152 protein-coding genes, 2 tRNA genes, 2 rRNA genes, 1 other RNA gene, 1 pseudogene and 1 riboswitch (1 of these 159 cut by a window edge) are annotated in these 191772 nt (G+C 70.7%); of the genes and pseudogenes, 93 read left to right on the top strand and 65 right to left on the bottom strand.

Annotated elements, in window-relative coordinates:
- Window positions 1-94 precede the first annotated feature (94 nt).
- Window positions 95-3217: ribosomal RNA gene (locus tag ASD48_RS07005) — 23S ribosomal RNA — on the top strand.
- Between the two features lie 90 nt (window positions 3218-3307).
- A 5S ribosomal RNA gene (gene rrf / locus ASD48_RS07000) occupies window positions 3308-3424 on the top strand.
- A 168-nt stretch (window positions 3425-3592) separates the two neighbouring features.
- Here the strand turns inward: rrf and ASD48_RS06995 are convergent.
- From ASD48_RS06995 to ASD48_RS06975, 5 genes are all read right to left on the bottom strand, one after another.
- The gene (locus ASD48_RS06995) at window positions 3593-4903 is read right to left on the bottom strand and encodes a DUF58 domain-containing protein (RefSeq protein WP_057600496.1); all 1311 of its coding nucleotides are present in this window, start codon (window positions 4901-4903) and stop codon (window positions 3593-3595) included.
- Window positions 4903-5892 (bottom strand): MoxR family ATPase, encoded by a 990-nt coding sequence (locus tag ASD48_RS06990; protein ID WP_107104231.1) that lies wholly within the window; start codon window positions 5890-5892, stop codon window positions 4903-4905. The genes ASD48_RS06995 and ASD48_RS06990 overlap by 1 nt, the downstream gene beginning before the upstream one ends.
- Window positions 5892-7088 (bottom strand): DUF4350 domain-containing protein, encoded by a 1197-nt coding sequence (locus ASD48_RS06985; RefSeq protein WP_057600494.1) that lies wholly within the window; start codon window positions 7086-7088, stop codon window positions 5892-5894. The genes ASD48_RS06990 and ASD48_RS06985 overlap by 1 nt, the downstream gene beginning before the upstream one ends.
- Complete coding sequence (locus ASD48_RS06980) at window positions 7085-7801, bottom strand: DUF4129 domain-containing protein (RefSeq protein WP_057601049.1); 717 nt, start codon at window positions 7799-7801, stop codon at window positions 7085-7087. The genes ASD48_RS06985 and ASD48_RS06980 overlap by 4 nt, the downstream gene beginning before the upstream one ends.
- Before the next feature lie 136 nt (window positions 7802-7937).
- On the bottom strand, window positions 7938-9359 hold the full coding sequence (locus ASD48_RS06975) for a glycerophosphoryl diester phosphodiesterase membrane domain-containing protein (protein ID WP_057600493.1): 1422 nt from the start codon (window positions 9357-9359) through the stop codon (window positions 7938-7940).
- A 140-nt stretch (window positions 9360-9499) separates the two neighbouring features.
- On the opposite strand from ASD48_RS06975, the gene mtnA reads away from it, so the two are divergent.
- On the top strand, window positions 9500-10651 hold the full coding sequence (gene mtnA, locus ASD48_RS06970) for an S-methyl-5-thioribose-1-phosphate isomerase (RefSeq protein WP_057600492.1): 1152 nt from the start codon (window positions 9500-9502) through the stop codon (window positions 10649-10651).
- Window positions 10652-10876: 225 nt separating this feature from the next.
- Here mtnA and ASD48_RS06965 read toward each other — a convergent pair whose 3' ends face one another.
- A complete protein-coding gene (locus ASD48_RS06965) occupies window positions 10877-11734 on the bottom strand; it encodes a GNAT family N-acetyltransferase (RefSeq protein ID WP_057600491.1) in 858 nt (285 codons plus the stop codon).
- Between the two features lie 363 nt (window positions 11735-12097).
- Window positions 12098-12757, bottom strand: a complete 660-nt coding sequence (locus ASD48_RS06960) for an MSMEG_1061 family FMN-dependent PPOX-type flavoprotein (protein ID WP_057600490.1) — start codon at window positions 12755-12757, stop codon at window positions 12098-12100.
- A 261-nt stretch (window positions 12758-13018) separates the two neighbouring features.
- On the opposite strand from ASD48_RS06960, the gene ASD48_RS06955 reads away from it, so the two are divergent.
- Complete coding sequence (locus tag ASD48_RS06955) at window positions 13019-13225, top strand: hypothetical protein (protein WP_057600489.1); 207 nt, start codon at window positions 13019-13021, stop codon at window positions 13223-13225.
- Window positions 13226-13353: 128 nt separating this feature from the next.
- On the opposite strand, the gene ASD48_RS06950 is transcribed toward ASD48_RS06955, so the two are convergent.
- The gene (locus ASD48_RS06950) at window positions 13354-13548 is read right to left on the bottom strand and encodes a hypothetical protein (protein ID WP_057601048.1); all 195 of its coding nucleotides are present in this window, start codon (window positions 13546-13548) and stop codon (window positions 13354-13356) included.
- A gap of 62 nt (window positions 13549-13610) precedes the next feature.
- Window positions 13611-13844 carry a hypothetical protein gene (locus ASD48_RS45065; protein WP_079073634.1) on the bottom strand — a complete coding sequence of 78 codons (234 nt, stop codon included), beginning with the start codon at window positions 13842-13844 and terminating at the stop codon, window positions 13611-13613.
- Here ASD48_RS45065 and ASD48_RS44125 point away from each other — a divergent pair.
- The 7 genes from ASD48_RS44125 (at window position 13843) to ASD48_RS06920 (ending at window position 22502) form a co-directional block, all read left to right on the top strand.
- The gene (locus ASD48_RS44125) at window positions 13843-13986 is read left to right on the top strand and encodes a hypothetical protein (RefSeq protein WP_157880606.1); all 144 of its coding nucleotides are present in this window, start codon (window positions 13843-13845) and stop codon (window positions 13984-13986) included. The genes ASD48_RS45065 and ASD48_RS44125 overlap by 2 nt on opposite strands.
- 378 nt (window positions 13987-14364) lie before the next feature.
- The gene (gene mtrA, locus ASD48_RS06945; RefSeq protein ID WP_187282414.1) at window positions 14365-15054 is read left to right on the top strand and encodes a two-component system response regulator MtrA; all 690 of its coding nucleotides are present in this window, start codon (window positions 14365-14367) and stop codon (window positions 15052-15054) included.
- 1 nt (window position 15055) lies between these two features.
- Window positions 15056-17380: an MtrAB system histidine kinase MtrB gene (mtrB, locus tag ASD48_RS06940; RefSeq protein WP_242432520.1), complete on the top strand. Its 2325-nt coding sequence runs from the start codon at window positions 15056-15058 to the stop codon at window positions 17378-17380.
- Window positions 17370-19205, top strand: a complete 1836-nt coding sequence (locus ASD48_RS06935; protein ID WP_057600487.1) for an LpqB family beta-propeller domain-containing protein — start codon at window positions 17370-17372, stop codon at window positions 19203-19205. Before mtrB ends, ASD48_RS06935 begins: the two co-directional genes overlap by 11 nt.
- Window positions 19206-19589: 384 nt before the next feature.
- Entirely contained in the window at window positions 19590-20543 is a 954-nt protein-coding gene (locus ASD48_RS06930) for a ComF family protein (protein WP_057600486.1), read from the top strand.
- Between the two features lie 313 nt (window positions 20544-20856).
- Window positions 20857-21549: a ribosome-associated translation inhibitor RaiA gene (raiA, locus tag ASD48_RS06925; RefSeq protein WP_057600485.1), complete on the top strand. Its 693-nt coding sequence runs from the start codon at window positions 20857-20859 to the stop codon at window positions 21547-21549.
- Between the two features lie 206 nt (window positions 21550-21755).
- The gene (locus ASD48_RS06920; protein ID WP_020133042.1) at window positions 21756-22502 is read left to right on the top strand and encodes a response regulator transcription factor; all 747 of its coding nucleotides are present in this window, start codon (window positions 21756-21758) and stop codon (window positions 22500-22502) included.
- A 69-nt stretch (window positions 22503-22571) separates the two neighbouring features.
- On the opposite strand, the gene ASD48_RS06915 is transcribed toward ASD48_RS06920, so the two are convergent.
- On the bottom strand, window positions 22572-23771 hold the full coding sequence (locus ASD48_RS06915) for a crosslink repair DNA glycosylase YcaQ family protein (RefSeq protein WP_057600484.1): 1200 nt from the start codon (window positions 23769-23771) through the stop codon (window positions 22572-22574).
- 187 nt (window positions 23772-23958) lie between these two features.
- Window positions 23959-24570, bottom strand: coding sequence for a GNAT family N-acetyltransferase (locus tag ASD48_RS06910; protein WP_057600483.1), 612 nt, complete (start codon window positions 24568-24570; stop codon window positions 23959-23961).
- 281 nt (window positions 24571-24851) lie between these two features.
- Between ASD48_RS06910 and secA the strand changes: the two genes are divergently transcribed.
- Window positions 24852-27698, top strand: a complete 2847-nt coding sequence (secA, locus tag ASD48_RS06905) for a preprotein translocase subunit SecA (protein ID WP_057600482.1) — start codon at window positions 24852-24854, stop codon at window positions 27696-27698.
- 99 nt (window positions 27699-27797) lie between these two features.
- Here the strand turns inward: secA and ASD48_RS06900 are convergent, their stop codons facing one another.
- The gene (locus ASD48_RS06900; RefSeq protein WP_057600481.1) at window positions 27798-28487 is read right to left on the bottom strand and encodes an Rv3235 family protein; all 690 of its coding nucleotides are present in this window, start codon (window positions 28485-28487) and stop codon (window positions 27798-27800) included.
- Between the two features lie 334 nt (window positions 28488-28821).
- Here ASD48_RS06900 and ASD48_RS06895 point away from each other — a divergent pair, with 334 nt between their 5' ends.
- Both ASD48_RS06895 and ASD48_RS06890 read left to right on the top strand, forming a co-directional pair.
- Window positions 28822-29337 carry a hypothetical protein gene (locus ASD48_RS06895; RefSeq protein ID WP_057600480.1) on the top strand — a complete coding sequence of 172 codons (516 nt, stop codon included), beginning with the start codon at window positions 28822-28824 and terminating at the stop codon, window positions 29335-29337.
- A gap of 280 nt (window positions 29338-29617) precedes the next feature.
- Window positions 29618-30289, top strand: coding sequence for an HAD family hydrolase (locus ASD48_RS06890; protein ID WP_057600479.1), 672 nt, complete (start codon window positions 29618-29620; stop codon window positions 30287-30289).
- 160 nt (window positions 30290-30449) lie between these two features.
- Here ASD48_RS06890 and ASD48_RS06885 read toward each other — a convergent pair whose 3' ends face one another.
- The gene (locus ASD48_RS06885) at window positions 30450-31016 is read right to left on the bottom strand and encodes a DJ-1/PfpI family protein (RefSeq protein WP_057600478.1); all 567 of its coding nucleotides are present in this window, start codon (window positions 31014-31016) and stop codon (window positions 30450-30452) included.
- Window positions 31017-32110: 1094 nt separating this feature from the next.
- On the opposite strand from ASD48_RS06885, the gene ASD48_RS06880 reads away from it, so the two are divergent.
- Entirely contained in the window at window positions 32111-37072 is a 4962-nt protein-coding gene (locus ASD48_RS06880; protein ID WP_057600477.1) for an NAD-glutamate dehydrogenase, read from the top strand.
- 158 nt (window positions 37073-37230) lie between these two features.
- On the opposite strand, the gene ASD48_RS06875 is transcribed toward ASD48_RS06880, so the two are convergent.
- Both ASD48_RS06875 and ASD48_RS06870 read right to left on the bottom strand, forming a co-directional pair.
- Window positions 37231-38064, bottom strand: a complete 834-nt coding sequence (locus tag ASD48_RS06875; protein WP_057600476.1) for an ABC transporter ATP-binding protein — start codon at window positions 38062-38064, stop codon at window positions 37231-37233.
- The gene (locus ASD48_RS06870; RefSeq protein ID WP_057600475.1) at window positions 38057-38974 is read right to left on the bottom strand and encodes an ABC transporter permease; all 918 of its coding nucleotides are present in this window, start codon (window positions 38972-38974) and stop codon (window positions 38057-38059) included. The genes ASD48_RS06875 and ASD48_RS06870 overlap by 8 nt, the downstream gene beginning before the upstream one ends.
- A gap of 173 nt (window positions 38975-39147) precedes the next feature.
- On the opposite strand from ASD48_RS06870, the gene ASD48_RS06865 reads away from it, so the two are divergent.
- Both ASD48_RS06865 and ASD48_RS06860 read left to right on the top strand, forming a co-directional pair.
- On the top strand, window positions 39148-39795 hold the full coding sequence (locus ASD48_RS06865) for a TetR/AcrR family transcriptional regulator (RefSeq protein ID WP_057600474.1): 648 nt from the start codon (window positions 39148-39150) through the stop codon (window positions 39793-39795).
- A 34-nt stretch (window positions 39796-39829) separates the two neighbouring features.
- Window positions 39830-40474 (top strand): response regulator transcription factor, encoded by a 645-nt coding sequence (locus ASD48_RS06860; protein ID WP_057600473.1) that lies wholly within the window; start codon window positions 39830-39832, stop codon window positions 40472-40474.
- A gap of 347 nt (window positions 40475-40821) precedes the next feature.
- Here ASD48_RS06860 and galE read toward each other — a convergent pair whose 3' ends face one another.
- Window positions 40822-41802 carry a UDP-glucose 4-epimerase GalE gene (galE, locus tag ASD48_RS06855; protein ID WP_057600472.1) on the bottom strand — a complete coding sequence of 327 codons (981 nt, stop codon included), beginning with the start codon at window positions 41800-41802 and terminating at the stop codon, window positions 40822-40824.
- A gap of 358 nt (window positions 41803-42160) precedes the next feature.
- Complete coding sequence (locus ASD48_RS06850; RefSeq protein ID WP_057600471.1) at window positions 42161-42658, bottom strand: MarR family transcriptional regulator; 498 nt, start codon at window positions 42656-42658, stop codon at window positions 42161-42163.
- 143 nt (window positions 42659-42801) lie between these two features.
- Between ASD48_RS06850 and ASD48_RS06845 the strand changes: the two genes are divergently transcribed.
- Window positions 42802-43215 (top strand): organic hydroperoxide resistance protein, encoded by a 414-nt coding sequence (locus tag ASD48_RS06845; protein WP_057600470.1) that lies wholly within the window; start codon window positions 42802-42804, stop codon window positions 43213-43215.
- 33 nt (window positions 43216-43248) lie between these two features.
- Here ASD48_RS06845 and ASD48_RS06840 read toward each other — a convergent pair whose 3' ends face one another.
- From ASD48_RS06840 to ASD48_RS06800, 9 genes are all read right to left on the bottom strand, one after another.
- Window positions 43249-44808 (bottom strand): hypothetical protein, encoded by a 1560-nt coding sequence (locus ASD48_RS06840; protein ID WP_057601047.1) that lies wholly within the window; start codon window positions 44806-44808, stop codon window positions 43249-43251.
- 207 nt (window positions 44809-45015) lie between these two features.
- Window positions 45016-46293: a hypothetical protein gene (locus tag ASD48_RS06835; protein WP_057601046.1), complete on the bottom strand. Its 1278-nt coding sequence runs from the start codon at window positions 46291-46293 to the stop codon at window positions 45016-45018.
- Between the two features lie 8 nt (window positions 46294-46301).
- Window positions 46302-48524, bottom strand: a complete 2223-nt coding sequence (locus ASD48_RS06830) for a bifunctional glycosyltransferase/CDP-glycerol:glycerophosphate glycerophosphotransferase (protein ID WP_057600469.1) — start codon at window positions 48522-48524, stop codon at window positions 46302-46304.
- Between the two features lie 8 nt (window positions 48525-48532).
- The gene (locus ASD48_RS06825; RefSeq protein ID WP_057600468.1) at window positions 48533-50737 is read right to left on the bottom strand and encodes a bifunctional glycosyltransferase/CDP-glycerol:glycerophosphate glycerophosphotransferase; all 2205 of its coding nucleotides are present in this window, start codon (window positions 50735-50737) and stop codon (window positions 48533-48535) included.
- A 316-nt stretch (window positions 50738-51053) separates the two neighbouring features.
- A complete protein-coding gene (locus tag ASD48_RS06820; protein WP_057600467.1) occupies window positions 51054-53330 on the bottom strand; it encodes a bifunctional glycosyltransferase family 2 protein/CDP-glycerol:glycerophosphate glycerophosphotransferase in 2277 nt (758 codons plus the stop codon).
- Window positions 53331-53553: 223 nt separating this feature from the next.
- Entirely contained in the window at window positions 53554-54381 is an 828-nt protein-coding gene (locus tag ASD48_RS06815; RefSeq protein ID WP_057600466.1) for a carbohydrate ABC transporter permease, read from the bottom strand.
- Window positions 54382-54464: 83 nt separating this feature from the next.
- A complete protein-coding gene (locus ASD48_RS06810; protein ID WP_079073632.1) occupies window positions 54465-55808 on the bottom strand; it encodes a sugar ABC transporter permease in 1344 nt (447 codons plus the stop codon).
- A 7-nt stretch (window positions 55809-55815) separates the two neighbouring features.
- Window positions 55816-57198, bottom strand: a complete 1383-nt coding sequence (locus tag ASD48_RS06805; RefSeq protein WP_057600464.1) for an ABC transporter substrate-binding protein — start codon at window positions 57196-57198, stop codon at window positions 55816-55818.
- 313 nt (window positions 57199-57511) lie between these two features.
- A complete protein-coding gene (locus ASD48_RS06800) occupies window positions 57512-61216 on the bottom strand; it encodes an FHA domain-containing protein (protein WP_057601045.1) in 3705 nt (1234 codons plus the stop codon).
- 336 nt (window positions 61217-61552) lie between these two features.
- On the opposite strand from ASD48_RS06800, the gene ASD48_RS06795 reads away from it, so the two are divergent.
- The 6 genes from ASD48_RS06795 (at window position 61553) to ASD48_RS06770 (ending at window position 78334) form a co-directional block, all read left to right on the top strand.
- Window positions 61553-63259, top strand: coding sequence for a serine/threonine-protein kinase (locus tag ASD48_RS06795; RefSeq protein WP_057600463.1), 1707 nt, complete (start codon window positions 61553-61555; stop codon window positions 63257-63259).
- A 143-nt stretch (window positions 63260-63402) separates the two neighbouring features.
- The gene (locus tag ASD48_RS06790; RefSeq protein ID WP_057600462.1) at window positions 63403-64659 is read left to right on the top strand and encodes a serine/threonine-protein kinase; all 1257 of its coding nucleotides are present in this window, start codon (window positions 63403-63405) and stop codon (window positions 64657-64659) included.
- 520 nt (window positions 64660-65179) lie between these two features.
- Window positions 65180-68797: a LamG domain-containing protein gene (locus tag ASD48_RS06785; protein ID WP_057600461.1), complete on the top strand. Its 3618-nt coding sequence runs from the start codon at window positions 65180-65182 to the stop codon at window positions 68795-68797.
- Between the two features lie 123 nt (window positions 68798-68920).
- On the top strand, window positions 68921-75328 hold the full coding sequence (locus tag ASD48_RS06780; RefSeq protein ID WP_079073631.1) for an RHS repeat-associated core domain-containing protein: 6408 nt from the start codon (window positions 68921-68923) through the stop codon (window positions 75326-75328).
- A gap of 816 nt (window positions 75329-76144) precedes the next feature.
- Window positions 76145-77251, top strand: coding sequence for a peptide chain release factor 2 (gene prfB, locus ASD48_RS06775; RefSeq protein WP_057600460.1), 1107 nt, complete (start codon window positions 76145-76147; stop codon window positions 77249-77251).
- 270 nt (window positions 77252-77521) lie between these two features.
- Window positions 77522-78334: a hypothetical protein gene (locus ASD48_RS06770; RefSeq protein WP_057600459.1), complete on the top strand. Its 813-nt coding sequence runs from the start codon at window positions 77522-77524 to the stop codon at window positions 78332-78334.
- Between the two features lie 85 nt (window positions 78335-78419).
- Here ASD48_RS06770 and ASD48_RS06765 read toward each other — a convergent pair whose 3' ends face one another.
- On the bottom strand, window positions 78420-78614 hold the full coding sequence (locus ASD48_RS06765) for a hypothetical protein (RefSeq protein WP_020132389.1): 195 nt from the start codon (window positions 78612-78614) through the stop codon (window positions 78420-78422).
- 236 nt (window positions 78615-78850) lie between these two features.
- Between ASD48_RS06765 and ftsE the strand changes: the two genes are divergently transcribed.
- The 6 genes from ftsE (at window position 78851) to ASD48_RS06740 (ending at window position 83372) form a co-directional block, all read left to right on the top strand.
- Complete coding sequence (gene ftsE / locus ASD48_RS06760; RefSeq protein ID WP_020132390.1) at window positions 78851-79540, top strand: cell division ATP-binding protein FtsE; 690 nt, start codon at window positions 78851-78853, stop codon at window positions 79538-79540.
- A 60-nt stretch (window positions 79541-79600) separates the two neighbouring features.
- A complete protein-coding gene (gene ftsX, locus ASD48_RS06755; protein WP_020132391.1) occupies window positions 79601-80518 on the top strand; it encodes a permease-like cell division protein FtsX in 918 nt (305 codons plus the stop codon).
- 67 nt (window positions 80519-80585) lie between these two features.
- Complete coding sequence (locus ASD48_RS06750) at window positions 80586-81764, top strand: S41 family peptidase (RefSeq protein ID WP_079073630.1); 1179 nt, start codon at window positions 80586-80588, stop codon at window positions 81762-81764.
- A 60-nt stretch (window positions 81765-81824) separates the two neighbouring features.
- Complete coding sequence (smpB, locus tag ASD48_RS06745) at window positions 81825-82373, top strand: SsrA-binding protein SmpB (RefSeq protein ID WP_037736523.1); 549 nt, start codon at window positions 81825-81827, stop codon at window positions 82371-82373.
- Window positions 82374-82541: 168 nt separating this feature from the next.
- Window positions 82542-82928: a transfer-messenger RNA gene (ssrA, locus tag ASD48_RS41280) on the top strand.
- Window positions 82929-83009: 81 nt separating this feature from the next.
- Entirely contained in the window at window positions 83010-83372 is a 363-nt protein-coding gene (locus ASD48_RS06740) for a hypothetical protein (RefSeq protein WP_057600457.1), read from the top strand.
- Here the strand turns inward: ASD48_RS06740 and ASD48_RS06735 are convergent.
- Genes ASD48_RS06735 through ASD48_RS06715 form a run of 5 tightly spaced genes read right to left on the bottom strand, consistent with a single transcriptional unit; the run spans window position 83359 to window position 89778 of the window.
- Window positions 83359-84375 carry a LacI family DNA-binding transcriptional regulator gene (locus ASD48_RS06735; protein WP_057600456.1) on the bottom strand — a complete coding sequence of 339 codons (1017 nt, stop codon included), beginning with the start codon at window positions 84373-84375 and terminating at the stop codon, window positions 83359-83361. The genes ASD48_RS06740 and ASD48_RS06735 overlap by 14 nt on opposite strands.
- The gene (gene yicI, locus ASD48_RS06730) at window positions 84375-86645 is read right to left on the bottom strand and encodes an alpha-xylosidase (RefSeq protein ID WP_057600455.1); all 2271 of its coding nucleotides are present in this window, start codon (window positions 86643-86645) and stop codon (window positions 84375-84377) included. Before yicI ends, ASD48_RS06735 begins: the two co-directional genes overlap by 1 nt.
- Window positions 86646-86675: 30 nt before the next feature.
- The gene (locus tag ASD48_RS06725) at window positions 86676-87506 is read right to left on the bottom strand and encodes a carbohydrate ABC transporter permease (RefSeq protein ID WP_057600454.1); all 831 of its coding nucleotides are present in this window, start codon (window positions 87504-87506) and stop codon (window positions 86676-86678) included.
- Window positions 87503-88468, bottom strand: coding sequence for a sugar ABC transporter permease (locus tag ASD48_RS06720; protein WP_057600453.1), 966 nt, complete (start codon window positions 88466-88468; stop codon window positions 87503-87505). The genes ASD48_RS06725 and ASD48_RS06720 overlap by 4 nt, the downstream gene beginning before the upstream one ends.
- The gene (locus ASD48_RS06715; RefSeq protein WP_057600452.1) at window positions 88465-89778 is read right to left on the bottom strand and encodes an extracellular solute-binding protein; all 1314 of its coding nucleotides are present in this window, start codon (window positions 89776-89778) and stop codon (window positions 88465-88467) included. Before ASD48_RS06715 ends, ASD48_RS06720 begins: the two co-directional genes overlap by 4 nt.
- An 827-nt stretch (window positions 89779-90605) precedes the next feature.
- Between ASD48_RS06715 and ASD48_RS06710 the strand changes: the two genes are divergently transcribed.
- From ASD48_RS06710 to ASD48_RS06655, 12 genes are all read left to right on the top strand, one after another.
- Window positions 90606-91310: a hypothetical protein gene (locus ASD48_RS06710; RefSeq protein ID WP_057600451.1), complete on the top strand. Its 705-nt coding sequence runs from the start codon at window positions 90606-90608 to the stop codon at window positions 91308-91310.
- A gap of 954 nt (window positions 91311-92264) precedes the next feature.
- On the top strand, window positions 92265-94343 hold the full coding sequence (locus ASD48_RS06705) for a bifunctional polysaccharide deacetylase/glycosyltransferase family 2 protein (protein WP_242432550.1): 2079 nt from the start codon (window positions 92265-92267) through the stop codon (window positions 94341-94343).
- A complete protein-coding gene (locus ASD48_RS06700; RefSeq protein ID WP_057600450.1) occupies window positions 94343-95644 on the top strand; it encodes an acyltransferase in 1302 nt (433 codons plus the stop codon). The genes ASD48_RS06705 and ASD48_RS06700 overlap by 1 nt, the downstream gene beginning before the upstream one ends.
- Before the next feature lie 179 nt (window positions 95645-95823).
- Window positions 95824-97353: a metallophosphoesterase gene (locus ASD48_RS06695; protein ID WP_242432519.1), complete on the top strand. Its 1530-nt coding sequence runs from the start codon at window positions 95824-95826 to the stop codon at window positions 97351-97353.
- 431 nt (window positions 97354-97784) lie between these two features.
- Complete coding sequence (locus ASD48_RS06690; protein ID WP_057600449.1) at window positions 97785-99179, top strand: nitrate/nitrite transporter; 1395 nt, start codon at window positions 97785-97787, stop codon at window positions 99177-99179.
- A gap of 98 nt (window positions 99180-99277) precedes the next feature.
- A complete protein-coding gene (locus tag ASD48_RS06685; RefSeq protein WP_057600448.1) occupies window positions 99278-100453 on the top strand; it encodes a uroporphyrinogen-III synthase in 1176 nt (391 codons plus the stop codon).
- A 509-nt stretch (window positions 100454-100962) separates the two neighbouring features.
- The gene (locus tag ASD48_RS06680) at window positions 100963-101538 is read left to right on the top strand and encodes an ABATE domain-containing protein (RefSeq protein ID WP_057600447.1); all 576 of its coding nucleotides are present in this window, start codon (window positions 100963-100965) and stop codon (window positions 101536-101538) included.
- 335 nt (window positions 101539-101873) lie between these two features.
- Window positions 101874-102395 (top strand): sigma-70 family RNA polymerase sigma factor, encoded by a 522-nt coding sequence (locus ASD48_RS06675; protein WP_010039908.1) that lies wholly within the window; start codon window positions 101874-101876, stop codon window positions 102393-102395.
- A gap of 50 nt (window positions 102396-102445) precedes the next feature.
- Entirely contained in the window at window positions 102446-103228 is a 783-nt protein-coding gene (locus tag ASD48_RS06670) for a zf-HC2 domain-containing protein (protein WP_054240246.1), read from the top strand.
- A 64-nt stretch (window positions 103229-103292) separates the two neighbouring features.
- The gene (locus tag ASD48_RS06665) at window positions 103293-105671 is read left to right on the top strand and encodes a UvrD-helicase domain-containing protein (RefSeq protein ID WP_057600446.1); all 2379 of its coding nucleotides are present in this window, start codon (window positions 103293-103295) and stop codon (window positions 105669-105671) included.
- A gap of 364 nt (window positions 105672-106035) precedes the next feature.
- Window positions 106036-107454: an NAD-dependent malic enzyme gene (locus ASD48_RS06660; protein ID WP_057600445.1), complete on the top strand. Its 1419-nt coding sequence runs from the start codon at window positions 106036-106038 to the stop codon at window positions 107452-107454.
- Window positions 107455-107771: 317 nt separating this feature from the next.
- Window positions 107772-108053 (top strand): HU family DNA-binding protein, encoded by a 282-nt coding sequence (locus ASD48_RS06655; protein ID WP_004000874.1) that lies wholly within the window; start codon window positions 107772-107774, stop codon window positions 108051-108053.
- A gap of 223 nt (window positions 108054-108276) precedes the next feature.
- Here the strand turns inward: ASD48_RS06655 and murA are convergent, their stop codons facing one another.
- Window positions 108277-109623, bottom strand: coding sequence for a UDP-N-acetylglucosamine 1-carboxyvinyltransferase (gene murA, locus ASD48_RS06650; RefSeq protein ID WP_020132410.1), 1347 nt, complete (start codon window positions 109621-109623; stop codon window positions 108277-108279).
- Between the two features lie 278 nt (window positions 109624-109901).
- Here murA and ASD48_RS06645 point away from each other — a divergent pair, with 278 nt between their 5' ends.
- From ASD48_RS06645 to ASD48_RS06600, 11 genes are all read left to right on the top strand, one after another.
- Window positions 109902-110474 carry a YqgE/AlgH family protein gene (locus tag ASD48_RS06645; RefSeq protein WP_057600444.1) on the top strand — a complete coding sequence of 191 codons (573 nt, stop codon included), beginning with the start codon at window positions 109902-109904 and terminating at the stop codon, window positions 110472-110474.
- A 40-nt stretch (window positions 110475-110514) separates the two neighbouring features.
- Complete coding sequence (locus ASD48_RS06640; RefSeq protein WP_078616040.1) at window positions 110515-110814, top strand: DUF3039 domain-containing protein; 300 nt, start codon at window positions 110515-110517, stop codon at window positions 110812-110814.
- Window positions 110815-111049: 235 nt separating this feature from the next.
- Window positions 111050-112345 (top strand): extracellular solute-binding protein, encoded by a 1296-nt coding sequence (locus ASD48_RS06635; protein WP_057600443.1) that lies wholly within the window; start codon window positions 111050-111052, stop codon window positions 112343-112345.
- 179 nt (window positions 112346-112524) lie between these two features.
- Entirely contained in the window at window positions 112525-113349 is an 825-nt protein-coding gene (locus ASD48_RS06630; RefSeq protein WP_242432549.1) for a sugar ABC transporter permease, read from the top strand.
- Between the two features lie 11 nt (window positions 113350-113360).
- Window positions 113361-114206: a carbohydrate ABC transporter permease gene (locus ASD48_RS06625; protein ID WP_057600441.1), complete on the top strand. Its 846-nt coding sequence runs from the start codon at window positions 113361-113363 to the stop codon at window positions 114204-114206.
- Window position 114207: 1 nt separating this feature from the next.
- Window positions 114208-115863, top strand: a complete 1656-nt coding sequence (locus ASD48_RS06620) for a beta-N-acetylhexosaminidase (protein ID WP_057600439.1) — start codon at window positions 114208-114210, stop codon at window positions 115861-115863.
- 237 nt (window positions 115864-116100) lie between these two features.
- Window positions 116101-116994 (top strand): FAD binding domain-containing protein, encoded by an 894-nt coding sequence (locus ASD48_RS06615; protein ID WP_057600437.1) that lies wholly within the window; start codon window positions 116101-116103, stop codon window positions 116992-116994.
- The gene (locus ASD48_RS06610) at window positions 116991-118781 is read left to right on the top strand and encodes a 2Fe-2S iron-sulfur cluster-binding protein (RefSeq protein ID WP_057600435.1); all 1791 of its coding nucleotides are present in this window, start codon (window positions 116991-116993) and stop codon (window positions 118779-118781) included. Before ASD48_RS06615 ends, ASD48_RS06610 begins: the two co-directional genes overlap by 4 nt.
- The gene (locus ASD48_RS06605; protein ID WP_057600434.1) at window positions 118778-121090 is read left to right on the top strand and encodes a molybdopterin cofactor-binding domain-containing protein; all 2313 of its coding nucleotides are present in this window, start codon (window positions 118778-118780) and stop codon (window positions 121088-121090) included. The genes ASD48_RS06610 and ASD48_RS06605 overlap by 4 nt, the downstream gene beginning before the upstream one ends.
- Window positions 121087-121215, top strand: a complete 129-nt coding sequence (locus ASD48_RS45910) for a hypothetical protein (RefSeq protein ID WP_282438176.1) — start codon at window positions 121087-121089, stop codon at window positions 121213-121215. Before ASD48_RS06605 ends, ASD48_RS45910 begins: the two co-directional genes overlap by 4 nt.
- Before the next feature lie 198 nt (window positions 121216-121413).
- Window positions 121414-122634: an SUKH-4 family immunity protein gene (locus tag ASD48_RS06600; protein ID WP_057600433.1), complete on the top strand. Its 1221-nt coding sequence runs from the start codon at window positions 121414-121416 to the stop codon at window positions 122632-122634.
- Between the two features lie 33 nt (window positions 122635-122667).
- Here the strand turns inward: ASD48_RS06600 and ASD48_RS06595 are convergent, their stop codons facing one another.
- Window positions 122668-125124 (bottom strand): endonuclease/exonuclease/phosphatase family protein, encoded by a 2457-nt coding sequence (locus ASD48_RS06595; RefSeq protein ID WP_057600432.1) that lies wholly within the window; start codon window positions 125122-125124, stop codon window positions 122668-122670.
- 169 nt (window positions 125125-125293) lie between these two features.
- Between ASD48_RS06595 and ASD48_RS06590 the strand changes: the two genes are divergently transcribed.
- The 3 genes from ASD48_RS06590 (at window position 125294) to ASD48_RS06580 (ending at window position 126842) form a co-directional block, all read left to right on the top strand.
- Window positions 125294-125662 (top strand): hypothetical protein, encoded by a 369-nt coding sequence (locus ASD48_RS06590; protein ID WP_057600431.1) that lies wholly within the window; start codon window positions 125294-125296, stop codon window positions 125660-125662.
- A 67-nt stretch (window positions 125663-125729) separates the two neighbouring features.
- Complete coding sequence (locus ASD48_RS06585; protein WP_057600429.1) at window positions 125730-126140, top strand: hypothetical protein; 411 nt, start codon at window positions 125730-125732, stop codon at window positions 126138-126140.
- A gap of 297 nt (window positions 126141-126437) precedes the next feature.
- Window positions 126438-126842, top strand: a complete 405-nt coding sequence (locus ASD48_RS06580; RefSeq protein ID WP_242432518.1) for a hypothetical protein — start codon at window positions 126438-126440, stop codon at window positions 126840-126842.
- A gap of 179 nt (window positions 126843-127021) precedes the next feature.
- Here the strand turns inward: ASD48_RS06580 and ASD48_RS06575 are convergent.
- Window positions 127022-127093, bottom strand: a tRNA-Cys gene (locus ASD48_RS06575).
- Between the two features lie 264 nt (window positions 127094-127357).
- On the opposite strand from ASD48_RS06575, the gene ASD48_RS06570 reads away from it, so the two are divergent.
- The 6 genes from ASD48_RS06570 (at window position 127358) to ASD48_RS06545 (ending at window position 133440) form a co-directional block, all read left to right on the top strand.
- Entirely contained in the window at window positions 127358-128884 is a 1527-nt protein-coding gene (locus tag ASD48_RS06570) for an MFS transporter (protein WP_057600426.1), read from the top strand.
- 58 nt (window positions 128885-128942) lie between these two features.
- Entirely contained in the window at window positions 128943-129140 is a 198-nt protein-coding gene (locus ASD48_RS06565) for an Arc family DNA-binding protein (protein ID WP_057600425.1), read from the top strand.
- The gene (locus ASD48_RS06560) at window positions 129140-129508 is read left to right on the top strand and encodes a Fic family protein (protein WP_057600423.1); all 369 of its coding nucleotides are present in this window, start codon (window positions 129140-129142) and stop codon (window positions 129506-129508) included. Before ASD48_RS06565 ends, ASD48_RS06560 begins: the two co-directional genes overlap by 1 nt.
- Window positions 129509-129723: 215 nt before the next feature.
- A complete protein-coding gene (locus tag ASD48_RS06555) occupies window positions 129724-131526 on the top strand; it encodes a DEAD/DEAH box helicase (RefSeq protein ID WP_057600421.1) in 1803 nt (600 codons plus the stop codon).
- A gap of 333 nt (window positions 131527-131859) precedes the next feature.
- Window positions 131860-132510 (top strand): helix-turn-helix domain-containing protein, encoded by a 651-nt coding sequence (locus tag ASD48_RS06550; protein ID WP_057600419.1) that lies wholly within the window; start codon window positions 131860-131862, stop codon window positions 132508-132510.
- 138 nt (window positions 132511-132648) lie between these two features.
- Complete coding sequence (locus ASD48_RS06545; RefSeq protein ID WP_057600418.1) at window positions 132649-133440, top strand: S16 family serine protease; 792 nt, start codon at window positions 132649-132651, stop codon at window positions 133438-133440.
- A gap of 91 nt (window positions 133441-133531) precedes the next feature.
- Here the strand turns inward: ASD48_RS06545 and ASD48_RS06540 are convergent, their stop codons facing one another.
- The 5 genes from ASD48_RS06540 to ASD48_RS06520 all read right to left on the bottom strand — a co-directional run bounded on the left by ASD48_RS06540 (window position 133532) and on the right by ASD48_RS06520 (window position 137790).
- Complete coding sequence (locus ASD48_RS06540; RefSeq protein ID WP_242432548.1) at window positions 133532-134413, bottom strand: glycine betaine ABC transporter substrate-binding protein; 882 nt, start codon at window positions 134411-134413, stop codon at window positions 133532-133534.
- Window positions 134414-134499: 86 nt separating this feature from the next.
- The gene (locus ASD48_RS06535; protein WP_107104227.1) at window positions 134500-135363 is read right to left on the bottom strand and encodes an ABC transporter permease; all 864 of its coding nucleotides are present in this window, start codon (window positions 135361-135363) and stop codon (window positions 134500-134502) included.
- The gene (locus ASD48_RS06530; RefSeq protein WP_057600416.1) at window positions 135360-136610 is read right to left on the bottom strand and encodes a betaine/proline/choline family ABC transporter ATP-binding protein; all 1251 of its coding nucleotides are present in this window, start codon (window positions 136608-136610) and stop codon (window positions 135360-135362) included. The genes ASD48_RS06535 and ASD48_RS06530 overlap by 4 nt, the downstream gene beginning before the upstream one ends.
- The gene (locus ASD48_RS06525) at window positions 136603-137250 is read right to left on the bottom strand and encodes an ABC transporter permease (RefSeq protein WP_057600415.1); all 648 of its coding nucleotides are present in this window, start codon (window positions 137248-137250) and stop codon (window positions 136603-136605) included. The genes ASD48_RS06530 and ASD48_RS06525 overlap by 8 nt, the downstream gene beginning before the upstream one ends.
- Before the next feature lie 57 nt (window positions 137251-137307).
- Complete coding sequence (locus ASD48_RS06520) at window positions 137308-137790, bottom strand: Lrp/AsnC family transcriptional regulator (RefSeq protein ID WP_057600414.1); 483 nt, start codon at window positions 137788-137790, stop codon at window positions 137308-137310.
- Between the two features lie 126 nt (window positions 137791-137916).
- Between ASD48_RS06520 and hppD the strand changes: the two genes are divergently transcribed.
- The gene (gene hppD / locus ASD48_RS06515; protein ID WP_057600412.1) at window positions 137917-139062 is read left to right on the top strand and encodes a 4-hydroxyphenylpyruvate dioxygenase; all 1146 of its coding nucleotides are present in this window, start codon (window positions 137917-137919) and stop codon (window positions 139060-139062) included.
- A gap of 76 nt (window positions 139063-139138) precedes the next feature.
- On the opposite strand, the gene ASD48_RS06510 is transcribed toward hppD, so the two are convergent.
- Entirely contained in the window at window positions 139139-140611 is a 1473-nt protein-coding gene (locus ASD48_RS06510) for a tetratricopeptide repeat protein (RefSeq protein ID WP_057600411.1), read from the bottom strand.
- Window positions 140612-140709: 98 nt separating this feature from the next.
- On the opposite strand from ASD48_RS06510, the gene ASD48_RS06505 reads away from it, so the two are divergent.
- Complete coding sequence (locus ASD48_RS06505; RefSeq protein WP_057601041.1) at window positions 140710-142080, top strand: FAD-linked oxidase C-terminal domain-containing protein; 1371 nt, start codon at window positions 140710-140712, stop codon at window positions 142078-142080.
- Window positions 142081-142135: 55 nt separating this feature from the next.
- Here ASD48_RS06505 and ASD48_RS06500 read toward each other — a convergent pair whose 3' ends face one another.
- On the bottom strand, window positions 142136-142612 hold the full coding sequence (locus ASD48_RS06500; RefSeq protein ID WP_057600410.1) for an SsgA family sporulation/cell division regulator: 477 nt from the start codon (window positions 142610-142612) through the stop codon (window positions 142136-142138).
- 272 nt (window positions 142613-142884) lie between these two features.
- Here ASD48_RS06500 and ASD48_RS06495 point away from each other — a divergent pair, with 272 nt between their 5' ends.
- Both ASD48_RS06495 and ASD48_RS06490 read left to right on the top strand, forming a co-directional pair.
- Window positions 142885-144696, top strand: coding sequence for an RDD family protein (locus tag ASD48_RS06495; protein WP_057600409.1), 1812 nt, complete (start codon window positions 142885-142887; stop codon window positions 144694-144696).
- A 167-nt stretch (window positions 144697-144863) separates the two neighbouring features.
- Window positions 144864-145583, top strand: coding sequence for an RDD family protein (locus ASD48_RS06490; protein WP_057600408.1), 720 nt, complete (start codon window positions 144864-144866; stop codon window positions 145581-145583).
- Window positions 145584-145649: 66 nt separating this feature from the next.
- On the opposite strand, the gene ASD48_RS41580 is transcribed toward ASD48_RS06490, so the two are convergent.
- On the bottom strand, window positions 145650-146009 hold the full coding sequence (locus tag ASD48_RS41580) for a hypothetical protein (protein WP_079073627.1): 360 nt from the start codon (window positions 146007-146009) through the stop codon (window positions 145650-145652).
- A 368-nt stretch (window positions 146010-146377) separates the two neighbouring features.
- Here ASD48_RS41580 and ASD48_RS06480 point away from each other — a divergent pair, with 368 nt between their 5' ends.
- Both ASD48_RS06480 and ASD48_RS06475 read left to right on the top strand, forming a co-directional pair.
- The gene (locus ASD48_RS06480; protein WP_057600406.1) at window positions 146378-148726 is read left to right on the top strand and encodes an immune inhibitor A domain-containing protein; all 2349 of its coding nucleotides are present in this window, start codon (window positions 146378-146380) and stop codon (window positions 148724-148726) included.
- 193 nt (window positions 148727-148919) lie between these two features.
- Window positions 148920-149279, top strand: coding sequence for a hypothetical protein (locus ASD48_RS06475; RefSeq protein ID WP_057600405.1), 360 nt, complete (start codon window positions 148920-148922; stop codon window positions 149277-149279).
- Window positions 149280-149310: 31 nt separating this feature from the next.
- On the opposite strand, the gene ASD48_RS06470 is transcribed toward ASD48_RS06475, so the two are convergent.
- The 4 genes from ASD48_RS06470 to clpS all read right to left on the bottom strand — a co-directional run bounded on the left by ASD48_RS06470 (window position 149311) and on the right by clpS (window position 152617).
- Window positions 149311-149733, bottom strand: a complete 423-nt coding sequence (locus ASD48_RS06470) for a M67 family metallopeptidase (protein WP_020132199.1) — start codon at window positions 149731-149733, stop codon at window positions 149311-149313.
- A gap of 144 nt (window positions 149734-149877) precedes the next feature.
- Window positions 149878-151311 carry an amino acid permease gene (locus ASD48_RS06465; protein WP_057600404.1) on the bottom strand — a complete coding sequence of 478 codons (1434 nt, stop codon included), beginning with the start codon at window positions 151309-151311 and terminating at the stop codon, window positions 149878-149880.
- A gap of 320 nt (window positions 151312-151631) precedes the next feature.
- Complete coding sequence (locus ASD48_RS06460) at window positions 151632-152240, bottom strand: DUF2017 domain-containing protein (protein WP_057600403.1); 609 nt, start codon at window positions 152238-152240, stop codon at window positions 151632-151634.
- An 11-nt stretch (window positions 152241-152251) separates the two neighbouring features.
- Window positions 152252-152617, bottom strand: a complete 366-nt coding sequence (clpS, locus tag ASD48_RS06455) for an ATP-dependent Clp protease adapter ClpS (protein ID WP_057600402.1) — start codon at window positions 152615-152617, stop codon at window positions 152252-152254.
- A gap of 89 nt (window positions 152618-152706) precedes the next feature.
- Here clpS and ASD48_RS06450 point away from each other — a divergent pair, with 89 nt between their 5' ends.
- From ASD48_RS06450 to ASD48_RS06430, 6 genes are all read left to right on the top strand, one after another.
- Entirely contained in the window at window positions 152707-154053 is a 1347-nt protein-coding gene (locus ASD48_RS06450; RefSeq protein ID WP_057600401.1) for a nicotinate phosphoribosyltransferase, read from the top strand.
- 97 nt (window positions 154054-154150) lie between these two features.
- Entirely contained in the window at window positions 154151-154735 is a 585-nt protein-coding gene (locus tag ASD48_RS06445; RefSeq protein ID WP_057600400.1) for an isochorismatase family protein, read from the top strand.
- Between the two features lie 86 nt (window positions 154736-154821).
- Window positions 154822-155934: a LacI family DNA-binding transcriptional regulator gene (locus tag ASD48_RS06440; protein ID WP_057600399.1), complete on the top strand. Its 1113-nt coding sequence runs from the start codon at window positions 154822-154824 to the stop codon at window positions 155932-155934.
- Between the two features lie 92 nt (window positions 155935-156026).
- On the top strand, window positions 156027-156122 hold the full coding sequence (locus tag ASD48_RS46130) for a putative leader peptide (protein ID WP_020132206.1): 96 nt from the start codon (window positions 156027-156029) through the stop codon (window positions 156120-156122).
- Window positions 156123-156248: 126 nt separating this feature from the next.
- Entirely contained in the window at window positions 156249-156527 is a 279-nt protein-coding gene (locus tag ASD48_RS06435; RefSeq protein WP_057600398.1) for a MoaD/ThiS family protein, read from the top strand.
- 16 nt (window positions 156528-156543) lie between these two features.
- Window positions 156544-157494, top strand: a complete 951-nt coding sequence (locus ASD48_RS06430) for a cysteine synthase (RefSeq protein ID WP_057600397.1) — start codon at window positions 156544-156546, stop codon at window positions 157492-157494.
- Between the two features lie 4 nt (window positions 157495-157498).
- Here the strand turns inward: ASD48_RS06430 and ASD48_RS06425 are convergent, their stop codons facing one another.
- The gene (locus tag ASD48_RS06425; protein WP_057600396.1) at window positions 157499-157981 is read right to left on the bottom strand and encodes a type II toxin-antitoxin system PemK/MazF family toxin; all 483 of its coding nucleotides are present in this window, start codon (window positions 157979-157981) and stop codon (window positions 157499-157501) included.
- A 260-nt stretch (window positions 157982-158241) separates the two neighbouring features.
- On the opposite strand from ASD48_RS06425, the gene ASD48_RS06420 reads away from it, so the two are divergent.
- Window positions 158242-158994 (top strand): MBL fold metallo-hydrolase, encoded by a 753-nt coding sequence (locus ASD48_RS06420; protein ID WP_057600395.1) that lies wholly within the window; start codon window positions 158242-158244, stop codon window positions 158992-158994.
- A gap of 81 nt (window positions 158995-159075) precedes the next feature.
- Here ASD48_RS06420 and ASD48_RS06415 read toward each other — a convergent pair whose 3' ends face one another.
- Both ASD48_RS06415 and ASD48_RS06410 read right to left on the bottom strand, forming a co-directional pair.
- A complete protein-coding gene (locus ASD48_RS06415) occupies window positions 159076-160326 on the bottom strand; it encodes a PTS transporter subunit EIIC (RefSeq protein WP_057600394.1) in 1251 nt (416 codons plus the stop codon).
- Window positions 160327-160521: 195 nt separating this feature from the next.
- Window positions 160522-161820: a PTS transporter subunit EIIC gene (locus ASD48_RS06410; protein ID WP_057600393.1), complete on the bottom strand. Its 1299-nt coding sequence runs from the start codon at window positions 161818-161820 to the stop codon at window positions 160522-160524.
- 185 nt (window positions 161821-162005) lie between these two features.
- Between ASD48_RS06410 and ASD48_RS06405 the strand changes: the two genes are divergently transcribed.
- The 4 genes from ASD48_RS06405 (at window position 162006) to rdgB (ending at window position 164249) form a co-directional block, all read left to right on the top strand.
- Entirely contained in the window at window positions 162006-162239 is a 234-nt protein-coding gene (locus ASD48_RS06405; protein ID WP_020132213.1) for a PTS glucose/sucrose transporter subunit IIB, read from the top strand.
- Between the two features lie 108 nt (window positions 162240-162347).
- Window positions 162348-163085 (top strand): ribonuclease PH, encoded by a 738-nt coding sequence (rph, locus tag ASD48_RS06400; RefSeq protein ID WP_057600392.1) that lies wholly within the window; start codon window positions 162348-162350, stop codon window positions 163083-163085.
- 111 nt (window positions 163086-163196) lie between these two features.
- Complete coding sequence (locus tag ASD48_RS06395; protein ID WP_057600391.1) at window positions 163197-163613, top strand: hypothetical protein; 417 nt, start codon at window positions 163197-163199, stop codon at window positions 163611-163613.
- Between the two features lie 33 nt (window positions 163614-163646).
- Window positions 163647-164249 (top strand): RdgB/HAM1 family non-canonical purine NTP pyrophosphatase, encoded by a 603-nt coding sequence (gene rdgB / locus ASD48_RS06390; protein WP_057600390.1) that lies wholly within the window; start codon window positions 163647-163649, stop codon window positions 164247-164249.
- Between the two features lie 45 nt (window positions 164250-164294).
- Here the strand turns inward: rdgB and ASD48_RS06385 are convergent.
- Window positions 164295-164379 (bottom strand) — tRNA-Leu (locus tag ASD48_RS06385).
- A gap of 247 nt (window positions 164380-164626) precedes the next feature.
- Window positions 164627-165094, bottom strand: a complete 468-nt coding sequence (bcp, locus tag ASD48_RS06380; RefSeq protein ID WP_057600389.1) for a thioredoxin-dependent thiol peroxidase — start codon at window positions 165092-165094, stop codon at window positions 164627-164629.
- A 94-nt stretch (window positions 165095-165188) separates the two neighbouring features.
- Here bcp and ASD48_RS06375 point away from each other — a divergent pair, with 94 nt between their 5' ends.
- The 3 genes from ASD48_RS06375 (at window position 165189) to ASD48_RS06365 (ending at window position 166404) form a co-directional block, all read left to right on the top strand.
- On the top strand, window positions 165189-165518 hold the full coding sequence (locus tag ASD48_RS06375; RefSeq protein ID WP_057600388.1) for a DUF3618 domain-containing protein: 330 nt from the start codon (window positions 165189-165191) through the stop codon (window positions 165516-165518).
- Window positions 165519-165562: 44 nt separating this feature from the next.
- The gene (locus ASD48_RS06370; protein ID WP_020132219.1) at window positions 165563-165919 is read left to right on the top strand and encodes a co-chaperone GroES; all 357 of its coding nucleotides are present in this window, start codon (window positions 165563-165565) and stop codon (window positions 165917-165919) included.
- A gap of 46 nt (window positions 165920-165965) precedes the next feature.
- Window positions 165966-166038: riboswitch (guanidine-III (ykkC-III) riboswitch) on the top strand.
- 45 nt (window positions 166039-166083) lie between these two features.
- Window positions 166084-166404, top strand: a complete 321-nt coding sequence (locus ASD48_RS06365) for an SMR family transporter (RefSeq protein WP_057600387.1) — start codon at window positions 166084-166086, stop codon at window positions 166402-166404.
- A 49-nt stretch (window positions 166405-166453) separates the two neighbouring features.
- Here the strand turns inward: ASD48_RS06365 and ASD48_RS06360 are convergent, their stop codons facing one another.
- Window positions 166454-168880: a transglycosylase domain-containing protein gene (locus ASD48_RS06360; protein ID WP_057600386.1), complete on the bottom strand. Its 2427-nt coding sequence runs from the start codon at window positions 168878-168880 to the stop codon at window positions 166454-166456.
- Between the two features lie 243 nt (window positions 168881-169123).
- Here ASD48_RS06360 and ASD48_RS06355 point away from each other — a divergent pair, with 243 nt between their 5' ends.
- The 4 genes from ASD48_RS06355 to ASD48_RS06340 are packed head-to-tail and all read left to right on the top strand — an operon-like array spanning window position 169124 to window position 172609.
- Window positions 169124-169924, top strand: a complete 801-nt coding sequence (locus tag ASD48_RS06355) for an ABC-2 family transporter protein (protein WP_057600385.1) — start codon at window positions 169124-169126, stop codon at window positions 169922-169924.
- Window positions 169925-169973: 49 nt separating this feature from the next.
- Complete coding sequence (locus ASD48_RS06350) at window positions 169974-170738, top strand: ABC transporter permease (RefSeq protein ID WP_242432547.1); 765 nt, start codon at window positions 169974-169976, stop codon at window positions 170736-170738.
- Between the two features lie 2 nt (window positions 170739-170740).
- Complete coding sequence (locus ASD48_RS06345) at window positions 170741-171769, top strand: ABC transporter ATP-binding protein (protein ID WP_242432517.1); 1029 nt, start codon at window positions 170741-170743, stop codon at window positions 171767-171769.
- 9 nt (window positions 171770-171778) lie between these two features.
- Window positions 171779-172609, top strand: a complete 831-nt coding sequence (locus ASD48_RS06340; protein WP_057600383.1) for a DUF1707 domain-containing protein — start codon at window positions 171779-171781, stop codon at window positions 172607-172609.
- Window positions 172610-172695: 86 nt separating this feature from the next.
- Here the strand turns inward: ASD48_RS06340 and ASD48_RS06335 are convergent, their stop codons facing one another.
- The gene (locus tag ASD48_RS06335) at window positions 172696-174027 is read right to left on the bottom strand and encodes an SGNH/GDSL hydrolase family protein (RefSeq protein WP_057600382.1); all 1332 of its coding nucleotides are present in this window, start codon (window positions 174025-174027) and stop codon (window positions 172696-172698) included.
- Between the two features lie 233 nt (window positions 174028-174260).
- Between ASD48_RS06335 and ASD48_RS06330 the strand changes: the two genes are divergently transcribed.
- Both ASD48_RS06330 and ASD48_RS06325 read left to right on the top strand, forming a co-directional pair.
- A complete protein-coding gene (locus ASD48_RS06330; protein ID WP_242432516.1) occupies window positions 174261-175574 on the top strand; it encodes a DUF445 domain-containing protein in 1314 nt (437 codons plus the stop codon).
- A gap of 82 nt (window positions 175575-175656) precedes the next feature.
- Complete coding sequence (locus ASD48_RS06325) at window positions 175657-177204, top strand: MFS transporter (RefSeq protein ID WP_057600380.1); 1548 nt, start codon at window positions 175657-175659, stop codon at window positions 177202-177204.
- A gap of 70 nt (window positions 177205-177274) precedes the next feature.
- Here the strand turns inward: ASD48_RS06325 and ASD48_RS06320 are convergent, their stop codons facing one another.
- Together ASD48_RS06320 and ASD48_RS06315 are read right to left on the bottom strand one after the other, a co-directional pair.
- Entirely contained in the window at window positions 177275-178909 is a 1635-nt protein-coding gene (locus tag ASD48_RS06320; RefSeq protein ID WP_242432515.1) for an alginate lyase family protein, read from the bottom strand.
- A gap of 63 nt (window positions 178910-178972) precedes the next feature.
- Window positions 178973-179422, bottom strand: a complete 450-nt coding sequence (locus ASD48_RS06315; protein ID WP_057600379.1) for a hypothetical protein — start codon at window positions 179420-179422, stop codon at window positions 178973-178975.
- A 252-nt stretch (window positions 179423-179674) separates the two neighbouring features.
- Between ASD48_RS06315 and ASD48_RS06310 the strand changes: the two genes are divergently transcribed.
- Window positions 179675-180697 carry a helix-turn-helix domain-containing protein gene (locus ASD48_RS06310; RefSeq protein ID WP_057600378.1) on the top strand — a complete coding sequence of 341 codons (1023 nt, stop codon included), beginning with the start codon at window positions 179675-179677 and terminating at the stop codon, window positions 180695-180697.
- Between the two features lie 62 nt (window positions 180698-180759).
- Window positions 180760-181728: a hypothetical protein gene (locus ASD48_RS06305; protein ID WP_157880605.1), complete on the top strand. Its 969-nt coding sequence runs from the start codon at window positions 180760-180762 to the stop codon at window positions 181726-181728.
- Between the two features lie 18 nt (window positions 181729-181746).
- Here the strand turns inward: ASD48_RS06305 and ASD48_RS06300 are convergent, their stop codons facing one another.
- The 4 genes from ASD48_RS06300 to ASD48_RS06285 all read right to left on the bottom strand — a co-directional run bounded on the left by ASD48_RS06300 (window position 181747) and on the right by ASD48_RS06285 (window position 184958).
- Window positions 181747-182049: a hypothetical protein gene (locus ASD48_RS06300; protein WP_057600376.1), complete on the bottom strand. Its 303-nt coding sequence runs from the start codon at window positions 182047-182049 to the stop codon at window positions 181747-181749.
- A gap of 145 nt (window positions 182050-182194) precedes the next feature.
- The gene (locus ASD48_RS06295; RefSeq protein ID WP_057600375.1) at window positions 182195-183349 is read right to left on the bottom strand and encodes a CU044_5270 family protein; all 1155 of its coding nucleotides are present in this window, start codon (window positions 183347-183349) and stop codon (window positions 182195-182197) included.
- Complete coding sequence (locus ASD48_RS06290) at window positions 183346-184056, bottom strand: RNA polymerase sigma factor (protein WP_057601038.1); 711 nt, start codon at window positions 184054-184056, stop codon at window positions 183346-183348. Before ASD48_RS06290 ends, ASD48_RS06295 begins: the two co-directional genes overlap by 4 nt.
- A gap of 179 nt (window positions 184057-184235) precedes the next feature.
- Window positions 184236-184958, bottom strand: coding sequence for an SDR family NAD(P)-dependent oxidoreductase (locus ASD48_RS06285; RefSeq protein ID WP_057600374.1), 723 nt, complete (start codon window positions 184956-184958; stop codon window positions 184236-184238).
- 101 nt (window positions 184959-185059) lie between these two features.
- Between ASD48_RS06285 and ASD48_RS06280 the strand changes: the two genes are divergently transcribed.
- Window positions 185060-185998, top strand: a complete 939-nt coding sequence (locus ASD48_RS06280) for a helix-turn-helix transcriptional regulator (protein ID WP_242432514.1) — start codon at window positions 185060-185062, stop codon at window positions 185996-185998.
- Here ASD48_RS06280 and ASD48_RS06275 read toward each other — a convergent pair.
- Entirely contained in the window at window positions 185937-186533 is a 597-nt protein-coding gene (locus tag ASD48_RS06275; RefSeq protein ID WP_057600373.1) for a hypothetical protein, read from the bottom strand. The genes ASD48_RS06280 and ASD48_RS06275 overlap by 62 nt on opposite strands.
- 117 nt (window positions 186534-186650) lie before the next feature.
- Here ASD48_RS06275 and ASD48_RS45055 point away from each other — a divergent pair.
- Window positions 186651-186764, top strand: a pseudogene (locus ASD48_RS45055) (transcriptional regulator); the annotation flags it as partial.
- 29 nt (window positions 186765-186793) lie between these two features.
- Here the strand turns inward: ASD48_RS45055 and ASD48_RS41575 are convergent.
- Together ASD48_RS41575 and ASD48_RS06270 are read right to left on the bottom strand one after the other, a co-directional pair.
- Window positions 186794-187006: a DUF397 domain-containing protein gene (locus ASD48_RS41575; protein ID WP_079073625.1), complete on the bottom strand. Its 213-nt coding sequence runs from the start codon at window positions 187004-187006 to the stop codon at window positions 186794-186796.
- The gene (locus tag ASD48_RS06270) at window positions 187003-187851 is read right to left on the bottom strand and encodes a helix-turn-helix transcriptional regulator (protein WP_057600372.1); all 849 of its coding nucleotides are present in this window, start codon (window positions 187849-187851) and stop codon (window positions 187003-187005) included. The genes ASD48_RS41575 and ASD48_RS06270 overlap by 4 nt, the downstream gene beginning before the upstream one ends.
- Window positions 187852-188048: 197 nt before the next feature.
- Here ASD48_RS06270 and ASD48_RS06265 point away from each other — a divergent pair, with 197 nt between their 5' ends.
- Window positions 188049-188726, top strand: coding sequence for an ATP-binding protein (locus ASD48_RS06265; RefSeq protein ID WP_057600371.1), 678 nt, complete (start codon window positions 188049-188051; stop codon window positions 188724-188726).
- Between the two features lie 196 nt (window positions 188727-188922).
- On the opposite strand, the gene ASD48_RS06260 is transcribed toward ASD48_RS06265, so the two are convergent.
- Entirely contained in the window at window positions 188923-190788 is a 1866-nt protein-coding gene (locus tag ASD48_RS06260; RefSeq protein ID WP_057600370.1) for a DUF1998 domain-containing protein, read from the bottom strand.
- A protein-coding gene (locus ASD48_RS06255) for a helicase-related protein (RefSeq protein WP_057600369.1) crosses the window boundary here: on the bottom strand, window positions 190785-191772 show its final stretch. 2261 nt of this gene lie beyond the right edge of the window; the window shows 988 of its 3249 coding nt (coding positions 2262-3249); the start codon falls outside the window, past its right edge; the stop codon is at window positions 190785-190787. The genes ASD48_RS06260 and ASD48_RS06255 overlap by 4 nt, the downstream gene beginning before the upstream one ends.

Here is a 191772-nt window from a genome sequence, read left to right as displayed (position 1 = left end):
ATGCCGGCYCCAGTGCACTCGGATCCGTTAAGGGTTCGGGGTGATGGGTGGCTGGTCGTTGTTTGAGAACTGCACAGTGGACGCGAGCATCTGTGGCCAAGTTTTTAAGGGCGCACGGTGGATGCCTTGGCACCAGGAACCGATGAAGGACGTGGGAGGCCACGATAGTCCCCGGGGAGTCGTCAACCAGGCTTTGATCCGGGGGTTTCCGAATGGGGAAACCCGGCAGTCGTCATGGGCTGTCACCCGCTGCTGAACACATAGGCAGTGTGGAGGGAACGCGGGGAAGTGAAACATCTCAGTACCCGCAGGAAGAGAAAACAACCGTGATTCCGGGAGTAGTGGCGAGCGAAACCGGATGAGGCCAAACCGTATACGTGTGAGACCCGGCAGGGGTTGCGTGTACGGGGTTGTGGGATCTCTCTTTCACAGTCTGCCGGCTGTGAGACGAGTCAGAAACCGTTGATGTAGGCGAAGGACATGCGAAAGGTCCGGCGTAGAGGGTAAGACCCCCGTAGTCGAAACGTCAACGGCTCGTTTGAGAGACACCCAAGTAGCACGGGGCCCGAGAAATCCCGTGTGAATCTGGCGGGACCACCCGCTAAGCCTAAATATTCCCTGGTGACCGATAGCGGATAGTACCGTGAGGGAATGGTGAAAAGTACCGCGGGAGCGGAGTGAAATAGTACCTGAAACCGTGTGCCTACAAGCCGTGGGAGCGTCGCGCATYRAGYTTRCTYRRTGCGTCGTGACTGCGTGCCTTTTGAAGAATGAGCCTGCGAGTTTGCGGTGTGTTGCGAGGTTAACCCGAGTGGGGTAGCCGTAGCGAAAGCGAGTCCGAACAGGGCGTTTCAGTAGCACGCTCAAGACCCGAAGCGGAGTGATCTAGCCATGGGCAGGTTGAAGCGGAGGTAAGACTTCGTGGAGGACCGAACCCACCAGGGTTGAAAACCTGGGGGATGACCTGTGGTTAGGGGTGAAAGGCCAATCAAACTCCGTGATAGCTGGTTCTCCCCGAAATGCATTTAGGTGCAGCGTCGTGTGTTTCTTGCCGGAGGTAGAGCACTGGATAGGCGATGGGCCCTACCGGGTTACTGACCTTAGCCAAACTCCGAATGCCGGTAAGTGAGAGCGCGGCAGTGAGACTGTGGGGGATAAGCTCCATGGTCGAGAGGGAAACAGCCCAGAGCATCGACTAAGGCCCCTAAGCGTACGCTAAGTGGGAAAGGATGTGGAGTCGCACAGACAACCAGGAGGTTGGCTTAGAAGCAGCCACCCTTGAAAGAGTGCGTAATAGCTCACTGGTCTAGTGATTCCGCGCCGACAATGTAGCGGGGCTCAAGCGTACCGCCGAAGTCGTGTCATTGCAGCTATAGGGCCAACGCCCGCTGTGATGGGTAGGGGAGCGTCGTGTGCCGGGTGAAGCAGCACCGGAAGGTAGTTGTGGACGGTTCACGAGTGAGAATGCAGGCATGAGTAGCGATACACACGTGAGAAACGTGTGCGCCGATTGACTAAGGGTTCCTGGGTCAAGCTGATCTGCCCAGGGTAAGTCGGGACCTAAGGCGAGGCCGACAGGCGTAGTCGATGGATAACCGGTTGATATTCCGGTACCCGCTGTGAAGCGTCAAACATCGAACCAGGCGATGCTAAGTCCGTGAAGCCGTTCCGGACCCTTCGGGGAAAGGAAAGTGGTGGAGCCGACGAACCAGACTTGCAGTAGGTGAGTGATGGGGTGACGCAGGAAGGTAGTCCATCCCGGGCGGTGGTTGTCCCGGGGTAAGGGTGTAGGACGGTGTGTAGGYAAATCCGCACGCCATATAGTCTGAGACCTGATGCCGAGCCGATTGTGGCGAAGTGGATGATCCTATGCTGTCGAGAAAAGCCTCTAGCGAGTTTCATGGCGGCCCGTACCCTAAACCGACTCAGGTGGTCAGGTAGAGAATACCGAGGCGTTCGGGTGAACTATGGTTAAGGAACTCGGCAAAATGCCCCCGTAACTTCGGGAGAAGGGGGGCCACGTCCGGTGATTGGATTTACTCCATGAGCTGGGGGTGGCCGCAGAGACCAGCGAGAAGCGACTGTTTACTAAAAACACAGGTCCGTGCGAAGCCGTAAGGCGATGTATACGGACTGACGCCTGCCCGGTGCTGGAACGTTAAGGGGACCGGTTAGTCACAATTCGTTGTGGCGAAGCTGAGAACTTAAGCGCCAGTAAACGGCGGTGGTAACTATAACCATCCTAAGGTAGCGAAATTCCTTGTCGGGTAAGTTCCGACCTGCACGAATGGCGTAACGACTTCTCGACTGTCTCAACCATAGGCCCGGTGAAATTGCACTACGAGTAAAGATGCTCGTTTCGCGCAGCAGGACGGAAAGACCCCGGGACCTTTACTACAGTTTGATATTGGTGTTCGGTTCGGCTTGTGTAGGATAGGTGGGAGACTTTGAARCGTGGACGCCAGTTCACGGTGAGTCGTCGTTGAAATACCACTCTGGTCGTGCTGGATGTCTAACCTGGGTCCGTGATCCGGATCAGGGACAGTGTCTGATGGGTAGTTTAACTGGGGCGGTTGCCTCCTAAAGAGTAACGGAGGCGCCCAAAGGTTCCCTCAGCCTGGTTGGCAATCAGGTGTTGAGTGTAAGTGCACAAGGGAGCTTGACTGTGAGACCGACGGGTCGAGCAGGGACGAAAGTCGGGACTAGTGATCCGGCGGTGGCTTGTGGAAGCGCCGTCGCTCAACGGATAAAAGGTACCCCGGGGATAACAGGCTGATCTTCCCCAAGAGTCCATATCGACGGGATGGTTTGGCACCTCGATGTCGGCTCGTCGCATCCTGGGGCTGGAGTCGGTCCCAAGGGTTGGGCTGTTCGCCCATTAAAGCGGTACGCGAGCTGGGTTTAGAACGTCGTGAGACAGTTCGGTCCCTATCCGCTGCGCGCGCAGGAATATTGAGAAGGGCTGTCCCTAGTACGAGAGGACCGGGACGGACGAACCTCTGGTGTGCCAGTTGTTCTGCCAAGGGCATGGCTGGTTGGCTACGTTCGGGAGGGATAACCGCTGAAAGCATCTAAGCGGGAAGCCTGCTTCGAGATGAGTATTCCCACCCCCTTGAGGGGTTAAGGCTCCCAGTAGACGACTGGGTTGATAGGCCGGATGTGGAAGCCCAGTAATGGGTGAAGCTGACTGGTACTAATAGGCCGAGGGCTTGTCCTCAGTTGCTCGCGTCCACTGTGTTGGTTCTGAAACCACGAACGGCCCCATGCCATGGTCACGGCATGGTGCGGCTGGACAGTTTCATAGTGTTTCGGTGGTCATAGCGTGAGGGAAACGCCCGGTTACATTCCGAACCCGGAAGCTAAGCCTTACAGCGCCGATGGTACTGCAGGGGGGACCCTGTGGGAGAGTAGGACACCGCCGAACAAATATAAGCCTTACAGCGCCGATGGTACTGCAGGGGGGACCCTGTGGGAGAGTAGGACACCGCCGAACAAATATTACGGGAAACCCCCGCACCTCACGGTGCGGGGGTTTTCTGCGTTCTGGGCGTGATGTGTTTGGGTGGGCTCTCTTTCAAGAGAGCCCTTTTGTTTACAGGCGTCCCGCTGCTTTGAGTGCCAGGTAGGCGTCCGCGAGTTCCGGGGCCAGTCGGTCCGGGGTCGCGTCGACGACGGTGACGCCGTGCCGGCGGAGTTGGTCGGCTGTGCGATGACGTTCGGTCTGGGCCCGGGCAGCAGCTGCTGCCTCGTACACCGCCTCGGCGTTGCCGCGGGAAGCGGCCATGTGGGCGATGTGGGGGTCGGCTACCGATGCCACCAGGACCGTATGGCGCTGGGTGAGCTGCGGGAGGACGGGGAGGAGGCCTTCTTCGACCGGGGCGGCGTCCAGCGTGGTCATCAGGACGATGAGGGAGCGTCGGGGGGCCGTGCGGAGGGCTGTGGCGGTGAGGCCGCGGGCGTTCGTCTCGACCAGTTCGGGTTCGAGGGTGGCCATGGCGTTGACCAGGGACGGGAGGACGTCGCGTGCCGTTCGGCCCTGGACGAGGGCCCGTACCCGGCGGTCGTAGGCGAGGAGGTCGACCCGGTCGCCGGCGCGGGATGCGAGCGCGGCGAGGAGGAGTGCCGCGTCCAGCGAGGCGTCGAGGCGGGGGGCGTCGCCGACACGGCCCGCGGAGGTGCGGCCGGTGTCGAGGACGAGAAGGATGTGGCGGTCGCGTTCGGGGCGCCAGGTGCGGACCGCGACCGACGAGTGGCGGGCTGTGGCGCGCCAGTCGATGGAGCGGGTGTCGTCGCCGGGAACGTATTCGCGCAGGCTGTCGAATTCCGTGCCTTCGCCGCGGGTGAGGACGCTGGTCCGGCCGTCCAGTTCGCGTAGCCGGGCCAGTTTCGACGGGAGGTGCTTGCGGCTGGTGAACGGGGGGAGGACGCGTACGGTCCAGGGAACCTTGTGGCTGCCTTGGCGGGAGAAGAGGCCGAGGGGGCCGTAGGAGCGGATCGTGACGCGGTCGGTCCGGTGGTCGCCGCGGCGGGTGGGGCGCAGGCGGGTGGTGATGCGGCGGCGTTCGCCGGGCGGGACCGTCAGACGGTGGCGGGAGGCCTCCGTCTCCGTTCCCGGTTGCCAGCTGCTGGGGGGCCAGGCGTCGCGGAGGTGGGCGCGCAGGGGGCGGCGGGAGGGGTTGGTGACGGTGAGGGTGATGTCCGCCGGGTCGCCGAGGCGGGCGGAGGTGTCGCCGGAGCGGGTGAGGCCCAGGCGGCGGACGGGCGCGGCCAGGGCGAAGTCGCAGGCGCAGGCCAGGGCCAGCGGGGCGTTGACGGCGAGGATGCCCGTCCAGCCGGCGTCCCAGAGGCCGACGGGGAGGGAGCCGAGGGCCGCCAGGAGTGCGGTGCGTCCGGTGAGCGCCATCAGCGGGGTACGGGGACGAGGGTGAGGATCGCCGTGATGACGGAGTCGGCCGTCACGCCTTCCATCTCGGCTTCCGGGCGGAGCTGCACGCGGTGGCGGAGGGTGGGGAGGGCGAGGGCTTTGACGTCGTCGGGGATGACGTAGTCGCGGCCGGTGAGCCAGGCCCATGCGCGGGCGGTGGCCAGGAGAGCGGTCGCGCCCCGGGGGGAGACGCCCAGGGTGAGGGACGGGGATTCGCGGGTGGCGCGGCAGATGTCGACGACGTAGGCCGTGATCTCGGGGGAGATCGTCGTCTTGGCGACGGCGGCGCGGGCCGCTTCGAGGTCGGCCGGTCCTGCGACGGGGCGTACGCCGGCGGCGTGCAGGTCGCGCGGGTTGAAGCCTTCGGCGTGGCGGGTGAGGACGTCGATCTCCTCCTGGCGGGAGGGGAGCGGGATCGTCAGTTTGAGGAGGAAGCGGTCCAGTTGGGCTTCGGGGAGGGGGTAGGTGCCCTCGTACTCGACGGGGTTCTGGGTCGCCGCGACCAGGAACGGGTCGGGCAGCAGGCGCGGGGTGCCGTCGACCGTGACCTGGCGTTCCTCCATGGCCTCGAGGAGGGAGGCCTGGGTCTTCGGCGGGGTGCGGTTGATCTCGTCGGCGAGGAGGAGGTTGGTGAAGACCGGGCCGGGCTGGAAGGAGAACTCGGCGGTGCGGGTGTCGTAGACGAGGGAGCCGGTGATGTCGCTGGGCATCAGGTCGGGGGTGAACTGGACGCGCTTGGTGTCGAGTTCGAGTGCGGAGGCGAGGGCGCGGACGAGCAACGTCTTGGCCACTCCGGGGACTCCTTCGAGGAGAACGTGTCCGCGGCAGAGGAGGGCGACGACGAGGCCTGTCACGGCGGGGTCCTGGCCGACCACGGCCTTGGAGATCTCGGCCCGCAGGGCCTCCAGGGAGGCGCGGGCGCGGCCCGGGTCCCCGGTGTACCCGGCGTTGTCAGTGGTCGGGTCCATCATGGACGGCGTACCTCTCTTTCGAGGGCGTCGAGTTGGTCGGCGAGCGCGATCAGGGCCGCGTCGTCGCCTGGCGGTGGGCCGAAGAGCAGGGAGTGCAGTGACTGTCCGTCGCCGTGGAGGTGGGCGGACAGGGCGGGGAGGAGTGCCTCGGGTGCGTGCGCCTGGGGGACGGGGACGCCCAGGAGGGGGGCGAGGCGGGTGCGGGTGGTGGAGCGGAGAGCGTCGGCCGCGCGGTCGCGGGCGTCGGCTTTGCGGTAGAGGCGGGCGCGGCCTTCGACGGTTTCGGAGGCGCGGATCGCCACGGGGAGTTTCTCGGGCACGAGGGGGCCGAGTCGGCGTGCCCGCCAGAGGGCGGCGAGGGCGGCCGCGACGAAGAGCTGGAGTGTGCCCCAGAGCCAGCCGGAGGGGAGCAGGTCGAAGAAGCTTTTCTCGTCGTCCTGGTCGGTGGCCGCGGTGTCGGAGAGTGAGGGGAGGTACCAGACCAGATGGCTGCGGGAGCCGAGGAGTTGGAGGGCGAGCGAGGCGTTGCCCTGTTCGTCGAGGCGGTTGTTGTAGAGGATGTCGGGCGCGCCGAGGACCACGGTGTCGCCGTCGCCGGAGGTGTCCGGGATGCGCAGCAGGGTGGCCAGGCGTTCGCTGGGGTAGCACTTGTCGGCGTCGAGGTGGCGGGTGGTGTAGCGGATGCCGCCGGTCTCCGCTGTGCCGGCGCGGCGGGCCGCGGGCAGCGCGCAGTCGGGGGAGAGCGCGGAGCCGCGGCTGGTGGCGGGGTCCGCGGTCACGCCGGGGGCGAGGGTGCCCACGGACCAGCTGCTGGGGGCGACGAGGACGGTGCGGCCGCCCGAGCCGGCGATCGCCGAGTGCAGGATCCGCTGTTGGCGTTCCGCCAGGAGGTCTGGTGCCGCGACCAGGAGCGTGGTGTCGGGGCGTGCCGCGGCCCGGGCCTCGGCCAGGGTGGTGACGACGCGGGTGGACACGCCGCGGTCGGCGAGGAGTTCGGCTGTCGCGCGGCTGCCGTAGGGGTCGGCGGAGCGCGGGTCGAGGGCGCCGTGGCGGGCGTCGGACTGGAGCGCGGCGAGCGTGACGGCTCCCGCGAGGAGCAGTACGAGTGCGAGCGTGACGCCTCGCGCGCGGGTCCACAGCCGGAGGGCGGTGGGCGAGGCCGAGGTGGACGGGAGCGTGGCCTCGGTCGTCATTCGGCGGCTCCCCGGCGGGCGGGGTGGGCCGTGGTGTGGGTGCTGCTCTCTGTCAGCCGGGGCTTGGTGCGTTCCAGGTCGAGGTCGAGTTCGGCCATGCGTCCGTACGACTGCCGGGTGGCGCTGCGGCCGCCGTACGTCACGTCGTCGAAGTCGCGGGCGGCCGTGCGGAGTCGGTCGGTGTGGGCGGGCAGGGTGCGGCCGGCGTCGGCGGCGGCCTCGTCGGCCGTGCGTCCGGGGCGGGTGTCGAGGAGGGCGCGTTCCTCCAGGGAGCGGACGATGGCGCGCATGCGTTCCTGGACGGCCCTGTTCCAGTGGCCCTGGGCGGCGTGTGCCTCGGCGGCCGCGCGGTGTTCGGCGGCGCTGCGGGGACGGTCGTCGAAGAGCGCGGAGGCGGATGTGGGCCGGCGGCGCGGGGAGCCCAGGCGCCACCACAGGGCGCCCACGACGGCCGCCACGGCCAGGAGGACGACCACCAGGCCGAGTGTGCCGCCCGGGGTGGCGGTCGAGGCGGTGCCGAACAGGTCGCCGATCCAGTCCCAGAGGGTGTCCAGGGCGCGCTGGAACAGGCTGGGGTCGTTCTGGTGGTACAGGTCCTTGGACAGTTCACGCCGGGCCGCCTCCCGCGCGGGGTCGCGCGGGACGGTGAGCGGCGGTTCGTCGTCCGACCGGGCGGCCAGGGACAGCACGGCTCCGTCGCCCGCTCGCAGCAGGGCTGCCACGGCCCTGCCCGCGAGGCCGGGCGGGGCCGCCGCGACGGCCCCGTCGATGCCGGGCGGCAGTGCGCGTACGGGCAGGGCGCCCGGGAGCGGTACCGCTGTGAGAACTCCCCCCGCCAGGCTCACCGCATCAACTCCCGGGGGTCGTGCCGGGGGCGGAGGTGCCGTAGTCCTGGAGGCCCGCGGAGCGGGCCAGGTCGAGGTCGAGGGCCTCGCGGCGGATGCGCTGGTCGACGTAGAGGAGCACGGTGACGCCCGCCGAGAGCGGGAAGGTGATCATGGAGCCGATGACCGAACCGATGCCGCTGATGATCAGGTAGGCCCAGCCGTAGTCGCTGCTCGCGTCGACCATGCCGCTGATGCCCCCGTCGCTCACGGCGGCACCGAGGAGGGCGAACGGGACGACGACGATCGTCGCGACGACGTTCGCGATGATCAGGGCGAGCAGCTGGATGCCGAAGACACGCCACCAGGAGCCGCGGGTGAGCTTCGCGGAACGGACGAGCGCCTTCTTGATGCTCTGCTTCTCCAGCATCAGCGCGGGCGAGGCGAGCGAGAGGCGGATCAGCAGCCACAGCACCAGGACGATCGAACCGAGGATGCCGAAGGCCTTGAGCGCGGCTCCCGCGTCGGAGCTTCCGGCGGCGCTCACGAGGATGCCCGGCAGCAGGCACACGAGGACGATGGCGGCGGCGATGAGCATCAGCAGGAAGATCAGGCCGAACAGCTTGAGGACCTGGGGGCGGGCGTCGCGCCAGGCCTCGCGGAGGGTGACCGGCCTGCCGAGCACCGCCCGGCTGGTGACGGCGGTGAGCAGGGCGGTCGCTGTGATGGTGCCGATGAGGGTGATGACCAGGACGGGGCCGGAGGCGCGCATGGCGTCGCCCATGGCGTTGAGCTGCTCGTCGGCGGTGGCGCTCGGGTCGCCGAGCGCGTTCGTGTCCGAGGTGGCGTCCAGGACGAGGCCCTGCAGCAGGACGACGAAGACCTGGGTGATGACGGCGACGGTCAGCGAGATGCCCAGGACCGTGCGCCAGTAGGTGCGCATCGTGGCGACGGCGCCGTCGAGGATCTCGCCCACGGCCAGCGGGCGCAGCGGGATCACGCCGGGCTTCGCCGCGGGCGGGGGGCCGCCCCAGCCGGCACCCCAGCCGCCGGGAGCGCCGTAGCCGCCGTAGCCGCCCTGTCCGGGGCCCGCGGGGCCGCCGGGGTACGCGCCGCCGGGTCCGGCGGGCGGGTACGTGCCCCAGCCGGGGCCGGGCGGCGGAGGCGGTGGGGGCGGCGGGGTCTGGCCCGCGTTGCGGCCCGGGTTCGGGGCGCCCGTGGGCGCGGACCACTGGCCGGGGCCGGGCGGCGGCTGTTCCTTGGACCACTTCGAGCCGGGGCCCTGCGGGTTCGCGTCCGGCTGGTCCGCGGGCTGGGCACCGGCGGGGCGGTCCGTGGGCTGGGCACCGGCGGGGCGGTCCGTGGGCTCGGCGGGGTGGGACGCGCCGGGCTCCTGTCCGTCGGACGGGGCGGATCCGGGCGAGGCCCAGCCCGGAGTGTCTTTCATCGTCGCTCCTTCACGGTGCCCGTCCGCGGTCGCGGCGGCAGGTTGGGAGCCATCGTGCCATGGGGTGCTCATCGGTTGACCGGCCGCGGTATGGGCTGCACACCTTCAATTGTCCGCCGGATCGGGGGCAGACTGACCGCATGGCTGATCAGTACGCGCATTCCGGCGAGGACAAGCGGCCGGCCGAGATTCCTGCGATCCGTTGGGAGGAGCTGCCGGAAGGTCCCGTGCTGGTCCTTCTCGACCAGACGAGACTGCCCGCAGAGGAAGTCGAACTCGTGTGTACGGACGCGTCCGCGCTGGTCGAGGCGATCCGTTCGCTGGCCGTGCGCGGAGCGCCGCTGCTCGGGATGGCCGGGGCGTACGGTGTCGCGCTCGCCGCCGCGCGCGGCTTCGACGTGGACGAGGCCGCCAACGCCCTCGCGGGCGCCCGCCCCACCGCGGTGAACCTGTCGGTCGGCGTGCGCCGGGCCCGGGCCGCATACCGGGCGGAGCTCGCCGACGGCGGCGATCCGGCGCGGGGCGCGCAGGCCGCGCTGGCGGCCGCGCGGCAGCTCCACCGGGAGGACGCCGAGGCCAGCGTCCGGATGGCCGGGCACGGGCTGACGCTTCTCGACGAGCTGCTGCCGGGCGGCGGGCATCGTGTCATCACGCACTGCAACACCGGTGCGCTGGTGTCGGGCGGCGAGGGTACGGCGTTCGCGGTGGCGCTCGCGGCGCACCGGGTGGGCCGGCTTCGCCGGCTGTGGGTGGACGAGACGCGTCCGCTGCTGCAGGGGGCCCGCCTCACCGCGTACGAAGCGGCCCGCAACGGCATGGCGTACACCTTGCTGACGGACAACGCGGCGGGCTCGCTGTTCGCGGCGGGGGAGGTCGACGCGGTGCTGATCGGCGCTGATCGCATCGCGGCCGACGGGTCGGTGGCGAACAAGGTGGGGAGCTACCCGCTCGCGGTGCTGGCGCGGTACCACCATGTGCCGTTCATCGTGGTGGCGCCGGTGACGACGGTGGATCTGGAGACGCCGGACGGGGCGTCCATCGAGGTGGAGCAGCGCCCCGGGTTCGAGGTGACGGAGGTCATGGCGGCCCAGGCACCGGTGACGGGAGCGGGTGGCGGGATTCCGGTGGCGCCGCTGGGGACCCAGGCGTACAACCCCGCGTTCGACGTGACGCCGCCCGAGCTGGTGACGGCGATCGTCACGGAGGAGGGCGTGGCCTCGCCGGTGACGGCCGACGCGCTCGCCGAACTGTGTGGCAGGGCGCGCCGGGGAGAGGCGGGGGCGGCTCTCTGATCGTTCTTCGGTCGGTCACTACCTCTCAGGCGGGGGCGGCTCTCCGCGCTGTGCCGACGTTCCCGGCCTCGGTGCGATCGTCCGCCGGTCGGCCCTGCCTCTCGGTCGCCTCGGGCCTCGGTCGGCCGTCGGGAACCACCCCGCGGTCGCCTTCGGACGCTCGTCGGGCATCCGTCGGTCGCCCGTCCGGTGGCCGTCGGTCGGCTGTGTGAGCCGGGCTTGGATCTACGAGCGGGCGGGCTGGTCGGCGATCAGGAGGGTGGTGTCCGCGGGGCGGAAGCCGAGGCGGGCGTAGATGCGGGCGACGGTCTCCTCCGCGTAGGCGAGGAAGATCGTGTCGACGCCGTGGGCGCGGGCGTGGGCGACCAGGCCCGCTGTCACGGCGGCGGCCAGTCCCCGGCGGCGGGCGGAGGGCAGTGTGCCGACGCCGCCGATCTCGGTGGTGGCGTTCGCCGGGTGGTAGTGGCCGGTGGCCAGGGGAGTGCCGTCGGGGGCGAGGGCGGCCACGAGGGTCTTGTGCCCGGCGCGGATCGTGGGACGGACCGCCGCCACCGTGCCGTCCTCGGTGAGCGCTTGGGCCAGCCTCGACAGCTCCGCCCGGTCCGTCGGCCCCGCCGTGGGGCCGGGCTGCGCGGCGAGGGGCTCCTTGGCGAAGGCCAGGTGCGGGAGGGCGAGGGCCGCGGGCAGGGCGGGGTCGTCCGCGGTCAGCGCGCGCAGGGTCACGCCGTCCGGCAGGGGCTGCGGAGGCAGCGGATGGTGGGGAGGCAGCACCATCAGCGGGCGTCGCAGCACCAGGAGTCCGGCGGCCTCGATCCGGGCACGCAGCGCGGGTGCCGACTCGGCCAGCCATTCGAACGCCTCCGGCACGCCGAGCTCACGCTGCCGGGCACGCACCAGGGCGATGTCGTCGGCGCCCACGGGGGCCGCGCCGGTGGGCTGGGCGTGGCTCGGGCCGCCGTAGTACGGGGCGCCGGCTTCCTTCCGTACGAACAGGCGCAGGGGGCCGAAGTCCTCGGCGTCGGCGAACAGAAGGGGCACGGTGGCGTAGTACCCCTCGATGCGGTCGCGCAGCGGGTCGCTCATGCGGCGCATCCCACCACTGGGCGGGGTCGCGCCGCACGCGTATTTTCCGCCCGGGCTGCTGCCGCCGTCGGGCGGCGGCACCGGCACAGGCACTGGTACCGGTACTGGCGCTGGTACCGGCACTGGCGCCAGCTGTCGCAGTGGGCGGTCGGGCCGGCCGACGGCGTCGACCGCGTCCGGGGCCAGGGACCTGGACCTGGACCTGGCGTAGGCGTCCGTGGCGGTCGGACCTGGCCCAGGCGGCGGATGGCGGGCCGGAAGCGGAGCACGGTCATGGCGTACCGGTTGTTGCCGCTGTCCGTGGTCGTCCGCACGTGGGCGAGCTTGCTGCCGGCCGGTGTTCGGCGGTCGCGGGGCGGCCGGTTACTCGTACCGGTACTTCAGCGAGTCCGCCTCCGCCTGCTCGATGTCGGCGATCGTCAGCTCCGGCATCCGCAGTTGGGCCAGCGTCACCTCGGCCGAGGCCGGCTGGGCGTCCGCCGACAGCCATTCCTCCGGCTTCCAGGCCCCGCTGCGCAGCAGCGACTTGGGGCAGTGCGGGTAGACCTCCTCGATTCCCAGGACCAGCGCACTGGCGGGCGGCTTGCCCACGGCGGTCAGCTGCGACAGCAGCTCGGGGCGGGTGGAGACGCAGGCCCGGCCGTTCACCCTGAGCGTCGTGGTGCGCCCCGGAATGACGAAGAGCAGTCCGGCCCGTCCGGTGGCGATGACGTTCTGCAGGGTGTCCAGACGCTTGTTGCCGGTCGCGTCCGGTATCGCGACCGTCCGTTCGTCCAGGACGGCGACGAAACCGGCGGGGCCGCCGCGCGGGGAGACGTCACAGTTACCCTCGGCATCCGCGCTGGCGACCAGGACAAGCGATGAGCAGCCGATCAACCGCCGGGTCTGCTCGGTGAGTTCGGTCATCTGCTTCCGCACGGCCGCGTCGCCGGGGAGTTCGTAGACCCGGCGCAACGCCTCCTGGTCGGGCACGGCGTCGAGGCGAAGCGATGCGAAGGCACTGCCGGCAAGGGGTGTCGTCATGCCTGCGACCCTAGTGGGGCCGACCTGCGATTGATCTTGGTCGGTGCGGGTCGGTGCGGGTCGGTGCGGGTGGGCGCGGGTGGGTGCGGAGGGCGGGACGACGTACCCGCCGCGTACGAGTTCACCTGTGCCGGGCGGATCGGATCACGCTCCTGGTGTGGGATCGGGACCCACGGGGACATCGCTGCCGGGACGGCTCGGGATCGTCAGGAGCGGTGGCTCGCCCGGGAAGACGCCGCTACCGCACGCTAGCGTGACGCCATGGACGAACCTCGGATCAAGGTGTACGGCTCAGCCACCGAAATCACCATCGCGGCCAACGCGGCCGGGCTGCGGGAACTTGCGGAGCGGCTCACCGGACTCGCTGACCCCGAGCTCTGGAACGGATACCACGAACATCTCGAGGGCGGCATCAATCTCGAGGACGGGTCGGTCAGCCTGATCCTGCAGCGGGACGACAAGGTGTAGAGCCGCGGCTCGGCGGCGGAGTGCGGCGACCGGTCGTCACCCGGACCGTGACCGACCACTGTTGGCCCCGGACCCGCTTCCGACCGGCCCTGCAGACCGTCCGTGACTCAATGCGTCAGCTGCTCGGCTCAAGGCCCCCAGTGCTCAGGCCCGGCACCACGCCAGTCGATCCAGGGTGAACCCGTCACCTCCGCCGGGTCGATCTCCAGCCCGGCGCGCCGGAGGAATTCCGCGACGTCGACGAGGCTGTGAGCCAGCCCGAGCGTCTCGCCGTCCACGCGAACGCGACGGCCACCCGTGGGGGAGGGCGGATGCACGACCACGCGCCTCGGGCCGGAAGAGTCCCCAGGGCCGTCCGGGACATGGGGCCCCGCATGCCCGTACGTCATCCGGTCAGCCGCCGACGTACATCCGCCGTCGAGCCGCCCGGGTGGCGCAGTTCCCACCACGCTGAGGGGCTGGGACGCCGTTGCTGCCAATAGGGGTGGAAGAACACCTGAGCGGACAGGCGAAGCAGACGCCGCCGCAACTCGGTGCGACCGGGCCTGGCAGCGAGCTGTCGGTAGGTAGCGCTCCATTCCTGCTGCGCTTGGACGAGGTCGTCGGGGAACCGTCGCATGACCAAATTCAATCATGTGTTCGATTTACTGCGCCATCCCGACCCGTCCGCCACTGGTGAGGGCGTTGAGGGCGTTGAGGGCGCTGAGGGCGCTGAGGGCGCTGAGGGCATCGAGGACGTCGAGGATGTCGGTCAGCCGTGACAGCAGGTGGGTGACGGCTGTCCGCGATGAGTCGCGAGGACGGGTTCGCGCCGCTCCAGCAGGCCCAGGGGCTGCCTGCCGCTCGGCCGTCGTCGTCAGCCTCTCGGGAGCCCTGGGCAATCTCGCACTCGGCTCACCCTGCTCACCCTGCTCGCTCCGTTCGCTTCGGGCCCCTCGGAGTCCGCGTCGTCACGCGGTGGCTGGGAGTGCTTCCTCTGCGTCACGAAGTCTGCCGTCGGGTCGCGTGTCCGGACCGCCCGGCATCCGTGCCGACACCGGCGTCGGCGGCCCCGGGCAGACAGTGACCGCCCCGTACGACTATCGTCACTGGCCGGTGAGCCTTCTCACCTGCGCCGCCTTCACCGTTATGAGAATGGGATGATGTCGTTTATGAAGGGACGAGTCCTTGTCGTCGACGACGACACCGCACTGGCCGAGATGCTCGGCATCGTGCTGCGTGGTGAAGGTTTTGAGCCGTCTTTCGTTGCCGACGGTGACAAGGCGCTGGCCGCTTTCCGTGAGGCGAAGCCCGACCTGGTGCTGCTGGACCTGATGCTGCCCGGCCGGGACGGCATCGAGGTGTGCCGCCTGATCAGGGCGGAGTCCGGAGTGCCGATCGTGATGCTCACGGCGAAGAGCGACACCGTCGACGTCGTCGTCGGACTGGAGTCCGGCGCCGACGACTACATCGTGAAGCCGTTCAAGCCGAAGGAGCTGGTCGCCCGGATCCGGGCCCGGCTGCGGAGGTCCGAGGAGCCGGCGCCGGAACAGCTCACCATCGGCGACCTCGTCATCGACGTGGCCGGTCACTCCGTGAAGCGGGAAGGGCAGTCGATCGCGCTGACGCCGCTGGAGTTCGACCTGCTGGTCGCGCTGGCGCGCAAGCCCTGGCAGGTGTTCACCCGCGAGGTCCTCCTCGAGCAGGTGTGGGGCTACCGGCACGCCGCCGACACCCGCCTGGTGAACGTGCACGTGCAGCGGTTGCGCTCCAAGGTCGAGAAGGACCCCGAGCGGCCCGAGATCGTGGTGACCGTCCGTGGAGTCGGATACAAGGCAGGACCGAGCTGACATGACCGGGGACAGTGCCGCTTCGGCCCCCGGTCGTTCCGGGGCCCGTCCGCAGCGGCCTGTCGGCCGTAGGACGCCGGGTTCACGCTTCGCACGCCTCCTCGAAGGAGGCCTGTTGCAGGGCGGGGTGCAGGGCAGCCCTGTCCTGCGGCTGCTGCTGCGCTGGGTGCGCAGGCCGCTGCTGCCCGTCATGCGGCTGTGGCGGCGCAACATCCAGCTCAAGGTTGTCGTCACGACGCTGCTGATGTCGCTGGGCGTCGTCCTGCTGCTGGGCTTCGTCGTCATCGGTCAGGTGCGCAACGGACTGCTGGACGCCAAGGTCAAGGCGTCCCAGAGCCAGGCCACCGGCGGATTCGCCGTGGCCAAGCAGAAGGCCGACGAGGCCGCCAGCGCGGCCGCCGCCGACGGGACCCCCGCCGACGGGGGCGCCTCGCAGAACGTCATCGAATGGATGAGCGAGCTCGTCCTGTCGCTGTCCAGCGGCGGCCAGGGCGCCTTCGACGTGGTCACCCTGCCCCCCGGCGACGTCAGCGGCGTCGCCCGCGGGCCGCGCGCCTCCGGCTTCGTCGACCCCGACAAGAGCGTCCCGGAGAAGCTGCGCGAGCAGGTCTACAGCAGTACCGGTGCGGCCCAGAGCTACTCCCGGATCATCTACCTCAACGACAAGGAATCCCAGCCCGCCCTGGTCATCGGCAAGCAGGTCAACGACCCCAACGGCGATCCGTACGAGCTGTACTACCTCTTCCCGCTCACACAGGAGGAGAAGTCGCTGAGCCTGGTCAAGGGGACGCTGGCGACCGCCGGGCTGTTCGTCGTCGTACTCCTCGGGGCCATCGCCTGGCTCGTGGTGCGGCAGGTCGTCACACCGGTCCGGATGGCCGCCGGGATCGCCGAGCGACTCTCCGCCGGGCGGCTCCAGGAACGTATGAAGGTCACCGGCGAGGACGACATCGCCCGCCTCGGTGAGGCCTTCAACAAGATGGCCCAGAACCTCCAGCTGAAGATCCAGCAACTGGAGGACCTGTCGCGGATGCAGCGACGGTTCGTGTCCGACGTCTCGCACGAACTGCGGACGCCCCTGACGACCGTACGCATGGCCGCCGACGTCATCCACGACGCCCGGGTCGACTTCGACCCCATCACCGCGCGGTCCGCCGAACTGCTCGCCGACCAGCTCGACCGCTTCGAGACGCTCCTCGCGGACCTGCTGGAGATCAGCCGCTTCGATGCCGGCGCCGCCGCCCTCGAGGCCGAGCCGATCGACCTCAGGGAGGTCGTCCGGCGGGTCGTCAGCGGGGCGGCGCCGCTCGCCGAACGCAAGGGGACGACCGTTCGCGTCATCGGCGACCAGCAGCCCGTCGTCGCCGAGGCCGACGCCCGGCGCGTGGAGCGGGTGCTGCGCAACCTCGTGGTCAACGCCGTGGAACACGGCGAGGGCAAGGACGTCATCGTCAAACTGGCCGCCGCGGGCGGGGCCGTCGCGATCGCCGTGCGCGACTACGGCGTCGGCCTCAAGCCCGGCGAGGCCACCCGCGTCTTCAGCCGGTTCTGGCGCGCCGACCCGGCACGCGCGCGTACCACCGGCGGTACCGGCCTGGGGCTGTCAATCGCCCTGGAGGACGCACGACTGCACGGCGGCTGGCTGCAGGCCTGGGGCGAGCCCGGCGGAGGCTCGCAGTTCCGGCTGACGCTGCCCAGGACCGCCGACGAACCACTGCGGGGCTCGCCGATACCGCTCGAGCCCAAGGACTCCCGCCGCAACCGGGGAGCCCTCGACGACGCCGGTCTGCCGCGCGGCGGCGGCCAGAAGAGCGCGACGGTGCCGATGCAGCCCGCCGGCGAACAGCTGTCGGCCGCACGGAGCTCGCTCACGCCCCGGATGACCACCTCGGCCCCCACGGCCGACCCGACGGCGCTGCCCGGCAACGGCGCCCGCGTGGTGCCCCGACCCGCCCCGGGCACGGGCGGCACGGGCGGCGGAGGACGACCGGAGGACGAGTCGCGTGCTGTGGGGGCAGCCGGGACGGGTGGCGCAGGCGGCGCACGTGACGCAGGTGGCGTACGGGGCGCACGTGACGCGGGTGAGACCGCCAGGGAAGCCGGAGAGGCGGGAGAAGCCGGGGACGTACGCGGCGAGAACCCGGAGCGGACGGAAACCGGCGGTGCCGGTACCGGAGATGCGGCCGGCGCCGGTGACGCGGGCGACGCGGCCGACACGGGTGACGCGGCCGACGCGCGTGCAACGGCACTGAGGGGGACTTCGGACCGGCAGAGAGCCGGAGCGAAGGGCTCGAACGAGCAAGGGGAGGCATTTCGTGGGCGCTGAGTGGCGCGAGGGGGGAACCCGGCGCACGCCGGGGCGCGCGGTGGCGTACGCCACCTGCGGCGTCGTCCTGCTGGCCGGGTGCGCCTCGATGCCCGACAGCGGGGATCTGCGCGGCGTCGAATCCACACCGCGCCAGGACACCCAGGTACGGGTGTTCGCGATGCCGCCCCGGGACGACGCGCAGCCCCTGGAGATCGTCCAGGGCTTCCTCGAAGCGCTCACCAGCGACGACCCCGGCTACGCGACGGCACGGCAGTACCTGACCGAGAAGGCCGCCCAGAAATGGCAGCCCGAGTGGTCCACGACGGTCCTCACGGACGGGCCGGCGACCGACGCCGGACCCACCGGGTCGAGAGACGACGGCGACGACTACTCCTACACCCTGACCGGCACACAGGTCGCCACCGTCGACGCACAGCAGTCGTACGCGCCCGCCTCGGGCGACTACGGCCAGGTGGTCCACCTCAGCCGCGACAAGAAGAACGGGCAGTGGCGCATCGACGCCCTCCCCCAGGGCGTCGTCATGGGCAAGTCGGACTTCCAGCGCAACTACGTGTCCGTCAACAAGTACTACTTCGCCTCCAACACCACGGCCGACGGCTCCCGGCAGCCCATGGCCGTCGCCGACCCCGTCTACGTCCGTGAACGCGTCGACCCGATGACGCAGATGGTGCGCTCCGTGCTCACCGGCCCCACCAGCTGGCTCCGCCCCGTCGTCAGATCCAGCTTCCCGACCGGGACCGCGCTGCCCAAGGGCGTCACCGCACTGGCCCCGGACGACCAGAACAAGCTCACCGTGCCGCTGAACGACAAGGCCGCCCACATCGGACAGGGCAAGTGCGACGAGATGGCGGCCCAGCTGCTGTTCTCCCTGCGCAGCCTGACCCCCGCCGTCGACGAGATCGCGCTGCGCGCGGGCGGCACCCAACTGTGCTCCCTCACCGAGGAACGGGCCGCGGCCGTCGCCGCCCGCGGCTCCGAGACCAACCCCGGCTACCTGTACTTCATCGACGGCCAGCACCGCCTCGAACGGATGACGAGCGGCAGCGGCAACACCAAGGCCGACCCCGTGCCCGGAGCGCTCGGCGACGGCACCAAGGCACTGCGCTCGGTGGCCGTGGCGCGCGACGAGCACAGCGCCGCGGGAGTCGCGCTCGACGGCAAGGCGCTCTACGTCACCTCCACCGTCTCCGGCAGCTCCCTCGGCGACCCCGTACTCCAGAGCAAGGGCAAGACGGAGACCGACCGGCTCACCACCCCCAGCTGGGACACCCAGGGCGACCTGTGGGTCGCCGACCGCGACCCCGCCGCGCCTCGGCTGCTCCTGCTGGAGAAGGGCGCCGGCCAGCCGCTGGAGGTGCTCACCCCGGGACTCGACGGACGTATCAACGCCGTCCGCGTGGCCGCCGACGGGGTACGGATCGCGCTCATCGTCGACAAGGGCGGCAAGCAGTCCCTGCTCATCGGCCGGATCGAACGAGGCCCGGGCAACGGCGAGCAGCCGTCCGTGTCGCTCCAGGAACTGCGCTCCGCCACACCGGAGTTGGAACAGGTCACGGCCATGTCGTGGGCCGGGGACAGCCGGCTCGTGCTCGTCGGGCGCGAGGCCGGCGGCGTGCAGCAGGTGCAGTACATGCAGTGCGACGGTTCGATCCCCGAGGCGGGAACACTGCCCGGCCTCACGGAGGTCACGAGCATCGCCGCCTCCGAGGACAGCGAGATCCCGCTCTTCGCGACCTCCAAGGAAGGGCTGCTGTGGCTGCCCGGCGGAAGCGGATGGCGGACGCTGAAGGAGACCGCCTCGGCCGCGTTCTACCCCGGGTGATCCCTGCCCCGGAGGAGCGCGGGGACCGGGTGGGGACCGGGTGTGGAGTCAAAGGGTGTGGGACGGGACGCGCGGGTCACGGCGACCCGGGCGACCCGGGCGGCTCGGCGCGCCGAGGGTTGGCGCGGTAGGCGTCAGTAGTGCGTAACTCGGGGGGCCGGAGTGGTCCGGGGGTTCCGGGGGAACTCCTCGGATCCCCTCGGATCCCCTCTGCCATTGCGGCCCGGGTTTCTTGAGGGCTGCTTTTCGCCGGCTCCTTTTGCGCGCCTGTTCCGATCGCTCCAGCTGCCTTCGGGTCACCTTCCCTCGAGTCTTCCACAGGGCGCCTCGGGCCGTTTTCCACAGGGGTGGCGGCCCACTTCCGGCGTCGGCACAGTAGTCCACGTGGAAGGCGTTCGCAGGTGGTGGCAGGAACTAGCCGGCCTGGTGCTGCCCGCCGAGTGCGGGGGCTGCGGAAGTGCGCGTACGGTGCTCTGCCCGCAGTGCCGGGCGGCGCTGGGCGGGGCCGAGCCGTTCCGGGTCCGTCCGGTGCCGGAACCGCCAGGGCTGCCCGCCGTGCACGCGGCGGCCCGGTACGCGGACGAGGTACGGGCGGCGCTGCTGGCCCACAAGGAACGCGGCGCGCTGCCACTGGCGCGGCCGCTGGGCGCGGCGTTGGCGGGGGCTGTGCGGGCGGGGGTGGGGGAGGTGGGGTGGGGGGAGGGGGAGGGCCCCCAGGCCACCGGAGATCTCCTCCTCGTCCCCGTCCCCTCCACCCGGGCCGCGGTGCGGGCGCGTGGGCATGATCCGGCTCGGCGGATCGCGTTGGCGGCGGCCGGTGAGTTGCGGCGGGCGGGGGTGCCGGCGCGGGTGGCCGCGGTGTTGCGGCAGCGGCGGGCGGTGGCCGACCAGTCGGGGCTCGGCTCCCGGCAGCGGCTGGACAACCTGGTGGGCGCGCTGACGGTGGTGCCTGGGGGCGCGAGGGTGCTCCGCGGCGGGCCGGTGGTGCTCGTGGACGACGTGATCACGACGGGAGCCTCGCTGGCGGAGGCCGCGCGGGCGGTGCGGGCGGTTCAGGCCGTGCGGGCGGATCGGGTGGCTGCGGCGGCGCAGTGGGCGGGACAGGGGGAGAGTGGGCGGTGTGAGGAGGAGGCGAAGGGTGCGTTGTGTGGTGAAGGGGCGACGGCCGGGTACGTGGGTATCACTCGGGAAGACAGTAAGGAGCTGTCCGGAGCGGAGGTGGCAGGTGTGGCCGGGGTGTCGGTGAGACCGCTGGACGACGCGGGCGGAGCCGGTGACGTGCTCTGCGCGGCGGTGGTCGCCGCGTCACCGGACTCTTTCGAAATAAACCGGAACTGAGTGAGAACTTGCGTCGTTGCAGGTAATGAGAGGGCCAATTCGCCTGAACGGAGGTACGCCGCAGTAGAGGGTGACGACATCCGTCCGGGCGAGATATGTTCGGTTGTGAGGGAAAGCCGCAGGCCACACCTCTCATATCCGAATGCCGTGCTGCGGTTTTCGAAATCTTCCGCAGCATCTGGGGTGTAGATCTCGCCCATGGGGGAGGAGGAGGTGGAAGTCACCGAGTCCGAGGTTCCGGTGCTCACCGGGGCCTGGTGCAAAAGGGAGACGCTCCGCACCGAAGCGGAGTGATCCGGGAACGGAGTTCTGCGTGGACATCGTCGTCAAGGGCCGCAAGACCGAGGTGCCCGAGCGGTTCCGCAAGCACGTGGCCGACAAGCTGAACCTGGAGAAGATCCAGAAGCTCGACGGCAAGGTGATCAGCCTCGACGTGGAGGTGTCCAAGGAGCCCAACCCCCGACAGGCCGACCGGTGCGACCGAGTGGAGATCACACTCCGGTCCCGCGGCCCTGTGATCCGGGCGGAGGCGGCCGCCAGCGACCCGTACGCGGCACTCGACCTGGCGGCGGAGAAGCTGGATGCCCAGCTGCGCAAGCAGCACGACAAGCGTTACACGCGCCGCGGCGCCCGCAGGATCTCCGCGGCGGAGGTTTCCGACTACGTCCCCGGTGTGGCGACGCTCAACGGCAACGGCCGTCCCGTGCCCGCCGGCGAGTCGGACAGCGTGCCGACCAAGCGGATCGGCTCGCTGGAGGTGCAGGGCGACGGCCCCCTCGTGGTGCGCGAGAAGACCCACGTCGCCGCTCCGATGACACTCGACCAGGCCCTCTACGAGATGGAACTGGTCGGACACGACTTCTATCTGTTCGTCGACTCCGAGACCAAGCAGCCCAGCGTCGTCTACCGGCGTCACGCCTACGACTACGGCGTGATCTACCTCGACACCGACCCGATGGTGGCCCAGGCGCACTCGCCCGAGGCGGGCGGCGCGTTGGGTGGCTGACGCTGCCCGGTGACAGCTGAGCGGTGTGCCCCTGGAGCGCTGTGTGCGCCCCCAGGGGCACCCGTGTGCGACCCCTTGGGGCACCGCTCTGTCACCGCGTTGTCGTCCGGGCATGGAATCATGGCCAGGGCGGCTCAACCGGTGGGCCGCTGCCTTGGGTTGGCGACGGCACAGGACCACGGCCACAGCCTTCAGGGGGAGGAACGATGGCGGACAGCTTCGGACCGATGCGGGACGACGATGCCGACGACGGCGTCGTCGGCATGGGCCCGGACGGGGGCACCTCACGCAAGGAGCCGATCAGAGTCCTTGTCGTGGACGACCACGCCCTGTTCCGCCGCGGACTGGAGATCGTGCTCGCGGCCGAGGAGGACATCCAGGTCGTCGGCGAGGCGGGTGACGGCGCCGAGGCGGTGGACAAGGCGGCCGACCTGCTGCCGGACATCGTGCTGATGGACGTACGGATGCCCAAGCGCGGCGGCATCGAGGCGTGCACCTCCATCAAGGAGGTGGCTCCCAGCGCGAAGATCATCATGCTGACGATCAGCGACGAGGAGGCCGACCTCTACGAGGCGATCAAGGCCGGCGCGACCGGCTATCTCCTCAAGGAGATCTCCACCGACGAGGTCGCCACCGCGATCCGCGCGGTCGCCGACGGCCAGTCACAGATCAGCCCCTCCATGGCCTCGAAGCTGCTCACCGAGTTCAAGTCGATGATCCAGCGAACCGACGAGCGTCGCCTCGTGCCCGCGCCGCGGCTGACGGACCGGGAGCTGGAGGTGCTCAAGCTGGTCGCCACGGGAATGAACAACCGTGACATCGCCAAGGAGTTGTTCATCTCCGAGAACACCGTGAAGAACCACGTGCGCAACATCCTGGAGAAGCTTCAGCTGCACTCCAGGATGGAGGCGGTCGTGTACGCGATGCGGGAGAAGATTCTCGAGATCCGGTGATCCGGTGATCCGGTGATCTTGTGATCCGGGGAATCGGTGAGCCGGGCCTGGGCCCGGCTCGGGTCCGGCTCAGGCCAGTGCGCGGGTGAGCTCTCTGGCGAGCGGCTCGCGCAGGTCAGGGGCGTCCACGCGCTCGACGCGTACGTCCGTGCAGTCCACCCAGGTGGCGGCCTCGAGCAGGGCCTGGGCCACCGCCGGAACGGCCTTCGGGCCGTCCAGGGTGACCTGTCTGGCGATCAGTGTGCGGCCCTCGCGCGCCGGGTCCACGCGGCCGACGAGCCGGCCGCCGGCCAGGACCGGCATCGCGAAGTAGCCGTGGATCCGCTTCGGCTTGGGGACGTAGGCCTCAAGGCGGTGGGTGAAGCCGAAGATCCGCTCGGTGCGCGCCCGCTCCCAGATCAGGGAGTCGAAGGGTGACAGGAGCGTGGTGCGGTGGCGGCCGCGCGGGGGCGTCCGCAGAGCGGCCGGGTCGGCCCAGGCGGGCTTGCCCCAGCCTTCGACCGTGACCGGTACCAGGCCCGAGTCGGCGATCACGGTGTCGACCTGCTCGCCCTTGAGACGGTGGTAGTCGGCGATGTCCGCGCGCGTGCCCACGCCGAGCGACTGGCCGGCCAGGCGGACGAGGCGGCGCAGGCACTCGGCGTCGTCCAGCTCGTCGTGCAGCAGGTCGGCGGGGACGGCGCGTTCGGCGAGGTCGTACACGCGCTTCCAGCCGCGGCGCTCCACGCAGACCACCTCGCCGTACATCAGCGCGCGTTCCACCGCGACCTTGGTGCCGGACCAGTCCCACCACTCACTGGTCTTCTTGGCCCCGCCCAACTCGGTCGCGGTGAGCGGGCCTTCGGTGCGGAGCTGCTTGACGACCTGGTCGTACGTGCCGTCGGGGAGGGCGTGGTTCCAGTGCGGGCGGGCCCGGTAGGCGCGGCGGCGGAACGCGAAGTGGGGCCATTCCTCGATGGGGAGGATGCAGGCGGCGTGGGACCAGTACTCGAAGGCGTGCGGGCGGGCCGCGGGCGTGCCCGCGGACTCGGGCTTCCAGTACGCGTCCTCGATCGTCTTGCGGCCTACCGCTCCCAGGCGGGCGTAGGGGATCAGCTCGTGGGAGCGGGCCAGGACCGAGATGGTGTCGAGCTGGACCGCGCCGAGATGACGGAGGACGCCGCGCACGCCGGCCTTGCGGTCGGGGGTGCCGAGGAAGCCTTGCGCGCGGAGGGCGATGCGGCGGGCTTCGTCTGCCGAAAGGGTGGTGTCGGGGCGCGGGGTCGTCATGGTTCGCACGATAGGGGGTGGGACTGACAGTGCGGGGTGAGCTGGGGGTTCGGGGATTCGGGGGTGGGGGGCGATGTGCGGGGGTTTTCTCGCCCCCGCCGCCCCCGCCGCCCCCGCCGTCCCTGCCCTTCCCGTCCCTGGGGATGCCGCCCCCAGGCCCCCGCTGTCGGCCTGGACGGCCTCGTCCTCAAACGCCGGACGGGCTTGTGGGGCCACCGGGTGGGTTGGAGGGGGCCGGAACGTACGGTGCTGTCGACGGCAGGCCCAGGTCCGACGGGAGCAGGGAGGCCAGCCAGCAGTCGCGGCGTACGCCCTTGTTGGCGATGGCCGAGCGGAGGGTGCCTTCCAGGGTGAAGCCGGCGTTCTCGGCGACCGTGCGGGAGGCGGTGTTGCCGATCTCGGCCCGCCATTCGAGGCGGTCGACGGGCAGGGTGGTGAAGGCCCAGCGGGCTGCGGTGAGGGTGGCCTCGGTGGTGTAGCCGTGGCCACGGTGTTCCTTGGCCGCCCAGAAGCCGACCTCGGCCGTGCCGGGGGAGCGCATGGTGAGGCTCAGGACTCCGGTGAGGGATCCGTCGGGGAGGAAGACGCCGAAGGTGAACATGGAGCCGCTCGCCCAGCCCTCCGGGGCGAGCAGTTCGGTGAAGCTCCGGGCGTGCTCGGGGAGGTAGGGGGAGGGGATCGTGGTCCAGCGCTGGATGTCGGGGTCCTGGGCGGCGGTGTACACGGCGTCGGTGTCCTGCGGGTCGAGGGGGCGCAGGACGAGGCGGGGGGTGGTGAGGGTGACGGGCTCGGGCTCCATCGGCCGATTCTGCGCGGGGTGTCCCGGCGGGCGCCATCTTTTTGCGGTGCGTGAGCGCGTGATCACAATTCGCGCAATTCGTCCGGCGGACGCGGCACCATCGGCGGGGCCCGGCCGTTGTCCCCTTTGAAGAAGATTTTGGAGCAGGTGCGCAGCAGTGTGTGGTCCTCGTCGCGGCAGGCCTCCCGGGGCGGCGGGGTCCTCGCATACGATGGCCGTTGCTCAGCAAGTCCACTGGAAACCGACCGTCCCAGGCCCGACCGGCAAGGAGACCAACCCCCGTGTCCGTCCTCTCGAAGATCATGCGTGCAGGCGAAGGCAAGATCCTGCGCAAGCTGCACCGCATCGCGGACCAGGTCAACTCCATCGAAGAGGACTTCGTCGACCTCTCCGACGCCGAGCTGCGGGCCCTCACCGATGAGTACAAGCAGCGGTACGCCGACGGTGAGAGCTTGGACGACCTGCTGCCCGAGGCGTTCGCCACCGTGCGCGAGGCCGCCAAGCGTGTCCTCGGTCAGCGTCATTACGACGTGCAGATCATGGGTGGTGCCGCCCTGCACCTCGGCTATGTGGCCGAGATGAAGACCGGTGAGGGCAAGACGCTCGTCGGCACGCTGCCCGCGTATCTGAACGCGCTGTCGGGCAAGGGCGTCCACCTGATCACGGTCAACGACTATCTGGCCGAGCGCGACTCCGAGATGATGGGTCGTGTCCACAAGTTCCTGGGCCTGGAAGTCGGCTGCATCCTCGCCAACATGACGCCGGCGCAGCGCCGTGAGATGTACGCGTGCGACATCACGTACGGCACGAACAACGAGTTCGGCTTCGACTACCTGCGCGACAACATGGCGTGGGCGCAGGACGAGCTGGTCCAGCGCGGCCACAACTTCGCCATCGTCGACGAGGTCGACTCCATCCTGGTCGACGAGGCGCGTACGCCGCTGATCATCTCCGGCCCGGCGGACCAGGCCACCAAGTGGTACGGCGACTTCGCCAAGCTGGTGACGCGCCTGAAGAAGGGCGAGGCCGGCAATCCGCTCAAGGGCATCGAGGAGACCGGCGACTACGAGGTCGACGAGAAGAAGCGCACGGTCGCCATTCACGAGGCCGGTGTCAGCAAGGTCGAGGACTGGCTGGGCATCGACAACCTGTACGAGTCGGTGAACACGCCTCTGGTGGGCTACCTGAACAACGCCATCAAGGCGAAGGAGCTCTTCAAGAAGGACAAGGACTACGTCGTCATGGACGGCGAAGTCATGATCGTCGACGAGCACACGGGCCGTATCCTCGCCGGCCGCCGGTACAACGAGGGTATGCACCAGGCGATCGAGGCGAAGGAAGGGGTGGACATCAAGGACGAGAACCAGACGCTCGCCACGATCACCCTTCAGAACTTCTTCCGCCTCTACAAGCGCCACGACCACAACGAGAAGGAACAGCCCGGCCTCTGCGGCATGACCGGTACGGCGATGACCGAGGCCGCCGAGTTCCACCAGATCTACAAGCTCGGCGTTGTCCCGATCCCGACGAACCGGCCGATGGTCCGCAAGGACCAGTCCGACCTGATCTACCGCACCGAGGTCGCGAAGTTCGAGGCGGTCGTCGACGACATCGCCGAGAAGCACGAGAAGGGTCAGCCGATCCTCGTCGGCACGACGTCGGTCGAGAAGTCCGAGTACCTGTCGCAGCAGCTCTCCAAGCGGGGTGTCCAGCACGAGGTGCTGAACGCCAAGCACCACGAGCGTGAGGCGTCGATCGTCGCCCAGGCCGGCCGCAAGGGTGCCGTGACGGTCGCCACCAACATGGCCGGCCGTGGTACCGACATCAAGCTGGGCGGCAACCCCGACGACCTCGCGGAGGCGGAGCTGCGTCAGCGTGGCCTCGACCCCGAGGAGCACATCGAGGAGTGGGCCGCCGCGCTGCCCGCTGCTCTGGAGAAGGCCGAGCAGGCGGTCAAGGCCGAGTTCAACGAGGTCAAGGAGCTGGGCGGCCTCTACGTGCTGGGTACCGAGCGGCACGAGTCGCGGCGTATCGACAACCAGCTGCGCGGTCGTTCCGGTCGTCAGGGCGACCCGGGCGAGTCCCGTTTCTACCTGTCGCTGGGTGACGACCTGATGCGGCTGTTCAAGGCGCAGATGGTCGAGCGCGTCATGTCGATGGCGAACGTGCCGGACGACGTGCCGATCGAGAACAAGATGGTCACGCGCGCGATCGCGTCCGCGCAGTCGCAGGTGGAGCAGCAGAACTTCGAGACGCGTAAGAACGTCCTGAAGTACGACGAGGTGCTCAACCGTCAGCGTGAGGTCATCTACGGTGAGCGGCGCCGCGTTCTGGAGGGCGAGGACCTTCAGGAGCAGATCCACCACTTCATGGACGACACGATCGACGCGTACGTCGGCGCGGAGACCGCCGAGGGCTTCCCGGAGGACTGGGACCTGGACCGGCTGTGGGGCGCCTTCAAGCAGCTCTACCCGGTGAAGGTCACCGTCGAGGAGCTGGAGGAGGCGGCCGGTGACCGGGCCGGTCTGACGGCCGAGTTCATCTCCGAGTCCATCAAGGACGACATCCGCGAGCAGTACGAGTCGCGGGAGTCGCAGCTCGGTTCCGAGATCATGCGCGAGCTGGAGCGTCGGGTCGTGCTGTCGGTCCTGGACCGCAAGTGGCGCGAGCACCTCTACGAGATGGACTACCTCCAGGAGGGCATCGGTCTGCGCGCGATGGCGCAGAAGGACCCGCTGGTCGAGTACCAGCGCGAGGGCTTCGACATGTTCTCCGCGATGATGGACGGCATCAAGGAGGAGTCCGTCGGCTACCTGTTCAACCTGGAGGTCCAGGTCGAGCAGCAGGTCGAGGAGGTCCCGGTGGCGGACGCCGCGCCGGTCGACATGGACAAGCAGGACGTGGTGCCGGCGCAGGCGGGTTCGCGTCCGGAGATCCGGGCGAAGGGTCTGGACGCTCCGCAGCGTCGTCAGCTGCATTTCTCGGCTCCGACGGTGGACGGCGAGGGCGGCACGATCGAGGGCGACTTCGACAGTGACGAGGACGAGCCGGTGCGGTCGGAGGCCGATGGCCTCACGCGCGCGGAGCGTCGCAAGCAGGCGAAGGCCGGGCGGCGCCGGAAGAAGTAGGGCACGCGCCGACGGCGCCGTGGGCTTCGTGGCGGCTTGAGGGCCGGGTCACCTTCGCGGGTGACCCGGCCTTTTGCTGTCCGGCGCTCCCGGGAGGGCTCAGTCGTCCTGGGGGCGGGGCCTGCGGGTGCCGTCGAGTTCCACCGCGGTGCAGCGCCAGCGGTGGTCGGTGCCGAGTTCCAGGCGGAAGGCCATGGCCCGTACGCGGTCGCCGGCACCGATGCGGGCGAAGGCCTCGATGGCGCCGGCGCGCGGGACGTAGTAGCCGATGTCCCGGACGAAGGGGCGGGCGCCCCGGGTGGTGCGCAGCGGGCCGCGTTCGGCGAGGTGGGCCAGGTCGTCGTAGGCGTGGCCGAGAGTGTGCCGAAGCATGAAGTGCACGGGGCGTTGGCCGGTCAGGACCGCGAGGAGGCGGTCGGCGAAGAGGTCGGTGGGGCGGGGCTGGGAGAGGGGGCGGCGGGCGGCCGGGGTGGGGATGACCGGGGCCGGGGTGGTCGGGGAGCCGCTGGGGGCCTCGGTGGCCGTGTCGGGGGTGGCTGCGCCGGAACCGGGTCGGGGGGTGGCGTGGCGGGTGAGGGACCGGGGGGTTGCCGGGCGGCCGTCGGTGGGGCGGGTGCGGGTGGGGGAGCTGCTGCCGGGGGGACCGGGTGGGCGGCCACCGCCGGGCGCCGTACGGGGGGCACCGCCGCTCGGGGTGCGGGGCGGGGCGCTCGCGGGGCGGCGCGTGTCGCGTCGGCCGGGTGGGCGGGTGCCGGGGTGGTGCTGCGTCCTCGTCATGACCTTGTTCATGGGTGTCCCCGTTCGGTGGGCTCGGCTCTACCGGTCGGTAACTTGCCGTTGCGGATCTTGTACGTGGTCGCGGTGTGTGACGGCAAGGAAGCGGAACGTCCTCGGTGGAGGGGCGGGAAGTTCACCTATCAGGGGTGGTGGGTGGTGGTGGAAGCCCGGTACCGCAAGGGCGGGCCGGGTGAGCGGCGTGGCTCGGGGTTGACGGTCGCGGGGGTGTGGACAGGGGCCCGAAAGGGGACGGCCGCACGTATCCTGAAGGCCCTCGGGGGACGCGGAACGGTCTGCGCCCCGGGGTTCCGAGTCCGAGCCTGCGACCACGAAAGAGCGGCCAGCCATGCGCGTCTACGTCCCCCTGACCCTCCCCGGTCTCGCCGAGGCGCACAAGACGGGTGAGCTGGGGTCCGGGCCGCTCGTCGCGTACGCCGTCACGCCCGCGTTGCGCGAGTGGTACGTCTCCGACGACATCGAGGAGCTGGAGTACGCGGCGCTCAGCAGGGCCGCGCTCGCCTCGTTGCGGTTGCTCGCGGCGGATCCGGGTGCCCCGCGGCGCCGGGTCGTGGTCGCCGTCGACGTACCCGACCGCGCGGCCGCCGCGGACCCCGACCGGGGGCTCGATCCGGCGGCGCTGGGCGAGGTCCGGGTGGCGGGTGCCGTGCCGCTGGCCAAGGCGGCCGCGGTGCATGTCGACGCCGGTGAGGCGGTGGCGGACGTGACCGCCGCGGCGGAGGCGGTGGCGGCGGCGGACGGCGGGGACGACGACGCGCAGTTCGTCGTCGACGGGGCCGAGGACCACGAGCTGTTGTGGTTCGCCAGGCAGGAGATTCCGACTCTGGTGGGGTCGGGGGACTGAGCTCGCCCGGTGCCGGCCGCCGGCCGCCGGTGCCGATCCTCGGGCGGGCCGACGCACCGACGTGCTGATGCCGCTGTGCTGATGCCGACGTGCTGATGCCGACGTGCTGACGTGCGGGCGCGCGTGCCGACCGGGAGCGGGCCGACGTGCGGGCGGGCTGATCTGCGGGCGGGCCGATCCGCCGTGCTGCTCTGAGTCGCCGGAGTGCCTGGTCCGGTGGGGCCGGGTGCCGTTTCGGCCGGTCACTTGATTGTCGGTGGTGGCGGGTACGTTTGCAGGTATGGGGAAGCAGGAAGCGGCGCACATCGTCTGGGACTGGAACGGGACGCTGTTCCACGACAACGACGCGATCATCGGGGCGACGAACGCGGCGTTCGTCGAGCTGGGGCTGGAGCCGATCACGCTGGAGCGCTACCGGGCGCTGTACTGCGTTCCGGTGCCGAAGTTCTACGAGCGGCTGATGGGCAGGCTGCCCACCGATGCCGAGTGGGAGGTCATGGACGACGTCTTCCACCGGTACTACGCCGAGCACCGGGTGCGGTGCGGGCTCACCGAGGGTGTGGTGGAGCTGCTCGCGGGGTGGCGGTCGGCGGGGCACAGCCAGTCCCTGCTGAGCATGTATGTGCACGATGAACTCGTGCCGCTGGTCCGGGGGTTCGGGATCGAGCCGCACTTCGTACGGGTCGACGGCCGGACCGGGCCCTCCGGCGGCAGCAAGGCCGAGCACATGGTGCGGCACCTCGAGGCGCTGACCGACGTGCAGGCGGCACGCACGGTGGTGATCGGGGATGCCGCCGATGACGCGGTGGCCGCGTTGCATGTGGGTGCGCGGGCGGTCCTGTACACCGGCGGGTCGCACAGCCGGGCCAGCCTTGAGGTGGTGGGGGTGCCCGTGGTGGACACGCTGGGGGAGGCGGTGGAGGTCGCGGGGCGGTTGGCCGCGGCTGCGTAGGGGCTTGTGGGCCGGTGGCTCGAGCGTCGGATCGGGTGCGGCGTCCTGGGGGCGCCGCACCCGATCGGGGCGGGGTGGCCGAGGGGCGGTCGACGGTCAATGGCCGAGGGGCGGCCGATGCCGATGGCCGAGGTCGGCCGTGTGGGTGGGGCGGGTCAGGTCACGTCACCGGTGCCTTGGCGCGGAGCACCTTCAGGAACTCGCGCATCCAGGCCGAGTGGTCCGGCCAGGCGCGGGCGGAGACCAGGGTGCCGTCGACCACGGCCTCGGCGTCCTGGAAGGTGGCGCCCGCGGACTGCATGTCGAGTTCCAGGGCCGGGTACGCCGTGACGCGTCGGCCGCGGAGGGCGTCGGCGGCCGCGGTGAGCAGGGGGCCGTGGCAGATCTGGGCCACGGGCTTGTCGGCGTCGAAGAACGACTTGAGGATCTTGCGGAGCTCGGGGTCGTTGCGGAGGTACTCGGGGGCCCGGCCGCCGGGGATGACGACGGCGGCGTACTGGCCGGGGTCGACCTCGGAGAAGGCGAGGTCGGCGGGCCAGGTGTAGCCGGGCTTCTCGGTGTAGGTGTCGAATCCGGGTTCGAAGTCGTGGACGACGAACTGGAGCTTCTTGCGGGCGGGGGCGGCGATGTGGACCTCGTAGCCTTCCTCGCGTAGGCGCTGGTAGGGGTAGAGGACTTCCAGGGATTCTGCTGCGTCGCCGGTGATAATGAGGATTTTCGCGGACATGGTGGGCGGCTCCTCTCGGGCGGGCGTTGCTCTGGGCAACGTGCCTCTTGGGGGTGGGCTTGCCAAGAGGGGGCGCTTTCAGCGTCCCGCGGGGTGGGGCCGGCGTCGACTTTTCTCGCCCCCGCCGCCCCTACCCGTCCCATCCCAGGGGCTTCGCCCCTGCCACCCCGGCGGGGACTGCGTCCCCTGCACCCCTCTGGGGGGTCCGCCCCGGCGTCCCGGCGGGGACTGCGTCCCCTGCACCCCCAGGGGCTTCGCCCCAGCCACCCCGGCCGGGATCGCGGTCCCTGCACCCGGGCTCCGCTCCGCCCGCGCACCCCGCCAAAGGCTCCGGCCCGCCGCCCATACCCGTCCCCCAGGGGTTCCGCCCCTGTCACCCCGGCGAGGACCGCGTCCCCTGCACCCCTCCGGGGGGTCCGCCCCTGCCACCCCGCCAGGGTCCGCGCCCCCTGCCCCGCCAGGGTCCGCGCCCCCCCCGCGTCCCGCCAGGGTCCGCGCCCCCTGCCCCGCCAGAGGCCCGGTCGGAGGTCCCGCGAGAGGCACCGCCAGGGGGGCCTGCCGAGGGGCCCGCCGAGGGCGCCTGCCGAGGGGTCCGCCGAGGGGGTCCGTCGAGGGGGTCCGCTTCGGTCTCCTTCCCATGGCGGACCCCGTTTCGCCTCTGTGCAGAACGGCAAAGTTCTGGGCCGTGTTTTGTACACATACGGCTCATGACGGGAGGCCCGGGAGGGGCGATAGCCTTGGTGGCGTGATCAGCGCGATAGCTTGCGGGGGCACTGTTGCCTCCGCCCTGCGCCCGGCGTGTGCGGACCATCTCCGCAGCCGGGCGGCGGACGCTGGTCGGCGCGGGCGGGACGGGGCCGAAAGGGCCCCCAGGACGCCGTGCACCCCCCGGATGCACCTGACGCGGAGAGCAGCGTCACACCCGGGAGTGGTGTCGAGAATGGCCGATAACCCCCCGCTCATCTCACCTTGCGGCATAGCGTCGGAACAGACCGGAGACCCCGGGCCGTGGCGTCGAGCCGCAGGGGAAGAGACCGTACTTCACGTACTTCCTTCTACGTCACGCAACGGCGCGCGACAGGAGCCAGAGGACAATGCAGACCAAGCTGGACGAAGCCAAGGCCGAGCTGCTCGAGAGGGCGGCGCGGGTCGCTGAGAACAGCCCGGTCGGGGGGCATCTACCGACTGGGACGACGGGCGAGGGTGGCGGTACTCCGGGGACCCCGGACCACGACTCCCTCCTCGCGTTCCTCCAGCGCTACTACCTGCACACCGCCCCGGAGGACCTGAGCGGCCGTGACCCGGTCGATGTCTTCGGGGCCGCGCTCTCGCACTACCGGCTGGCCGAGAACCGGCCGCAGGGGACGGCCAACGTACGGGTCCACACGCCGACCGTCGAGGGGAACGGGTGGACGTGCAGCCACTCGGTCGTCGAGGTCGTCACAGACGACATGCCCTTCCTCGTCGACTCCGTCACCAACGAGCTGACCCGGCAGGGGCGGGGGATCCACCTCGTCATCCACCCGCAGGTCGTCGTGCGGCGTGATGTGGCCGGCAAGCTCATCGAGGTGCTCAGCTCCCCGCCCGCCGCGGGGGACCTGCCGCACGACGGGCATGTCGAGTCGTGGATCCACGTCGAGATCGACCGTGAGACCGACCGGGCCGACCTGAAGCAGATCACCGCCGACCTGGTGCGCGTCCTGTCCGACGTCCGGGAGTCCGTCGAGGACTGGGAGAAGATGCGGGACACCGCGCTGCGGGTCGCCGATCACCTCCAGGAGGAGCCCGTCCCCGGTGATCTGGCCCGGCCCGAGGTCGACGAGGCCCGTGAGCTGCTGCGCTGGCTGGCCGCCGACCACTTCACGTTCCTCGGCTACCGGGAGTACCAGCTGCGCGGGGACGACTCCCTCACGGCCGTGCCCGGCACCGGGCTCGGCATTCTGCGCTCCGATCCCCAGCACGCCGACCCCGACAGCCACCACAGCCACCCCGTCAGCCCCTCCTTCGAGCGGCTGCCCGCCGACGCCCGCGCCAAGGCGCGTGAGCACAAGCTGCTGGTGCTGACCAAGGCGAACAGCAGGGCCACCGTGCACCGGCCGTCCTACCTGGACTACGTCGGTGTGAAGAAGTTCGACAAGGACGGGAACGTCGTCGGGGAGCGGCGGTTCCTCGGGCTGTTCTCCTCCGCGGCCTACACCGAGTCCGTGGTGCGGGTGCCGGTCGTGCGGCGCAAGGTCGAGGCCGTGCTGAAGGGCGCCGGGTTCTCGCCCAACAGCCACGACGGGCGCGACCTGCTCCAGATCATGGAGACCTACCCGCGCGACGAGCTCTTCCAGACGCCGGTGGACGAACTGCGGTCCATCGTCACGTCCGTGCTCTATCTCCAGGAGCGGCGCCGGCTGCGGCTGTACCTGCGGCAGGACGAGTACGGGCGCTACTACTCGGCGATCGTCTACCTGCCCCGCGACCGGTACACCACGGGCGTGCGGCTGCGGATCATCGACATCCTCAAGGAGGAGCTGGGCGGGACGAACGTCGACTTCACCGCCTGGAACACCGAGTCGATCCTGTCCCGGCTGCACTTCGTCGTGCGGGTCCCGCAGGGCACCGAGCTGCCGGAGCTGTCCGACGCCGACAAGGAGCGCATCGAGGCGCGGCTCGTCGAGGCGGCGCGTTCCTGGGCCGACGCGTTCCAGGAGGCGCTCAACGCCGAACTCGGCGAGGAGCGGGCCGCGGAGCTGCTGCGGCGCTACAACAACGCCTTCGCCGAGGGCTACAAGGCCGACCACAGCCCGCGTTCCGCCGTCGCCGACCTGTGCCATCTGGAGCGGCTCACCGAGGAGCACAACTTCTCGCTCAGCCTGTACGAGCCGGTGGGCGCCGCGCCCGACGAGCGCCGCTTCAAGATCTACCGCAAGGGTGACGCGATCTCCCTGTCGGCCGTGCTGCCGGTTCTGAACCGGCTCGGCGTCGAGGTGATCGACGAGCGGCCGTACGAACTGCGCTGCGCCGACCGCAGCAACGCCTGGATCTACGACTTCGGTCTGCGTATCCCCAAGTCGCTGGCGGGCCCCGGTGGGGACTTCCTCGGTGACGACGGGCGTGAGCGGTTCCAGGAGGCGTTCTCGGCGACCTGGACCGGCAAGGCGGAGAACGACGGGTTCAACGCGCTGGTGCTGGGTGCCGGGCTGCACTGGCGGCAGGCGATGGTGCTGCGTGCGTACGCCAAGTACCTGCGTCAGGCCGGTTCCACGTTCAGCCAGGACTACATGGAGGACACCCTCCGGACCAATGTCCACACCACCCGGCTGCTCGTGTCGCTGTTCGAGGCGCGGATGTCGCCGGACCGGCAGCGTGCCGGGCACGAGATCGTCGACGCGCTGCTCGAGGAGCTGGACGCCGCCCTCGACGAGGTGGCCTCGCTCGACGAGGACCGGATCCTGCGGTCCTTCCTCACGGTCATCAAGGCGACCCTGCGGACGAACTTCTTCCAGGAGCGCGCGGGCGGCGAGCCGCACGACTACGTGTCCATGAAGTTCGACCCGCAGGCCATCCCGGACCTGCCGGCGCCCCGTCCGGCGTTCGAGATCTGGGTGTACTCGCCCCAGGTGGAGGGCGTGCACCTGCGGTTCGGGAAGGTCGCGCGCGGTGGTCTGCGCTGGTCCGACCGGCGTGAGGACTTCCGTACCGAGGTGCTCGGCCTGGTGAAGGCGCAGATGGTGAAGAACACCGTCATCGTGCCGGTCGGCGCCAAGGGCGGCTTCGTCGCCAAGCAGCTGCCCGACCCGGGCGTGGACCGTGACGCGTGGCTGGCCGAGGGAATCGCCAGCTACAAGACGTTCATCTCGGCGCTGCTCGACATCACCGACAACCTGGTCGGCGGGGAGGTCGTGCCGCCGGCCGACGTCGTGCGGCACGACGAGGACGACACCTACCTGGTGGTGGCCGCCGACAAGGGCACGGCGACGTTCTCCGACATCGCCAACCAGGTCGCGGAGTCGTACAACTTCTGGCTCGGTGACGCCTTCGCCTCCGGCGGCTCGGCCGGCTACGACCACAAGGGCATGGGCATCACCGCGCGCGGTGCCTGGGAGTCCGTGAAGCGGCACTTCCGGGAGCTGGGCGTGGACACCCAGGCCGAGGACTTCACGGTCGTCGGCGTCGGTGACATGTCCGGTGACGTGTTCGGCAACGGCATGCTGCTCAGCGAGCACATCCGGCTGATCGCCGCCTTCGACCACCGGCACATCTTCATCGACCCGAATCCGGACGCGGCGACCTCGTACGCCGAGCGCCGCCGGCTGTTCGAGCTGCCCCGCTCCAGCTGGGCCGACTACAACGGCGACCTGATCTCCGCGGGCGGCGGCGTCTTCCCGCGGACGGCGAAGGCGATCCCGGTCAACGCGCACATCCGCGAGGCGCTGGGCATCGAGGGGGCCGTCACCAAGCTGACCCCGGCCGACCTGATGAAGGCGATCCTGCGGGCGCAGGTGGACCTGCTGTGGAACGGCGGCATCGGCACGTACGTGAAGTCCGGTGCGGAGTCGAACGCCGACGTCGGCGACAAGGCCAACGACCCGATCCGGGTGGACGGCGCCGACCTGCGGGTCAGGGTCGTCGGCGAGGGCGGCAACCTGGGGCTGACCCAGCTCGGCCGGATCGAGTTCGCGCTGCACGGCGGCAAGATCAACACGGATGCCATCGACAACAGCGCGGGCGTGGACACCTCCGACCACGAGGTGAACATCAAGATCCTGCTCAACGGTCTGGTCGGCGAGGGCGACATGACCGTCAAGCAGCGCAACAAGGTGCTCGCGGAGATGACCGACGAGGTCGGCGCTCTCGTGCTGCGCAACAACTACGCGCAGAACACGGCGATCGCCAACGCGCTCGCCCAGTCCAAGGACATGCTCCACGCCCAGCAGCGCTTCATGCGCCACCTGGTCAGGGAGAAGCACCTGGACCGGGCCCTGGAGTTCCTGCCCACCGACCGGCAGATCCGTGAGCGTCTGGGCGCCGGTCAGGGGCTGACCAGCCCGGAGACGGCCGTCCTGATGGCCTACACGAAGATCACGGTGTCGGACGAGCTGCTGCACACCTCGCTGCCAGACGACCCGTACCTGCGCGGCCTACTGCACGCGTACTTCCCGACGGCGTTGCGCGAGCGGTTCCCCGAGGGCATCGACAGCCACCCGCTGCGCCGCGAGATCACCACGACCGTCCTGGTCAACGACACGGTCAACACGGGCGGTACGACGTATCTGCACCGGCTGCGGGAGGAGACCGGCGCCTCGCTCGAGGAGATCGTGCGGGCCCAGACCGCGGCCCGGGCGATCTTCCGCTCGGCACCGGTGTGGGACGCGGTGGAGCAGCTCGACAACAAGGTCGAGGCCGACGTCCAGACCCGTATCCGTCTGCACTCGCGGCGGCTCGTCGAGCGCGGTACGCGCTGGCTGCTGAACAACCGGCCGCAGCCGCTCCAGCTCGCCGAGACCGTCGAGTTCTTCGCCGAACGCGTGGAGCAGGTGTGGTCGCAGCTGACGAAGCTGCTGCGGGGCGCGGATCTGGAGTGGTGGCAGCGGATCCACGACGAGCTGGCCGACGCCGGTGTCCCGGACGAGCTGGCCACCCGGGTGGCCGGGTTCTCGTCGGCCTTCCCGGCGCTGGACATCGTCTCGGTTGCCGACCGCATGGGGCGGGATCCGCTGGATGTCGCCGAGGTCTACTACGACCTCGCCGACCGTCTGCACATCGCCCAGCTCATGGACCGCATCATCGAGCTGCCGCGGGCCGACCGCTGGCAGTCCATGGCCCGCGCCTCCATCCGTGAGGACCTGTACGCGGCCCACGCGGCGCTGACGGCGGACGTGCTGGCCGTCGGCAACGGCACCTCGACGCCGGAGCAGCGCTTCAAGGCGTGGGAGGAGAAGAACGCGGCGATCCTGGGCCGGGCGCGCACCACGCTGGAGGAGATCCAGAGTTCGGAGACGTTCGACCTCGCCAACCTGTCGGTGGCCATGCGCACGATGCGTACGCTGCTGCGGACGCACACGTAGGCGGTAGGCGACAGCCGGTGCCCGGTAGCCGGTAGCCGCCGGTAGGCCGCAGCCCGCCGGCTGTAGCCCGCAATCCGCAGCCCGCAGGACGAGGAAAGGGCGCCCCCCGATCGACCGGGGGGCGCCCTTTGCCGTGCCCTCGGGCGCGGCCGCTGCGCTCAGCGCTTCTTCTTCGCCTTGCCGTCCCCGGTGAAGGCCTCGTACTCCTTCAGGACCTCCTCGGCGGGTCCGTCCATGCGCAGTTCGCCGCGCTCCAGCCACAGGGCGCGTTCGCAGGTCTCGAGGATCGAGCTGTTGCTGTGGCTGACGAGGAAGACCGTGCCCGCGTGTTCGCGCATCTGACGGATGCGTTCGGCGGAGCGGTTGCGGAACTTGGCGTCGCCGGTGGCCAGGGCCTCGTCGATGAGCAGGACGTCGTGATCCTTGGCGGCGGCGATGGAGAAGCGCAGCCGGGAGCCCATGCCGGAGGAGTAGGTGCGCATGGGCAGGGAGATGAAGTCGCCCTTCTCGTTGATGCCGGAGAAGTCGACGATCTCCTGGTAACGCTCCTTGATCTGTTCCCGGGTCATGCCCATCGCCAGGCCGCCGAGGTAGACGTTGCGCTCGCCGGTCAGGTCGCTCATCAGGGCCGCGTTGACGCCGAGGAGGGAGGGCTGGCCGTCGGTGTAGATCCTGCCGCGCTCCACCGGGAGCAGACCGGCGATCGCCTTGAGGAGCGTCGACTTGCCGGAGCCGTTGGTCCCGATCAGGCCGATCGCCTCGCCCTTGTACGCGACGAAGGAGACGTTCTTCACCGCGTGCACGGTGCGCACGCCGGACACCTTGTCGGCCTGCTTGCGGCGCACGATGCGGTTGAGGGCGGCGGTCGCGCTGCCCCGGCCGCCGACCGTGCCGTTGACCCGGTAGACGATGTCGACGCTGTCGGCGATGACGGTGGGGGCCCGTTCGTCGGTGATGTCGACGGGCGTTGTGCGGGGTGCGTTGTCAGCCACGGCCGTACGTCTCCTCAGCCTTCCAGAAGTAGATGAAGCCGCCGACACCGGAGAGCAGCGCCCAGCCCGCCGCGACCAGCCACACGTGCGGCGGCAGCTGACCGGCGTGGAAGCTGTCGATCAGCGCGAAGCGCATCAGGTCGATGTAGACGGCGGCGGGGTTGGCCCGCAGCAGGTCGGCGACCCAGGTCGGCAGGCCGGCGTGCTTGTCGAGCAGGTTGTCGATGCTCCACATCACGCCGGAGATGTACATCCAGGTGCGCAGGATGAACGGCATCAGCTGGGCGATGTCCGGGGTGTTGGCGCCCAGCCGGGCCAGGACCATCGAGATACCCGCGTTGAAGACGAACTGCAGGGTCAGGGCCGGGATCACGAGGAGCCACGAGAGGGCCGGCGGCACGCCGACGGCGAGCAGGATGAACGCCAGGGCGGCCATCGAGAACAGCAGCTGCTGCAACTGCTGGAGACAGAACGAGATCGGCAGCGCGGCCCGCGGGAAGTGCAGGGCCCGGACCAGGCCGATGTTGCCCGAGATGGCCCGGGTGCCCGCCATGATCGAGGTCTGGGTGAACGTCCACACGAACACGCCCGTGACCAGGAAGGGAATGAAGTCCGCCACACCCTTCTTGGTGTCGAGGAGGACACCGAAGATGAAGTAGTAGACGGCCGCGTTCAGCAGCGGGGTCATCACCTGCCAGACCTGGCCCAGCTTTGCCTGGGCGTACGTCGCGGTGAGCTTGGCGGTGGCGAACGCGGTGATGAAGTGGCGGCGCGCCCAGAGCTGGCGGATGTACTCGGGCAGGGACGGGCGGGCGCCGCTGACCGTGAGGCCGTGACGGGCGGCCAGAGCCGCGAGGTCGCCGTGGGGGGCGGCCTGTGTCTGGGGCGGTGTGTGGAGGACCTGACTCACATCCGCTGCTTTCGCTCGGGGGGAAGGGGTGCGGGCGGCGGCGTTTCCGTGGCCGCTCGACGTTTCCTTACGCTTTTCTTTACGTTCTCTTACGTCGGAACGGGACCGTATCGTCGCAACGTGAGAGTAGGCCGTTTCGTCGTCGGAACGCAACCGTTTCGTCGTAACGCCCTATGCTGGTCCGTATGACGACGAACGCGACGAACGCCGATGGACCCCAGGTGCGCCCGCGCCGCCGGGCCCCCGCGGGCGCGGCCGTGCTCCGCGAGGATGTGACGGAGGCCATCCGGGCCGCCGTGTTCGAGGAGCTCGCGACCGTCGGCTACGCGCGGATGTCCATCGAGGGGATCGCCCGCCGGGCCGGGGTGGGCAAGACCGCGGTCTACCGGCGCTGGCGCTCCAAGCTGCACCTGGTCCTCGACATCGTCTCGGTGATCGCCGTGCAGGGCCTGTCGGCCCCGGAGACGGGCAGTCTGGAGGGCGATCTGCGGATGCTCTACGAGGTGAGTTCCCGGGCCCTGCGGCATCCGGTGGCCTCGCAGATCATCCCCGACCTCCAGGCCGAGGCGGCCCGCAACCCGGAGATCGCCGAGGCCCTGCAGAAGGCGCTGAAGCAGGGGCAGGAGGAGGTCGCCCTGAAGATCGTGGCGGCGGCGGAGCAGCGCGGCGAGGTCCGCGCGGGGCTGAACGAGGAGCTGGCGCTCGATCTGATCTCGGGTCCGCTTTACTGGCGTTCGGTGGTGATCCGCACCCCGAAGCTGCCCAAGGGCTACCTGGGCGCGCTGGCTCGTGCGACCACCGAGGCGATCAAGGCGCTGTAAGTGGCGCGGATGCCGTGACCGGAGCCGAGGTGGCATGAGAATCGTGATGGCCGAGGACAACGCCCTGCTCAGGGAGGGTTTGGTCCTGCTGCTGACATCGGCCGGGCACGAGGTCGTGGCCGTCGTCGGCTCCGGCCCCGAGGTTCTGCCGGCGCTCCTGCGGCACCGGCCGGACGTGGCGGTGCTCGACGTACGGATGCCGCCCGGGTTCCGCGACGAGGGGCTGCGGGCCGCGCTGGAGGCCCGCGAGAGGATTCCCGGCCTGCCGGTGCTGGTGCTCTCCCAGTACGTCGAGGAGTCCTACGCCGCCGAACTGCTGGGCGGAGGCGCGAGCGGGGTCGGCTATCTGCTGAAGGACCGGGTGGGCAGGGTGGACGAGTTCCTCGACGCCCTGGAGCGGGTCGCCGCCGGCGGTACGGCCCTCGACCCCGAGGTCGTCACGGAGCTGCTGTCCCGCCGCCGCGACTCTCCGCTGGACTCGCTCACCCCGCGCGAGCGCGAGGTGCTGAAGCTCATGGCCGAGGGTCGCGACAACACCACCATCGCCGACACCCTCGTCATCACCGAGCGGTCCGTCAGCAAACACATCGGCAACGTGTTCCTGAAACTGAGCCTCCCCCCGAGCGACAGCGGACACCGGCGGGTGCTGGCCGTACTGGCCTACCTGAACAACGCCTGACCCGGCCCACCTGCACCACCGGCCCCCCCCGCACCACCGCGCACCGCCACCACCCGCGCACCGCCACCACCCGCGCACCGACACCACCCGGCCCACCGGCGCCACCCGYGCACCGCCACCACCCGGCCCACCGGCGCCACCCGTGCACCGCCACCACCCGGCCCACCGGCGCCACCCGTGCACCGCCACCACCCGGCCCACCGGCGCCACCCGTGCACCGACACACCGACACCACCCGGCCCACCGGGCTCACCGGCACCCCTCCGGGGCTCACCCGTCCCCCGGGGCTCACCCGTCCCCCGGGACTCACCCGTCCCTCGGGGACTCACCGGTCCTCCCCGTCGTCGCTACTTCCGGGCCGCCTCCGGGTGGAGTCCGACCCACCCCTCCCAGGCCGAGACGATCATGTCGTGGACGTCGTGTCCGGCCTTCCAGCCCAGTTCCGCGGCGGCGCGGCCGGCGGAGGCGACCACGCGTGCCGGGTCACCGGGGCGGCGCGGGGTGACGGTGGCCGGCCGGTCGTACCCGGTGACGGCGTTGATGTGGTCGATCATCTCTCGTACCGAGACGCCCTCGCCGCGCCCGATGTTGAGGGTCAGCCGGCGGCCGGGGCCGGCCCGGAGCGCGTGGGCCGCGGCGACATGGGCCTCCGCCAGGTCGACCACGTGGATGTAGTCCCGGACGCAGGTGCCGTCGGGGGTCGGGTAGTCGTCGCCGAAGATGTGCGGGGAGGCGTTCTCGGTCAGCCTCTCGAACACCATGGGGACGAGGTTGTACACGCCGATGTCCGCGAGGTCGGCGCGTGCCGCCCCGGCCACGTTGAAGTAGCGCAGTGAGGCTGTGGACAGGCCCGTGGCCCGCCCCGTCGCCCGCACCAGCCACTCCCCGGCCAGCTTCGTCTCGCCGTACGGAGAGATCGGGGCGCACGGAGTGTCCTCCGTGACCAGGTCCACGTCCGGCATGCCGTACACGGCGGCGGAGGAGGAGAACACGAAGGACGACACCCCGGCGGCGGTCACCGCCTCCAGGAGGACTCGCAGGCCCTCCACGTTCTCCCGGTAGTACAGCAGGGGCTGCTCGACCGACTCGCCGATCTGCTTCTTCGCCGCGAGGTGGATGACGCCGGTGACCGAGTGCTCGGCGAGGGTGTCCGCGATCCGCTGTCCGTCGAGCGTCGAACCCACCACCAGAGGCACTCCGTCCGGCAGGCGCTCGGCGATCCCCGTGGACAGATTGTCGTAGGCCACGACGCGCTCGCCCGCTTCGGTCATCGCCTGTACGACGTGCGCCCCGATGTATCCGGCGCCGCCCGTGATCAACCAGGTCATCCGCGGCCTCCCCCTCGTGAGTCCCGTCCGTGACGGTGCGTGATGGCATGAATGGCTGCCCTGTCGTCTCAAAGTGAAGCAGGTGTTCGGCTCGGGCGCTGAGGCTGTGGACGGCGACGGCGACGGGGACGGGGCGAGGGGTGCCGGAGCGCCGCAGGTGGGCGTAGGACAGGGCGGCGGCCCGGGCGCCGGGTGGTGCGGCGTGAGGTCAGGCGGACGGCCGCCGGGCCCGGCAGCCGGCGTTTCGCCACGCGCGGATCGCAAGTCGGTCGAAAAGCCGCCGAACGCTCATCGGTGCCGAATCGCTCGCCGATGACGCGAACGGTCCGTCACCGGTGTCGCGCGTGCGGGTCGGCCGTCATCCGAGCTCCGACTCCGCCTCCAGGGCCGCCGCGTCGAGGGCCGAGGTGAGCTGGTCGAGGTGCTCGCGCAGGTCCCGGATCTCGTCCAGGTCGAACCCGGTCGCCGAAACGATCCGGCGAGGCACCAGCAGCGCCCGCTCGCGCAGGGCCGTGCCCTCCTCGGTGAGCCGGATCTCCACCGAGCGCTCGTCGCGGGAACTGCGCTCCCTGCGTACCAGCCCGGCCGACTCCAGCCGCTTGAGCAGCGGGGAGAGGGTGCCGGAGTCGAGGCGGAGATGTTCGCCGAGCTTCTTGACCGGCAGTTCGCCGTGCTCCCACAGGACGAGCAGCACCAGGTACTGGGGGTACGTCAGCCCGAGTTCCTTGAGGATCACGCGGTAGACGCCGTTGAAGGCGCGCGAGGCGGCGTGCAGGGAGAAGCAGATCTGGCTGTCCAGGCGGAGCCAGTTCTCCTCGGCGTTCTCCTGTGCTGCGGGTGTGGGCGGCGGGGTCATGTCCTCCAGGGTAGCTCCAGTGAGCCATTTAGTTGTGCACAACTGAATTGTGTGCTCTACTTATCTCCGTGAGGCGGTCCGGACGCGAACGGCGCGAGGGCCGGCCACCCCCCGACACGACTTCCGAGAGGGATGGTTCATCCATGGACGCGCTCTACACCGCAGTCGCCACCGCCACCCACGGCCGCGACGGTCGCGCCGTCTCCTCCGACGGCAGGATCGACCTCCAGCTGGCCCCTCCGGTGGAGCTGGGCGGCAACGGTCAGGGCACCAACCCCGAGCAGCTCTTCGCCGCCGGTTACGCGGCCTGCTTCGGCAGCGCCCTCGGTCTCGTCGGACGCCAGGCCAAGGTCGACGTCACCGACGCCGCCGTGACCGCCGAGGTCGGCATAGGCAAGCAGGGCGAGGGCTTCGGGCTCAAGGTGACGCTGCGCGTCGAGCTGCCCGCAGGCCTGGACGAGGCGACCGGCCGCAAGCTCGTCGAGACCGCCCACCAGGTCTGCCCCTACTCCAACGCCACCCGCGGCAACATCGAGGTCGACATCGTCATCGAGTAGCCGACGGGTGGTCGCCGACCGCTTCCGGGCGGTTCAGCGGCTCCCGACCCGCGCCAGCACCTCCCCCGTCCGCCGGCTCCACGCCACCACCACGGCCTCCTCGGGCACCGGGTGCCAGCGTGTCAGCAGCAGCCAGCGGATGCGGTAGCGATGGGCGATCCCCATCCGCTCGGCGCGGGTCGACCCGAGGGAGAGGTAGGTGCGGACATCGTCGAGCCGCCGTAGCCGCTCCCGTTCGTCCAGGGCCGCGTCCGGCCAGGCCGGCGCGGCCAGGTTCGGCCCGTACCCGGCGATCGTGTGGACCGCGTAGTACCCGTCGGTGACCACCACCTCGCCGGGCCCGATGTGCCGCGCGGCCCAGTCGTACGCGGGCCAGCGCGGCGGCGGTTCGAAGCCGACCGGGTCCAGCGCGCGCGGTACGACCGCCCCCGCCTGCACCGTGAGGAAACCGAGGCAGGCCGCGCCCGTCGCGACCGCGCCCAGCACCCGCCGCCCCACCCGCCAGGGCCGGGGCACCGCCAGCTCCACGGCCAGGGCGAACTGCAGCGGCACCAGGGTGAGCCCGAGGATCCGCCCGCAGGTGTAGTGGCCGCTGACGAAGCCGTACACCACCACCAGGCACTCCAGGGCGAACATCAGCACCAGCGGGTCGCGCGCCGAGCGGCGGCCCCGCGCCCACAGCGCCGGCACCCCCGGCAGCGCCAGCCAGAAGTGGCCCGGCAGATCGTCGTACAGCCGCCGGTGCATCGCGTCCACGCTGCCGTCCCCGGCCAGCTCGAACACGTCGAAGTACGGCCAGACCGCGGCCACCAGCAGCGCCACGGCCCCCGCCACCGCCCACCGGGCGGCCACCGCGGCCCGCCACCCCCGCTGCCACCCCACGAGGAAGGCCGCACCCCCGCACACCGCCGCGACCGCCGTGATCGGATGCACCAGCAGGATCACCCCGTACAGCACGCCCAGGGCCACGTACCCCGTGTAGCCGCGCAGCCCGCCCGGACCCACATAACGCACCCGGCGCGCGTCACGCGCGCGCGTGCCCGCCAGGGCCCACGCCCAGAAGGTGAGCCCGATGGCGAAGGTGGACGGGTAGCCGAGGTTGCCGGTCATCGACATCAGGCCCAGGTAGCCGCTCCACCAGGCCCGCTCGGTGCCCCACAGCAGCGTCATCGCCGCCAGCGCGAGCACCGGCGCCCACGGCCTCGGCGTCAGCACGCGCGTGAACCGGCCGATGCCGGTCAGCAGCACCAGCAGGTTCACCGGGCCGGCGACCCGCAGCACCGCCCAGCCCGTCAGCCCGCTCACCCGGGCGAACGCACCCTCCGCCACCGCGTACGGCGAGTAGTAGGGGCTGCCCGCGCCCGGCAGGTCGCCCATCGGGTGCCGCGGGTCCAGGAGACGGTCCTTCAGGCGTTCGACGACCGCCGCGTGCTGGCCGGCGTCGCAGCACTGCGGCACCCGCCAGTACGCCAGCGACATCAGCAGCCAGAACAGGAAGCCGAGGGACTGGTACGGGGACGGCCGCCACCCCCGACCGCCGCGCAGGGCCGTCGCACCGAGCGTGGGCCGCCGCGTCTGGACACCGGAGCTCAACGGACGGCACCGGACCGCGGCGCACCGGACCGGGCCGCGCCGCATCCGGCCGCACCGGACCGGGCCGCGCCGGACCGGGCCGCGCGGGGAAGGAAGTCGAACAGGGAGCCGGGAAGGGAACGCGACAGCGCACCGTACCGGGGTCCGGGCTGGGCAAAGAGGGGCATTGGCCGTATCTTCCCGCCCGGTCAACGGCTTTGCCGAAAGTCACCTCAAGGAGTGAGCCCGATCGGAGCCTTCCTGGGCCGGCAGGGCCACCCGCCCCCGCAGCACGGGCTCGAGCAGCAGCGGCACCCCCAGCACCGGCAGCAACCACGCCAGCACGATCAACCGGTCGCCCCAGATGCCGATGTCCGGGTGTCCGGCCTGGGTGAGAACCCCGGTGCAGGCGGCGCCGAGCACGAAGACGCCGAACGCCCGCCGCCGCCCCCGCGTCACACCCCACGCCCCGGCCGCCAGAGCGGCCACGAACAGCGGCTCCCACAGCTGCCGGCGCAGCCACTCCACCCAGAAGTTCCCCTGCAGACGCAGGAACTCCGGCCACACCCGCGCGCGGTCCGGACGGTCGAAGTGGTGGGTGAGCAGATCCTGCAGGCTCTCCGCCTCGGACGGATAGTGCAGCAGCCTCGCCAGTACCAGCGTCCCCAGCACCCCGAAACCACCCGCGACGGCCACCACGACCACCCCCCGCCCGGCCGGTCGGCCGCGCCGCCGGCGCCGTACGGCGATCAGCGTGCCCGCGCCCGCCAGACACAGCCCGAGGAACAGCGCCTGCGAGTGCTTGACGGTGAACAGGGCCGCCAGCGAACCGCCGACCAGCCACGCCCCCGCCCGCACCTCGTCGTCCAGTGCCCGCGCACACCCCCACACCGCCGCCAGGGTCAGCGCCAGCATCAGGCCCTCGGTCATCGGGCGCATGGCGGTCGTCCCGCACGGCAGCACGTAGTACAGGGCCTGCCCGGTCAGACAGACGAAGGCCGGCGCGCGCCGGGTGCGCAGGATGAGGAACACCAGCACCCCGCCCGCCGCCGTCACCGCGACACCCGCCAGCCACACACCCCAGGTCACGCCGAACAAGGTGAGGAACGGCAGCAGGAACACCGGGTAGCCGGGCCGCGCCTCGAAGATCCGCATGAAGCGCTCCGGCATGAACGGCACGGTGTGCCCGCCGGTCTGTCCCGCCCGCAGCCGCGCGTCGACGACACGCCACTCCCGGTCGTGGCACTCGGCGGCGACCCGGCGGCCGGGGTCGGGATCGTCGAAGCGGAGCACGTCCACGCTCTGCCGGCGGGCCGCGACCGAGGCCTCGCCCGCGCAGACGTAGGCGATGGTCGCGGCCGCAGCCTCGCGCTTGTCCGCACCGCGCAGACTCAGTGCGTACGACAGGTAGTTCTTGGTGTCCGGGGTGTCCCGGCCGGTCACGTTCGCGAGCTGGAGCAGCGCGAACACGGCGGCCAGGACCAGCACCCAGGTGCGCGGGCGCAGCGGAGGTGTCACGTCGAGGCGAGCAGATCGCGGGCGCCTGCCGGTGCGGGAACCTTCGGGACGGCGGGGAGCCGCTCGGGGAGCTCCTCGCCCAGCAGCAGCCGCCGGACGACCCGCTCGGCGGCCCGTCCGTCGTCGTAGGCGCAGAACCGCTCCCGGAAGCCCGCCCGCAGCCGCGCCGACTCCTCGTCGCGCCAGCTGCCCGAGGCCAGCAGCCAGGCCAGCTCCCGGTAGGTGCGCGAGACATGGCCGGGCGCGTCGGCGGTGATGTCGAAGTAGGCGCCCCGGCTCGCCGTGTACGCGGCCCAGTCGTCTGCGTGGACGACGATCGGCCGGTCCAGGTTGGCGTAGTCGAACATCAGGGCCGAGTAGTCCGTGACCAGGACGTCGGAGGCGAGCATGACGTCCTCGACGCTCGGCTCGTCCGTCGCGTCCACCAGCACTCCGCGCCGGTGCAGGTCGGCCAGGCCCGCCCCGCGCGCCGGACCGGTCGCCAGCGACGGGTGCAGCCGTACGACGAGGGTGTGGTCTTCGCCCAGGTCGGCGGCGAGCCGGGCCGGGTCGAGCCGGTCGACGTGCCCGCCCCGCACGTACTCGCGGCGGGTCGGCGCGTACAGCACGACCGTGTGACCGGCCGGGATCCCCAGCCGCGCGCGGACCGCGAGACCCGCCTGCGCACCGGCGTTCACCAGCACGTCGTTGCGCGGGCTCCCGGTCCGCACCGAGGTGAAGTGGCACGGGTACGCCCGCTCCCACACCAGCTCGGAGTGCTGGTTGGCGACCAGGCTGTAGTCCCAGCGGTCGGCGCGGCGCAGCATCTGCGGCACGTCCACGCCGTGCCGGGCGCCGGGCCGCTGGAGCAGGTCGGCCGCCATGTACTTCAGCGGGGTGCCCTGGTGGGTGTGGATGTGCACGCTGCCGGGCCGTTTGACCAGGGTGCCGGGCCAGTTGACGTTGTTGACGAAGAAGCCGGCCCGCGCGCTGACCCGGCGGTAGGCGGGGGAGTCGAGCAGCACGTGCTCCACACCCGCCGGGAGCCGCCCGGCCGTCTCCTCGTCGCGCACCACCCACACCCCGCGCAGCTGCGGTGCGATCTCCCGCGCCTTCTCGTAGACGGCTCCGGGATCGCCCAGCACGCCCCGGTGCGAGAACGCGGAGTACAGGACGAGGCGCGGGTCGGGCGAGCGGTGCCCGCGCAGGGCGGTCGGACCCCGGCGCAGCCGCCCGGCGGCCGCCCGGCCCGCCTGCCCGCCGCGCCGGGCGACCTCCCGGCCCGTCTGCCCGGCCCTCCGCTTGATCCGGTAGGCCGCGTATCCGCCCTCCAGGACCCGGAGTTCGGCGGGCACCGGTTCACCGGCCGGCTTGTGACGGGCGAACAGCTCGGCCGTGCGGCGGAAGAACTCGCCCTTGTCCGCCGGCGGCAGCCGGTCCGGCTTGGCGAGGATGTCGAGACAGTGCTCGCCCATCTTGCGGTGCAGATACGGCCGCCAACTCGCCAGTCCCGGGCGGGAGTCGACGTAGGCGAAGACCCGCTCGTACTGGTCGTGGATGTCGAAGTGCTTACGACTGGTGGTGGACAGGATGTTGCCCTGCCGCCGCTGGCGGTAGTTCAGGCAGATCCGGTCCAGCGTGGCGATCCGCTCCGCGCTGAGCATGACCGGGAACGTCCAGGGGGTGTCCTCGTAGTAGCCGGGCGGGAAGGAGAAGTCGTTCCGCTCGACGAACTCCCGCCGGTAGACCTTGTTCCACACGACCATCAACAGGTCGAGGATCTCCGGGCGTTCGACGGCCGTGAAGGTGCCGTCGCCCGCCTCCGCGAGGATGTGGGCGAGGGCGTTCCTGCGGGTGCCGCCCCACCAGTAGGTGCGCGCGTAGTCGAAGACCAGCACGTCCGGGTCGCCGGCCTCGTCGAGCCGGTCGGCCATCGCGCGCAGCGCGCCCGGCGTGAGGGTGTCGTCGCTGTCGAGGAAGAACAGGTAGTCGCCGCCCGCGAGCGGCAGACCGGCGTTGCGGGCGCGGCCGAGGCCGGCGTTCTCCGGCAGGTGCAGGACCCGGACACGGTCGTCGCGGGCGCCGTACTCGTCGAGGATCGCGCCGCAGCCGTCGGGCGAGCGGTCGTCGACGGCGATCACCTCGATGTCCCGGTACGACTGCTCCAGGACCGAGTCGAGACACTCGCGCAGGAAGCCCTGCACCTTGAAACAGGGGACGATGATGCTGAAGCGGGGCACTGCGGAGGTCAGCTCCTTACGAGGGTGGAGGCGGCGGGGGCCGGGACGCGCTCGGCGAGCGGCCGCACGGGCTCGATCGCCTCCGGAGGCTCGCCGAGCAGCACCCGGCGCACCACGCGTTCGGCGGCCCGGCCGTCGTCGAACTGGCAGAAACGGGACCGGAACGCGGCCCGGCGGGCGGTGGACCCGGAGTCCGCGTACGAGCCGTCGCGGAACACCCGGGCCAGCTCCTCGGGGGTGTGCGCGACCGGTCCCGGCGGGGCTTCCATCAGGTCGAAGTAGACGCCCCGGGTCTCCCGGTAGACGTCCCAGTCGTCGGCGTAGACGACGATCGGACGGTCCAGGTTGGCGTAGTCGAACATGATCGACGAGTAGTCGGTGACCAGTGCGTCGGCGGCCAGGCAGACCTCCTCGGAGGAGCGGTGGCCGGTGACGTCGATGACCCGGCCGGTGCCGCGCCGGCCGCCCCCGTCGTAGAAGTAGTGCGCCCGCAACAGCACGACCACGTCCTCGCCCGCCGCCTGGCAGAAGGCCTCCAGGTCCAGGCCCGGATCGAAACCGGTGTGGTAGTCGCGGTGGGTGGGCGCGTACAGGACGGCCGTGCTGCCCTCCGGCACCCCCAGCTCCCGCCGGACCCGGGCCACGTCGGCCGCGGTCGCCGTGTAGAAGACGTCGTTGCGCGGATAGCCGTACTCCAGCTGCTCGTAGGAGCCGGGGAAGGCGCGCTCCCACATCTGGGTGGAGTGGGTGTTGGAGGAGAGGTTGTAGTCCCAGCGGTCCACGCGGCCCAGCAGCTTGGTGAAGGAGCCGGTCGTGGCGGCGACGACCGGGTACGTCGACTGGTCGACGCCCATCTTCTTGAGCGGGGTGCCGTGCTGGGTCTGCACATGCACGCTGCCCTCGCGCTTGACCACGCCCTCCGCGAAGTTGGCGTTGTTGACGAGGTACTTGGCGCGGGCCAGGACCTCCCAGTAGCGGCGGCTGCCGATGACCGCGTGGTCCACGCCGTCCGGCATCGCGTGCGTCTGGTCGGCCTCGACGAGGAACACCGAGCGGATGTGCGGGGCGAGTTCGGCGGCCTTCGCGTGGATGGCGGCCGGGCTGCACGCATAGCCGCGCCCCCAGTAGGCGCAGTACACCGCCAGGTTCGGGTCGATACGACGGCGCAGCCGGCGCCGGTAGAACAGGCGGGTGCGCAGGCCCTGGGGACGCGGGAGGCGCTCGACGGCGCCCGCGGCCTTCCGGTTGGCGCCGCGCAGCGCGCGGAACGCCGTGTAGGCCCCGGCCGCCAGCAGCCGGTGCTGCACCCCCAGGCTGCCGCCCGGCCCGCGGAATCCGGCCGGGCGGTGGCGCCGGTACAGCCGGCCCGCGCGGCGGAAGAAGGCCCGGCGGCGGCGCCCGGTCAGCCGGTCCGGATGTGCGGCCGTCTTCAGGACGGCCGCGAAGAGCTGCTCGAAGAGGGCACCCGACCGGTCCTCGGACAGACCGAGTTCGGCCGCCCGGGTCAGTACCGCCTCGGTCCGGTCCAGGAGCTCGGGATGGTGTGCGCCGGGCAGGTTCAGCCGGTTGCCCTGCCGCCGCAGCAGATGGCGTACGACGACCGAGCGCAGCACCGCGATCCGCTGGGCGTGCACGGTGACCAGGCCGCCGAAGCCGACGTCCGTGAAGTGCCCGTCGGGGAAGGCGAGCCGGTGCTCGTTGACGAAGGCGCGCCGGTAGACGGTGCCCCAGGCGGGCAGTCGCACGCCGGTGACGTGCGGGGCCTCGGCGGGGGAGAAGGCGTCCTTCGGCGCCCCCGCCAGCAGCGGGGCGGCCGGGTTGGTGGGCTCGCCGTCCCACCAGGGGGTGCGCTCGTGCTCGGCGTACAGGACGTCGACGTCACCGGTCTCGGTCAGCCGGGCGTCCAGCGTGGCCAGGGCGCCCGGGGCGAGGACGTCGTCGCCGTCGAGGAACAGCAGATACGCGCCGGTCGCCGCCCGCGTCCCGGTGTTGCGCGCCCCGCTCAGCCCGGCGGACGGTGGCGAGTGCACCGGGGCCACCCGGGAGTCCCGCCGGGCGTACCCGGCGGCGAGGGCCGCGGCCGGGGTGCCGGGCGCGTCGCTGACCGGGATCAGCTCGAAGTCGCCGAAGGACTGGGCCAGGACGGAGTCCAGCGCCAGGGACAACCGGCCCGCGACCCCATGGGACGGGACGATGATGCTGAAGCGGGGCATGCTGCTCTTTCTCTGTCGTTGCGGCGGACGGTCCGCGGTGGCCTCCGCGGCGGACGGTCCGCCGCGTCCGGTCTCGGCGGTCGGACCGTGCCGGTCGGCCTGCGGCGGTTCGGTCTGCGGTGGTCGGTCCGTGGCGGTCGGTCCGTGGCGGTCGGTCTGCGGCGGTCGTGGCGGTCGGTCTGCGGCGTTCGGACCGGGGCAGTCGGTCCCGGCGGTGTTCTTCAGGCGGTACGGCCGGGCGGCAGCCGGACGGTCGGGTCGGGGTGGGCCGTGACGAGCCGGAGGGCATGGCAACTCCCCTGGGGGGGACGGAGGTTCAGCGACGGTCGGTGACGGGGAGGACCGGGCCGGCGGGCGGTGGCACATGGGCGAGCGCCGGGCGCCCCGCGGGCATCGTCGCCGAGGCGGCGGCCGAAGGCACCGGACGGCGCTGGGCGAGCGGCACGACCGGGGGCAGCAGCGTCTCGCCCCGGACCACCCGCCGTACGACGCGCTCGGCGGCGCGGCCGTCGCCGTACGGGCAGAACCGCTCGCGGAACGCGGTCCGCAGCTGGGCGGAACGGGAGCCGCGCCAGTGACCGGTCGCGAAGATGTCGATCAGTTCGTCCTCGCTGCGCGCGACCGCGCCCGGCGGGCAGGCGCGCAGGTCGAAGTAGGTGCCGCGGGCCGCCTCGTAGGCCTCCCAGTCGTCGGCGTGGATCACGATCGGGCGGTCCAGGTCGGCGTAGTCGAACATGAGGGACGAGTAGTCGGTGACCAGGGCGTCCGAGGCCAGGCAGAGGGATTCCACGCTCGGGTGGTCGGTGACGTCGATGACGCCGGGCACCGGCCGGCCGGCCGGTGCCTCCTGCCAGTAGTGGGCGCGGGCCAGGATCACGAAGCGGGGCCCCAGCCGGCGCAGGACCCGCTCCAGATCGAGGTGGGAGCGCTGGACACGGCGGTAGTCGCGATGGGTGGGCGCGTAGAGGACGGCGACCGTGTCGCGGGGGATGCCGAGGGACTCACGCAGCCGGGTCACGTCCGCCGGGGTCGCCCGCTGGAAGACGTCGTTGCGCGGGTAGCCGTACTCGAGGGTCTCGTAGCGCCCGGGGTAGACCCGCTCCCAGGTGAGGGTGGTGTGGCGGTTGGCCGACAGGACGTAGTCCCACTTGTCGACGCCCCTCAGCAGCTCGGCGAAGTCCATGTCGCGGGCGGCCGCCGGACGCTCCTGGAGGTCGAGGCCCATGTGCTTGAGCGGTGTGCCGTGCTGGGTCTGCACGAAGACCTGGCCGGGACGCTTGACGAGCCGCCGGTCGAAGTTGACGTTGTTCACGAGGTACTTGGAGCGGGCCAGCGCCGTCCAGTAGGCGGCCGTCCCGGGGCGCACCCGGCGGGGGCCCGGCGGCACGGCCGACTCGTGTTCGGGGCGGGCGATCCACGCCGTGCGCACCTGCGGCGCGAAGGTACGGAACGCGGCCTCCAGCGCCCCCGGGTTGCAGCTGTGCCCGCGGCCCCAGTACGCGGCGAAGACCGCCCGGTCGGCGCGCAGCGGCAGCTTCAACTGCACGCGGTAGTGCGCCTGCAGGACGGCCGCCCGCAGCGCGCGGGCGAGTTTCGAGACGGCCTTGTGGCTGCGCCGGCGCACGGTCATCGACGCCTGGAGCACCCGGTAGGTGCGGTGCACGCCGAAGTGGACCAGCGTGTGCCGCAGCCGGGAGCGCAGCGGGACCGGGACGCCCGGGGTGCGGTAACGGCGGTAGTGGGCGCGGGCCCTGCGCAGGAACTCGGCGCGCGAACCGCGCGGGAGCCGGTCGCGCTTGGTGAAGACCGTCGAGAGGTGGTCGACCATGCGGCGGAACAACACCGGTCGCCAGTGGGCGAGTTCGGGCCGCTGCTCGACGAACGCGAAGACCCGGTCGTACTGCTCGAAGACGTCGAAGTGGCCCCGGCTGGTGGTGGACAGGATGTTGCCCCGGCGGCGCTGGCGGTAGTGCACGCAGACCCGGTCGAGCGTCGCGAGCGACTCGGCGGCCATCAGCGCCGGGTACGTCCACGGGGTGTCCTCGTAGTAGCCGGGCGGGAAGGTCAGGCCCACGCTCTCGACGAACTCCCGCCGGTAGGCCTTGTTCCAGGCCACCATCAGCACCCTGAGCAGTCCCGGGCGGTCCTCGAGCCGGAAGGGCGCGGGGCCCTCCTCGCAGAGCTGGGCCGCGAACTGGTTGCGTACGGTCCTGCCCGACCAGTACGTGCTCGCGTAGTCGTAGACCAGGACGTCCGGTTCGTCCGTCTCCCGTACCCGGTCGGCGATCGCGCGCAGCGCGTCGGGGGTGAGTGTGTCGTCGGAGTCCAGGAACAGCAGGTAGTCGCCGGTCGCCCGCTCCAGCCCGGCGTTGCGGGCCTGCCCCAGGCCGACGTTCTCCGGCAGGTGCACGGCGCGCACGCGCTCGTCGCGGGCCGCGAACTCGTCGATGATCTCGCCGCAGGCGTCCGGCGAACGGTCGTCGACGACGATCAGTTCGAGATCGGCGAACGACTGGGACAGCACCGATTCGAGGCACTCGTGCAGGTACGCCTGAACCTTGTACGCGGGGACGATGACACTGAACCTGGGCAAGGCACATCCATGGGTCGGCGCGGACGGAAGACAGGGCCTTGCCCGGGAACGGCCGATGGAGTGAATTGGTTACGGTTCGTACGGCATACGGGGGAATTGCGGGTGAACGGAAAGGGGCGGGCCGATGACCCGGCCCGCCCCTGCTCCACCGGCCACTCGACCGGCCACTGCACCGGCCGATTCACCGGCCACTCCACCGGTGGCTCGGCGACCGCCCGACCTGCTACTTGACGGCGCCCGCCATCACGCCGGACACGAACTGCCGCTGGAACGCGAAGAACACGGCCAGCGGGATCACCATCGAGATGAACGCGCCGGGCGCGAGCACGTCGATGTTGTTGCCGAACTGCCGTACCTGCGTCTGGAGGGCGACCGTGATCGGCTGGCTGTCGGCGTTGGTGAACACCAGCGCGACCAGCATGTCGTTCCACACCCACAGGAACTGGAAGATGCCCAACGACGCGATCGCGGGGCCGCCCAGCGGCATCACGACACGGGTGAACAGCCGCAGTTCACCGGCCCCGTCGAGACGGGCCGCCTCCAGCAGTTCGCGCGGGATCTCCGCGAAGAAGTTCCGCAGCAGGAACACCGCGAAGGGCAGTCCGAACCCGACATGGAACAGGATCACGCCCAGGACGTTCCCGAACAGGCCGATCTTGCCGAACAGTTCGGCGATCGGGATGAGCGCCACCTGTACGGGCACGACCAGCAGCCCCACGACGCCCAGGAACCACCAGTCCCGGCCCGGGAACTCCATCCACGCGAACGCGTAGCCCGCGAGCGCGCCGATGACGACGACCAGGACCGTCGCCGGCACCGTGATCAGCACGGTGTTGACCAGGGAGCTGGTGATGTCGCCGTTCTCCAGCAGCTTCTGGTAGCTGTCGAAGGTGAGTTGGGAGGGTTCGCCGAACACCTTCCACCAGCCGTCGGCGCTCATGTCCTCGGGGGAGCGGAGCGAGGAGATGAGCAGTCCGATGGTCGGCACCAGCCAGAACAGGCCGACGACGATCAGGAAGGCGCGCACCAGACCGCCGTTGAGCTTCTCCATGACCCACGCGAGCCGCTTCTGCGTCCCTGTAGTTCCCGTCGTTCCCGTCGTCCCCGTCGTCCCTGTCGTCCCCGTCCTCGCCGTCACCGCCGCACCTCCCGCCTGAGCCGACGCACGTTGAACCACATCACCGGGATCACCAGCAGCAGCAGGAACACCGCGATGGCGCTGGCGATGCCGGGCTGGTCCTCGGAGAAGCCCTTGCGGTACAGCTCCAGGGCGAGCACGTTGGCGTCGTCCTGCGAGGAACCGGGAGCGATGATGAACACCAGGTCGAAGACCTTCAGCACGTTGATCATCAGGGTGACGGCGACGACCGCGAGCACCGGCGCCAGCAGCGGGACGGTGACTCTGCGGAACACCTGCCACTCGTTGGCGCCGTCCACCCGGGCCGCTTCGAGCAGCTCGCGCGGGATCCCCGCCAGGCCGGCCGCGATCAGCACCATCGCGAAGCCCGCCCACATCCAGATGTACGAGCCGATGATGGCCGGCGTGACCAGCGACGGGCCGAGCCAGTCCAGACCGTTGTACGCCTCCTTGAAGTTGCTCGCGGGCAGCCGGAGCTGTGCGCCGTCGGCCTTGCCGGGAAGCGTGAAGGTGCCGTCGTCGGCCGCCTTCGTCGAGGCCACCACCTTGCCGTCCTTCACCGCCTCGATCGTCATTCCGGCGTAGCCCAGTTCGGACGGGTCGGGCACGCCGAGGGTGCCGACGCCCTTGCCGCGGGTGAAGTCCTGCCAGGCGGTTCCGGTGATCTTCCCCTGTGCGGGCCGCGCCGCCACGGCCTTCTCGGCGCTGCCGGGCATCTGGTCGGGGGCGACGCCGACCAGCGGGAGGGCGACGGGAACGCCGGTGCGGACCGGCGTCCCGGTGATGAAGCCGCCGTCCTGCGGTCGCAGCGGCGAGTCGCGGCCCGGGTGGGCCTTGGGGAACGCCGACGACTCGGCGAACGTGTCGTGGACGCCCACCCACACCGCGTTGGCGACGCCCTTGTCCGGGTCCTGGTCGTAGACCAGCCGGAAGATGATGCCGGCGGCGAGCATCGAGATCGCCATCGGCATGAAGACGACGAGCTTGAACGCGGTGCCCCAGCGCACCCGTTCGGTCAGCACCGCGAAGATCAGACCGAGGGCGGTCGCGACGGTCGGCGCGAACACCACCCAGATCACGTTGTTCTTCAGCGCGGTACGGATGCCCTCGTCCGTGAAGAGGGCCTTGTAGTTGTCGACGCCGGCGAAGCCGTCGCCGGACTGGTCGTAGAAACTGCGCACGACCGAGTACCCGATCGGGTAGACCACGAGTGCGCCGAGCAGCACCAGGGCGGGCAGCAGGAACAGCGCGGCCACGGTCCTTCGGGTGCCGGTCACACTCTTGCGCGAGCGGGGAGGAGCGGGGGCCCCGGGAGCCCCCGCCGCCGCGGGCGTCGTCATCTCCGCGTCAGTTCCCGTACGCCGCTGTCGCGTCCGACTCCAGTTTCGCCTGGGTGCCGGCCACGTCCGTCGGGTTCTTCAGGAAGTCCTGGAGGTCCTTCCACTCACCCTTGCCGGGGGTGCCGCCGAACGCCTGCGGGGCCTGGTCGGACATGTCGAAGCGGAAGTCGTCGCCTGCCGCGATCAGCGCCTTGGCGATCGTCTGCTGGACCTCGTTCGGATACACGGAGACATCGACGTTCTTGTTCGGCGAGAGATAGCCGCCGAGCTTCGCCTGGATCTCCGCCGCGTCCGGCGAGGCCAGGAAGGTCGCCAGCGCCTGCGCGCCCTTGGAGTCCTTCAGGATGACGGCCGCGTCACCGCCGGAGACCACCGGCGCTGTGCTGCCGACCTTCGGGAACGGGAACACCTTGGCGTCCGTGCCGACCTCGGACTTGGTGTCGGCGATGTTGACCTGGACGAAGTCGCCCTCGTAGACCATGGCCGCCTTCGGCTGCTCGCCGCCGGTGAAGGTCTGGGTCACCGAGGCGGGGAACTCGGTCTGGAGCGCGCCGCTCGCACCGCCCGCCACCCAGTCCTTCTTGCCCCAGACCTGGGCCAGGGTGGTCAGGGCCTCCTTCACGGAGGGGTCCGTCCACTTGATCTTGTGCTGGGCGAGCTGGTCGTACTTCTCCGGGCCGGCCTGGGAGAGGTAGACGTTCTCGAACCAGTCGGTGAGGGTCCAGCCGTCGGCGCCGCCGATCGAGAACGGGGTGACGCCGGAGTCGTACACCGTCTGCGCGGTGGTCAGCAGGTCCTTCCAGGTCGCGGGGTCGGTGGCGCCCGCGTTCTCGAAGACCTTGGCGTTGTACCAGATCAGCGACTTGTTGGCGGCCTTGTAGTAGACGCCGTACTGCTTGTCGCCGACCTTGCCGATGTCCTGCCAGCCCTGCGAGTAGTTCTTCGCGAGCTCCGCCTGGGCCTCGGCGCCCAGCGGCTTGGCCCAGCCCTTGTCGGCGGCCTGTTTGATGGCGCCGGGCTGCGGCAGCATCGCGACGTCCGGCGGTGAGCCGCCCGCGATCTTCGAGCCGAGGAAGTTGATGATCGGGTCCTGCGCGGGCACGAAGGTGATCTTCGCGCCGGTGCGTTTCTCGAACTCGGCGAGGACCTTCTTGAAGTTCGCCTGTTCGGTGCCGGTCCATACGGCGGCCACTTCGAGAGTGGTGCCGTCGAGCTTGGGGAGGGTGAGGGTGTCGCCGGATTCCTTGCCGCCGGCGCTGCTCTCGCCTCCGCCGCTGTTGTCGTCGTCGCTGCCGCACGCCGTGAGCGAGAGCGCGAGCGCTCCCGCCAGGAGCGTGGCGGCCGCCTTCACGGTCCTGCGTGTCCGGATGGTGTTGCTCGTGCTGCGCATCACTGCCCCGTTCTTCGTCCTCGTCGACTCGTGAACGTTCGAGCGCTGTCCCGTGAGCACTGGTCTACGCCGGGTGCCTGGGCTCGGCAAGGGCGCCTGTGCTGTCAAGCGGGGGATCGTGACCGCGTCGTGATCGCAAGGCACGCGAATCCCGGTGCGGGGGCGTTGCGCGTGGCCCGACGCGTATGCCGACCGGGGGCCACCGCCCCGGTCACCCGTTCCGGTCACCCGTTCCGGTCACCTGCACCGGTCATTCGCTTCGGTCACCTGCTCCGGACCCGCCCGGGTCGGTTTCGGCGCGCAGGGCCTCGCCTCACGCGCCCCCGGCGGGTGCGCCTCCGGACGGGCTGAGTTGCCGCGCGGCCCGCTCCAGGGCGCTGGCCAGCAGGGCCAGATCCGTCGGGCCGTTGCCCAGTTCCCGTACCGGGCGACGGGCCGGTGGGTCGCCCATGCGCTGCCACTCCAGGGGGACCACCGTGGGGCGCAGCGTCGCCGTACGGGGGATGCGGCCCGTGACGCGGCCGCCCTGGAAGGGGGTGAGGCGGCCGTCCGCGCCCTTGAGCCGGCCGCGGCCGGGCGCCGGTTCGTCCGTGCCGGAACCCGGCGGGTCCAGAGTGATCCGAACGGTGGACAGCCGGGCCGGTTCCGACTCCGCCGTACGGCCCCCGGGGCCTGCCGCGGCCACCAGGTGTACGCCGAGCCGCTCGCCCTCGCGGGCCACCGCCTCCAGCGCGCGCATGACCGAGCCGGCGGCCGGGCGGCCCGGCGAGCCGAGGGCGGGGGAGACCAGAGCGTCCAGGTCGTCGACGACCACCACCAGGCGGGGCAGCGGGGGCGTCGCCGCCTCGGCCCGCTGGCGGGCGGCCGCTCCCGGGCGCAGCCGCAGCGTGGTGCTGGGCGGGGCCTCGATGTCGGCGGCGCCGCCGGCGGAGCCGCCGCCGAGCCCGGCTCCCTGGGACGGGGCGTTCGGGGTGCGTTGCGGGACGATACGGCCGGACACCGCGCGCTGGGTGTGCCACTCCACGAAGCCGGAGCGGCCCAGCAGTTCGGACCGCCGCTTCAGCTCGGCGCTCAGCGACTGCGCGAACTCCCGCATACGGACGGGGTCGTTGGCGGTGAGATGGGTGGTGACATGCGGTACGTCCGTGCAGATCCGCAGGCCGTCGCCGTGACCGCCGCCGCCCTTGCCGACGGTGTCGCGGCCGTCCAGCAGGATGATGCCCAGCCGGTCCGGCCGCTCGGCGGCGGCCAGCGAGGCCACGACCGCCCGCAGCAGCTCCGTACGCCCGCTGCCGGTCGGGCCCTCGATCAGCAGGTGCGGTCCCTCGGCGACCAGGTCCACGCCGACCGGTCCGCGCGGTCCCGCGCCGAGCACGGCCCAGGCCCGTCCGCCGAGCGCCTCGGAGTCGTCGGCCGCGTCCGCCCAGCGGGCCATCAGGGAGGCGGGCGTGGCCCGGGCGAGGCCCAGCTTGTCCAGGAGCCGGGCCGACTGGGGCAGCGGAGCCGACACCCGCGTGTGCCGCTCGCCGCCGCCCGCGCCCGTGCCGTCCGGGCGCAGCGGGGCGAGAGCCCGCGCGAAGCGTTCGGCCCAGGCGAGGGAGACCGCGTCCACCGCGCCGACCGTGCCGGGTCCCACCGGGCCGGGCCGCTCCGTCTCCGCCCCGGCCGGTGCGACCCGCAGCAGCCGCAGCGCCGTCGCCACGTCGCCGCTGAGCAGCGCGACGGCTCCGCACGCGCGGAAGGTGGGCGCGGTGGCACAGGCCGCTTCGTAGGTGTCGGTCACCGGAGAGGACGGGGAGGCGGCGGGTGTCTCGGCGAGACAGACGACGTGTATCCCGGCGCGCGGTCCGGCCACCGCCAGCCGGGCCACCGCCTCGCGCAGGTCCGCGCCGCCGGGATCGCCGTCCACGACGACCACGGTGTACGGGCCGGCGAAGCCGCCGTCTTCGGTCTCGTCCGGCACGGCCCAGGAGGGGCGGCGGCCTGCGCCGCGGGGCGCGGGCACCTGGACGACCGGTCCCGTACCGCGCGAACCGCTCGGGCCGCCCGCGCTGTCGGCCAGGTGGTCCTCCAGACGGCGCAGCAGCTCGTCGGCGCGGGCCGTGGCCTGGTCGCGGTCGTAGGCGAGCAGGAGACGGCAGTCCTGTCCGTGCCCGGGGCGCAGCTGCGGCAGCCAGCCCAGCCAGGACCACTCGGCGACGCGCTCCTCCTCGGAACGCGCGCGGTCCGTGCTGATCAGGACGATTTCCAGGGTGTCGGGTGAGTGCAGCGCGGCGAGCTGGGCCAGCACCGCGCGCGCCAGCCCGGACAGCCGCGGGCGCGGCCCGGCCAGACCGAGCGCGCCGACCTCGCGCAGCCCCGTCGTCACCGGTACGGCGGGCAGCAGGCCCGAGCCGTCGGGCGCGGGCCGGTCGGCGGTGCCGAGCCGCACGGTGAGCGCCTCGGGGTGCCCAGGGCCGCGTTCCCACAGCCGGGGGCCGGGGCCCAGCGCCGTCAGCAGCAGCGCGGCCGGGTCCGGCCAGGTCTCGGGTGCGGGGGACGCGGCGGCCGACGGGTACGACTGCGCCGCGGCCTCTTCCTCTTCCTCGTAGGTCCCGGGGGCGGCCGTGTCCTGCGTGTCGCCGCGACCGCCGGCCAGCCGGCGCGCCCACGCGGAGAGACCTCCGCGTTTGCGTACGCCCGGGGGCACGTCGGTGCCGCGCAGCGGGGTGCCCTTACGGCGGGAGGCCGCGCGCGGATCGGCTCCGGGGACGTCGTCGTAGGGGGACGCGTCCGGGGAAACGGACGAAGGGTGGGACGAATTGCCGGACGAAGGGCCGGACGGGGCGGCGGGGCCGGGAGCGGCGACGGGGCGGTACGGGGCGCCCGCGTCCTCCGGCGCGCCGTGCGGTCCGCGGACGTCGTCGTACGCCCCCGTGAACGAGCCGAGGCCCGAGCGGCCGGCGTGGGTGGCCGAGGAACCTTCGCCCGCTCCGGACACACCACCGGAGGCGGCCGCGCCGGGCGGGTTCCGGCGCACGGGGTCCCCCGCGCGCGCGGCGCCGCCGCTCCGGCTCTCGATGCGTGGTGCCGTGCCCTGGCCCGGCACCACGGGAGGCCCCGCGTGGGTTTCCCCGGCGCCGCGCGTCCGCCCGGCCCGGTCCTCCGGCGAGCCGTTCCAGTCCACCGTGCCGTAGGCGTGACCGGTCGGGCCGGAGGGGTCGCCCTCCCGGCCGCCCGCGCCGCCGCCCGCCGCACGCGCGTGCGCCGTGCCCGCTGCCGGGCCGGGGCTGCCGTCGGACGGGCCGTCGTCCGCCGTCGGGTCCGTGCCCGCGCAGGGCACCCGGACATGGCCCTCGCCGTCCGGAGTGGTCGCCGCCCGTGGACCCGGCCCGCCGGGCGGGGCCAGGCGCAGAGCCGACTCGCCGACCCGCAGCAGGGCGCCGGGGGAGAGGCGGACGGGACGGTCCTGTACCCGGGCGCCGTCCAGGGTGGTGCCGTTTGTGGAGCCGAGGTCGGCGACCGTGACACGGCCCTCGGGGGAGAGCGTCACCGTGCAGTGCAGGCGCGAGACGTCCGGGTCGTCGAGGGGCACGTCGGCGTCGGCGGAGCGGCCCACGCGGACCTGGCCGCCGTGCAGCAGATGGACGCCGCCCGCGTCGGGCCCGGCCACCACGTGCAGACGGGCCGGGGCCTCGTCGACCTCGGGATGCGGTTCGGGGTCGGCCGGGGCGCCCAGGGACAGCACGGCGCCGTCGATCAGCGGCGGCTCGCCGAGCGTGCACCGCTGGGTGTCGAGCCGCTCCACGCCCGCGTAGAGCACGACCGCCGCCGCGGAGGAGGCCGACGCGGCGCCCTCCCCGGAGACCGCCGCGGCCAGCGCGGACGCCACCGCGGCCAGGGCCGTGCCGGCGGGTGCTGTGACCAGCACGTCGCAGCCGGCGGTGCGGGCCCGCGCCTGAGCTCCCCCCGCGCGAGCGGAGCCCGCCGCGGGGAAGGGCGGGCCCGTCGGGTCTACGACGGTCAGCCGGATCTGCATCGCCGTCAGCGATCCCTTCTGCACGGGCGCGGACTTCCCCCCACCCCACACGAGCACAGCGGCCAGTACTGAAGGCATCCTCGCACCTGTCACTGACAACGCGCCCCACACCCGGGGACAAGTGATCTTGATTGGTCGGCTCTGCCCGCAAAAGTGCCTGACAAGTGCGTCACCGACGATCAGTTGAGATCGGTCACGTCCCTCCCCGGCAACCGGAACGACCGGGCCGAGCGTCTTTCCTTCGGACCACGACGACAGCCCGGTGACCGCACTGCGGCACTACAGTGGGTCGGAACACGGACAGGACAGGCAAGCAAGCAGCAGGGAGCGCGTGACGTGCGGCCAGTCGGCAGCAAGTACCTGCTCGAGGAGCCGCTCGGACGCGGCGCCACGGGCACCGTCTGGCGAGCGCGCCAGCGCGAGACCGCGGGCGCCGAGGCGGCCGTGGCCGGCCAGCCCGGGGAGACCGTCGCGATCAAGGTCCTCAAGGAGGAGCTCGCGAACGACCCGGATGTCGTGATGCGCTTCCTGCGCGAGCGTTCGGTGCTGCTGCGCCTGACCCACCCGAACATCGTCCGCGTCCGCGACCTGGTCGTCGAGGGTGATCTGCTGGCGCTGGTCATGGACCTCGTCGACGGCCCCGACCTGCACCGCTACCTGCGCGAGAACGGCCCCTTCACGCCCGTCGCCGCCGCCCTGCTCACCGCCCAGGTCGCCGACGCGCTCGCCGCCAGCCACGCCGACGGCGTCGTACACCGCGACCTGAAGCCGGCCAACGTCCTGCTGATGCAGAACGGCGGGCAGATGCACCCGCTGCTCACCGACTTCGGCATCGCGCGCCTCGCCGACTCCCCGGGCCTGACCCGGACCAGCGAGTTCGTGGGCACGCCCGCGTATGTCGCGCCGGAGTCCGCCGAGGGCCGTCCGCAGACCTCGGCCGTGGACATCTACGGCGCCGGCATCCTGCTGTACGAGCTGGTCACCGGGCGTCCGCCGTTCTCCGGCGGCTCCGCCCTCGAGGTCCTGCACCAGCACCTGAACGCCGAGCCGCGCCGCCCGTCCACGGTCCCCGACCCGCTCTGGACGGTCATCGAGCGCTGCCTGCGCAAGAACCCCGACGACCGGCCGAGCGCCGAGAGCCTCGCGCGCGGGCTGCGCATCGTCGCCGAGGGGATCGGGGTGCACGCCAACTCGATGCAGATCGCCGCCGCCGACGGCGTCGGCCACCTCCTCGCGCCCGACCCGGCGCCCGCGACCGTGCCGGGCGGCGCCTACGACCCGAACGCCGCGACCAGCGTCCTGCCGCACACCGGCGGTCCCGCCGGCGCCGCCGACCCCACCGCCGTGCTGCCGCACACCGGCGGCGCCCCGGGCGCCGCCGATCCGACGGCCGTCCTGCCGCCGGTGCCGCCGCACCAGCAGGGCCAGCAGGGCCAGGAGCCGCATCCCTGGCAGTCCCAGATGCGGGCCGCCCGCGACCGCAACGAACCGACGCAGGTCCAGCAGTACCTCGACCCCGGCGAGGACCCGCTGCGCCGCCGCCCCCAGCGCCAGGTCTCCCGTCAGCAGCAGCCGCAGCAGCCGTATCCGCAGCAGAACCAGCAGCAACAGCGGCCGCAGCAGCAACAGCGCCCTCAGCAGCGCCAGCAGCAGCCGCCCGGCTACGGCTACCCGGGGCAGGCACAGCAGCAGTACGCGCCGCAGCACCAGCAGCCGCAGCACCAGCCCCAGCGGTACGCGCCGGCGCCCCAGCAGCAGCCGAGGCAGCGGCCGGAGCCGGAACCCCGCCAGCCGCGGCAGCGCAGTGCCAACCCGATGAAGATCCCCGGGCTGGGCTGCCTGAAGGGCTGCCTGTTCACGATCGTCATCCTGTTCGTGGCCGGATGGCTGATCTGGGAGCTGAGCCCGCTCCAGGGCTGGATCGGCACCGGCAAGAACTACTGGCAGCTGATCAGCGGCTGGTTCAACGACGTCACCGGCTGGATCGGCGACCTGGCCGACTCGGGCGGCGGCACCGGCGGCACCGGCGGCACGGGCAACTGAGGCACCGGCGACCGGTACGGGCTCCGTCCTGACCGTGAGCTTGTGTACTTGTCGACATCCGGCGGGTGATTTCCGTCTCCGCGGTGAAGGTTGGCTCCTCGGACGCGTACTTTGATGGGCAACACGCGTCTGTAGGAGCAGCCTTGGCACGGAAGATCGGCAGCCGGTACACCGCCCACCAGATCCTGGGACGGGGCAGCGCCGGCACGGTGTGGCTGGGTGACGGACCGGACGGGCCCGTCGCCGTCAAGCTGCTGCGCGAGGACCTCGCCTCCGACGAGGAGCTCGTGGGTCGCTTCGTGCAGGAGCGCACGGCCCTGCTGGGCCTGGAGCACCCGCACGTGGTGTCCGTACGGGACCTGGTGGTCGACGGCAACGACCTGGCCCTGGTCATGGACCTGGTCCGCGGCACGGACCTGCGCACCCGGCTCGAACGGGACCGTCGGCTCGCGCCCGAGGCCGCCGTGGCGATCGTCGCGGACATCGCGGAGGGGCTGGCCGCGGCGCACGCGGCCGGGATCGTGCACCGGGACGTGAAGCCCGAGAACATCCTGCTCGACATGCAGGGCCCGCTCGGCCCCGGCGGCTCGCACCGCGCGCTGCTGACCGACTTCGGCGTCGCGAAACTGATCGACACCCCCAAAAGGACCCGCGCCACGAAGATCATCGGCACGCCGGACTATCTGGCGCCGGAGATCGTGGAGGGCCTGCCGCCACGCGCCTCGGTGGACATCTACGCCCTCGCGACCGTGCTGTACGAGCTTCTCGCGGGCTTCACGCCGTTCGGCGGCGGCCACCCCGGCGCGGTGCTGCGCCGGCACGTCACGGAGTCCGTCGCCCCGCTCCCCGGCATCACCGACGAGCTGTGGCAGCTTCTCGTGCAGTGCCTGGCGAAGGCGCCGGCGTCCCGGCTGCGGGCGTCCGAGCTGGCGGCGCGGCTGCGGGAGCAGCTGCCGACGCTGGCCGGGATGCCGCCGCTGGACGTCGACGAGCCGGACCCCGAGCAGGAGGAGGGGGAGGGCGACCCGGCCGAGACCGCGCCCGCCGCGTCCTCGCCCGCGGCGCCCTCCGGGCGGGTGCGGCGCGGCTCGGTCCCGCTGGTGCCCGGCGCGAAGCCGGACTCCAACCGGGACACCCACACGTCGATGCGGGTGCCCGCGCCGGACGAGCTGGCGGGCGGGGCGCACGGCACGGCACGGGTGCCGAGGGCGGCCGGCGCGCCGCGGCCCGGCTCGGCACGGAACCGTTCCGCCACCCGGCGGCGGCGGATCACCCTGGGTGTGGCGGCGGTGGCGCTGGCCGCCGCGGCGGGGATCGGCACCTGGGCGGCCACCTCCGGCGACGACGCGGGGGCGACTCCGCAGGACACGACGAGTACGTCCTCACCGGCAACGCCGTAGAAACACCGCCCGGAATACCTCCGTTCGCCGTTGTCTGAACGGCGGCTTGCCGGATGCCCTGCCGGTGAGCGGGCCGGGAGTCGGTCCGGCTGGGGGCGTAGCAGTTTCGGGCCATACCGCCTTGCGGGGAGCCGGTCCGGCATCCCGCCTCTCGGCCTGCGCTGGACGAGCACCGGACCGTGTCCGAAGTCGACATCGACACCCGGAGCCGCCAGCTCGGGAATCGATGTGTCCACCGTCAGGGAGGGCCTGAACGGGAGGCTCGCCCTGTTCTGGTGTTCGATTTTGAGACGTCTCCCCGCGCCACCCCTGCCGGATCTACCAGTGGCGCAGGAGATTCTCGGCATGGCAAAGAGCGCTGCGCATGGTGATGCCGCCTTGACGGGAGGTGACGGAGAGCCTTTGGATGTGGAGAACTTGAGGATCATGTGACTGTGGGGGGCGCATCTCAGTGCAGGGCAAACGGGGCACCAGACGGTCAGCAAGATGTCATGCGCATGCCCGATGGGGGAGATCCGGGGTGGCGACGGCTGCCTTCACCGCCCTTTTGGCGATTCTGGTCACGCCCGCTCCACAGGCGTCTGCTTCTCCCACGGAAGCCACCGCGCTGTCCGATGGACAGCAGGCGTCGGCGGAGGCAAAGGAGTCGGGTCGGCCGGTGGAGGTGATGGGGGAGCGTTCGGAGCGGACAACGGTCTATGCGAATCCCGATGGCCTCACCTTCACGTTGCAGGAGTCGGTGGTTCCGGTTCGTGTGTCGAAGCCGGGGGGTGGCTGGCAGGCACCGGATGCAACGCTGAGGAAACGCTCCGACGGTTTGGTGGGGCCCAAGGCCGCAGCTCTGGACATGGCCTTCTCGGGCGGAGGCGCGAAGGCGCCGCTGGCCCGGATCGAGGACGACGGTAGGTCGCTCGAACTGCGGTGGCCGGGAACGCTTCCGGCGCCGCAGCTGGACGGGGCCAGCGCTCTGTACGCGGAAGTACTGCCGGGCGTGGACCTGAAGGTGAACACGACTCCGGAGAGTTTTCAGCCGGTGTTCGTGGTCAATTCGGCCGAAGCAGCGGCGAACGAGGGGCTGGAAAAGCTCACGTTCGGGCTCAATGCCGTGGGCTTGGACGTGCGCGAAGGGGCGTCCGGCAATCTCGCGGCTGTGGACGACAGTGGCCGTACGGTGTTCAAGGCGCCGCCGGCCCAGATGTGGGACTCGGCGGGTTCGGCCTCCGGCACGCAGACGCAGTTGATGACGGTTGAACCGCCAGGCAGCGGCGAGGTGGGGTCGGCCGACCCCTCGGAAACGGCGCCTTCGGGTTCCGGATCGGAGCCTGGACAGGGCGACAACGTGGTCCGTATGGATGTCGCGGTCACCAAGGACTCGCTGTCGGTGGTTCCGGACGCGGAGATGCTCACCGAATCCAAGGCGTCGGCGTTCCCGCTGTTCATCGACCCGACCATCACGTGGGGTGAGTCGGAGCGCACGCTGCTGCGCAGCGACGGTTATGAGTCGTACGGCTGGGGCAACGGTGATGACAATCTTGGGAAGGGCGTCGGCAAGTGCGGTACCTGGAACGGCTATTACTGCGGTCCTGGGTATGTACAGCGACTCTACTTCGAATTCTCGCCAGCCAGCCTGAAGGGTAAAAGCATCCTGGACGCCACGTTTCGGGTGACGGAGCCGTGGGCGTTCCAGTGTGAGCCGCGTTGGGTGGATCTGGTTCGTACGAACAACATCTCTTCCTCCACCACGTGGTCGACGCGTCCGGCGGAACTGGACCTGATGGTGGACCGCAATGTCTCGGCCGGTCGTGGCTCGTTGTGCGATCCGGATTTGCCGGACGCGCCGATCGAGTTCAACGACAGCGCGGAGGAGACGAACGAGAATCTGACGCCGACGGTGAAGAACTTCGCGGCGGGCAAGTTCTCCATGCTGACGCTTGAAGTCCGGGCACATGACGAGACCGATGCCTCGGCGTGGAAGCGGTTCAGGAACGACGCTGTGATCGCGGTGAAGTATGTGGGTCTGCCGGCCACGCCCACTGAGGTCGGTGCGGTCACGGGCTCTTCCTACGTGTGCTCGAGCAGTTCGGCGTCTCCGAATGTGGTGTCCGATCCGACACCGCTGGTACAGGGCAAGCCACGAACTGCTGCGGGCGGTTCAGCCGGGGCAAATCTCCGAATCCGCTGGCGGACGGAGAAGTACGACGGCACAGTGTGGGCGCTCGCCCACACTGACATCGACGGTCCGACCTCCGGCTATGTGGGGAACCTGGTAAAGCAGTCGAGGAGCCTGCCGACGCTGCAGGAGGGCGTTCTGTACCGACTGAGAGCGCTGACCCTTTCCTACTACGAGGACGGTAGTAACCGCCTCAACTCCGGTTACAGCTCGCCCTGTTACTTCAAGGTCGATCCGACTGCGCCCAAGGCGCCGACGGTGACCTTCGGCTCCCCGTACACGGAGTGCACGACCAACGCCTGTGCGGGGCAGGGCGGACCGGGCGTGAAAGGCACGTTCACGTTCGCGCCTGCGTCGGGTGAGACGAACATCGCCGCCTACCAGTACAGGCTGTCCAGCACGGACGCTTGGTCGGCCGACCAAGCGGGCTTGACGGCATCGGTCGCTGTCACGCCGGAAAAGGCGGGCCTGACTACGTTGTACGTGCGAGCCAAGGACAACGTCGGAACCGGCCGCTTCGGCGCGGAGGTGGCGGTAGATTTCCTGGTGAGCGCTGGCGACGGGCCGGTCGGGCGGTGGAATTTCGGCGAGGCGAGCGGGGCGGCACTGGACTCGGCGACAGCCGACGGTGCGGACAACGCCACGCTGGGCGGTGGGGCAGCGCGGGACGACAGGGGACGCCGTGGGCTGATCACCCGTGACTCCCAGGGGCTCCCCCTGGAGACACCGATCACTGATACGGGATTGTCCCTGAACGGGTCCACTGCCTATGCGCAGACGAGTGCCCCGGTTCTCGAGACCCGCTCGGCCTACACCCTGTCCGCTTGGGTGCGGCTGGAACGCGACGACCGCAGCGCCGCAGTGCTCTCGACGAAGGACAGCGTCAGTAGCCCGTTCCTCCTAGAGTATGACGTCAGTAAAAAGACATGGTGCTTCGCTATTCGCCAGCCGGGCTCAACCGACCTGTACACCGGTCAGTTCGCGGTCTATCCGGCGCAGGTCGGTGTATGGACGCACCTGGCCGCTACCTACGATCCGGCGACGGGCAAGCTCCAGCTCTACGTGGACGGCCGCAGGCAGTACCAGGGCCAGAGTGTGGAGGGCTCTTACCCGTCGACCGGGCCACTGGACTTCGGTCGGCATCAGTTCAGCACAGGCCCCGGTTACTACTTCCAGGGTTCGGTCGACGAAGTCGCCGTCTGGCAGCGTGCATTGACGGCACAGGAGATCGCCGAAGAGTCCCAGCTGATGGTGTCCGGCGGGGAATTCGCCGGCGTCGAGTTGGTGGCGGACTGGAACGCGGAACGTGGCAGTGGCACGACCGTTCCCGACAGTACTTCCGGGTACGGCAAGAGTCTGGCACTGACAGGCGGAGCGTCGCTAAAGGACGGCGCCATCGTGTTCGACGGGGTCGACGGCGCGGCGACCACAGCAGGCCCCGTGGTGTACGAGCACGCATCGTTCACGGTGACGACCCTGGTGCAATTGGATGCCGCGAAGGTCCTGGCCAAGGATGTCGGCTACATCGGGCAGGTGCTGGGGCAGCGCACTGCGGACGGGTCTGCGTGGGGGTTCTTCTACCAACTGACCGGCAAGCAGACCGTATGGGACGAGGAAGCGCTGGAAGAGCGGACCGTCCCGGTCGGTAGGTGGCAGTTCGGGCGACTCAACGATGACGGCAGCTTCTCGGCCGTCGCCTCCGACGATGTCGCCGAATTGGACAGCCCGGTGCGGCTGACCGGCATCTACGACCCGCTGGACGGGACGATCAGCCTCTACCTCGGCCACAACCAGAACGGCAGCGCACAAGCCTTCACGGTCAAGCTCGGCAGCGGCGATTTCACGATCGGCAAGGGCTTCGTCGCCGGTGCCTGGAAGCACTACCTGCCCGGCCGGGTCTGGGAGGCACGGGTCTGGGCCGGCGCCATGGCGAGTAGCGCGCAGCTGGACGAGAGCGTCGGCGACTGACGGGCAGTGGGGGAGGGCAGCTCTCGACTGCCCTCCCCCCCCCGGAATCGACGGGCGTCGTGTGACGGCCTGAGAACGACTTGACGTACATCTCTCACGGGACTGGGCGGGGGACGAAAAGCGATGGTATTTGGCGTGGGCACCTCAAGATGGCGCAGGAGTGGTCGGTATCGTGCCGGCCGGCTTCTGTTGCAGTCGCTGGCTTTGGCACTTGTCGTGCCTGTGGCTGTGGCGCAGGCGGCCGAAGCCGCAGGATCGGAGGGACTCGGCCGCCCTGATGTGCCGAAGCCCCGTGTCAGCGACGTGAAGGTAGTCAAGGGGCCGGGTGCGAATAAGGCGCGGGATCAGGTTGCCCGGGAGCAGAAGACCAACGCTGACCAGGCCGAACAGGCACAGGCGGAACGACAGGCGAAGTGGCCCGGGGAAGGCGAGGCGACAATGGTCCTGACGGCCGGGAAGACGGTCGTGGCGAAGGCGAACGGTCTGCCCGTGTCCCTCGTACCGCAAGCCGGAGGCCATGCCGCCTCCGGTACTGCACGTGTCACTGTGCTGGATCAAAAGGCCGCCCGAGAAGCCGGAATCACCGGCGTGCTGCTGACCGCCGAGGCAGCCACGGCGGGCAGCGCTGAAGTGACCGTTGACTACGGCGGTTTCGCCTCGGCCATCGGCGGTGACTGGTCCCAGCGGCTGAAGCTCGTACAACTGCCGGGCTGCGTCCTGACGGCACCGCAGAAGCCGGAGTGCCGTACACAGCTCCCACTTTCGTCGCAGAACGACTTCGCACATCACTCGGTGTCGGCCAAGGTTCGCCTTGCTGAATCCGCCGTTGGCCGGTCCACGCAGCTCTTGAGGGATGCCGGCAACGCATCGACTGCCACCGTGCTGGCCGTCACCGCGACCGGTGCGGGCTCTGGCCAGTCGCCCAAGGGCGCTGGAGACTACTCCGCCACCCCGCTCTCGGAGTCGTCCTCCTGGCAGTCGGGCAACAGTGCGGGTTCCTTCACGTGGTCGTACGACTTCACGATGCCGCCGGCTGCGGCAGGGCCGGTGCCGCCGCTGTCGCTGTCGTACGACTCAGGCAGCGTGGACGGCCGTACCGCGGCGACCAACAACCAGGGCTCGGCGGTCGGTGAGGGCTTCACGCTCACCGAGTCCTACATCGAGCGCTCGTACGGCGTATGTGACGACGACGGGCACACGGACGTCTTCGACCTCTGCTGGAAGTATGACAACGCCCGCCTGGTGTTGAACGGCAAGTCCACCCGTCTGGTCAAGGATGGCGACGGCGGCCAGTGGCGCCTGGAGAACGACGACGCCTCCAAGGTCACCCGCTTCACGGGTGGGGACAACGCCGATGACGACGGCGAGTACTGGACCGTGACGACGGGCGACGGCAAGAAGTACGTGTTCGGTCTGAACAAGCTGGCCGGTGCGGATACACAGCGCACCAACTCCGTCTGGACGGTGCCGGTGTTTGGTGACGACTCTGGCGAGCCGGGCTACTCGGCCGGTGACACGTTCGCGGACCGGTCACTCACCCAGGCGTGGCGGTGGAACCTCGACCTGGTCGAGGACACCCGTGGCAACGCGTCCACGTACTGGTACACGAAGGAGTCGAACTTCTACAAGAAGAACAAGGCGAGCACGGCGAACGCGGCCTACACGCGCGGCGGCTACCTGACCCGCGTCGAGTACGGTCTGCGGGCCGGGGCACTCTTCACCGACAAGGCGGACGCGAAAGTCACCTTCTCCCATGCCGAGCGCTGCACCGCTGCCGACTGCTCCAGCCTCACGAAGGACACCGCGGACAACTGGCCGGACGTTCCGTTCGACGCGATCTGCTCGAGCGGAGACGCCGAGTGCAAGGCAACAGGTCCGTCCTTCTTCTCCCGTAAACGCCTGACCGGGATAGACACCCATTCCTACAACGCCACCACGGCCGTTTACGACCCGGTGGACTCGTGGGACATGATCCAGCAGTATCTGGACGGTGGGGACATCGGCGACAGCTCCGACCAGATGCTGACCTTGAAGTCCCTCAAGCGGACCGGCAAGGCCGGCGACACGGCGATCGGGCTCGACCCGACCTCGTTCACCTACCAGATGCGCCCCAACCGGGTCGATGCCACGGACGACATTCTGCCCCTGACCCGGGCGCGCATCTCGACGATCACCTCGGAGACGGGGGCGATCACCACAGTGACACTGTCGGGCGAGGAGTGTGTACGCAGCGAGGTGGCAGGCGCGGCTCCCGACACCAACACGCGTTCATGTTTTCCGCAGTTTTGGCGCATCAACGGTGGTGAAAACGCCTCGATCGACTGGTTCCACAAGTACCGGGTGCTGGCGGTGACCGTTTCCGATCCTGCGGCGGCAAACGAGACGGTTGAACACGCCTACTCCTACAGCGGCGCGGCCTGGCACTACAGCGACAACCCCTTCGCCCCGGCCGGCGAGCGCACTTGGTCGGACTGGCGTGGCTACCGTCAGGTCACCTCGTGGACCGGGGCGACGGATGTCACCCGTTCCAGGACCGTCTCCCTCTACATGCAGGGCATGCACGGCGACAAGAACAAGGACGGCACCACGAAGACGAGCTCCGTCGCCCCCCTCGCCGCTCCGGCCCTAGGGGCTACGACGCTCACCGACACCGACCAGTACGCCGGACAGTTGCGCGAACAGGTCACCTACAACGGCAACACCGCTGTTTCGGCCACGGTGAAGGTTCCATGGTCGCAGGAGACCGCCAGGCAGACGGCGCCCGAAGCGGGTGATCACGTAGCCCGCTACGTCCGCACCCAGAAGGTGCACGCCTACACGTACTTGTCGGCATCCCAGACGTGGCGCGAGCGACAGACGGCCACCACCTTCGACAGCTACGGCTTGCCGGTCACCGTCGAGGACTCCGGGCAGATCGGCAAGAGCGGCGACGAGACCTGCACCCGTACGTGGTACGCCCGCAACACCGAGGCGGGACTGATCAGCCTGGTCTCACGCACCCGCACGGTTGCCGATACGTGCGCGACGGCGGACACTGCCTTGACGCTGCCGGCGAACAAGGACACCCGGGGTGACGTCTTGGCGGACACTGCGATCGTCTACGACACTGCGAACGCCACCACCTGGTCGGCCGTGCAGAAGCCGTCGAAGGGCCAGCAGACCTGGGCCGGCCGCGCCACCGGCTACGCCGCGACGTCGGACCTCAACGGCGACAGACTCCCCTCGGGCTGGCAGACGACGGCGACCACCACGTACGACGCCCTTGGGCGTCCGCTGAGTGTGACGAACGCGGGCGGCAAGAGCACCACGACGGCGTACACGCCGATCGATGCGGGGCCGCTGACCAGGACCATCGTCACCGACGCCGCACCCATGCAGTTCAAGACAATCAACTTTGTCGATGCACGGCGAGGTCTGACTCTGCGCACCTACGACCGCAACAACAGCAAGACCGAGAGCGCCTATGACGCCCTGGGGCGGGTAACCGATGTCTGGCTGCCCAATCGGATCCGAGGCTCTGACGCGGCCAGCATGACCTTTGCCTACCACCTGGACAACCTCAAGCCGTCCTGGGTATCAACATCGTCCCTCAAGAGGGACGGCAAGACGTACAACACCAGCTACACGCTGTACGACTCGCTCCTTCGTCCGCTGCAGATCCAGTCGCCGACTCCACTGGGTGGCCGGCTGCTGACGGATACCCGCTACGACACCCGGGGCTTGGCCTACGAGACGTACGCCGACATCTTCGACACCACTAGCACCCCTAACGGCACCTATACACGCGCCGAGTACGGCGAGGCACCGAAGCAGACGGCCACGGAGTTCGACGGAGCGGGTCGGCCGACCACCAGCACGCTGTACGTGCTCGGTGTCGAGAAGTGGTCCACGAGTACCAGCTACACCGGAGACTCCGTGGCGACGACCGCCCTCCAAGGCGGATCAGCCCAGCGCACGATCACGGATGTGCGCGGGCAGACGACGGAAACCCGCGCCTACGAGAGTACGAGTCCGGCCGACACGGCCTTCGGGACCAGTCCTGGTGCTTCGTACACCTCCACGAAGTTCACCTACACCCTGGACGGCAAGCAGAAGACGATCACCGGGCCGGACGGCGCCGCATGGTCGTACGACTACGACCTCTTCGGCCGCCAGACCAGCGCCAAGGACCCCGACAAGGGAGCGACAAGCACTGAGTACGACGTCCTGGACCGAGTCACCAAGACCACGGACGCGCGCGGCAAGTCGATCATCGTGGGTTACGACGAGCTGAGCCGGGTCACAGGTACCTGGACGGGCGCACGGACGGACGCCAACCAGCTCACCGGCTACACCTACGACACGGTGCTGAAGGGCCTGCCCACCTCCGCCACTCGCTACATGGGCGGCAAGACAGGCGACGCGTACACACAGACCGTCACCGCCTACGACAGCCTGGGCCGGGCCACCGCGAGCCAGCTCGAACTGCCGGCCTCCGATCCGTTCGTTAAGGCGGGCGAGGCAGCCGTGCTGAAGTCCGAGGCCTTCTACAACCTCGACGGCACCTTGCAGAACAGCAGCGAGCCCGCGATGGGCGGACTGGAGTCGGAGACCATCGGCTTCACCTACAACGACCTGGGCGACCTGGCCACCATCGGCGGTGTGCTCGACGTCTCCTACTCCGCGCTCTCCCAGCCGCAACAATTGACGCTGGGCGCAGGCGGCAGCGACAACAAGAGTGTCTATGTCACCAACCGTTACGAGGACGGCACCGGCCGCCTGGCCCGCAGCCATGTCACGGACCAGACTCACGGCTACATGCTTCAGGACCTCAACTACAGCTACGACCAGACCGGCAACGTCACGTCGATCAGCGACCCGACGACGCTCGGCGGCTCCGGTTCGGCGGACACCCAGTGCTTCGCCTACGACGGTCACCAACGCTTGACTGATGCCTGGACCCCTGCCTCCCAGAACTGCGCCGACGCTCGCAGCGCCACCAGCCTGTCGGGCCCGGCACCGTACTGGACGAGCTACACCTACAACGACGCCGGCCAGCGGACCAGCGAGACGGTGCATCAGAGCACCCGCGACACGAAGACGACATACTGCTACCCCAAATCCGCGCAGCCGCACACCCTGACCGGTACCACGACCGGCACTGACTGCACCGCCCCGGAGCGTGCCTACGCCTACGACGCCACCGGGAACACCACCAGCCGCCCTGGAGGCACGACCACACAGAGCCTGGCCTGGTCCGACGAGGGCAGACTGGCCAAACTGACGGAGAACAACGCATCGTCCGACTACCTCTACGACGCCTCCGGCACTCTGCTGATCCGCGCCGCCGCGAACGGTGAACGTGTCCTGTACACCGGCGCCAGCGAACTACACCTGCGGGCCGACGGCACCATCTGGGCTCAGCGCTACTACTCGGCCGGCGGCATCACGGCCGCCATGCGGTCCAACCAATCCGGTACCGAAAAGGTCACCTATCTCACAGGCGACCACCACGGCACCTCCAGCCTGGCGCTCAACCCGGACACGAACCAGACCTTCACCAAGCGATACACGACGCCCTTCGGCCAAGACCGAGGTAAGGCCGCGTCCGGTTCTTGGCCGGACGACAAGGGATTCCTCGGGAAGACCCGCGATACCGGCACGGGTCTGACCCACATCGGGGCCCGCGAGTACGACCCGACCATCGGCCAGTTCGTCAGTGTCGACCCAGTACTTCAGCTCGAAGCGCCGCAGACGCTGAACGGGTACAGCTACGGATCCCAGAACCCGGTCACCTTCTCGGATCCGACGGGAACTGAGATCGGTTCACGGCCAAACTCCTGCCGGTACTCGCTGGAGTATTGCGACAAAGCGACCCAGGACGCTGTCGGCTATGACAAAAAAACGGGGAATACTGACTACACCACGGGAACGGCAGTAGGTGACGGATCGATACTGGGCTCCGGTAACGGCAAGTCCGTCACAGAGAAGGAACGTCTCAAGCTGGACCCGAAGGTGGTCGAATGGCTGACAAAGGACCTTGGGTACCGTGGCAGTGTTTATCTTGGGAATGGAGAAGCTAAAACCTGGATCGAGGGACTGGCGGATGACAAGAAAACGAAGGAGCTTCAGGAAGCGGCCTCTAGCTTCTTCGGGTGCTATGGGACTAGGGCCAAGAGCAGCATCGACTGTATGAAGGATGCGCAGAAGACCTACAAGAAGCAATTCGAGAAAGAAAGCGCCTGGGACAAGACCCTAGGTATCCTCAAAAAGACCGCAGGCCCTTTGGCTAGTGTGGTGCTGGGTGGGGGCTGCACATTTTTGTCGGGCGGCACCCTAGTCGCGGGATGCATTGTAGTCGCTTCGATGGCGTCCGGGGCGATCGACTACGCCTTGTCCGATGAAGAGAACAAGACGCTTGCGGGTTATGCTGAGGCATCTGCCACACAGGGTGTGATTACAGTCATCTCCTTCGGCGCAAACCGGTTCGTCGCGCCGCTCGCAGCTAGATGGGCGTCCAACCGGGAACTCGCAAACCTCCTCAGAGGGTGATCGAACTTTCGGGATCCGTGTGCCGTCGCAGCGGCAACACACGGATCCCGAAAGGGATTTTTGACTGTGCCTTTCTGTAACATGCTGTCGGTCGACCCGAGTTCCGGGATCCGAGGGATGGGATCCCGGGAACAATTTGAGAGGAGCGCTAGTCGTGCGAGGCTGCAGAGATATATTTTTGGCGGTCGATCGTTTTCTCGGATCAGGGCAGCCTCCTAATCGTTTCGAAGTGGCAGTGGCACGTCACCCTGTGCGGGCCGGTGTGATCTGCGGAGCCGTGATGACGGTGCTGGTCGCGCTCGCTCTGTCTGCCAGTAGTGATCCCGTGCTGCTACTGCAGGCCGCCCTGACCGGCATCGGTGTGGGAATCTTCTCCTGGGCTGTCTGCCGACTCACGCGATCGCAGCATGCCTATTACGAGAGAGTCGGTAGGTTCGGTGGGGCGGGTCAACAAGCCCCGTTGGCTACAGCGGAAACCATGTCACCGCAAATGCACGTCTTGCTGTTCGTAGGTGGATGGGTAGTGCTATCGGGAGTGTTCTGGTTGATCAGCCCTCTTATCGATATGCCGCGGAGTGTCCCATGGTCCGCATTTTTTGGAGCACTGCTGCTCGGAGCGGCGATCATGGTCGAATGGATCAAACGCGAGAGGTCCTGACGTCAACTGGGTCCGCTGCCGGCTGAGCCGCTTTTGGCTCACCGGACCGCGTTCGGCTCCTGCGTGTCAGGTCACGCGCGTGCTGGCCGAACAGTGGGTACGCTCATGATCGGCGTCCACCGGAGTCCGCCGCATGGCGGAGCCGTTACGCTGGAGGCGTGGCAGTCGTCGATGTATCCGAAGAGCTCAAGTCCCTCTCCTCGACCATGGAGTCGATCGAGGCCGTTCTGGACCTCGACAAGCTGAGGGCAGATATCGCCGTGCTCGAGGAGCAGGCGGCCGCGCCGTCCCTGTGGGACAACCCGGACGAGGCGCAGAAGATCACCAGCAAGCTGTCCCACCTCCAGGCCGAGGTCAGGAAGGCGGACGCGCTGCGCAGCCGGATCGACGATCTCTCCGTGCTGTTCGAGATGGCCGAGGAGGAGGACGACCCGGACACCCTCGCCGAGGCCGAGTCGGAGCTCACCTCGGTCAGGAAAGCGCTGGACGAGATGGAGGTCCGTACGCTGCTCAGCGGCGAGTACGACTCCCGCGAGGCGCTCGTGAACATCCGCGCCGAGGCCGGTGGCGTCGACGCCGCCGACTTCGCGGAGAAGCTCCAGCGGATGTACCTGCGGTGGGCGGAGCAGAAGGGCTACAAGACCGAGATCTACGAGACGTCGTACGCCGAAGAGGCCGGCATCAAGTCGACCACCTTCTCCGTACAGGTCCCGTACGCCTACGGCACCCTCTCCGTGGAGCAGGGCACGCACCGGCTCGTGCGGATCTCCCCCTTCGACAACCAGGGGCGCCGCCAGACCTCCTTCGCGGGTGTCGAGATCCTCCCCGTGGTGGAGACCACCGACCACATCGAGATCGACGAGTCCGAGCTGCGAGTGGACGTCTACCGTTCCTCCGGTCCCGGCGGCCAGGGCGTGAACACCACCGACTCCGCGGTGCGCCTCACCCACCTCCCCACCGGCATCGTCGTCTCCTGTCAGAACGAGCGGTCGCAGATCCAGAACAAGGCCTCCGCGATGAACGTCCTCCAGGCCAAGCTGCTCGACCGGCGCCGGCAGGAGGAGCAGGCCAAGATGGACGCGCTCAAGGTCGACGGCGGCAACTCCTGGGGCAACCAGATGCGTTCGTACGTCCTGCACCCGTACCAGATGGTCAAGGACCTGCGCACCGAGTTCGAGGTCGGTAACCCCGAGGCCGTGTTCAACGGTGAGATCGACGGGTTCCTGGAAGCCGGAATTCGCTGGCGCAAGCAGCAAGAGAAGTAACTTTGTCGACAAGGTAACCGCCCCTGAATCAGGGGCGGTTGCTTTTTACATCACATTCACCGCACCAACGACACGCAAAGCGCCCTGACTTGGACATTGCGTACGCAACGACCTTGACGATGCTTTGAAAAGTGGGGAAGGTGCAGTGTGGCATGCGTATCTCTGGGGCGCATGTGAACCGGGGGCTTCAGCTACATCTCAGCTACCTCCGTCGATCACGGCCCCGGACGCGGCCTCATCGACGATTCAGCTACTGGGGGTAGCAGCTATATGACCAAGAAGACGCGGATCCGGTTCGCGCGGATAGCCGCCGGCGCCGTGATCGCCGCGGGCGCCTCGCTGACGGTGGCCGGCGTCGCCTCGGCCGACGACGACGCTCTTGTCGACACGAGCACGACCACCACGGCCGACGCCCAGACGCAGGACGACCCGCCGCTCTGCGACCTCTTCCCGACCAACCCCGAGTGCACCGACCCCGGCGCGTCGGAGGGTACGTCCACCGGTACGTCGGAGGGCACTTCGACGGGTACGTCGGAGGGTACGTCCACCGGTACGTCGGAGGGCACTTCGACGGGTACGTCGGAGGGTACGTCCACCGGCACCTCGGAGGGCACTTCCACCGGTACTTCGACGGGTACCTCGACGGGTACGTCCACCGGTACCTCGACGGGCACCTCGACGGGTACGTCCACCGGTACCTCCTCGGGCAACACGTCCTCGGGTACCTCGAACGGCAACACGTCGTCCGGCAGCTCCAGCGAGGGCAACACCTCGTCGGGCTCGTCCGAGGGCAGCACCTCGTCGGGCTCGTCCTCGCAGGGCGGCACCTCGACCGGTGGCTCCACCACCGGCGGCACCGACACCGACGGCACCTCCACCCAGGAGGAGGGCAGCTCCGCGCTGACCGACACCTCGGACGCCGCCGCCGACACCAGCGCGCAGGGTGGCGGCAAGGAGCTCGCCGAGACCGGTGCCGGTCAGACCACGTTCCTGGTCATCGGTGCGGCCACCATGATCGCCGGCGGCATCGGCTTCCGGGTGCTGCCGCGCCTCGCGGCCGGCCGTGGCGGAGCCGCTGCCTGACCTCGGGTAGTCGCCTCCGTACGTGACGTACACGCGAAGGGGCCCGGAGCCATCGGCTCCGGGCCCCTTCCGTGCGTGCCGGGGGTTACGCGGTCTGGTGGGCCAGCAGCGCCAGCGCCGCGACCAGCACCGCGAGCAGCGCGATGAGCGCCATCGGGTTCAGCCCCGCGAAGAAGTTGTCCTGTTGCTGCAGCCGCTCGCGGTTCGCGCGGCACACCGGGCACCGGCCCTCGCTCACGGGCGCGGCGCAGTTAGCGCACACCAGCCGGTCGTACGTCATGCGCTCGCCCTCCTTGCACCGGTTCCACGTACACAACGCTTCGGGGAACGGGAACGTTCCCCCTCCACTGTGCCAGGTTCCTCCGGGGGCCGCGCGGCCCACCCGAAGAGCGGGGGGCGTACAAAGTCCCGTACAAAAGCGCACAAGCCCCACTCAACCCCTCGCGACGCCTGCGCCGCCCTCCCCGGTTCGCGTATGGTCACGCTCATCTACCCCCGGCGACCCGTGGTGCACCCGTGATCCGATTCGACAACGTCTCCAAGGTCTACCCCAAGCAGACCCGCCCCGCACTCAGGGATGTCTCCCTCGAGGTGGAGAAGGGCGAGTTCGTCTTCCTCGTGGGATCCTCCGGCTCCGGCAAGTCCACCTTCCTGCGGCTGGTCCTCCGCGAGGAGCGGACCAGCCACGGTCAGGTGCACGTCCTGGGCAAGGACCTCGCGCGCCTCTCCAACTGGAAGGTGCCGCAGATGCGCCGCCAGCTGGGGACGGTCTTCCAGGACTTCCGGCTGCTGCCGAACAAGACGGTGGCGGAGAACGTCGCCTTCGCGCAGGAGGTCATCGGGAAGTCGAAGGGCGAGATCCGCAAGTCCGTGCCGCAGGTGCTCGACCTCGTCGGGCTCGGCGGCAAGGAGGACCGGATGCCCGGTGAGCTGTCCGGCGGTGAACAGCAGCGTGTCGCCATCGCGCGCGCCTTCGTGAACCGGCCCAAGCTGCTGATCGCGGACGAGCCCACCGGCAACCTCGACCCGCAGACCTCCGTCGGCATCATGAAGCTGCTCGACCGGATCAACCGGACGGGCACGACCGTGCTGATGGCCACGCACGACCAGAACATCGTGGACCAGATGCGCAAGCGCGTCATCGAGCTGGAGCAGGGCCGCCTCGTCCGCGACCAGGCGCGCGGCGTCTACGGCTACCAGCACTGACCGCCCCCGCCATCGCCCCCGCCCTCGCGGACGTCCCCGGAAAGGCCTGAACAACTCTCCATGCGCGCCCAGTTCGTACTGTCGGAGATCGGTGTCGGTCTCCGCCGCAACCTGACGATGACCTTCGCCGTCGTCGTCTCCGTCGCCCTGTCCCTGGCGCTCTTCGGCGGGTCGCTCCTCATGAGCGACCAGGTCAGCACGATGAAGGGCTACTGGTACGACAAGGTCAACGTCTCGGTGTTCCTCTGCAACAAGAGCGACGCCGAGTCCGACCCGAACTGCGCCAAGGGCGCGGTCACCGCGGACCAGAAGAAGCAGATCAAGTCCGACCTCGACAAGATGGGGGTCGTCGAGAAGGTCACGTACGAGTCGCAGGACGACGCGTACAAGCACTACAAGGAGCAGTTCGGCGACTCCCCGCTGGCCAGCTCCCTCACGCCGGACCAGATGCAGGAGTCGTACCGCATCAAGCTGAAGGACCCGGAGAAGTACCAGGTCATCGCGACCGCCTTCGACGGGCGCGACGGCGTGCAGTCCGTGCAGGACCAGAAGGGCATCCTGGACAACCTCTTCGGGCTGCTCAACGGCATGAACTGGGCGGCGCGTGCGGTCATGGCGCTGATGCTCGTCGTGGCGCTGATGCTGATCGTCAACACGGTGCGCGTCTCGGCCTTCAGCCGACGGCGTGAGACGGGGATCATGCGGCTCGTCGGCGCCTCCGGTTTCTACATCCAGGCACCGTTCATCGCCGAGGCGGCGGTCGCCGGGCTGATCGGCGGCACGGTCGCCTGCGGGTTCCTGGTGATCGCCCGGTACTTCATCATCGACAACGGCCTGGCCCTGTCCGAGAAGCTGAACCTGATCAACTTCATCGGCTGGGACGCCGTTCTGACGAAGCTTCCGCTCATCCTGGCCACGAGCCTGCTGATGCCCGCGCTGGCCGCGTTCTTCGCGCTGCGCAAGTACCTGAAGGTGTGACGCACGCCCCGCGGGCCGTACGGTCAACCGACCGTACGGCCCTTCGCGTTCCCCTAGACTCACCGCCATGTCAGGCCGTGACCTGTTCTGTCAGCCCCGCCGTTTCGGCCGCGGGGCCGCCCTGACATTGATGTTCGCGAGCGTGCTCGTCGCCGGCGCCGCCACCGGATCCCTGCCGGGCGACCCCGCGGAGGGCGGCCGGAGCGCCTCGGGCGCCGCCCCCTCCCCGGCCCCCGCAGGCCACTCCGAGGACGTGACGCGGGCCGCAGAGGAGGCCGCCGCGGACGGCAAGTCCCCGATGGAGGCCGCCGAGCGCGCCGTCAGCCGCAGCGGGGACCGCTGGGCGGCCGTCTACTCCGAGGGCGAGTACGAGGAGTTCGAGGCGTCCCTCGACGGCCGGTACACCGGCGTCGGCCTGGAGGCGCGGGGCGACCGGGACGGCCGGATCGAGGTGACCAAGGTGCGGCCGGGGTCGCCCGCGGCCGCCGCCGGGATCCGCGCCGGCGACCGGCTGCGCAGCGTGGACGGACGGTCCGTCGAAGGCCTCCCGGTCACCGACGTCGTCTCCTTACTGCGCGGTGACGCTTCGGGGGCGACCGCCGGCAGTTCCGTCCGTCTCGGCCTGGAGCGCGGCACGCGCGCGTGGACCGAGACCCTGCGCCGGGCGCTGCTGTCCACGGACGCCGTCACCGTCCACCGCCTCTCCGACGACACCACCGTCATCACCGTCGCCGCGTTCACCAAGGGCGTCGGTGACAGCGTGCGCAGCGCCGTCCGCCGGACCCCGGCCGGGGCCGGGATCGTCCTCGATCTGCGCGGCAACTCCGGCGGCCTGGTCACCGAGGCCGTCTCCGCCGCCTCCGCCTTCCTCGACGGCGGCCTGGTCGCCACCTACGACGTCGACGGCGACCAGCGCGCCCTGCACGCCGAGGGCGGCGGCGACACCACCAGCCCCCTGGTCGCCCTCGTCGACGGCGGCACGATGAGCGCCGCCGAGCTGCTCACCGGCGCCCTCCAGGACCGTGGCCGCGCGGTCGTCGTGGGCTCCCGCACCTTCGGCAAGGGCTCGGTCCAGATGCCGAGCCGGCTGCCCGACGGCTCCGTCGCCGAACTGACCGTCGGGCACTACCGCACTCCCTCCGGTCATGGTGTCGACGGCCGGGGCATCACCCCCGACCTGGAGGCGGACGACGGGGCGCTGGAGCGGGCCGAGACCGTGCTGAGCGGCCTCGGGGACGTGCCCTGAGCGACCGCCGCGTAATCGGCTTTCCCTCAGCGGGCCTCCGGGTGCGAAACTGGCTGCACTATGAGCAAGGGAATGTACGTACCGAAGGAGTCCCAGCCGAAGCAGGGTGGGGCGGCCGCGTCCGGCAAGGTCAAGGACGGCAAGCGCAAGATCGTCGCGCAGAACAAGAAGGCCCGGCACGACTACGCGATCATCGACGTCTACGAGGCCGGTCTCGTCCTCACGGGCACCGAGGTGAAGTCGCTGCGCGAGGGGCGCGCCTCGCTGACCGACGCCTTCGTCCAGATCGAGGGGAACGAGGCGTGGCTGCACGCCGCGCACATCCCCGAGTACTTCCAGGGCAGCTGGACCAACCACTCCGCGCGCCGCAAGCGCAAGCTGCTCCTGCACCGCGAGGAGATCGACAAGCTGGCGGTGAAGTCCGAGGAGACGGGTCACACGATCGTGGCCCTCGCCGTCTACTTCAAGGACGGCCGGGCGAAGGCCGAGATCGCGCTGGCGCGCGGCAAGAAGGAGTACGACAAGCGGCAGACCCTGCGCGAGCAGCAGGACCGCCGGGAGACGGACCGGGTGATCGCGGCGGCGAAGCGCAGGCAGCGGCACGCGTAGCCGCCGGCCGCTCAGCCGCACGCGCGGTCGCCGTACGCCGGGTCGCCGGGTCGCCGGGAATACAGTGGCACCGTCGTGCGTTGGTCACGTACGATGGCACCTGTGCCTCACAGCAGGCACGAGCCCTCTCCGGAGGGGCCCTCTCCGGAGGGATTGAAAAATCAACATGGGGATGATCGGTTTCGACAGCGACTGTTGAAGCAGGGGAAGCGTGTCGAGGAAGCGGCAATGATCTCGTAAACCATATGTCGCAAAAAATAATCGCCAATACCAAGAGCGATTCCCAGTCCTACGCCCTCGCTGCCTAATAAGCAGTGATGTAGGACCCTAAAGGGTGTCAGCCCGGGAGTGTTCCCGGCCCGGATCCTGGCATAATCTAGGGAACTAAACCATCTGGCCCGGTCACGGGGTCGGATGGGAAATCAAACAGTGACTGGGCCCGTCGGCGACTTGTTCGCGTGATCACCGGGGCCGAGAAAATCACAGCGAACTGCACACGGAGAAGCCCTGATTCTGCACCGTTGGACGCGGGTTCGATTCCCGCCATCTCCACTCATCCCATGTGAACAAGAACCCCGTCGCTCCCGAGCGGCGGGGTTCTTGTCGTCGCACGTCGTACGAAGAGAGGGAGGCCCGGTGGACGAGCCGCCGCACATCACGCTCCTGGGCGAGTACCACGCGCACCCGCTCCGCAGGGGCTCCTACGACGACTTCGCCCCGGACGACCCCGCGGCCGCCCTCGGCCTGTCCGCCGCCCTCGTCGCCGACCTGTCCGCCTGGGCGACCGGCATCGACGCCGCCATGAACACCTGGCTGGCCGACCGCGACGACTTCCGCTGGGACGTTGCGTTTTTGCGCCTGCACGAGGAGGGCGAGACGCTGGCCGAACGCCTCGCCCGGGAACTCGCCCCCGGCCGGACCGTGGGCTACGAAGGCGTCCAGGGCGTGTCCTGTGCGCTCCTGGGGACCCGCCTCGGCAACCCGGTCAGCGTGGACTGACCGTCCGGGGCGCCGTACTCGCCCGCCGGGTCATCGCCGGCGGCAGCAGGGTCGCCTCGGGTACGGTCTCGCCGTCGAGCTTGCGCATCAGCAGGCCCACCGCCCGCTCACCCACCTCCGCCGACGGCAGCGCGATGGAGGTGACCGGCACCCGCAGCCCCTCGGCGAGCTCGTCCGGGCAGATCGCCGTGACCGACAGGTCGCCGGGGACCTGCAGCCCCAACTGCTCGAACGCGTCGATCAGGGGCTCCAGGACCGCCTCGTTGTGGACCACCACTCCCGTCAGCGCGGGCTGCTCGCGCAGCAGCCGCTCCGCCACCCGGCGGGCCGCGGCCGGGGTCGCCTCGCAGGGGTGGACGGCACAGGCGAGCCCCGCCCGGTCGGCGGCCGCGGTGAAGCCCTGCACCACGCGCTGGGCGAAGGCCGTCCCGCGCACGTACACCTCCGGCGGCGACCCGACCAGAGCGACCACCCGGTGACCGAGCTGCGCCAGATGCTCCACGCACCGCTCGCCCGCAGCCCGGAAGTCGAGGTCGATGCAGGTCAGCCCGTCCGCCTCGAGCGGGAAACCGATCATCACGGACGGCCGGTCCAGGGAACGCAGCAACGGCAGCCGGGGGTCGTGGAGCTGGACGTCCATCAGGATCAGCGCGTCGACCAGGGCCGTGTCCGCGACCCTGCGCAGCCCCTCCTCGCCCTCCTCCTGGGTCAGCAGCAGCACGTCGTGGTCGTGCCGCCGGGCCGCCGTCACCACCGACACCGCGAACTGCATGACGACCGGTACATGGATGCCGGCCCGCAGCGGTACCACGAGCGCCAGCACGTTCGAGCGGCTGCTGGCCAGCGCCCGGGCGCCGGCGTGCGGGCGGTAGCCCAGCGCGCGGGCGGCCTCCTCGACCCGCCGCCGGGTCTCCTCGGAGATCGGGCGCTTGCCGCTCAGCGCGTACGACACCGTGCTGGGGGAGACCCCGGCGTGCCGTGCCACATCGGTGATCTTCACCATCAGGCCGGCTCCCCGTCGTCCGGGGTCTCCAGGGTCAGGAACCCGGTGCCCGTCGCCGCCCGCGCGAGCCGGTCCCCGGCCGCCAGCGCCCACGGTGCCGAGGGGTGGCTCGCGGACGCCCGCAGGGTGTCCCCCTCCCGTACGACGGTGAAGGTCACGTCCCCGACCCGTACCGTCACCTGGGCGCCGTGCTCCAGGCCGTAGGCGCGCAGGGTGACCCCGTCGGCGTGCGGGTAGTCCGGCCGGTCGGCGTGGGCGCCCACCGGGACCACCGCGCCCGGCCGCACCAGCAGCGGCAGGCCGAGGAACCCGTGACGCTCGCGCACCCAGCGCGGTCCGGTCACCGTCCGCCCGGTGAGGTAGTGGGTCCAGGTGCCCTCGGGGACGTAGTACGTCACGTCGCCCGCGTCGCTGAACACCGGCGCGACCAGCAGGTCCGGGCCGAGCATGTACTGCCGTTCCAGGTGCGCGCAGCCGGGATCCGCCGGGAACTCCAGCACCATCGCCCGCATCATCGGCGTGCCCTCCTCGTGGGCGACGCGGGCGGCCTCGTACAGGTAGGGCATGAGCCGCAGCTTCAGCCGGGTGAAGTGCCGGGCCACGTCCACCGACTCCTCGTCGAACAGCCAGGGCACCCGGTACGAGGAGCTGCCGTGCAGTCTGCTGTGCGAGGACAGCAGGCCGAAGGCCAGCCAGCGCTTGAACAGCGCCGGTGTCGGTGTGCCCTCGAAGCCGCCGATGTCGTGGCTCCAGAAACCGAACCCGGACAGGCCCAGGGACAGCCCGCCGCGCAGTGACTCCGCCATCGACTCGTACGTCGCCTCGCAGTCACCGCCCCAGTGCACCGGGAACTGCTGGCTGCCGGTGGTCGCCGACCGCGCGAAGACGACCGCCTCCCCCTCGCCCCGGTGCTTGCGCAGCACGTCGAAGACGGTGCGGTTGTAGAGGTACGTGTAGTAGTTGTGCATCCGCTCCGGGTCCGAGCCGTCGGACCAGGTCACGTCGACCGGGACGCGCTCGCCGAAGTCGGTCTTGAAGCAGTCGACGCCCTGCTCGAGCAGCTCCTCCAGCTTGGCCGCGTACCAGTCGCGGGCGGCGGGGCTGGTGAAGTCCACGAGGGCCATGCCGGGCTGCCACAGGTCCCACTGCCAGACGCTCCCGTCCGGCCGCCGCAGCAGATGACCGAGCTCCCGGCCCTCCGCGAAGAGCGGCGACCGCTGGGCGATGTACGGGTTGATCCACACGCTGACGTGCAGACCCTTCGCCTTCAGCCGGGCCAGCATGCCCTCCGGGTCGGGGAACACCCGGGGGTCCCAGCGGAAGTCGCACCAGTGGAACTCCCGCATCCAGAAGCAGTCGAAGTGGAAGACGGAGAGCGGGAGTTCACGCTCCCGCATGCCCTCGATGAAGGAGGACACCGTCTTCTCGTCGTAGGAGGTGGTGAACGACGTCGACAGCCACAGGCCGAACGACCAGGCGGGCGGGAGGGCGGGGCGGCCGGTGAGCGCGGTGTACCTGCGGAGGATGTCCTTCGGTGTGGGGCCGTGGATGACGTAGTACGTCAGCTCCTGTGTCTCGGCGCTGAACTGGACCCTCGACACCGCTTCCGAGCCGACCTCGAAGGACACCTTGCCGGGGTGGTCGACGAAGACGCCGTAGCCCGCGTCCGTGAGATAGAACGGCACGTTCTTGTAGGCCTGTTCGGTCGCCGTGCCGCCGTCGGCGTTCCAGATGTCGACGACCTGGCCGTTCCTGACCAGCGGGCCGAAGCGTTCGCCGAGGCCGTAGACGCAGGTCCCCACTCCCAGGTCGAGCTGTTCGCGCAGGTAGTGGCCGCCGGTGGCCGCGTCCCGCATGATGCCCATGCCCTTGGGGCCGCTGGAGGTGAGGGTGCGGCCGTGGGCGAGGAACTCCACGTGCCAGGGGCCGGAACGGGCGACCTTCACGGAGAGCGCGCCGGAGGTCAGGGTCGCGTACGCGTCGTCGCAGGAGAGCTGGGGGGCGCGCTCCGCCTCGGTGAGGCTGAAGGCGGGCTCGCGGGGCCGCTCGCCCGTGAGGTGGGTGAGGGTGAGGCCGACGACGTCGGGCATCGGGGTGTGGGCGGTGATCGTCATGACCGGTCCCGTCATCAGGTCGCCGCGGCCGCGGATGGGCCGGGCCGGCGCGTGGATCTCCAGGACGCCGTCCGACTCGGCGACGTCGAGGACCTCGGCCGGGTGGGCGGCCGTGACGCCCTCGCGCAGCAGCCAGTAACCGTCGGTGAACTTCATGGGTGGGGGGTCCTTACTGCTCGGTCCTCACTACTTCACGGCGCCCACGGCGATGCCGCGGGTGAGGGTCCGCTGGAAGACGAGGAAGAAGACGAGGGCCGGGAGTACGCCGAGGAGGGCGGCCGCGTTGGTCATCGTGGCGTCCATCAGGCGCTGCCCCTGGAGGACACCGAGGGCCACCGACACGGTCTGGTTGTCGTTGGAGATCAGCATGACCAGCGGGAGCAGGAACTCGTTCCAGGTCCAGACGAAGAAGAAGACCAGCAGCACACCGAGGGTGGGCCGGCTGACGGGGACGACGATCCGCCACAGCACCTGCCACTTGCCGGCGCCGTCGATCCGGGCCGCGTCGATGATCTCGCGCGGGAACCGGCTCAGCACGGAGGAGAGCAGGTAGGTGCCGAAGGCCGCCTGGATCACCGTGAAGACGATGATCACGCTCAGCCGGGTGTCGTACAGACCGGCCTGCTTGCTCAGGTAGTACACGGGGTAGACCAGTGCCTCCTGCGGCAGCATGTTCGCCAGGACGAAGAAGGCCAGGACCCAGGTGCGGCCCCTGATCCGCCCGATGCCGATCGCGTACGCGTTCAGCACCGACAGAGCCACCGCCCCCACCGCCACCGAGCCGCTGATCAGGACCGAGTTCAGCAGCTTGCGGCTGTAGTCGACGCGCTGCCAGAAATCCTTCAGACCCTCCAGATACAGGCCGTCGGGCAGGCTCAACGGGCCGTTTCGCGCGTATTCCGCCGGGGACTTGACCGCGTTCACGGCGACGACCAGAAACGGGACGATCATGAAGAGGGCGGCCAGGCAGAGGGCCAGGAGGACCGGACAGCGGCGCAGGGCTCGTACGGCCTTCATGTCCGGAGTCCTTCCTCCGCGTCCTCCGCCCGGGTCTGCAGCCGCAGGCCCACCAGGGAGAGGGCGAGGATGATCACGGTGAGCACGGTGGAGATCGCGGCGCCGTAGCCGACCTGCGTCTTCTCGAAGAACGTGGCGAAGGAGAAGTAGGAGGGGACGCTCGTCGCGCCGCCGGGACCGCCCTTCGTCAGGACGTACACCGCGCCGAACACCTTCAGCGCGGCGATCGTGCACCAGGTCAGGACGACGTAGATCTCCGGGCGGATCTGCGGCAGCGTGATGTGCAGGAAGCGACGCCACCAGCCGGCGCCGTCCAGCTCGGCCGCCTCGTACAGCTGCGGATCGACGCGTTCCAGTCCCGCCATGAAGACGACCAGCGGGAAGCCGAGCTGCACCCACACCATCACGCCCATCACGCTGTACAGCGCGAGATCGGGGTCGCCGAGCCAGTCCTGCCGCCAGGAGCCGAGACCGGCGGCCCGGAGCAGCTCGTTGAGCGTGCCGTCGTCGGGCGCGAGGATCCAGCTCCAGACGATGCCGGCGACCGCGACCGGCAGCACCTGCGGGAGGTAGAAGCAGGCCCGCAGGACGGCCGCCGTCCGGCTGCCGAAGTGCTTGCCGACGTAGTCGAACAGGGCGGCGGCCAGGACCAGTCCGACGGTCGTGGGGAGCACCGCCATCGCGACGACCATGAAGAGGCTGTGCCGGAAGCTCTCCCAGAACTCCGCGTCGTCCAGCAGCTCGCGGTAGTTGGCGAGTCCGGACCACTCGGGGCTGCCCACGCCCTGCCAGTCGGTGAGGCTCACCCCGGTGTTCATCAGGAACGGCACGATGACGACAACGAGGAAGGCGAGGGCGCCCGGGAGCAGGAACAGCGCGTAGGTATCGCGGGCACGGCGCGGGTGAACGGCCCTGTCCTGCGCGCCGGTCACCCGCCCGCCGCGTTCGGCGGTCACCGTCATGTCTTCGGTACGCCCTTGTCGTACGCCTCCTGCAACGCGTCCAGATAGCCGTCGGGTTTCTCGCTGCCGGTGATCAGCTTCTGGGTCTCGGAGACGAGGACGTCGTAGAAGCCGGGGACCGGCCAGTCCGGGTAGAAGGCCAGGCCGTCGCGGCCGGACAGGGTGTTGAACTGGGCGATGAGCTCCTTGGACCTCGGGTCGGTGATGGCGGCGGCGTCCGCCGCGACCGGGACGCCGCCCTTGTTGCCGAGCAGGTTCTGGATCTTCTTCGACATGGTGATGTCGATGAAGTCGTAGGCGAGCTCCTTGTTGTGGGCGCTCTTGGGGACGACCCAGAGGTTGCCGCCGGAGCCCGGGGTGAGGTTCGAGCCGGGCCACAGGGTGGTGCCCCAGTCGAAGGTCGCCTCGTCCTGGAAGCGGCCGTACCACCAGCTGCCGGAGAACAGGATCGGCGCCTTGCCCTGGAGGAAGGAGACGCCCGCGTCCTCGGCCTTGGCGCTGGTGGAGCTCTTGGCGATGTAGCCCTTCCGCACCCAGTCGGCGAAGGTGTCGGCCGCGTACGTCCAGGCGGCGTCGTGGAAGTCGGTCTTCCCCCGGTACAGCTGGTAGGAGTCGACCCAGGAGCGGTCCGCCCTGGACAGGGCCAGCTGGTAGACGTACTGCTGGGCCGGGTACTCGGCGCCGGAGTTGGCGAGCGGCGTGATCTTGTGCTCGGCGAAGGTGTCCATCGCCGCGACCAGGTCGTCGAACGTCTTCGGCTCGGTGAGCCGGTACTTCGCGAACAGGTCCTTGTTGAAGTAGACCATCGTGAACTCGGCGTAGTTGGGCACGCCGTACCACTTGCCGGAGCCCATCACGCCGTTCGTGTCGTACCGGCCGGTGGTGCGCACGCCCGCGCTGAGCGGCTTGTCCCAGCCGCGCTTCGTCACCTCGGCGGACAGGTCGGTCAGGAGCCCCTGCCTGGAGAGCAGGCCCGCCGTCGCGTTGCCCTTGTTGTACTCCATGAGGTCGGGCGCGTCGGAGGAGTTGAGGACCATCGGGGCGGTCTTCTGGATCTGCTCGAAGCTCTTCTCCTCGAACTCCACCTTCACGCCCGGGTGCTGGGCCTCGAACTCCTTGACCGCCGCTGTCCAGGCCGCGCCCATCGCGCTGTTCGGGGCCTCGTAGTGCCACAGCCGCAGGGTCTTGGCGTCGGAGGTGCCGCCGCCGTCCGAGCCGCCGCAGGAGGCCAGGAGCAGTGAGCCGGCGAGGACCGCCGCCGCGCTCGCCGTCCCCCGTCGTGCCATCACACGCCTTCGTGCCGTCAACATCCTGTGCCTCCAGGGGAGTCGGATGGGTCTGAGGGCGTCACGGTGCGTCCATCGAATCGATTCGATGGGTGACGTCGAAGCGCTTCGACGGGGGAAGTTATGTGGCTGCTGTGGTCACGTCAATGGGGCGGGTGGGGAAAACGGGCAATCCGGTGTTGGCGCCGGTGAACTTTCCGGCCATGCCGGGAGTGGCTCCCCGCCGCCCGCTCGGTGCCGATCTTTTGTCCCTGTATGTCGCTTGTGTGGTGAAAGAGGCTGACCGCCTCGATCCGGGATGGGCATCGAGGGTTCACTTTCGCGATCGCGGTGATCGAGTACGACCGCCGGGACTTGACCAGGGGCGACTTTCGGCCATGGACAAGGGCGTGAATTCTGTCCATGTATGACACATCGCGAACACAGGGCCCAAGCCTGCGCTAGATTCGTAGACCTGAGCGCAATGGGATAAATGGGGCGCGAGAGCTGGGTGGGGGCCCGGTTCATCGGCGTGCGCTCAGGGTCGTCGGCGCACCCGGAACAGTTCCGTGGGGGGAAGTACGCACATGAAGAATTGGCGAGAAGACGCCCAACCGGAGTGGCCGGCGGCGGCATCGTCGACCCGGGATGCGCCGGTCTTGGCGCCGGGATCCCCGAGCCCGACCGGGATCGGGGGGCAATCCCTGACGTCCATGGCGGGGGAAAGCGGCAGATACCGGTCGCTGATGGATGTACCGCGGGAAAGCGGTCTCCTGTCGGCCTCCAACCCCTCGAGTACCTCGAACGGACTTTCCGAAAACGAACGGTCCAGCGATCTCCGGGACCCCTGGGGAGAGGAGCCCGGCGGCGGCGTGGACGGAGAGGAGAGCGACCCGGCCGAGGTGACCGTCCAGCTCGACTCCCTGAAGAAGGGGCGGCCCGACGGTTCCGACGCCGCCTCAGACGTCCCGGTGTTCGTCGACGAGTCGGGCCGGCGCAGCCGTACGTTCCGCCGCATCGGCATCGTCGTGGGCATCGCCTGCGGGGCGTACGCCGTCGTCATCGTGGCCGCGCTGCTCTCGGGCAACGCGGGCGCGCCCTGGCTGCCGGTCCCCGTGCCCGGCCAGGCCGACGAGAAGCCGGCGGCCGGCAAGGTGGACAGCACGTCGGAGCCCGACAGCTCCGCGAGCCCGCGCCCCGGGGCTCCCGGCGGCACGGTTCCGGGGGGCTCGGGTGTGACCGGCACCGCGTCCGGCGGGGTACTGGGCAAGCCGGGCGCGAGCACGGGGCCGGGTGCGTCGGGGAGCGCGGCTCCCTCCGGCAGGGTGTCCACTGCGGCCCGGCCCTCGGCGAGCGGGACCACCCGCCCCAGCACCGGCCCCACGGCCGCCGCCTCCTCGGCGCCCGGCCCGAGCAGCCCGGTGGTCGCACCGACGCCCTCCACACCGCCGCCGGCGTCCTCACCCGCCGCCTCTCCTTCGGCCCCCTCCTCGCCGTCCCCGGCCGGAGGAGCCTCCACCACGGTCGCCGACGGACCGCCGGAACCGGTCCCGGCGGCATCGACCCCGGCAGCCTGAACGGCACCCGTGCGTGTCGCCGGCCGCCCGGCCTCACGGACGCCACCGGCCTCGGCGCGCGGTGACCCCGCGGCCGTGCCCCGGCTTCGCAGCGGTGGCCGCCGCACACCACATCGCCACCGGGCGCCGCGGCCGCGCCGGGGGCATCCGGACCGGGGCGGGCCGGATTTTGGCCCTCCGGGCCGGGGTGGGCCGGAGTTTGGCCCTCCGGGCCGGGGCGGGCCGGAGTTTGGCCCTCCGGGTCGGGGTGGGGCGTTGGCCTCCGGGCCGGGGCCGGGGTTTCGGCTGTCTGGGCCGGGGCTGGAGCTTTGGCCCCCAGGGGCTGGGACCGGCGCTTGGCCCTCCGGGCCGGGAATCGGGGTTTCGGCCTTCGGGGGCCGGGGCTTCGGTCGCAACCCAGACCTGTCAACCCAGGCCTAGCGGCCCCGACCTGACGCCCCGGCCCGACGGACCCGGCCTCACCGACCCGGCCTCACTGAGCCCGCCTCACCGTTCGGGCCTCACCGTTCCGATCTGACGGCCCCGGCGTGACGGGGCCCGGCACCTGCAGTCCGAACCTGTCAGCGATGTCTTGATGCTCGCTCCTCGCCGCTTCAGCTCGCGGCCCGTACCTCGCCCGATCTCGTCTCCGGAGAACCACCTCTCATGGCACCACGTACCAGCCGCCGCTCGACCCGACGGTCAGCTGTCGGGCAGCCCGCGCACTCGTCCGGCGGCCACGCCGCGTCCGCTTCATCGTCGACGGGGGACGCGTCAGGAGGTGAGTCGGCCGGCGGAACACGCGGCAGCGGGCGCCGGTCCTCCGGCCGGCGGTCCGGCCCGAGGCAGGGCCGGGGACGCGCCCCGGGGCACGCGGTCGGCGGCTCCGGGTCCGCCGCGCCGCCGTCACCCGAACGCCGGCGTCTGGTGTCGCTCCGGCTGCGGCATCTGCTGCCGCTCGTCGTGCTCCTGGCGATGATGGCGATGCTGATGCTCCGCGGCTACGTGCACAGCGAGATCCTCGCCGACTACCGCATCCGCCCCGAGGCCGCCGCCGACAAGGTGCCGCAGAAGGTGCTCGACGGCGGCCCGGTCGTCGACACCCGGAACGGGCAGCAGACCAGCCTGGGCGTGCCGGACCACCGGATCGTGCTCACCTTCGACGACGGGCCCGACCCGAAGTGGACTCCCGAGGTCCTCGACGTCCTGAAGAAGCACCACGCGCACGCCGTCTTCTTCATCACCGGCACCATGGCCTCCCGCTACCCGGACCTGGTCCGGCGGATGGTGGACGAGGGGCACGAGATCGGGCTGCACACCTTCAACCACCCCGACCTCTCCTATCAGTCGGAGAAGCGCATCGACTGGGAGCTCACCCAGAACCAGCTGGCCCTGGCGGGCGCCGCGGGGATCCGCACCTCGCTCTTCCGGCCGCCCTACTCCTCCAGTACGGACGCCCTCGACAACGCCTCCTGGCCCGTCACGCAGTTCGTCGGCACCCGGGGCTACCTCACGGTCTTCACCACCGCCGACAGTGAGGACTGGCGCAGGCCCGGGATCCGGGACATCATCCGCAACTCCACGCCGCACGGCGGCAAGGGCGCGATCGTCCTCATGCACGACTCCGGCGGCGACCGCCACCAGACGGTCCGGGCCCTCGACGCCTACCTCCCCGAACTCCAGGGTGAGGGCTACACGTTCGAGAACCTCACCGAGGCCCTGGACGCCCCGAGCGCGCACACCCCGGTCACCGGGCTCGACCTGTGGAAGGGCAAGGCCTGGGTCTTCCTGGTCGAGGCCTCGGACGACATCACCGCCGTCCTGGTCGTCGGCCTCGCCGTCATCGGCGTCCTGGTCTTCGCCCGCTTCGGGCTGATGCTCCTGCTCTCCGCGATCCACACCCGCCGTACCCGCCGCAAGGGCTTCGTCTGGGGGCCCGACGCGCCCGTCACCGAACCGGCGTCGGTGCTCGTCCCGGCCTACAACGAGGCCAAGTGCATCGAGAGCACGGTGCGGTCGCTGATGAAGAGCGAGCACCCGATCGAGATCGTCGTCATCGACGACGGCTCCAGCGACGGCACCGCCCGGATCGTCGAGGATCTGCACCTGCCCGGCGTCCGCGTCGTCCGGCAGCTCAACGCGGGCAAGCCCGCCGCCCTCAACCGGGGCATCGCCAACGCCCGGCACGACCTCATCGTGATGATGGACGGCGACACCGTCTTCGAGCCCTCCACGGTGCGTGAACTCGTCCAGCCCTTCGCCGATCCCAAGGTCGGCGCGGTCGCCGGCAACGCCAAGGTCGGCAACAAGGACACGCTGATCGGGGCCTGGCAGCACATCGAGTACGTGATGGGCTTCAACCTCGACCGCCGGATGTACGACGTCCTGCGCTGCATGCCCACCATTCCGGGGGCCGTCGGGGCGTTCCGGCGCAGCGCGCTCGACCGGGTCGGCGGCATGAGCGACGACACCCTCGCCGAGGACACCGACATCACCATGGCCATCCACCGGGACGGATGGCACGTCGTCTACGCGGAGAAGGCCCGCGCCTGGACCGAGGCGCCCGAGTCCGTCCAGCAGCTGTGGTCGCAGCGGTACCGCTGGTGCTACGGCACCATGCAGGCGATCTGGAAGCACCGCCGGGCCATCGTCGAGAGCGGACCCTCGGGCCGCTTCGGCCGCGTCGGCCTCCCGCTCGTCTCCCTCTTCATGGTGGTCGCCCCGCTTCTCGCCCCGCTCATCGACCTGTTCCTCGTCTACGGCCTGCTCTTCGGCCCGACCGGCAAGACGATCGCGGCCTGGTTCGGCGTCCTCGCCGTCCAGGCGGGCTGCGCGGCGTACGCCTTCGCCCTGGACCGCGAGCGGCTCACCCCCCTCATCTCCCTCCCGCTCCAGCAACTCCTCTACCGCCAGCTGATGTACATCGTCCTGCTCCAGTCCTGGATCACCGCCCTCACCGGCGGCCGGCTGCGCTGGCAGAAACTCCGCCGCAAGGGCCAGGTGGCGGCCCCGCCCGGCGTGGCGGCGGCGACCGCGGACGGAGGAGCGGCCTGATGAGCACCCACTCCACGGACACCACGGCCGAGTTGCCCGAACTGCCCCACCCGTCGGCCGGGACCACCGTGCCGGAGCAGCAAGAGTCAGGGCAGCAGGGTTCCGGGCAGCACTTTTCCGAGCAGCAGGGCGCCGAGCAGCAGGGCGCCGAGAAGGGTGCCGCGAAGAAGGGCGGTGGCCGGGACCGCTACTTCGACCTGCTCCGGGCCATCGCCCTCTTCCGGGTCGTCTTCTACCACCTGATGGGCTGGGCCTGGCTGCCCGTCGTGTTCCCCTCCATGGGCGTGATGTTCGCGCTCGCCGGCAACCTCATGGCCCGCTCCCTGGCCGGCCGCCCCGCGCTCGGGGTCGTACGTGGCCGGCTGCGCAGGCTGCTGCCGCCGCTGTGGCTGCTGGGCGCGGTCGGTGTGACGGGCATGCTGGTGGCGGGCTGGGGCCCGGACGAGGAGGGGCATCCCGGCTGGTGGTGGCTCCACCTCGGCTACTGGATCCTGCCGCTGAGCGACCCGCCGTACGCCGAGAGCCTGCCCGGTGTGCACGGGCTGATCAGCGACGGCTGGGCCGCCGACCTGGGCGTACCCCTCTGGTACCTCCGCGCCTACCTCTGGTTCGTGCTGCTCTCCCCGTTCCTGCTGCGTGCCCTGCGCCGGCTGCCCTGGCCGACGATCCTCGCGCCCGTCGCGCTGTCCGCCGTCCTGGAGTTCGGCGCGCTGTCGGTGCCGGGCTGGCGGCTGGAGGCGCAGCTCAGCGACTTCGGCGCGTTCGGCGCGTGCTGGCTGCTGGGCATGGCGCACCAGGAGGGCGTGCTGCGTCGCCTGCCGCGTTACGTGGTGCCGTCCCTGGCGCCCGCGGTGGCGGGAATCGGCCTCTGGTACGCCCTGGCCCACGACCTCAAGGAGGGCCACGACCTGGACGACATGCCCTTCGCCCAGTCCCTGTGGTCCTTCGCGGCGGTGCTGCTGCTCCTGCACCTCAGCCCGTCCTGGTCCGAGTGGCCGGCCGGCCTGCGCCGCTGGGACCGGCTGATCACCCTGCTCAACTCCCGTGCCGTGACGATCTACCTGTGGCACAACGTCTGCATCGGGGTCGTGGAGGCCCTGTGGGACCGGTTGTGGGGCATCTCCTGGCTGGAGGCGAACTCCTCCTGGGTCCTGGTGAGCCCGTGGCCGCAGCTGCCGGCCATCTGGCTGCTCACCGCGGCCTGCGTGATCTGCTTCGGCTGGGTGGAGGATCTGGCGGCCCGCCGCAGGCCACGCCTGTGGCCGGACGGACGGAGCGGCGCCGGAGCACACCGGTCCTGAACGGCACCTTCGGCCCCGAACCGGCCTCCGTGCGCGCGTCCGCAGGCGCCTGTGCGCCGCGGTACGCCGTTCGCCCGGTTCGGGGTGCGTCCATCGGAAGCCCTGGTGAGTATGACCCGGTATGCCCGTCGATCTGATGGGTTCGGAGCCAGGGTTTCGGATGGAGGAACGTGAGCAGAATGCGCCGGACAATCGTTCTGGCCATGACGGGGGTGCTGGCGGCGGCGCTCTCGGTCGGTACGGCCCTGGCGGGGCCCGTGTCCGACGGCGGAGGGCCGAAGCCGCCGGGGTCCTCCCCCTCGCCGGGGACCCCGCCCTACGGCGAAGGCCCGAAGCCACCGGGGCCGACCGCTCCGCCGCCAGGGACCGGCAACCCCAACGGCGAGGCATGGGCATGGACCCAGCTGACCAGCCGGGGTGCCCAGGTCCGCTATGTGACCACCGACACCTCCGGCACGTGCCCCTCCGTGCGGTACACCCTGGGCATCGTGCGGACCGCCTACCGGATGCGGCTGCTGAGCCGTCCCGCGCCGCCGCAGTTCCCCACCACGGTGTGCGAGTTGCTCGTGCCGCTCGGGGCCTACAACGCGGTGCTCGCGCAGACGACGATCGCCGCGGCCGTGCTGCACCCCGCGAACCGTGAGCTTCCCCTGCCGAACTGGACCGCGAACACCCGTCCCGGCACCATCGCGGTCATGGGCGACTCGGGGTGCCGCGTCACCACGGCGGGCCCCAATCAGGACTGCGCCGACCACCAGACCGGCTGGCCGTTCCCGCGGATCGCGAGCAGCGCGGCCACGGTGACGCAGCCGGATCTCGTGATCCATGTCGGCGACTACCTCTACCGTGACGACCCGGCTCAGGCGGGCGACAAGGCGGCGAATCCGGGCTGCACGACCTCGGCGGACAGATTCACCTGGGCCTGTGTGGTCGCCGACTTCTTCAGGCCGGCGGAGAGTCTGCTGGCGGTGGCGCCGGTCGCGTTGACGCGGGGCAACCACGAGGACTGCCGCACCCCACCCGCGACGGGCGGCGCCGGGGCCGCGTGGTTCCGCTACCTCGCCGACGAACTCCGAGCCAACGGATCGTGCTCCTTCTACCCCGATCCGGTGGAGATCAGGGCAGGTGTCCTGCACCTTCTCGATGTGGACTCCTCGTTCGCCGACCCGGCCGACAGCGGAAACCTCGCGCAGCAGGCGATCTACACCCGGCAGTTCGAGTCCGTGAACCAGGCCGCGGCGCAGCAATCCGGCCACGACTACTTCGTCTTCACCCACAAGCCCTTGTGGATGGTCAGATCGGCCGGCCCCCCGCTGGAGACGTTCACCCCCGTCCTCGACAGGGCCGTCGCCGGTACGACCCTGGGGCGGCTGGCGGACAACATCCGCATGGTGCTCTCGGGCCATGCGCACCTCTACCAGATGATCGATTTCGACACCGCGCGGCCACCGCAGGTGACGGTGGGTTTCTCCGGTGGAGCCCCGCTGGAGCAGGGGCCGAACGACGCGGGCGTCATCGGGAAAGCGGTCGGCACCCCGCCGCAGCCCGTGCATCACTCCCTCACCCAGGGAGGGGTCTTCGGGTACGCGGTCCTGAGCCGCAACGCCGGGACCTGGGACCTCACGGCCCACGACCCGGCCGGCGCGGTCCGCGGTCAGACCTGCACGCTGAGCGGGAGCACCGCCAACAAGGAGTTCGCCTGCCACTGAAGGGCCCCGCGGGCCTCGACGGATGCGCCCCCACCCCCGGTTCGGCCGGGGTGGGGGCGCTTCGCGTACGCGTACGGACAGTCCCGTACGCCCCGGTCCCGTCCCGTACGCCCGGCGCCGGCCCGCAGGCTCGCCCCGCGGCCCGTGCGCTCGGACGCGGGCTCGTCCGCCCCGGGCTCGTCCGCGGTGGTGCCCGGCCCCGCAACCGCCCCGGTGCCCCTCCCGGCCCCCGGCCTCCCGGCACCACCGGGCAGGCGCCTCAGTGTCGAGCCCTCCCCAAAACCTCTCACCGGCCCTCCGGGCAAGGTGAGAGCAACGTTCCTTTCCGGTCACCCACAGCCACAGCGTGGAAACGCGCCCTCCCTACCTTCGGGACTCATCACCGCTCATCCCCCCGAACCACCCCAGCCCCGGAGCACCGTGGAGGCGTCATGACAGCCCCGAGTACAGCCCCCGCATCCCCGCCCCCCACGAAGAAGGGGAGCCGCTGGATCGAGGAGTGGGACCCGGAGAACGAGGCCTTCTGGAACGAGAAGGGCGAGAAGATCGCCCGTCGCAACCTCCTCTTCTCCGTCCTCTCCGAGCACATCGGGTTCTCGATCTGGACGATGTGGTCCGTGCTGGTGCTCTTCATGGGCCCGGAGTACGGCCTCACCCCGGCCGACAAGTTCCTGCTGACGTCGATGGTGACGCTGGTCGGGGCGGTCGTGCGGGTGCCCTACACCTTCGCCGTCGCGGTCTTCGGCGGCCGGAACTGGACGATCATCTCGGCGGGGCTGCTGCTGATCCCCACCATCGCCGCGTTCACGGTGATGGACCCGGGGACCTCGTTCAACACGTTCCTGCTGGTCGGCCTGCTCGCGGGCATCGGCGGCGGCAACTTCGCCTCCTCCATGACCAACATCAACGCCTTCTTCCCGCTCCGTAAGAAGGGGTGGGCGCTCGGGCTCAACGCGGGCGGCGGCAACATCGGCGTGCCGGTGATCCAGCTGATCGCCCTCGCCGTCATCGGCGCCAGCGGCGGGCCGCGCGTGCTGCTGGGGATCTACATCCCGCTCATCGTCGTCGCCGCCACCCTCGCCGCGCTGTACATGGACAACCTGTCCTCCGTGAAGAACGACACGGGCGCCGCGATCGACTCGGCGAAGGACGTGCACACCTGGATCATGTCCTTCCTCTACGTCGGCACCTTCGGGTCGTTCATCGGCTACAGCTTCGCCTTCGGGCAGGTCCTGACGAACCAGTTCGGCCGCACGCCCCTCCAGGCGGCCTACCTCACCTTCATCGGCCCGCTGCTCGGCTCCCTCATCCGTCCCGTGGGCGGCTGGCTCGCCGACCGCTACGGCGGTGCCCGCATCACCCTGTACAACTACGTCGGCATGGCCGCCGCCACCGCCGTCCTGGTCTTCGCCAGCATGCAGAAGTCGCTGCCGCTCTTCGTCTCCGTCTTCGTGGTGCTGTTCGTGCTCAGCGGCCTCGGCAACGGGTCGACGTACAAGATGATCCCCGGCATCTTCCAGGCGAAGGCCGTGGCCAACGGGCTGGAGGGCGAGGAGGCGGCCGCCTACGGCCGGCGTCTGTCCGGTGCGTCCATGGGACTGATCGGCGCGGTCGGCGCGCTCGGCGGTGTCGCGATCAACCTGGCCTTCCGGCAGTCCTTCCTGTCCTACGGCTCCGGAACCGGCGCGTTCGTCGCCTTCCTCGCCTTCTACGCGGCGTGCTTCGGGGTCACCTGGGCCGTATACCTTCGCCGTCCGTCCGGAAGGATCACGGCAGGAAGCACCGCTTCCGAGGCGAAGCAGCAGCTCAGCTACGCCGAGGTGTGACGTAACACCGGCGACACGTGGCCGAACCGAGCCTGTCACGCACCGTTGACAGGCTCGTCGGCATGTAGGTCAAACGGGACTCGAGCGGGACGAGAGTGATGTACGAGCAACAGCAGCGATCCGATGCCGGCCCTCTGGGCGCCGTCGAACACGGGCCCCTCGCGGGCTTCACCGTGGGCGTGACGGCCGCGCGCCGGGCCGAGGAGCTCAGCGCGCTGCTTCAGCGCCGGGGGGCCGCGGTCCTGCACGCTCCCGCCCTGCGGATCGTGCCGCTCGCCGACGACGGTGAGCTGCTCGCCGCCACGAAGGAGCTCATCGACCAGGTGCCGGACGTCGTGGTCGCCACCACGGCCATCGGCTTCCGCGGCTGGATCGAGGCCGCCGACGGCTGGGGGCTGGGCGAGCAGCTGCTCGACAAGCTGGGCGGCGTCGAACTGCTGGCCCGCGGCCCCAAGGTGAAGGGCGCCGTGCGGGCCGCCGGGCTGACGGAGGACTGGTCGCCGTCCAGCGAGTCCATGGCCGAGGTGCTCGACCGGCTCCTGGAGGAGGGCGTCGACGGCCGCCGGGTCGCCGTCCAGCTGCACGGTGAGCCGCTGCCCGGTTTCGTGGAGTCGCTGCGGGCCGCGGGCGCGGAGGTCGTGGGGGTGCCCGTCTACCGGTGGATGCCGCCGGAGGACGTCTCGCCGCTCGACCGGCTCCTGGACGCTGCCGTCTCACGCGGACTGGACGCGATCACCTTCACCAGCGCGCCCGCCGCCGCGTCCCTGCTGTCGCGCGCGGAGGAACGCGGCCTGCTGCCCGAGCTGCTCTCCGCCCTCGCCCACGATGTGCTGCCCGCCTGCGTCGGTCCGGTCACCGCGCTGCCGCTCCAGGGGCACGGCGTGGACACCGTCCAGCCGGAGCGGTTCCGGCTCGGGCCGCTCGTGCAGCTGCTGTGCCAGGAGCTGCCGTCGCGGGCCCGGGCGCTGCCCATCGCCGGGTACCGGGTGGAGATCCGGGGTCACGCGGTGCTGGTGGACGGGTCCTTGAAGCCGGTGCCGCCGGCGGGAATGTCGTTGCTGCGGGCGCTGTCCCGGCGGCCGGGGTGGGTCGTGCCGCGTTCCGATCTGCTGCGGGCGTTGCCCGGCGCCGGGCGGGACGAGCACGCCGTCGAGACCGCGATGGCCCGGCTGCGGACGGCCCTCGGGGCGCCCAAGTTGATCCAGACGGTGGTGAAGCGGGGGTACCGGCTGGCGCTGGACCCGGCCGCGGACGCGAAGTACGCCGACGAGTAGGGGCTTCCGCCCCCGTCGTCCCGTCCCGACCGGTCCAGTCCCGACCCGACCCGACCCGACCGGTCCCGACCCGACCCGACCGGTCCCGTCCCGTCCTGAGGGCGGAGGCCCCGGCGGCCCGGCTCAACCCGCCCGGCTCCGCCCTGTCCTGACCCGTCCCGTCCTGAGGACTGGCCCCCGTCGTCCCGTCCTGAGGGCGGCGGCCCCCGTCGCCCCGGCTCAACCCGCCCGGCTCCGACCTCTCCTGACCCGACCTCTCCTGACCCGACCTGTCCCGACCCGTCCCCGTCCTGAGGGCGGAGGCCCCGTCCTTGCGCCCTGAGGGCGGCCGCCCCGTCGTCCCGCCCCGGGGGCTGCGCCTCCGTCGTCCCGCTTCGGCCTGAACTGCCCTCGTCCCCGGTCTCCCCCGGAGGGGAGACCTCCGGCGGGCTGGTTATTGGCACCCTGCGCTGGCACTGTGAGGGGACGGATTCCTTGAGCAGTCCCTCTCGGCAGGCGGTGACACGCGCATGGACGAGCTCCGGTTCGACGCCGGGCGGATCTGTCTCGACCTGCTCGCGACCGCGCATCCCCTCGAACGGCTCGACGCCGTGGCGCCGTTGTGCGCGTGGATCCGCGGCTCCGGACTCGTCCCGCCGGACACCCCGCTCACCCACGCCGACGCCTCCTGGCCGCCCGCCTTCCGGGAACTGCGTCGCAACACCGGACAGTTGGTGCACGGGTGGCTCAACCGGCACGACGCCGGTTCGTACGACCTCGCCCTGGCCCGCGTCAACGACGCAGCCCGGGCCGTGCCCCCGGCCCCGCGTGCCGTGCGCGCAGAAGACGGTGGGCTCGTCCGCGAGTTGGCCGGCCCGCCGGCGTGCGTCGCGCTGCTGGCCGCCGTGGCCCGGGACGCGGTGGAGCTGCTCACCGATCCCGTCGCCAGGGCGGGGCTGCGGCAGTGCGCGGGGGACAACTGCCCCATCGTCTATGTCGACATGTCCCGGGGACGCCGGCGCCGTTGGTGTTCCAGCGAGGTCTGCGGGAACCGGGAGCGCGTCGCGCGGCACCGTCGGCGGGCGGCGCTCGCCTCACGGACGTAACTCCCGTGCCGGGTATGCGGCTTTCGTAGAGGCGTCGCCGACCGGTTGTCGAAGTGATTTCGATTACACACCGTTTACCTGAGCCGTGAGCCGGGCAGTCGGCGCGATCTTGTCGATGTGGCGAAAACGTAAAGAAAAAGCGGTGGGAATGTGCCGCCATGTCCCCGCTCGTCATGACACCCCGAAGAAAAGTGTCTCCTCGGTTTGAACGCTCAACACCCCGCTTGCGTACCCGTCGTCGAGCGACCGACTGGGGGAACCCCCGGACACCGGAGGTGGGCGTGCGCAAGGATGCGGCCGTGGCCAATGAACGTGGATCGAGGGCCCGACATCGCATGTCCCAGCCCTCGGAACCTGACGAGGAGCTGATGCGTGCTCTGTATCGGGAGCATGCCGGACCCCTGCTTGCGTATGTCCTGCGCCTGGTTGCCGGAGACCGGCAGCGCGCCGAGGACGTCGTGCAGGAGACGCTCATCCGTGCCTGGAAGAACGCCGGTCAGCTCAATCGTGCGACCGGATCTGTACGCCCCTGGCTGGTGACGGTCGCACGCCGCATCGTCATCGACGGCCACCGCAGCCGGCAGGCCCGGCCGCAGGAGGTCGACCCGTCGCCGCTGGAGGTCATTCCTGCGGAGGACGAGATCGACAAGGCGCTGTGGCTGATGACGCTGTCCGACGCGCTCGACGACCTGACCCCGGCCCACCGGGAGGTGCTCGTCGAGACGTACTTCAAGGGGCGTACCGTCAACGAGGCGGCCGAGACGCTGGGGATACCCAGCGGCACCGTGCGCTCACGGGTCTTCTATGCCCTGCGGTCGATGAAGCTGGCTCTGGAGGAGCGGGGGGTGACGGCGTGATGAGCGTATACGGGGGATTCGGAGCAGGTGGTTCGGGTATGTCTGGACCCATGCAGGGATCTACGGGATCTCCGAGCCCGAGCGAACACGAGACCGTCGGCGCCTACGCCCTCGGGATTCTCGACGACGCCGAAGCAACCGCTTTCGAGATGCATCTCGCCGGCTGCGAGTGGTGCGCCCAGCAGCTCGACGAGCTCGCCGGCATGGAACCCATGCTGGCCGCCCTCGCGGACCTGCCGGGCACCGGCACCCCCGCGATCGGCGAGTCCCTGTCCGCCCGCCCCAGCCCGCGGCTCGCGGAACGGCTGGTCGACGAGGTGTCCGAGCGCCGCGCGGTCAAGCGCCGCCGCTCGTTCTTCCTGGTGGCGGCCGCGGCCGCGCTGATCATCGGCGGTCCGCTCACCGTGCTGGCGGCGACCGGCGGCGACAGCGGCACCAAGAGCACCGAGGCGAGTTCCACCAAGTCGGCCAACGCCGCCAAGGACACCTTCGCGACGCTCAGCGACCGGGTCTCCGCGACCGACTCCGCCTCCAAGGTCTCCGCGACCGTCGCCATGGGCGAGAAGGCGTGGGGCACGGAGATCGGCGTCGAGCTGAAGAACGTGACGGGCCCGGAGAAGTGCTCGCTCATCGCCGTCGGCAAGAACGGCGAGCGCGAGACGGTCTCCTCCTGGTCGGTCCCGGAGTGGGGCTACGGCATCGCGAACGCCAAGACCGAGCAGGCCAAGAACCCGCTCTACGTCGTGGGCGGCGCCGCCTTCAAGACCAACGAGATCGACCACTTCGAGGTCATGACCTTCGACGGCAAGAAGCTCGTCCAGATCGACGCGTAACTTCCTACACGGGGTCCCCTTCGCGTACGGTTGACGGCTGCCCAGCACGTCAGAAGGGGGCCCGGTGGCCGTTCAGGCACAGCAGGAAACCGCGGTCGGATCGGTTCGGCACACCGCGCCGGATTCGGTGCGGGACCGAGAGATCGGCATCGAACAGGAACACCTCGACCGGGTGTACCGGCGCCTCGAGGAGAAGATCCACGAGGCGGAGTTCCTGATGCACGACGCGGCCAAGCGAGGCCAGGTCGGCACGCCCGGCGCCCTCGCCGAGCGGGACGCCCAGGTGTTCCGCGCCGGCGTCCACCTCAACCGGCTCAACAACGAGTTCGAGGACTTCCTGTTCGGGCGGATCGACCTGCTCGCCGGGAAGGACGGCAAGAAGGGCCCCGACGGCGCCTACACCGCCGTCGAGCCCGCCGAGGGGGCCGTCCGCCCCGACAACACCGCCGACATCGCCGAAACGCTCCACATCGGCCGTATCGGAGTCCTCGACTCCGAATACGCCCCGCTGGTCATCGACTGGCGGGCACCGGCCGCGGCACCGTTCTACCGGTCCACCCCGGTCGACCCGGGGCGCGTCGTACGGCGCCGCGTGATCCGCTCCAAGGGGCGTCGCGTCCTCGGCGTCGAGGACGACCTGATGCGTCCCGAGCTGAAGGCGGTCCTGGACGGCGGCGAACTGCCCGTCATCGGCGACGGCGCCCTCATGGCCGCCCTCGGACAGGCCCGCAGTCACACCATGCGCGACATCGTCGCCTCCATCCAGGCCGAGCAGGACCTGGTCATCCGCGCCCCCGCCGCCTCCGTGACCTACGTCGAGGGCGGTCCGGGAACGGGGAAGACCGCCGTCGCGCTGCACCGGGCCGCCTATCTGCTCTACCAGGACCGGCGCCGGTACGCGGGCGGCATCCTGATCGTCTCGCCCACGCCGCTGCTCGTGGCGTACACCGAGGGCGTGCTGCCCTCGCTGGGCGAGGAGGGCCAGGTCGCCATCCGTGCCATCGGCTCCCTCGTCGACGGCGCCGAGGCCACCCTGTACGACTCCCCGGCGGTGGCCCGGGCCAAGGGGTCGTACCGGATGCTGAAGGTGCTGCGCAAGGCGGCGCGCGGCGCCCTGGAGAGCGGCGGCCGGGCCCCGGCGCAACTGTCCTTCGGCGACTCCGACGAGGAGACCGGCGCGGCCCCCGCACCCACGGGGACACCCACCCGGCTGCGGGTCGTCGCCTTCGGCCGCCGCCTGGAGCTGGAGGCCGCCGACCTGGACCGCGTCCGGCAGAGCGCCCTCAGCGGCACCGCCCCGGTGAACCTCCTGCGCCCCCGCGCCCGCAAACTGCTCCTGGACGCCCTGTGGGAGCGCTCCGGCGCGGCCGGCCGGCACAGCGACCCCGAGCTCGCCGCCGAGCTGCGCTCCTCCTTCGACGAGGACGTGACCAGCGAGGACGCGTTCATCGCCTTCCTCGACGCCTGGTGGCCCGAGCTGACCCCGCAGGCCGTCCTCGCGGCGATGGCCGACGAACGGCGGCTCGGCCGCTGGGCCCGGCGCATCCTCAACCCCGGCGAGGTCCGCAAGGTCGCCCGCGCCCTCAAGCGGGACGGGCGCTCGGTGCACGACATCGCCATGCTCGACGAGCTCGAGGCGATCCTCGGCGCGCCGTTCCGTCCGAAGAAGCGGCGCGAGTACGACCCGCTGGACCAGCTCACCGGCCTGGAGGAGCTGATGCCGGTGCGCGAGGAGACGCAGCGCGAGCGCGCCGAGCGGCTCGCCCAGGAGCGCACCGAGTACGCCCACGTCATCGTGGACGAGGCTCAGGACCTCACCCCGATGCAGTGGCGCATGGTCGGCCGCCGGGGCCGGCACGCCACCTGGACGGTCGTCGGCGACCCGGCCCAGTCCTCCTGGTCCGACCCCGACGAGGCGGCCGAGGCCCGCGACGAGGCCCTCGGCACCCGCCCGCGCCGCCGCTTCCAGCTGACCGTGAACTACCGCAACCCGGCCGAGATCGCCGAGCTGGCCGCCAAGGTGCTGGCCCTGGCCATGCCCGGCGCCGAATCCCCGTCGGCGGTCAGGTCGACGGGGGTCGTGCCCCGCTTCGAGGCCGTCACCGACACGCTGGGCGCCACCGTCCGCGCGGAGGCGCAGCGTCTGCTGGAGCGGGTCGACGGCACCGTCGGCGTCGTGGTCGCCATGAACCGCCGCGAGGAGGCGAGACGCTGGCTCGCCGGACTGGGCGACCGCGTGGTGGCCCTCGGCAGCCTGGAGGCCAAGGGCCTGGAGTACGACGCCACGGTCGTCGTCTCACCGGCGGAGATCGCGGACGAGAGCCCGGCCGGCCTGCGGGTGCTGTACGTGGCCCTCACCCGGGCGACGCAGCAGCTCACGGTCGTCTCCGGGGACCGCGACGAGCCGGACGCGAACGGCGTCCCGGACCTCCTGAGGGACTGAACGGCCGACCGTTTCCTGTGAACTGCCCGCACGGGAATGGTCTTCGGCCATCCGTTTGTTAGCCTGGTCGTGACACCGGCTCGATCCAAGCCCCCGGGCCCAACCTTCGTCGCTACGAGCGACCACTTGCCGCGAGGCGAGCATGGCGGGCCGGTGTCGTGAACAAAGAGAGAGGCCCACATCACGTGTGATGTGGGCCTCTCTCTTTGCCCTCTCCCGGGCCTCTCCGGGCCTCCTCCCGGCGGCTTCGCCGACTTGATTGAGAACAAAACGATCGCAATCCGGGGCGGCTTTCACGTACTCGTCGGTAGGTGCGACGATCGGACGGCAAACCCGCGACCCAGCAGTGCAGAGGAAGTCGGCCATGGCAACGGCGCCCAGCGTCTCCTACTCGATCACGGTCCGTCTGGAGGTGCCCGCGAGCGGAACGGCGGTCTCCCAGATCACCACGGCCGTGGAGTCCCACGGAGGCTCGGTGACCGGCCTCGACGTCACCGCGTCCGGCCACGAGAAGCTCCGCATCGACGTCACCATCGCCGCCACCTCCACCGCCCACGCCGACGAGATCGTCGTACAGCTGCGCGGCATCGAGGGCGTCACCCTCGGCAAGGTCTCCGACCGTACGTTCCTGATGCACCTCGGCGGCAAGATCGAGATGGCGTCCAAGCACCCCATCCGCAACCGTGACGACCTCTCGATGATCTACACGCCCGGTGTGGCCCGCGTCTGCATGGCGATCGCCGAGAACCCCGAGGACGCGCGCCGCCTCACCATCAAGCGCAATTCCGTTGCGGTCGTGACGGACGGCTCGGCCGTGCTGGGCCTCGGCAACATCGGCCCGAAGGCCGCGCTGCCGGTCATGGAGGGCAAGGCGGCCCTCTTCAAGCGGTTCGCCGGCATCGACGCCTGGCCGCTGTGCCTGGACACCCAGGACACCGACGCGATCGTCGAGATCGTCAAGGCCATCGCCCCCGGCTTCGCGGGCATCAACCTCGAGGACATCTCCGCCCCCCGCTGCTTCGAGATCGAGGCCCGGCTGCGCGAGGCCCTCGACATCCCCGTCTTCCACGACGACCAGCACGGCACCGCGATCGTCGTCCTCGCCTCCCTCACGAACGCCCTGCGTGTCGTGAACAAGGGCATCGGCGACGTGCGGGTCGTCATGTCCGGCGCCGGCGCGGCCGGTACCGCCATCCTCAAGCTGCTGCTCGCGGCCGGCGTCAAGAACGCGGTCGTCGCCGACATCCACGGTGTCGTCCACGCGGACCGCGCGGACCTGGTCGACGCGGCCCCGGACTCGGCGCTGTGCTGGATCGCCGACAACACCAACCCCGAGGGCCTCACGGGCACCCTGAAGGAGGCCGTGCGCGGCGCGGACGTCTTCATCGGCGTCTCCGCCCCGAACGTCCTCGACGGTGACGACGTGGCCGCCATGGCCGACGACGCGATCGTGTTCGCGCTCGCGAATCCGGACCCCGAGGTCGACCCGGCGATCGCCCGTCAGACGGCCGCCGTCGTGGCCACCGGCCGTTCCGACTTCCCCAACCAGATCAACAACGTGCTGGTCTTCCCGGGCGTCTTCCGCGGCCTGCTGGACGCGCAGTCCCGCACCGTCAACACGGAGATGATGCTCGCGGCCGCGAAGGCCCTCGCGGAGGTCGTGAGCGACGACGAGCTCAACCCGAACTACATCATCCCGAGCGTCTTCAACGACAAGGTCGCCGGCGCGGTCGCGGGCGCGGTGCGGGAAGCCGCCAGGGCGGCGGGGGTGTCAGCCTCGTAGGCCTGGGCATGCGAGTGGACGGGGGCCGTCAAGATCCCCGTGGCGGGGGCTGTGAGGATCGCCACGGTGGCCCCTGTGACGGCGCGTCGTGGAACCTCGCGTCGCGGACGGCCCTCTAGGGTTGCGCCCGACCAACCACCCTTCGTGTGACTCCCAAGGGTTGTCTCACGACTCCGAGCGGGTGCCGGATTGGCTTTCGCGCCGCTGGTAGGGGCAGGATGCGTCTCTGGGCGCGTGCACAACGACTTCGCTGTGCCCAACATGCGGCTCCGCCGCGTGGCACGCCGCAACGGCAAGAAGAACACGGGAGTAACAACATGAACCGCAGTGAGCTGGTGGCCGCGCTGGCCGACCGCGCCGAGGTGACCCGCAAGGACGCCGACGCAGTGCTGGCCGCGTTCGCCGAGGTCGTCGGCGACATCGTCTCCAAGGGCGACGAGAAGGTCACGATCCCCGGCTTCCTGACCTTCGAGCGCACCCACCGTGCCGCTCGCACCGCCCGCAACCCGCAGACCGGTGACCCGATCCAGATCCCGGCCGGCTACAGCGTCAAGGTCTCCGCGGGCTCGAAGCTCAAGGAAGCGGCAAAGGGCAAGTGACCTTGCCGTCTACGCCTCACCGCACGGTGTACGGCGCGTAGGCAACGTGATGGGGCGGCACCCGGTCTTCCGGGTGCCGCCCCATCGTTGTGCGCTCAGACGCGGCCTCACGCGCCGCCCGGGCCGGTGCTTGTGCCTGCCCGGGCTCCCTGCCGCCAGGCAGGCAGGGAGGCCGTCCCCGCCGGGAGGGAGTCCCTCCCGGCCGGGGTGAGGCGTTGAGGGCTCAGCCGAGTGCTTTGCCCGGCAGCTCGACCTTCGCGCCGAGTTCCACGAGCTTCTCCATGAAGTTCTCGTAGCCGCGGTTGATGAGGTCGATGCCGTGGACCCGGGAGGTGCCCTGGGCCGCGAGGGCGGCGATCAGGTACGAGAAGCCGCCGCGGAGGTCGGGGATGACCAGGTCGGCGCCCTGGAGCTTCGTGGGGCCCGACACGACCGCCGAGTGCAGGAAGTTGCGCTGCCCGAAGCGGCAGTCGGAGCCGCCGAGGCACTCGCGGTACAGCTGGATGTGGGCGCCCATCTGGTTGAGCGCGGAGGTGAAGCCCAGTCGGGACTCGTAGACCGTCTCGTGGACGATCGAGAGGCCCGTGGCCTGCGTCAGGGCGACGACCAGCGGCTGCTGCCAGTCGGTCTGGAAGCCGGGGTGGACGTCCGTCTCCAGCGCGATGGACTTCAGCTGGCCGCCCGGGTGCCAGAAGCGGATGCCCTCGTCGTCGATCTCGAAGGCGCCGCCCACCTTGCGGTAGGTGTTCAGGAACGTCATCATCGAGCGCTGCTGGGCGCCGCGGACGTAGATGTTGCCTTCGGTCGCCAGCGCCGCGGAAGCCCAGGAGGCGGCCTCCAGGCGGTCCGACAGGGCGGCGTGGTTGTAGCCGCCGAGCTTGTCGACACCGGTGATGCGGATCGTGCGGTCGGTGTCCATCGCGATGATGGCACCCATCTTCTGGAGCACGCAGATGAGATCCTCGATCTCCGGCTCCACGGCCGCGTTCGCGAGCTCGGTGACGCCCTCCGCCAGGACGGCGGTCAGCAGGACCTGCTCGGTCGCGCCGACCGACGGGTAGGGCAGCACGATCTTCGTGCCGCGCAGCCGCTGCGGGGCCTCCAGGTACTGGCCGTCCTCCCGCTTCTCGATCTTCGCGCCGAACTGCCGCAGCACGTCGAAGTGGAAGTCGATGGGCCGGCCGCCGATGTCGCAGCCGCCCAGGCCCGGGATGAACGCGTGGCCGAGGCGGTGCAGGAGCGGGCCGCAGAACAGGATCGGAATCCGGCTCGAACCCGCGTGGGCGTCGATGTCGGCGACGTTGGCGCTCTCCACGTAGGTCGGGTCGAGCACCAGCTCGCCCGGCTCCTCGCCCGGCCGGACCGTCACTCCGTGCAGCTGGAGCAGGCCGCGGACGACCCGCACGTCACGGATGTCCGGAACGTTGCGCAGCCGACTCGGCTCACTGCCCAGCAGGGCGGCGACCATGGCCTTGGGTACGAGGTTCTTCGCACCGCGGACACGGATCTCGCCCTCGAGCGGGGTGCCGCCGTGGACAAGCAGTACGTCGTCAGAGCCGTTGACGGTCATGTATCTCGCGTTCCATGGATGGTGGATTGGGGCAAGGGCCGTTGGTGTCGGAGGCAGGGCCAGATGAGACAGAGTAATCGCCGTCGCCCCCTGTCCCGTAAGCCCAGGGACCACCCAGGTACGTCATAGCTGTGTCACAACACGAACCGTTTCCCACCGGGCACATGGGGTCACCGTCGCCCGCCCCGCGGCCCTGTGCGCCCGGACCGCGCCCGTGCGCGTCCCGTGTGCCCGCATTGCCTCCCCACTTCGCGGGAAGATGCGGGATCATGTCTGGCATGACCGAGGTGTCCTCGCTCACGGGGCGGCTGCTCGTGGCAACGCCCGCCCTGGCGGACCCGAACTTCGACCGTGCGGTGGTGCTCCTTCTCGACCACGACGAGGAGGGCTCCCTCGGTGTCGTCCTCAACCGGCCCACACCGGTGGGCGTGAGCGACATCCTGGAGGGCTGGGCGGATCTCACCGGTGAACCCGGCGTCGTGTTCCAGGGCGGCCCGGTGTCCCTCGACTCGGCCCTCGGAATCGCCGTCATCCCCGGTGGCGCGGCCGTCGACGGCACCCCGCTCGGCTGGCGCCGGGTGCACGGCGCGATCGGCCTCGTCGACCTGGAGGCCCCGCCGGAGCTCCTGGCCTCGGCCCTCGGCTCCCTGCGGATCTTCGCCGGGTACGCCGGGTGGGGCCCGGGCCAGCTGGAGGACGAGCTGGGCGAGGGCGCCTGGTACGTCGTGGAGTCCGAACCCGGCGACGTCTCCTCGCCGTCCCCCGAGAGACTCTGGCGCGAGGTGCTGCGCCGCCAGCGCAGCGAACTCGCGATGGTGGCGACGTATCCGGACGACGCTTCGCTGAACTGACGGTGTGAGCTCGGTGCCCGGCTTCAGTACGCTTGGCGCCATGAGCACTCTTGAGCCTGAGACCCAGCCCCAGCGAGGCACTGGGACGGGGACCCTCGTAGAGCCGACGCCGCAGGTGTCGCACGGCGACGGGGACCACGAGCGCTACGCCCACTATGTCCAGAAGGACAAGATCATGGCGAGCGCCCTCGACGGGACGCCCGTGGTGGCGCTGTGCGGCAAGGTCTGGGTGCCCGGTCGCGACCCGAAGAAGTACCCGGTCTGCCCCATGTGCAAGGAGATCTTCGAGTCGATGGCCGGCGGCGGCGACGACAAGGGCAAGGGCGGCGACAAGAAGTAGCCGCAGGGATTTTCCGAGGCCCCCGGGGCGCGCTGTGACGCGCCCCGGGGGCCTTTGGCGTCCCGGTGTCATGTCTTGACATGACGTGTCGCCTTTGTCGTTGCACGGGATGCGTCAGGTGGTCACAGAGTGGTTGAGACCTCTTGTCGGCGTGTTCATGTACTCCCTAGCCTCCGATGTGTTGTGCAGAGCGAAACCATCATTGCATATGTTGCAACGCTCGGAGGATCGCGCCATGAAGCTCCCCGCCCGACTCACCGCGCTCGCGGCCGCCGCCCTGGTCGTCGCCGCCTGCGCCCCCCAGACGTCCGACAACTCCTCTTCCGACACCGACGACAGGACGGGCACCCTGCGTGTCTGGCTGTTCCAGGAGGTCGGCAACAAGCCCAAGGAGCAGGTCGTCGACTCGGTCGTCGCCGCCTTCGAGAAGGCCCACAAGGGCGCGAAGGTCGACGTCGAGTACATCCCGGTCGAGACCCGCGCCCAGCGCGTCAAGGCCGCCTTCAACGACCCCGCGTCCGCTCCCGACGTCATGGAGTACGGCAACACCGACACGGCCGGCTACGTCCACGACGGCGGACTCCTGGATGTCACGGAGGACTTCGGCGACTGGAGCGAGGCCAAGGCGACCGACCCCACCGCCAAGCAGTCCGTCACCGTCGACGGCAGGCTCTACGGCGCCCCCTTCTACGTCGGCGTCCGCGCCCTGTACTACCGCACGGACGTCTTCGAGGAGCTCGGTCTGGAAGTCCCGAAGACCATGGCCGAGCTGGCGACCACCGCCCGCAGGATCCGCGCCGAGAAGCCCGATCTGTACGGCCTGGTGGTCGGCGGCGCCTACACCTACGGCGCGATGCCCTTCGTCTGGGCCAACGGCGGTGAACTCGCCACCGGCAAGAGCGGCTCGTACGCCTCCGGCATCGACAGCGCGGCCGCCCGGAAGGGCATCGCCGCCTACACGTCCCTGTTCTCCGACGACAACTGTCCCGCCGCCAAGTGCGCGGGCATGGGCGGCAACGACACCGTCACCGCGTTCGCCGCGGGCAAGGCGGGCATGGCGATCGGCGGCGACTTCAGCCACACGGCCGTGGAGGCCGGCAAGGTGAAGGGCGAGTACGCCGTCGTGCCGCTGCCGGGGGTCACGGCCGGCTCGATCGCCCCCGCCTTCGCCGGCGGCAACAACATCGGTGTGCTCAAGAGCACCTCGCACCGCACCCTCGCCGTGCGGCTGATGGAGGCCCTCGCCTCGAAGAAGACCCAGGCCTCGCTGTTCGACGCGATGGGCTTCCTGCCCACGTTCACGGACGTCCGGGACCAGGCCGCCGCCAGGGAACCCTTCGTCAAGCCCTTCGTGCAGACGCTGGCCGCCGGGACCAGGTTCGTGCCCGCGTCGCCCGCGTGGTCGCAGATCGACTCCTCCCTGGTCCTGCCGACGATGTTCCAGGAGGTCGTCAGCGGCAGGAAGGACGTGGCCGCCGCCTCGACGGAGGCCGCGAAGAAGATGGACGCCGCGTTCGGCTCCGCCGGGTGACGCCGGTGACGCCCGACAGCTCGGGGGTCGAGGTTCGTGAGCGACCGCGGGCCGGACGTGGCCGGTCGCGCCCACCCGGCGACCGCCGCGCATCCGATGCCGCCCCGCGCCCCGGGGCCGGTCGTGGCGGGCGCCGCGACACGGCGCCCTGGCTCTACCTCGCGCCCGCTCTCGTCGTCCTGGCCGCCCTGCTCGCCTACCCCGTCTACCAGCTCGGCCTGATCTCGCTCTTCCGCTACACGCAGGCCCAGGTCAGCGGCGGGGAGCCCACCGCCTTCCGGGGTTTCGGCAACTACGCGGACGTCTTCTCCGACGACCTGTTCTGGCAGGTGCTCGCGTCGACGGTCGTCTTCGCGGCGGCCTGTGTGGTCTCCACCCTCGCCGTCGGCTGCGCGCTCGCCGTGCTCCTCACGCGCGTGCGTACCGTGCCGCGGCTCGCGCTGATGCTGGCCGCGACGGGCGCCTGGGCCACCCCCGCGGTCACCGGCTCCACGGTCTGGCTGTTCCTGTTCGACCCCGACTTCGGCCCGGTGAACCGGCTGCTGGGTCTCGGCGACCACTCGTGGACGTACGGCCGCCTCAGCGCCTTCTTCCTCGTCCTGCTCGAAGTGGTCTGGTGCTCCTTCCCGTTCGTGATGGTCACCGTCTACGCCGGGATCCGCTCCGTGCCGTCCGAGGTCCTGGAGGCGGCCGCCCTGGACGGCGCCTCGCAGTGGCGGATCTGGCGGTCCGTACTGGCCCCGATGCTGCGGCCGATCCTCGTGGTCGTCACCATCCAGTCGGTCATCTGGGACTTCAAGGTCTTCACCCAGATCTACGTGATGACCAACGGGGGCGGCATCGCCGGGCAGAACCTCGTCCTGAACGTCTACGCCTACCAGCAGGCCTTCGCGTCCTCGCAGTACGGCCTCGGCTCGGCGATCGGCGTCGTGATGCTGCTGATCCTGCTCGCCGTCACCCTGGTGTATCTGCGGCTGCTGCGCCGGCACGGGGAGGAGCTGTGAAAGGAGCAGGCGTGCGCGCTGTGCGGGGCCTGGCTGCCCGTCCGTGGCGGCTCGCCGCCGAGGCCTGCGCGCTGCTGGTCGCGGTGGTCGTCGCCTTCCCGCTCTACTGGATGGTGCTGGGCGCCTTCAAACCGGTCGGGGAGATCCGCTCGAGCGAGCCGCGGCCGTGGACGCTCGCGCCCTCGCTGGATTCCTTCCGGCGCGTCTTCGGGCAGCAGGAATTCGGCCGCTACTTCCTCAACAGCCTCGTCGTCGCGGGCACGGTGGTGATCGCCTCCGGGGTGATCGCGTTTCTCGCCGCGACCGCCGTGACCCGATTCCGGTTCCGCTTCCGCACCACCCTGCTGATCATGTTCCTGGTGGCCCAGATGGTGCCCGTGGAGGCGCTGACGATCCCGTTGTTCTTCCTCATGCGGGACTTCGGCCAGTTGAACACCCTGGGGGCCCTGATCCTGCCTCACATCGCCTTCTCGCTGCCCTTCGCGATCTGGATGCTGAGAGGATTCGTGAAAGCCGTTCCGGAGGCACTGGAGGAGGCCGCGTACCTTGACGGGGCGAGCCGTACGCGATTTCTGTGGCAGATCCTTTTCCCGCTCGTCCTGCCGGGACTGGTGGCCACGAGTGTGTTTTCCTTCATCTCCGCCTGGAACGACTTCCTGTTCGCCAAGTCCTTCATCATCAGCGACACCTCGCAGTCGACCCTGCCGATGGCCCTGCTCGTCTTCTACAAGCCGGACGACCCCGACTGGGGCGGCGTGATGGCGGGTTCCACGGTCATGACCATTCCGGTTCTGGTGTTCTTCGTACTCGTGCAGCGACGGCTGGTCTCCGGACTGGGCGGCGCGGTAAAGGACTGATGTGCCTTCTGCATTCGACCTCGTCGACCTCGTCCCGGCGCCCCGTGCCGTCGACGGCCCCAAGCGCTGCGGTGTCGTCGTCGACGAGCACACCACCGTGTGGGCCGCGCCCGGCACGGAGGGCACCGAACGCTGGCTGCGCGCCACCCTCGGCGCCGCCTTCGGCGTGCCCCTGCGACCCGGCCCGCGGGACGCGCGCGACTCCGTGCGGCTGTGTCTGGACGACACGCTGGAGCCGGAGGCGTACAAGCTGAGCGTCCTCACCACGTGGGGCATCGAGATCCGCGGCGGAAGCCCGGCCGGCGTCTTCTGGGGCGCGCAGACGCTGCGTCAGCTGCTCGGCCGGCACGCCTTCCGGCGCGCCCCGGTGCGGCCGGGGATCAGCTACGGCGTCCCCCACCAGATCATCGAGGACGCGCCCCGCTTCCGCTGGCGCGGCCTGATGCTCGACGTCGCCCGGCACTTCATGCCCAAGGACGGCGTTCTGCGCTACCTGGACCTGATGGCGGCGCACAAACTCAACGTCTTCCACTTCCATCTGACGGACGACCAGGGCTGGCGGATCGAGATCGAGAGGTATCCCCGGCTGACCGAGGTCGGTTCCTGGCGGGCGCGCACGAAATTCGGCCACCGGGCCTCGCCGCTGTGGGACGAGAAGCCGCACGGTGGCTTCTACACGCAGGACGACATCCGGGAGATCGTCGCCTACGCGGCCGAGCGGCATATCACCGTGGTCCCCGAAATCGACCTCCCCGGCCACTCGCAGGCCGCGATCGCCGCATATCCGGAACTCGGCAACACCGATGTCGTCACCGGGTCCGCCGAGGGGGGCGCCGCTCTCCCCGTCTGGGACACCTGGGGGATCAGTCCCCACGTACTCGCCCCCACCGACCACACCCTGCGCTTCTACGAGGGGGTCTTCGAGGAACTGCTGGAGCTGTTCCCCTCGGAGTTCGTTCACGTCGGGGGTGACGAATGCCTCAAGGACCAGTGGCGGCGGTCGCCGGCCGCGCAGGCCCGTATCAGGGAACTCGGACTCGCCGACGAGGACCAGCTCCAGTCCTGGTTCATCCGGCACTTCGACACCTGGCTGTCCGCGCGCGGGCGTCGGCTCATCGGCTGGGACGAGATCCTGGAGGGCGGGCTCGCGGACGGGGCGGCCGTGTCGTCCTGGCGTGGCTACGCGGGCGGGATCGCCGCCGCGCGGGCCGGGCACGACGTCGTGATGTGCCCCGAGCAGCAGGTGTACCTGGACCACCGGCAGGACGGCGGCGTCGACGAGCCCGTGCCGATCGGGTTCGTGCGCACCCTGGAGGACGTCTACCGGTTCGAACCCGTTCCCGCGGAGCTGACACCGGGGGAAGCCGGGCACGTGCTCGGCACGCAGGCCAACCTGTGGACCGAGGTGATGGAGGACTCCGCGCGCGTGGACTACCAGGCCTTCCCCCGGCTCGCCGCCTTCGCCGAGGTCGCCTGGAGCGCCCTGCCCGCCCCTCGGGAGCGGGACTTCGCCGACTTCGAGCGACGGATGGAGGTGCACTACGAGCGGCTCGACGCGCTGGGTGTCGGCTACCGCCCGCCGGGCGGCCCCAGGCCGTGGCAGCGGCGGCCGGGTGTCCTGGGGCGCCCGATCGACGGCCCGCCCCCGAACCGGTGACACCGCCCGTCCCGGATAAACCCCGGCACGGACCCCGAAGAGTGGCAATTCACGCGCATCGGTGATGCCGTACGAAAACGGACCATCTGCCCGGTGAGGTGGGCGAATGCCTCCTAGCGGACCCCCGCGTTCGGGTGTTGCGAAGATGTGCCAGAGTTGCCACGTCCGCCCTGTCAGCACGTACCGTACGGCAGCACAGGTGGGACCAGGTGGGGCAGCGGGAAGGGGCAGCCGGTTTTGACCACGCACGCACCGCAGGCGGGGCAGGCCGTCACGCTGCCCACGACGCTGGACGAGGCCGTGGCGGCGCTTGCCGCCATGCCCGCCGCCGTGCCCGTGGCCGGCGGCACCGACCTCATGGCCGCCGTCAACTCGGGACAGCTCAGGCCCACCGGACTGGTCGGCCTCGGCCGCATCAGCGAGATCCGCGGCTGGCAGTACCAGGACGGCCACGCCCTGCTCGGCGCCGGACTCACCCACGCGCGGATGGGCCGCCCCGACTTCGCGGCGCTGATCCCGGCGCTCGCCGCGGCCGCGCGCGCCGCCGGCCCGCCGCAGATCCGCAACGCGGGCACCCTCGGCGGCAACATCGCCTCGGCCGCTCCCACGGGCGACGCGCTGCCCGTGCTGGCCGCGCTGGAGGCGACCCTGATCATCGCGGGCCCGGGCGGAGCCCGCCGTGAGATGCCGGTGTCGCACCTGCTGGCCGGCATGGAGATGCTGCGCGGCGGCGAGCTCATCGGGTACGTGCGCGTGCCGCTGCTGCACGCCCCGCAGGTCTTCCTGAAGGCGACCGGCCGCACCGGCCCGGGCCGCGCGGTGGCCTCCGTGGCGCTGGTCCTCGACCCCGCCCGGCGTGGCGTCAGGTGCGCCGTAGGGGCCATAGCGCCGATGCCGCTGCGGCCGCTGGAGGCCGAGCAGTGGGTCGCCCGGCTGATCGACTGGGACAACAGCCGCACCATCGTCCCGGAGGCGCTGACCGCCTTCGGGGAGTACGTCGCCGCCGCCTGCATCCCCGACCCGGTGCCGGGCGTGGACGGCTCCGTACCGGAACTTCCGCCCGCCGTACTGCACCTGCGGCGCACCGTCGCCGCGCTGGCCCGACGAGCACTGGGGAGGGCGCTGTCGTGAGCGACGACCAGCACGGACCCGGACACGGACACGGACAGGAAGACGGGCAGGGCCGGGGCGCGCCGCAGGGCGGCGGCCGCTGGGACCCGTTGCCCCAGGGGGACTACGACGACGGCGCGACCGCCTTCGTGAAGCTCCCCGAGGGCGGCATCGACGCCTTCCTGGCCGCCCGCGGCGACAGCCCGCTGGCCGCGCCGGGCCACGGGTACGTGCCGCCGCAGATAGCGGTGGCGCCCCCCACGGACGGCACCGGAACCTGGGCGGCCCCGGCGGGCGGCTCCGACTGGCCGCCTCCGCAGGACACCCCGCAGACGGTGGGCGACGACCGGTTCACGTACCACCCCGGCGCGACCGGCCAGTGGGCCTTCGAGGACACCTCCGGGCAGGCGGGCGCACCGCGGTCCGCGCCCGGCCACGACGTGACGGGCCAGTGGTCGATCCCCGTCGCGGGCGGCGACCTGCCCGACGAGTCGGGCGAGTTCACCACCTCGTCCCTGGTCGAGCAGTGGGGCGGCACGCCCCCGGCCACCCTGCCCGGCGGCGCGTCCGCGCCCTGGGCGACGGAACCGGCCGGCCCGACGGACCACGGCGCGCCGGACCAGGCGTGGGGGCGGCACCCCGACGAGACCGGCACGGCCGCGCGACCGGAACCGTCCGCGTTCGGGCACGCGCCGGAGCACGGCCCGGTGGCCGTGGACCCCGACCGGCACCACCCCGCCGCCGAGCACACCGGGCAGCACACGCACCCGAACGGGTCGTTCGCCCCGGAAATCTCCGCCGAGGCGTACACGGTTGCCCCGAACAGGCCCTCGGAGGCCGCCGGGCGAGACGCTCAGCGGGCCGCTGAGGCCGAGCGGACCGCCGGGGCGGCCGAGGACGCCGAGCGCGCCCACGAGACCGCACACGAGCCCGCCGAGGCCGCGCACGGCCCCGCGGAGCCGCCCGCCGAACCCGGCGCCCCGCACGGCGCCGCACGCGGCCCGGCCGAGCAGCCCGAGGACCGGTCCACCGCCGTGGACACCCCGCAGGATCCCGAGACGGACGCGGCCCCCGGCACCGCCGATCCGCGGGCCGCCGAGGCCGCCGGGCCGGCCGAGTCCGACGCGCCCGCGGACGAGCCGGACGACGCTCCGGCGCCGTTCCACGAGGAACACCCCCTCGCCGGCTACACGCTGCGCGTCAACGGCTCCGACCGTCCCGTCACCGACGCCTGGATCGGCGAGTCGCTGCTCTACGTCCTGCGCGAGCGGCTCGGTCTCGCGGGCGCCAAGGACGGCTGCTCGCAGGGCGAGTGCGGGGCCTGCAACGTCCAGGTCGACGGGCGGCTCGTCGCCTCCTGCCTGGTCCCGGCCGTCACCACCGCCGGCAGCGAGATCCGCACCGTCGAAGGCCTGGCCGTCGACGGCCGGCCCTCGGACGTGCAGCGGGCGCTCGCCCGGTGCGGCGCCGTGCAGTGCGGCTTCTGCGTGCCCGGCATGGCGATGACCGTGCACGACCTCCTGGAGGGCAACCCGGCCCCCACCGAACTGGAGGCCCGCCAGGCCCTGTGCGGCAACCTGTGCCGCTGCTCCGGCTACCGGGGCGTCCTGCGGGCCGTCCAGGACGTCGTCGCCGAACGCGAGGCGGTCGCCGCCGCCGACGCCGAGACGGACGGCGACGAGGCACGTATTCCGCACCAGGCGGGACCGGGCGCCGGAGGCGTCCACCCGTCGGCGTTCGAGAACCCCGCACAGCCCCACCCGCACGACCCGGCATACGGACAGGGCCAGGACGGAGGCCAGGCGTGAGCAACGAGACGGTCACCACGACGACCCCCCTGGATCCCGCCACCCCGGCCTCCGAGCCGATCCCGCACGGCCTCGGCGCCTCCCTGCAGCCCGCCGACGCGCGCGCCAAGACGGAGGGCACCTTCCCGTACGCAGCCGACCTGTGGGCCGAGGGCCTGCTGTGGGCGGCCGTGCTGCGCTCGCCGCACCCGCACGCGCGCATCGTGTCCATCGACACGTCCCACGCGCGTGAGATGCCCGGCGTCCGGGCCGTCGTCACCCACGAGGACGTGCCCGGCCGCGCCCTGCACGGCCGGGGCAAGGCCGACCGCCCGGTGTTCGCCTCCGACGTCGTACGCCACCACGGCGAGCCCATCGCGGCCGTCGCCGCCGACCACCCGGACACCGCGCGGATGGCCGCCGCGGCCGTCATCGTCGAGTACGAGGTGCTCGACCCGGTGATCGACCCCGAGCAGGCCTTCGAGGCGGAGGCGCTGCACCCCGACGGCAACCTGATCCGGCACATCCCGCTGCACCACGGCGACCCGTCCGCGGCCGGCGAGGTCGTCGTCGAGGGCCAGTACCGCATCGGCCGCGCCGACCCCGCCCCGATCGGCGCCGAGGCCGGCCTCGCCGTGCCCCGACCCGACGGCGGTGTGGAGCTCTACCTCGCCTCCACCGACCCGCACACCGACCGGGACACCGCCGCCGCCTGCTACGGCCTCGAACCCGAGCGCGTGAAGATCGTCGTCACCGGGGTGCCCGGCGCCACCGCCGACCGCGAGGACCAGGGCTTCCAGCTCCCGCTCGGCCTGCTCGCGCTGAAGACCGGCTGCCCGGTGAAACTCACGGCCACCCGCGAGGAGTCCTTCCTCGGCCACGTCCACAGACATCCGACGCTGCTGCGCTACCGCCACCACGCCGACGCCGACGGCCGGCTGGTGAAGGTCGAGGCGCAGATCCTGCTGGACGCGGGCGCGTACGCGGACACCTCCGCCGAGGCCCTGGCCGCCGCCGTCTCCTTCGCGTGCGGTCCCTACGTCGTCCCGAACGCCTTCATCGAGGGCTGGGCGGTCCGTACGAACAACCCGCCGTCGGGCCATGTGCGCGGCGAGGGCGCGATGCAGGTCTGCGCCGCCTACGAGGCGCAGATGGACAAGCTGGCGAAGAAGCTCGGCGTCGACCCGGCGGAGCTGCGGCTGCGCAACGCCATGGCGACCGGGGACGTCCTGCCGACCGGCCAGACGGTGACCTGCCCGGCCCCCGTGGCCGAACTCCTCCAGGCCGTCCAGGAGTTCCCCCTCCCGGCACTCCCGAAGGACACGCCCGAGGAGGACTGGCTGCTGCCCGGCGGCCCCGAGGGCGCGGGCGAACCGGGCGCGGTGCGCCGCGGTGTCGGCTACGGCCTCGGCATGGTGCACATGCTGGGCGCGGAGGGCGCCGACGAGGTCTCCACGGCGACTGTGAAGGTCCAGGACGGCGTCGCCACGGTCCTGTGCGCGGCCGTGGAGACGGGACAGGGCTTCACGACGCTGGCCCGCCAGATCGTCCAGGAGACGCTCGGCGTCGACGAGGTGCACGTGGCCCCCGTCGACACCGACCAGCCGCCCGCGGGCCCCGGCTGCCGGGGCCGCCACACGTGGGTCTCGGGCGGCGCGGTGGAGCGCGCGGCGAAGATGGTCCGCACGCAGCTGCTCCAGCCCCTGGCGCACAAGTTCGGCATGTCCACGGAGCTGCTCCAGATCACCGACGGCAAGATCACCTCGTACGACGGAGTCCTGTCGACGACCGTCACGGAGGAGATGCGCGGCAAGGAGCTGTGGGCGACGGCCCAGTGCCGCCCGCACCCGACCGAGCCGCTGGACGCGGCCGGCCAGGGTGACGCCTTCGTCGGCCTCGCCTTCTGCGCGATCCGCGCGGTCGTGGACGTCGACATCGAGCTCGGCTCGGTCCGGGTCGTCGAACTCGCGGTCGCCCAGGACGTCGGCCGGATCCTCAACCCGGCGCAGCTCACCGCGCGCATCGAGGCCGGCGTGACGCAGGGTGTCGGCATCGCGCTCACCGAGAACCTCCGCACGCCGAGGGGCCTGATCCGCCACCCCGACCTCACCGGCTACGCGCTGCCCACGGCCCTGGACGCGCCGGACATCCGGATCGTCAAGCTGGTCGAGGAACGCGACGTGGTCGCCCCCTTCGGGGCGAAGGCCGCCAGCGCGGTCCCGGTGGTCACCTCGCCCGCGGCGATCGCCTCCGCCGTACGGGCCGCGACGGGCCGCCCGGTGAACCGGCTGCCGATAAGGCCCCAGGCGGCGGTGGTCACGGACCGGTGAGCGAGCCGGAGCCGGGTCCCCGGCAGTACGAGCCCGCGCCGGGCGTGGGCAGGCTGCTGGGCTGGATCGCGCTGTTCGTGGTGGCGGCGGTGGTCGTGGTGCTCGGCGGCGTGTACCTCACCTGAGAGGTGATCGGGCCGATCGGGCCGATCGGGCCGGAAAGGGAACTCGGGGCGCTGCCCCGACGTCTGTCAGTGCGTGACCGGTGACGGGTGTGCTGGGTGTGTCCCGGGTGCGCTCGCTGGTCGGAGCCGTTGTCAGTGGTGCCGCATAGGCTGCGGAGCAGTGGGACGGCGCACGTAACTTTCCGCACGGGGGACCCGATGGGCACGACCAGGACCACCACCGCCACGACGACGATCATCTTCACCGAGGACGAGCTGAACCCGTACGTCTCGCACCCGCCGACGCGCCGCTGGCTCACCGGCCCCGGCCTGCCCGCCACTCCGGGCGACGCCGGCCTGCTGACGTTCGAGGCGCTGCGCACGGACGGCCTGCGCACGGTCGGGGACTCCACGGGCGACCCCGACGGCCGGCTGGCGGCGGAACTGCGCGACCGGCTGGTGATAGGCGGGATCCTGGGCGCCGGCGGCCGCGAGACGGAGTCCGTCCTGCTCGACGGCATGACGGGCGAGATCTCCACGACGTACTTCCTGCACGACCGCCCCGACCTGATGGATCCGCGCCCGCTCGCGCCCTCCCTGGAGAAGCTGGTGCGCTTCGCCACGGCGGTGGACGAACTGGCGGCCCTGCGCGGCCAGTTCGCCTGCTACGCGAGCCGGCTCGGGCCGGCGGCGGTGACCGAGGCGTCCCGGCAGCTGCTGGCCGTCTTCGAGGAGGGCGCGAAGGACACGGGCGGCGCGTCCGGCTCCTTCTGGAAGCTGGCCGCGGTGATCCGCCCGCTGGCGCTGGTGGCGGGCCCGGGCACGGCGTCCGGCCTGGCCCTGGATCTGCCGGTCCGGCTCCTGGACGAGGAGTTCGGCTCCGGCGAGATCGTCCGCTTCGAGGACGTCGACTGCCCGCGGGCGCTGACACACGCCCCGACCCGCCGCTTCCTGCGCGAGGTGGGCCTGCCGGAGGAGGTCGTCTGGTTCTCGCTGGAGACCGACACGCCGCTCCAGACCCTCGCCGAGTACTACGCGGACGACCGCGGCGGTGTCCTCACCGAGGAGCTGCTGCCCGCCGACGCCGACCGGCTGATCCGCCTGGGCCACCTTCTCGAGGACACCAGCCTGGTCGTCGACGGCGCCACGGGCGCGGTGCTGAGCTGGAGCGAGCCGGACCTCGGCCTGCGCCCGCTCAACGCCGACATCTCGACGCTGGCGTTCACCTTCTGGCTGATACGCCGTGAGCGGGCTCTGGACGCGGTGCACCGGCTGACCGAGGCCTACGACCAGCTCGCCGAGACGATGTCCCGCACCCTGGCCGCGGTCGACCCCGTCGCCTGCGACCCGACGCGGGTGCCGGCCGTCCCCACGGACGACGGCGGGCGCTACTGGCCGGCCGTCTTCGAGGACGAGGCGGGCGGGGGCCTGTACGCGTAGCCCCGCGCCCGCACCGGTCGTCCCGCTCCGCGGTCAGCCCTTGCGGCACCGGCCGACGTCGATCCGTACGACCTGCGGGTCGTGATCGCTGGCCTGGTCGGCGAACTCGGCGTTGATGTGCACCACGTCGTAGTCGTAGTGCGTGACGGCCGGGCTCGTGAGGATGTGGTCCAGGGTCTGCGCGTTGCCGTCGTACACGTAGGTGTAGCGCTCGGCGGCCGGCAGGGTGGTGATCAGCGGGGTGAGGACACGGCCGGCGGTGAGGGTGCCGACGGTCTGGGAGAACTCGTAGTCGTTGAGGTCGCCGAGCACCACGGTCTTGGCGTTCTTGTCCGCCGCGAGCAGGGACTTGACGAAGGTGTTCACCTCCGCCGCCTGCGCCTGGCGCTGGGTCTCCGAGCTGCGCGACGGCGGCTGGTAGCGGCCGTGCAGTGGCTGGTCGCCGCCCTTGGAGGTGAAGTGGTTGGCGATCACGAAGACCGTCTCGCCGTGGAAGACGAACTCGCCGACCAGGGGCTTGCGGCTGTTGTCCCAGGCGTCGGAGGCCGGGGCGATGCGCCCGGGGGAGGCGGTGAGCCTCGCGCCCTTCCTGGTCTTCACCACGCCGGTGGCCGTGACGGCGTCACCGCCGGCCCGGTCGGTGAAGGAGACCCGCTGGGGGTTGAAGAGGAGGACCTGACGGATGTTGCCGCCGGGCTCGCCGCCGTCCTGGTTGTCGGTGGGGGCGATGTAGCGCCACTGGTAGCGGGGGCCGCCGGCGGCGCGGATGGCGTCGGTGAACCTCTTCAGGGTGGCCTCGGAGGTGACGGTGCCGTTGCTGGTGGCGCCGTTGTCGTCCTGGATCTCCTCCAGGGCCACGACATCGGGGGAGTTGAGGTTGACGGCGACGCCGTGCGCGAGCCGGTCGATCTTCTCCTGGGCGTCCAGCGCGTCCAGGTTCTCCACGTTGTACGTGGCGACCGCGAGCTCGTCGCCCTTCTGCCGGCGGGTCACCTCCGGCTTCAGCCCGTTGTCGATCAGGGTGCCGAGCTGCGTGGCCTGGACGTTGTAGCCGCCGTAGGTCGAGTAGTCGAGCGGCCCGGTGGTGGTGCCGGACAGCTCGTCGCCGACGTCGGCCGAGGGGAAGGAGGCGGTGGTGGTGTCGAGCGACATGACCTCCAGCCGGCCGGTGTTCGGCCGGTCGTAGGAGGAGTAGAGCGTCCCGCCGCGGGTGGTCGCGTTCTCGTCCGGCTTGACGGTCACCCACAGCTCGCCGTACGCGTCGCTCGCGCCGACGACACGTGCGTCGGAGAACGCGACCCGCATCCCTTCCGCCGACTCGTAGAAGTCCTGGGCGTACACGGCCGGTTCGAGGGCGAGCGCCTCGATGCTGCCGCCTCCGGCGGCGGGGATGTACGCGCCGGGGACGCTGGTGGCGTCCACGGCGACGGCGGCGGGCAGCGCGTTGCCGCCGGACAGCACGGTCGCGGTCGCAGCGGTGAGCTCGGTGACCGACTGGCTGGTGCTGCTCGGGTAGTACTCGCTGACCTTGCCGCTCACCAGCACGGAGTCGCCGACGGCGACGGTGGGCGCGGCGGACCCGGTGTACACGAACACGCCCTCGCTGGTGCGGGGATCGGCGTCCGCGGCCGGATCCTGGATCCAGTACCCCTTGGACCCGGAGGTCCGCACCCCGGTGACGATGCCCGGCACCCGGCTGACGGTCTGCCCGGCGAGCGGCGAGAGCCGGGTGGTGCCCTGGATGTCGTGGACGCGGACGGTGCCGGGCGTGGTCGGATCGCCGCCGCCGTCCCCGCCGTCCCCGCCGTCCCCGCCGCCATCGCCCGAACCGGGCGTCTGTCCGGCGGAGTTGACGGGTGAGGGGGTTCCGGCCGACAGGTCGGCGGCATTGTCGTCGGTGTCGGCCAGGGCGGCGCCCCGCGCGACGGCGGCGGTGTTCGAGGCCCCGGTGGCCGGCCCGCCGCCCTCGCGCACGAGGGCGCTGCCGTAGCCGACCAGGTCGACGATCCGGCCGTCGGCGGCGCAGTCGGCGGCGGTCTTGCACGTCAGGGCGGTGGTGCCGGAGACCAGCGCGACGGTGCCGCTGGTCGCGCTCATGGCGACGGACCCGGTGGCGTCGGCGGTGGGCAGCGCGGTGCTCCCGCCGGTCCCCGCGGCCTCGGCGACGAGGAAGCGCCCGCCGGGGGCGACGGACCCGCTCAGCGTGGTCACCTGCCACAGCGAGGACGCCGACGGCGCACCCGGCAGGTACTGCACGCTGTACCCGGCCAGGTCGTAGGCCGCCGACCCCGCGTTGCCCAGTTCGACGAAGTCCCGGGTCAGGGTGGCCCCCGAGTTGCCGCCACCGCCGTACACCTCGGAGATCACCGCGGTGGCGGACGGCGTCGCGTAGGCGGCGGGCAGCGAGGTGATGGCGAACGCGCTCGCCACCCCTACGGATATGAGCGCGTAGGCGGCACGGCGGGATCTGTTTCCTACGGGTCTGGACACGCTGGAGGTCTCCTCGTACGTCGTGTACGGCCGATGACGGTGTGGGGGAGTCGGCTCAAGTTACGCGCGTAGAGAGGGGCTTGTTAAGGGGTCGTAGGTTAAATCGGGGGAACGGAAAGGTGTGTTGCCCCGATACGCGTCGTGCGCGCGGAACCGAGGAGGCCGCCCGATGTCGGGCGAGTGGCGCGACGCGACCCTGGACGACCTGGCGGCCGACGCGGTCGCCGAGCTGGACCTCCTGCGCGCGCGACCCGGCGTACGGCCGGAGGCGGTGGGCCTGTTGGCCACAGCGAGGGCGGCCGGGTCGTGCTGCGCGCGGCCGCCACCGTCCGGGACAGCCCGCCCTGGAGCATCCACCGGGTTCGCCACCGCGGCCGGCGGCTCCGGCCGGCACCCCCGGGCAACGCTGAGGACAGAGGTGTTCCCCGGCGCCGACCACCGCATCCGCACGGCCCACGGCACCCGCCCGGCACCCGGGTACTTCACCGCCCTGACCCACCGGATCAGAGGTCACGCGGTCAACCACCCGCTCGCCTAGCACACACGTGAGGGGGCCAATAGGCTGGTCGAAGGGGGTCGGCATGGTTCGATCCGAGGAGCCTTCCATGAGGAAGAACAGAAAGGGCGCCTGGCGCGCGACGGGAATCGTCACCGCACTCGCCACGGCCGCCGCGATCGCCTCCGTCGCACCGGTTCAGGCCCAGTCCACCGCTCAACTGTCCGCGTGGGTCAGCGACGGCTGGGGCGGCGGCACCATCACCAGCCAGCCCGCAGGCATCAACTGCCACCAGGCGGCGTGGGATCCGTACGCGGACGATCCCCCGCCACAGCCCTACCCGACCGGCACCTGCACGGCGAGCTTCCAGGTCGGCACGACGGTCACCTTCACCGCCACTCCCGACTCGGGTTCCTACGTCAATGACGGCCCCACACCGAACCCCGTCACCATCCGGACCGGCTACAACTTCACCTGGGTGATGTTCTGCCCGGACGGCGGCCTCTGTTCGGCAGGCTGACGACCCAAAGGGCGGCACCCCTGGAAGGGTGCCGCCCCTTTTTTTCGTAAAGAGCCCGGCGATTTCTCGACCACTCCATTGTCGTGGCGCTGCCCGCTAATTACCCAAAAGCCGTGCAAAAACAGGGAACAACGAAGAAGACGAGAAAGACGGATGAAAGGAAAGAGACAGTTCGCGATGGCGCGGTAAATAAACTCGATCGAGAAACATGCCCACCTGACGTAGGGTCACCACGGCTCGCCGGACTGCCCGAGCGAGTACAAACAGGGGGTATGAATGCGCCACAAGATTGCGGCCTTGACCGCGACCGTTCTTCTTGCCGGCGGGGCACTCGCCAACGCGACGTCGGCGTCGGCGACCGTCGATCCGCCGAGCGGTGGCTGGGACCACACGTGGACCACCTCGGACTCCAATCCGGGTGGCACGGCCTACATCGCCGAGTACGGCGACATCGTCTCGGTCTGCGACACGGACGCCGACGGAGTCTCACCCCGGGTCCAGATCGCCGTCCAGTACCCGAGCGGCGCGTATCACATCCGGTACACCCTCACCGCCTCGGGCGGAGAGGGCGCCTGCGCCTCGGCCCGTGCTTCCCAGGGTGGCATTTACGACCTGCCCGAGGACACTTCGATCAGCGTCGCGGTCTGGCTGGGCCCGGACTACGGCAGCGTGACCACGCACTACTACGTCAACGACCACTAGCCGGTCCGCAGGGGCGGGAAGCGCCCCTGCAGACCCTGCGTCGCTTCCCGTCCCGGTCGCCGGACCTCTGAGGCCGACCGGGACGGAATCCGGGCCGGAATCCGGGACCGACGGTCAAAAATGGGTGGCACCCCCGAGGGGGTGCCACCCATTTCGTTCTGCCTGGTGAGACCGGTCAGAGGCCGTGGCGGGAATTGAACCCACGTACCTCGCTTTGCAGGCGAGTCCCTAAGCCACTCGGGCACACGGCCAGGTCGGGGGTGGGGTGTTCGCCCCGTTCCGAACTTGGTACGTCGACCGTACGGGCGCGGCGAGGAGGGGCTCAAGGGGAACGCGGGGGCTGCAACGGGACTGCCACACGCCGTTCATGAAACGGGGGTGCGCGGTGGTGGCCGGGGGTCGGGGGGGGGCGGTGGTCGGTGGTCGGTGGTCGGTGGTCGTAGGACCATCGTCCCGGGCGTGGACCCGCCTTCCGACAGGGGTCAATGTCGGTTGTGGACCTTACGCTGGCCCTCATGGCTGCCCTCGAACCCCGCGACACCGGTGTCGCCGACGAAGTCCTGTCCGCCGCCGCCGTGGAGCGCCCCGGCGAGACCGACGGGATCCGTGACAGCGAACGGACGGGCGAGAGCGGCGGGCCCGGCGAGACCGTTCTCGGGCGGTCCTACCGTGCCCTGACGATCGGGATCGTCTCCGTGGTGCTCCTCATCGCCTTCGAGGCGACCGCCGTGGGGACCGCGATGCCGGTGGCCGCGCGGGAGCTCGACGGGGTGGCGCTGTACGCGTTCGCGTTCTCCGGGTACTTCACCACCAGCCTGTTCGGAATGGTGTTCGCCGGTCAGTGGTCGGACCGGCGGGGGCCGCTCGGGGCGCTGGGCGGGGGCATCGCGGCCTTCGCGGCCGGGCTGCTCCTCTCCGGGAGCGCCGGGGACATGTGGGTGTTCATCCTCGGGCGGGCCGTGCAGGGGCTCGGCGGGGGGCTGGTGATCGTCGCGCTGTACGTCGTCGTCGGGAGGGCCTACCCGGAGCGGCTGCGGCCCGCGATCATGGCCGCGTTCGCCGCCTGCTGGGTCGTGCCGTCCGTGGTCGGGCCGCTGGCCGCCGGTGCGGTGACCGAGCGGCTGGGGTGGCGGTGGGTCTTCCTAGGGATACCCGCCCTCGTGGTGCTGCCGCTCGCGCTCGCGCTGCCCCGGATACGGCAGCGGGCGGGCGGTCCCGTCGCGGGCATGGCCGCGGGCGCCTTCGACCGGCGGCGGATCCGGCTCGCCCTCGGCATCTCCCTCGGCGCCGGACTGCTCCAGTACGCCGCCCAGGATCTTCGGCCGGTCTCCCTCGTCCCCGGCGCCGCGGGCGTCGCGCTGCTCGTGCCGGCCGTGCTCGGGCTGCTCCCGCGCGGCACCTGGCGGGCGGCCCGCGGGCTGCCGTCCGTCGTGCTGCTGCGCGGGGTGGCCGCGGGGTCCTTCATCGCCGCCGAGTCGTTCGTGCCGCTGATGCTCGTGACGGAGCGGGGGCTGAGCCCGACCCTCGCCGGGTTCTCGCTCGCGGCCGGCGGGGCGACCTGGGCGCTGGGATCGTGGGTGCAGTCACGGCCGTGGGCGGAGCCGTACCGGGAGCGGCTGATGGCGCTCGGGATGGTGCTGGCGGCGGCCGCCATCGCCACCGCGCCCAGCGTCCTGGTCCATTCCGTGCCCGTCTGGACCGTGGCCGTCGCCTGGGGCTTCGGATGCCTGGGGATGGGGCTGGTGATCGCCGCGTCGAGCGTGCTGCTGCTGAAGCTGTCCGCCCCCGAGGAGGCCGGGGCCAACTCCGCCGCCCTCCAGATCTCGGACGGGCTGTCCAACGTGCTGCTGCTCTCGGCGGGAGGCGCCGCCTTCGCGGCGCTGGGCGGCGGGAGCGTGGCGCACACGGCCACGGCGTCCGCCACGGGCGCGGCGTCCGCCGGTTCCCACCCGGCCGCCTTCGCCGCCGTCTTCCTGCCGATGGCGGCCGTCGCGCTGTTCGGGGCCTGGGTGACGACGCGGCTGCGGGCGCAACCGCGGTAGAACAGTGTGGTCGTGTGGTCGTGTGGTACCGGCTGGTACCCGCCGGTACCGTCTACGCATGGCCGGACTGAACCTGCGCTTCACGGACGAGGAACTCGACGCCCTGCGTGAGCGCGCCCAGGCGGAGGGACGCAGCATGCAGTCCTTCGCGCACGACGCGGTGCTCAGGGCCGTGAACGAGCACGCGCGGCTCTTCGAAGAGGCCGCCGACCATGTGCTGAAGGCGAGCGCCGAGTTGAACCGGAGGCTCGCCTGATGCACTACCTCACACTGCCCGAGTTGCTGAACCTCACCCGGCGGCTCGAGGCGGAGGAGGTGCGCGACCACGGACTGCTGGACTCCGCCCTGGCCCGTCCCCGGTCGAGTGTCTTCGGGCAGGACGCCTACCCGGACGTGTGGCGGAAGGCCGCGGCGCTGATGGAGTCCCTGGCCCGCAACCACGCTCTCGTCGACGGCAACAAGCGCATCGCCTGGTACGCGACCTGGGTCTATCTGCACCTGGCCGGTCATCCGCTGGACGTGGACTTCGATGTCGACGAGGCCGAGCGATTCGTGCTGGACGTGTGCCAGGGCGTCCTCGACGTGCCCGGGATCGCGGCCCGGTTGCCGCGCTTCGCGCGCTGAGCCGGCGCCGCCCGTCTTCTGTGACCTGGGTCCCACCCGCACCCGACCCGGCCTTGTTCGCTCGTTGACGGCGCCGGGCCGCCGGTAGGGTGGCCCGGTTGTCCTACGCAGCCGAGAGCCGAGCCACCCACCCGTCAGCCGTCCTTCAGCCGCCCCACCGCCCCGTCCGACGCGCTTCGCGCGGCCCCTCTGATTCGACCCCGAACCCGGAGACCGTGACTACCACCGCCGCTTCCTCCACCCCCCATTCCCACCACCTGTCACCGGCCTTCCCGGGCCGAGCCCCCTGGGGCACCGCGAGCAAGCTGCGGGCCTGGCAGCAGGGGGCGATGGAGAAGTACCTCCAGGAGCAGCCGCGCGACTTCCTCGCCGTCGCCACACCCGGCGCCGGCAAGACGACCTTCGCGCTCACCCTCGCCTCCTGGCTGCTGCACCACCATGTCGTGCAGCAGGTGACCGTGGTCGCGCCGACCGAGCATCTGAAGAAGCAGTGGGCGGAGGCGGCCGCGCGGATAGGGATCCGGCTGGACCCGGAGTACAGCGCGGGCCCGCTCAGCAAGGACTACCACGGCGTCGCCGTGACGTACGCGGGTGTCGGCGTCCGCCCGATGCTGCACCGCAACCGGAGCGAACAGCGCAAGACGCTCGTCATCCTCGACGAGATCCACCACGCCGGTGACTCCAAGTCCTGGGGCGAGGCCTGCCTGGAGGCATTCGAGCCCGCGACGCGTCGCCTCGCGCTCACCGGTACGCCGTTCCGCTCCGACACCAATCCCATCCCCTTCGTCACCTACGAAGAGGGCAATGACGGCATCCGGCGGTCGGCGGCCGACTACACCTACGGCTACGGCTCCGCGCTCGCCGACCAGGTCGTCCGGCCCGTCATCTTCCTCTCCTACAGCGGCAACATGCGCTGGCGGACCAAGGCGGGGGACGAGATCGCGGCGCGGCTCGGCGAGCCGATGACCAAGGACGCGATCAGCCAGGCCTGGCGTACGGCGCTGGACCCGCGCGGCGAGTGGATGCCGAGCGTGCTGCGCGCCGCCGACCAGCGGCTCACCGAGGTCAGGAAGGCCATCCCGGACGCCGGCGCGCTCGTCATCGCCTCCGACCAGGAGTCGGCCCGCGCCTACGCCAAGCTGATCCGGGAGATCACCGGGACGAAGGCGACGCTCGTCCTGTCCGACGACACCGGCGCGTCCAGCCGCATCGACGACTTCAGCGGCAGCAACGACCGCTGGATGGTCGCGGTGCGGATGGTGTCGGAGGGCGTCGACGTGCCGCGGCTCGCCGTCGGGGTGTACGCGACGACCATCTCCACGCCGCTCTTCTTCGCCCAGGCCGTCGGGCGCTTCGTGCGGTCCCGGCGGCGCGGCGAGACCGCCTCCGTCTTCCTCCCGACCGTGCCCGATCTGCTCACCTTCGCCAACGAGATGGAGGTCGAGCGCGACCACGCCCTCGACAAGCCCAAGAAGGAGGGCGAGGAGGATCCGTACGCCGAGTCCGAGCAGGAGATGGACGAGGCGAACAAGGAGCAGGACGAGGACACCGGCGAGCAGGAGCAGTTCGCCTTCGAGGCGCTTGAGTCCGAGGCCGTCTTCGACCGGGTGATGTACAACGGCGCCGAGTTCGGCATGCAGGCCCACCCGGGAAGCGAGGAGGAGCAGGACTACCTCGGCATCCCGGGGCTGCTGGAGCCCGATCAGGTGCAGATGCTGCTGCAGAAGCGGCAGGCAAAGCAGATCGCGCACAGCAGGAAGCGGCCGGACTCCGAGGCCGACCTGCTGGAGCTGCCGGCCGAGCGGCGGCCGGTCGTCTCGCACAAGGAACTGATGGAGCTGCGCAAGCAGCTCAACACGATGGTCGGGGCGTACGTCCACCAGAGCGGCAAGCCGCACGGTGTGATCCACACCGAGCTGCGCCGGGTCTGCGGCGGGCCGCCGAGCGCGGAGGCGACGGCGGGGCAGCTGCGGCAGCGCATCGCCAAGGTGCAGGAGTGGGCCACCCGGATGAAGTGAGGCGAGGCCTCACCCGGGTCCCTGGTCCCCGCACGGGGGCGCGCACCGCGATGTCACGCTCCGTACGTATCGGGATAAATGCAAGTAGTCCATACCGGCCAGTGACCGGATTCTGGACGGAGCCTTCCGCTCAGCGAACCTGCTTCGCTACTGTCCCGCTACGCACACGCCCCGTGGCAGCGCCGCCGCGGAGCGCAGCCGTGAAGCGACTGGGCCCGGACACGCCGGGCCCATCTGTCGATCGGCGGCCTCTGAAGCGCGTCACTGACGGGACTCGGTGACGCATCCGCCGCGACGGAGGTTGCCGACCTCACCACTTAAGGAGTGGGCGTCGTGACCGCGGAGACCTCCCAGACGCTCGACCGAGGACTGAAGGTCCTCAAGCTGCTGGCCGACACCGACCACGGGCTGACCGTCACCGAACTTTCCAACAAACTGGGCGTCAACCGGACCGTCGTGTACCGGTTGCTCGCCACACTGGAGCAGCACGCACTCGTACGGCGTGACCTGGGCGGGCGAGCCAGGGTCGGCCTCGGGGTGCTGAGGCTCGGCCGCCAGGTGCATCCGCTGGTGCGGGAGGCCGCGCTGCCCGCGCTGCGGTCGCTGGCCGAGGACATAGGGGCGACCGCGCATCTGACCCTGGTGGACGGGACGGAGGCGCTCGCCGTCGCCGTCGTCGAGCCGACCTGGACGGACTACCACGTGGCGTACCGGGCCGGGTTCCGGCATCCGCTGGACCGGGGTGCCGCCGGCCGGGCGATCCTCTTCGCTCGGCAGAACGGGGCACGGCCCGCGGACGAACCCGGCTACACGCTGACGCACGGGGAGCTGGAGGCCGGCGCGAGCGGGGCCGCGGCTCCGCTGCTGGGCGTGACCGGCGTCGAGGGCAGCGTGGGCGTGGTGATGCTGGCCGACGCGGTGCCCGAGCGGGTGGGGCCACGGGTCGTGGACGCGGCACGGGAGGTGGCCGAGGCACTGCGCTGACGCCTCGCGCGGCCGCCGCGAGGGTGGCTTCGGGAGGGGCGGGGGGAGGGGCTGGGCAGGGACTGAGCCGGGGGCTCGCGGTCGGCGGGACGACATCCGGCCGTGAGCCGGAACGCGTCGTCACGTTAGATTGACCTCGTGCTCTCACGCCTCTCACGCCCCATGGCCCTCACCGTCTGCGCACTGCCGCTCGTGGCGCTGCTCGCGACGGCCGCGTTCGCGCCGCTGCCCTTCTCGGTGGCGCAGCCGGGCATGACGGCGAACGTCCTCGGCGAGAACAAGGGCACCCCGGTCATCACGATCACCGGCGCGCCCGTCCGGGACACGAGCGGGCAGCTGCGGATGACGACGATCGAGGCGACCAACCCCGACACGGACGTCCGCCTCTCCGACGTCGTCGACGGCTGGTTCCGTACCGACCAGGCGATCATGCCGCGCGACTCCGTCTACCCCAGCGGGGAGAGCACCAAGGAGATCGAGCAGCACAACACCGAGCAGATGCGGCAGTCCCAGGACGCCGCGACCGAGGCCGCGCTGACGTATCTCGACCGCACTGACGACGGCATCAAGGTCACCCTGAAGCTGTCCGACGTGGGCGGCCCCAGCGCCGGCCTGCTGTTCTCGCTCGGCATCGTCGACAAACTCGACGGCGACGGCAGCGGCGGTGACCTCACCGGCGGCCGCACGATCGCCGGCACCGGGACCATCGAGGCCGACGGCACGGTCGGCGCGGTCGGCGGCGTCGCCCTGAAGACGCAGGCCGCCCGGCGGGACGGGGCGACGGTGTTCCTGGTGCCCAAGGCCGAGTGCGCCGACGCCAAGGCCGAGCTGCCGAAGGGGCTGCGACTGATCCCGGTCACCACCCTGAAGAACACGGTGACCGCCCTGACCGCCCTGCAGAAGGGCAAGGGCTCGGTACCGAGCTGTTAGGCGACCGCCACCGCGACGTCGGGCAGATACATGTCGGGCCGCGTCGGCGCACGGCTTTCCCGCGCGGCCGGCAAGTCCCCTTCGCGCGCGGTTACTTGACGAACCCTTCCTTCTTCATCCAGTCCAGGGCCACCTGGTGGGGGTCCTCCCCGTCGACGTCCACCTTGGCGTTGAGGTCCTGGGCCACCGTGTTGTCCAGCTTCTTCGTCACCGGGTCGATGACCTTCGCGATCGCCGGCCACTTCTTCAGCGTCTTGGAGTTGATCACGGGGGCCGCGTTGTAGTTGGGGAAGAACTTCTTGTCGTCGGCCATCACCACCAGGTTCATGGACTTGATGCGCCCGTCGGTGGTGAACACCTCCCCGTAGGTGCAGGCCCCCTTCTGGACCTGGGTGTAGATGATGCCGGTGTCCATCTGGGTGATCCGCGACGCCGGCACGGACATCCCGTACGCCTTCTCCATGCCGGGCAGCCCGTCCGCGCGGTTGGCGAACTCGCTCTCCACGCAGAGCGTCACGGCCTTCGGGTCGGACTTCGACAGCGTGGCCACCTGCGACAGCGTCCTGGTGCCGTACTTCTTGAAGTTGGCCTGGTTCATGGCCAGCGCGTAGGTGTTGTTCAGCCGCGACGGCGGCAGCCAGGTCACGCCGTTCTTCAGGTCGGCGTCGTGCACGGCCTGCCACTGCTGCTGCGGATCGGGGATGGGCTCGCTGTTGCCCTGGTAGGTGATCCAGGCGGTGCCCGTGTACTCGTACATGGCGTCGGCGTCGCCGTTCCTGACCGCCTCGCGTGAGCCGATGGAGCCCTGGATGCCGGTGCGGTCCAGGACGTCCGCGCCGGCCGCCTGGAAGGCGATGCCCATCATCGCGCCGAGGATGAGGTTCTCGGTGAACGACTTGGACGTCACGGTGAGATCGGCGCCCTTGAGCGGCTCGCCCTGTCCGATCGACCCGGGCGAGACGTCGTCGACCATGGGGGAGCCGCTGGTGAGACCGCACCCGGCCAGCCAGCAGCCGGTCAGCGCCGCCAGCGCCCCGGCGATCACCGGGCGGGGGCGCCTCACGAGTCCACCTCCAACCCCCGCGGCCGCAGCAGCACTTCCGCCAGTGAGGCCAGCCAGTCGACGAGCAGGGCCAGCGAGACGGTGAGGATCGAGCCCAGGACCAGTACCGGCATGCGCTGGTTGGTGATGCCGGTGGTGATCAGCACGCCCAGGCCGCCGCCCCCGCCGAAGGTCGCCAGCGTCGCCGTGCCGACGTTGAGGACGAGGGCGGTCCGCACGCCGGCCAGGATCAGCGGGACGGCCAGCGGCAGTTCGACCTTGCGGAGCACCCCCAGCGCGGACATCCCGATGCCGCGGGCCGCCTCCAGCAGCGTCGGGTCGTTCGACTTCAGGCCCGCGATGGTGTTGGCGAGCACCGGCAGGATGGCGTAGGCGATGATGCCGATCAGGGCGGCCTTCGTGCCCGTGCCCAGCCAGATCACCAGCAGGGCGAGCAGACCGATGGCCGGTGTCGCCTGCCCCATGTTGGCGACGGCCATCGCGAACGGTGTCGCTCTGCGCAGCGAACCCCGGGTCAGCAGGATGCCGAGCGGGATGGCGATGATCAGCACGAAGAAGGTGGAGATCACCGTGAGCTGCACCTGCTGCCACAGCGCCTTCGACACCTGCCCGTTCGACAGCGCGTTCTCCGAGAGCGGGTCCAGGTCCGCCTGCTGGAACCACAGCCAGGTCGCGAGCAGCAGGGCGACCAGGAAGGCGGGCAGGAAGGTCAGCTTCTGCCAGGTGAGACGTCGGCGGGGCGGCGCCGTCGGCGGGGTCCTGGTCTCCCGCGGCTCGTCCCCGGTCCCGTCGCGCGGCCCGGGAGTCCCGTCCGGACCGGCGCCGTCACCGGCTTTCTGGTGCAGGTCGGGGATGCTCACGCCTTCGCCTCTCCGCCCGGGCCCTCCTGTTCCGCGTGCGTCTGCGCGGCCCGGGCCTCCTCCAGCTCGTGTTGGGCCTCCAGCGCCTCCAGCCGGTCGGCCTCCAGCAGCTCGTGCACGGAGTTCAGCAGCGTCTCCATGTCGACGACCCCGGTGTACTCGCCCCGCCGCCCGGTGACCGCGACCCGCCCGGTGTTGTCGGTGAGCACCGCCTCCAGGGCGTCCCGCAGGGTGGCGTCCTTCGTCACCGTGTCGCTGACCAGGGTTCCGGCCCGGGCCAGCGAGCCCCTGGCCCGCATCAGATCCCCGCGGCGCAGCCATTTGTAGGGGCGTCCGCGCTGGTCGAGGAGCAGGATCTCGTTCGTACCGCTGGAGCGCAGCTTGTTGAAGATTGTCTGGAGCGGGTCGTCGACGGTCACCGTCGGGTAGTCGGTGATCTCCACGTCCCGCACCCGGCTCAGGTTGAGCCGCTTCAGCGCCGCCCCCGCCCCCACGAACCCGGACACGAAGTCGTCCGCCGGGTTGGTGAGGATCGCCTCCGGGGTGTCGAACTGGGCGATGTGCGAGCGTTCGCGCAGCACCGCGATCCGGTCGCCCAGCTTGATCGCCTCGTCGAAGTCGTGGGTGACGAACACGATCGTCTTGTGCAGCTCGTGCTGGAGCCGGATCAGCTCGTCCTGGAGGTGGTCGCGGGTGATCGGGTCGACCGCGCCGAACGGCTCGTCCATCAGCAGGACGGGCGGATCCGCCGCCAACGCCCTCGCCACACCCACCCGTTGCTGCTGCCCGCCGGACAGCTGGCGAGGATAGCGGCCGTGGAACTCGCCGGGGTCGAGCCCGACCAGGTCGAGCATCTCCTCCACCCGGTCCCGGATCCGGGACTTCGGCCAGCCGATCATCTTCGGCACGAGCGCGATGTTCTGCGCGACCGTCATGTGCGGGAAGAGCCCGGACGACTGGATGGCGTACCCGACCTTGCGGCGCAGCTTCACCGGGTCGATGTCGGTGACGTCCTCGCCGTTGATCCGGATCCGGCCGCCGCTCGGCTCGATCAGCCGGTTGATCATCTTCAGCGTGGTCGACTTCCCGCAGCCCGAGGGGCCGACGAAGATGACGGTCTCGCCCGCCTTGATCTCCATGGTGACGTTGTCGACGGCGGGGTTGGGGTTGCCCGGATAGCGCTTGGTGAGGTTCACCAGCTCGATCGTCGCCCCGTGGGCGCCGCCGTCGGACTCGGTCTCAGACACGGATCCCCCTGGGAATCGTCAGCCGTCCGATGAGGACGTACGCGGCGTCGAACAGCAGGGCCAGGACGATGATCCCGAGCGTGCCCGCCAGGACCTGGTTGAGCGCGTTCTTGCTGCCGAGCGAGGCGATGCCGCGGAAGATCTCGTTGCCCAGGCCGGGCCCGGAGGCGTACGCGGCGATGGCGGCGATGCCCATCAGCATCTGGGTCGAGACCCGGATCCCGGTCAGGATCGGCGGCCAGGCCAGCGGCAGCTCGACCCGCAGCAGCCGCATCGCCGAGGACATCCCGATGCCCTTGGCCGCGTCCACGAGCGTGGGATCGACGCCGCGCAGGCCCACGATCGCGTTGCGCACCACCGGCAGCAGCCCGTACAGGGTCAGCGCGATCACCGTCGGCGGTACGCCCAGCCCCACGAGCGGGATCAGCAGACCGATCATCGCGAGCGACGGGACGGTCAGGATCGCCGAGGTGCCGACGGTGGCGAGGTTGCCCGCCCAGCCGCTGCGGTAGGTGACGACCCCGATCACGACGCCGATCAGGGTCGCCATGAGCATGCACTGGAAGACGAGGCTGGCCTGCTGGTAGGCGTCGGTGAACAGCTGCTGGTGACGGTTGACCACGTACTCCCAGAAGTTCACGCCCTCACCGCCCCATGTCGACCGGACCCGGACCAGCTCCGGGTCGGGTCCGCTGGGTCAGGGCCTGTCCCGGTCGTCCTCGGCCGCCTGCTCCACCAGCGGGATGATCCGCAGCGGAACGGGGTTCTCCATCACGATCGCCGTGGAGGCCCGGACAATGCCATCAAAACCGACGACCAGGTCGATCACCCGCTGGAGATCGGCGTTGGAACGGGCCACCAGCCGGCACAGCATGTCCCCGCTGCCGGTCGTGGTGTGCAGCTCCAGCACCTCCGGCACCGACCCCAAGTGGGCCCGCACGTCGGCACCTTGCCCCTGCCGGATCTGGAGGGTGGCGAACGCCGTGACCGGATAGCCGAGCGCCGCCGGATCGACCTCGGGGCCGAATCCCCGGATGACTCCATTCGACTGAAGCCGGTCGAGCCGCGCCTGCACGGTCCCCCGGGCCACTCCCAGCCGCCGGGACATCTCCAGCACCCCCAGCCGCGGTTCCCGGGCCAGCAGCACGATGATCCGGCCGTCCAGTCGGTCGATCGCCATACCTGCCCGCCTCCACGATGGTCACCCTGTACAGAAACGCGGTCGAAACCGCCGTACCGCTGAACACATTGCCCAGCGATGAAGCGAACTATTGCGCACCTTGCTGCCCGGCGCGAGGCTTCGGCTATGACGCAGACCACACACCACACTCCCGACACCGCCCGGCAGGCCGATCCCTTCCCGGTCAAGGGAATGGACGCGGTCGTCTTCGCCGTGGGCAACGCCAAGCAGGCGGCGCACTACTACTCCACCGCCTTCGGCATGAAGCTGGTCGCCTACTCCGGACCGGAGACGGGCAGCCGCGAGACCGCCTCGTACGTGCTCACCAACGGCTCGGCCCGCTTCGTCCTGACCTCCGTCATCAAGGCCGCCACCGGCTGGGGCGAGTTCCTCGAGCGGCATGTGGCCGAGCACGGCGACGGCGTCGTCGACCTGGCCATCGAGGTCCCCGACGCGCGGGCCGCGTACGCCTACGCGATCGAGCACGGCGCCCGCTCCGTCGCCGAGCCGTACGAGCTGAAGGACGAGCACGGCACCGTCGTCCTCGCCGCGATCGCCACCTACGGCGAGACCCGCCACACCCTGGTCGACCGCTCCGGCTACGACGGCCCGTACCTCCCCGGCTTCGTCGCCGCCGAGCCGATCGTCGAACCGCCCGCCCACCGCACCTTCCAGGCGATCGACCACTGCGTCGGCAACGTCGAACTCGGCCGGATGAACGAGTGGGTCGGCTTCTACAACAAGGTCATGGGCTTCACGAACATGAAGGAGTTCGTGGGCGACGACATCGCCACCGAGTACAGCGCCCTGATGTCGAAGGTCGTCGCGGACGGCACGCTCAAGGTCAAGTTCCCGATCAACGAGCCCGCCATCGCCAAGAAGAAGTCCCAGATCGACGAGTACCTGGAGTTCTACGGCGGCGCCGGCGTCCAGCACATCGCGCTCAACACCAACGACATCGTGCAGACCGTACGGACGATGCGGGCGGCCGGGGTCCGGTTCCTCGACACCCCCGACTCCTACTACGACACCCTCGGCGAGTGGGTCGGCGACACCCGCGTCCCCGTCGAGACCCTGCGCGAGCTGAAGATCCTCGCCGACCGCGACGAGGACGGCTATCTGCTCCAGATCTTCACCAAGCCGGTCCAGGACAAGCCGACCGTCTTCTTCGAGATCATCGAACGGCACGGCTCGATGGGCTTCGGCAAGGGCAACTTCAAGGCCCTGTTCGAGGCGATCGAGCGCGAGCAGGAGAAGCGCGGCAACCTGTGACGGCGCTGATCACGCGTCCCGCGTAACGGCGCAGGTCACGCGGGACGCGCCGAACGCGAGGGCGGCGGCGCCGGCCCTACTCGGGCAGCTCGGCCGGGGCCGGCTCGCCGCCCAGCCGGGCCAGCGCCGCCCGGGCCACCGGGCCGAGCAGCGGCGAGAAGTACGGGTTGATCTGCAGCGCCTCCGCAAGGTGGCGCCGGGCCGGCCCCGGCATGTCCAGCGCCCGCTCGATCATGCCCCGGTGGTACATGTACGGCGCGCTGTGCACGGCACCGCCGTGCACCCGGTCGGTGGCGATCATGGCGAACCTCAGCGCCTCCTTGTCGTCCCCGGCCCGGTGCAGCGCCCAGCCCAGCGCGTCCGCTACCGCGATCCCCGGCTGTTGCCTCCACTCGGCCCGCAGCCGCCGTACCGCCGACGCCGGATCCCCGTGGTCGGCCTCGAAGCGGCCGAGCACCAGCTGCCCGTCCACCCCGCCCGCCGCGTCCTGCCGCACCCGGGTCCGCAGCAGGTCGTACTGCACGCGCGCCGCCTGCGTGAGCCCCAGCGACTCGTACAGTTCGCCCAGCTCCAGCGCCCAAGCCGGCGACGGCTGCTTGGCGAGCGCCACCTGGTACGCGTTCAACGCCTCCGAGGTCCGGCCCAGAGCCGCCAGCGCCCGCCCCTGCCCGGCCTGCGCGGCCCGCTGGTCGGGGTCGAGCCTGACCGCCTCCTGGAAGTGCCGCAGGGCGTCCGCCCGCTCACCGCGCTCCCAGGCCAGCTGTCCCGCCCGCTCCAGCCAGGCCGCCTGCTCGGCGGGGGAGGAGGCAGCGGCCGCCGCGTCGGCGAGTGCGGCCTGCGCGTCCTCACGCCAGCCCCGGTCCCAGTAGACGCCCGCCGCCCGGGCCCGCACGGCGGGACCGGAGTGCAGCGCCGTCAGCGAGTCGAGGGCCTTGCGGGCCTTCTTGTGGTCGCCGAGCCCGGTGTACGCGTCGATCAGCTGCGGGTACGTCGTCCAGCGCTTCGGCGCCAGCTTCCGGGCGGCCTCGCCGAAGGACAGGGCCGCCCGGAAGTCACGCCGCGCGTTCGCCAGCGCGGCCAGGCCGTCGAGGGCCTCGGCGTTGGCCTGCGGGCGCACCTTCAGCGAGGTCCGCAGCGCCTGCTCGGCCTTCGGGTACAGGGCGGCGGCGTCCGCGGTGCGCCGGCCCTGCTCGAGGTAGGCCGTGCCCAGCACCGCCCAGGACCGCGCGTCCCGCGGATGCGCCCGCACCCGGCTCTCGCGCTCGTCGATCAGCACCGCCAGATCCGGCAGCGCGGCCGGCACCCCCGCACGGACCGCCGTGCCCGCCTGCGCCCCCGGAGCGGGGGAGGGCGCCCGGCGCGCCGCGGGCTCCCCGCCGGGCAGACACAGCAGCACCCCGCCGCCCAGCGCGAGACACCCCACGAGCGAGCCGACGAGCACCCGCCGACGCAGCCGGGAAACCTTGCCGGGGGCCGCGGGAGCCGCGTCGCCCGCGGCGGCCTCTTCGGGGGCGGTGCGCTCTTCGCCGGCGCGCTCTGCGTTCTCCATGGCGCTCACTGTGCGCCAGTACGACGACCGTACGACGTCAGCCGAAGGGTCGGGCGGACGGGGTTCACACCGATGGCCCCGGGTGCGAACCTGTGATCATGAGCCGTCACCTCGTCGACCGTCTGCTCGTCGGCCTGCCCCCCGAGGCCGTCCTCACCGACCCGGACATCACGGGCTCCTACGCCAACGACATGGCCAGTTTCTGCCCGGCCGGCACCCCCGCCGCCGTGGTGCTGCCGCGCACCGTCGAAGAGGTCCAGCACGTCATGCGCACGGCGACCGAACTGCGCGTTCCGGTCGTCCCGCAGGGCGCCCGCACCGGGCTGTCCGGGGGCGCCAACGCCTCCGAGGGCTGTGTCGTCCTCTCCCTGACGAAGATGGACCGGATCATCGAGATCAACCCGGTCGACCGGATCGCCGTCGTCGAACCGGGCGTCGTCAACGCGGCGCTCTCCCGCGCGGTGAACGAACACGGTCTCTGCTACCCGCCCGACCCCTCCAGCTGGGAGATGTGCACGATCGGCGGCAACATCGGCACCGCCTCGGGCGGGCTGTGCTGCGTCAAGTACGGGGTGACGGCCGAGTACGTCCTCGGCCTGGACGTCGTGCTCGCCGACGGCCGCCTGATGACCACCGGCCGCCGCACGGCGAAGGGCGTCGCCGGATACGACCTCACCCGCCTGTTCGTGGGCTCGGAGGGCTCGCTGGGGATCGTCGTCCGGGCGGTCCTGGCCCTCCGGCCGCAGCCGCCGCAGCAGCTGGTCCTGGCGGCCGAGTTCGCGTCCGGGGCCGCCGCCTGCGACGCGGTGTGCCGGATCATGGCGGGCGGACACGTCCCGTCCCTCCTCGAACTCATGGACCGTACGACGGTCAGGGCCGTCAACGACCTGACCCACATGGGACTCCCGGAGACGACGCAGGCCCTGCTGCTGGCCGCCTTCGACACCGCGGACCCGGCGGCCGACCTCGCCGCCGTCGGCGCGCTGTGCGAGGCGGCCGGCGCCACCCAGGTGGTCCCCGCCGACGACTTTGCCGAGTCCGAACTCCTGCTCCAGGCACGGCGGTCCTCGCTCGTCGCCCTGGAGGCGGTCAAGGGCACCACGATGATCGACGACGTGTGCGTGCCCCGGTCCCGGCTCGGCGAGATGCTCGAAGGCGTCGAGCGCATCGCGGAGAAGCACCGGCTGACCATCGGGGTCGTCGCCCACGCGGGCGACGGCAACACCCACCCCACGGTCTGCTTCGACGCGGCCGACCCCGACGAGTGCCGGCGCGCCCGCGACTCCTTCGACGAGATCATGGGCCTCGGCCTGGAACTCGGCGGCACCATCACCGGCGAGCACGGCGTGGGCGTGCTGAAGAAGGAGTGGCTGGCGCGCGAGATCGGCCCGGTGGGCGTGGAGATGCAGCGGGCGGTCAAGGCGGCCTTCGACCCGCTGAACATCCTCAACCCCGGCAAGCTGTTCTGACACCACCGGGAGCGGGCCCGGGAGCGAGAGCGGGACCGGGCCCCGGGCCTGCGCCTCACTCCCCGTCCATGGACTCGTCCGACGGCCACGGGTCGCACAGCCACAGGTCGTCCGCGGGAGTCGGGGCGAGCAGCTCGGCGAGACCGTCGTCGATACCGAGCTGACCGGCCTCGGTCCCCGGCGGCACCACCCGCAGCGTCCGCTCCAGCCAGGCCGAGAGCTGCGCCGCGGGCGCCTCGAGCAGGGCGTCCCCGTCGGGCGAGCTCAGCGCCATCAGCACGACGCTGCGCCCCTCCACCTTCGTCGGCCACACCCGCACGTCCCCGTGCCCGCACGGCCGGAACACGCCCTCCACGAGCAGTTCGCGGGCGAACGTCCAGTCGACCGGGTGCTCGGAGTTGATGTGGAAGGCGACGTGGACGGCGAACGGGTCGTCGCTGCGGTAGCCCAGCCGGGCCGGGACCGGGATGCTGCGCTCCGGCGACAGGATCAGCCTGAGCTCCAGTTCGCGTTCCACCACGGTGTGATGCATGTCGGTTCTCCTCTCGAGACGGACCTCGCGCTGACCCGCGGTGGGCCCGTACGAGTGGAGAGGGGCCCGGCGCGGAACCATTACGCGGGTTCGGAGAACTTTTTTCGGCGGGTTCCGGCCCCGGGCTTCGGCGGGCCTTCCGAACGTGTGAAGAGCGTGCACGGGGTTGCCCGGAAAGGGGCGGGTCCGACAGGACTGGCAGTGGGGCTTGCGTCCGTCTGATAGATGTGGAGCCCCCCATCCCACCCCCGAGCAGATACGGGACGACGGACATGAGCGCCCCAACCCCGGCACCCGGCGACGACAGGCCCCGCGAGGGGTACTACCCGGACCCGTCCATCCCTGGATACGTCCGGTACTGGAACGGTGCCTCCTGGGTACCGGGCACCAGTCGGCCGGCGCCCTCCGACGGCCGACCGCTCACGCCCCCGCCCGGCTCGCCGCCGGCCTCCGTGGAGGAGACCGGACCGCACTTCTTCGACGAGGACCCGGCACCGGCGGAGCCGTACGGCGGCCGTCCCGAGCCCGCCTCCGCGTGGGGTGCCGACCGCGTCCACCAGTCGGGCTTCGGCGGCGACCAGGACCGCCGGGTCTCCTGGGGCTCCCCGCAGGGCGCCGACCCGAGGGTGCCCTCGCCCGCCCCGGCGCCGCCCGAGGGCCTGTCCACGAGCACGGACGGCACGTCCACGATCCCGCCCGCGGAACCGGAGGACGGCGCCGGGGACGTGGTCTCCGGGGGCACGTTCGTCTTCCGCCGGCCCACGCCGGGCGCCGCCGCCCCCGCGTCCGGTACCTCCGGCTCCCCGGGGCCCGTCCCCGACGAGGGCACGGTCACCTTCCGCCCGCCGGCCCCGCGCACGGGCCCGCAGGACGGTGTGTCCGGCGCGCAGCCGGCGGCCACGCCCGGTCCGGCGGGCAACGCGTCCGCGTTCCCCGCCGCCGCCCAGGGCCCCGGCCCCGCGCCGGTCCCCGGGGCACCTGGAGCCCCCGGGACCCCCGGAACGTCAGGGACCTCAGGGACCCCCGGGTTCGGCGACTCCGCACCCGCCGCACCAGCCGCTTCCGCCGCCTTCGGCGCACAGGGTCCGGTCGGCGCGCAGGGTCCGGTCGCGGCTCCGGCCGCACCCGGCGCCGCCAAGCCCGGTTTCGGGGCGGGCAAGGCGGCCGCCGAGCGTGCGGCGGCGGGTCAGACCCCGGGCGTCCCGGCCCCGCAGGGCCCGGCACACGTCGCGGCCGCCGCACAGGCTCCCGCACAGGCACCCGCCCCCGCTCCCACCCCGGTTCAGGCCCCGGCTCCACAGGGCCCCGCCGGGTTCCCGGCCGCGCAGTCCGGCGCGCAGCCGGACGCGCAGCCCGGCGCCCGGACGTCCGCACCCGCCCCCGCCCCCGGTGCCCAGCAGGGCGCTCCGAGCGTGCCCCGGCAAGGCGGCCCTCAGCCGCAGCCTCCGCAGGGTGCCGTGCCGATGGCCGCGGGTCCCGGCGGCGGGCAGTCCTCGTGGGCGCAGCAGGTGCACCAGCTCGCCGGAGCCGAGGACGGTCCCGTCGCGCCCTGGAAGCCGCCGGTCGACGACATCTTCCAGGCGGCCGCCCGGCGGGCGTCCGAGGCCCGTCCCGCGGGTCTCGGCAAGCGGCTGGCCGCCCGTCTCGTGGACACGCTCGTCGTCGCGGCCGTCACCTCCGCCGCCGCCGTGCCGCTGGGGGTGAAGGCCGTCGACCACGTGACCGCGAAGGTCGACGCCGCCAAGCTCACCGGAGAGACCGTCACCGTCTGGCTGCTCGACGGCACGACGTCGGTGTACCTCGGGATCGTCCTCGCCGTGCTGCTGGTCTTCGGGATCGTGTACGAAGCCCTGCCGACCGCCAAGTGGGGCCGCACGCTGGGCAAGAAGCTGTTCGGCCTCCAGGTGCGGGACATCGAGGGCGGCGAACCCCCGTCCTTCCGGGCGGCGCTGGGCCGCTGGCTCGTCTACAGCGTGCCCGGTCTGCTCGTGGTCGGTGTGGTGGGCGTCGTATGGGGCCTGTTCGACAAGCCGTGGCGGCAGTGCTGGCACGACAAGGCGGCCCACACGTTCGTCGCCGGCTGACCCGCACCCTCGTACTCCCGCACCCCCGTACTCCTCGTACGCCCGCACCTCGGCACCTCGGCACCTCTGCACGCCCGAACGCCCGGCCCCCCGTACCCCGGCACCCCGTCCCCCGGACGGCCGCTCGCCGGATGCGGAGTCCGCGGGTTCGGGGTCGACTCGGGGGCATGACCACCGAACCGCCCCCCGGCTCCGGCGGCGGCGAGCCGCCGGACGACGACCCGTTCAGGAAGCGGCCCCCGCAGCAGGAGCCCCCGCAGCCCCCGTACGGGCAGGGTCGGCCCCCGTCCGGTGAGGGGCAGGGCTCGCCGTACGACGCATCGCGCGATCCGTACGGCGGCGGGTCGGGTCAGCCCCCTCCCTACGGTGGCGGTCCGTACGGCGGGGGTCCGCAGGGCGGCGACCCCTACGGCGGCTACCCGGCCGACCCGCTCTCCGGGATGCCCCCGCTCGCCGACAGCGGCAAGCGCACGCTGGCCCGGATCATCGACATGATCCTCGTCTTCATCGTGGTGTCCCTGCTGGCCTGGGCCTTCGGGGTCGCGCAGTACACGGTGGACGCGGACGACATCGAGTTCGGCAAGACCTTCGGACGGGAACTCCTCGCCGCGATCCTGTACGTCGCGTACGACACGATCCTGACCGCCAAGTCGGGCCAGACGCTGGGCAAGAAGTGGCTCGGCATGCGGGTGGCCAACCTCGACAACGGCTCCACACCCTCCGCGCAGACCTCGCTGATCCGCGCCCTGGTGCTGTGGGTGCCGTTCGCGTTCTGCTGCGCCTGCGTGTGGACGGCGATCTGCGGCGGCTGGAGCTACTTCGACAAGCCCTACAAGCAGGGTCTGCACGACAAGGCGGCCAAGACGGTGGTGGTCAGCACGCGCTGAGCCGGCCGCGCGCATGACGCAGGGCCCGCACCACGAGGTGCGGGCCCTGCGTCATGCGCACGTGCGTCAGGGGGCCGTGGGCTCCCGGACGGGCTCGGATGCGGAGGCGACCGAAGCCCGGACCGACGCGTGCACGGGGGCGCGCGCGGGAACGGTGACGGGCTCGGGCCGGCTCGCGGGCACGCTCGCCGTGGAGCGGGCCGCGGGTCGGATCACGGAACGGGTCGTGGAGCGGGCCACGGGGGTCCTGGACGGCTTCGGCACCGGCACCGTCATGGCGACGAGCAAGCCGAGCGCGACCGCGGCGACGACGACGACCGCGATCCCGGGGCCCGAACTCGTCTGTGACAGCAGCAGCATGGCGAGCGTCGAGCAGATGACGGTGCAGGAACCGTACGTGAGCTGTGCGACAGTCGGACGAGGCATGGCAATCGGTGTCCTCGGAAGCGGGGGCGGTCTCGACTCTAATCGGCTGCATGCCCGAGCGGAACGAACGGTAAGCGTGACCTAACCCACGGTGCCGGTGCACAGGGGGCGCACGGAGTCATGGCGTCCATCAAGTGGACTGTCCTGCGCGCCTGTCGAGGCCTCCGTCACGTTACAGTCGCATGTCCGCAATGCGAACACACGCTCCCAATAATGCAGTTGACTTGTCCAAGTCAAGGTCTGTCTTTTCTCGTAAACCAGTAGTCAAATGGCGTCACTTGACTACACGCGTATAACAGCGCGCGGACCTTCCTTGACAGGGATCCCCCCTTTCCGCGCGTCCGGACGCGTGCGTGGGAGGACATCAAGTGACCAGTAGATCCTGGACGTTCAGGACGGCCGCCACGGTCGTCGCCCTTGCGGCGGCCTCGGCGACGTTCTCGACGTTCGCCGTGGCACAGGCCGCCGACAACACCTCGGCGAAGGCCCCGGCGGTGGACCGGCAGGACCCGCAGCCGGCCAAGGCCAAGGAGCACGACTTCGACGGCCCGCTCAGCAAGACCCAGGAGGCGCAGCGCGAGGAGGCCATCGAGCAGGTCATATCCGGCGAGGCGTCGGTCAAGAACCGGGACGGCTCGAAGGTCGTCCAGCTCAAGAGCCGCAAGGGCGACAGCAAGTACGTCGAGCTCGGCCGCGAGAAGACCGACAAGATCTTCACGATCCTCGTCGAGTTCGGCGACCAGGTCGACAGCCGCTACGGCGGCACGGCCGGCCCGCTGCACAACCAGATAGCCGCGCCGGACCGCACCAAGGACAACTCCACCGCCTGGCAGGCGGACTACAACCAGAAGCACTTCCAGGAGCTGTACTTCGGCACCGGCAAGAACACCGAGTCGCTGAAGAAGTACTACGAGAAGCAGTCCTCGGGCCGCTACTCGGTCGACGGCGAGGTGACCGACTGGGTCAAGGTCCCGTACAACGAGGCCCGCTACGGCTCCAACAGCGCCTCCACCGGCGCCTGGTACGCGGTCCAGGACGGCGTCAACGCCTGGGTCGCCGAGCGTGAGGCGGCCGGCGCCACCGCCGCCGAGATCAAGGCGGAGCTGGCCGAGTTCGACCAGTGGGACCGCTACGACTACGACGGCGACGGCGACTTCAACGAGTCGGACGGCTACATCGACCACTTCCAGATCGTGCACGCCGGCGAGGACGAGTCCGCGGGCGGCGGCGCCCAGGGCGAGGACGCCATCTGGGCGCACCGCTGGTACGCCTTCGGCACCGACGCCGGCTCCACCGGCCCGGACACCAACAAGCTCGGCGGCGCCCAGGTCGGCGACACCGGCATCTGGGTCGGCGACTACACCATCCAGCCGGAGAACGGCGGACTCGGCGTCTACGCGCACGAGTACGGCCACGACCTCGGTCTGCCGGACGAGTACGACACCTCCGGCGGCGGCGAGAACTCCACCGGTTTCTGGACCCTGATGTCCTCCGGTTCCTGGCTCGGCACCGGCAAGGAGGCCATCGGCGACCTGCCCGGCGACATGAACGCCTGGGACAAGCTCCAGCTGGGCTGGCTGGACTACGACGTGGCCAAGGCGGGCGTGAAGTCCACGCACACGCTCGGCGTCGCGGAGTACAACACCAAGAACGCCCAGGCCCTCGTGGTCCAGTTGCCGGAGAAGGAGGTCACCACCGAGGTGGTCGCCCCGGCCGAGGGCGCCACGCAGTGGTGGAGCGGCAGCGGCGACGACCTGCGCAACACCCTGACCCGCGCGGTGGACCTGACCGGCAAGACGTCGGCCTCGCTGTCCCTGGACGGCTGGTGGGACATCGAGCAGGACTACGACTACCTGTACACCGAGGTCTCCACCGACGGCGCCAACTGGACGCCGGTCGACGGCACCCTGGCCGACGGCAGCGCCATCCCGCGTGACGGCAGCGGCAAGCCCGCCCTCACCGGCACGGTCGACGCCTACCAGAAGCTGACCTTCCCGCTGAACGCCTACGCGGGCCAGAAGATCAGCCTCCGCTTCCGCTACGCCACCGACGGCGGCGTGGCCCAGAAGGGCTTCGCGGCCGACGAGATCAAGGTGACGGCGGACGGCGCCACCCTGTTCTCCGACAACGCGGAGACCGCGGACGCGGCGTGGACGGCGACCGGCTTCTCCCGGATCGGCGCGTCCATCACGGACGACTACGCCCAGTACTACATCGCCGAGAACCGCCAGTACGTGTCGTACGACAAGACCCTCAAGGTCGGCCCGTACAACTTCGGCTTCTCGACGACCCGGCCCGACTGGGTGGAGCACTACGCCTACCAGAACGGTCTGCTGATCTGGAAGTGGGACACCTCGCAGGCGGACGACAACACCAGCCAGCACCCGGGTGAGGGCCTGATCCTCCCGGTCGACTCGCACCCGACCGCGCTGAAGTGGGCCGACGGCTCCGTCATGAACGCCCGTCTGCAGAGCTTCGACTCGCCCTTCAGCCAGTACCGGACGGACGCGATCACGCTGCACAGGGCGGACGTCGCGGTCAAGATCAAGTCGCGTCCGGGTGTCCCGGTCTTCGACGACGGCAAGTCCACGTACTACGACGCGGCGACCCCGCTCGCGGGCGTCAAGGTCACTGACACCAACACCTCGATCAAGATCGTCAACGAGCCGCTCAGCGGTTCGACGATCAAGGTGAAGGTCGGTCCGTCGACCAAGTAGTCGACGTTTTCGCAGGTCAGACACGTATCGGCGGCAACCCCCTGGCGGGTTGCCGCCGATCGTGTTTAGGTGCCTCCTGTGCCCTTCTTATTGACACCTGCATCGACGCAGGCATCGACACAGACATCGACAGCGACCTCGGCGCCGGCCCCGGCGACGACCTCGATACCGACGCGCACGGGGGTGTGACCGCATGGCCGCAGGAGGCTTCTGCAAGCTGCCCGACGGCATGGTGGTGGTGGCGTTGAACCTGCCCAGCCCCATCGCCGTGGAGGGCCTCCCGGGCCCCTCCGCGGACGTTCGCGTGCTGGTCCACGCCCGGAACCGGGCCCGCGCCCTGACCAGGCTCCGCAACCTGGGCCTGCGGGCCGTCTACCTGCGCGGCAACGCGGCGCCCCCCACCCCGGACGAGGTCACGGCGGTGCTCCACCACCCGGACGGCCTGATCTGGCGCACGGCCCCCGGCGGAGGTGTCCCGATCGGCGTGGTGGCCGTACCGGAGCTGTGGCGCCCCATCCGCTCGCTGCTGCGGGGCACGGCGGCGGCCGCCTAGGCGCGGGGGCCGCCGGAACGCGGTGCGCGCCTCAGTACGCCTCGACGACCCGTACGTCCTCCTCCGTGACCACCGCGTCCACGATGCGGAACGAGCGGAACTGGAACTCGCCCCCGCCGTCCGTGTCCGCCGTCGACACCAGCACGTAGTGCGCGCCCGGCTCGTTCGCGTACGAGATGTCCGTGCGGGACGGGTACGCCTCCGTGGCGGTGTGGGAGTGGTAGATGATCACCGGATCCTCGTCGCGGTCGTCCAGCTCGCGGTAGAGCTTGAACAGGTCGCCCGAGTCGAACTCGTAGAACGTGGGCGACATGGCCGCGTTCAGCATCGGGATGAAACGTTCCGGGCGGTCCGTGCCCGCCGGACCCGCGACCACGCCGCACGCCTCGTCGGGGTGGTCCTTGCGCGCGTGGGCGACGATCTGGTCGTGCAGGGCCTGGGTGATGGTCAGCATGGTCGCCAGGATAAGCAAAGGGGCCGTTCCGTACCGAGGAGTGGTACGGAACGGCCCACATCGCGGACGTCCTGAGCGGCTGCCGCAGGGGGCGCCACGAGTGCTCCCTGCGGCCGGACGTCCCGGGGATGGTCCTCCGGTCGGTCAGCCGACCTTCTCGAACTCCGGCTCGCGCCGTTCGGTGATCTCCGGGTTGCGGCCCTTCAGGACCGCCCAGCCGATACCGAGCGCGACCGCCCAGCCCGCCATCACGTAGAGGCAGACCCGGGAGTCGGCGTCGTACGCGATCAGGCCGGTGACGAAGAGCAGGAAGACGATGGCCACCCAGCTGAACGCCGAGCCGCCGGGGGCCGGGAAGGACGAGGCGGGCAGCCGGCCCGCGACGACCGCGCGGCGGTAGAGGACGTGGCTGATCAGGATCATCAGCCAGGTCCAGATGCCGGCCGCGGTGGCCACCGAGGTGACGTAGCCGAAGGCCTTCTCGGGGACGACGTAGTTCAGGATCACGCCGATGCCCATGAACAGGACCGAGACCGTGATGCCGAAGGCGGGGGTCTTCGTCGACGACAGCCTGCGGAAGACCGCGGGGGCCTCGCCGCTGTCGGCCAGGTTCCGCAGCATCCGGCCCGTCGAGTACATGCCCGAGTTGCAGGAGGACAGGGCCGCCGTCAGCACGACGAAGTTCACGATGCCGGCGCCCGCCGGGATGCCGATCTTCGCGAACGCCTCCACGAACGGGCTCACGCCCGGCGCGAACTCCGTCCACTTCACGACGCAGAGGATGACCGTGAGCGCGCCGACGTAGAACAGCGCGATACGCCACGGAAGGGTGTTGATCGCCTTCGGGAGCGTCTTCTCCGGGTCCTGCGACTCGCCCGCCGTGACACCGACCAGCTCGACCGCGAGGTAGGCGAACATGACGCCCTGCAGGGTCATCAGGGACGAGCCGACGCCCTTGGGGAAGAAGCCGTCGAAGGCCCACAGGTTGGAGACCGCGGCCGTGTCGCCGGCGCTGCTGAAGCCGAAGGTGAGGACGCCCAGGCCGATGACGATCATGCCGATCAGCGCGGTGACCTTCACCATCGAGAACCAGAACTCCAGCTCGCCGAAGAGCTTCACGGAGATCAGGTTGACCCCGAACAGGATCACCAGGAAGACCAGTGCGGTCACCCACTGGGGGACGGCCGGGAACCAGTAGTTGACGTAGATCGCGGCGGCCGTCAGCTCGGCCATGCCGGTGACGACCCACATCAGCCAGTACGTCCAGCCGGTGAAGTAGCCGAAGAACGGGCCGAGGAACTCGCGCGAGTACTCCGCGAACGAACCCGAGACCGGGCGGTAGAGCAGCAGCTCGCCCAGCGCCCGCATGATGAAGAAGATGATCCCGCCCGCGAGGGCGTACATCAGGATGAGGCTGGGACCGGCCTTGGCGATGTTCGCCCCGGCACCCAGGAAGAGCCCGACGCCGATGGCGCCGCCGATCGCGATCATCTGGACCTGGCGGCTGCCGAGTCCGCGCTCGTACCCCTCTTCGGGAGTGTCAGTGACAGCGGTGTCAGTGACCTTCTCAGAGGTCATGTGTGATGCGCCTTTCTCCATGCCGACCCGGGCCTCTCGTCGGCCTCGGATCGGGTTTCGATCCCCCCGGATTGATGGAGCGATGCCTGGCCGGCGATCAACCGGCTCGGTGGCGCACCCGGCCGAACATACGGGTGGTGTTCGCCGGGCGGTCGTGAAGATTTATCACGCCCGCAATATTGATCACCCGGGTGGGCTGTGGCGCACGACACAAGAAGAAGCGGATGAACGAGACACAAAGAGGACACTCCCGGCCGTCGCGTTGACGCGATCGTTATCCGGATTTGAGCGTCCTCTGAGCGAACAAAAAAGCGAAGGAATCAGGGCAGAAGGGTCGTCACGAGCGTCTCCTGGAGCCCGCCCAGCCACAGATACGCCATCACCATCGGCTTGCGCGGGTCCTCGTCCGGCAGCCGGTAGAGGAGGTCGGTGTCGTCCTCGTCGGTGATCTCCAGGCGGGAGCCGATCGCGAGGCGCAGGTCGTTCAGCGCGCGGAGCCACTGCTGGGACTGCTGCGGGGTCAGCTTCAGCACCGCCCCGCCCGCGCCGGCCGCCTCGGAGGCCAGCGCGTCCAGCGAGCGGACCACCGTGAGGGCGTTCTCGCGCTTGCCGGCCCGCAGGTCGTTCTCGGTGTAGCGGCGGAACTCGGCGGAGTGCGCCTTCTGCTCGTCCGCCCGCCCGCCCTTCGAGGTGCCCTCCGGGTCGGTGTAGGCGTCCGGGAAGAGGCGGCGCAGCACCGGGTCGGCGGGCGGCTCGCTCGGCCCCTCGGCGAAGAGCTCGGCGAGCGGGTCGTCGGGGGCGTCCTCGGCCGGGCCGGGGCCGATGAGCTCCAAAAGCTGCACGGCCAGCGACCGGATGATGGAGATCTCGACGTCGTCGAGTGCGACGGCCGCGCCGCCGCCGGGGAGCGGTTCGAAGTGTCCAGGCATAGGAGGGCAGGCTACTTCCGGTCCTGCTGGAGGGTGGCCCACAGGCCGTATCCGTGCATCGCCTGCACGTCGCGCTCCATCTCCTCGCGCGAGCCGCTGGAGACGACCGCCCGGCCCTTGTGGTGGACGTCCATCATGAGCTTGGTGGCCTTGTCCTTGCTGTACCCGAAGTACGACTGGAAGACGTACGTCACGTAGCTCATGAGGTTGACCGGGTCGTTGTGCACGATCGTGACCCAGGGGACGTCCGGCTCGGGTACGGCGAAGACCTCCTCCGCCGACTCGGTGCGTTCGATCTCTAGGGGAGCGGGTGACGTCACAAGCCCATGCTGCCACGCATCCGGGAAATCGTCACACCGACGAAAAGGGAGTACCATCCATTGCCATGCTGCACACACCGGGGGACAACCCCCGGGCCCCCGGCCGCGCCTGGGGTAGCCGGAGAGTCACGGACTGGGTGAGGTAAGTGGACGTTGCGGACCTTGGGCTGCCGGTGGATGTGCCGTCGACGGCGCTCTTCACGGACCAGTACGAACTGACGATGCTCCAGGCGGCCCTGAAAGCGGGCACGGCCGAACGGCGCAGCGTGTTCGAGGTCTTCACCCGGCGGCTGCCGGAGGGTCGGCGCTACGGCGTCGTCGCGGGCACCGGGCGGGTCCTGGACGCCGTCGAGAACCTCCGCTTCGACGCGGACGTCCTCGGCTTCCTGCGCGAGCGGAACATCGTCGACGACGAGACCCTGGAGTGGCTCGCCGGATACCGCTTCTCGGGTGACATCCTGGGCTACCCGGAGGGCGAGGTCTACTTCCCGGGCTCGCCGATCATGCGCGTCGAGGGCTCCTTCGCCGAGTGCGTGCTCCTCGAGACCGTGATCCTCTCCATCCTCAACCACGACTCCGCGATCGCGGCCGCCGCCTCCCGGATGTCCTCCGCCGCGGGCGAGCGCCCGCTGATCGAGATGGGCGCCCGCCGCACCCACGAGCTGGCCGCGGTCGCCGCCGCCCGCGCCGCCTACGTCGGCGGCTTCGCCACCACCTCCGACCTGGCCGCCGGCTTCCGCTACGGCATTCCCACCGTGGGCACCAGCGCCCACGCCTTCACCCTCCTGCACGACACCGAGCGGGACGCCTTCCAGGCCCAGGTCGACTCGCTCGGCCGGGGCACCACCCTGCTCGTCGACACGTACGACGTCGCCGAGGCCGTCCGGACGGCCGTCGAGGTCGCCGGGCCCGAGCTCGGCGCGGTCCGCATCGACTCCGGCGACCTGATCCTCGTCGCCCACCGGGTGCGCCAGCAGCTCGACGAGCTCGGCGCGACGGACACCCGGATCGTCGTCACCTCCGACCTCGACGAGTACGCCATCGCCTCACTGGCCGCGGCCCCCGTCGACGCGTACGGCGTCGGCACCCAGCTGGTGACCGGCTCCGGACACCCGACCTGCTCGATGGTCTACAAGCTGGTCGCCCGCGCCGGATCCGCCGACCCGCGCGCGCCGCTGGTGCCGGTGGCGAAGAAGTCCTCCGGCGGCAAGACCTCCATCGGCGGCCGCAAGTGGGCGGCGCGCCGGCCCGACGCGCACGGGGTGGCCGAGGCCGAGGTCGTCGGCACCGGCGCCGTCCCCGCCGCACTGGCCGGCCACCAGCTGCTCGTCGAGCTGGTCAAGGGCGGCGAGGTCGTCGGCCGCGAGCCCCTGGACGCCGTCCGTGACCGCCACATCGCGGCCCGCGCCGGCCTGCCCCTCTCCGCGACCCAGCTGTCGCGCGGGGAACCCGTCATTCCCACGGAGTATGTACAGGGCCTGTCGGGTAATTAGGGCGTGTGCCCGGCGCACGCCGGGCGACGCCCCCTCCCGCGGGGCCGACAAAGTCTCTAGGCTCAATTACTTCATCCTCAGTCGAAGGACACCGACCATGCGCCGCGCCTTGATCGTCGTAGACGTGCAGAACGACTTCTGCGAGGGAGGCAGCCTCGCGGTGGCCGGCGGCGCCGACGTGGCCGCCGCCATCACCGAGCTGATCGGGCAGGCGCCCGCCGGATACCGGCATGTGGTGGCCACCCGCGACCACCACATCGCGCCCGGCGGCCACTTCGCCGACAACCCCGACTACGTGCACTCCTGGCCCGCGCACTGCGTGGCGGGCACGGAGGGCGTCGGCTTCCACCCCAACTTCGCGCCCGCCGTCGCCTCCGGCGCCGTCGACGCCGTCTTCGACAAGGGCGCCTACGCGGCCGCGTACAGCGGCTTCGAGGGCGCCGACGAGAACGGCGCGACGCTGGGCGACTGGCTGCGGGACCGCCAGATCGACGAGGTGGACGTCGTCGGCATCGCCACCGACCACTGTGTACGCGCCACCGCCCTGGACGCGGCCCGCGAGGGCTTCCGCACCCAGGTCCTGCTGGACCTCACCGCGGGCGTGGCCAAGGAGAGCACCGACCGGGCCCTGGAGGAACTGCGCGCGGCCGGCGTGGAACTGACCGGCAAGCCGGTCGTCTAGCGCGGGACAGGCCCCGGCCCCGGCGCCGACCCCCGCCCGCCGGATACCGTTTCCGCAAGGTGCACGCACAACTCGCCCCAACGGAGATGGTGTTGACGCAACGCTCGCACGTACGGCGCCCCACGCTCGAAGACGTCGCCCGGCAGTCGGGAGTGTCGAAGTCGACCGTGTCCCGGGTGATCAACGGGGAGGCCCGGGTACGGGCGGAGGTCGTCGACCGGGTCCGCCGGGTGATCTCCGAACTGGGCTACGTCCCCAACCAGGGGGCCCGGCAACTCGTCACCCACCGCACGAACGCCGTCTCCGTGGTCGCCGCCCAGCCCGAGAACAGGCTCTTCCTCGACCCCTTCTTCGACCTCCTCCTGCGCGGAATCCGCCGCGAACTCGCGCTCCACGGCGCCCAGGCCGTCCTGCTGTTCCTGGAGGAACCCGACGACTACGCGCGCGTGGCCGACTACCTGGGCGGCGGCCATGTCGACGGCGCGATCCTGTTCTCCCTGCGCCCCGGCGACCGGCTGGCCGAGATCGTCGACCGGCTCGGCCTCCCGGCCGTGTTCGGCGGCCGCCCGCTGCTGCGCGACGGTGACCCCGTGCGGCCCGGCCAGGCCCGTGTCGACGGCGACAACCGAGGCGGCGCCCGGCTGGCCGTCCAGCACCTGGTCGCCCTCGGGCGGCGGCGGATCGCGACCGTCACCGGGCCCTACGACCAGGAGAACTCCGCCGCGGACCGGCTGGCCGGGTACCGGGACGTGCTGCGCGACGCCGGCTCGCCGCCCCTCGTCGAGCGGGCCGACTACACCCGGCAGGGCGGCGCCGACGCCATGGCCGCGCTGCTGGACCGCCACCCCGGCCTCGACGCCGTGTTCGTCGCCTCCGACCTCATGGCGTCCGGCGCCCTCCAGACCCTGCGGGAGCGCGGGCGCCGGGTTCCCGAGGACGTGGCCGTCGTCGGCTTCGACGACCTCACCTCCATCGCCGAGACGACCGACCCGCCGCTCACCACCGTCCACCAGGACACCGAGGAGATGGGCCGGCTGATGGCCCGGCTGCTGCTCACCCTGCGAGACACCCCGGGCGGGTCGCCGGAACGGTCACCGGACAGGACTCCGGGCGGGGCTCCGGACAGGACTCCGGGCGGGGCTCCGGCCGGGTCCTCCGTGATCGTCCCCACCCGCCTGGTGCGCCGCGCGTCGGCCTGACGGCACCGGGGCGTCTCACTCCCCGGCCCCCTGTCGTCCGCGATGTGGGATCACATTCCAGGAGCCGGACCGGGAATCGATACGATGAGCCCATGGTTCTGAACGACGTGAGCGAGAAGACGCCGGGCGCACTGCTCGTGGCGCGGCTGCACGTCGACCTGTGCAGGCTCGCCAGCGCCATCTGTTGACGCACCACCCGCCGCCGTACGGCCGTGAGCCGATGGGGGCATGCCCGCGCGAGCGCAGCCGAGCGTGGGGGAGCCACACACGCACGAACCCGCGCCGCCCACACCTTCCGACAGGAGCCCTGAACCATGGCCATCGAGGTCCGCATCCCCACCATCCTCCGCCAGTACACCGACGGTCAGAAGGCGGTGGAGGGCAACGGTGACACCCTCGCCGACCTGTTCACCGACCTCGAGACCCGGCACACGGGCATCCGGGCCCGCATCGTGGACGACGGCAAGCTGCGCCGCTTCGTCAACGTGTACCTGAACGACGAGGACGTCCGCTTCGTCGACGGCATCGACACCAAGCTGACCGACGGCGACACCGTGACCATCCTGCCGGCCGTGGCCGGCGGCATGGCCTGATCGGCCGCCGGACCCCATGCGCTACGACTCCCCGCTGGCCGCGGTGGGCAACACCCCTCTGGTGCGCCTGCCGCGGCTCTCGCCGTCCGCCGACGTCCGCATCTGGGCGAAGCTCGAGGACCGCAACCCCACCGGCTCGGTCAAGGACCGCCCCGCCCTGCACATGGTCGAGCAGGCCGAGAAGGACGGCCGGCTCACCCCCGGCTGCACCATCCTGGAACCGACGAGCGGCAACACCGGCATCTCCCTCGCCATGGCGGCCAAGCTCAAGGGCTACCGCATGGTCTGCGTGATGCCCGAGAACACCTCGCAGGAGCGCCGGGACCTGCTCGGCATGTGGGGCGCCGAGATCATCTCCTCCCCGGCCGCGGGCGGCTCCAACACCGCGGTCCGCGTCGCCAAGGAGCTCTCCGCCGAGCACCCCGACTGGGTGATGCTCTACCAGTACGGGAACCCCGACAACGCCGGCGCCCACTACGCCACCACCGGCCCCGAGATCCTCGCCGACCTCCCGTCCATCACCCACTTCGTCGCCGGCCTCGGCACGACGGGCACCCTGATGGGCGTCGGCCGCTTCCTCCGCGAGAACAAGCCGGACGTGAAGATCGTCGCCGCCGAGCCGCGCTACGACGACCTGGTCTACGGCCTGCGCAACCTCGACGAGGGATTCGTACCCGAGCTGTACGACGCCTCCGTCCTGACCACCCGCTTCTCGGTCGGCTCGGCGGACGCCGTGACCCGCACCCGCGAACTCCTCCAGCAGGAGGGCATCTTCGCGGGCGTCTCCACGGGCGCGGCCCTGCACGCGGCGATCGGCGTCGGCAGGAAGGCGCTGAAGGCGGGGGAGAGCGCCGACATCGCGTTCGTCGTCGCCGACGGCGGCTGGAAGTACCTGTCCACGGGCGTCTACACCGCGGCCACCACCGAGGAAGCGATCGAGACCGTGCAGGGCCAGCTCTGGGCGTAGGGTTTCAGGTAGCCAGGTGACGGACCTGGTCCCACAGGACCGGGTCCACCACACCAACCCTGCGCCGGAAGTCGCTCACCCGGACCTGGCGCAGCTCGTCCGTCTCCAGGAAGCTCGGCCGCCCCTGCGCGTCGCCCACGGCACCCGGCGGCAGCGGGATCACCCCGGCCCGCTCGTCGTGGTACTTGCTGGTGATCTTCGCGACGGTGGCGCGGTCACCGCGCACCATGAGCACCAGACACGGCCGGTCCTTCATCCCCGGACCGTCCTCGAACGGCACGTCCGCCCACCAGATTTCCGCCGGCTGGGGACGGCCGGCGAAGCCGTGGCCCCGGGTCGGCCGGCCCGAAGGCCGCCCCGTCGTCCGGCCCGGCGGCCGGGTCCCGCGCCGCTTCGGTCGCCGGCCCCGCCCCCAGCCGTCCACGAGCGTCGCGACCAGCGCGAGCAGTATCACCGCCGCGAGCGCGAGCCACCAGGACGTGTCCATACGACGACGTTACCGGCGCGCGAGCGCCGCCGCGCGCCCCATCACCACTTCCCGTGCCCCCGGTCCAGCCGAACCGGTGACACCACAGGTGAGTTCGCCCACAACGGCCCCTGGCGGAGGAGCGACCCGGGGTTTTGCGCCTTACGCTCGACGCACCGCACGACCCCCGTCGCCCCATTTAACGATCATTCGTTCCACGATCCGTCCCCCGGACCTCACCCGGTACTTCTCGGTTTCCCGCCAGCGGAGGTTTCGCCTTCATGAAGCTCACCGTCGTCGGCTGCTCGGGGTCGTTCCCGTCCGCGGAATCGGCCTGCTCGAGCTACCTCCTCGAGGCCGACGGCTTCCGGCTGCTTCTCGACATGGGCAACGGCGCCCTGGGCGAGTTGCAGCGCCATTGCGGTCTCTACGACCTCGACGCGATCTTCCTGAGTCATCTGCACGCCGACCACTGCATCGACATGTGCGCCTACTTCGTCGCGCGCTACTACCGGCACGACGGCGGGCGCTGCGCCCCCATCCCGGTCTACGGCCCGGAGGGCACGGAGCACCGCCTGACCACGGCCTACGCCGACACCCCGTCGGCCTCCTCCATGAGCGAGGTCTTCGACTTCCACACGGTCAAGCCGTCCACCTTCGACGTCGGCCCGTTCACCGTGCACACCGAACGCGTGGCGCACCCGGTGGAGGCCTACGGCATCCGCGTCGAACACGGCGGCAGGTCGCTGACCTACTCCGGCGACACCGGTGTCAGCCCCGCGCTGGACGACCTCGCCCGCGACACCGACCTCTTCCTGTGCGAGGCAGCCTTCACGCACGGCAAGGAGAACATCCCCGACCTGCACCTCAACGGCCGCGAGGCCGGCGAGACGGCGAACAGGGCGGGCGCGAGGAAGCTCGTACTGACCCACATCCCGCCGTGGACCGACCCCCGGGTCAACCTGGCGGACGCCCGCGCGGTGTTCGACGGCCCGGTGGAACTGGCAGCGCCCCGGATGACGTACGAGATCTAGAGCCGACGCCACGCAGAAGGCCCCCGGAGCGGTTCAGGGCTCCGGGGGCCTTCGCGTGTCCTGCGCGGGCGTGCCGCGTACCTACGCCTTGGTGAGGTCCTCGACCTCCTCCTCGGGCTCACGGCCCGGGGTGGGGAGGTTGAACTTCGTGATCGCGAAGCGGAAGACCACGTAGTAGATCGCGCCGAACACCAGACCGATCGGGATGATCAGCCAGGGCTTGGTGGCCAGGTTCCAGTTCAGCGCGTAGTCGATGAAGCCCGCGGAGAAGGTGAAGCCCGCGTGGACGCCCAGGGCCCAGGTGATCGCCATGGACAGGGCCGTCAGCACCGCGTGGATCGCGTACAGCAGCGGCGCGATGAACATGAACGAGAACTCGATGGGCTCGGTGACACCGGTCACGAAGGAGGTCAGCGCGAGCGAGATCATCATGCCGAGCACGGCCTTGCGGCGCTCGGGGCGGGCGGTGTGCGCGATGGCCAGGGCGGCGGCCGGCAGACCGAACATCATGATCGGGAAGAAGCCGGACATGAACTGGCCGGCCGTCGGGTCACCCGCGAAGAAGCGGTTGAGGTCGCCGTGGACGACGTCGCCGGCCGCGTTCGTGAAGTCGCCGATCTGGAACCAGGAGACGGTGTTCACGAACTGGTGCATGCCGACCGGGATCAGCGCGCGGTTGATGAGACCGAACAGACCCGCGCCGAACGCGCCGAGGCCCGTCATCCACTCGCCGAAGTTCGAGATGACCTCACCGATCGGCTCCCAGACCAGACCGAAGAAGACACCCATCACCGTGCCGACGAACGCCATGATGATCGGCACCAGACGGCGGCCGTTGAAGAAGCCGAGCCAGTCCACCAGCTTCGTGCGGTGGAACCGCTGCCAGACCACCGCGCCCAGCAGACCCATCACGATGCCGCCGAGGACACCGGGGTTGTTGTAGGTCGCGGCTATGTCCGCACCCGCCTGGACCTTGGCCTCGGAGACCGGGAACGCCTTCAGCACGTTGCTGTAGACCAGGAACCCGACCAGCGCGGCCAGCGCCGTGGAGCCGTCCGACTTCTTGGCGAAGCCGATCGCGACACCGATGCAGAACAGCATCGGCAGGTTGTCGAAGATCGCACCGCCCGCGGTCGCGAACACCGCCGTGACCTTGTCGGGCAGGTGCAGCTTGTCGTGCACGTCGGCCTGGCCGAAGCGGAGCAGCAGACCCGCCGCCGGCAGCACGGCGATCGGGAGCTGAAGGCTGCGGCCGACCTTCTGCAGCCCCTGCAGAAGGCCGGAGCCCCATTTCTTCGAGGGGGCCGCCGTGGGCGCGGTGGCGGTGCTCATAGACTTCCTCCATCGGGTGGTGGTCTACACCACTCAGTGGTGTAGACCATGTTGTAGCACGATGAAGGTGGCATAAGGAACCCACGATTCCCGTAATCGTGGTATTACGCTCGGCTACGGCCGAGGGCCTCCTGGCCGAGCCCCGGGCCGGGCCCGCGCACCGCCCCCGCAACCGGCCCCCGAACCGGCCTCCGGCTAGGCCTTCGTGACGTCCTCCCGCTCCTCCTCCGGCTCACGCCCGGGGGTCTTCAGATCGAACTTCGTGATCGCGAAACGGAAGATCGCGTAGTAGACGGCCGCGAAGCACAGACCGATCGGGATGATCCCCCACGGCCGCGTCGCCAGGTTCCAGTTGATGACGTAGTCGATGAGCCCGGCGGAGAAGCTGAAGCCGTCGTGCACCCCCAGCCCCCATGTCACCGCCATCGACGCCCCCGTCAGCACCGCGTGCACCGCGTACAGCAGCGGCGCGACGAACAGGAACGAGTACTCGATCGGCTCGGTGATGCCGGTCACGAACGACGTCAGCGCCACGGACAGCATCAGACCGCCGACCTCCTTGCGGCGCGACGGCTTCGCACAGTGCGTGATCGCCAGCGCCGCCGCGGGCAGCGCGAACATCATGATCGGGAAGAAGCCGGAGGTGAACTGCCCCGCATCCGGGTCGCCCGCCAGGAACATGTTGATGTCACCGTGCACCACCGTGCCGTCCGGCTTCGTGAAGCTGCCGAACTGGAACCAGATGGGCACGTTCAGGAACTGGTGCAGGCCGATCACCAGCAACGCCCGGTTCGCGACACCGAAGATGCCCGCACCCCACGCGTCCAGCCCGTCCAGCCAGTCGCTGAAACTCTCCAGTGCGTCGCCGATCGGCGGCCAGACCCACAGACACAACGCGGCGAACGCGATCGCCACGAACGCCATGATGATCGGCACCAGGCGCCGCCCGTTGAAGAAGCCCAGCCAGTCCACCAGCTTCGTGCGGTGGTACCGCTGCCAGAAGAACGCCGTCAGCAAGCCCACGACGATCCCGCCGAACACCCCGGGATTCTGGTAGGTGAAGGCCCCCACCGTGTTGTCGGTCGCCTGGCACCCGATGTTCGGGATCACCTTCGAACCCGGTGCGCAGTCCTCCGGGAACTGCCGCAACACGTTGTAGTAGACGAGGAATCCCGCCACCGCCGCCAGCGCCGTCGAACCGTCCGACTTCTTCGCCATGCCGATGGCCACGCCGATGCAGAACAGCAGGGGCAGCCCGAGGGAACCGTCGAGCAGTGCCGCGCCCGCACCCGCCATCACCTTCGCCACATCGGTCCAGCCGAGCCCGTCGTCCCCGAACACGTCAGGCTGGCCGAGCCGGTTGAGGATGCCCGCGGCCGGCAGCACCGCGATCGGCAGCTGAAGACTGCGCCCCATCTTCTGCAGGCCCTGGAACGCTGCCTGCCAGCGCCGGCGGGCCGGGCTGATCTCGGTCTCGGCGCTCTCGGCACTCATCGTTTGGCGACCGCCTGTCAGGTGGTGTAGACCAGCTACGGACGATTGGGTTGCTGCGACGTCATCACTGACGTCATCCTTCGGTACACCCGGCACAATCGCTCGCGAAGTTGGGCCAACTGTGGGTTACTGCGAAAAAGCGGTTCACATCGCGGTTCGCATCAGGGAATTCAGGGAGAGGGAACATGGCCACCAAGGCTGAGAAGATCGTCGCCGGACTCGGCGGCCTCGACAACATCGAAGAGATCGAAGGCTGCATCACCCGGCTGCGCACCGAGGTCAACGACGCCTCACTCGTCGACGAGGCCGCCCTGAAGGCCGCGGGCGCCCACGGCGTCGTCAAGATGGGCACCGCGATCCAGGTCGTCATCGGCACCGACGCCGACCCCATCGCCGCGGAGATCGAAGACATGATGTGAGCCCCCGCGTTCACTGCTGAGGGTTCACATCCGGGAACCCGCGCATGAGGGGCTCCTCCCGCCACCAGGGGAGGAGCCCCTTCCGCAGGTACGGCTAGGCTCAGCGCCATGTCTCGAATCGACGGCCGCACCCCCGAACAGCTCCGCCCCGTCACCATCGAACGCGGCTGGAGCAAGCACGCCGAGGGCTCCGTCCTCGTCTCCTTCGGCGACACGAAGGTCTTCTGCACCGCCTCCGTGACGGAAGGCGTCCCCCGCTGGCGCAAGGGCAGCGGCGAGGGCTGGGTCACCGCGGAGTACTCCATGCTCCCCCGCGCCACCAACACCCGCGGCGACCGCGAGTCCGTCCGCGGCAAGATCGGCGGCCGCACCCACGAGATCTCCCGCCTCATCGGCCGCTCCCTGCGCGCGGTGATCGACTACAAGGCACTGGGCGAGAACACCATCGTCCTCGACTGCGACGTCCTCCAGGCCGACGGCGGCACCCGCACGGCGGCCATCACCGGCGCGTACGTCGCGCTGGCCGACGCCATCACCTGGGCCCAGGGCAAGAAGCTCATCAAGGCCGGCCGCCAGCCCCTCACCGGCACGGTGTCCGCGGTCTCGGTCGGCATCGTCGGAGGCGTCCCGCTCCTCGACCTGCGCTACGAGGAGGACGTCCGCGCCGAGACCGACATGAACGTCGTCTGCACCGGCGACGGCCGCTTCGTCGAGGTCCAGGGCACCGCCGAGGCCGAGCCGTTCGCCCGCGAGGAACTCAACTCCCTCCTCGACCTGGCCGTTCTGGGCTGCACGGAACTGACTGTCCTGCAGCGCACGGCACTTGATACGGTCCTCGAAAAGTAAAGGGAACACCAAGACGGGCGGCGGGCCCGAGCAACCGGCCCGCCCGTCGGCGCGTCTTGGCCAGTACACCAACGGGGGCCTCCTGGGCCTGGCAAGGGGAGGAACACACTGATGTCCACGGCCGCGAGCCGACGCCCGAAGCGGCGTCGCCGAACCGTCATAGCCGCCGCCACGGCGGCCGTCGCCCTCACCGTGGGACTGACGGCGACCGGCTGCGACGCAGTCAACAAGGCCCTGGACTGCGTCCAGACCGCCGACTCCATCGCCGACAGCGTCACCGACCTCCAGCAGGCCGTGGAGAACGCCGCGAACGACCCCACGCAGACCGAGGAGTCGCTGACCTCCATCGAGAACAACCTCGACAAGATCGGCGACAAGACGGACAACACCGACGTCAACAAGGCGGTCGACGACCTCCAGACCGCCGTCGCCAACGTCCGCACCGCCGTCGAGAACGGCGACAACACCCCCGACCTCAGCCCCGTCACCGACGCGGCGGGCGAACTGACGAAGGTCTGCACCCCGTAGGAGACGCCGGGCGGAACTGGGGATACTGGGCGCATGACCCGCCTGATCCTCGCCACCCGCAACGCCGGAAAGATCACCGAACTGAGGTCGATCCTCGCCGACGCAGGCCTGCCCCACGACCTCGTCGGCGCGGATGCCTACCCCGACGTCCCCGACGTCAGGGAAACGGGCGTCACCTTCGCCGAGAACGCGCTCCTGAAGGCCCACGCCCTCGCGCAGGCGACGGGGTTCCCGGCCGTCGCCGACGACTCGGGCCTCTGCGTCGACGTCCTGAACGGCGCCCCCGGCATCTTCTCCGCCCGCTGGGCCGGCAAGCACGGCGACGACCGGGCCAACCTGGACCTGCTCCTGGCCCAGCTCTCGGACATCGCCGAGGAACACCGGGGCGCCCACTTCGCCTGCGCGGCGGCCCTGGCCCTCCCGGACGGCACGGAACGCGTCGTCGAGGGCCGCCTGACCGGCACCCTCCGCCACACCCCGACCGGCACCAACGGCTTCGGCTACGACCCGATCCTCCAGCCGGACGGCGAGACACGCACCTGCGCGGAACTGACGCCCGCGGAGAAGAACGCGATCAGCCACCGCGGCAAGGCGTTCCGGGGACTGGTGCCGGTGGTACGGGAACTACTGGGCTGAGCCATGGAAGAGGGGCCGCCCGGTCGGGCGGCCCCTCTCCTCGCGTGCGGCCGGTGGGACTCGAACCCACACGGGTGTGAACCCACTGGGACCTAAACCCAGCATGACTGCCAAATTCCATCACGGCCGCTCAAAATCGGTCATCATGCTCGACCGGCGGCACTCAGTGTACGGGCCTGCCGGGTCACCGGGCGAGTAGGACGCTGCTCTTCCGGCGACACCACGTCGCGGTCGGCGCATGGCAATTGGGGCACAGGTGGCGCAGGTTCTCCTTGCGGAGCGACGAACCGTCTATCGGGCAGTCACGCCCGAAAGGTGGAAGCGGCCCGAGTCGGGGGATTCCCGACGCGGGCCGCTCGGCGGCGGGAAGGGGGTCCTCAGATGCCCAGGTCCTTGATGATCTTGGCTACGTGGCCGGTGGCGCGGACGTTGTAGAGGGCTCGTTCGACCTTGCCCTGCTCGTCGACCACGATCGTGGAGCGGATGACGCCCATGTAGGTCTTGCCGTAGTTCTTCTTCTCGCCGTACGCCGCGTAGGCCTCGGTGACGGTCTTCTCGGGGTCGGCCAGGAGGGTGACCTTCAGGGACTCCTTGTCGCGGAACCTGCCCAGCTTCTCGGGGCTGTCGGGGGAGATGCCGATGACGTCGTACCCGGCGCCGGTCAGCAGTTCCAGGTTGTCCGTGAAGTCGCAGGCCTGCTTCGTGCAGCCGGGGGTAAGCGCGGCGGGGTAGAAGTAGACGATGACCTTGCGGCCCTTGTGGTCCGACAGGGAGACCTGGTTGCCGTCGGCGTCGGGGAGGGTGAAGGCGGGGGCCACGTCCCCGGGCTGGAGTCGCTCGCTCATCGGGCCAGCGTAACCGGGGGTCCTGACAGTGCGGCGGCGGGCAGAGCTGACAGACTGTCCAGAACAAGACACAGCTGACTTCGGAGGCCTTACCGTGGCGGAGACGTCGGACACCAGAACCCCGGCGCAGATCGAGGCGGACATCAGGGCCCGCCGCGAGGTGCTGGCGGAGACGCTGGACGAGATCGGGGTGCGGGTGCATCCGAAGACCATCGTCGGGGACGCCAAAGCCAAGGTCGTCGCCAACGTCGACCACACGCTCGGGAAGGCCTACGTCCAGGTCAACCGTGCCGTGAGCGAGGTACGGGCGCAGTTCGTGGACGAGGAGGGCGCGCCCCGGCTGGAGCGGGTCGTGCCGGTGGCGCTCGTCGTGGTCGCCGTCGTGGGGCTGCTCACGTTCGGCGGACGGCGCCGCAAGGGCTGATCCCCTGCATTCCCGCCGTATCTCCCCGGGGTAGGTTCAGTGCTGTGAGCGCCAAGAGAGACGACCTGAGTACCACGCACGACAAGCTGCCCATCCGGATGCTGCACGACCGCGTGCTCGTGAAGCAGGAGACCGGCGAGGGCGAGCGGCGTTCGGGTGGCGGCATTCTGATCCCCGCCACCGCGGCCGTCGGCCGCCGGCTGGCGTGGGCCCAGGTCGTCGCGGTGGGACAGAACGTGCGGACCGTGGAGCCGGGTGACCGTGTCCTGTACGACCCCGAGGACCGTGCGGAGGTCGAGGTGCGGGGCGTCGCGTACGTGCTGATGCGGGAGCGCGATCTGCACGCCGTGGCGGCCGACCGGTTCGAGGGCTCGGAGGACTCGACCGGGCTGTACCTCTGATGTAGTGGGCGGAAAGGGCTGGTGACCATGGTCACCAGCCCTTTTGTCGTTTCTTTGCTACGTTGGGAAGGAGCCCGACGAGACGCGCCGTACCGGGACGCAGGAAAAGACGACGCATCGCTGTGTCAGTGCGTTCGCGTTCGCGTCTCGGAGGTGCCTGTTCCATGGCCTGGGTTCTGCTCGTCGTCGCCGGTCTGCTCGAAGTCGGCTGGTCGGTCGGGATGAAGTACACGGACGGGTTCACCCGGCCCGTCCCGAGTCTGTTCACCGGCGCCGGCATCGTGGCCAGCATGCTGCTGCTGTCGTACGCGGCCCGTTCCCTCCCCATCGGTACCGCCTACGGCGTGTGGGTCGGGATCGGGGCGGCGGGGGCCGCGGTCGTCGGCATGGTGGTGCTGGGGGAGCCGGCGACCGCCGCCCGGATCTTCTTCGTGTGCCTGCTGCTGGTCGCCGTGGTGGGGCTCAAGGCGACCAGCGGTCACTGAGGGACGACGTCAGGCCACGTCAGAGCACGTCAGGGCACGTCGTGGTACGTCAGTCCCAGCCGGAGGACGTCAGCTGGGGGCCCGTCGTCGTGCCCACGGAGTTGCCGGTGTCCCCGGTCGCGCCGTCGGAGGTGCCGGTGGACGTGTTGCCTTCGGTGGTGCCGGAGTTGGTGCCCGAGCTCGTTCCGCTGGTCGCCGTGCCGCCGTCGGTGGTGCCGGTCGAGGTGTTTCCGGTGGTCGTGCCGCCGTCGGTGGTGCTGCCGGAGGTGGTGCCTGCGGTGGTGCCGCCGGTGGTCGTGCCGCCGTTCGTCTGTCCCTGGGTCTGGCCCTGCGTCTGGCCCTTGGTGTTGTCGGCGCTCGGCGAACTGCCGTCGGTCTCGTCGTCGGTGGGCTCGTCCTCGGAGGGCGGGGCCGACGGGTAGGCGGACTGCTCGCCGCCCTCCTGGATCTGGAGGTTGAAGTCCGTGGCCGGTTCGCCCTTCAGGGCGTTCTTGGTGAACTGGGCCCAGATCTCGGTGGGGGCGCCGCCGCCGTTGATGCGGGGCAGGCCCATCGCGCCCTTGAGGGACTTGTGGGCGGCGGTCTGCGGGTCCTGGCCCATGACCGCGACCACGGTGGCGAGGTCGGGTGTGTAGCCGGCGAACCAGGCCGCGGTGTCCTCCTCGGCGGTGCCGGTCTTGCCGGCGGCGGGCCGGTCGGCGGCGAGGGCCGCGGTGGCGGTGCCGTTCTGGACGACGCTGCGCAGGACCGAGGTGGTGGTGTCGGCGGCCTCGCGGCTGACGACCTGGGAGGACTTCTGCTCGGGCAGGTCCACCACGTCGGCGCCGTCCTTGGTGACCTTCTCGATCAGGGTGTACGTGCCGTGCTTGCCGTGGTTGGCGAGGGTGGCGTAGGCCTCCGCCATGTCCAGGACGCTGGCGTTGGCCGTGCCGAGGGCGATGGAGGGGTAGGGCTGGAGGTCGGGGGTGTCGGTGGGCAGGCCCAGCTTGATGGCGGTCTGCTTGACCTTGGCGGGGCCGACGTCGACGGCCATCTGCGCGTACACGGAGTTCACCGACTTGTCGGTGGCGGTGCGTACGTCGATGTTGCCGTAGTTGACGTAGTCCTCGTTCTCGGGCGCGTAGGTGCCGCCGGACCAGCCCTGGATGGGCCGCCTGTTGGTGCCGTCGTAGATCGTGTTGGGGGTGATCCGGCGGCCGTCCTGCGTCTCGGAGTCGTTCTCGACGGCCGAGGTGAAGACGAAGGGCTTGAAGGTGGAGCCGACCTGGAAGTCCTGCCGGGTGGCGTTGTTGGTGTACTGCTTGACGTAGTCGATGCCGCCGTACAGGGCGAGGACCTTGCCGGTCTTGGGCTCGACGGCGGCGCCGCCCGCGCGGACGTAGGTGTCGACCTTGCGGTTCTTCTTGTCGAGCTTCTTCATCAGCTTGTCGTTGACGGCGTCGACGAAGGCGTTCTGCTTCTTCTTGTCGATGGTGGTGGTGATGCGGTAGCCGCCGGCGTCGAGTTCGTCCTGGGTGACGATCTTGTTGTCGCGCAGGTAGTCCTTGATCGCGTTGACGAGGTAGCCGCGCTGTCCGGACATGCCGGTGTCGGCGCCGGAGGTCTCCTTGACCGCGGGGAACTTCATTCCGGTGCGGGCGCTCTCGCCGAGCCAGCCCTTGGTGACCATGCCGTCGAGGACGTAGTTCCAGCGGGCCTCGGCGGCGGCCTTGTTCTCGGGGTGGGCGATGATGTCGTACTCGCTGGGCGCGTTGACCAGGGCGGCGAGATAGGCGCCCTGGGCGGGGGTGAGCCTGGCGGCCTCGACGCCGAAGTAGGCCTTGGCGGCGGCCTGCATGCCGTAGGCGTTGCGGCCGAAGTAGCTGGTGTTGAGGTAGCCCTCGAGGATGTCGTCCTTGGAGGTCTCGCGGTCCAGCTTGATGGAGATGAAGAACTCCTTCACCTTGCGCGTGACGGTCTGCTCCTGCGCGAGGTAGTAGTTCTTCACGTACTGCTGGGTGATCGTGGAGCCGGACTGCTTGCCCTTGCCGGTGGCGGTGTTCCAGCCGGCCCGGAGCATCGCCTTGGGGTCGATGGCGGACTCGGTGTAGAAGTCGCGGTCCTCGGCGGCCAGGACGGCGTGCTGGGCGTCCTTGGAGATCTGGGAGAGGTCGACGTTCTCGCGGTTGACGGTGCCGTCGCGGGCGATCTCGGTGCCGTCGGCGTAGAGGTAGACGTTGGACTGCTTGGTGGCGAGCGCGTTGGCGGGGGGGATCTTGACCATGGAGTAGCCGAGGAAGAAGAGTCCGGCGAGCACCAGGACGCCGAGGACGAACGTGCCGAGCACCATCCGCCAGGTGGGCAGGAGCCGGCGCAGTCCGGTGCGCTTGGGTCGCTTCATCTTCTTGCCTCCCTCGCCACTTCCTCCGTCACCCGCCTCGGGGGCTCCGGGTGCCGAGCCCTCGGTGGGCTGCTGCGGCTGTGGCTCGTCACTCATGTGTTGCTGGACTCCTGTTTCGCGTCGTACGTTCCCGTACGCCTCGTAAGCCTCGTACGCCTTCTGCGTCCCCTGTTGAAGACTCTCGCACCAAGCGTTCCGTTCCCGACAATCGGCGCGCGTTCGGTCACACCTCGTGCCCGGAAAACGCGTGGCACGTGACCGGAGCGCAGCACTAGGCTCCTGCGCTTCGGTGTCGAAGAGGACACCAGGGGTGACTAGCGGGCGAGGAGGACGGTTGCCTTGGGATCGGCGCGGTTGTACGCGACCGTCGCGGCGGGGGGTTTCAGAAGGTACGCGACCTATCGGGTGGCGACGGCCGCCGGAGTGTTCACCAATACCGTTTTCGGCCTGATCCTCGTCTACACATATCTGGCCTTGTGGGACGAGCGGCCGCACCTGGGGGGCTATGACCAGGCACAGGCGGTCACCTATGTGTGGCTGGGTCAGGCGCTGTTCGCGACACTCGCGATCCAGGGCGGCGGTTTCGAGATCGAGTTGATGGAGCGGATCCGTACGGGTGAGGTCGCCATCGACCTGTACCGGCCGGCCGATCTCCAGGCGTGGTGGCTGGCGGCCGATCTGGGGCGGGCGTTGTTCCAGCTGCTGGGCCGCGGTGTGCTGCCGTTCGTCTTCGGGGCGTTGTTCTTTCCGACGGCGTTGCCCCACGATCCGGTGATCTGGGCGGCGTTCGCGGTGACGATCGCGCTGGCGATGGTGGTCGGTTACGGGATCCGGTTCCTGGTGGCGTTGAGCGGGTTCTGGTTGATGGACGGCACGGGTGCGGTGCAGGTGCTGATGGTCACCGGGATGTTCTTCTCGGGGATGGCGCTGCCGCTCAACGCGTTTCCCCAGCCACTGGGGGACATCGTGACGCTGCTGCCGTGGTCGGCGTTGTTGCAGATGCCCGCGGACGTGCTGATGGGGCGGACGGATCCGCTGTTCGCGTTCGTCTTCCAGGCGGGCTGGGCGGTGGTGCTGCTGGCGGTGGGCCGGCTGGTGCAGGGGGCGGCGACGCGGCGGGTGGTGGTGCAGGGTGGGTGAGGGCGGCCGGCTGGTGGAGGGGTTGCGGGCGTACCGGCTGATCGCCGGGATGTGGATCCGGTCGACGCTGGCCTACCGGGTGTCGTTCGCGCTGACCGTGGCGGGTGGTCTGCTGGTGACCGGACTGGACTTTGTCGCGATCTTGCTGATGTTCTCGCAGGTGGACGTGCTGGGCGGTTACACGCTGCCGGAGGTCGCGTTTCTGTACGGGTTGTCGGCGACGTCGTTCGGGCTGGCGGATCTGTCGATCGGCTCGGCGGGCCGGCTGGGTTCGCGGGTGCGGGACGGCACGCTCGACACGTTGCTGGTGCGGCCCGCGCCGGTGCTGGCCCAGGTCGCCGCGGACCGGTTCGCCCTGCGTCGGGTGGCCCGGCTGATCCAGGGCACGCTGGTGCTGGGGTACGCGTTCGTGGCGCTGGACGTGGCCTGGACGCCGGTGAAGGCGGCACTGGTGCCGGTGATGCTGGTGTGCGGCGGGTTGATCTTCGCGGCGGTGTTCGTGGCGGGCGCGTCGTTCCAGTTCGTGGCGCAGGACGCGTCCGAGGTGCAGGCCGCGTTCACGTACGGCGGTCAGACGCTGTTGCAGTATCCGCCGACCGTGTTCGGTACGGAGCTGGTGCGCGGGGTGACGTTCGTGCTGCCGCTGGCGTTCGTCAACTGGGTTCCGGCGGCTCATGTGTTGGGACGGCCGTATCCGCTGGGGCTGCCGGAGTGGGCGGCGTTCGCCCCGCCGCTGGTGGCGGTGGCGTGCTGTGCGGCGGCGGGGCTGGCGTGGCGGGCGGGGCTGCGGACGTATCGGAGTACGGGGAGTTGAGAGTGACCGGGTCGGAGGGTGCGACGGTGCCGGAGAGCGCGTTCATCGAGGTGGACCGGGTCGAGAAGGTCTTCGATGTGCGCAGGAGGACCGGTTTCCTGAAGCGGGAGCTGCGGCGGGTGCGGGCGGTGGACGCGATCTCGTTCACCGTGGCACGCGGTGAGATGGTCGGCTACATCGGGCCGAACGGCGCGGGGAAGTCGACGACGATCAAGATGCTGACGGGGATCCTGACGCCGAGCGGGGGACGGCTGCGGGTCGCCGGGATCGACCCGTCCCGCGAGCGGACGCGCCTGGCGCATCGCATAGGGGTGGTGTTCGGGCAGCGTACGACGCTGTGGTGGGACCTTCCGCTGATCGACTCCTACCGGCTGATGCATCGCATGTACCGGATCCCGGACGGCCGTTACCGCGAGAACCTCGACCGGCTGGTGGAACTCCTCGACCTGTCGGCCCTGTTGGAGGTGCCGGTGCGTCAGTTGTCGCTCGGCCAGCGGATGCGCGGGGACATCGCGGCGGCGCTGCTGCACGATCCCGAGGTGCTCTATCTGGACGAGCCGACGATCGGCCTGGACGTGGTCTCCAAGGCGCGGGTGCGGGAGTTCCTGCGCGAGCTGAACACCGAGCGCGGCACGACGGTCCTGCTCACCACGCATGACCTCCAGGACATCGAGCAGCTCTGCTCGCGGGTGATGGTCATCGACCACGGTCGCCTGGTCTACGACGGTGCGCTGGCCGGTCTGCACGAGGCGGGGGAGAGCGAGCGGACGCTGGTGGTGGACCTGGAGCGGGAGCTGCCGCCGGTCGAGGTGGGGGAGGCGGCGCGGGTGGTGAAGGTGGACGGGCCGAGGCAGTGGCTGGCGTTCCCTGCGTCGGAGTCGGCGGCCCCGCTCGTCGCCCGGATCGCGGCGGAGTATCCGCTGGTGGACCTGTCGGTGCGGGAGCCGGACATCGAGGCCGTGATCGCCAGGATGTACGAGGACCGGGAGACCGCGAGGGAGACCGTAGTGCCGGCGCCCGGGAACTCGTAGGCTGCTGATATGACCGACGACGCAGCCCCGGGCCTGCCGGATCTCCGTGCCTCCGACGCCGATCGCGAGCGGGTCGCCGAGGTCCTGCGGGACGCCCTCGCGGAGGGCCGGCTCGACATGACGGAGTTCGAGGAACGGCTGGAGGAGACGTACAAGGCGCGCACGTACGGGGAGTTGGCGCCGATCACCCGGGATCTGCCGGTCGCCGGGGTGACGCCGCCCGTCGTGTCGCTGCACAAGGAGCCGCTAGAGGAGGGGAGTTGGGCCGGGCGGATCGTGGGCGGCGAGGGCTCGTCGACCTGGGCGGTGGCCGTGCTGTCCGGCTTCCAGCGCAGGGGCCGCTGGACGGCGCCCCGGCGGTTCAACTGCTTCGCCTTCTGGGGCGGCGGGGAGATCGACCTGCGTGAGGCGAACTTCGCGGCCGGTGAGATCGAGATCAACTGTGTCGCGATCATGGGCGGGGTGCAGATCACGGTGCCGCCGGGGGTCGAGGTCGTGGTCCGCGGGATCGGCGTGATGGGCGGCTTCGACCAGCGGGAGACCGGTGTTCCGGGTGACCCGGGCGCGCCGCGGGTGGTCGTCGGCGGGTTCGCCTTCTGGGGCGGGGTCGGCATCGAGCGCAAGAAGACGCGGGCCGCCCGGCGGCAGGAGAAGCTGGACCGCAAGGCGGCGAAGCGCGAGTTGCGGTCATCGTCGCGAGAGGACGAGGGGGAGGCCCACCGCCGGATGCTGGAGGGTCACAGGGATCTCCTGCGCGGGCATGGACTCGGTCACGGCCGGGGCGACGGCGCGGGGTCCGGGCCCCGGGAGGGCCGGCGGGAGCACCGCTACGAGGACTGAGCCCGCCCCGGGATCCGCCGCACCCCGGGATCGGCCGCGCCCCGGGATCGGCCGGTGCGGGGCTCGGTTCGGGGCCCGGCGGGGTGTCACAGCCGGGCCGGTGCGGCCCCTGCCAGCTTCGCCAGGTCGACGGTCTCCGCCATCTTGCGGTAGCCCCGGTCGCTGGGGTGCAGATGGTCGCCCGAGTCGTACTCCGGGCGCAGGCTGCGCGGGTCGTACGGGTCGCGCAGTGCCCGGTCGAGGTCGACGACCGTGTCGAACACCCCGTCCGCGCGGATCGCCTGGTTGATGCGTTGCCGGACGTCCTCGCGGCCGTCGTCGTAGCCGCGGTGGCCGCGGAACGGCGTGAGGGTGGTGCCGACGACCCTGATGCCGTGGGCGTGGGCGCGCTCGACGAGGGTGCGCAGGCCGTCCACGACCGCCTGCGGGTCGGCGAGGCCCGGGTCGCGCAGGATGTCGTTGATGCCGAGGTCGATGACGACGGCCTTGACGTTCGGCACGCCGAGGACGTCCCGTTCGAAGCGGTGGAGGGCGGCGGCGCCGCGGCGGGAGTCGTCGGTGAGGACCCGGTTGCCGCTGATGCCCGCGTTGACGACCCCGTAGCGGGGCGCGTCCCCGCCGGCGGCGACGCGCGCCCGCAGCCGGTCGGCGAGGACGTCGGGCCAGCGGCGGTCGGCGCCCGCGGTGGAGGTGACGCCGTCGGTGATCGAGTCGCCGAGGGCGACGACGGTCCCGTCGGCCTCGTTGCTGAGCACGTCGAGGGCGGTCAGGTAGCGCCAGTGGTCGCCTGCCCCGGTGAACGCGGCGCCGCCGACGTCCTCGGTGGACTCGCCCTCGGCGACGTAGTTGGTCTGCCGTGCGTGCGGGTGGTAGGTGACAGGCCCGGCGGAGGTGGGGGAGTAGGTGCTGACCAGGACGTCGGAGTCGTGCGGGACGGTGACGGTGACGGCGTCGCTGACCGTCTGCCCGCCGGCCGGGACGACGACGGTGGTGGCGCCGCCGAAGGTGAGCCGGCGCAGCGTGTCGGGGACCGCCGCCGCGCTCCCCTCGCCGGCCGCGAGGGCGAGGGTGGCGTGCGTCACGGTGAGCGGGCCGGTGCCGTAGAGGTTGGACAGCGTGACGCGGGCACTCGTCCCTCCGACGCTGGTGTGCACGACGTTGCGGACCGTGCGGCCCGCCATGCCGTCGGTCACGGTGCCGGGCTCGCCGCTGACCGGGGAGGCCGCCCAGGTGCCGACCCAGACGCCCGTCGAGACGGGGGCGGCGCTGCCGGGGCCGGGTGCCGCGGCCCGGGTGACGGCCCGGGGGTCGGCTCCGGGACCGTGGCCGGGGGCGGCGGAGACGTATATGGCGGCGGACAGGCCCACGACAAGGGCGATGATCGCCGACAGGAGGGCACAACCGTGTGGCCTGGTCATGCGGGGTGGTTCTCCTCGGTGAAGGGAGCGGCACGGCTCCGGGTCATGCGGTCATGCAGTCGTGCGTGGATGCGTTCGTGCGGTGATTGCGTTCACGCAGGAGTTCACCGTTGAGCTCCCCACCTGAGAGACGCCGGGAACTCTTGTTCCGTTCCAGGAGTCGGTCAGGCAGGGACAATATCTGCGTGCGGGACACGGGTGGCACGGGGCGACGACCGGAACGGATGGAACGGATGGATCGTACGGAAGCGGAGCGGCCGGCCGGCACCGGAGCGGCGCGCACGATGACCGTCTTCAGTGCCGCCGACGAGGAGAAGCGGCGCGGGGTGCGCCGGATGAAGCTCACCGCGGCGGGGCTGCTGCTGTTCGTGGCCGTGGTGTACGTGCTCGCCGAGTGGGCCTCCCATCGGGGCGCGGGCCCCTGGGCGGGCTATGTGGCGGCCGCCGCGGAGGCGGGCATGGTCGGTGCGCTCGCCGACTGGTTCGCGGTCACGGCGCTCTTCCGCCACCCGCTCGGCCTGCCCATCCCGCACACCGCGATCATCCCGAACAAGAAGGACCAACTGGGTGTCTCGCTGGGTGAGTTCGTCGGCGAGAACTTCCTCTCCGAGGATGTCGTACGGCAGCGGCTGCGCGCGGTCGGCATCGGCACCCGGCTGGGCGCCTGGCTGGCCGAGCCGGAGCACGCCGACCGGGTGACGGCCGAGCTGGCGACGGCGCTGCGGGGCGCGCTCACGGTGCTGCGCGACTCGGATGTGCAGGCGGTGGTGGGCGAGGCGATCACGCGGCGCGCGGACGCGCAGGAGATCGCGCCGGGCATAGGGAAGATGCTGGAGAGGGTCGTCGCGGACGGGGGTCACCGGCGGGCCGTGGATCTCGTGGTCACCCGGGCGTACGAATGGCTGGTGCTGCACGGCGACTCGGTGATGGGCGCGGTGGAGGGCGGTGCGCCCGGCTGGACCCCGCGTTTCGTCGACAAGCGGATCGGTGAGCGCGTCTACAAGGAGCTGCTGCGGTTCTGCGGGGAGATGCGGGACATGCCGTCCCATCCGGCCCGGGGTGCCCTCGACCGGTTCCTCACCGACTTCGCCTCCGACCTCCAGTCCGACACGGACACGCGGGCGCGGGTGGAGCGGCTCAAGGGCGAGGTGCTGGGCCGGGGCGAGGTGCAGGATCTGATCGCCTCCGCCTGGACCGCGGTGCGCTCCATGATCGTCGCGGCGGCGGAGGACGAGCGCAGTGAGCTGCGGCTTAGGGTGCGGGCCTCGCTGCTGTCCCTGGGGGCGCGGATGGCCACCGAGCGCAAGGTCCAGGAGAAGGTGGACGGCTGGGTCGAGGGCGCGGCGGTGCACGTGGTGACGACGTACCGCAAGGAGATCACCTCCCTGATCACCGACACGGTCGCGGGCTGGGACGCGGAGCACACGACCCGCAAGATCGAGGCCAACATCGGCCGCGACCTCCAGTTCATCCGGATCAACGGCACGGTGGTGGGCTCGCTGGCCGGGTTGCTGATCTACACGGTGGCGCGCGCGCTCGGGGCGTGATCCGGCCGGCCGCTTGAATCAGCCGGTCGCGGGAACACGATCCGCGTGCCGCCCGATGGGGAGCGTGCCGAGGAGGGAGCCCATGACCAGCGCAGACGCCGCCGTGCCGGCCGAGAAGGATCGCACGATCACCACCGACATCCCCGCCCGCCTCGACCGGCTGCCCTGGTCGCGCTGGCACTGGACCATCGTCTTCGGACTGGGCACCGTGTGGATCCTGGACGGCCTGGAGGTCACGGTCGTCGGGAACATCGCGGGCCGGCTGTCGGAGCCGGGAAGCGGCCTGCCGATCACCTCCGGGCAGGTCACCGGTATCGCGGCCGCGCTGTATGTGGCGGGCGCCTGTCTCGGCGCCCTGTTCTGGGGCCGGCTGACCGACAAGTGGGGCCGCAAGAAGCTGTTCATGATCACCCTCGCGGTGTATCTGGCGGCCACCGCGCTGACCGCGGTCTCCTTCGACACCTGGTGGTTCCTGCTCTTCCGGTTCCTCACCGGCTTCGGCATCGGCGGCGAGTACGCGGCCATCAACTCCGCGATCGACGAGCTGATCCCCGCGCAGTACCGGGGCCGCGTCGACCTGATCATCAACGGCAGCTTCTGGCTGGGCGCGGTCGCCGGTTCGCTGCTGTCGATCGTCGCGCTGAACACGGACATCTTCGCGGCGGACGTGGGCTGGCGGCTGACGTTCGCGCTGGGCGCCGTCCTCGCCCTGGTGATCCTGCTCGTCCGGCGGCACGTCCCGGAGAGTCCGCGCTGGCTGCTGATCCACGGCCGGGACCGGGAGGCCGAGGAGATCGTCACCTCGATCGAACAGCGGATCGAGGAGGAGAACGGGGAGCGGCTGCCCCGGGCCGAGGGCGAACTCACCATCCACCAGCGCCGCAGCGTCTCCTTCGTCGAGATCGCCCGCACGGTGTTCTCCTCCTACCGGCGCCGCGCGGTCCTCGGCTTCTCCCTCTTCATCGGGCAGGCCTTCCTCTACAACGCGATCACCTTCGGCTTCGGCGCGATCCTGACCAAGTTCTTCGACGTGCCGAGCGGCAACACCGGCTACTACTTCGCCGTCATCGCCGTCGGCAACTTCTGCGGTCCGCTGCTGCTGGGCAAGCTGTTCGACACGGTGGGGCGCCGGGTGATGATCTCCTCGACGTATCTGCTCTCCGGTGTGCTGCTGTTCGGCACGGCCTGGCTGTTCGACCAGGGCTCGCTGACGGCGACGACGATGACGGCCTGCTGGTGCGCGGTGCTGTTCTTCGCGTCTGCGGGCGCGTCGAGCGCCTATCTGACGGTGTCCGAGGTCTTCCCGATGGAGACCCGCGCCATGTCCATCGCCTTCTTCTACGCCCTCGGCACCGCGGCCGGCGGCATCAGCGGCCCCCTGCTGTTCGCCGAGCTCACCGACACGGGCAAGGTCGGCGACACGGTCCTCGCCTTCTGCATCGGCGCGGCCCTGATGTGCGCGGCGGGTCTGGTGGCCGTGTTCCTGGCGGTCAAGGCCGAGCGACGCTCCCTGGAGGACATCGCCCAGCCCCTGACAGCGGCGGCGACGAAGGCACGCGACGCGACGGCACCGGGCGGCTCCACACCGGGCGGGCCGATGTCGGGAGACCCGCGGAGGGCCACCGCCTGAGGGCGCGGGGCCGGTGTCCGGCCTCCGCCCGAGGGCGTGTGGGTGCCCCTCGGGACCTTCCCGGTGCCACCTACTCGGCCCCGCCTTCGGCCCCGCCCGCGGTCCCGCCCTCGGCCCCGTCCCTGGTCCGGCCCCGTCGGCGCAGCAACAGCAGGCCGCCGGCCAGGGCGGTGAGGCCGGTGGTCGCGGTCCACGCGACGAGGTCGGTGGAGCCGGTGGAGGCGAGGTCGCCGCTCTTCGCGGCGGCGGCCTCCGCCCCGGTCGGCGCCGCCGATGCGGAGGGCGCGACCGGTCCGCCCGATCCGCCCGGTCCGCCCGATGCCGCCGCGCCGGACGCGGACGGGGAGGGCGAGGGGGACCCCGAGGTTGCAGGGCCGGCCGAGGAGCCGCCCGCACCCGTCGTCGACCTGTCCCGGGTGAACGCCAGCGTCCCGAAGCCGAGCTGGTCGTAGCCGCCGCTGTTGGGTCCGTAGTCCCCGCCGCCGCCCTCGGGCGCCGCCTTGGCCGCGATGCGGGTGAGGTAGGGCGCGGACAGCCCCCGGCGCTTGGTGTAGTGGTTGGCGATCATCGCCCAGATCGGCCGGGTCATCGCCGGGTCGACGGCGGCCGCGCCGGAGGCGGTCTCGCTGCCCGACCAGCCGCCCACGGCACCCTTCGCCCGGGTGTTGGCCGTGTAGGCGACATCGCCGCCGAGGCTCCACTTGGCCACGTACTGGGCGCCCTTGAGGAAACGGCTGTCGTCGTAGCCGTAGAGGTCGATGCCCTGGTTCCAGGCCATCTCGCAGAAGGTGCCCATGAGGCCGACCCCGAGCAGCGCGTGCCCCTGGTCCCGGCCCGCCTCCAGCCACTCGGCGAGACCGTCGTCGCGCACCACGGGGATGGCCTTCCCGACGGCGCTGAGTCCGGACCCGTTCCTGAAGTACTCGACGGCCTGTTCCACCCTGGCGCCGTCGTCGCAGAAGATGCCGGTGGCGAGGACACAGGCCATGGCGGTGAGGTCCCAGTTGGGCCAGTAGTTGGTGATCACGGCGCCGTTGTGACTGACGAGGAAGCTCTCGCTGAGCGGCGAGAAGACGGTGGTCAGCATCTTCCGGAAGCGTTCGAGCTCGAAGCCGGCGTGGTCACGGACGAGTTCGGCGGCGTTGGCGGCCTGGTAGCCGTAGAGCCCGGCCGCGAGGAACCGGTCGGCCGAGCCCGCGAGCGAGGTGAGCTTCGCGGACCAGGCGTTGAGGATCGATACGGCGGTGTCGGCGTACGCGCTCTCGCCGCTGACGTGGAACCGCAGGCCGTTCTGGTAGGCGGCGTGGAGGTCGTTGTAGAGGACCGTGTAGTTCTGCGGCGAGCCCGAACCCCGGTACACGGTCGCCTGCGGATTGGCCGTCCAGCCGCTCTGCGCGTGCCGGTTGGCGGTGAGCCGGGCGTATCCGGCGGTGTAGGGCGCGGCGCCGGCCTTCACCTTGGCGGCCATGCGGGCCAGGTCGGCGCCGGTGTGCAGCAGGCCCGGGTGCGCGTATCCGGCGGCGACGGCCGGGGCCGCGGGGAGGGCCGCGGCCACGCCGACGGCTCCGGCCGCCGTGCCCGCGGCCTTCAGCAGGCCGCGGCGGCTGATCCCAGGGCCACCGGTGTCGTGGCGGCCGGTGTCGTGGCGGCCGAGCCGGTCGCTGCTGGTCTGTCCGGGTCGCGTCGGGTGCGGTTGCAGATGCATGCCCGGGAGACGGACGAGGGGCTCGGCCGATAACGAAAACCCGGTCGGCGGTCCGACCCCGGGTCAGGCGCCCGTCGTCGACCCCGGCCGGACGATCATCAGGACCGTCACGGTCGCCCACAGCAGGTTGAACACCCCGGTGAACATGGCGAGTCGGACCGTCGTCTCCCGCGCCCCCGTGCCCTCGACGAGCACCTCCTGCCGGGGCAGCACGAGAACCAGCAGCACACCCGCGGCCAGCACGGTCAGCACGATCGACGCGATCAGCCAGGGGTCGCCCATCACGCCCATCGCGCCCGCCGTGGCGAACCCGAAGACGGGGACGGCGAGACCGACGGCCGCGTACACCTGGCAGATGCGGTGCAGCAGCCGGACGGTCTCGCTCGCCCGGGCGTCGTCGGGCGCGGCCAGGGCGCGGCGCGCGGCGGGCGGGAACATGCTGGCGGCGACGGTGACGGGCCCGATCGCGACGATCGCGGCCAGGACGTGCACGGCGAGGAGGAACTTGGTCACGCACCGACGCTAGGCGGAGCACACGGCCCGCAGAAGCGGCGGAAATGCCAGAGGGCGACGGTTTCTCGCCAGGGGGAGGCGCGAGCGTCGGTGATCAGGGGGGGGAAGGCGGTGGCCGTCGGTTACTAGGGCTGAGGTGGCCCTCGGGGGCCGAGGCCGGGAGCCGTTCGGACACCAGGGGCCGAGGTCGGGGCGGCTGCCCGCGCCGGGAGCCGGTGTGGCCGTAATCCGTCGTACACCTACCCTCTTGCCATGCACACCGTCGTCGTACTGGTCCTGGACGGGGTCGTCCCGTTCGACCTGTCCGCCCCGATCGACGCCTTCGGCTGGCCGCGGCTGCCCGACGGACGCCCGGCCTACCGGGTCCGGGTCTGCTCGCCGTCCCCCAGCGGGGAGGTGAGCGCGGGGGCGTTCACCGTGCGGGCGCCGTACGGGCTCGAGGCGCTGGCCGAGGCGGACACGATCATCCTGCCCGGGGTGGCGGACCCACCCGACGAGCTGCCGATCGGCGTCGCGGAGGCCCTGCGGGACGCGGCGGCGGGCGGCACCCGGATCGCCTCGGTCTGCGTCGGCGCGTTCCTGTTCGCCGCGACGGGCCTGCTGGACGGACTGCGCGCGACGACCCACTGGATCGCGGCGCGGGAGCTGGCCGAGCGCTACCCGAAGGTGGCGGTCGACCCGAACGTCCTCTACGTCGACAACGGCCAGTTCCTCACCTCGGCGGGCGCCGCCGCGGCCCTCGACATGTGTCTGCACATGATCCGCGGTGACTACGGTTCCGCGGTCGCCGCGCAGGCGGCCCGGATGTCGGTCATGCCGCTCGAACGGGAGGGCGGCCAGGCCCAGTTCATCGTCCACGACCTCCCGCCCGCGCCCGCCGGGGCGACCCTCGAACCCGTGCTGGCATGGCTGGAGGACAACTGCGGCCGGGAGATGACCCTGGAGCGGATCGCCGAGCGGGCCGGCATGAGCACCCGCACCCTCAACCGCCGCTTCCGCGAACAGACCGGCACGACACCGCTGCGCTGGCTGCACCGGGCGCGGGTGCGGCGCGCGCAGTACCTGCTGGAGTCGACGGCGTACCCGGTGGAACGCATCGCCACCCAGGCGGGTTTCGGCTCCCCGACGGCCTTCCGCGAACGCTTCCGCAAGGTGGTCGGCACCAGCCCCCAGGGGTATCGGCGTGCGTTCCGGTCGGGGGAGGGAGCCGGGGGACACAGGGACGCAGTCGGGGGACGCAGGGACAGGGGGCGGCAGTCGAGCCCGGGGGAGTAAAGATCGTATAAGGTGATCCGCCGAACGTCTTGGTCAGCAGCGACGGCAGGGATCTCAACGGCATGTTCCGTACGGTTCGCGAGTTCCTCGAGATCGGCGCCGGGGCCGCCGACCCGCGCCCGGGTCAGATCCAGGATCCCGTCATCGCACGACTCCAGTCCGGCCGTACGCTGGCAGGGTTCACGGCGACGGGATGGATGCTGGTGTCCTACCCGCTGGCCGAAGGGCGCGCGGAGTTCGTCCTGGGCAAGCTGGTCGACCTGGTGGCCGGTTTCGGAATTCTCTGCGTGGCCGGTCTTCTCGCCGTGGCGGTCTTCATCACCGCGACGCGTCCCCCGCTGCGCCGCGTCTACGTCAGCCGTCTCAGGGCGCCGGGAGAGACACTTCGCGCTCTGCTGATCGGCGCGATCATGGCCGGTGGCGGCGGCACGCTGCTGGCCAAGCTGCTGCGGGGGGAGATCATCCCGTGGAGCGAGATCCACTCCCACGGCATTCTCGTCACGGTGGCGGCGTTCGTGCCGTTTCTTGTCCTCGTCCTCCCCGTCTGCCTCGTCCTCGTGGTCATGGGGGCTTTCTCGGTGCTGAGTTGCGTCTGGTACTCCTTCAACTCCTGCTTCCGCGTCGGCGATGTGCACGAGTTGCTGCCCGCCCTGGTCTCCCCGGTCCTGGTGTGGTCCCTGTTCGTCCTGAGCTGCCTGGACGGCCCGGAAGTGGCCGCACCGCCGCTCGTCCTCTACCCGTTCCTGCTGGGCGGTCCCCTGTCGGTGACGGCTCTGTCGGTGTGGGAGATACGACGGCTGAACCGGCGGTACGGGATGACGTTCACGTCGGCGCTGGGACGAGAACCGCAGCGGGCGCCGGATCCGCAGCGGGCGCCGGATCCGGAGTGGGGGCCGGATCCGGAGTGGGGGCCGACGCCGCCGGCGGCGGGCCAGGAGCCAGGCTACGGAACCCCGTCGCCGTACACCGCCCCGTCGCCGTACACCGCGCCCTCGGCCCCCTACCCCCCGTACCCGCCGTCGTCCCCCTGAGCCGGTCAGGGCCTCCGCTCAGCCTCGCCGGTCGGCGACCGCCCACGAGGCGAGTGCGACCGCGCCCGCCACACCGAACACCGACGGCCAGGCGCCGACCTTCTTCGCCAGCGGATGCGACCCCGCGAAGGCGGCGACGTACGCGACGGTCAGCGCCCCCGCCGCCTTCCCGCCCGCCTGCCGCCGCCACTGCTGCGCGGCCGCGGCCCCCGCGACGGCGAGGACGGCCCCGCCCAGCGGCCGCTTCCTCGTCCACCGGGCCACGCCGTACCCGCCGACCAAACCGCCCGCGGCGATCACCGCACTGGGAACCCTCGCCATGTCTGCCTGCCCGCCTTCTCGTCCGTCCCTGTCTGCTGCCGCGAGGCTAACGCGCGGGCGAAACGGGCGTGGGGCGCGGGGTGGATACGGGGCGGAGTCGAGGGTGGCGCGCCGGGGCGGCGCGCGGGGCGGAGTGGGGCGCCGACTAGCCCCGCTCGACCCGGCGGCGCGCGCCCGGCTCCTGCCCGCTCTTGTCCACGACGGCCCGCTCCAGCACCGCGCTGGTGTCGTAGACCGTGCCCGCCGGGGCCCGCTCGGTGTCCCGGCTGAACACGGTGCGTACGCCGAGGTAGCCGAGCGTCCCGGGATCGAAGATCCACTCGGTGCGGGTGCCGTACCGGGTGTCCTCCCGGGCGATGGCGATGCCGTGCCGGCCGACGGCGTCCACCGCGTCGGCCACCTCGGTCACCCCGGGGATCCGGGCCGTGGCCTTGTAGAACGCGGCAGCGGTCTCGGGCGGCATGATCTGCTCGCCGACGAGATCGCCGATCCGGCCGAAGACCTCCTGATCCTTGTCCTCCCCCTCCTCGACCCGGGTATCGGCGTAGAGCAGCTTGAGCAGGGCGTCGGGATCGGTGGGCAGCGAGGCGAGCCAGGCGTACGTGGGCCGGTCGAACCCGGCCGGCACCGCGGCGTCCTCCGGATCCGTACCGTCCGGCACGCCGATCTCGATCGGCCAGTCCTGCCCGTACTCGCGGATCAGCCCGACGTCGGTCACGGGCCCCTGCCGCTGCGAGAACCACACCTGCCGCTCGTGCATCTTCCCGAGCTCGACGGGCCCGTCGAAGACCCCCTCGTTCCCGGCGCCCCTGCTGCGCACGTACACGAACTGACCGTCGCCCACGGGCTCGACGTCCGTCCGCAGGGCGACGGCGGCGATACGGTCGAGGGTCACGACGGCGCCACGGCTCCCGCCCGCCGTGCCGTCCGCCGTACTGCTCGCACCGGGCCGGGCCGCCGTACCACCGTCGCCCCGCCCCGCGCCGATCCCGACGGTGAGCCCGGCGGCCAACGCGACGGCGACGGCGACGGATCCGGCGACGAGTGCGGGCCGGGCAAGCCACGGACGGGACCGAACCGGCGAACCGGCGCCGCTCCTCTCGCGGTCGCGGGCGTGGTCGCGGGCGTGGTCGCGGTCGCGGGCATGGTCGTGGTCGATGAGCTGCATCAGAACGTCCTTGTGATGGGAGCGACGCCCGGGAGGCAGCACCTGCTCGACGGGACCGGACGGCAACAGCCGTGCCAGTTCGTCGAGTTCCGCGCGCTCCTCCTGCTCGGACCCGGCGGGAACGGCGTTCATCGGGCTTCCTCCTGAATGGGCAGGACCGCGAACGCGGCCTCACTCTCTACCTCTCCGCGACGGGACCGGGGTTCCGTACGCCGTCCCGCCCGCCGTTCCGTACGTCCCTCCGCGCGCCCCGCGGCACGAGTCCCCGTACGCCCGCCCCCGGACTGCCGGGTCTCCCGCTCGACGATCTCCCGCAGCCGGGCGCGAGCCCGGGACAACCGGGACCGAACGGTTCCGACGGGCACGCCGAGCGCCTCCGCGGCCTGCGCGTAGTCGAGCCCGCCCCACACGCACAGGGCGATGACCTCCCGCTCGTGCCGCCGCAACCGCCCGAGCACCCGCCGCACTTCGGCGAGCCGCCGGGCGTCGTCGATCCGCCCGACGACGTCCTCGGCGAAGTCACCGACGCAGTCGTCGCCTCCGGTGCCGGCCCCGGCCTCGGCCCGCCGGGCGAGAAAGGCGAGCCGTCGGCGAAGGCTCCGGTCGGCGTTTCGTGCCTTGTTGGTGGCGATCCCGAACAACCAGGGCCGCAGCGAACCGCCCTCGACCTCCACGGCCCCGCGCCCCCGCCAGGCGGCGAGGAACGTCTCCGACATGACCTCCTCGGCGACGGACCAGTCACCGGTCAGCCGGAGGGCGTGGTTGTAGACGGCCGTCGCGTACAACTCGTAGAGCTCGGCGAAGGCCGCCCGCTCCCCGCCCCGCACCCGCGCCCGCAGCAGCCCGTCGTCGTCACGGCCCCGACCGCCACGGCTCTCACCGTCACGGCCCTCGCCGCCGCCGTCATCGTCATCGCCATCGCCATCGCCATCGTGGGAACTCACACCTCTACCTCTCCGGCCCGTGGGAGTCGGTTCCAGTGCCGTGGATCACACTCCTCCGGACCGGTGAGGCCGGGCTACCAGGGCAGTGTCCCCGCCGCGTCGACGTACCCGCCGGTCGGACCGTCGGGACCCACCTGCGCCATCCGGACGATGATCTCGGCGCCCTCCTCGACGCTCTGGACGCCGGTGTTCCCGTTGAGGTCGGTCTTGGTGAAGCCGGGCTCCACCGCGTTGATCCGCAGGGCCGGGAAGGCCTTCGCGTACTGCACGGTGATCATGTTGACCGCGGCCTTCGAGGCCGGGTAGGCGACGCCCGGATAGCCGTACGCCGGGGTGCCCGGGTCGGCGACGCGGCTCAGGGATCCCAGACCGCTGCCGACGTTGACGACGACCGGCGCGGGGGAGCGCCGCAGCAGCGGCAGGAACGCGTGGGTGACCCGCACGATGCCGAAGACGTTCGTCTCGAACACCTCGCGCATGTGCTCGGCGGTCACGTCCGCGGCACCGACGATCCCGTTGTCGGCGCCCCGGCTCTCGATGCCCGCGTTGTTGATCAGCACGTCCAGTCCGCCGTCGGCCTCGACGGTCTTCGCCGCGGCCTCGACGGAGTCGTCGTCGGTGACGTCGAGCCGGACCCACCGCGCGCCCAGCCGTTCGGCGGCCCGCCGCCCGCGCTCGGCGTCGCGGCTGCCTACGTAGACGATGTGCCCCGCGCCGACGAGCCGCCGGGCGGTCTCGAACCCGAGCCCCTTGTTGCCGCCGGTGACGAGTGTCGTGGTCCTGTTCGTTGTGGTCATGGCTCCAGGCTGCGACCGGGGGCAGGGGGCAGCCAGGAGCCCCGTCTTCCTGGGACTGCCGGTACCAGGAAGACCCGGCCGGGCCGGTGCACAGTGGAGGCATGGCGAGCACGGACTTCGGACGGACGGTACGACGCTGGCGGGACCGGGTCGCGCCGGAGGCGGCGGGGCTGCCCTCGGGCGGCCACCGGCGGGCTCCCGGACTGCGCCGCGAGGAGCTGGCGATGCTGGCGGGGATCTCCGTCGACTACGTCACCCGCCTGGAACAGGGCCGGGCGGAGAACCCGTCGGAGCAGGTCGTCGAGGCCCTCGGGCGGGCGCTGCGGGTCTCCCCGGCCGAGCGCGAGCACCTGTTCCACACCGCGGGCCTCGTACCGCCCGGCCGGGGCACGGTACCGGCGTACATCGCGCCGAGCGTCCACCGGATGCTGGACCGGCTGACGGGCACCCCGGTGGCGGTCTCGGACGCGTCCTGGACGCTGCTCCTCACCAACCCGCCCTACACGGCCCTGATGGGCGAACGGCACGGCCGCGAACGCAACGGCGCCTGGCGCGCGTTCCTCGGCTCGGGCGGCCGCGTGCGCCACACCCCGGAGTCCCGCCGGGCCCTGGAGGCCGCGGTCACCGCCGATCTGCGCACGGSGGSGAGCCGCTACCCGGCGGACCGGCGCCTCCGTCAGCTCATCGCGGACCTCCGGGCGAACAGCACCCGCTTCGCCGAACTCTGGGACTCCGGCGCCGTCGGCCACCACGAGGCCTCCCGCAAGACGATCGACCACCCCCAGGTGGGCCCCCTCACCCTGGACTGCGACGTCCTCACCGTCGCCGGCACCGACCTCCGCATCATGATCTACACCGCCGAACCGGGCACGGAGGACGCGGAGCGCCTGGAACTCCTCGCGGTACTGGGCCCCCAGCCGCTCGTCGCCGACCCGCACCCGAAAGCACCCGACCCCACGGAGAATCCGTCGCCGTCGCCTACGGCTCTGGCGACTCGTCGGGCGCCGGGGGAAAGCCCAACTCGTCCAGCAGGACGCTGAAGAGTTCCTCGACGAAGGTCTCGTGGGAGCGCAGAAGCTCCTCGATCCGGGCCTGCTCCGCCCCGGTCGGCACGCCGGCCGCCGCGGCCCACGCGAGAGCACCCCGTGCGTCGGCCGGAACGTCCCTCTCCAGTTCCGCGCGCTTGCGGCGCACGGCCTCGTCGAACTCGGGCGTGTCCACCCACAGGCTGGTGTCGTCGAGATCCTCAGGCTCCTCGGCCAGGAGCGCGGCCGCCGTATCCAGATTGAGCCACGCCTGCCAACGCTGCCCATCGGTTCCCCACCCGGTCACCAGGGCGATGTCACTGTCGGACACATCGGCGACGCAGGCCGGCGCACCGGTCCGCTCGACCAGGGCGCCCAGGTGTTCGTCCTCCCACAACCCGTGATCGACCTGAAGTGTCTGCCAACCGCCGGGCCTCGAAGGCCACGCATGCACGGCATCCCGCAACTTCCCCTCGGCACCCCCGAGCACCGACGCCTCCAGCACCGAACGCTCACCACGAGCGAACACCAAGTGCCCCGAGAACCCCATGGAACCTCCCCCTTCGCGACGTTCCGCGCACCCTATGGGCCGCCACTGACACACCGACCTCGGCCGCCTGCGGCTCGCACGGCGATCCGGCCGGTCATCAAGGTTCGTGATCGCTCACCCACGTCGGAGATCGCCTTGTGCGTCAAGGCTTTCGAGCGGTCGCGCGGCATGGCCGTCCACGGCGCGGAGGCCCGGGCGTCGATACCGCGGGCGATCGAGGCGCTGCGGTAATCCGGCAACGGGCATCCCCTCAGGTGCGGTCAGCCCTCGGCATCGAGCTTCACGGCGCGAAGGAAGGAGAACCAAGCCCCGCTTCGTACGACGATCTCGGGCCCTCCCGCACTCTTGGAGTCGCGCACCAGCGCACCGTCATCCGTCAGCGCGCACTCGACGCACTCTCCTCCTGCCCCATTGCTGTACGACGACCTGAACCACGCCGGACGGCCATTCCTGTCGGAGTCTGCAATGCTCACGTTGCGTATCCCTTCAAGACGGTTTCGACCAGCCGAGCCGAACGCTGAGGACTCAGAGCCGCGGCTCGCAGCCCGTCGAACGCTCGGGTGTACTCACGAACATGATGCTCGCCCTCCAAGTAGACGGCATCGGTGATTCCGTCGCGGTAGACGATGTCGGGGTCTTCCGGCGCGGGGAAGCCCAGCATGGTGAACGAGCCGGTCACCGGATAAGTGCCGGAGTCGAAAGGGAGGACCTGAAGCGTGACGGCGGGCAAGTCGGCTACCTCCAGGACGTGTTCGACCTGTTCGCGCATCAATGCCCGGTCCCCGATGACATTCCGCAGCGCACCCTCGTTCACGATGAACCAGGCTTCGGGAGCGTCCGACCGCCGCAGTATGTCCTGACGCTCCATTCGAACCCGTACGGCCCTGTCGATGTCTTCGGCTGACATGTACCCACTGGTCTTGTGCAGCTCGGAGATGTACGCGTGGGTCTGCATGAGGCCGGGCAGCAACTCGCACTGGTACTGCCGGAAGCTCGAGGCGTCCTGCTCCAGGCCGATGTAGATGTTGAACCACTCCGGGACACCCGACCCGTGAACCTGCCACCAGCCGCGCATCTTGGCCTGCCGGGCCAGGGACTTGAGGAACTCGCGCAGTTCGTCGCTGGTGTCGTAGAACCGGCAGAGGGCGTCGATGTCGGACGGCTGGACCCGGCCGCTGCCCGTCTCCATGCGGTTGACCTTGGACCCGCTCCAGTCGAGCCCGGCGCCGACCTGGGCGCAAGTGAGCGTCGACTTTTCCCGAAGCTTCTTCAGCTCGATCGAGAGACGGCGACGGCGTGCCGTTGGTGATCCGGCCATATCAACCCCGTTTTGGATAGCGGACGTTCAGTCTCAGGCCAAGGGGCAGGCTTGCCAATCACTCGGAAGTGGGATTCTCGCCGTGCACATTGCACGAAGGGATTCGCTGGCTGCACTCTGAGGCAACGCAACTCATCGTGATCCCCCGTGACGTTGTGTGTCTCCTTGGGGTGTCACCTGCGACGAAAGGGCCTCTCATGGGTCAGCACGCATGCATGATGCGCAAACCGTGGGACCTCACCTTCACCGCCGAGCCGACGGAGGTGGCCGCCCTGCGCCGGATCATGCGGCTGCACCTGGGCATCTGGGGCCTACAGGAAGTCGCCGACGACGCCCAGCTCTGCATGAGCGAGCTCGTGTCCAACGTCATCACCCACGTCGGCCCCGGAACCCCGGTCACGCTCGCGGTGTCGATGAACGGCGTCCGCCTGCGCATCGAAGTCCACGACCCTGACGCACGGGCGCTGCCCACCCTCCTCGACGCGAAGGTCGAATCGGAGTCCGGGCGCGGCATGGCACTCGTGGACGCCATCGCCGATCGGTGGGGCGTTCAGCTACATGCTGACCAAAAGGTGACGTGGTGTGAGCTGGTAACTGGCCTCACGTCGCCCAACGGGCATGTGGAAGGCCCCGGTGTCGGGCGGGCCGAGGCCTTGCTGGAGTGTTACTCGGGCGCGAATCCGCTCCTGAGGCCCGGCCCGGGGAAAGTGGGCAGAGCCGCGGCCGAGGAGTCGGTGATCGCAGTCATCACGGACTTCCTCCACTGGCTCCGTGCGCACGGCTGTGACGTGGACGAAGCCTTGGATCGTGCTCAGACCCGCTATGACGCCGGGGGTCTGCCGTGGGTCGAGTGCGTGACGGTGGAAACCCACTGAGACGTCCTCGTGGTGGCGAACGGAAGCGCATCGCATCAGGGCGACAAGCCACTGCTTGCCACACCATCCCGTGCGCGGCTGCAGCGGCAGGGACCGGAATCGGAGCGTCGGCCACCGTCCCGATCCCTGCCTCTGCCGAGACGTGGACGGTCGAGAGCGCCGATCGGTGTGTCGGTGTCCCACGGCCGGTCGGGTGTCACTGCTCCAGAACGTTTACGAAGAAGCCCAGGCGAGGATCTTCCGGGGTGCCGACGAGCAGCGCGCGGTCCAACAGGATGTTGTTGTGCTCGCAACTCGTCTCCGGGAGCATCACACAGGCGTGGCAGGCTGCGAGGTTGGTGCCGCCGGTGCCCGACGCCTCGGACTCGACGCAGAGCGGGTCTGAGGAGCACCACTCGGCGCGATGGACGGCTGAACGGATCGCCCGGTCGAGGCGGTCCGGCTCACCTTGGGCGACGAGCCCGCCGAGGCTGCCCGCCGAGTCGCTCGTCGCGGTGTAGATGAGCACCCCCGCCATGTCGTCGGCGGCGTACAGACGCTCGCGCAGGGAAGCGGCCGGGTAGCCGGCGTCCAGGCTCCACTCGTTGATGAGGACGTGCGCCAGTGTGTGCAGCAGCACCATGCGAGGGGTGGCCGGGGAAGGTACGACACTGCTCGGGTCTCCGGCCCGCTGCTCCAGCACCCGTTGGTGGGCGGTGCGCATCCGCTCGACCCGTGCGGCGACCGCCGCGGCCTTTTCCCAGGTGCCCAGTCGGTCATTGTCCAGGCGGAGGAAGACTCCCTCTCCGCGAACCTCCATGGCCGGGAGCCAGCGCAAGGGGGAGCCGGAGAGTGGCATCTCCTTCGAATCGGTCGTCGAGTCGGGGTTTGCAAGCCGGGTGAACGCTTTCAGAGCGCGTACCTCGCGGAGCTTCTTGACCAGCATCGGCCCGGTGACGCCGAGCGGAAGGAGTATGCTCTGGTCGCCCAGCGGGGTCTCGCAGACGAACTGCTCCTCGTGGGAGTGCTCACTCTCGTCGTTGCCTGAGCGGAGACGCTCGTACTCCTTGTTGCGCAGGGCGCGGTATCGGTGGTCGAGAGTGGGATCCGACTCGCCGTCGGAGTCCTCCTCGCGCTCCGCGTCGAGCAGCTCCATCACCTCGTCGATCGGAATCGGGATCTCACCCTTGAACGCGAACTTGAGGCACATCTCGACCTCCGCGCGGCTGTCGAGCTTGCGGAGTTCCTCCCAGTGCTCGGCAAGCGGATCCGCGCGGCCGTCGCTCCACGGCGGGATGGAGAGCGCCGACTTCAGCACCGGCTGCCACACCGCCGAGGAACCGCGCTGAAGCGTGCGCAGAGGGAGCCCGCACTCCTGAGCGGGGGCGGACGTGCCGAGCCACGGGCGGGTGCCATGACACTTGAGGCCCAGGTCCTTGAGCGCGTTCCTGCGGAAGGAGCCCTCCATCGAGACCTCGGGGGCTTTGCCACAGGTGCAGGAGATGAGGATCGAGCGGAGCGAGGACGTACGCCCGGACGTGCGCATCTTGAGTTTCCCCCCGCACTGCCCGGCCGCTGCGGCACTGCGGTCCGTGGAACGGTGCACCCACTGCCAGTACGGGAACTCGCCGAGGTGTCCGGACTCGCAGGCGACGACGAAACGAGAGGGGACGAGGTCGGCCTCGCACGTGCCGCAGACACTACGACCGGCCGGCGGGTTGAAGTCACGGTGTCGCTGAAGATCATTGCACTCGGGGCAGGAGTGCATCAAGGGAAAGCGTCTGACCCTGAGGCCGTCCCTGCTCTTGTCGTCGGACGCGGGCGGCAGCCGGAAGTGGTCGACGTCGAGCAGGCGGGCCAAGCGCCGTTCGTGGATCCGCGGGGACTCGTTGTCGCTCCAGCTCCGCTCCGCCTCGTCCAGGCCGGAGACCACGAAGGATTCTTGGTCGACGGCGATAAGCGATCCGATGCCGTACGTGGTGATCACCTGGGCACGCCGGACCGTACCGCGCCGTGGGAGGTTGTGGGCGGGTGCGGAGCCTTGTGCGCCGGTCCGGCGACGGCGGGCGGGGGGTGTGGTCATCGGGTTCCCTCCATGAACAGGGTGGACTCGGCGTCGACGTCGCGCAGACTCCACAGCGTGTCCCACGCCTTGACGTCCTTGGAGTCGTCGTACGCCTTCAGAAGGGAAGGGGCACGACTGCCCGGTTTCGGCTCGAAGAGGAGGCCACTGTTGTCGCTCGCCTCCTTGCACCACCACTCGACGAACTCGTCGAAGGCATGGGACGTGGCCTCGACCTCCTCCGGGGTGACCGCTTCCACGCGTTCTAGTAGCACGGACCTGATACGACCTCGGAGAATGTGTTCGTAGGACTCGACCTTGCCCGCGCCATCATTGGGGCGGGCGTCCAGGATCAGGATGCGGGCGAGAGCGACGATCACGGCGTGCAGCCCCCGTTCGCGGGCGCGGGCGGAGAACGGTGTCACGGAGGTGGACTCGACCTCACGGTAGAGGGCCGAATGGAAGTGCTGGAAGCTCTCGTAGTGGGATCGGTCTCGAGACCGGGTCGAGTTGAGCATGACCGTGACCAGGCCGGGGTGCGCGCGGCCGACACGGCTCGTCGCCTGGATGTACTCGGCGGTCGTCTGCGGCTGGCCCATCACGGCCATGAGACCGAGGCGGTCCACGTCCACACCCACCGCGATCATGTTGGTGGCCAGGAGGACATCCACCGTGTCCTCGTCGGGAAGCCTCTTCTCGATGCCCTTGAGACGCGTCGGAATCTCGCTGGCGTCGACACGGCTGGTCAGCTCCGAGTAGTTGGCGACCGAGCGGACCGTCACCCCCTCGCGCTCGGCGAGCAGTTCCAGATAGGCCACCACGTCGTCGTGGACCTGGAGTTCGGCCGCGGAGAGCAGCCGGAGACTGTTGAAATAGCCGACGAGACTCCAGTAGGCGTCGCGCACCTCGTCGGCGGTCTCCGCGTGTTTGGCCCGATGCAGCAGCGTGGCGTACGTGCGGATCAGCAGGGTGGACTGGCTGGTGCCGGGCGCCAGGAGGCCGACG

This window comes from Streptomyces sp. Root1310, from assembly GCF_001426425.1.
Taxonomy (GTDB): Bacteria; Actinomycetota; Actinomycetes; order Streptomycetales; family Streptomycetaceae; genus Streptomyces.
Note: the sequence above shows the minus strand (reverse complement) of the source record. Positions and strands in the feature narration are given on the sequence as shown.

Coding starts and splice junctions, on each gene's coding strand:
- ASD48_RS06920 (WP_020133042.1), top strand. CDS start 21,756: ATGGCGGACAGCTTCGGACCGATGCGGGACGACGATGCCGACGACGGC.
- hppD (WP_057600412.1), top strand. CDS start 137,917: ATGACGCAGACCACACACCACACTCCCGACACCGCCCGGCAGGCCGAT.
- ASD48_RS06885 (WP_057600478.1), bottom strand. CDS start 31,016: ATGTCCGCGAAAATCCTCATTATCACCGGCGACGCAGCAGAATCCCTG.
- ASD48_RS06750 (WP_079073630.1), top strand. CDS start 80,586: ATGTCAGGCCGTGACCTGTTCTGTCAGCCCCGCCGTTTCGGCCGCGGG.
- ASD48_RS06410 (WP_057600393.1), bottom strand. CDS start 161,820: ATGAGTGCCGAGAGCGCCGAGACCGAGATCAGCCCGGCCCGCCGGCGC.
- ASD48_RS06805 (WP_057600464.1), bottom strand. CDS start 57,198: ATGCGCAGCACGAGCAACACCATCCGGACACGCAGGACCGTGAAGGCG.
- ASD48_RS06985 (WP_057600494.1), bottom strand. CDS start 7,088: ATGACGACCGAGGCCACGCTCCCGTCCACCTCGGCCTCGCCCACCGCC.
- ASD48_RS06415 (WP_057600394.1), bottom strand. CDS start 160,326: ATGAGCACCGCCACCGCGCCCACGGCGGCCCCCTCGAAGAAATGGGGC.
- ASD48_RS06505 (WP_057601041.1), top strand. CDS start 140,710: ATGAGCCGTCACCTCGTCGACCGTCTGCTCGTCGGCCTGCCCCCCGAG.
- ASD48_RS06260 (WP_057600370.1), bottom strand. CDS start 190,788: ATGACCACACCCCCCGCCCGCCGTCGCCGGACCGGCGCACAAGGCTCC.
- ASD48_RS06365 (WP_057600387.1), top strand. CDS start 166,084: ATGGCCTGGGTTCTGCTCGTCGTCGCCGGTCTGCTCGAAGTCGGCTGG.
- ASD48_RS06395 (WP_057600391.1), top strand. CDS start 163,197: ATGTCCACGGCCGCGAGCCGACGCCCGAAGCGGCGTCGCCGAACCGTC.
- ASD48_RS06570 (WP_057600426.1), top strand. CDS start 127,358: ATGGCTGCCCTCGAACCCCGCGACACCGGTGTCGCCGACGAAGTCCTG.
- mtrA (WP_187282414.1), top strand. CDS start 14,365: ATGATGTCGTTTATGAAGGGACGAGTCCTTGTCGTCGACGACGACACC.
- ASD48_RS06720 (WP_057600453.1), bottom strand. CDS start 88,468: ATGACGGTGACCGCCGAACGCGGCGGGCGGGTGACCGGCGCGCAGGAC.
- ASD48_RS06425 (WP_057600396.1), bottom strand. CDS start 157,981: ATGGACACGTCCTGGTGGCTCGCGCTCGCGGCGGTGATACTGCTCGCG.
- bcp (WP_057600389.1), bottom strand. CDS start 165,094: ATGAGCGAGCGACTCCAGCCCGGGGACGTGGCCCCCGCCTTCACCCTC.
- ASD48_RS06470 (WP_020132199.1), bottom strand. CDS start 149,733: ATGCTGACCATCACCCAGGCCCTGCACGACCAGATCGTCGCCCACGCG.
- ASD48_RS06705 (WP_242432550.1), top strand. CDS start 92,265: ATGATGGCGATGCTGATGCTCCGCGGCTACGTGCACAGCGAGATCCTC.
- mtrB (WP_242432520.1), top strand. CDS start 15,056: ATGACCGGGGACAGTGCCGCTTCGGCCCCCGGTCGTTCCGGGGCCCGT.
- ASD48_RS06500 (WP_057600410.1), bottom strand. CDS start 142,612: ATGCATCACACCGTGGTGGAACGCGAACTGGAGCTCAGGCTGATCCTG.
- ASD48_RS06655 (WP_004000874.1), top strand. CDS start 107,772: ATGAACCGCAGTGAGCTGGTGGCCGCGCTGGCCGACCGCGCCGAGGTG.
- rdgB (WP_057600390.1), top strand. CDS start 163,647: ATGACCCGCCTGATCCTCGCCACCCGCAACGCCGGAAAGATCACCGAA.
- rph (WP_057600392.1), top strand. CDS start 162,348: ATGTCTCGAATCGACGGCCGCACCCCCGAACAGCTCCGCCCCGTCACC.
- ASD48_RS06565 (WP_057600425.1), top strand. CDS start 128,943: ATGGCCGGACTGAACCTGCGCTTCACGGACGAGGAACTCGACGCCCTG.
- ASD48_RS06880 (WP_057600477.1), top strand. CDS start 32,111: ATGCAGACCAAGCTGGACGAAGCCAAGGCCGAGCTGCTCGAGAGGGCG.
- ASD48_RS06540 (WP_242432548.1), bottom strand. CDS start 134,413: ATGGTCGACGACGTCTCGCCCGGGTCGATCGGACAGGGCGAGCCGCTC.
- ftsX (WP_020132391.1), top strand. CDS start 79,601: ATGCGCGCCCAGTTCGTACTGTCGGAGATCGGTGTCGGTCTCCGCCGC.
- ASD48_RS06640 (WP_078616040.1), top strand. CDS start 110,515: ATGAGCACTCTTGAGCCTGAGACCCAGCCCCAGCGAGGCACTGGGACG.
- ASD48_RS06420 (WP_057600395.1), top strand. CDS start 158,242: ATGAAGCTCACCGTCGTCGGCTGCTCGGGGTCGTTCCCGTCCGCGGAA.
- ASD48_RS06735 (WP_057600456.1), bottom strand. CDS start 84,375: ATGGTGAAGATCACCGATGTGGCACGGCACGCCGGGGTCTCCCCCAGC.
- ASD48_RS06495 (WP_057600409.1), top strand. CDS start 142,885: ATGAGCGCCCCAACCCCGGCACCCGGCGACGACAGGCCCCGCGAGGGG.
- ASD48_RS06350 (WP_242432547.1), top strand. CDS start 169,974: ATGTGGATCCGGTCGACGCTGGCCTACCGGGTGTCGTTCGCGCTGACC.
- ASD48_RS06430 (WP_057600397.1), top strand. CDS start 156,544: ATGCGCTACGACTCCCCGCTGGCCGCGGTGGGCAACACCCCTCTGGTG.
- ASD48_RS06275 (WP_057600373.1), bottom strand. CDS start 186,533: ATGGGGTTCTCGGGGCACTTGGTGTTCGCTCGTGGTGAGCGTTCGGTG.
- ASD48_RS06645 (WP_057600444.1), top strand. CDS start 109,902: ATGACCGAGGTGTCCTCGCTCACGGGGCGGCTGCTCGTGGCAACGCCC.
- ASD48_RS06960 (WP_057600490.1), bottom strand. CDS start 12,757: ATGACGACACCCCTTGCCGGCAGTGCCTTCGCATCGCTTCGCCTCGAC.
- ASD48_RS06675 (WP_010039908.1), top strand. CDS start 101,874: ATGTCCCAGCCCTCGGAACCTGACGAGGAGCTGATGCGTGCTCTGTAT.
- ASD48_RS06815 (WP_057600466.1), bottom strand. CDS start 54,381: ATGGAGAAGCTCAACGGCGGTCTGGTGCGCGCCTTCCTGATCGTCGTC.
- ASD48_RS06600 (WP_057600433.1), top strand. CDS start 121,414: ATGGGCACGACCAGGACCACCACCGCCACGACGACGATCATCTTCACC.
- ASD48_RS06360 (WP_057600386.1), bottom strand. CDS start 168,880: ATGAGTGACGAGCCACAGCCGCAGCAGCCCACCGAGGGCTCGGCACCC.
- ASD48_RS06765 (WP_020132389.1), bottom strand. CDS start 78,614: ATGACGTACGACCGGCTGGTGTGCGCTAACTGCGCCGCGCCCGTGAGC.
- ASD48_RS45065 (WP_079073634.1), bottom strand. CDS start 13,844: ATGCGACGGTTCCCCGACGACCTCGTCCAAGCGCAGCAGGAATGGAGC.
- ASD48_RS06915 (WP_057600484.1), bottom strand. CDS start 23,771: ATGACGACCCCGCGCCCCGACACCACCCTTTCGGCAGACGAAGCCCGC.
- ASD48_RS06780 (WP_079073631.1), top strand. CDS start 68,921: ATGGTATTTGGCGTGGGCACCTCAAGATGGCGCAGGAGTGGTCGGTAT.
- murA (WP_020132410.1), bottom strand. CDS start 109,623: ATGACCGTCAACGGCTCTGACGACGTACTGCTTGTCCACGGCGGCACC.
- ASD48_RS06900 (WP_057600481.1), bottom strand. CDS start 28,487: ATGAACAAGGTCATGACGAGGACGCAGCACCACCCCGGCACCCGCCCA.
- ASD48_RS06690 (WP_057600449.1), top strand. CDS start 97,785: ATGACAGCCCCGAGTACAGCCCCCGCATCCCCGCCCCCCACGAAGAAG.
- clpS (WP_057600402.1), bottom strand. CDS start 152,617: ATGGTACTCCCTTTTCGTCGGTGTGACGATTTCCCGGATGCGTGGCAG.
- ASD48_RS06975 (WP_057600493.1), bottom strand. CDS start 9,359: ATGAAAGACACTCCGGGCTGGGCCTCGCCCGGATCCGCCCCGTCCGAC.
- ASD48_RS06680 (WP_057600447.1), top strand. CDS start 100,963: ATGGACGAGCTCCGGTTCGACGCCGGGCGGATCTGTCTCGACCTGCTC.
- ASD48_RS06340 (WP_057600383.1), top strand. CDS start 171,779: ATGACCGACGACGCAGCCCCGGGCCTGCCGGATCTCCGTGCCTCCGAC.
- ASD48_RS06295 (WP_057600375.1), bottom strand. CDS start 183,349: ATGAACGCCGTTCCCGCCGGGTCCGAGCAGGAGGAGCGCGCGGAACTC.
- galE (WP_057600472.1), bottom strand. CDS start 41,802: ATGACCTGGTTGATCACGGGCGGCGCCGGATACATCGGGGCGCACGTC.
- ASD48_RS06300 (WP_057600376.1), bottom strand. CDS start 182,049: ATGGCGAGGGTTCCCAGTGCGGTGATCGCCGCGGGCGGTTTGGTCGGC.
- ASD48_RS06660 (WP_057600445.1), top strand. CDS start 106,036: ATGGCAACGGCGCCCAGCGTCTCCTACTCGATCACGGTCCGTCTGGAG.
- ASD48_RS06445 (WP_057600400.1), top strand. CDS start 154,151: ATGCGCCGCGCCTTGATCGTCGTAGACGTGCAGAACGACTTCTGCGAG.
- ASD48_RS06995 (WP_057600496.1), bottom strand. CDS start 4,903: ATGGCGCTCACCGGACGCACCGCACTCCTGGCGGCCCTCGGCTCCCTC.
- ASD48_RS06475 (WP_057600405.1), top strand. CDS start 148,920: ATGGCCGCAGGAGGCTTCTGCAAGCTGCCCGACGGCATGGTGGTGGTG.
- ASD48_RS06825 (WP_057600468.1), bottom strand. CDS start 50,737: ATGCCCCGCTTCAGCATCATCGTCCCGTCCCATGGGGTCGCGGGCCGG.
- ASD48_RS06510 (WP_057600411.1), bottom strand. CDS start 140,611: ATGGAGAACGCAGAGCGCGCCGGCGAAGAGCGCACCGCCCCCGAAGAG.
- ASD48_RS06585 (WP_057600429.1), top strand. CDS start 125,730: ATGAGGAAGAACAGAAAGGGCGCCTGGCGCGCGACGGGAATCGTCACC.
- ASD48_RS06305 (WP_157880605.1), top strand. CDS start 180,760: ATGTTCCGTACGGTTCGCGAGTTCCTCGAGATCGGCGCCGGGGCCGCC.
- ASD48_RS06325 (WP_057600380.1), top strand. CDS start 175,657: ATGACCAGCGCAGACGCCGCCGTGCCGGCCGAGAAGGATCGCACGATC.
- ASD48_RS06265 (WP_057600371.1), top strand. CDS start 188,049: ATGGGTCAGCACGCATGCATGATGCGCAAACCGTGGGACCTCACCTTC.
- ASD48_RS41580 (WP_079073627.1), bottom strand. CDS start 146,009: ATGCCTCGTCCGACTGTCGCACAGCTCACGTACGGTTCCTGCACCGTC.
- smpB (WP_037736523.1), top strand. CDS start 81,825: ATGAGCAAGGGAATGTACGTACCGAAGGAGTCCCAGCCGAAGCAGGGT.
- ASD48_RS06800 (WP_057601045.1), bottom strand. CDS start 61,216: ATGCAGATCCGGCTGACCGTCGTAGACCCGACGGGCCCGCCCTTCCCC.
- ASD48_RS06335 (WP_057600382.1), bottom strand. CDS start 174,027: ATGACCAGGCCACACGGTTGTGCCCTCCTGTCGGCGATCATCGCCCTT.
- ASD48_RS06965 (WP_057600491.1), bottom strand. CDS start 11,734: ATGAGCGACCCGCTGCGCGACCGCATCGAGGGGTACTACGCCACCGTG.
- ASD48_RS06320 (WP_242432515.1), bottom strand. CDS start 178,909: ATGCATCTGCAACCGCACCCGACGCGACCCGGACAGACCAGCAGCGAC.
- ASD48_RS06955 (WP_057600489.1), top strand. CDS start 13,019: ATGGACGAACCTCGGATCAAGGTGTACGGCTCAGCCACCGAAATCACC.
- ASD48_RS06685 (WP_057600448.1), top strand. CDS start 99,278: ATGTACGAGCAACAGCAGCGATCCGATGCCGGCCCTCTGGGCGCCGTC.
- ASD48_RS06635 (WP_057600443.1), top strand. CDS start 111,050: ATGAAGCTCCCCGCCCGACTCACCGCGCTCGCGGCCGCCGCCCTGGTC.
- ASD48_RS06270 (WP_057600372.1), bottom strand. CDS start 187,851: ATGGCCGGATCACCAACGGCACGCCGTCGCCGTCTCTCGATCGAGCTG.
- ASD48_RS06465 (WP_057600404.1), bottom strand. CDS start 151,311: ATGACCTCTGAGAAGGTCACTGACACCGCTGTCACTGACACTCCCGAA.
- ASD48_RS06460 (WP_057600403.1), bottom strand. CDS start 152,240: ATGCCTGGACACTTCGAACCGCTCCCCGGCGGCGGCGCGGCCGTCGCA.
- ASD48_RS06285 (WP_057600374.1), bottom strand. CDS start 184,958: ATGACCACAACGAACAGGACCACGACACTCGTCACCGGCGGCAACAAG.
- ASD48_RS06695 (WP_242432519.1), top strand. CDS start 95,824: ATGCGCCGGACAATCGTTCTGGCCATGACGGGGGTGCTGGCGGCGGCG.
- ASD48_RS06520 (WP_057600414.1), bottom strand. CDS start 137,790: ATGGCGATCGACCGACTGGACGGCCGGATCATCGTGCTGCTGGCCCGG.
- ASD48_RS06770 (WP_057600459.1), top strand. CDS start 77,522: ATGACCAAGAAGACGCGGATCCGGTTCGCGCGGATAGCCGCCGGCGCC.
- ASD48_RS06910 (WP_057600483.1), bottom strand. CDS start 24,570: ATGGAGCCCGAGCCCGTCACCCTCACCACCCCCCGCCTCGTCCTGCGC.
- ASD48_RS06700 (WP_057600450.1), top strand. CDS start 94,343: ATGAGCACCCACTCCACGGACACCACGGCCGAGTTGCCCGAACTGCCC.
- ASD48_RS06490 (WP_057600408.1), top strand. CDS start 144,864: ATGACCACCGAACCGCCCCCCGGCTCCGGCGGCGGCGAGCCGCCGGAC.
- ASD48_RS06405 (WP_020132213.1), top strand. CDS start 162,006: ATGGCCACCAAGGCTGAGAAGATCGTCGCCGGACTCGGCGGCCTCGAC.
- ASD48_RS06850 (WP_057600471.1), bottom strand. CDS start 42,658: ATGACCCCGCCGCCCACACCCGCAGCACAGGAGAACGCCGAGGAGAAC.
- mtnA (WP_057600492.1), top strand. CDS start 9,500: ATGGCTGATCAGTACGCGCATTCCGGCGAGGACAAGCGGCCGGCCGAG.
- ASD48_RS06895 (WP_057600480.1), top strand. CDS start 28,822: ATGCGCGTCTACGTCCCCCTGACCCTCCCCGGTCTCGCCGAGGCGCAC.
- ASD48_RS06435 (WP_057600398.1), top strand. CDS start 156,249: ATGGCCATCGAGGTCCGCATCCCCACCATCCTCCGCCAGTACACCGAC.
- ASD48_RS06560 (WP_057600423.1), top strand. CDS start 129,140: ATGCACTACCTCACACTGCCCGAGTTGCTGAACCTCACCCGGCGGCTC.
- ASD48_RS44125 (WP_157880606.1), top strand. CDS start 13,843: ATGACCAAATTCAATCATGTGTTCGATTTACTGCGCCATCCCGACCCG.
- yicI (WP_057600455.1), bottom strand. CDS start 86,645: ATGAAGTTCACCGACGGTTACTGGCTGCTGCGCGAGGGCGTCACGGCC.
- ASD48_RS06310 (WP_057600378.1), top strand. CDS start 179,675: ATGCACACCGTCGTCGTACTGGTCCTGGACGGGGTCGTCCCGTTCGAC.
- ASD48_RS06890 (WP_057600479.1), top strand. CDS start 29,618: ATGGGGAAGCAGGAAGCGGCGCACATCGTCTGGGACTGGAACGGGACG.
- ASD48_RS06865 (WP_057600474.1), top strand. CDS start 39,148: ATGCTGGTCCGTATGACGACGAACGCGACGAACGCCGATGGACCCCAG.
- ASD48_RS06670 (WP_054240246.1), top strand. CDS start 102,446: ATGCAGGGATCTACGGGATCTCCGAGCCCGAGCGAACACGAGACCGTC.
- ASD48_RS06330 (WP_242432516.1), top strand. CDS start 174,261: ATGGATCGTACGGAAGCGGAGCGGCCGGCCGGCACCGGAGCGGCGCGC.
- ASD48_RS06990 (WP_107104231.1), bottom strand. CDS start 5,892: ATGGACCCGACCACTGACAACGCCGGGTACACCGGGGACCCGGGCCGC.
- ASD48_RS46130 (WP_020132206.1), top strand. CDS start 156,027: ATGGTTCTGAACGACGTGAGCGAGAAGACGCCGGGCGCACTGCTCGTG.
- ASD48_RS06715 (WP_057600452.1), bottom strand. CDS start 89,778: ATGTTGACGGCACGAAGGCGTGTGATGGCACGACGGGGGACGGCGAGC.
- ASD48_RS06440 (WP_057600399.1), top strand. CDS start 154,822: ATGGTGTTGACGCAACGCTCGCACGTACGGCGCCCCACGCTCGAAGAC.
- ASD48_RS06810 (WP_079073632.1), bottom strand. CDS start 55,808: ATGACGACGCCCGCGGCGGCGGGGGCTCCCGGGGCCCCCGCTCCTCCC.
- ASD48_RS06845 (WP_057600470.1), top strand. CDS start 42,802: ATGGACGCGCTCTACACCGCAGTCGCCACCGCCACCCACGGCCGCGAC.
- ASD48_RS06860 (WP_057600473.1), top strand. CDS start 39,830: ATGAGAATCGTGATGGCCGAGGACAACGCCCTGCTCAGGGAGGGTTTG.
- ASD48_RS06725 (WP_057600454.1), bottom strand. CDS start 87,506: ATGAAGGCCGTACGAGCCCTGCGCCGCTGTCCGGTCCTCCTGGCCCTC.
- ASD48_RS06590 (WP_057600431.1), top strand. CDS start 125,294: ATGTCGGGCGAGTGGCGCGACGCGACCCTGGACGACCTGGCGGCCGAC.